Annotated in this window: 196 protein-coding genes, 1 tRNA gene and 1 pseudogene (1 of these 198 only partly in view); 59 read left to right on the forward strand and 139 right to left on the reverse strand. The window is 59.9% G+C overall.

Annotated elements, in window-relative coordinates; translation table 11 throughout:
* On the reverse strand, positions 1 to 637 hold the 5' portion of the coding sequence (locus Q1A63_RS09230; protein WP_298971085.1) for a TAXI family TRAP transporter solute-binding subunit. 344 nt of this gene lie to the left of the window's left edge; the window shows 637 of its 981 coding nt (coding positions 1-637); its start codon is at positions 635 to 637; its stop codon lies off the left edge, out of view.
* Between the two features lie 40 nt (positions 638 to 677).
* Complete coding sequence (locus Q1A63_RS09235) at positions 678 to 1,517, reverse strand: hypothetical protein (protein ID WP_298971083.1); 840 nt, start codon at positions 1,515 to 1,517, stop codon at positions 678 to 680.
* A gap of 116 nt (positions 1,518 to 1,633) precedes the next feature.
* Here Q1A63_RS09235 and Q1A63_RS09240 point away from each other — a divergent pair, with 116 nt between their 5' ends.
* The 4 genes from Q1A63_RS09240 to Q1A63_RS09255 all read left to right on the forward strand — a co-directional run bounded on the left by Q1A63_RS09240 (position 1,634) and on the right by Q1A63_RS09255 (position 5,470).
* On the forward strand, positions 1,634 to 2,284 hold the full coding sequence (locus tag Q1A63_RS09240; protein ID WP_298971080.1) for a hypothetical protein: 651 nt from the start codon (positions 1,634 to 1,636) through the stop codon (positions 2,282 to 2,284).
* Positions 2,281 to 3,369 carry a hypothetical protein gene (locus Q1A63_RS09245; RefSeq protein ID WP_299631312.1) on the forward strand — a complete coding sequence of 363 codons (1,089 nt, stop codon included), beginning with the start codon at positions 2,281 to 2,283 and terminating at the stop codon, positions 3,367 to 3,369. The genes Q1A63_RS09240 and Q1A63_RS09245 overlap by 4 nt, the downstream gene beginning before the upstream one ends.
* Positions 3,370 to 3,408: 39 nt before the next feature.
* Positions 3,409 to 3,957, forward strand: a complete 549-nt coding sequence (locus Q1A63_RS25640) for an OmpA family protein (RefSeq protein ID WP_366142103.1) — start codon at positions 3,409 to 3,411, stop codon at positions 3,955 to 3,957.
* Positions 3,958 to 4,033: 76 nt separating this feature from the next.
* A complete protein-coding gene (locus tag Q1A63_RS09255; RefSeq protein ID WP_298971076.1) occupies positions 4,034 to 5,470 on the forward strand; it encodes a caspase family protein in 1,437 nt (478 codons plus the stop codon).
* A gap of 81 nt (positions 5,471 to 5,551) precedes the next feature.
* Here Q1A63_RS09255 and Q1A63_RS09260 read toward each other — a convergent pair whose 3' ends face one another.
* Positions 5,552 to 6,241: a winged helix-turn-helix domain-containing protein gene (locus Q1A63_RS09260; RefSeq protein ID WP_298971075.1), complete on the reverse strand. Its 690-nt coding sequence runs from the start codon at positions 6,239 to 6,241 to the stop codon at positions 5,552 to 5,554.
* A 72-nt stretch (positions 6,242 to 6,313) separates the two neighbouring features.
* Between Q1A63_RS09260 and Q1A63_RS09265 the strand changes: the two genes are divergently transcribed.
* Together Q1A63_RS09265 and Q1A63_RS09270 are read left to right on the forward strand one after the other, a co-directional pair.
* Positions 6,314 to 6,637, forward strand: a complete 324-nt coding sequence (locus tag Q1A63_RS09265; protein WP_298971073.1) for an NIPSNAP family protein — start codon at positions 6,314 to 6,316, stop codon at positions 6,635 to 6,637.
* Complete coding sequence (locus Q1A63_RS09270; protein ID WP_298971072.1) at positions 6,634 to 6,987, forward strand: antibiotic biosynthesis monooxygenase; 354 nt, start codon at positions 6,634 to 6,636, stop codon at positions 6,985 to 6,987. The genes Q1A63_RS09265 and Q1A63_RS09270 overlap by 4 nt, the downstream gene beginning before the upstream one ends.
* A 15-nt stretch (positions 6,988 to 7,002) precedes the next feature.
* On the opposite strand, the gene Q1A63_RS09275 is transcribed toward Q1A63_RS09270, so the two are convergent.
* Genes Q1A63_RS09275 through Q1A63_RS09285 form a run of 3 tightly spaced genes read right to left on the reverse strand, consistent with a single transcriptional unit; the run spans position 7,003 to position 10,105 of the window.
* Positions 7,003 to 8,403, reverse strand: coding sequence for a TRAP transporter large permease (locus tag Q1A63_RS09275; protein ID WP_298971071.1), 1,401 nt, complete (start codon positions 8,401 to 8,403; stop codon positions 7,003 to 7,005).
* Entirely contained in the window at positions 8,403 to 9,032 is a 630-nt protein-coding gene (locus Q1A63_RS09280) for a TRAP transporter small permease (protein WP_298971069.1), read from the reverse strand. Before Q1A63_RS09280 ends, Q1A63_RS09275 begins: the two co-directional genes overlap by 1 nt.
* Positions 9,033 to 9,088: 56 nt before the next feature.
* Positions 9,089 to 10,105, reverse strand: a complete 1,017-nt coding sequence (locus Q1A63_RS09285) for a C4-dicarboxylate TRAP transporter substrate-binding protein (RefSeq protein WP_298971066.1) — start codon at positions 10,103 to 10,105, stop codon at positions 9,089 to 9,091.
* A gap of 447 nt (positions 10,106 to 10,552) precedes the next feature.
* Between Q1A63_RS09285 and acs the strand changes: the two genes are divergently transcribed.
* Positions 10,553 to 12,517, forward strand: coding sequence for an acetate--CoA ligase (gene acs / locus Q1A63_RS09290; protein WP_298971063.1), 1,965 nt, complete (start codon positions 10,553 to 10,555; stop codon positions 12,515 to 12,517).
* Between the two features lie 200 nt (positions 12,518 to 12,717).
* Positions 12,718 to 13,230 (forward strand): flavin reductase family protein, encoded by a 513-nt coding sequence (locus tag Q1A63_RS09295; RefSeq protein ID WP_298971062.1) that lies wholly within the window; start codon positions 12,718 to 12,720, stop codon positions 13,228 to 13,230.
* Between the two features lie 19 nt (positions 13,231 to 13,249).
* On the opposite strand, the gene Q1A63_RS09300 is transcribed toward Q1A63_RS09295, so the two are convergent.
* The 3 genes from Q1A63_RS09300 to Q1A63_RS09310 all read right to left on the reverse strand — a co-directional run bounded on the left by Q1A63_RS09300 (position 13,250) and on the right by Q1A63_RS09310 (position 22,575).
* Entirely contained in the window at positions 13,250 to 16,867 is a 3,618-nt protein-coding gene (locus Q1A63_RS09300; protein ID WP_298971061.1) for a translocation/assembly module TamB domain-containing protein, read from the reverse strand.
* Positions 16,867 to 18,666: a BamA/TamA family outer membrane protein gene (locus Q1A63_RS09305; protein ID WP_298971059.1), complete on the reverse strand. Its 1,800-nt coding sequence runs from the start codon at positions 18,664 to 18,666 to the stop codon at positions 16,867 to 16,869. Before Q1A63_RS09305 ends, Q1A63_RS09300 begins: the two co-directional genes overlap by 1 nt.
* A gap of 186 nt (positions 18,667 to 18,852) precedes the next feature.
* The gene (locus Q1A63_RS09310) at positions 18,853 to 22,575 is read right to left on the reverse strand and encodes a tandem-95 repeat protein (protein ID WP_298971057.1); all 3,723 of its coding nucleotides are present in this window, start codon (positions 22,573 to 22,575) and stop codon (positions 18,853 to 18,855) included.
* A gap of 324 nt (positions 22,576 to 22,899) precedes the next feature.
* Here Q1A63_RS09310 and Q1A63_RS09315 point away from each other — a divergent pair, with 324 nt between their 5' ends.
* Positions 22,900 to 25,194, forward strand: a complete 2,295-nt coding sequence (locus tag Q1A63_RS09315) for an adenylate/guanylate cyclase domain-containing protein (protein WP_299631319.1) — start codon at positions 22,900 to 22,902, stop codon at positions 25,192 to 25,194.
* Here Q1A63_RS09315 and Q1A63_RS09320 read toward each other — a convergent pair whose 3' ends face one another.
* From Q1A63_RS09320 to Q1A63_RS09360, 9 genes are all read right to left on the reverse strand, one after another.
* Positions 25,195 to 26,517: an HlyD family type I secretion periplasmic adaptor subunit gene (locus Q1A63_RS09320; RefSeq protein ID WP_298971053.1), complete on the reverse strand. Its 1,323-nt coding sequence runs from the start codon at positions 26,515 to 26,517 to the stop codon at positions 25,195 to 25,197.
* Between the two features lie 3 nt (positions 26,518 to 26,520).
* Positions 26,521 to 28,710 carry a type I secretion system permease/ATPase gene (locus Q1A63_RS09325; protein ID WP_298971052.1) on the reverse strand — a complete coding sequence of 730 codons (2,190 nt, stop codon included), beginning with the start codon at positions 28,708 to 28,710 and terminating at the stop codon, positions 26,521 to 26,523.
* Positions 28,707 to 30,080 (reverse strand): TolC family protein, encoded by a 1,374-nt coding sequence (locus Q1A63_RS09330; protein WP_298971051.1) that lies wholly within the window; start codon positions 30,078 to 30,080, stop codon positions 28,707 to 28,709. The genes Q1A63_RS09325 and Q1A63_RS09330 overlap by 4 nt, the downstream gene beginning before the upstream one ends.
* Before the next feature lie 192 nt (positions 30,081 to 30,272).
* Positions 30,273 to 30,668 (reverse strand): DUF3307 domain-containing protein, encoded by a 396-nt coding sequence (locus tag Q1A63_RS09335; RefSeq protein ID WP_298971049.1) that lies wholly within the window; start codon positions 30,666 to 30,668, stop codon positions 30,273 to 30,275.
* Positions 30,669 to 30,837: 169 nt separating this feature from the next.
* The gene (gene ugpC, locus Q1A63_RS09340; protein ID WP_298971046.1) at positions 30,838 to 31,938 is read right to left on the reverse strand and encodes a sn-glycerol-3-phosphate ABC transporter ATP-binding protein UgpC; all 1,101 of its coding nucleotides are present in this window, start codon (positions 31,936 to 31,938) and stop codon (positions 30,838 to 30,840) included.
* A gap of 25 nt (positions 31,939 to 31,963) precedes the next feature.
* Positions 31,964 to 33,616, reverse strand: a complete 1,653-nt coding sequence (locus Q1A63_RS09345; RefSeq protein ID WP_298971044.1) for an alpha-amylase family glycosyl hydrolase — start codon at positions 33,614 to 33,616, stop codon at positions 31,964 to 31,966.
* A 14-nt stretch (positions 33,617 to 33,630) separates the two neighbouring features.
* Entirely contained in the window at positions 33,631 to 34,755 is a 1,125-nt protein-coding gene (locus Q1A63_RS09350; protein ID WP_298971042.1) for a carbohydrate ABC transporter permease, read from the reverse strand.
* Positions 34,755 to 35,735: a sugar ABC transporter permease gene (locus Q1A63_RS09355; RefSeq protein WP_298971040.1), complete on the reverse strand. Its 981-nt coding sequence runs from the start codon at positions 35,733 to 35,735 to the stop codon at positions 34,755 to 34,757. Before Q1A63_RS09355 ends, Q1A63_RS09350 begins: the two co-directional genes overlap by 1 nt.
* A gap of 80 nt (positions 35,736 to 35,815) precedes the next feature.
* Positions 35,816 to 37,171, reverse strand: coding sequence for an ABC transporter substrate-binding protein (locus Q1A63_RS09360; RefSeq protein WP_298971038.1), 1,356 nt, complete (start codon positions 37,169 to 37,171; stop codon positions 35,816 to 35,818).
* 253 nt (positions 37,172 to 37,424) lie between these two features.
* Between Q1A63_RS09360 and Q1A63_RS09365 the strand changes: the two genes are divergently transcribed.
* Together Q1A63_RS09365 and Q1A63_RS09370 are read left to right on the forward strand one after the other, a co-directional pair.
* Positions 37,425 to 38,459, forward strand: coding sequence for a substrate-binding domain-containing protein (locus Q1A63_RS09365; protein ID WP_298971036.1), 1,035 nt, complete (start codon positions 37,425 to 37,427; stop codon positions 38,457 to 38,459).
* A complete protein-coding gene (locus Q1A63_RS09370; protein WP_298971034.1) occupies positions 38,459 to 39,772 on the forward strand; it encodes a GH1 family beta-glucosidase in 1,314 nt (437 codons plus the stop codon). The genes Q1A63_RS09365 and Q1A63_RS09370 overlap by 1 nt, the downstream gene beginning before the upstream one ends.
* Here the strand turns inward: Q1A63_RS09370 and Q1A63_RS09375 are convergent.
* Positions 39,762 to 41,040: pseudogene (locus Q1A63_RS09375) on the reverse strand (cytochrome c peroxidase). The gene Q1A63_RS09370 and the pseudogene Q1A63_RS09375 sit on opposite strands and share 11 nt — an antisense overlap.
* Before the next feature lie 6 nt (positions 41,041 to 41,046).
* Here Q1A63_RS09375 and Q1A63_RS09385 point away from each other — a divergent pair.
* A complete protein-coding gene (locus tag Q1A63_RS09385; protein ID WP_298971030.1) occupies positions 41,047 to 41,517 on the forward strand; it encodes a tetratricopeptide repeat protein in 471 nt (156 codons plus the stop codon).
* A gap of 36 nt (positions 41,518 to 41,553) precedes the next feature.
* Here the strand turns inward: Q1A63_RS09385 and dctP (Q1A63_RS09390) are convergent, their stop codons facing one another.
* The 6 genes from dctP (Q1A63_RS09390) to Q1A63_RS09415 form a co-directional block, all read right to left on the reverse strand.
* Positions 41,554 to 42,612, reverse strand: coding sequence for a TRAP transporter substrate-binding protein DctP (gene dctP / locus Q1A63_RS09390; RefSeq protein WP_298971027.1), 1,059 nt, complete (start codon positions 42,610 to 42,612; stop codon positions 41,554 to 41,556).
* A 23-nt stretch (positions 42,613 to 42,635) separates the two neighbouring features.
* Positions 42,636 to 43,925, reverse strand: coding sequence for a TRAP transporter large permease (locus Q1A63_RS09395; RefSeq protein ID WP_299408518.1), 1,290 nt, complete (start codon positions 43,923 to 43,925; stop codon positions 42,636 to 42,638).
* Positions 43,925 to 44,515: a TRAP transporter small permease gene (locus Q1A63_RS09400; protein ID WP_299631540.1), complete on the reverse strand. Its 591-nt coding sequence runs from the start codon at positions 44,513 to 44,515 to the stop codon at positions 43,925 to 43,927. Before Q1A63_RS09400 ends, Q1A63_RS09395 begins: the two co-directional genes overlap by 1 nt.
* Positions 44,516 to 44,596: 81 nt before the next feature.
* Positions 44,597 to 45,091 carry a flavin reductase family protein gene (locus tag Q1A63_RS09405; protein ID WP_299506489.1) on the reverse strand — a complete coding sequence of 165 codons (495 nt, stop codon included), beginning with the start codon at positions 45,089 to 45,091 and terminating at the stop codon, positions 44,597 to 44,599.
* 29 nt (positions 45,092 to 45,120) lie between these two features.
* Positions 45,121 to 46,011 carry an aldo/keto reductase gene (locus Q1A63_RS09410; protein WP_299631329.1) on the reverse strand — a complete coding sequence of 297 codons (891 nt, stop codon included), beginning with the start codon at positions 46,009 to 46,011 and terminating at the stop codon, positions 45,121 to 45,123.
* Complete coding sequence (locus tag Q1A63_RS09415) at positions 46,011 to 47,165, reverse strand: LLM class flavin-dependent oxidoreductase (RefSeq protein ID WP_299631331.1); 1,155 nt, start codon at positions 47,163 to 47,165, stop codon at positions 46,011 to 46,013. The genes Q1A63_RS09410 and Q1A63_RS09415 overlap by 1 nt, the downstream gene beginning before the upstream one ends.
* Before the next feature lie 101 nt (positions 47,166 to 47,266).
* On the opposite strand from Q1A63_RS09415, the gene Q1A63_RS09420 reads away from it, so the two are divergent.
* From Q1A63_RS09420 to Q1A63_RS09430, 3 genes are all read left to right on the forward strand, one after another.
* On the forward strand, positions 47,267 to 47,974 hold the full coding sequence (locus tag Q1A63_RS09420) for a GntR family transcriptional regulator (protein ID WP_299631333.1): 708 nt from the start codon (positions 47,267 to 47,269) through the stop codon (positions 47,972 to 47,974).
* Positions 47,975 to 47,987: 13 nt separating this feature from the next.
* A complete protein-coding gene (locus tag Q1A63_RS09425) occupies positions 47,988 to 49,094 on the forward strand; it encodes a Gfo/Idh/MocA family oxidoreductase (RefSeq protein WP_299631335.1) in 1,107 nt (368 codons plus the stop codon).
* Between the two features lie 83 nt (positions 49,095 to 49,177).
* Positions 49,178 to 49,966, forward strand: a complete 789-nt coding sequence (locus Q1A63_RS09430; protein WP_298971015.1) for a 2OG-Fe(II) oxygenase — start codon at positions 49,178 to 49,180, stop codon at positions 49,964 to 49,966.
* Here Q1A63_RS09430 and Q1A63_RS09435 read toward each other — a convergent pair whose 3' ends face one another.
* On the reverse strand, positions 49,967 to 50,842 hold the full coding sequence (locus tag Q1A63_RS09435) for a hypothetical protein (protein WP_298971013.1): 876 nt from the start codon (positions 50,840 to 50,842) through the stop codon (positions 49,967 to 49,969).
* Between the two features lie 127 nt (positions 50,843 to 50,969).
* Between Q1A63_RS09435 and Q1A63_RS09440 the strand changes: the two genes are divergently transcribed.
* A tRNA-Thr gene (locus Q1A63_RS09440) sits at positions 50,970 to 51,045 on the forward strand.
* A gap of 402 nt (positions 51,046 to 51,447) precedes the next feature.
* On the opposite strand, the gene Q1A63_RS09445 is transcribed toward Q1A63_RS09440, so the two are convergent.
* The 4 genes from Q1A63_RS09445 to Q1A63_RS09460 form a co-directional block, all read right to left on the reverse strand.
* Entirely contained in the window at positions 51,448 to 52,275 is an 828-nt protein-coding gene (locus Q1A63_RS09445; RefSeq protein ID WP_298971010.1) for a hypothetical protein, read from the reverse strand.
* A 296-nt stretch (positions 52,276 to 52,571) separates the two neighbouring features.
* Entirely contained in the window at positions 52,572 to 55,889 is a 3,318-nt protein-coding gene (locus tag Q1A63_RS09450) for an error-prone DNA polymerase (RefSeq protein WP_298971007.1), read from the reverse strand.
* Positions 55,886 to 57,367: a DNA polymerase Y family protein gene (locus Q1A63_RS09455; RefSeq protein ID WP_298971598.1), complete on the reverse strand. Its 1,482-nt coding sequence runs from the start codon at positions 57,365 to 57,367 to the stop codon at positions 55,886 to 55,888. The genes Q1A63_RS09450 and Q1A63_RS09455 overlap by 4 nt, the downstream gene beginning before the upstream one ends.
* Complete coding sequence (locus Q1A63_RS09460) at positions 57,309 to 57,818, reverse strand: hypothetical protein (RefSeq protein ID WP_298971004.1); 510 nt, start codon at positions 57,816 to 57,818, stop codon at positions 57,309 to 57,311. The genes Q1A63_RS09455 and Q1A63_RS09460 overlap by 59 nt, the downstream gene beginning before the upstream one ends.
* 250 nt (positions 57,819 to 58,068) lie before the next feature.
* On the opposite strand from Q1A63_RS09460, the gene Q1A63_RS09465 reads away from it, so the two are divergent.
* A complete protein-coding gene (locus Q1A63_RS09465; RefSeq protein ID WP_298971002.1) occupies positions 58,069 to 60,489 on the forward strand; it encodes a methyl-accepting chemotaxis protein in 2,421 nt (806 codons plus the stop codon).
* Between the two features lie 189 nt (positions 60,490 to 60,678).
* Here the strand turns inward: Q1A63_RS09465 and ugpC (Q1A63_RS09470) are convergent, their stop codons facing one another.
* From ugpC (Q1A63_RS09470) to ugpB, 4 genes are read right to left on the reverse strand one after another with little or no spacing between them, the layout of a single operon-like run.
* Positions 60,679 to 61,689 (reverse strand): sn-glycerol-3-phosphate ABC transporter ATP-binding protein UgpC, encoded by a 1,011-nt coding sequence (ugpC, locus tag Q1A63_RS09470; RefSeq protein ID WP_298970999.1) that lies wholly within the window; start codon positions 61,687 to 61,689, stop codon positions 60,679 to 60,681.
* Positions 61,690 to 61,691: 2 nt separating this feature from the next.
* A complete protein-coding gene (gene ugpE / locus Q1A63_RS09475) occupies positions 61,692 to 62,528 on the reverse strand; it encodes a sn-glycerol-3-phosphate ABC transporter permease UgpE (RefSeq protein WP_298971596.1) in 837 nt (278 codons plus the stop codon).
* Positions 62,529 to 62,545: 17 nt separating this feature from the next.
* On the reverse strand, positions 62,546 to 63,427 hold the full coding sequence (gene ugpA, locus Q1A63_RS09480) for a sn-glycerol-3-phosphate ABC transporter permease UgpA (protein WP_298970998.1): 882 nt from the start codon (positions 63,425 to 63,427) through the stop codon (positions 62,546 to 62,548).
* Between the two features lie 43 nt (positions 63,428 to 63,470).
* Entirely contained in the window at positions 63,471 to 64,775 is a 1,305-nt protein-coding gene (ugpB, locus tag Q1A63_RS09485; RefSeq protein WP_298971595.1) for a sn-glycerol-3-phosphate ABC transporter substrate-binding protein UgpB, read from the reverse strand.
* Between the two features lie 267 nt (positions 64,776 to 65,042).
* Between ugpB and Q1A63_RS09490 the strand changes: the two genes are divergently transcribed.
* Complete coding sequence (locus Q1A63_RS09490) at positions 65,043 to 66,293, forward strand: efflux RND transporter periplasmic adaptor subunit (protein ID WP_298970996.1); 1,251 nt, start codon at positions 65,043 to 65,045, stop codon at positions 66,291 to 66,293.
* A 3-nt stretch (positions 66,294 to 66,296) separates the two neighbouring features.
* The gene (locus Q1A63_RS09495) at positions 66,297 to 69,362 is read left to right on the forward strand and encodes an efflux RND transporter permease subunit (RefSeq protein ID WP_299631340.1); all 3,066 of its coding nucleotides are present in this window, start codon (positions 66,297 to 66,299) and stop codon (positions 69,360 to 69,362) included.
* On the opposite strand, the gene Q1A63_RS09500 is transcribed toward Q1A63_RS09495, so the two are convergent.
* Positions 69,359 to 70,762, reverse strand: coding sequence for a helix-turn-helix transcriptional regulator (locus tag Q1A63_RS09500; RefSeq protein WP_299631342.1), 1,404 nt, complete (start codon positions 70,760 to 70,762; stop codon positions 69,359 to 69,361). The two genes, Q1A63_RS09495 and Q1A63_RS09500, sit on opposite strands and share 4 nt — an antisense overlap.
* 137 nt (positions 70,763 to 70,899) lie before the next feature.
* On the opposite strand from Q1A63_RS09500, the gene Q1A63_RS09505 reads away from it, so the two are divergent.
* From Q1A63_RS09505 to sucD, 4 genes are read left to right on the forward strand one after another with little or no spacing between them, the layout of a single operon-like run.
* Positions 70,900 to 72,102 (forward strand): aminotransferase class V-fold PLP-dependent enzyme, encoded by a 1,203-nt coding sequence (locus Q1A63_RS09505; RefSeq protein WP_299631344.1) that lies wholly within the window; start codon positions 70,900 to 70,902, stop codon positions 72,100 to 72,102.
* A gap of 24 nt (positions 72,103 to 72,126) precedes the next feature.
* Positions 72,127 to 73,068, forward strand: coding sequence for a CoA ester lyase (locus tag Q1A63_RS09510; protein ID WP_299405242.1), 942 nt, complete (start codon positions 72,127 to 72,129; stop codon positions 73,066 to 73,068).
* Positions 73,069 to 73,085: 17 nt separating this feature from the next.
* Positions 73,086 to 74,261, forward strand: coding sequence for a malate--CoA ligase subunit beta (locus Q1A63_RS09515; protein ID WP_299631346.1), 1,176 nt, complete (start codon positions 73,086 to 73,088; stop codon positions 74,259 to 74,261).
* Positions 74,262 to 74,273: 12 nt separating this feature from the next.
* Positions 74,274 to 75,170: a succinate--CoA ligase subunit alpha gene (gene sucD / locus Q1A63_RS09520; RefSeq protein ID WP_298970983.1), complete on the forward strand. Its 897-nt coding sequence runs from the start codon at positions 74,274 to 74,276 to the stop codon at positions 75,168 to 75,170.
* Between the two features lie 54 nt (positions 75,171 to 75,224).
* Here the strand turns inward: sucD and Q1A63_RS09525 are convergent, their stop codons facing one another.
* Genes Q1A63_RS09525 through Q1A63_RS09550 form a run of 6 tightly spaced genes read right to left on the reverse strand, consistent with a single transcriptional unit; the run spans position 75,225 to position 81,955 of the window.
* Entirely contained in the window at positions 75,225 to 76,556 is a 1,332-nt protein-coding gene (locus Q1A63_RS09525) for an FAD-binding oxidoreductase (RefSeq protein WP_299631348.1), read from the reverse strand.
* 7 nt (positions 76,557 to 76,563) lie between these two features.
* Positions 76,564 to 78,114 carry a trimethylamine methyltransferase family protein gene (locus tag Q1A63_RS09530; protein ID WP_298970980.1) on the reverse strand — a complete coding sequence of 517 codons (1,551 nt, stop codon included), beginning with the start codon at positions 78,112 to 78,114 and terminating at the stop codon, positions 76,564 to 76,566.
* Positions 78,111 to 78,869 carry an NAD(P)-binding domain-containing protein gene (locus Q1A63_RS09535; RefSeq protein ID WP_298970979.1) on the reverse strand — a complete coding sequence of 253 codons (759 nt, stop codon included), beginning with the start codon at positions 78,867 to 78,869 and terminating at the stop codon, positions 78,111 to 78,113. The genes Q1A63_RS09530 and Q1A63_RS09535 overlap by 4 nt, the downstream gene beginning before the upstream one ends.
* Positions 78,866 to 80,356, reverse strand: a complete 1,491-nt coding sequence (locus Q1A63_RS09540) for an aldehyde dehydrogenase (RefSeq protein ID WP_299631351.1) — start codon at positions 80,354 to 80,356, stop codon at positions 78,866 to 78,868. The genes Q1A63_RS09535 and Q1A63_RS09540 overlap by 4 nt, the downstream gene beginning before the upstream one ends.
* A complete protein-coding gene (locus tag Q1A63_RS09545) occupies positions 80,356 to 81,261 on the reverse strand; it encodes a dihydrodipicolinate synthase family protein (RefSeq protein ID WP_298970972.1) in 906 nt (301 codons plus the stop codon). Before Q1A63_RS09545 ends, Q1A63_RS09540 begins: the two co-directional genes overlap by 1 nt.
* Positions 81,251 to 81,955, reverse strand: a complete 705-nt coding sequence (locus tag Q1A63_RS09550; protein WP_298970970.1) for a GntR family transcriptional regulator — start codon at positions 81,953 to 81,955, stop codon at positions 81,251 to 81,253. Before Q1A63_RS09550 ends, Q1A63_RS09545 begins: the two co-directional genes overlap by 11 nt.
* 172 nt (positions 81,956 to 82,127) lie before the next feature.
* Between Q1A63_RS09550 and Q1A63_RS09555 the strand changes: the two genes are divergently transcribed.
* A complete protein-coding gene (locus Q1A63_RS09555) occupies positions 82,128 to 83,129 on the forward strand; it encodes a D-cysteine desulfhydrase family protein (RefSeq protein ID WP_298970967.1) in 1,002 nt (333 codons plus the stop codon).
* An 18-nt stretch (positions 83,130 to 83,147) separates the two neighbouring features.
* On the opposite strand, the gene Q1A63_RS09560 is transcribed toward Q1A63_RS09555, so the two are convergent.
* Together Q1A63_RS09560 and Q1A63_RS09565 are read right to left on the reverse strand one after the other, a co-directional pair.
* Positions 83,148 to 83,777, reverse strand: coding sequence for an NAD(P)-binding oxidoreductase (locus tag Q1A63_RS09560; RefSeq protein ID WP_298970965.1), 630 nt, complete (start codon positions 83,775 to 83,777; stop codon positions 83,148 to 83,150).
* 502 nt (positions 83,778 to 84,279) lie between these two features.
* Complete coding sequence (locus Q1A63_RS09565; RefSeq protein WP_298970963.1) at positions 84,280 to 84,573, reverse strand: DUF2312 domain-containing protein; 294 nt, start codon at positions 84,571 to 84,573, stop codon at positions 84,280 to 84,282.
* Between the two features lie 243 nt (positions 84,574 to 84,816).
* On the opposite strand from Q1A63_RS09565, the gene Q1A63_RS09570 reads away from it, so the two are divergent.
* The 3 genes from Q1A63_RS09570 to Q1A63_RS09580 all read left to right on the forward strand — a co-directional run bounded on the left by Q1A63_RS09570 (position 84,817) and on the right by Q1A63_RS09580 (position 86,609).
* Entirely contained in the window at positions 84,817 to 85,059 is a 243-nt protein-coding gene (locus Q1A63_RS09570) for a hypothetical protein (RefSeq protein ID WP_298970961.1), read from the forward strand.
* Positions 85,060 to 85,122: 63 nt separating this feature from the next.
* The gene (locus Q1A63_RS09575) at positions 85,123 to 85,986 is read left to right on the forward strand and encodes an MBL fold metallo-hydrolase (RefSeq protein WP_298970960.1); all 864 of its coding nucleotides are present in this window, start codon (positions 85,123 to 85,125) and stop codon (positions 85,984 to 85,986) included.
* Positions 85,987 to 86,177: 191 nt separating this feature from the next.
* Complete coding sequence (locus tag Q1A63_RS09580) at positions 86,178 to 86,609, forward strand: TIGR01244 family sulfur transferase (RefSeq protein ID WP_298970957.1); 432 nt, start codon at positions 86,178 to 86,180, stop codon at positions 86,607 to 86,609.
* Between the two features lie 110 nt (positions 86,610 to 86,719).
* On the opposite strand, the gene Q1A63_RS09585 is transcribed toward Q1A63_RS09580, so the two are convergent.
* From Q1A63_RS09585 to Q1A63_RS09605, 5 genes are all read right to left on the reverse strand, one after another.
* Complete coding sequence (locus Q1A63_RS09585) at positions 86,720 to 87,910, reverse strand: flagellar motor switch protein FliM (RefSeq protein ID WP_298970956.1); 1,191 nt, start codon at positions 87,908 to 87,910, stop codon at positions 86,720 to 86,722.
* Positions 87,911 to 88,033: 123 nt separating this feature from the next.
* On the reverse strand, positions 88,034 to 90,727 hold the full coding sequence (locus Q1A63_RS09590) for an ATP-binding protein (protein WP_298970955.1): 2,694 nt from the start codon (positions 90,725 to 90,727) through the stop codon (positions 88,034 to 88,036).
* Positions 90,727 to 91,005, reverse strand: a complete 279-nt coding sequence (locus Q1A63_RS09595; RefSeq protein ID WP_298970953.1) for a hypothetical protein — start codon at positions 91,003 to 91,005, stop codon at positions 90,727 to 90,729. Before Q1A63_RS09595 ends, Q1A63_RS09590 begins: the two co-directional genes overlap by 1 nt.
* Before the next feature lie 3 nt (positions 91,006 to 91,008).
* Complete coding sequence (locus Q1A63_RS09600; RefSeq protein WP_298970951.1) at positions 91,009 to 91,392, reverse strand: response regulator; 384 nt, start codon at positions 91,390 to 91,392, stop codon at positions 91,009 to 91,011.
* Positions 91,393 to 91,523: 131 nt separating this feature from the next.
* Positions 91,524 to 92,813: a short-chain fatty acyl-CoA regulator family protein gene (locus Q1A63_RS09605; protein ID WP_298970949.1), complete on the reverse strand. Its 1,290-nt coding sequence runs from the start codon at positions 92,811 to 92,813 to the stop codon at positions 91,524 to 91,526.
* 237 nt (positions 92,814 to 93,050) lie between these two features.
* On the opposite strand from Q1A63_RS09605, the gene Q1A63_RS09610 reads away from it, so the two are divergent.
* The 5 genes from Q1A63_RS09610 to Q1A63_RS09630 all read left to right on the forward strand — a co-directional run bounded on the left by Q1A63_RS09610 (position 93,051) and on the right by Q1A63_RS09630 (position 98,256).
* Positions 93,051 to 94,403 carry a substrate-binding protein gene (locus Q1A63_RS09610; protein WP_298970947.1) on the forward strand — a complete coding sequence of 451 codons (1,353 nt, stop codon included), beginning with the start codon at positions 93,051 to 93,053 and terminating at the stop codon, positions 94,401 to 94,403.
* Between the two features lie 78 nt (positions 94,404 to 94,481).
* Positions 94,482 to 95,513 carry a branched-chain amino acid ABC transporter permease gene (locus Q1A63_RS09615; RefSeq protein WP_298970945.1) on the forward strand — a complete coding sequence of 344 codons (1,032 nt, stop codon included), beginning with the start codon at positions 94,482 to 94,484 and terminating at the stop codon, positions 95,511 to 95,513.
* Complete coding sequence (locus tag Q1A63_RS09620) at positions 95,513 to 96,712, forward strand: branched-chain amino acid ABC transporter permease (RefSeq protein WP_298971593.1); 1,200 nt, start codon at positions 95,513 to 95,515, stop codon at positions 96,710 to 96,712. Before Q1A63_RS09615 ends, Q1A63_RS09620 begins: the two co-directional genes overlap by 1 nt.
* A gap of 11 nt (positions 96,713 to 96,723) precedes the next feature.
* Positions 96,724 to 97,488, forward strand: coding sequence for an ABC transporter ATP-binding protein (locus Q1A63_RS09625; protein ID WP_298970943.1), 765 nt, complete (start codon positions 96,724 to 96,726; stop codon positions 97,486 to 97,488).
* Positions 97,489 to 97,500: 12 nt separating this feature from the next.
* Entirely contained in the window at positions 97,501 to 98,256 is a 756-nt protein-coding gene (locus Q1A63_RS09630) for an ABC transporter ATP-binding protein (RefSeq protein WP_298970940.1), read from the forward strand.
* 29 nt (positions 98,257 to 98,285) lie between these two features.
* Here Q1A63_RS09630 and Q1A63_RS09635 read toward each other — a convergent pair whose 3' ends face one another.
* Positions 98,286 to 98,903: an N-acetyltransferase gene (locus Q1A63_RS09635; RefSeq protein WP_298970937.1), complete on the reverse strand. Its 618-nt coding sequence runs from the start codon at positions 98,901 to 98,903 to the stop codon at positions 98,286 to 98,288.
* Between the two features lie 29 nt (positions 98,904 to 98,932).
* Entirely contained in the window at positions 98,933 to 100,444 is a 1,512-nt protein-coding gene (locus Q1A63_RS09640) for an AMP-binding protein (RefSeq protein ID WP_298971591.1), read from the reverse strand.
* Positions 100,445 to 100,591: 147 nt separating this feature from the next.
* On the opposite strand from Q1A63_RS09640, the gene accB reads away from it, so the two are divergent.
* The 3 genes from accB to aat are packed head-to-tail and all read left to right on the forward strand — an operon-like array spanning position 100,592 to position 103,096.
* The gene (gene accB, locus Q1A63_RS09645; protein ID WP_298970934.1) at positions 100,592 to 101,086 is read left to right on the forward strand and encodes an acetyl-CoA carboxylase biotin carboxyl carrier protein; all 495 of its coding nucleotides are present in this window, start codon (positions 100,592 to 100,594) and stop codon (positions 101,084 to 101,086) included.
* 12 nt (positions 101,087 to 101,098) lie between these two features.
* Positions 101,099 to 102,451, forward strand: a complete 1,353-nt coding sequence (gene accC, locus Q1A63_RS09650) for an acetyl-CoA carboxylase biotin carboxylase subunit (RefSeq protein WP_298970932.1) — start codon at positions 101,099 to 101,101, stop codon at positions 102,449 to 102,451.
* Positions 102,452 to 102,463: 12 nt separating this feature from the next.
* On the forward strand, positions 102,464 to 103,096 hold the full coding sequence (gene aat / locus Q1A63_RS09655) for a leucyl/phenylalanyl-tRNA--protein transferase (RefSeq protein ID WP_298970929.1): 633 nt from the start codon (positions 102,464 to 102,466) through the stop codon (positions 103,094 to 103,096).
* Here the strand turns inward: aat and Q1A63_RS09660 are convergent.
* The 6 genes from Q1A63_RS09660 to Q1A63_RS09685 form a co-directional block, all read right to left on the reverse strand.
* Positions 103,060 to 103,416 (reverse strand): DUF2155 domain-containing protein, encoded by a 357-nt coding sequence (locus Q1A63_RS09660; protein ID WP_299631360.1) that lies wholly within the window; start codon positions 103,414 to 103,416, stop codon positions 103,060 to 103,062. The genes aat and Q1A63_RS09660 overlap by 37 nt on opposite strands.
* Positions 103,413 to 103,859: an outer membrane lipid asymmetry maintenance protein MlaD gene (gene mlaD / locus Q1A63_RS09665; RefSeq protein WP_298970925.1), complete on the reverse strand. Its 447-nt coding sequence runs from the start codon at positions 103,857 to 103,859 to the stop codon at positions 103,413 to 103,415. The genes Q1A63_RS09660 and mlaD overlap by 4 nt, the downstream gene beginning before the upstream one ends.
* 8 nt (positions 103,860 to 103,867) lie before the next feature.
* Entirely contained in the window at positions 103,868 to 104,251 is a 384-nt protein-coding gene (locus tag Q1A63_RS09670) for an NADH:ubiquinone oxidoreductase subunit NDUFA12 (RefSeq protein WP_298970923.1), read from the reverse strand.
* A 92-nt stretch (positions 104,252 to 104,343) separates the two neighbouring features.
* Positions 104,344 to 104,706, reverse strand: a complete 363-nt coding sequence (locus Q1A63_RS09675; protein ID WP_298970922.1) for a RidA family protein — start codon at positions 104,704 to 104,706, stop codon at positions 104,344 to 104,346.
* Positions 104,707 to 104,864: 158 nt separating this feature from the next.
* Positions 104,865 to 106,130 (reverse strand): ATP-dependent Clp protease ATP-binding subunit ClpX, encoded by a 1,266-nt coding sequence (clpX, locus tag Q1A63_RS09680; protein WP_298970919.1) that lies wholly within the window; start codon positions 106,128 to 106,130, stop codon positions 104,865 to 104,867.
* A 138-nt stretch (positions 106,131 to 106,268) separates the two neighbouring features.
* Complete coding sequence (locus Q1A63_RS09685; protein ID WP_298970916.1) at positions 106,269 to 106,898, reverse strand: ATP-dependent Clp protease proteolytic subunit; 630 nt, start codon at positions 106,896 to 106,898, stop codon at positions 106,269 to 106,271.
* Positions 106,899 to 107,011: 113 nt separating this feature from the next.
* Between Q1A63_RS09685 and Q1A63_RS09690 the strand changes: the two genes are divergently transcribed.
* Together Q1A63_RS09690 and Q1A63_RS09695 are read left to right on the forward strand one after the other, a co-directional pair.
* Positions 107,012 to 108,253, forward strand: a complete 1,242-nt coding sequence (locus Q1A63_RS09690) for an FAD-binding domain-containing protein (RefSeq protein ID WP_298970912.1) — start codon at positions 107,012 to 107,014, stop codon at positions 108,251 to 108,253.
* A 159-nt stretch (positions 108,254 to 108,412) separates the two neighbouring features.
* Positions 108,413 to 110,446: a PhoX family phosphatase gene (locus Q1A63_RS09695; RefSeq protein ID WP_298970909.1), complete on the forward strand. Its 2,034-nt coding sequence runs from the start codon at positions 108,413 to 108,415 to the stop codon at positions 110,444 to 110,446.
* 170 nt (positions 110,447 to 110,616) lie between these two features.
* Here Q1A63_RS09695 and Q1A63_RS09700 read toward each other — a convergent pair whose 3' ends face one another.
* From Q1A63_RS09700 to Q1A63_RS09750, 11 genes are all read right to left on the reverse strand, one after another.
* Positions 110,617 to 111,021, reverse strand: coding sequence for a RidA family protein (locus tag Q1A63_RS09700; RefSeq protein WP_298970905.1), 405 nt, complete (start codon positions 111,019 to 111,021; stop codon positions 110,617 to 110,619).
* Positions 111,022 to 111,049: 28 nt separating this feature from the next.
* Positions 111,050 to 111,739, reverse strand: a complete 690-nt coding sequence (locus tag Q1A63_RS09705) for an ABC transporter ATP-binding protein (protein WP_298970902.1) — start codon at positions 111,737 to 111,739, stop codon at positions 111,050 to 111,052.
* Positions 111,736 to 112,491: an ABC transporter ATP-binding protein gene (locus tag Q1A63_RS09710; protein WP_298970900.1), complete on the reverse strand. Its 756-nt coding sequence runs from the start codon at positions 112,489 to 112,491 to the stop codon at positions 111,736 to 111,738. Before Q1A63_RS09710 ends, Q1A63_RS09705 begins: the two co-directional genes overlap by 4 nt.
* Entirely contained in the window at positions 112,484 to 113,467 is a 984-nt protein-coding gene (locus Q1A63_RS09715) for a branched-chain amino acid ABC transporter permease (RefSeq protein WP_298971590.1), read from the reverse strand. The genes Q1A63_RS09710 and Q1A63_RS09715 overlap by 8 nt, the downstream gene beginning before the upstream one ends.
* 1 nt (position 113,468) lies before the next feature.
* Positions 113,469 to 114,386 (reverse strand): branched-chain amino acid ABC transporter permease, encoded by a 918-nt coding sequence (locus Q1A63_RS09720; protein WP_298970898.1) that lies wholly within the window; start codon positions 114,384 to 114,386, stop codon positions 113,469 to 113,471.
* A gap of 98 nt (positions 114,387 to 114,484) precedes the next feature.
* Positions 114,485 to 115,633, reverse strand: a complete 1,149-nt coding sequence (locus tag Q1A63_RS09725) for an ABC transporter substrate-binding protein (RefSeq protein ID WP_299405329.1) — start codon at positions 115,631 to 115,633, stop codon at positions 114,485 to 114,487.
* Between the two features lie 76 nt (positions 115,634 to 115,709).
* Positions 115,710 to 116,900 carry a kynureninase gene (kynU, locus tag Q1A63_RS09730; RefSeq protein WP_298970892.1) on the reverse strand — a complete coding sequence of 397 codons (1,191 nt, stop codon included), beginning with the start codon at positions 116,898 to 116,900 and terminating at the stop codon, positions 115,710 to 115,712.
* Positions 116,901 to 117,722, reverse strand: coding sequence for a tryptophan 2,3-dioxygenase family protein (locus Q1A63_RS09735; RefSeq protein WP_298970890.1), 822 nt, complete (start codon positions 117,720 to 117,722; stop codon positions 116,901 to 116,903).
* Positions 117,719 to 119,338, reverse strand: a complete 1,620-nt coding sequence (locus tag Q1A63_RS09740; RefSeq protein WP_298970889.1) for an AMP-binding protein — start codon at positions 119,336 to 119,338, stop codon at positions 117,719 to 117,721. The genes Q1A63_RS09735 and Q1A63_RS09740 overlap by 4 nt, the downstream gene beginning before the upstream one ends.
* A gap of 371 nt (positions 119,339 to 119,709) precedes the next feature.
* On the reverse strand, positions 119,710 to 120,768 hold the full coding sequence (gene ugpC / locus Q1A63_RS09745) for a sn-glycerol-3-phosphate ABC transporter ATP-binding protein UgpC (RefSeq protein ID WP_298970888.1): 1,059 nt from the start codon (positions 120,766 to 120,768) through the stop codon (positions 119,710 to 119,712).
* Between the two features lie 4 nt (positions 120,769 to 120,772).
* Entirely contained in the window at positions 120,773 to 121,564 is a 792-nt protein-coding gene (locus Q1A63_RS09750) for an IclR family transcriptional regulator (protein ID WP_298970887.1), read from the reverse strand.
* A gap of 236 nt (positions 121,565 to 121,800) precedes the next feature.
* Between Q1A63_RS09750 and Q1A63_RS09755 the strand changes: the two genes are divergently transcribed.
* From Q1A63_RS09755 to Q1A63_RS09800, 10 genes are all read left to right on the forward strand, one after another.
* The gene (locus Q1A63_RS09755) at positions 121,801 to 123,057 is read left to right on the forward strand and encodes an ABC transporter substrate-binding protein (RefSeq protein WP_299631370.1); all 1,257 of its coding nucleotides are present in this window, start codon (positions 121,801 to 121,803) and stop codon (positions 123,055 to 123,057) included.
* A gap of 153 nt (positions 123,058 to 123,210) precedes the next feature.
* Positions 123,211 to 124,137: a sugar ABC transporter permease gene (locus tag Q1A63_RS09760; RefSeq protein WP_298970885.1), complete on the forward strand. Its 927-nt coding sequence runs from the start codon at positions 123,211 to 123,213 to the stop codon at positions 124,135 to 124,137.
* On the forward strand, positions 124,134 to 124,487 hold the full coding sequence (locus Q1A63_RS09765) for an MmcQ/YjbR family DNA-binding protein (protein ID WP_299405346.1): 354 nt from the start codon (positions 124,134 to 124,136) through the stop codon (positions 124,485 to 124,487). The genes Q1A63_RS09760 and Q1A63_RS09765 overlap by 4 nt, the downstream gene beginning before the upstream one ends.
* A 1-nt stretch (position 124,488) precedes the next feature.
* Positions 124,489 to 125,337, forward strand: a complete 849-nt coding sequence (locus tag Q1A63_RS09770; protein WP_298970881.1) for a carbohydrate ABC transporter permease — start codon at positions 124,489 to 124,491, stop codon at positions 125,335 to 125,337.
* Positions 125,334 to 127,418 carry an alpha-galactosidase gene (locus Q1A63_RS09775; protein WP_298970879.1) on the forward strand — a complete coding sequence of 695 codons (2,085 nt, stop codon included), beginning with the start codon at positions 125,334 to 125,336 and terminating at the stop codon, positions 127,416 to 127,418. The genes Q1A63_RS09770 and Q1A63_RS09775 overlap by 4 nt, the downstream gene beginning before the upstream one ends.
* A 106-nt stretch (positions 127,419 to 127,524) precedes the next feature.
* Positions 127,525 to 128,295, forward strand: coding sequence for an SDR family oxidoreductase (locus tag Q1A63_RS09780; RefSeq protein ID WP_298970877.1), 771 nt, complete (start codon positions 127,525 to 127,527; stop codon positions 128,293 to 128,295).
* Positions 128,296 to 128,299: 4 nt separating this feature from the next.
* Complete coding sequence (locus Q1A63_RS09785; protein ID WP_298970874.1) at positions 128,300 to 129,205, forward strand: 2-dehydro-3-deoxygalactonokinase; 906 nt, start codon at positions 128,300 to 128,302, stop codon at positions 129,203 to 129,205.
* Positions 129,202 to 129,807 carry a 2-dehydro-3-deoxy-6-phosphogalactonate aldolase gene (locus Q1A63_RS09790; protein WP_298970872.1) on the forward strand — a complete coding sequence of 202 codons (606 nt, stop codon included), beginning with the start codon at positions 129,202 to 129,204 and terminating at the stop codon, positions 129,805 to 129,807. Before Q1A63_RS09785 ends, Q1A63_RS09790 begins: the two co-directional genes overlap by 4 nt.
* Positions 129,804 to 130,664, forward strand: a complete 861-nt coding sequence (locus Q1A63_RS09795) for an SMP-30/gluconolactonase/LRE family protein (protein WP_298970869.1) — start codon at positions 129,804 to 129,806, stop codon at positions 130,662 to 130,664. The genes Q1A63_RS09790 and Q1A63_RS09795 overlap by 4 nt, the downstream gene beginning before the upstream one ends.
* Complete coding sequence (locus Q1A63_RS09800) at positions 130,661 to 132,559, forward strand: beta-galactosidase (RefSeq protein ID WP_299631374.1); 1,899 nt, start codon at positions 130,661 to 130,663, stop codon at positions 132,557 to 132,559. Before Q1A63_RS09795 ends, Q1A63_RS09800 begins: the two co-directional genes overlap by 4 nt.
* A gap of 95 nt (positions 132,560 to 132,654) precedes the next feature.
* Here Q1A63_RS09800 and Q1A63_RS09805 read toward each other — a convergent pair whose 3' ends face one another.
* The 6 genes from Q1A63_RS09805 to xylF all read right to left on the reverse strand — a co-directional run bounded on the left by Q1A63_RS09805 (position 132,655) and on the right by xylF (position 139,516).
* Positions 132,655 to 133,587, reverse strand: coding sequence for an ROK family protein (locus Q1A63_RS09805; protein ID WP_299631376.1), 933 nt, complete (start codon positions 133,585 to 133,587; stop codon positions 132,655 to 132,657).
* 11 nt (positions 133,588 to 133,598) lie between these two features.
* Entirely contained in the window at positions 133,599 to 134,903 is a 1,305-nt protein-coding gene (gene xylA, locus Q1A63_RS09810; protein WP_299631378.1) for a xylose isomerase, read from the reverse strand.
* Positions 134,900 to 136,339, reverse strand: coding sequence for a xylulokinase (gene xylB, locus Q1A63_RS09815; protein ID WP_299631380.1), 1,440 nt, complete (start codon positions 136,337 to 136,339; stop codon positions 134,900 to 134,902). The genes xylA and xylB overlap by 4 nt, the downstream gene beginning before the upstream one ends.
* Positions 136,340 to 136,343: 4 nt before the next feature.
* The gene (locus Q1A63_RS09820; protein ID WP_298970853.1) at positions 136,344 to 137,090 is read right to left on the reverse strand and encodes an ATP-binding cassette domain-containing protein; all 747 of its coding nucleotides are present in this window, start codon (positions 137,088 to 137,090) and stop codon (positions 136,344 to 136,346) included.
* Positions 137,090 to 138,379 carry a sugar ABC transporter permease gene (locus tag Q1A63_RS09825; protein ID WP_298970851.1) on the reverse strand — a complete coding sequence of 430 codons (1,290 nt, stop codon included), beginning with the start codon at positions 138,377 to 138,379 and terminating at the stop codon, positions 137,090 to 137,092. The genes Q1A63_RS09820 and Q1A63_RS09825 overlap by 1 nt, the downstream gene beginning before the upstream one ends.
* A gap of 111 nt (positions 138,380 to 138,490) precedes the next feature.
* Positions 138,491 to 139,516 (reverse strand): D-xylose ABC transporter substrate-binding protein, encoded by a 1,026-nt coding sequence (gene xylF / locus Q1A63_RS09830; RefSeq protein ID WP_298970850.1) that lies wholly within the window; start codon positions 139,514 to 139,516, stop codon positions 138,491 to 138,493.
* Positions 139,517 to 139,831: 315 nt separating this feature from the next.
* On the opposite strand from xylF, the gene Q1A63_RS09835 reads away from it, so the two are divergent.
* Both Q1A63_RS09835 and Q1A63_RS09840 read left to right on the forward strand, forming a co-directional pair.
* Entirely contained in the window at positions 139,832 to 140,977 is a 1,146-nt protein-coding gene (locus tag Q1A63_RS09835) for an ROK family protein (RefSeq protein WP_299631383.1), read from the forward strand.
* Positions 140,974 to 142,446, forward strand: a complete 1,473-nt coding sequence (locus Q1A63_RS09840) for a CRTAC1 family protein (RefSeq protein WP_298970845.1) — start codon at positions 140,974 to 140,976, stop codon at positions 142,444 to 142,446. The genes Q1A63_RS09835 and Q1A63_RS09840 overlap by 4 nt, the downstream gene beginning before the upstream one ends.
* Here the strand turns inward: Q1A63_RS09840 and Q1A63_RS09845 are convergent.
* The 26 genes from Q1A63_RS09845 to Q1A63_RS09970 form a co-directional block, all read right to left on the reverse strand.
* Positions 142,443 to 143,750: a cytochrome c peroxidase gene (locus Q1A63_RS09845; protein ID WP_298970842.1), complete on the reverse strand. Its 1,308-nt coding sequence runs from the start codon at positions 143,748 to 143,750 to the stop codon at positions 142,443 to 142,445. The genes Q1A63_RS09840 and Q1A63_RS09845 overlap by 4 nt on opposite strands.
* The gene (locus tag Q1A63_RS09850) at positions 143,750 to 145,195 is read right to left on the reverse strand and encodes a glutamine synthetase family protein (RefSeq protein WP_298970839.1); all 1,446 of its coding nucleotides are present in this window, start codon (positions 145,193 to 145,195) and stop codon (positions 143,750 to 143,752) included. The genes Q1A63_RS09845 and Q1A63_RS09850 overlap by 1 nt, the downstream gene beginning before the upstream one ends.
* Positions 145,196 to 145,262: 67 nt before the next feature.
* Positions 145,263 to 146,585 (reverse strand): aromatic ring-hydroxylating dioxygenase subunit alpha, encoded by a 1,323-nt coding sequence (locus tag Q1A63_RS09855; protein ID WP_298970836.1) that lies wholly within the window; start codon positions 146,583 to 146,585, stop codon positions 145,263 to 145,265.
* An 83-nt stretch (positions 146,586 to 146,668) separates the two neighbouring features.
* On the reverse strand, positions 146,669 to 148,300 hold the full coding sequence (locus Q1A63_RS09860; RefSeq protein ID WP_299631387.1) for an alpha-D-glucose phosphate-specific phosphoglucomutase: 1,632 nt from the start codon (positions 148,298 to 148,300) through the stop codon (positions 146,669 to 146,671).
* Between the two features lie 11 nt (positions 148,301 to 148,311).
* On the reverse strand, positions 148,312 to 150,321 hold the full coding sequence (malQ, locus tag Q1A63_RS09865; protein ID WP_299631389.1) for a 4-alpha-glucanotransferase: 2,010 nt from the start codon (positions 150,319 to 150,321) through the stop codon (positions 148,312 to 148,314).
* Complete coding sequence (gene glgX, locus Q1A63_RS09870; RefSeq protein ID WP_299631391.1) at positions 150,318 to 152,414, reverse strand: glycogen debranching protein GlgX; 2,097 nt, start codon at positions 152,412 to 152,414, stop codon at positions 150,318 to 150,320. The genes malQ and glgX overlap by 4 nt, the downstream gene beginning before the upstream one ends.
* Positions 152,415 to 152,419: 5 nt before the next feature.
* A complete protein-coding gene (gene glgA, locus Q1A63_RS09875) occupies positions 152,420 to 153,874 on the reverse strand; it encodes a glycogen synthase GlgA (RefSeq protein WP_298970825.1) in 1,455 nt (484 codons plus the stop codon).
* A 1-nt stretch (position 153,875) separates the two neighbouring features.
* Complete coding sequence (gene glgC / locus Q1A63_RS09880) at positions 153,876 to 155,135, reverse strand: glucose-1-phosphate adenylyltransferase (protein WP_298970822.1); 1,260 nt, start codon at positions 155,133 to 155,135, stop codon at positions 153,876 to 153,878.
* A gap of 43 nt (positions 155,136 to 155,178) precedes the next feature.
* Complete coding sequence (gene glgB / locus Q1A63_RS09885; RefSeq protein ID WP_298970819.1) at positions 155,179 to 157,377, reverse strand: 1,4-alpha-glucan branching protein GlgB; 2,199 nt, start codon at positions 157,375 to 157,377, stop codon at positions 155,179 to 155,181.
* Positions 157,378 to 157,394: 17 nt separating this feature from the next.
* Positions 157,395 to 159,818: a glycogen/starch/alpha-glucan phosphorylase gene (locus tag Q1A63_RS09890; protein WP_298970817.1), complete on the reverse strand. Its 2,424-nt coding sequence runs from the start codon at positions 159,816 to 159,818 to the stop codon at positions 157,395 to 157,397.
* Positions 159,819 to 159,909: 91 nt separating this feature from the next.
* A complete protein-coding gene (locus tag Q1A63_RS09895; RefSeq protein WP_298970814.1) occupies positions 159,910 to 160,839 on the reverse strand; it encodes a carbohydrate kinase in 930 nt (309 codons plus the stop codon).
* Positions 160,840 to 160,945: 106 nt separating this feature from the next.
* Positions 160,946 to 162,466, reverse strand: coding sequence for a mannitol dehydrogenase family protein (locus Q1A63_RS09900; RefSeq protein ID WP_298970811.1), 1,521 nt, complete (start codon positions 162,464 to 162,466; stop codon positions 160,946 to 160,948).
* A 1-nt stretch (position 162,467) separates the two neighbouring features.
* Positions 162,468 to 163,241, reverse strand: coding sequence for an L-iditol 2-dehydrogenase (locus Q1A63_RS09905; protein WP_298970809.1), 774 nt, complete (start codon positions 163,239 to 163,241; stop codon positions 162,468 to 162,470).
* Complete coding sequence (locus Q1A63_RS09910) at positions 163,238 to 164,236, reverse strand: ABC transporter ATP-binding protein (protein WP_298970807.1); 999 nt, start codon at positions 164,234 to 164,236, stop codon at positions 163,238 to 163,240. Before Q1A63_RS09910 ends, Q1A63_RS09905 begins: the two co-directional genes overlap by 4 nt.
* A 12-nt stretch (positions 164,237 to 164,248) precedes the next feature.
* On the reverse strand, positions 164,249 to 165,079 hold the full coding sequence (locus Q1A63_RS09915) for a carbohydrate ABC transporter permease (RefSeq protein ID WP_298970805.1): 831 nt from the start codon (positions 165,077 to 165,079) through the stop codon (positions 164,249 to 164,251).
* A gap of 10 nt (positions 165,080 to 165,089) precedes the next feature.
* On the reverse strand, positions 165,090 to 165,956 hold the full coding sequence (locus tag Q1A63_RS09920; RefSeq protein ID WP_298970804.1) for a sugar ABC transporter permease: 867 nt from the start codon (positions 165,954 to 165,956) through the stop codon (positions 165,090 to 165,092).
* Between the two features lie 119 nt (positions 165,957 to 166,075).
* A complete protein-coding gene (locus Q1A63_RS09925) occupies positions 166,076 to 167,356 on the reverse strand; it encodes a sugar ABC transporter substrate-binding protein (protein WP_298971585.1) in 1,281 nt (426 codons plus the stop codon).
* Between the two features lie 136 nt (positions 167,357 to 167,492).
* Positions 167,493 to 168,443 (reverse strand): sugar-binding transcriptional regulator, encoded by a 951-nt coding sequence (locus Q1A63_RS09930; protein ID WP_298970801.1) that lies wholly within the window; start codon positions 168,441 to 168,443, stop codon positions 167,493 to 167,495.
* On the reverse strand, positions 168,433 to 169,176 hold the full coding sequence (locus Q1A63_RS09935) for an HAD family hydrolase (RefSeq protein ID WP_298970800.1): 744 nt from the start codon (positions 169,174 to 169,176) through the stop codon (positions 168,433 to 168,435). Before Q1A63_RS09935 ends, Q1A63_RS09930 begins: the two co-directional genes overlap by 11 nt.
* A gap of 79 nt (positions 169,177 to 169,255) precedes the next feature.
* The gene (eda, locus tag Q1A63_RS09940; RefSeq protein WP_298970798.1) at positions 169,256 to 169,897 is read right to left on the reverse strand and encodes a bifunctional 4-hydroxy-2-oxoglutarate aldolase/2-dehydro-3-deoxy-phosphogluconate aldolase; all 642 of its coding nucleotides are present in this window, start codon (positions 169,895 to 169,897) and stop codon (positions 169,256 to 169,258) included.
* Between the two features lie 15 nt (positions 169,898 to 169,912).
* Positions 169,913 to 171,718: a phosphogluconate dehydratase gene (gene edd, locus Q1A63_RS09945; RefSeq protein ID WP_298970796.1), complete on the reverse strand. Its 1,806-nt coding sequence runs from the start codon at positions 171,716 to 171,718 to the stop codon at positions 169,913 to 169,915.
* Between the two features lie 52 nt (positions 171,719 to 171,770).
* Positions 171,771 to 172,778 carry a type I glyceraldehyde-3-phosphate dehydrogenase gene (gene gap / locus Q1A63_RS09950; protein ID WP_298970794.1) on the reverse strand — a complete coding sequence of 336 codons (1,008 nt, stop codon included), beginning with the start codon at positions 172,776 to 172,778 and terminating at the stop codon, positions 171,771 to 171,773.
* Between the two features lie 225 nt (positions 172,779 to 173,003).
* On the reverse strand, positions 173,004 to 173,618 hold the full coding sequence (locus tag Q1A63_RS09955) for an adenylyl-sulfate kinase (RefSeq protein ID WP_299631399.1): 615 nt from the start codon (positions 173,616 to 173,618) through the stop codon (positions 173,004 to 173,006).
* 26 nt (positions 173,619 to 173,644) lie between these two features.
* On the reverse strand, positions 173,645 to 174,421 hold the full coding sequence (locus tag Q1A63_RS09960; protein ID WP_299631544.1) for an ATP-binding cassette domain-containing protein: 777 nt from the start codon (positions 174,419 to 174,421) through the stop codon (positions 173,645 to 173,647).
* The gene (locus Q1A63_RS09965) at positions 174,421 to 175,494 is read right to left on the reverse strand and encodes an ABC transporter permease (protein ID WP_298970790.1); all 1,074 of its coding nucleotides are present in this window, start codon (positions 175,492 to 175,494) and stop codon (positions 174,421 to 174,423) included. Before Q1A63_RS09965 ends, Q1A63_RS09960 begins: the two co-directional genes overlap by 1 nt.
* A gap of 126 nt (positions 175,495 to 175,620) precedes the next feature.
* Positions 175,621 to 176,646 carry a sugar ABC transporter substrate-binding protein gene (locus Q1A63_RS09970; RefSeq protein ID WP_298970788.1) on the reverse strand — a complete coding sequence of 342 codons (1,026 nt, stop codon included), beginning with the start codon at positions 176,644 to 176,646 and terminating at the stop codon, positions 175,621 to 175,623.
* Between the two features lie 191 nt (positions 176,647 to 176,837).
* Between Q1A63_RS09970 and Q1A63_RS09975 the strand changes: the two genes are divergently transcribed.
* Positions 176,838 to 178,037 (forward strand): ROK family transcriptional regulator, encoded by a 1,200-nt coding sequence (locus tag Q1A63_RS09975; RefSeq protein WP_299631546.1) that lies wholly within the window; start codon positions 176,838 to 176,840, stop codon positions 178,035 to 178,037.
* Positions 178,038 to 178,041: 4 nt separating this feature from the next.
* On the opposite strand, the gene Q1A63_RS09980 is transcribed toward Q1A63_RS09975, so the two are convergent.
* The 10 genes from Q1A63_RS09980 to glpD all read right to left on the reverse strand — a co-directional run bounded on the left by Q1A63_RS09980 (position 178,042) and on the right by glpD (position 188,628).
* Positions 178,042 to 179,193 carry an iron-containing alcohol dehydrogenase gene (locus Q1A63_RS09980; RefSeq protein WP_298970786.1) on the reverse strand — a complete coding sequence of 384 codons (1,152 nt, stop codon included), beginning with the start codon at positions 179,191 to 179,193 and terminating at the stop codon, positions 178,042 to 178,044.
* On the reverse strand, positions 179,190 to 180,677 hold the full coding sequence (gene glpK / locus Q1A63_RS09985; protein WP_298970784.1) for a glycerol kinase GlpK: 1,488 nt from the start codon (positions 180,675 to 180,677) through the stop codon (positions 179,190 to 179,192). The genes Q1A63_RS09980 and glpK overlap by 4 nt, the downstream gene beginning before the upstream one ends.
* Before the next feature lie 92 nt (positions 180,678 to 180,769).
* Positions 180,770 to 182,491 carry an ABC transporter substrate-binding protein gene (locus tag Q1A63_RS09990; RefSeq protein ID WP_298970783.1) on the reverse strand — a complete coding sequence of 574 codons (1,722 nt, stop codon included), beginning with the start codon at positions 182,489 to 182,491 and terminating at the stop codon, positions 180,770 to 180,772.
* A 76-nt stretch (positions 182,492 to 182,567) separates the two neighbouring features.
* The gene (locus Q1A63_RS09995) at positions 182,568 to 182,840 is read right to left on the reverse strand and encodes a DUF2160 domain-containing protein (RefSeq protein ID WP_298970782.1); all 273 of its coding nucleotides are present in this window, start codon (positions 182,838 to 182,840) and stop codon (positions 182,568 to 182,570) included.
* A 4-nt stretch (positions 182,841 to 182,844) separates the two neighbouring features.
* Positions 182,845 to 183,099, reverse strand: coding sequence for a hypothetical protein (locus Q1A63_RS10000; RefSeq protein ID WP_298970781.1), 255 nt, complete (start codon positions 183,097 to 183,099; stop codon positions 182,845 to 182,847).
* The gene (locus tag Q1A63_RS10005; RefSeq protein ID WP_298970780.1) at positions 183,099 to 183,980 is read right to left on the reverse strand and encodes a carbohydrate ABC transporter permease; all 882 of its coding nucleotides are present in this window, start codon (positions 183,978 to 183,980) and stop codon (positions 183,099 to 183,101) included. The genes Q1A63_RS10000 and Q1A63_RS10005 overlap by 1 nt, the downstream gene beginning before the upstream one ends.
* Positions 183,980 to 184,852 (reverse strand): sugar ABC transporter permease, encoded by an 873-nt coding sequence (locus Q1A63_RS10010; RefSeq protein ID WP_298970779.1) that lies wholly within the window; start codon positions 184,850 to 184,852, stop codon positions 183,980 to 183,982. The genes Q1A63_RS10005 and Q1A63_RS10010 overlap by 1 nt, the downstream gene beginning before the upstream one ends.
* A complete protein-coding gene (locus Q1A63_RS10015) occupies positions 184,852 to 185,937 on the reverse strand; it encodes an ABC transporter ATP-binding protein (RefSeq protein ID WP_298970778.1) in 1,086 nt (361 codons plus the stop codon). Before Q1A63_RS10015 ends, Q1A63_RS10010 begins: the two co-directional genes overlap by 1 nt.
* The gene (locus tag Q1A63_RS10020) at positions 185,937 to 187,025 is read right to left on the reverse strand and encodes an ABC transporter ATP-binding protein (RefSeq protein ID WP_298970777.1); all 1,089 of its coding nucleotides are present in this window, start codon (positions 187,023 to 187,025) and stop codon (positions 185,937 to 185,939) included. The genes Q1A63_RS10015 and Q1A63_RS10020 overlap by 1 nt, the downstream gene beginning before the upstream one ends.
* A 13-nt stretch (positions 187,026 to 187,038) precedes the next feature.
* On the reverse strand, positions 187,039 to 188,628 hold the full coding sequence (gene glpD / locus Q1A63_RS10025) for a glycerol-3-phosphate dehydrogenase (RefSeq protein WP_298971579.1): 1,590 nt from the start codon (positions 188,626 to 188,628) through the stop codon (positions 187,039 to 187,041).
* 313 nt (positions 188,629 to 188,941) lie between these two features.
* Between glpD and Q1A63_RS10030 the strand changes: the two genes are divergently transcribed.
* The gene (locus tag Q1A63_RS10030; protein ID WP_298970776.1) at positions 188,942 to 189,706 is read left to right on the forward strand and encodes a DeoR/GlpR family DNA-binding transcription regulator; all 765 of its coding nucleotides are present in this window, start codon (positions 188,942 to 188,944) and stop codon (positions 189,704 to 189,706) included.
* Here the strand turns inward: Q1A63_RS10030 and Q1A63_RS10035 are convergent.
* The 21 genes from Q1A63_RS10035 to bhcA all read right to left on the reverse strand — a co-directional run bounded on the left by Q1A63_RS10035 (position 189,703) and on the right by bhcA (position 212,152).
* Complete coding sequence (locus tag Q1A63_RS10035; RefSeq protein WP_298970775.1) at positions 189,703 to 190,491, reverse strand: creatininase family protein; 789 nt, start codon at positions 190,489 to 190,491, stop codon at positions 189,703 to 189,705. The two genes, Q1A63_RS10030 and Q1A63_RS10035, sit on opposite strands and share 4 nt — an antisense overlap.
* The gene (locus tag Q1A63_RS10040; protein WP_298970773.1) at positions 190,488 to 191,408 is read right to left on the reverse strand and encodes a 2-oxoglutarate and iron-dependent oxygenase domain-containing protein; all 921 of its coding nucleotides are present in this window, start codon (positions 191,406 to 191,408) and stop codon (positions 190,488 to 190,490) included. The genes Q1A63_RS10035 and Q1A63_RS10040 overlap by 4 nt, the downstream gene beginning before the upstream one ends.
* Positions 191,405 to 192,034 carry an NAD(P)H-dependent oxidoreductase gene (locus Q1A63_RS10045; protein WP_298970772.1) on the reverse strand — a complete coding sequence of 210 codons (630 nt, stop codon included), beginning with the start codon at positions 192,032 to 192,034 and terminating at the stop codon, positions 191,405 to 191,407. The genes Q1A63_RS10040 and Q1A63_RS10045 overlap by 4 nt, the downstream gene beginning before the upstream one ends.
* Positions 192,035 to 192,616 (reverse strand): NAD(P)H-dependent oxidoreductase, encoded by a 582-nt coding sequence (locus Q1A63_RS10050; RefSeq protein ID WP_298970769.1) that lies wholly within the window; start codon positions 192,614 to 192,616, stop codon positions 192,035 to 192,037.
* A gap of 3 nt (positions 192,617 to 192,619) precedes the next feature.
* Positions 192,620 to 194,020, reverse strand: coding sequence for an FAD-binding oxidoreductase (locus tag Q1A63_RS10055; RefSeq protein ID WP_299631406.1), 1,401 nt, complete (start codon positions 194,018 to 194,020; stop codon positions 192,620 to 192,622).
* Positions 194,017 to 195,279, reverse strand: coding sequence for a cytosine deaminase (locus Q1A63_RS10060; RefSeq protein WP_299631408.1), 1,263 nt, complete (start codon positions 195,277 to 195,279; stop codon positions 194,017 to 194,019). Before Q1A63_RS10060 ends, Q1A63_RS10055 begins: the two co-directional genes overlap by 4 nt.
* Positions 195,279 to 196,136, reverse strand: a complete 858-nt coding sequence (locus tag Q1A63_RS10065; RefSeq protein WP_298970766.1) for an ABC transporter permease — start codon at positions 196,134 to 196,136, stop codon at positions 195,279 to 195,281. The genes Q1A63_RS10060 and Q1A63_RS10065 overlap by 1 nt, the downstream gene beginning before the upstream one ends.
* Complete coding sequence (locus tag Q1A63_RS10070; protein ID WP_298970764.1) at positions 196,133 to 196,918, reverse strand: ABC transporter ATP-binding protein; 786 nt, start codon at positions 196,916 to 196,918, stop codon at positions 196,133 to 196,135. The genes Q1A63_RS10065 and Q1A63_RS10070 overlap by 4 nt, the downstream gene beginning before the upstream one ends.
* Positions 196,919 to 196,977: 59 nt before the next feature.
* Positions 196,978 to 197,979 carry an ABC transporter substrate-binding protein gene (locus Q1A63_RS10075; RefSeq protein WP_298970762.1) on the reverse strand — a complete coding sequence of 334 codons (1,002 nt, stop codon included), beginning with the start codon at positions 197,977 to 197,979 and terminating at the stop codon, positions 196,978 to 196,980.
* Positions 197,980 to 198,206: 227 nt separating this feature from the next.
* Entirely contained in the window at positions 198,207 to 198,743 is a 537-nt protein-coding gene (locus tag Q1A63_RS10080) for a hypothetical protein (protein WP_298970761.1), read from the reverse strand.
* A 240-nt stretch (positions 198,744 to 198,983) separates the two neighbouring features.
* Positions 198,984 to 199,367: a hypothetical protein gene (locus tag Q1A63_RS10085; protein ID WP_299631412.1), complete on the reverse strand. Its 384-nt coding sequence runs from the start codon at positions 199,365 to 199,367 to the stop codon at positions 198,984 to 198,986.
* Positions 199,368 to 199,458: 91 nt separating this feature from the next.
* Entirely contained in the window at positions 199,459 to 200,391 is a 933-nt protein-coding gene (locus Q1A63_RS10090; RefSeq protein WP_298970758.1) for a dynamin family protein, read from the reverse strand.
* On the reverse strand, positions 200,388 to 202,466 hold the full coding sequence (locus tag Q1A63_RS10095; protein WP_298970757.1) for a dynamin family protein: 2,079 nt from the start codon (positions 202,464 to 202,466) through the stop codon (positions 200,388 to 200,390). The genes Q1A63_RS10090 and Q1A63_RS10095 overlap by 4 nt, the downstream gene beginning before the upstream one ends.
* Positions 202,467 to 202,642: 176 nt before the next feature.
* Complete coding sequence (locus Q1A63_RS10100) at positions 202,643 to 203,752, reverse strand: GTPase domain-containing protein (RefSeq protein ID WP_298970756.1); 1,110 nt, start codon at positions 203,750 to 203,752, stop codon at positions 202,643 to 202,645.
* Positions 203,742 to 204,584: a protein phosphatase 2C domain-containing protein gene (locus Q1A63_RS10105; RefSeq protein WP_298970755.1), complete on the reverse strand. Its 843-nt coding sequence runs from the start codon at positions 204,582 to 204,584 to the stop codon at positions 203,742 to 203,744. Before Q1A63_RS10105 ends, Q1A63_RS10100 begins: the two co-directional genes overlap by 11 nt.
* On the reverse strand, positions 204,568 to 205,728 hold the full coding sequence (locus Q1A63_RS10110) for an FHA domain-containing protein (protein ID WP_298970754.1): 1,161 nt from the start codon (positions 205,726 to 205,728) through the stop codon (positions 204,568 to 204,570). The genes Q1A63_RS10105 and Q1A63_RS10110 overlap by 17 nt, the downstream gene beginning before the upstream one ends.
* A gap of 92 nt (positions 205,729 to 205,820) precedes the next feature.
* Positions 205,821 to 207,494 carry a serine/threonine-protein kinase gene (locus Q1A63_RS10115; RefSeq protein WP_298970753.1) on the reverse strand — a complete coding sequence of 558 codons (1,674 nt, stop codon included), beginning with the start codon at positions 207,492 to 207,494 and terminating at the stop codon, positions 205,821 to 205,823.
* 249 nt (positions 207,495 to 207,743) lie between these two features.
* On the reverse strand, positions 207,744 to 208,721 hold the full coding sequence (gene bhcD / locus Q1A63_RS10120) for an iminosuccinate reductase BhcD (protein WP_298970752.1): 978 nt from the start codon (positions 208,719 to 208,721) through the stop codon (positions 207,744 to 207,746).
* An 83-nt stretch (positions 208,722 to 208,804) separates the two neighbouring features.
* The gene (gene bhcC / locus Q1A63_RS10125) at positions 208,805 to 209,968 is read right to left on the reverse strand and encodes a 3-hydroxy-D-aspartate aldolase BhcC (RefSeq protein ID WP_298970751.1); all 1,164 of its coding nucleotides are present in this window, start codon (positions 209,966 to 209,968) and stop codon (positions 208,805 to 208,807) included.
* Positions 209,969 to 209,980: 12 nt separating this feature from the next.
* On the reverse strand, positions 209,981 to 210,952 hold the full coding sequence (gene bhcB, locus Q1A63_RS10130; RefSeq protein ID WP_298970750.1) for a beta-hydroxyaspartate dehydratase BhcB: 972 nt from the start codon (positions 210,950 to 210,952) through the stop codon (positions 209,981 to 209,983).
* 9 nt (positions 210,953 to 210,961) lie between these two features.
* Positions 210,962 to 212,152 carry an L-aspartate--glyoxylate aminotransferase BhcA gene (bhcA, locus tag Q1A63_RS10135; protein WP_298970749.1) on the reverse strand — a complete coding sequence of 397 codons (1,191 nt, stop codon included), beginning with the start codon at positions 212,150 to 212,152 and terminating at the stop codon, positions 210,962 to 210,964.
* A 207-nt stretch (positions 212,153 to 212,359) separates the two neighbouring features.
* On the opposite strand from bhcA, the gene Q1A63_RS10140 reads away from it, so the two are divergent.
* From Q1A63_RS10140 to Q1A63_RS10170, 7 genes are all read left to right on the forward strand, one after another.
* Positions 212,360 to 213,238, forward strand: coding sequence for an IclR family transcriptional regulator (locus Q1A63_RS10140; RefSeq protein WP_298970748.1), 879 nt, complete (start codon positions 212,360 to 212,362; stop codon positions 213,236 to 213,238).
* 299 nt (positions 213,239 to 213,537) lie between these two features.
* A complete protein-coding gene (locus Q1A63_RS10145; protein ID WP_298970747.1) occupies positions 213,538 to 214,632 on the forward strand; it encodes a TRAP transporter substrate-binding protein in 1,095 nt (364 codons plus the stop codon).
* A gap of 114 nt (positions 214,633 to 214,746) precedes the next feature.
* The gene (locus tag Q1A63_RS10150; RefSeq protein ID WP_298970746.1) at positions 214,747 to 215,337 is read left to right on the forward strand and encodes a TRAP transporter small permease subunit; all 591 of its coding nucleotides are present in this window, start codon (positions 214,747 to 214,749) and stop codon (positions 215,335 to 215,337) included.
* Between the two features lie 30 nt (positions 215,338 to 215,367).
* The gene (locus Q1A63_RS10155; protein WP_298970744.1) at positions 215,368 to 216,735 is read left to right on the forward strand and encodes a TRAP transporter large permease subunit; all 1,368 of its coding nucleotides are present in this window, start codon (positions 215,368 to 215,370) and stop codon (positions 216,733 to 216,735) included.
* On the forward strand, positions 216,732 to 218,075 hold the full coding sequence (locus tag Q1A63_RS10160; RefSeq protein WP_298970742.1) for an amidase: 1,344 nt from the start codon (positions 216,732 to 216,734) through the stop codon (positions 218,073 to 218,075). The genes Q1A63_RS10155 and Q1A63_RS10160 overlap by 4 nt, the downstream gene beginning before the upstream one ends.
* Positions 218,076 to 218,091: 16 nt before the next feature.
* On the forward strand, positions 218,092 to 218,286 hold the full coding sequence (locus Q1A63_RS10165) for a hypothetical protein (protein ID WP_195818937.1): 195 nt from the start codon (positions 218,092 to 218,094) through the stop codon (positions 218,284 to 218,286).
* A 3-nt stretch (positions 218,287 to 218,289) separates the two neighbouring features.
* Positions 218,290 to 219,249 (forward strand): D-glycerate dehydrogenase, encoded by a 960-nt coding sequence (locus tag Q1A63_RS10170; protein ID WP_298970737.1) that lies wholly within the window; start codon positions 218,290 to 218,292, stop codon positions 219,247 to 219,249.
* A gap of 3 nt (positions 219,250 to 219,252) precedes the next feature.
* Here Q1A63_RS10170 and Q1A63_RS10175 read toward each other — a convergent pair whose 3' ends face one another.
* The 5 genes from Q1A63_RS10175 to dctP (Q1A63_RS10195) all read right to left on the reverse strand — a co-directional run bounded on the left by Q1A63_RS10175 (position 219,253) and on the right by dctP (Q1A63_RS10195) (position 224,925).
* A complete protein-coding gene (locus tag Q1A63_RS10175; protein ID WP_298970735.1) occupies positions 219,253 to 220,767 on the reverse strand; it encodes a malonyl-CoA synthase in 1,515 nt (504 codons plus the stop codon).
* 9 nt (positions 220,768 to 220,776) lie between these two features.
* Positions 220,777 to 222,021: a malonyl-CoA decarboxylase gene (locus tag Q1A63_RS10180; protein WP_298970734.1), complete on the reverse strand. Its 1,245-nt coding sequence runs from the start codon at positions 222,019 to 222,021 to the stop codon at positions 220,777 to 220,779.
* Positions 222,018 to 223,334 (reverse strand): TRAP transporter large permease, encoded by a 1,317-nt coding sequence (locus tag Q1A63_RS10185; protein WP_298970732.1) that lies wholly within the window; start codon positions 223,332 to 223,334, stop codon positions 222,018 to 222,020. Before Q1A63_RS10185 ends, Q1A63_RS10180 begins: the two co-directional genes overlap by 4 nt.
* Positions 223,334 to 223,882, reverse strand: coding sequence for a TRAP transporter small permease (locus tag Q1A63_RS10190; protein ID WP_298970730.1), 549 nt, complete (start codon positions 223,880 to 223,882; stop codon positions 223,334 to 223,336). Before Q1A63_RS10190 ends, Q1A63_RS10185 begins: the two co-directional genes overlap by 1 nt.
* A gap of 62 nt (positions 223,883 to 223,944) precedes the next feature.
* On the reverse strand, positions 223,945 to 224,925 hold the full coding sequence (gene dctP / locus Q1A63_RS10195) for a TRAP transporter substrate-binding protein DctP (RefSeq protein WP_298971577.1): 981 nt from the start codon (positions 224,923 to 224,925) through the stop codon (positions 223,945 to 223,947).
* A gap of 139 nt (positions 224,926 to 225,064) precedes the next feature.
* On the opposite strand from dctP (Q1A63_RS10195), the gene Q1A63_RS10200 reads away from it, so the two are divergent.
* Entirely contained in the window at positions 225,065 to 225,721 is a 657-nt protein-coding gene (locus Q1A63_RS10200; protein WP_298970728.1) for a GntR family transcriptional regulator, read from the forward strand.
* A gap of 16 nt (positions 225,722 to 225,737) precedes the next feature.
* Here Q1A63_RS10200 and Q1A63_RS10205 read toward each other — a convergent pair whose 3' ends face one another.
* The 4 genes from Q1A63_RS10205 to Q1A63_RS10220 form a co-directional block, all read right to left on the reverse strand.
* Complete coding sequence (locus Q1A63_RS10205; RefSeq protein ID WP_298970726.1) at positions 225,738 to 225,866, reverse strand: hypothetical protein; 129 nt, start codon at positions 225,864 to 225,866, stop codon at positions 225,738 to 225,740.
* Complete coding sequence (locus tag Q1A63_RS10210) at positions 225,863 to 227,044, reverse strand: formate dehydrogenase subunit gamma (protein WP_298970724.1); 1,182 nt, start codon at positions 227,042 to 227,044, stop codon at positions 225,863 to 225,865. The genes Q1A63_RS10205 and Q1A63_RS10210 overlap by 4 nt, the downstream gene beginning before the upstream one ends.
* 79 nt (positions 227,045 to 227,123) lie before the next feature.
* Complete coding sequence (gene fdh3B / locus Q1A63_RS10215; protein ID WP_219506207.1) at positions 227,124 to 227,720, reverse strand: formate dehydrogenase FDH3 subunit beta; 597 nt, start codon at positions 227,718 to 227,720, stop codon at positions 227,124 to 227,126.
* A gap of 15 nt (positions 227,721 to 227,735) precedes the next feature.
* Complete coding sequence (locus Q1A63_RS10220) at positions 227,736 to 230,633, reverse strand: formate dehydrogenase subunit alpha (RefSeq protein ID WP_299631426.1); 2,898 nt, start codon at positions 230,631 to 230,633, stop codon at positions 227,736 to 227,738.
* Positions 230,634 to 230,686 lie beyond the last annotated feature (53 nt).

The raw sequence follows: 230,686 nt of genomic DNA on the forward strand, positions 1-230,686 counted from the left end.
TTTCCTGAATTGAACTCCCGGTGGAACTGGGCGCACCGGACACATCAAACAGAATATCGTAGCCAGCTCCCATCGCGGGCAATCCCGCCTCTGTTGAAAAATTCGTCCAATCCTGGGTCGCGTCTGCATATCCAAGCTGTTCAAACAGCCAGCGCGCGGTGAGGTTGGTGCCACTTTTTTCGCCACCTGCGTTCACGATGACATCCTGCGTAATGATATCTTCGATGGTATTCAGCTCGCGATTGCGCTCCGCGTATATATGAATTTCTTCACCGTAAAGCGGCATCACCACCTTGATACGGTCGACAATGCTTTCAAGCACACCATTTCCGGCCGCACGAGAACGTAATTGATCCAGCACATCAGCTTGCACCAAAGCAAGTTGGAAAAACTGTTGTTCGGCCTGCCCTTCGTACCCGATGAGTCGACGCAGGTTTTGAACTGAGCCTTCACTGGTGACAATTTCAAAGCGAACACCCGGGAGCATTTCAGCTATTTCCTGTGCAAAACGATAATAGGTGCCGTTCTGCGAGCCCGCGGTAATCGTCAGGAAGAGCTCGTCATCCTGATCACTGGCTGCCAGGCTGGTGGCGGACGCCAGTACCAGCGCCTGCCCCACCAACAAAACGCTGCGCATGAGCCTACGTCCAAAGCACTTAAATGACATCGTATTTCCCTTAATCCGCATAAAAATCGGCCTTGTTTGCATAGACCAAACCCAGTTCAGGGTGCACAAGAAGCAGGCTTGAGGCAATATCGGTATCGGCATCGATCACGATAACCTGGTCCCCATCTGCTGCTGTTTTACCCAATTCTTCCACACCATCTGCGTCCGCAGTCATCACGACATTTGCTGGCGCAAGTACCAGCGAAAGCTGCCGTACCTGGCCAAACGGCAGGTCAGATTGGCGTTCCAATTCAAGCGATAACCGCGTGATCGCCTCGACCTGCAACAGTTTCGCATCAAGTGCGGCCAAAACAGCCGTGAAGTCGGCGAATGCCACCTCAGAAGCCCTTGGGCTGAAGCCAATGGTTTCCTGACGCGCCTGCAAGCGCTCATACTCCTGCCTGAGGCTGGATATACGGGACGCGAGGCTGTCACGCTGTCCCCGCAACCGCTCAAGTTCCCATTGAAACAGACTGAGCGCATCGGTGCTTGCGGTCTGTGGATCGCATTGCTCACTGAACTTCGCCCGCTCAAGCGCCGGCAACAAGGCGCAATCCTCAGTTGTGGGCGGCCCAGCAAACCATGCCCAAACCCGGGCTTCTTCTTCCTCAACCCGGGCCGCTTGCGCTGCCTTGCGCTCCTCAAGATAGGTCGGCAGATCGAACGTGAGATAGCCAAATTGACAGCCATCGAATTTCAATCTTTCGAGCACCGGCGCGGAGGAGCAATCGAAGTTTTCGAAGGGCGATTGGAAACTGTCCAGAAGGCTATCAGCACGCGCACCAAGTCCCGGTAAAGTAGCAATAATTGCTCCTATTACGCACGCTCGAGTAATCATTTTTAAAACCACGTTACAAAGCCATCAAATAATTTGCCGCACCTACTTCTTAAGAATATTGTAGAGTTAATGAAATTTGACAATTGATTCTTTTATTTCATCCATTTGGGGGGTGGCGTGGATATTTCATGTTGAGTCGTCCGGCAGCGATAAAAAGCATTTTTGCTTTATTGGCTTTTGCGATTCCCGCAACGGCACAACCGGCAATTGAAACCCAGATGTCCTTGCTCGACATGACCGAAATAGATGGCATCATCGAAGATATCAGTCAGCAAGTTGAATTACTGCAATTCGGCGCCTCAGCCAATGGGTTGGCACCTGCAACAAGCGTCGAGAGAGATGATGAAACACAGGTTGCGGCCATCCAGTCGGGGACACGCCTGAGATTAAACCCGCTGTGTTTTTTAGATAGCGAATACGGACATAACACTCCGGCTGAACTGGATGCCTATTTCAACAATCTGGAAGATATTGTTGGTAAGGTTTCTGCAACAATGGTCTCGTTCACAGCGTTGAAAGAACAATACGAACAGGGCAATTGCCCCGGTTTCATGCAAGGCATGCTCGAGGAGTCACAGTCGCAATTGAGTGTTGTCTCCCGCCCTCAACTCAGCGACATGGTCTACCATCTTGAGACCTGCTGGCCGGATGACGGCGTGGCAGAGGCAGATGGAAGCCCGTTGGACATCGACGCGCGGTACGCGCGCGCGCGCCAGAGCCTCAGCAGTTTTCGGATCAGCATGAGAAGCTACAGAGAGGCCGCGCAGTGGTGCGAGTGATATCGAAACCTCTGAGGGCATTGGAGCGCGCCGCATTGATCGGCCTGTTGCTCCTCCCCACTGCTGCCGTTTCGCAGCAAACCGATGCGCTACGTGCTATTTCCGGCATGGTGAATGAGGCCAATCGGAAAATCATCGAAATGCAAAAAGCCATCGATGATACAGAAGCCGCGCTTTCAGCCTGGGAAACCGAACTGCAGCGCTCCACGATTACCGGGCGCAATGCAACGATAAGACAGGCGGGCAGTCCTGTAATTGTCCCGGACGTGGCGCGCGATATCGCGGATCACCCTTTGGTTCTGGAAGCGGATCGTGGTTGCCAGGACGAATTTACAGCAGTTGCAGTTCCGAACCTGGCGCGCGGTGACGCGCAGACGAAACAGCGCCTTGTGACATGCGCAAGAAACATCGTCCCCCGCGTGCGTTTCGAACTTCCAATTGAATGTTCCAATCTCTTTTGGGTGATGAACCCTGATGGTCGCCTGACTTTGGATGGTCACGTCAAGGACGCAGTGGATGCGGAAGAGCTGAAAGCAAAGTTTGGGGCAGCGACGGTCGCCAATGTGATCGAACGCCCCTTCCCGGTTTGTTCAGCGCTTGAGGCGCTGGAGCTGCCGCTCAGCTCGAAGGATCGGCCCAAAATACGGATGCTATCCAACAAAACAAGGATCGCCTTTGAGGAAAGTCTTGCTTTCGAGATAGAGACGCCGGATTTCTACAGCTTTTTCTATCTTGCTTATCTGCAGGCGAACGGGGCCGTGGTCAATCTGGCGCCGCGGCGGTCTCTGATACGCGAACAGCATCCGCCCAGCACAGTTTTGCGGTTTGGTGACGGTCGCGACGGCAGGCAGACCTATACCGCCTCTGCCCCGGCTGGGACCGAAGCCATCATCGGGATCGCATCACGCAGTCCAATCGACGCGCTTGAGGCTCTGGAGCGCGGCGCGACAGGTGCATTTGATCGCGACGTGGATCATGCCCTTTACCTGCAGCTACTGAGAGAAAGCCTTGAGGACGAGTACAGCCTGTCCCGTGGCCGCCGTGAGATTTCCGCCGAGGTCCTGCACCTCACTGTTGTTCCCTAATTCATTCCCGACTGTGCACACATATAAGGAGAAAATGTCATGCGATCCAAAATACTAGTTTTTGTATTTGCTCTGCTGCTGTTGCCGCCGCAACAGGCGAGCGCGCAGAGTTTCTTCGACAGCCAGAGCATTATTGGCCAGCTGGTGCCGCAAAACACTGGTCCGACAGTGCGATCCATGTCTTCTGTCGCCAAACGCGGGATAAATATTCAGGGGCCGTTGCCGCCCACCGTGGATCTTCCATCGGTCAGCCTGACCGTTAACTTCGATCTTGGGTCTGCTAATCTGACAACGGACGGTATGATCGCATTGCGTTCTCTCGCAAAGGCCCTGCTGGACCCGCGGCTTGCGCGTATGACGTTTCAGGTGGTCGGACATACCGACGGTCGCGGTGATGTCGCGTATAACCAAACACTTTCGGAGCGCCGCGCGCAAACGGTCGTGGAGCATTTGACGAGCTTTTACGAAGTGCCCGCCAGCCAGCTCATTCCGCTGGGCTATGGCATTTCCCGCCCAATGGACCCGACCAACATCATGAACCCGCTGAACCGGCGTGTCGAAATCATCAATCTTGAACCGCTGTCGTAATGCGAGCGTAAGGAGAAACCAAATGCACAAACTGAGATTCATTTTTACGGCTTGCATTGTCCTTTTTGCAGCAGCAATGACGGCAAACGCATCAACCGAGCGCAAAATCGCTTTGGTCATCGGCAATGGCGCATATATGCATGCGGCGCCACTGGCAAACCCGGTCAATGACGCCAAGGCCATGACCTCAAAGCTTCAGTCTTTGGGGTTTGAGACCTACACGGGATTTGATCTCGATAAGATCGGGATGGAACGGCTCCTGCGCGATTTCAGTCGCGCGTCCCGGAGCAGCGACGTCAACATCTTCTTTTATGCAGGGCATGGCATGGCCGTGGAGGGGGTGAATTATCTGGTGCCGGTAGACGCCGCGTTCGCTGACGAAACCTCGCTGGACTTCGAGGCTGTACCGGTGGATTTCGTAACCCGCCAGATGTCCTTGTCGGATGCTGTCAACCTGGTGTTTCTTGACGCTTGCCGCGACAATCCATTGTCGGCAAACCTGACCCGTTCGCTGGGCAGCACCAGGTCCGCTGCGGTGCAAAATGGTCTTGCAGAAATGAAAGTGCACACCGGCGGCAAAGGCATGGCCATTGCATTCGCCACCAGCCCCGGTCAGGTGGCGCTGGACGGCGAAGGTGTGAACTCGCCCTTTACGTCCGCCCTCTTGCGGCATCTGGATGCTGAAAACACTGACATCGCAGAAGTCTTCACCCGTGTCACCGGTGATGTCTATAACGCCACCGAAGAGCAGCAACGCCCGTGGCTGAACGTCTCCCTGACCGGTCCGGTAATGCTGAACCCTGTCAACCGTGTGCAGCCGATCCAGAACGACGTGACCGCAAGCGCAAATGCAACCGCCACGGCCCCGGTTGCAGGTCGGATGCTGGAGGAGCAGAAGATGCTGTTCGATCTGGCCCGTGACACCGGCGATGCGGAGGACTATCGCGCCTATCTTGAGAGCTTCCCGCAGGGGCTCTATGCCAACAACGCCCGGCGCATGATCCGGAAGCTCGAAGGCTCGGGAAATGGTGGGTTTGAGGTCGCCGCCGCCCGTACGCAACAACCCGCAGTGAACTCAGCGCAAAACTCCAGAAGCGCTGCAATCAACGAGGCCGGTCCTCTGGTACTGCCCATATCGGCTTCTTTGCGCAGTTTGCCCGCGAACCAGGCAACCGAAGCCCAGCTCGATCTGGATCGGACACTCCGGGGCAACATTCAGGCGCGCTTGAATGCAACCGGCAATAACGTTGGCGGCGTTGATGGGAAGTGGGGCGGAAAAACCCGCACCGGCATCACGAATTGGCAGCTTAGCAAAGGGCTGACACCGACCGGCTACCTGAACCGCCCGCAGTACCAGCTATTGGTCTCGGAAACCGAGGGGCGCTACACCCCCTATGTTGCACCGCAAGCGACGGCGCGGAAGGGCACGAGCAGAAAGTCGAACAATAACAACAATGGCAATCTTGGTGCCGCATTGCTCGGCGTTGCGATTGGCACGATTTTGGCCAAATAGGCGTCTAAAAAACGCGTGGAGAGCGGCACTGTTCGCTTTCCGCGCAAGGCTCAAAGCGACAACAGCGTGTCCCTTTGGCACTCACCCCGCCTTCAGGGTGAATTCCGCCTCAAATGCCTTTTCGCCGGGAGGGGTGAAGATCACCGCCCGGCTGTTTGGTGCGCGTCTGGCCCAGCCGCGGCTTTCAATTTGAGAAAACATCGCGCGCCCCAGGCTGCCTGCCAGATGGGACCGGCGGGCGCTCCAATCCAGGCATTCCTTGCACAGGGGCGACTTTGCGGAACGCAGGGTCGCGACATCAATCCCAAACTGCTCGGCAAAAGCGCTGCCGCTTTCGGTTAACAGCAATGCCTCGTCCGCAGTTTCCAGAAACCCGCGCGAGATGAAGCTGTCAAACATCCGAATGCCCATATCACCCGCGAGGTGATTGTAGCAGACGCGTGCCTTGCGCAAGGAGGCGTCCTTGGGGCCCGTGCGGGTCCGCAAATGCCCCGATTTGGCCGCCAAGCCCATCAACCCTTCCAGAACCTGCGCCACGTCGTCATTGGCCAGAGAGAAATACTTATGCCGTCCCTGCTTCAGCGGTCTCAGCAATCCGCCCGCGTCGAGCTTGGCCAGATGAGAGCTTGCGGTCTGACTGGTGATCCCCGCCTCTGCGGCCAGTTCGGTCGCGGTCAGCGCCTTGCCGGTCATCAACGCCGTCAGCATGTTGGCGCGCGCGGGATCACCAATCAGCGCGGCGATGCGGGCGATATCAGGGCCTTCTTTCATAGTTCGATCATAATCGAACCGTTCAATGCAATCAATCCGGTATTACCGGGCACGCTAAAATTGGAGACAACCATGCTGACCTGCATCATCCGCTACCACATCGACCCCACGAAAAGAGAACACTTTGCGCAGTACGCCCGCAATTGGGGGCAAGCGATCCCGCGATCTGGCGCGGATTTGATTGGCTATTTCGCGCCGCATGAGGGATCATCGACGCTGGCCTATGGGATTTACAACATTCCCAGCCTCGCGGCTTACGAAGACTATCGCCAGCGTTTGGCGGCGGATCCTCTGGGCCAGGAAAACTATGCCTTTGCGCAAAAGGAAAAATTCCTGCTGCGCGAAGATCGCACCTTTTTGAAACTGGCGTCCGCGCCACATGGAGAGCCAGAGTGATCGCCGTTATCTTCGAAGTCGAGCCCGCCGCCGGGCGCAAAGAGGAATACCTTAAGATCGCCGCGAAAATGCGGCCGATGTTGGAGGAGGTTGAGGGGTTCATTTCGGTTGAGCGGTTTCAGAGCCTGACAGACCCGGCAAAGCTGCTGTCGCTCTCGTTCTTCGAGGACGAAGAGGCGGTGATGCGCTGGCGAACGCTCAGCGCGCATCGCGGCGCGCAACGGGACGGGCGCGCCGGTGTCTTTGCCGGCTACCGGTTAAGGGTCGCGGGCGTGATCCGCGACTACGGCATGTTCGACCGGGAGCAGGCCCCGGACGACAGCAAAGCGGCACATACAGAGGACCCCTGATCCCCCCACGCGGGACTACCCCGCGAGGGAGGGCAGGAACAGGACGATGCCCGGGAAGGCCACCAGCAGCGCGATGGTGATGGCATCAGCGACAAAGAAGGGCGTGACCCCTTTGAACACATCCTGCACGGTCAGATCATCGCGCACGCCCGCCACCACAAAGCAGTTGAGCCCGATGGGTGGTGTGATCAGACAGAACTCCGCCATCTTGACCACCAGAATGCCAAACCAGATGGCACACATCGGGCCAGACATGCCAAAGGCGCTGTCGGCGGCGCTGACCATCTCACCGCCATTCAGCGCCATGACCGCCGGGTAGACCACAGGCAGCGTCAGGAGCAGCATCCCGATCGCATCCATGAACATGCCCAGCACCGCGTAGGCCAGCAGAATGCAGATCAGGATCAGCATCGGCGACATTTCCAGCGAAGTGATCCAATCGGCAAAGGCTTCTGGCAATTCGGCGAACCCCAGGAAGCGCACGTAGATCAGCACCCCCCAGATGATCGAAAAGATCATCACCGTCAGCTTCGCCGTGTCCAACAGCGCATCCTTCAGCTGTGCCCATCGCATGCCACGATAAAGCGCCATCAGGAAGATGATGAAGGCCCCAATGGCGCCGCCCTCGGTCGGGGTGCCCCAGGCATCGCCAAAGGGGTTGTAGACAAAGAAGATGATGATCACGACCACGGCGAGAATGGGCAGTGCCGGTGGCAGGGATTCGAGCCGCTCGCGCCAGGTGAAGCCGCCAACAGGTGGCCCCACCGTCTTGAAGATCACGGCAATGCCGATGATCAGCGCGGCATAGACCACAGCGGAGAACATGCCCGGCAGGAACCCTGCGAGCAGCAATTTACCCACGTCCTGCTCCACAATGATCGCATAGATCACCAGAATGGCGGAGGGCGGGATCAGCGAGGCCAGCGTGCCGCCAGCCGCGACAACGCCTGCTGCAAACTGCTTGTTGTAGCCGATCTTCAGCATCTCCGGGATGGCGATGCGGGCGAAAACGGCTGCCGTCGCGACCGACGCGCCCGACACAGCGGCAAACCCCGCCGTGGCAAAGACGGTGGAGACCGCGAGCCCCCCCGGCACCCAGGCGATCCAGCGCTTGGCGGCGGTGAACAGTGCCGTGGTGAGCTTGGCGTAATAGGCCAGATAGCCGATCAGGATGAACACCGGGATCAGGCTGAGCACCTGCGCCGACACTTTGGAGTGCGGCGTCAGCCCGGCCACCTTGACGCTGATCTCAACCGCTTTCCAGAAGCGCTCCGGATCATAGTCGAAGCCGTTCCAGCGCAGCCACACGAGGCCCACAAAACCCGCCAGCCCGGCGGCAAAGGCCACGCGCATGCCCAGCACGACGAACATCAACAGGCCACCGCTGACCCACAATCCAATCTCAATGGGTTCCATCAGTCCGCCCCATCCAATGCTTCGGCCTCAAGACGCGCTTGTTCCGCAACGCTGAGGTTCAGAGGCACGGCCACCGGGTTTTCCAGCCCCAAGATCAGTGCGCGCCCGTAGCCCCAGGCCTGCAGGATCAGCCGCAGGCACAGCACTGCAAAGGCGATGGGCACCACCAGTTTAGAGGGCCAGATCGGCAGACCGATGTCGATGGAGCTGTCACGGCTGCATAAGGGCCGCGCGCAGTCAAAGGAGCGGTCGAAGTGATCCCAGGCACCCCAGGTCAGCGCCACGATCAGCACCAGGATCAGCAAAACCGAAACCAGTTCGAAAAACCACAGAACGCGCCCCTTGAGCGCGCTGACCAGCATGTCCATGCGCACATGAGTGCCATCCCGCTGGACGTAGGACACGCCCATGATCGCAATGATCGGCATCGCCGCTTCGATGTAATCGACGTAGCCAGCCATGGGTGAAGCAAAGAATTTGCGCCCGGTGACCGAGTAGGCCGCCAGAAACATCAGCGAAAAGATTGCAACCCCGCTGAGCAGAGCGCAGAATTTTTCGATTGGTAACAATGCACGGTCCAGCCGACTGAGCAGACTGGAATCTTCGAGCACCGCAGCGGAACCTGCCATCGCCCTACCCCCTTTATTATTGAACGGGCCGCCCCTTTAAGGACGGCCCATTGGCTTTAGCTGCCGCCTTTGGCTTCTTCGAGTGTTTTGGCGACCAGATCATAAAGTTCCTGACCGGGGAGGCCCTGAGCTTCCATATCGGCAATCCACTGATCGCGAATTGGATCTGCGGCCTTGGCACGGAATTCCGCGATCACCTCATCCGAGATCTCGACCTTCTGGACGCCCTTTTCCTCCAGCACCGAGTCCCAGCGCTTGAGTAGCTCGCCATAGTTGGCCAGATAGTGATCCAATGCTTCGGCCACCGAACTGTCGAGCGCTTCCCGCTCTGCATCGCTCAGCGCCTCATAAGCGTCGATGTTCACCACAACGGGGCAGTTCACCGTGCCGGGGTTGAGGTTGGCGGTCCACCAATCGGCCTGGTTGATCGTGCCGAAGCTCAGGTGCGCGTGCTGGGCAAAGGCGACCGTGTCCACAACGCCGCCTTCCATCGCCTGATAGGCTTCGGTCGCAGTCACCGAGGTGGGCACACCGCCTACTGCTTCAAACGCCTGGCCGAGCCCACCCGTGGCGCGCACCCGCATGCCGTCGAATTCGGCCAGTTCATCGCGAGGATCGCCGGTACCCACAAGGTTGTACTGCGGCATCGGTGAGGTCATCAGCAGCTTGGCATTCCACTGCGCCATCTCTTCGGCCGCGGCGGGGTGCGCATAGACCGCTGAGGAGACGGCCACTTCCTGCTCCAGGTTCTCAACCCCCAGGAACGGCAGTTCCAGCACAGTGATCACGCGGTTCTTGTCGCGGTGATAGCCCGCACAGAACTGCGCCATTTCAAACGCGCCGATGGAGATGCCATCGAGGTTTTCGCGGTTCTTTGACAGGCCACCATAGCTGATGTTCATGGTGAATTCGCCGCCCGTCTTTTCCGAGACCAGCTCGGCAAGCTTTTCAACATGCTCGGTGAAAGCACGACGTTTGCCCCAGACAGAAACATTCCATTCTGTTGCAGCGGCTTCCGATACGAATGCAAAGCTGATCGCGGCGACGGCGGCGCCGGAAAGATATTTGTTCATTTGGTTTCTCCCTTATGACGTGCCTCAGGTCGGGCACGCTTGGGGCAAAGCTACCCAAGCCGGCACGCAGTGCCAAGCCCTGAATGGCAGCGGTGCTCCTGTGCCCGGCGCCACGTTTGATTCTGCGCAGAATTCGGCATGAAGAAGGACATCGGCAGGCAGAATGGGGATGAAGACCGCCTCCCGCCAAGCCCTGGCACCTCATAACCGGCAAGATTTGACAGTCAAAGGCCAGAAAACAGGGGCAAAATCGCAATTCTGGCCATCAGTTTACAGACGCCAGCCACATCCGGGAAAAATGTTTACAGCGAAATCCTTATATTTCTGCACCTTATTCCCTTCTTTTCCAATCGCGCTATGATCCCGCTCGGAGGAGAAAGATGCCGCAAAGCGCATTCACGGCCTGGCCGCTCTTTCAGAATGTCACGACCCAAGGGAGGAGCCTTCATGTCCGACGCAACCCCATCTGCCAAAACCTATCCACCTTCGGCTGAAATGGCCGCCAACGCCCATGTGAACGCTGCAAAATATGAAGAAATGTATGCCGCATCCATCCAGGACCCTGAAGGTTTCTGGCGCACTCAGGCGGGACGGGTCGATTGGATGAAGCCCTTCACACAGGTAAAGGACGTCAACTACACCTTGGGCAGCGTTTCGATCAACTGGTATTCAGATGGCACGCTGAATGTCGCGGCCAATTGCATCGACCGGCATCTGGCCACGCGCGGCGATCAGACCGCGATCATCTGGGAGCCCGACAATCCCGATGAGGACGCCTTGCACATCACTTATCGTGAGCTGCACAGTGCCGTCTGTAAAATGGCCAATGTGCTCAAGGATCTGGGCGTTGGAAAAGGCGACCGGGTGATCATCTACATGCCGATGATCCCCGAGGCGGCTTATGCGATGCTCGCTTGTGCCCGGATCGGGGCCATTCATTCGATTGTCTTTGCCGGTTTCTCTGCAGATGCTTTGGCCGCACGGGTCAACGGGTCCAACGCAAAGGTGGTGATCACCGCAGATCACGCCCCGCGCGGCGGGCGCGCCACACCGCTGAAAACAAATGCGGATCAGGCATTGCTGCACTGTTCGGACACGGTGAAATGCCTCGTGGTCAAACGCACCGGCGGGCAGACCACCTGGGTCGACGGGCGCGACTATGATTACAACGCGCTGGCGGCAGAAGCCTCCGCTGACTGCGCCCCGGAGGAGATGGGGGCGGAGGACCCGCTCTTCATCCTCTATACTTCCGGCTCCACCGGCCAGCCCAAGGGCGTGGTACATACCACCGGCGGCTATCTGGTCTATGCGGCGATGACGCACGAGGTCACCTTTGATTACCATGATGGCGACATCTACTGGTGCACGGCGGATGTGGGCTGGGTCACTGGGCACAGCTACATCGTCTATGGGCCGCTGGCCAATGGCGCGACCACGCTGATGTTCGAAGGGGTGCCCACCTACCCCGATGCCAGCCGTTTCTGGCAGGTGTGTGACAAGCACAAGGTGAACCAGTTCTACACCGCCCCCACCGCCATTCGCGCGCTGATGGGTCAGGGCACTGAATTTGTCGAGAAATGCGATCTGAGCAGTCTCAAGCTGCTCGGCACCGTGGGCGAACCGATCAACCCGGAGGCCTGGAACTGGTACAATGAGGTGGTCGGCAAGGGCACCTGCCCGATCGTCGACACCTGGTGGCAGACGGAAACCGGCGGCCACCTGATGACCCCCCTGCCCGGCGCGCATGCTATGAAACCGGGCTCGGCCATGAAACCTTTCTTTGGCATCAAGCCGGTTGTGCTGGAGCCGACAACGGGCGAGGAAATTCACGGCAATGACGTTGAGGGCGTGCTTTGCATCGCCGACAGCTGGCCGGGACAGATGCGCTCGGTTTGGGGTGACCACGACCGGTTTGAGAAGACCTATTTCGCCGATTACAAAGGCTATTACTTCACCGGTGATGGCTGCAAACGGGATGCCGAAGGCGACTATTGGATTACCGGTCGTGTCGATGACGTGATCAACGTTTCCGGTCACCGCATGGGCACTGCTGAGGTCGAAAGCGCGCTGGTGGCCCACGCAAAGGTCGCTGAAGCCGCCGTGGTGGGTTACCCGCATGATATCAAGGGGCAAGGCATCTACTGCTATGTCACGCTGATGGGGGGCGAGGAGCCGACAGAAGAGCTGCGCAAGGAGCTGCGGACCTGGGTGCGCACGGAAATCGGCCCAATTGCAAGCCCCGATCTGATCCAATGGGCCCCTGGTCTGCCCAAGACCCGCTCCGGCAAGATCATGCGGCGCATCCTGCGCAAGATCGCCGAGGACGATTTCGGCGCCTTGGGGGACACCTCCACGCTTGCAGATCCCTCCGTCGTGGAGGACCTCATCGAAAACCGCATGAACAAGGGTTAGAGCCCGTCAGGTCGAATGGATCATAAGGCCGACCCGGCTTGGGGTCCGCCTGTTTCGTCTCCGTCAGCGACGTCCGCGATCTGCCTGACCAATCACATTTGCCTTGCCGCTCAAGGGCGGCGCGTTACCTCCCAAGGGTTAGAGGACGGGACATGATGAGATGCCAACAGCCAAAGCCAGTTTCCTGAAAGCAGCGCAGCATGCTGTCTGAACCGCCGCATTTTGCGCCGACCTCAGACCGGTTGCGCGATCTGCGCCGCGCTCTGGGCTGCTTTGGCACCGGGGTCACGGTCATCACCACGCAAACCGATGAGGGTCCGCTTGGCATCACCGCAAACTCGTTTTCGTCCGTTTCGCTGGAGCCACCCCTTGTGCTCTGGTCCCCTGCGGTGGCGTCACGCCGCCACGCGCCCTTTGTCGAGGCTGAGAGGTTTTGCATTCACGTGCTGAGCGCGGACCAGCTTGATCTTGCCCGACATTTTGCCAGCAAGGGTGATGGGTTTGAGGCTTTCGACTGGTCCACGGGACCTTTGGGCGCGCCGCGGCTCTCCGGCTGCCTCGCCGAATTTCATTGCAGCAGATATGCGGTTCACCCGGCGGGCGATCACTCCATGATCCTGGGCGAGGTGCGCCATGTCTTTCTGGCAGAGGGAGACGCGCCGGGGCTCCTATTCAAACGTGGGCAATTCGGCCATTTCGCACCCGAAAACTGAATTGCCCCATGCGCGCGCGTCAATAGTCGCGTTCAAAGAACAATCCGATACCGGTATTGCCATCGTTTTCGACCGTCCCGCGCGCTTTGAGCGAGTCCGTGAGTTCAAGGTTGATCGACAACTCGGTCTCTCCACCCCCTGTCAGCACATCCGTATAAATCGTGTCCGTCAGATACTTGCCAGCGCGCACCGCCGCCTCGCCGTCATCGGTGGTGGTCACATCGAAATCGTCCAGCCCGAAGCCTTCGCGCAGACTGCCGACAACCCCCGCACCGCTGCGCCCGGCCAACTCGGCCACAGCGCTCGCCAGTTGCAGGGCCTGAAATGCCGAAATTTCACTGAGGTTCCGACCAAAGAGCAGTTGCGACAGGACCTCGTCCTGTGGACCGTCCGGAACGGATGAAAAGGACACGGAGGGTTCATTTACCGGACCATTCAAGGTGATACTGGCAGAGCCATCCTCGGTATCAGAGGTGGTTCTGAAGATAATATAGGGCACAAGATCGCCTTGGAACTGGATCGATCCCTCGTCCAGCTCAAAACGTTTGCCCAGAATATCAAGCCGCCCGCGCACCAGATCGAACTGACCGGCGGAGATGACCCGCGCGGTATTGCCGGTGATTTCAAGGCCCCCGCCCAGTTCGGCATCGATCCCCCGGCCCCGGACAAAGATGCGATTGGGCGCGTTCACCTGAATGCCCAGACCATAAACGCTGCCGGCGCCATTGCCCCCCGCCGCTTCGGGCTCCGGGATCACGCCGGCGCGCGCGCGCGTCGATGTGACAGCACGCGGCGCGCCCAGATGCACGATGTCGGGGATTTCACCGATGCTGGTCAACCCGGTGGAGGGGACAGTGATCAGGGTCTCGCCGATGTTGATGGTGCCGTCGATGCGTGCCCCGCCGGTCAAGGGGCCTGCGACACCAATGTCCCCACTGATCAGGGTGGAATAGAGCCGCGGGTCGGTCAGTACGACGCTGTCGAGATCGATGTCCAGATCGGCTGCGAGGCTGGTGAGGTTCAGCCCCCCACCCACCGCGATGCGACCGCCGCTTTCCACCGCACTGGTCACATCGATCTGTGCCTGGCCCCCCGAGAGGTTGATATCGGTCGCCAGATCCACCAAAGCCAACCGCAAGTTCGGGGCCGCGAAACTGGCACCCCGGGTCGTGATCGTGCCAGACACCGCATCCAGCCCGGGCGCGCCCTCGGCGCGCAGGTCAAACTGCGCCTGCCCCTGCAGGCTGCGCGGCTGCAAAAACGGCTCTGAGAGGCCCAGCGGCAGGGATCCCACAATGCCCAGATCGAGCGTGCCGTCTTCGGCCACCAGACCGGCGATTTCCGCTTGCGTGCCCGCAGGCCCTTGCGCGTTGGTATCAATCTGCCAATTTCTGCCGTCCCGACGCGCATCCCCGTCGATCGAAAACGGGCCGGTGATCTTAGGGACAAACACGCCGATGTTGGGCAAGGCCGCGGAAAAGGCCACGGCCGCGTCCGGTCCCGTGGCAAGGCCCGCGACGCTGACCTCGGATTGGAACGGCCCGCCTGCATCCACGTCCACGTTATACCCATCCGCGGTCAGCCAGACGCGCCCATTGGCATCCAGCGGGCCGTTGATCGAAGGCACCAAGGGCTGCACTTCCGGAACAGACAGCTTGAAAAGCACATCCGTTTCCGGCCCCGTTGCCCTGCCCTTCACGCTGAAGGCGCTGTCATAGGGGGCCTGTGCCAGCACATCCACGATCCACCCCTGTGCATCCTGCGTCGCCTGCGCATCCAGATTGACCGGGCCGGTATACTGCGGCAGCACCAACGCCACATCGTTCAGGCGCGCCAGCACATTGACGTCGCTGTCATCGGTTTGCAGCTTCACGTCCCCGGTGACGTTGAGCGCGTCGTTGGTCAGCGAGAGGTCATCGACATAGGTGCCTGTTGCGTCGCGCCGCGCCTGCAGCGTCAGGGCGGTCAGGCCTGCCAGAACGGCATCCGCCTGCGGGACATCGACCTTCAGATCGCGGGTGGTGCCGCGGATGCTGAGATCGAACATGCTGCTGAGCGGTGTGACGTTCCCCGCCACATCGAGCCGGGCAGCACCGGCAATGGGCTGACCCGCCAACCCGGCGAAACGCGCCAGTTCCGCGGCCTGAACCGAAAGGTCCAGCTGGGTCGGGAAGCCGTCTTCCAGCCCTTCGATGATGATGTCGCCCCCCAGCCCGTAATCCTCACCCGCAAGCTCCAGCCCGGTGATGCGAATAGGATCGCCCTCGACGTAGTCGATGTTTGCCTTGCCTTCGATGTTCTGTCCCAAGGCCTGTGCCGCTTCTGGATCATCCAGTTCCAGACCCCGCGTGGTCAGATCGAGATCCCCCAGAAACCGGCCAACAGCGCCCAATTCTCCCGTGAGCGTGCCGTCCAAGGCCAGCACCGTTTCGTCGAAACGGATACCCTCCCGCGCAAAATCGACGATGTCGAAGTCACCCCGGAATGCATCGCCCTTGGCCGCGTCAAAATCGACGCTCAAAGCAACCGATTGCACGGTCGTTGCCACATCCGATCCCGGCAAAAGGACCGGTTGCCCATCCGCCTGCGCGATCTCGCCATCCACATCGATGAAGGTCGGCCATTGCTCGGCATTGAGCCTTACGGTCCCAGCCAATTGCACCGCTTTGGCATCAAGGCCAAAGGCGGACACATCAAGGGCCCCATCGGCCGCACGCACAGCATCCACTTGCACGCTGACGTCGGTACCAAAGAAATCGCGAGACTGCGGGGCGACCAGCGCGGTGATATCACCGCCAAGATCGGCGCGAATGCGTCTGTCCGGCGTGGCGCCTTCGGTCTCCACCGGCAGCGCGCTCAGGATCACCTGCCCCGCGACGCGGTCCTGCCCATCCGTGGCCAGCGCGATATCAGCCGTGAAATCATCGAGCGGGCCGGTGCCTGCTACCGTCAGGTCGATGGAGGGCTGCCCCGGCAGGTTCATCATCCGCCCTGCGATGCCGCCGGAGGTCTCATCCAGCTCGATCTGGACGTCGATCTGCGCCCCTTCGCGGGCAAAACCGCCCTTGATCACATAGGTGCCTTCCGCATTGTCCACCCGGTTTGCGGTCAGATCGATGGATGCGCCCTCATCGTTCAACTGCGCAGACGCCTGCACGCCCAGGGCCGCCGCTGCCCCCAGAATGGGTTCGCCCAGATCGATGCGGGCCACCTCGAAAAGCTGGATATCGACAGAGACCGGCAGTTCAGGCAGCGCAAACTCCGACGCCTCGGCTGAAGGCACCTCGGTGGTTTCCTCAACCTCCGGCAGGCGCGGCAAATCCAATGAAGCCGCGCTCAGCCGGTCCACCTCCAAGCGCCCGCGCAACAGCGCCAGCCGGCTCCAGTTCAGCCTCACATCCTCCAGCGTCAGCCAGATGCCTTCGTCATCCGCGATGGTCATGCGCTCAAAGGAGGCTTCCGAGCTCAGCGCCCCGGCGAACCCGGTGATGTTGACCTCACGACCAGCCCCCGAGAGCAGATCTTCGAGGGTGCGGGTCAGAAAACCGCCGTCGTCTTCACCCTCTTGCGCAGCCAACCCGAGGGGCCCCGCCACAAACACCACGAGCAACCCAACTATGATCCAGCGAAAACGCATCAAAATGCCTGTCCTATGCCGATGTATACCTGAAAGGATGACCCATCATCATCCCCCGATGTGGGCACCGCAACGTCCAGTCGGATGGGCCCGATCGGCGTGTCATACCGCAGACCGACGCCCGCACCGCTTTGCCATTCGCCCGATCCGTCTGGAAAGGACTCATCTCCAATATAGCCCGCATCAAAGAAACCGACATAGCCCAGACTGCCCGCGCTGCGAAATCGCACCTCGGCGGACAGGCCGAGAAAGGAACGCCCGCCGACGATCTGACCGCCACCGACATCGACGCCTAAGGATTGGTAATCATGGCCGCGCACGGTATCGCCGCCGCCCGAATAAAACAGGAAATCCGCCGGTGCATCGGAGAGGCTCGGCCCCAGAACGGAACCAAGCTGCCCACGCAGGGCAAAGGTTGTCGTCCGCACGTCCCCGATGGTGCGATAGACGCGGGCATCGACGGAGGTCAGCAGCCCGTTGTCCGCACCTTGCAGCGCATAGAAGGGCGTGAGATCCGCGTTCAGATAATAGCCCTTGCGCGCGTCCAGGATCCGGTCGCGATAATCAAAGGTCGTGCCCGCAGGCACCATGAAGAGCGTGTATTGATCATCGCCGAAGGCATCGCGGGTGTTGGCGCGGCGCAGCGCAACCCCAAGCCTGTAGGTGCGTTTGTCGGAGGCGATACGCTCGATGCCTGCTCCGATGGTCGCCTGACGGGAGAAGAAATTGATCTCATCCTGCTGCTCGACCTCTCCGAGAATATAGAGGTCGGTATCTTCATTGAAGGTCGCAGGGCGCTGGTAGCGTGCGCCCAGCAGAAAGTCGGTGCCGCCGGTGTCCCCGCCAATGCCCTCGATCTCCGCCTCAACGCGCAGCCGTTCTGCGCCGCCAAAGAGGTTGCGGTGCACCCAGAACGCGCTCAGCGACAGCCCTTCGATGGTCGAGATTTCCCCACCGAAGCCAAAGCGGCGTGGTTTGTCATCGGCGACCCGCGCCGTGATCCCAAGCTCATCTCCCGGCCCCACCTCCTCGGCCTCGATCATCGCAACAGAACTGAAAGTTCCCGTGCGCCGCAATCGATTTGCCGCGTCTTGCAGTTCATCCGGCGAGTAGACCGTGCCAGTGGGCAATCCCGCAATTTCCAGAATGCGTTCGGTGCGCACAGCACTATTGCCCGCCACTTTCAGATCCCCAAACCGCAGCCTTGGGCCCGGATCGAGCCGCAGGGTGGCATTGAGGGTCCCCTCGGCGTGTCGTGCGGTCAGGCGCTGGCTCTCCAGCTTGGCCTTGGCATGGCCCCGGTCACGCCAAGCGTTGGTCGTGGCGCTGACGGTATCACGCAGCAGGCTCAGCTTGGCGGTTTCACCGGATCTGAACCCCTCCGGCAGAGTTGTACCGGGCGCCAAAGGGCCAACCTCTGCGGTGCCAAATCGAAACTGATTGCCGGGCGTGATGCTGATGTCCGCACGCGAAACGCTGCTAGGTGGGGAAACGGATTTGATCGAGGAGGCCTCGCGCCCGTCCAGTTTTATGCCGATGACCGCACCGTAATACCCATAGTCGTAGAGGACGGCCAAAATGCGTTTGTAATCGGCTTGCGCGATGGACACCAATTCCTGCGGCGTCATCTCCGTCTCAGCTGTGGATTGCTCAATCAGCAGTGAGCCGCCCTCGATGTCGGTGCGCAACTCTTCGCTCAGCGCCCCTTGCAGATCGACATCCAGCGCCAGCGCGGGCGTGCCCAGCAACAGCATCGACGCCGCAATCAAGGATCGGTTACACACCCATCCCCTACTCATCCACGTTGCCTGCACATTTAACCCCCCGGTTCGGCGCCATTTTTTGTCTGGCAACAGGTGAGCCGCAAAAGCGCCAGCGACTCGCCGTTTCCCTGTTTTAGCGGGATTCGATGCGATGCTGCAAACAGGCAAACACGGGGGTCCGGCGCCTTCGTTCACATTTAGGGAAATACACGCGGTCCGTGTTTAAACGACGGGGACAGCACCCGACACTTCGATGTCCGTGTCCACACCCAGCGTCGCCAGCACATTGCCGTCCTGAACGTAGTTGTAGATGTCGAGCGTGTTGCCCTGACCATCGTCCACCGGCGCGCCCGCGACCTTCTGGAAACCGCCCTCGGCATCGCCCAGCAGCGTGAGCTGGTCGCCGGTATCCCCGTAGATCACCGCACTTTCCGGCAGCGCCGCGTCTAGCAGCGCCTCAAGCTGGCTGTCGCTGGTGGCGGAGAGGTCCACCACGTCTGCGAGTGTCAGCTCCAGCGTATTTCCAAGACCGTTTTCCATATCGATTGCTTCGATGTTGCGGATATCGAGCGACCGGATCAGATCGTCGGTCAGGTTCCCACCCACGTCGATATCCAGGATGTCGCGGCCCAATCCGCCGTCGATGACGTCGAGCCCATCTACGGACACCTCGCCCACGCGCACCACATCATCGCCAGCGCCCGCCAGCACCACATCAGCGCCGGTGCCGCCATCAATCGTATCATTGCCATCAAACCCGAGGATCACGTCATCACCCGCATGCCCCTGAATGGTGTCATCTGCCTGACCACCAAAAAGCAGATCATGATCGGCAAATCCGGAAACCACCTGCGCTGTGTCCGCCCTGCCAATCACATCGCTTTTGAAAAGCTCGACCTCGGCTGTATCGCGATCACCGTCGAGGTCAAAACGTGCCGTGACACTGATCCGGTTGCTTTCGCCCAGCAGGGTGTCGATGTTTTCGATGCTCGCAAGTGGCAGGACATAGTCGATGCCATCCACGGTCAGCGCATCGCTGGTCTCGGTTGCGATCACGCCCTTGTCAACGCCATCCACTTCCAGCGCCACGTCGAGCGATATCAGGCTGGGCGAGAATACCGGTGTCGCGGTCAGCGCAGACGCAAGATCGGCGGAGCTTTCCAGCAGCGTCGGTTCGGGGTCGATTTCCTGCAACAGGGTTGGATCGTAGCTTGCACCGATGCCAAAGGCCTGGATATCGAGGCTGAAGGCCGCATCCGGCGAGTTCTGCAGCGCGTCCAGCGAGTCGCGCCAGGCCTCGCTGGTGGGCACGCCATCGGTGATAAAGAGCAGGAAGTTTGCCTCACCCACTGGCTGCGCCGCAAAGAATTCATTGGCCTCGTCCAGCGCAAGATCCCACCGCGTCGTACCGCGCAGGAACGGCAGGTCGAGGATCTGTTCGGCAAGCGCGGGATCTTGCAGGCTGAAGGGCCCAATGGCGCTCGCGGCCCTGGAATAGGAGATGATCTGCACCTCTACTTCCGTATCGGATCCTTCAAATTTCTGCGCAAGTTGGGCGACGGCATCTGCAACGGCTTCTTTCTGTTCCGTCCATGCCGCAGCCCCGATGCTGCCGGAGCTGTCCATCGCGACAACGAGATTGACAGCGATCGCATCCGCGGCTTCGGCATCGATCACCAATGCCCCTGCGGCGGTGCTGTCGCTGGCATCGCCAACCACATCTACCGTGACGGAGGCATCTCCCGCGCCCCCGCTGCTGGCCTCAACAACTGTTGTGACCCGCCCAACGGAAACGGCGCCTTCCGCGTCTGTCACGGTGTAGCTGAAGCGGTCCACGCCGGCAAAACCGGCGTTGGGTGTATAGACGAAAGAGCCGTCGCCGTTGATGGTCACAACCCCGTTTTGCGGCGCATCATCCCCGGCAGCAAAGCTCAGCGCATCCTCACTGTCCACGTCACTGGCAGACAGCTGACCGGCAATTGCCTCGTTTGTATCCACCTCAAAGACGGTGTTGGGCGTGACCGTCGGCGCATCATTGGTACCGGTCAGGGTGACTTCGACGATCTGCGTGGCTTCCGCCCCAAATTCGTCACGCGCCGTCGCGGTCATGGTCTCGACCACAACCTCATCTTCGGAAATGCTGTCGGCCAAGATGCTGTCTAGCTCGTAGCTCCAGGCCCCATTGGCATCGATGGCAAAGACGCCGAACACCGCCGTGGACACGCCGGTCCAGGTGATGGTCGCATCCTCGTCAACATCCTCCGCCGTCAGCTGGCCTTGGACCTCCACCTGATCATCATCCTCGGCAAGCGCGCCGCGGGCCTGTCCCAGCGTTGTGGTGATCACTGGCGCATCGTTCATCGGGCTCACGGTGATGGTGACCGTTGCTTCTGCGGTTTCACCATCCGGGTCAGAGACGATGACACTGAAACTGTCGGTGCCGAAAAAGTCCGAATTGGGCTGGTAGGCGTAGGTGCCGTCCTGCAGCAGCACGACCTCGCCATTGGTCGGCACCTCGTTGATCGCAAAGCTCAGCAGATCGCCATCCACATCACTGGCATTGATCGAGCCGGTGAAGATGCCATCCTCCATCACCACCGCGACGCTGTCTTCGGCCTGCGGGGCGTCATTGACCGGCAGGACATTCACCACCACCGATCCTTCGATCACATTGCCGCCGGAATCGATGGCGATGTAGGTGAATGTATCCGTCCCGTTGAAATCCGGTTCCGGCACATAGTCGAACCCGCCATCCGGACGCACCACCACGGTCCCGTTTGCAGGGCCCTGATCGAGCGCGAAGACGAGGTTCCCGGCCACATCCCCGATATCGCCGCTGATGGGCGCGCTTGGGCTGGAATCCTCTAGGCCCGTCACAACAAGCACAGGGCCTTCGTCGTTGGTGTCGATGATCAGAGTGTCGTCAATGGTATCGCTGCCCTCGATGGGCTCCTCGCGCTCGACATCCGGCGGTGCTTCGATGCTGTCGATCTCGTCAATCGAATCCACTTCGAGGCTGGTCGGCGGTTGGGCCGATTCCTGATCGAAGTTCGACCGGCTGCTGGTGTCTGAGAGCGTAACAAACGCCTCGCCGGCATCGAGACGGGAGGCAGCAAGGCGGAAAGCGGCAAAGGCTTCGGCGATCAACAGGTTGTCTTCGGTGGTATCCTGCAGCGTCCGGTCAACTTCGCGCGTTACGGTATTGTCGGCGGAAACGATCCATTTGGTGTTTGTGTCGGTGATGAAGGCAATCAGATTGCCGTCGATGTCGCGCAATTCCACGCGACCCTTGCCGCCGTCGGGATCCGTGGTCAATGTGACCTCGGTTGTATCGACGCCACCTTCGCTGGCAATCTGAACAACCACCGTGGTGCCCCTGATCCCCATCGTGGATGAGGGCGTGTTCACATCCATCCCGCCCGTCTTGGCCACCTGCCCCGCGATAAAGACAAAACTGCCCTGGATCAGGCTGAAGCTGCCGGTGTTATCATCCGCATTCGGGTCGTAGATAAGCTCATCAATCACCATCCGCGATGCGGCGGCCAATGTGAAAATCGTGCCATCCAGGAAGGTCACCGAAACGGCCGCGTCCTCTTCGGTGGCAATCACATCGTTCTGGAAGATCTTCATCCCGACCTGAAGGGTCTCTTCGGTGCCATCCGCGCGCTGCACCGATGTGGTCCCCTCAACGGTCTCGACCTGACCGATAGGTCCAGCTTCGGCCACATCGCCGACCTGGGCATATTGACCCGGCGCAATCGGCCCGGCGAGCCGCTCCACCAGATCCCCCCGCAGGATCGCGCCATTGGGATCGCGCAGATCGACAGCCGGCTGATAGGCGAAGTAATCAGGGATACGATAACTCGCCTCGGCATCGTTGACGATGTAGAGATCCGGCCCCAGCCGGTAGAATTCGCCACTGAACAGCAAGGCACTATCAGGCACTAAAATCGCCGAGGTTCCGTCACCAAATAGTGTGACAACCTCCTTCGGCTCTTCGTTTTGTGCCAAATATTGCCGAGACACCAGCCATTCCCCCAGCGATTAACTTAACTGATATTTAACCTAAAATTGAGTCCGCTTCTGTGAACGATCCCACATTCCGTCTAAATAACGCCAGAAAAAAGCCATATTTCTTCCAGCACAAAAAAAATCTCTTGATTACGTCTATTATGGAAACAAACACAGCGCAATCGTGCGACTTGATCCGTCAGCCGATTCGGTCAGAATAGCAACATCAACCCGGGGGAGCTGGTTTGTGCTGCGCTGATGGGGCAGCTTATTGTCAGCGGTCGGGTGATCACCGAAATGACGCAATGGCTATCGAAATGGTTCGGTTGGGTGCGGGTGATCGCTTTTTTCGGTCTGCTGTGCGGATTGGCCATTCGCGTCGGTGATCCACAGCCGCTCGCGACCCTGCGTAACGCCACTTTCGATCTCTACCACCAGTCCAAACCGCGCGACCTGACGCCGATGCCAGTGAGCATTCTCGACGTCGATGACCGCAGCATTGAGGAAATCGGGCAATGGCCGTGGCCGCGCAGCCGCATTGCAGAGATGGTGACCCGCGCCACCGAACAGGGCGCGGTTGCCATCGGGTTCGACATCGTTTTTGCCGAGCCTGATCGCCTGTCCCCGGCGCGAATTGCCCAGGACAACCCCGACATGCCGCCCGATCTGGCCGAGGGGCTGAAGAAACTGCCCGACAATGACAGTGTTCTGGCCGCAGCTTTTGCGACCTCGCGGGTGATTGTCGGACAGGCCAGCGTGCGCACAACGGCGGGGAACCGGGCGGAAAAACGCGAAATGGCCCCCGCCGCACATGCCACGATCGGACCGGACCCAACGCCATACCTGATAAAATTCCCCGATATCGTGCAAAACCTGCCGGAGCTTGAGGCCACGGCAGCCGGGCGCGGTATGTTCAGCGCCAGACCTGACCCCGATGGCGTCTACCGGCGCGTGCCGCTGGTGATGAGCGTTCAGGGTCAGATCAGATTGGGGCTGACGCCAGAATTGCTGCGGGTGGCCACTGGCGGGCAACCCTTTGCCGTGCGCAGCAACGACGCCGGGATCGAGGGGGTCGTTCTGGCGCGCCAGTTGATCCCGACGGCGCGGGACGGCACCGTCTGGCCCTACCTTACGCCGTCGTCACGCAGCCGCTACATCTCTGCCGCCGATCTGCTCAAGGACCGGGTGCCGCAAGGGCGGCTCGCAGGGCATCTGGTGCTGGTGGGCACCTCCGCCATCGGGCTTGAGGATTTTCGCGCCACGCCTCTGGGAGTGGCGATGGCCGGGGTTGAGATCCACGCACAAGTCCTTGAAAACATTATGGCCAAAACGCTATTGCTGCGGCCCAATTACACGATTGCAATTGAGCTTGTGACCACGCTGGTGCTCTGCGGTCTGGTCATCCTCTTTGCACCCAGGCTGTCCGCACGCTTGCTGATTTCATCTTCATTTGTGCTGCTGGCAGGATACGTCGGCACCTCCTACTACCTGTTCTACGACAAGCGCATCCTGCTCGACGCGTCATTTCCGGTGATCGCCACCGCGACAGCGGTAATGTTGATTTCCACGGTCAATTACCTGCGCGAAGAACGCCAGCGCCGTGAAATTCGCAGCGCCTTTGGCCAGTATGTCTCGCGGGATCTTGTCGACCAGCTGAGCCGCAATCAGGGCAAGCTGACCTTGGGGGGCGAATCCCGGCAACTGACCCTGCTTTTCAGCGACGTGCGTGGTTTTACCGCCATCGCCGAAGAGTTCCGCGACGACCCCGAGGCGCTGACGCTGCTGATGAATAAGTTTCTGACCATCCTGTCCCGCGCGATCATGGAACAGAAGGGCACCATCGATAAGTTCATGGGCGACGCGGTGATGGCGTTCTGGAACGCACCGCTGGACAACGACGACCACGCGCGCGCGACCTGTCGCGCCGCCCTCAAGATGATTGCGGATGTGGACAAGTTCAACAAAGAGCGTTTGCGGGAACAGAAACGCAAACGCGTGGCGCAGCGGGGCGACAAGCGCAAGCCCTGGACGAAGGTGCACAAAATCAACGTCGGCATCGGGATCAACACCGGTCAATGCGTTGTAGGGAACATGGGCAGTGACACACGGTTCGACTATACCGCATTGGGCGATCCGGTGAACGTTGCGTCCCGCCTTGAAGGACAGTCGCGGTATTATGGCCTGGCGATTATTCTCGGAAACGCCACCGCCCAGGAGGTTATGGGCGAGTTCGCAGTCATGGAGCTGGATCGTGTACGGGTGGTTGGCAAAGAGGTGCCCGAGACGATATTCGCGCTTTTGGGGGCCGAAGATCTGCGCCGAAAACCATCCTTCCAGAAGGTCTTGGTCACCAACGCTGGCATGCTCAGCGCCTACAGAGAGCAGGATTGGGATCGCGCGGAAGCCCTGCTAGAGCAGTTGACAGTTGATGTGCAGCCGCTTGATCTGCAGCTCAAGACCTATCTGGAGATGTATCGCAGCCGGATCGCGGATTTACGCGTTGGTCCTCCGGGCCCGGACTGGGATGGTGTCTTTGCCTCCACCAAGAAGTGATCAGCGCTCGCGCAACGCCTCGCCCTGGGCCCGCAGGATCGGTTTGGCCAGATAGGACAGCACGGTTTTCTCGCCGGTCTGAATGTCCACCGAAGCGATCATGCCCGGGGTGATCGGCAGCGGTTTTTCCTCGGTACCGAGATATGATTTGTCGGTGCGCACGATCACGCGGAAAAACTCGGTACCGTCCTCGGTGGCGATGGTGTCCGCGCCGATCCGCACCACCTCTCCTTCCAGCGCCCCATAGATCACGTAGTCATAGGCGGAGATTTTCACCGAAGCCGGTTCGCCGGTACTGACAAAGGCGATGTCCCGGGGGCCCAGATCCGCCTCGATCAGCAGGCTGTCGTCGATAGGCACAATTTCGACCAGCGGCGCGCCCGGCTGCACCACCGCGCCGATGGTGGTGGCGTTGACCCGGTTGATGGTGCCACGTACCGGCGCGCGCAATTGCGCCCGCGTTACCCGGTCATTGGCGCTGCGCAGGGTCTCCTGCACCACCGCCAATTCGAGCTGAAGCGTGGCCAGACGTTGCCGAGCGGTCAGCACATAAGCCGAGCGCGCAGCATCGATCTGGTTTTCCGCCTCGACAATCGCGGCCTGCAGCCTTGGTTCGCTGGCCTTGCTGACCGCGATGTCCCCGGTGAGTTCGGCAAAGCGCGACTGCAGGCGCAGCAGTTCGATCTCAGGGACCAGACCGCGGTCAAACATGCCTTGCGTCAGCGCGATCTCGGCGCGAAGTGGTTCAAGGATTGCGTTGGTGCGGTCGCGCAGCGCCTTGATCTCATCCAACTCACTGCGGCGTTGCAACAACTGCGCCTCCAGCACCTGGATTTCGCGCCGCAACTGATCTTTGCGCGACAGGAAAACTTCCCGTTCCGCCGCCGTGGCCAGCGGGGTGCGGGCTTCCAAATCCTCTGAAAAACTCACGTCCTGTGCGAAACTTGCCTCCGCCCTCAGCCGCGCAGACTCCGCCAGGATCGCCGCTTCGCGTTCCAGCAACTGGCCCCGTTCCGCGTCAAACCGCGTGTCGTCGATCTGCATCAACACATCACCCGGCGCCACAATGTCCCCTTCGCGCACGGTGATGTCGCGAATGATGCCGCCTTCCAGACTCTGCACCACCTGCACCTGCTGGGACGGGATCACGCGCCCGATGGCGCGCGCCGTTTCCTCGATCCGGTAGGTCGCGGCCCAGGCCAGAAACGCCGCCAACCCCAAGGCAATGGCCAGCAACAGCCGCCACGGGCCGCGATCACGCACCGCCGCCTGCGCGCTGGAAATGCTATTGGCAAATTCATCTTCGATCCGGTTTCCGAACATGCCCTATCCCTTTGCGCGCGCCGCACCCATGGTGCGCAATTTGGTCAGGACGTCATCGCGCGGCCCGTCGAGCGCGACACGCCCCTGATCCATCACGATCAGGCGTCGCGCCATCGCCGCCAGAGATTGCCGGTGTGTGCAGACAATGAGCCCGGTACCGGTGAGGTTCAGTTCCTCCAGACGCGCGATGATCTGGGTCTGCATGCGCTGATCCATCGCGTTGGTCGGCTCATCCAGAAACAGAGTCTTGGGCTGCCGCAAAAGCAAGCGCGCCAAGGCCACGCCCTGCCGCTGCCCGCCTGACAACCGCCGTCCCTGCTCGCCAATGAACATATCAAGACCCTCCGGCGCCTCGGCCAGAAACTCATCCATCGCCGCGAAATAAAGCGCACGCGCAATGTCCTCATCGCTGGCAGACGGGTTACCGATCATCAGGTTTTCGCGCAGCGTCCCGGTGAAAAGCTCTGGCGATTGCGGCAGATAGCCGATGCCCCGCCTGAGCTCCGCCGGTTCGTACTGCGTGAGTGCGATCCCATCGATCAAGACCGAACCGCTGTCTGGTTGAATGAGCCCTGCCAACAGCTTGCCTGTCGTGGTTTTGCCGGAGCCCACACGCCCCAGAAGCGCCACAGCGTCCCCCGGCTTGACGTCGAAGCTCAGACGATCCAACGCGGGCTTTTGCGTCTCGGGATAGCTCAGCGTCACCGCATCCACGGTGATAGCGCCCGCACTGACCCGCGCGTCGCTTTTGACCGCGGGCCCCTGCTCGACCGGCAGCGCCATGAACCGGTTCAGCGCGCCGAGCGATTTGAACGCGTATTGCGCGCGGAAAATCGTCTGGGCGATGGTGCCCAGGGGCGCCAACACCCGCCCCGCAAGAATGTTGGCCGCGATCAGCCCACCGATGGTAATGACCCCGTCAGAGACCAGAAACACGCCCCAGACAATGATCAAGACGGACACCAACTGCTGCACCAGCATGGTGCCGTTGGTGGCCACATTCGACCAGAATTTCGTGCGCCCGTTGATCTGCGACGAGGCGGCCACGGCGGTTTCCCATTCACGTTGCATCAGTGGTTCGGCATTCAGGCTCTTGATTGTCTCGATCCCGGAAAGGGCTTCGACCAGCACCACATGCCGCTTGGTGGCCATTTGCTGCGCGCGCCCGGCGCTGCGCCCGATGGGCAGCTGTGCGGCGATGGCAATCACCAGCACCACCGGCACCGCAAAAAGCGGCACCAGCGCAATCGGCCCCACGATGAAAAAGAGCGCGGCCACAAAAATGCCGATAAACATCAGATCAATCAGGGCCACGAAGGTGGCGGAGGCAAAGAATTCGCGCACCACTTCGAAATCCCGGATGGTGCTGGCGATGCCTGCGGCCCCACCAGGCCGGTTCAGCAGGGTGGTGTCCATCGCCTGTCGGAAAAGCGTGGCAGCCACCTTGAGATCAACGCGCCGCCCGATGTTTTCCAGAATATTGGCACGCAGTGTCCGCATCACCAGATCCAGCAGCAGCGCAATGCCAACGCCGATGGCGAGGGTCCAGAGCGTGACATAGGCCAGGTTCGGGATCACCTTGTCATAGACGTTCATCACAAAGAGCGGCAGGGCAAGAGACATCAGGTTAAGCAGCAGCGCCGCGACCAGAACCTGCGCCCAGTTGCCCCAATTCGCGCGTACAGCGCCCCAGAACCAGTGGGGTTTCTGCGCGCTTTCCTTTGCGGTTGCGGGCGACAGCATGGCACCTGCCCGGTCATCGCTCCGGGTCACCAGCATGAGGTCAGGACGGATATCCTTGCGCAATTGGCGCAGGGTGATTTCCTGAGACAGCGGCCCTTCTACGGGGTCGACAATCTGCGCGACCTTGCCCTTGTTGCCAAAGCCCTGGATGACAATCGGGTCCCCCGATTTACGCCATGCGATGAACGGCAGGGCGATGGCATCAACAGCCACCGGATCCCGCAGGACCACCCGCGATTTCAATCCGATCGTCTCCAAGGCGCGCGCCAGATGATGCGCGTCTGAAAGGGAGGCGTCCTGCGGGATGCGCGACCGCGTGGCGGCCTCCGAGAACGGCCTGTCAAAGGCTTCAGCCATCCACTTGATGAGCGCCAACGGGCCGGATGCCGCGTCAGATCCCGCCTGCGTCAGCGACACCGCCTCGGAGGCTGTGCCGTCATGGATGCTCATTTCAAAGGCTCGATATTGACGTTGAAAACCGCGGTGGGGTTGTCCTTGACGCGATCCTGAAACCGCGGCTCCAAGGCCAGATCGCTTTTGGCGAGCCCAAAATGATTGGCCAGCAAACTCTGCGCCGCCAGTGCCCGATAGGTGCTGAATGCCAGCCCGGCCTGCGCCCCAACCGCCTCGAATTCCACGTTAAACCGCGCGCGTTCCACTTCCAGCAAATCCAGCAGCGAGCGTTTCGCTGCGAGGAATTCATCCCCGTAGACCTCAACAATCAATCGATTGATCCGCAGCTGATCACTCAGCTGACGAAACCGGTCGACGTTGGTGCGATAGGTATTCCACGTGCGGGCCGCCAGCTCACGGACTTCGCGCACCGCAACCGCCAATTCTGACATCGCGCGGCTGTTGCGTTCAGCCAGTGCCTGCCGCTCCGCCTGCCGCCCGCCCTGATAGACCGTCCAGCGCAGGCCGACGCCAATGGATTCGTCTGTGCGGTTCCCGGACACACCGTTGCGGTTAATGTCGCGCACAACACCCGCGCCAAGTGTGAGCTGCGGATACCGGTCAGACAATGTGACCTCCGATTGAAAGCGGGTCTGGTCAATCTGCGTCCGGGCAAATTGAACGCGATAACTGTTTTGCTCGGCGGTGGCCGACAACTGATCCAGCGATTGCGGCGGCTTGGCCAGCGGGATGCTCATATCGCCTGTTGGCGGACGCCCGATTACCCTTTGATATCGGGCATTTGCATCGCGCAATGAACGTTCCACTTCAAGCTGCGCCAGCCTGGCAGATCTGATGCGATCGTCAATCGTCAGCTCGTCGCTATAGGGGAGCCTGCCGCCCTGAACCAGCTCTCGGACCCGCGCACCGATCTCTTCGTGCTTGGCCACGTTGCGCTTGGCGACCGCCAAAAGCTGACGGTGCCGGTAAACATCGACATAGGCTTCGGTCGCATTGAGCGCCATCGTTTCCGAGGCATCAAGCAGACGAAAGATGCTGCCATCGACCCGCGCGGCATTTGCATAGACCAGATTGGCGCGGCGAAAACCATCGAACAAGACAACCTCTGCCCGGACGCCCAACTGGTTCCGTGACTTGGTGCTGTCGTTGTCAATCACCGACAGTGAATTGGGATCATCAACACGCTGATAGCCCGTTTCACCCGAGAGCGTCACACGCGGTTCAAATTCACCGCGGAGCTGAATGAGCTCAAATGCGGAAGCGCGCATTTCTGCTTGTGATGATTTAATGACGGGGTTGGTGGTGACGGCAAAGCGCACGGCTTCGGTCAGAGATTCAGCCAATGCGGCATGTGCGAAACAGGCAAAGACCAGCTTGACACAAAACAGTCTGAACAACCGCTCCATATGTCTTTCCCCCCACAAAAAACCATTCAAATTGATTAAAACCAGTGACCTAACGTTAACGAAGTCCTGTAAAAAGGCAATCTGTCAACGAAATTGAAGCGATCAAAAGTCGCAGGGCCTACACACTGCGATCCTCTTTCGGAGGCACAAGACCGACCATGAAACCGGCGGGGGCGTCCCCAGTAAGATCTGTCAGGCGCCGCTGCTCATGGAGAGCCAGAGCCAGAGCATACCCACATAGGTCAACTGATGCAGTGCCTGATCCACCCCTGACGCGCGCCAATAGGCTGCATCCTGCGGTGTCAGGTTGAGACCCGAAGTGTGGCGCCCTTTCCACCAGTCGATGTGGAAATGCACGACCCATTCCATCAATACAACCGGGACGATGAACGCCAGCGAGGCGCCAACCACGAAGAAGGCAATCAACGATCCGGCGGCATGTACGCCTGCATGCAGAAAGCGCCCCAGGTGAAGGTATTCATCACGCCCGTCGAGCATAATCTTTGTCTGAAGGAAGTAATCCGCCAGCATATGTTTAATCTGAAAAAGGCACAGCAGACCTAAAAGTGCGCCATAACTCGTAACCAAGACTTCTTCCTTTCACCCCGAACGACGCCAGACTAATGCCTCCCGGGTGGAGGTGTAAATCCAGCTATCCGCCAAAAATTGGCGTAAAAGGGGCTCGTTAACAATTAACGTCAAGTCAACAATTGACCAACACCACTTCACGATGCGCCTATATTGCGCCCCCGCGTCCCTAATCGCGGTACAAAAGCGAATGCCCGTTGGCAAAGAGATGCAGCTTGGAAGCATCCGCCGTCATTTTCAGTTGGGTACCACGAACGCCGGTGTGAATACCGGGGAGTTTTGCGATAATTGCCGCATTTTCGGGACCTGACTTGGCAAAATAAAGCTGGGTGACCTCTCCCAGCGCTTCAGTGATCTCAACCGTTCCGGCAAAAGCGTAGTTCTCGTCGTCGGTCGTCACCATGTCTTCGGGGCGGATGCCGACGTTTACCTTCATCCCCTTGTCGCTGTCGCGTGTCGGGATATTCGCGGCGATTGCCCCTGCGCCCTCATCCAGACGCACATGGGTGACCTCACCCGTCTCAACGATTTCGCCAGCCAGCAGGTTCATCGCAGGAGACCCGATGAATTGCGCGACGAATTCGTTTTCGGGGCGTTCATAAAGCTCCAGCGGCGAGCCCACCTGCGCAATCCCCTTATTGGCCAGCACCACGATGCGGCTGGCCAGGGTCATCGCCTCAACCTGGTCGTGGGTCACGTAGATCATGGTGGAATTGGGCATGCTTTCCTTCAGCTGCGCAATTTCGATCCGGGTGGCCACACGCAGGGAGGCGTCGAGGTTCGACAGCGGTTCGTCGAACAGATAAACTTTTGGGTCGCGCACAATCGAGCGGCCAATCGCAACCCGCTGTCGTTGCCCGCCCGAGAGCGCCTTGGGCAAGCGGTCGAGGTATTCATCCAGTTGCAGGACCTTGGCGGCGCGGCCCACCGCCTCGTCGATCTCCGATGGGGATTTCTTGGCCAGCTTCAAGGCAAAGGCCATGTTGTCGCGCACGGTCATATGCGGATAAAGCGCGTAGGACTGGAACACCATGGCGATCCCACGTTGCGCGGGCGGCACATCGTTCATCCGGTCGCCATCGATCAGCAACTCACCGGCGGTGATCTTCTCCAGCCCCGCAATCATGCGCAGCAAGGTGGATTTGCCACAGCCGGACGGACCCACGAAAACGATCAATTCGCCTGTCGTGATATCCAAATCAATGTTTTTAAGCACTTCCACGCCGACACCGTAGGATTTCCCCACATCCGTCAATTTCAGATTGGCCATGTCCTTGTCCCTCCCAAGACGCGGGTTAATCCTGTTTGATCGCCAGGCACGCTTGCCATGGCCCCAGGTGCAGTTTGAAATCAGGGGACGGGGTCGCCCCGCCCAATTCGTGCCCGACGGTCATCCAATCGCCCGGCGGCATGCCGTGCAGCGATGGCGTATCCGACAGGTTGAAGGCGCAAAAGAGTGTCTGGCCTTCATGTTCGCGCGTGAATTGCAGCACATCGCCATAGGCAAAGACGCCACCGTGGTCCCCCTTGACCAGCGCCGGGTGTTCCTTGCGAAAGGCGATGGCGCGGCGATAGTGGTGCAGGATCGCGCCGGGCTCTTCTTCCTGCGCCGTCACGCAGCGGTTGAGATGATCGTGGCTGACCGGCAACCACGGGAACCCATCGGAAAAACCGCCGTTCTGGTTGGAATGCTCCCAGACCATCGGGGTGCGGCAGCCATCGCGGCCTTTGAACTCGGGCCAGAATTGCTTGCCATAGGGGTCCTGTAGATCCTCAAAGGCGACATCTGCCTCCGGCAGGCCAAGCTCTTCGCCCTGATAGAGGCACACCGATCCGCGCAGGCACATGATCAAGGTTGCAAACATGCGCTGTGCGGCGGGCGGCAGATCCCAGCGCGAGGCATGGCGCTCCACGTCGTGGTTGGAGAATGCCCAGCACGGCCAGCCATTGCGCGCCACACGGCCCAATTCATCGAACACCGTCGCAACGCGGGTCGCGTCCAGTTTGGTCTTGGCCAGGAACTCGAAGGCATAACACATATGCACCATTTCCGGCCCGCTGGTGTATTCGCCCAGCAATTCCAGCCCCCGCTGAGCGTCGCCCACCTCGCCCACACAAGCGGCTGCCGGGTATTCATCCAGCAACGCGCGGAATCGCTTCAGGAACGCCAGGTTCTCCGGCTGGTTCTTGGAGTAGATGTGTTCCTGATGATTATAGGGGTTCACCGAAGGTGCGATGTTGGCGTTGCGCCGTTCAGGCGGCAGCGCGGGATTGTCGCGCAACTCCTTATCCGCGTAGTAGAAGTTGATCGTATCGAGCCGGAAGCCATCCACGCCCCGGTCCAGCCAGAAGCGCGTGGTGGCGAGGATCGCGTTCTGTACATCGTCATTGTGGAAATTCAGATCGGGCTGCTCCACAAGGAAGTTGTGCAGGTAGTATTGCTCCCGCCCCGGGTCCCACTGCCAGGCCGGACCGCCAAAGATCGACAGCCAGTTGTTGGGCGGCGTGCCATCGGGCTTGGGGTCGGCCCAGACATACCAGTCTGACTTGGAATTGGTGCGGTTCAACTGGCTTTCCTGGAACCAGGGGTGCTGATCCGACGTATGGCTCAGCACCAGGTCGATCATCACCTTCAGCCCGTGCTGATGCGCGGCTTCTACCACCACGTCAAAATCCGCCAGCGTGCCGAACATCGGATCGACGTCGCAATAATCACTCACATCATAGCCGAAATCCTTCATCGGCGAGGTGAAGAACGGCGAAATCCAAATGGCATCCACGCCCAGCGAGGCGATATAGCTCATCCGCTGCGAGATGCCGATCAAATCGCCGATCCCATCGCCGTTGCTGTCCTGAAAGCTGCGCGGGTAGATCTGGTAGATCACCGCGCCACGCCACCAATCCTTGTCAATGACGGGAAGGTGGAGATGGTGTTCCATCTTTGTCATTCTTGTTTGACTTTCTATTTCACGGAGCCGGCCAGCAGACCGCGCACCAGATAACGTTGCATTGTAAAGAAGACGATGAGCGGTACCGCGATGGAGATGAAGGCCGCCGAGGCCAGAATGCCCCAGTCCCCGCCGCGCGAGCCCAGCAGGTCATCGGCGATTTTCACGGTCATGACCCAGCTCTCCGAATTCGATGGTAGGAAGACCTTGGCCACCAGCAGATCGTTCCAGGTCCAGAGGAATTGGAAGATCGCAAATGACGCCAGTGCGGGAAAGCTCAGCGGCAGCACGATCTTGGTGAAGACCTGGAAATCCGTGGCCCCGTCGACCTTGGCGCTTTCGATGATGTCGCGCGGCAGGCCGACCATGTAGTTGCGTAAGAGATAGATCGCCAGCGGCAGCCCGAAGCCGGTATGCGCCATCCATATTCCTAAAAAGCTCTGCCCGATGCCGATCTTGTTGTGGAATTGCAAAAGCGGCACCAACGCCAATTGTAAGGGCACGACCAGCAAGCCGACCACCACGGCGATCAGAACCCCCCTGCCCGCAAAATCCATCCAGGCCAGCGCATAGGCCGCAAAGGCTGCGATCAGAATGGGGATGATTGTCGCCGGGATGGTCACCGTCAGCGTATTGATGAAGGCGATGTCCATATTGTTGGAAAACAGGATGTTCTGATAGTTCGACAGCGAGAAATCCGGCGGCGTCGCGGTTGAATAATAGACGCTCGGGTCGCGTTTGATTTCGTTGGGGGAGAAATAGGTGAAATCACCGTTTTCCTGCACCGTCAGCGACCGGTCCCGCGTCAGCTCTGCCGTTTCCCCCGCCGCTGCAATCGTGGGGTTGGAGCGCGCGCCACCAAAGCGGATGATCTCCGTGTCTGCATCACCAAAGATGTTGCCTTCGATGACAAAGCCCCCATCGGCGGGCCGGGCCTCTTCGGCGGGAATTTTGGCCTGAAAGTTCTGCTCCACCGCGAAGGGCGACAGCCACCAGCCCGAGGCCGATATCTGATCCCGGTCGCGGAAGGAGGAGACGAGCAAGCCAACCGTGGGAATGAGCCAGATGACCACCAGAAAGATGACCGACAGATTGACGGCCCAGCTGAGCGAAGATTTAGTCCCTGCGATATTGTCCATTATCTCATCTCCGCTCTGGCTTGCCGGATGTTCCAGATCATCACCGGCAGCACGATGATCATGATGACAAAGGCCACCGCCGTGGCGCGCCCATCATCGCGGAACATGTAGGACATCATGTAACTGGGCAGGATTTCAGTGCCGAAATTGCCCCCCGTCATGGTGTAGACGATGTCGAAAACCTTGAGCACGAGGATCGTGATCGTGGTCCAGACCACCACAATGGTGCCCATGATCTGCGGCACCTTGATCTTGAAAAAGACCTGAAACGGGTTGGCGCCGTCGATGATCGCGGCCTCGATGGTTTCCTCCGGAATACCGCGTAGGGCGGCGGAGAGGATCACCATGGCAAAGCCGGTCTGGATCCAGACCAGAATGAACATCAGAAAGAAGTTGTTCCAGAAGCGCACCTGCAACACGTCGAGCGGCTCCGACGCGCCGAAAAAGTCGCGGATCGCGTTGATCAACCCGATATCGGCGTTGTTAGCATAGACAAATTTCCAGATCAGAGAGGCACCTACAAAGGAGATCGCCATCGGCATGAAGATCAGCGACTTAGCGATGTTGCCCCATTTGAGCCGGTCGGTCAGCTGTGCCACCAGCAGGCCAAAGAAAGTGGCCGACGCAGGCACCACCAGCACCCAGAGAAAATTGTTGAAGAGCGCCGTTTGAAATCCGGCGTCCGAGAACATGACGGAATAGTTGCCAAACCCGATGAATTCATCGCCCGACCGGTTATAGAGTGAGCGCCAGAAAGAACCCACGACCGGGTAGACCAGATAGAGCCCAAGCGCGCCCATGGCCGGAAACAGGAACAGCCAGGGGCGTACCAGATTGGCCCGATTGATGTTCTGACCGGGATTATCCGCGCGCGGCGGAAAGATCACTTTGTCGAGGATGAGGTTGGACAGAAAGAAGTATCCGACGCATCCGCCGACCCCGATAACAACTGTCACGATCCCCTGTAGCAGCGGTGACATTGCAGTCCCTCCCAAAGCGCGAAATCAATTTATGCTGGTCCGGCAACCCACCGCTGCCGAACCACAATTTGCCGGACCAGTTACTGAATGGTGTCCCAGCGGTCCTGAATGCCCTTGGCCACGTCTTCGGCGCTTGCCCCGGTGGTGTAATCCACCATACCGGTCCAGAAAGCCCCCGCGCCGATCTCACCCGGCATCAGATCTGACGCGTCAAACCGGAAGGTCGTCGCATTCAGCAGAATATCACCCTGCGCTTTGAGACTTTCTTCGGCATAGGTTTCCGTATTCACGCCAGAATGCGGCGTCAGGAACCCGCCCTGCGCCATCCACAATTCATGCGCAATCGGCGTCTTCAGGAATTCGACAAAAGCGTTGGTTGCGTCCGATGGGTTGGTGATCGCAAAAAGCGTGCCCGCCCCCAGCACCGGTTTGCCAAGGTCTTTGCTCTCATAGGCCGGGAAATAGAAGAAATCCACGTCATCGCCCACGGTGGTGCCTTCGGGGAAAAACGCCGGGATGAAAGAGGCCTGGCGGTGCATGTAGCACTTTGGCGGGATCGAGAAGAGGCCCGCCGGGCTGTCGCGGAAATCCGTGTTGGCCACGGCAGAGGCGCCACCATCCACATAGTCATCGTTGCGGGCAAAGGCCCCGAATTCCTCGATGGCTTCGATCACCTTGGGGTCGTCAAACTTCATCTCATTGGCGACCCAGGCGTCGTAATCCGCAGGCGATTGCGTGCGCAGCATCATTTCCTCGACCCAGTCGGTGGCGGGCCAGCCGGTCGCGGCCCCGGATCCCAGACCGATGCACCAGGGTGTACCGCCCTCTTCCACGATGACATCGGTCAGTTCTTTCAGCTCTTCCATGGTCTCGGGAATGTCATAGCCGGCCTCGTCAAAGGCCTCGGGAGAATACCAGACCAGCGATTTCACATCGACGCGGTAGAAAATGCCGTACATCTGGTCCGCACCATCCGCATCCGTATAGGTGCCCAGATCAACCCAGGACTGACCGGCGGCATAGTTGTTTTTCACCCAATCGGAGGTCCCCTCCGGCAGCGGTGTCAGCAAACCCTGGCTGGCCATGTCGGCGGCAAGACCCGGCTGCGGGAAAACGGCCAGGTTGGGGGCAGAGCCGGAGCGCGCGGAAATCACGATGTCCTGCTCAAAGCTGTCGGAGCCGGAATAGTTGACCGTCGCACCGGTCGCACTGGTGAAGTAGGAAAACGCCTTGTCCACCTTTTCCTTTTCATTGCCGGTCCAGGGCCCGGTGATCTCCACCGTCTGACCGGATAGATCATACTTATCCGCAAATTCCGTATAGCTGTCCCAGCTGAAGTCGCCCTCGCCCACGGCAAAGGGCTGGTGCCCATCTGCCTGGACAGTACCAGCCGACAATGCCAGCGCCGCAGCGCCCGCGTAAAAACGTGCCTTCATGATTTCCTCCCGTTGCGGTGCCTATTTTGACACCAGAATGCCCATTATTTTTGCGCAAAAGAATCACCCCAAAGCGCTTTGGATTGCCAAAACGTGGCTTACGGTTGTAATTCTGTCAACTCGTGGTTGGGTTTCACGCAGGTTTTCAAAGCAATAGTTTGCGACCTGTGCGAAATACCGGTTTCGGCTTTGACGCAGGCGGTGGCGGTGCCTAGGCTGGCAAGGCTGTTACCATCAAAAACGACCGGACTTTATGAACTTACGTGAGCTTTCCGAACGGCTTAACCTGTCGCAGACAACCGTAAGCCGCGCGCTGAACGGATATCCAGAGGTCAATGAGGCGACGCGCAAACGTGTCGCGGATGCCGCCGCTCTGTACAATTACCGGCCGAACATCCGCGCCCAGACACTGGCCACGGGCCGGTCCATGTCCATCGGGCACATCATCCCCTTCTCCAAGCAGAACGAGATGGTGAACATCGTTTTTGCCGATTTCATCGCCGGTGCGGGCGAGGTTTATTCCCGCCATGGCTACAACATGACCCTCTCCGTTGTGCGAGACGAAGACGAGATGAGCGCCTATCGCGGCGTCGCCGAAAAGGGTGCTGTGGACGGTATTATCGTGCATTCCCCCACCCGCAATGATCCGCGGATCGCCTTTCTGGCGGAACTGGACATCCCCTTTCTGGTGCATGGTCGCGCATCGGAAGTCACAACGCCCTATTCCTGGATGGATGTGAACAACACCCGCGCCCTTGAGCAGGGTACGCAATATTTGCTGGAGCTGGGCCACCGTCGCATCGCATTGATCAACGGGCAGGAAAAGATGGATTTTGCACAGCGCCGTCGCGATGGCTATGTCTCTGCCCTGCAATCTTGGGGGATTGCTGCAGATGAAACCATCATGCGGTCGGGCGAGATGAGCGAGCCCTTCGGGCATGCCTCGACGCTGGAACTGCTCGACGGTCCGGCACCGCCCACGGCGATCGTGACCTCCTCCATCGTGCTTGCCTTGGGCATTCGCCGCGCCATCGAAGAGCGCGGTTTGCGCATGGGCCGGGATGTGTCGATCCTGTGCTTTGACGACGAAATCTCATATCTTCCCAATGGGTTGGATGCCCCCGTCTTTACCGCCATGCGATCCTCGGTGCGGGCGGCGGGGCGCCGATGTGCAGAGATGTTGATCGAACAGATCACCACCCCGGCACATGACATCAGAACGGAACTTTGGGACGCGGAGCTTGTCATCGGTGGCTCCACCGCGCCCGGCCCGGCAAAGGACACGTGATGGACTTTCGCAGATCAGATTTCCCCGAGGGCTTCCAGTTTGCCGCAGCAACCTCCAGCTATCAGATCGAAGGGCACAGTTTCGGCGGTGCTGGCAAAACCCATTGGGATACCTTTGCCGCCACCCCCGGCAATGTGGTGCGGGCCGAAAACGGCGATATCGCCTGTGACCACTATCACCGGATGGACGAAGACCTCGACCTGATGCAGGCGCTAGGGCTGGACGCCTACCGGTTTTCGACCAGCTGGGCGCGGGTGATGCCCGAGGGACGCGGCGCGCCCAATCCGGAAGGCCTCGATTTCTATGACCGGTTGGTCGATGGGTTGCTGGCGCGGGGGCTCAACCCGATGGCCACGCTTTACCATTGGGAACTGCCGGTGCCATTGGCCGACCTGGGGGGATGGCGCAATCCCGACATTTCCCATTGGTTTGCCGATTTCGCCACGGTCATCATGGGACGGATCGGGGATCGCGTGTTCAGCGCAGCCCCCATCAACGAACCCTGGTGTGTCGGCTGGCTGTCGCATTTCATGGGCCATCATGCGCCCGGTCTGCGCGACATTCGCGCCACCGCACACGCGATGCACCACGTGCTGACCGGTCATGGCCGCGCCATTCAGGCGATGCGCGCTCTGGGCGTGAAAAACCTCGGCGCTGTGTGCAACTTTGAGTACGCGCACCCGGTGGATGACACGCCGGAAGCTGCAAAGGCCGCGCAGCTTTACGATGGCTATTACAACCGCTTCTTTCTGGGTGGGCTCTTCAAAGGCGCCTATCCTGCGGATGTGATGGAAGGCCTGGCCCCCCATATGCCGAAAGGCTGGCAGGATGATTTTGACCTCATCGGTCAGCCGCTCGACTGGTGCGGTTTGAACTACTACACCTGCAAACGCATCGCGCCAGTGGATGGCCCTTGGCCCGCGCATGAAGAGGTCAACGGCCCGCTGCCGAAGACCCAGATGGGCTGGGAGATTTATCCCGAGGGGCTGCACCACTTCCTGACATGGGTGCATGAGACCTACACCAAGGGGCTGCCGCTCTATGTTACGGAAAACGGGATGGCAAATGCGGACCAGATCGATGTGCCGGATCAGGCGCGGATTGACTACCTGAACGCGCATATCAAGGCCGCACGGCGAGCCATGGCGGAAGGCGTACCGCTGGCGGGCTACACGTTCTGGTCGCTGATGGACAATTACGAATGGGCGCTGGGGTATGAAAAACGCTTTGGCTTGATCCACGTGGATTTCGAGACGTTGGCGCGCAGGCCGAAAGCCTCCTATCACGCGCTGGCCAAAGCGCTCAGGGCTTGAACCAGGCGGGCACGCCAAAGGGGGGCTGATCCACGCTCGTCCCGGTGAGGCTGCCCAGAAAAGCAACGATCTGCGCGATTTCGGCCGCCTCCAGCGCTGGACCGCCGGGCGGGACAAACCGTGCCTGACGCGCCATTTCCCGCCTGTCGGATCGGATGATGAAATCGGTGCCCGCGAGCCAGGCAACCTCCGGCAGCTGCGCGTCCCTCGGGCGCCATGCCGCGCGCGCCGCAGCCGGATCAAGGTGGTGCCGTACCATCGCCTCCAGCGTCGGATAGGCCCCGTTGTGACCATAAGGAGCTGTAAGTGCCACATTGCGCAGCATCGGCGTGCGGAAGGCATAGGCGTCCTCCAACCGATTGCTCTCGGACATCCGGCCGACATCACGCGCATAGGGATCAAAGAGACGCGTGCGCCCGGGACCAAAGGCAGGCAACCCAAGCGCGTGGAATTTCTGATCTGTCATCAACGGTCCGGCATGACAGCTGTCACATGCGGCCTTGCCATAGAAAAGTTCCATGCCCTTTTGCTGCTCATCCGTCAGGGCAGATGTGTCTCCGGCAAGATAGCGATCAAAGGGGCTGTCGATGCTGGTCCACTCCACGGCCATGAACGCCGCCAGCGTATTGGCAACCTCCACAATCGTGACCTCTTCCGCGGTCTTGATGTGGTCGAAAGCCTGAACAAACTGCGGCCCGTAACGCGCATCTGTGCGGACGCGTTTCGCAAGGATCGGCCAGGCATTGTCGATCCGATCATGCACTGCGCCGATGACCTCATTCTCGCCGGGATTTCCCGCCATCTCGAACTGCGCCACCAACGGAAAGAGCGCCTGTGCCGCCAAAAGCGAATTCAACCCTTTGGGCAGCCATTCCTCCGCCGGGGAATTGAAGCCGTTGCCAAAAAGATCCGACGTGCTCAGCCGCCCATCATGAAACATAACGTGCACGTCGCGCGCCGAGGTTCCACAGGCCCGGCGCGTTGCGTGGAATGCGCTTGGCGATGCGCGAGAGGCCTGCGCCCGGCGTCCGGTCCGGCCCCAGCCCCTGCCCGCCTTCGCCGATGCCGAGCGACAGCCCGTCACCCGTGCCAAAATCCGGGTGATGACAATGCGCGCATGAGATATTCCGGTTGCCGGACAGGATGGTATCGTAGAACAAGGAGTGGCCCAAAGCCGCCTGATCCCGGTCGAATTGCAGAAAATCGGCAGCGGTCAGGGCGGGTGGCAAATCCCCTGCCCCGGCGGCAGTGGCCAAACAGGAGAACACGACACCATGCGCGCGATACTTCTTGCCTTTACGCTGCTGGCAGGCCCCGCCTGGGCCGAAATCGAAGAGGCGCGCGACATGATGGAAGACGGCCGATTTGAGGAAGCCTATCAGGCGCTTTGGCCCGCTGCGCGGTCCGGCAATGCGGATGCCGAGGAGCTGATCGGCGTCATGTATGCCATGGGCCTTGGCGTGCCGCGCGACGATACCCGTGCGTTCGAATGGTACCTGCGCTCGGCGATGAAGGGGCATCCGGGCGCGCAATCGGGCGTTGGCTGGTACTATGAGGTCGGGCGCGGCCTGCCGAGCGTCGATCTGGTGCGCGCCTATATGTGGTACACCCTGTCGGCCATCGGCGGCGATCCGGACGCGGCGATCAGCCTTGAGGAAGTCGTCAAGAAAATGACCGCGGAAGAGATCGAGAAGGCGCATATCCTGGTGGCTGACTACAAGGTCTGGATGTATCCGTTTCGGTGACGGCGGGGCGACCGTTCGGGGCCGCCCCGCCCGATTTCAGTTCAGGTCTGCCGCGCGGGCGTCGCCCACTTCGGCTTCGGCTTCGGCAACGGCAGTTGCGAGCGCGTCAAAGATTTCCTCACCCCGGCCCACATTGCTTTTGAACCAGTCAAACACCGGTGCAGCGCCTTCTTTGAACGCCACTTTTTGCTCGGGCGTCGGGACATAGAGATCCCCGCCCTCAGCCACGAACTGCTCATAGGCTTCGATGGATTTGCGCTTGGGTGAGGCGAATGTCGCCTGCTGCAAGGCATAGAAACCATCGACCACAACACGGCGCATGTCTTCCGGCATCTCCAGGAAGCGCGCGTTGTTCATCCACCACAGCGCGCCCATATAGGCATGGCCGTCCAGGGTGACGTATTTCAGGCCGGCATCGGGGAATTTCATGCCCATGATATCGGTGATGCCGTTCTTGGAGCCTTCGACAACGCCGGTCTGGAACGACGTGAAAAGTTCCGGCCATGGGATCGGCGTCGGGGCAGCCCCCAGCGCCTTGACCAATTCCTGCGGCAGGTCGGCGACAACCGTGCGGATTTTCAGACCTTCCATATCACTGGGCTCGGCCACGCGGCGCTTGGTATTGGCAAAGTTGCGCCAGCCGCCCGTGTTGCCAATGGTCATCAACCGGATGGTCCCACCGGAATCTTCCAGCGCCATGTCGCGCATCTTGCGGGTGAAATCACCTGACAACACGGTTTCCGCGATGCGGTCGTCCGCCATCAAATACGGCAGGTCGAGCACCTGAACGTAAGGGAAAATGCCGGACGCTCCGCCCGAGGTGGAAACGTAGACGTCAATTGTGCCATCGGCCACGCCCTGCAGGCATTCCGCACCATTGCCGCAAAGCTGCGTGCCGATGAAAAGCTCAACCTCGATGGCCCCGTTAGAGGCCGCTTCGACGTAGTTCTTGAAAACAACCAGACCGTCATAGTCCTCGTCGTTTTCATTGGAGTTGGCCGTGGCCCGGATCGTGTAATCCGCAGCGGACGCAGCCAGCGCCGTGCCCGCGAGCATCGCCGCCACGGTCAAGGTTTTCAGTGTTTTTTTAAGCATTTAGCTTTCTCCCTGTGAATTGGTTAATTCGCAAAACCCGTCAGACGCGGGACTGTCATAGATATGGCCGGTATGTAGGTGATCAGAAAAATCACCACGATTTCCACCGCCAGAAACGGCAGGATTGCCTTGGAAATGGTCTCCACCCGTTCGCCGGAGACCGACGAGGCGACAAAGAGCACCAGCCCCATGGGCGGCGTCGCCAGCCCTACGGTCAGGTTCACGCTCATGATGATCGCGAAGTGGATCGGATCGACGCCAAGACTGACGAAGATGGGTCCAAGGATCGGACCCAGAATGATGATCGCGGGCCCTGCATCCAGGAACATGCCGACGATGAAGAGCAGCAGGTTGATCAGGAACAGCAGGATCAGCGGATCGCTGGTCAGACCCAGCACAAACTCAGCCATGGCTTCGGGCGCGTGGCTGAGGCTGACCACGGTCTTGAAGGCCATCGCCGCCCCCACCAGCAGCAGCACCACGGCCGAGGTGATCCCCGCGCGGTTCAGCACATCCGGCAGGTCGCCGATCTTCAGCGTGCGCATGACAAAAAGCCCGATGAAGAGCGCATAGGCCACGGCAATGGCGGCGGCCTCGGTCGGGGTGAAGACCCCCGCCAGAATGCCGCCCAGAATGATCACGGGGGTCATCAGCGGGAAAAACGCCTTGAGGCTGGCCTGCCCCCGCTCGCCCCAGGAGTGCTTCTTGGTGGCGACGGGGAAGTCGTATTTATCAGCTTGAAACTTGACCATCAACATCAAGCCAAGGCCCACCATCACCCCCGGCACGATGCCCGCGAGAAAGAGCGCCGCGACACTTTCTCCCATCACATAGGCATAGATGATCATGATGCCCGAGGGCGGGATGATCGGGCCAATCACCGAACTGGCGGCGGTGATGGCGGCGGCAAACCGGCGGGTATAGCCCTGCTTTTCCATTGCCGGGATCAGCATCGACCCCAGTGCCGAGGTATCGGCCACCGCCGAGCCCGACAGCCCGGCAAAGAGCATCGAGGACAGGATGTTCACATGCGCCAGACCGCCACGAAAATGGCCCATCATCGCCTGGCTGAATTCCACCAGACGCATGGTGATGCCACCCCGGTTCATCAGCTCACCCGCGAGCATGAAGAAAGGGATCGCCATGAGAGGAAAGCTGTCCATCCCATTGTAAAGATTGCGATAAAGCAATGTGATATCACGTTCCTGCCCGTTCAGCCACAACAGGATGCCCGGAGCGGCCAGCAGGCCAAAAAAGACCGGCAGACCGATCATCAGGAAGAGCAGGAACAGTGGGAGGAACCAGACCAGCATTATTCAGCTCCCACTTGTTCTTCGAGGGTGATGGCAGGCAAGCGGTCCTCACCTCCCATCATTTTGACAATAGCGCGCAGGATCAGTTCCACGTTCACCGAAATCAGCAGGGTCACCCCCACCAGCAACGAGGCCATCATCCAGCTGCGCGGCACGCGCAACCAGGTCTCGAACGCAATGTCAGTGGGAACGTAGAGCGATGCGGTGGCAAATTTCCCAGCGAAGCCCGTCACTTCCGACCATCCGATCTGAACCGCCACAATCAGGACGCCAAGGCTCAGAAACAGCAATACCAGCGTGATCAGCGCGCCAATGCGCGCGGGCAGCAACCGCACCAGCGTGTCGATTGCAACGAAGCCGCCGCGCCGGAACGCGGTGGGCGCCATCAGCCCGGTCATCCACAGCATGCAGAACCGCGCCGCCTCGTCCGGCCAGGGCAGCGCGCTGTTCAAAACATATCGGTAAAACACCTGAATGAGGATCGCCACGACCATCGCGGCCACAGCAAACACACCAATGGCCCGGCCCAGCGTCAGCAAAGCCTCGTTGACCAGCCGGAGCGGTGTCATCACCGCCAGCAATGCCCCCATGTGCGGAGCCTCCTCCCTTGCGCCCGGGTATTCCGGATCGCGACGCGCAGGTTTTCCCTGCACGCTTCATTCGTTGGCCTTTTAGGCCTCTTTGTCAAACGCTCTGAACCGGCCCTGGCAAAAAATCAGCGCATCCCCCTCCCGGGACGCGGCGGACAGGACACGGCCCAGGACAATCGCATGATCGCCGGCGTCGTGGATTTCATGTGTGCTGCATTCAAAACGCGCCAGACAGTCATTCAACAGCGGCACGCCCTGTGCGTTGATCTCCACCGCCAGCCCGTCAAAGGCCTGGCCGGAGCGGGCAAAGCCCAAGGCGATGTCTTCCTGCTCCGCGGCCATGACGTGGATCGCAAAATGCTGCGCTTGGGTAAAATATGCATAGCGGCTGGACGATTTGGCCGGGCTCCACATCACCAGCGGCGGGTCCATGGAAATGCTGGAAAACGAATTGGCCGTCATACCAATGGGGCCTTGCGCGGTTTGCGCCGTCACCACAGTCACCCCGGTCGAGAATTGCCCAAGCGCATCGCGAAACTGTCGCTGCGTCTCAGGCCCGGGCATGAAGGACCGCATTTGCGCCATATGTGCTGTTCCATCTGCCATCACGCGACCTCCTGTCCGTTGGCGGCCTCGTAGAGTTCAAACCACGTCTGGCGGTCCATCTCTACCTTCAGGGCGTCACTGAATGTTGCAATCCGCGACAGCGTATTGGTGCCCATCACAGGCAGGATACCGGCGGGATGCGCCAGCAACCACGCGACCGCCACCGCCGCCCGGTCCACGCCTTGTGCGGCGGCAACCTCATCCATCTTGCCGGTCACTGCGCTGTTTTCTGTCATCAGGCTGCCCCCGCCGAGCGGCGACCATGCCATCGGGCTGATCCGGTGTTGCTGCAGATGCGCCAGGTCGCCGTTGGTGAAACTGTCGCGCGCCGCCAGCGACAGTTCAATCTGATTGGTCACCAATCGGTTGCTCATCGCTGATTGCAGCAGGTCCCAGTCCCACGGGCGGAAGTTCGACACACCCGCAGCGCGGATTTTACCGCTCTGGATTAATGCGTCCAGCGCGCCGCCGGTCTCCGCAGCATTCATCAGCGGGTCGGGGCGATGGATGAGCAGCAGATCAATGTGGTCGATGCCCATATAGGTCAATGAGGCGTCAACCGAGGCCTGAATATGCGCCGCAGAGGTGTCATAGTATTTCACCCGCCGGTCGCTGTATTTGCCAATGGGTGCTACGATATCGCATTTCGTCACGATCTCGAGCTGATCACGCAGACCGGGGCTTTGTTTGAGACAGGTGCCCAGGACTTCTTCGGCGACGTAGCCGCCATAGATATCGGCCTGATCCATCGTGGTGATGCCCTGAGACAGGCAGGCGTCAATCTTTGCGTGCACATGCCCGGGCGACGTGTCCGCATCATCCGCCAGACGCCACATGCCATAGACAATGCGGCTGAAGTTCAGTGTTTCGGAAAGATAGGCGCGGTCCATCAGCGACGGTCTCCTGCGGCGAGCGGTGTGTTCGGGGCGGCGGCGGGCACGCGCCCGTAGGCTTCCGGCAAGGAGCATGTCTTGAGGTGCGGCATGACCAGGCGGCCAAAGTGCTCTGCCTCGTCGATATGCGGGTAGCCAGAGAAAATGAACGCCCGGATGCCCATTTTCTGGTAAGCTTCGATCTCGGAGAGCACCTGATCAGCGGAGCCCACAAGTGCTGCGCCACAGCCCGAGCGCGCGCGCCCAACGCCAGTCCAGAGGTGTGGCTCCACATAGCCGAATTCATCCGCGATATCGCGGTTCTTGGTCTGATGCGACACGCCCAGCGAGGTTGCATCCAGCGCCCGTTCGCGGATTTTGCGGCCATAGTCGTCATCCAGCTTAGAGACAATGTAATCGGCGTATTCCTTGGCCTCCGCTTCGGTGTCCCGCACGATCATGTGGACGCGCAGCCCATAGTCCAGCGTCCGGCCCTTTTCAGCCGCCCGTGCATGGACGGCCTGCATCCGACCTGCGATGGCGTCTTTGGGTTCGGGCCACATCAGATAAACGTCACAATGCTCTGCACAGAGATCAAGGGCAGCGGGCGAATACCCCCCGAAATAGAGCAAGGGTCCGCCGGTCTGATAGGGCCGCGCCGGGTCCGACGTGACTTTGTCTAGCTGATAGACCTCGCCCTGATGATCGATTTCATCCCGCGTCCAGGCCTGTTTCAGGATCTCGACAACTTCGCGGGATCGCTGATAGCGGTAGCTGCTCTCCGCCTTCTCCCCCGGGAAGTCCGAGCTGATGATGTTCACGGTCAAGCGGCCTTCGAGCATGTGATCCAGCGTCGCAATGGTGCGGGCCAGCATGATCGGTTGCATCTCGCCGCAGCGCACCGCCGCCAGCAGATTGATCTTTTCCGTGATCGGGGCACAGCCCGCGACAAAGCTCAGTGTGTCCTGCCCGACCTGATAGGAAGAAGGGCACAGGATGTTGCGAAAGCCCTGCGCTTCGGCAGTTTTCACAATGTCCGAGCAGTGCTTCCAGGAGGAGCGCAGATCGCCATCCGGCACCCCGAGAAACTGGTAGTCATCCGAGCAAAGCGCCGAAAACCAAGATACTTCTGCCGCATCCAAATCGGCTGAGGTCACGGGCACGATCGTCATATATTTCCCTTTGCACGAACTGTGGTGATTTCCTCTTGAATAGCATTCACAAACTGGTAGATCAATGGTGTATCAATTTACCAACCCGGCCGATCCCACCCATGGTCCTGCCCCCGCAACACAGCAACGCGCTGCCCAAATACATCCAGCTGAGCGAACTGCTGGCCCGGGATATCGATGCCGGCCGGCTGATGGACGGCGAACGCCTGCCGCCCGAGCGGGAGATGGCGGTGTCGCTGGGCACCTCCATCGGCACGCTGCGCAAAGCGCTGGCCAATCTGGAAAGCAAGGGCCTGCTGCGCCGGGTGCAGGGATCGGGCAATTACATTCAGAAGTCGGCGAAGGCCGCCAGTTTCTATGCCATGTTCCGGCTTGAACTGCTGTCGGGCGGTGGCCTGCCGTCAGCGCAGGTACTGGCGGTTGACGTGATGGACAAGCCCGATGATTTGCCCGCCTTTGGCAGTGCCGCGCGCGCCACCCGGATGCGCCGCAGAAGATACCTGAATGATGTAGCAATTGCCGTTGAAGAGATTTGGCTCGACGCCAGCGTGGGCGAACTGAGCGCCGACAGGCTGTCCGATTCCCTCTACCAGACCTATCTGAAACAACTGCATTTCTGGATCACCCGCGCCGAAGACCGCGTCAGCATTGGCGCCCTGCCCCCTTGGACCCCTGAGGATTTCGGCATAGGAGGCGCGGCCTGCGGTTACATCGAAAGGTTCAGCTGGGCTGACCAGCCCTTGGCAATTGAGTTTTCGCGCACCTGGTTTGACACGACAAAAGCCGTCTATGTGCAGCGCTTGAAGTAAGGACAGAATAAGAATGAGCAAAGTCACACGCTACGGCATGATCGGGTGCGGTATGATGGGCCAGGAGCACCTGAAGAATATCGCACTGCTGCCGGACACGGCCGTCACTGCGGTCTTCGAGCCGGACGCGGGCATGTGCGACATCGCGCGGGGACTGGCGCCGCAAGCGCGGTTTGTTCCCTCCTTGGAGGCGCTGCTCGCCGAGGAGGCGCTGGATTGTCTTGTCATCACCAGCCCCAATTTCCGCCACGCCGAGCAGATCATCGAGATCGCCGCAAATCGCCCCCTGCCCCTGCTCGTTGAAAAACCGCTGTTGACGGATCCGATGGACATTCCGCGCGTCACAGCAGCAGTGGCCGCCTATCCCGCCCCCATCTGGGTCGCGATGGAGTATCGTTACATGCCGCCCATCGCCGCCCTGCTTGATGAGGTCGAGACGGTCACCGGTGGGGTCAAGATGCTCTCGATCCGCGAGCACCGCTTCCCCTTCTTGCACAAAGTCGGCAACTGGAACCGGTTCAACCATCAGACCGGCGGCACATTCGTTGAAAAATGCTGCCACTTCTTTGATCTGATGCGCTTGATGGTTGGCGAAAATCCGACCCGGGTGATGGCAAGTGCCGCGCAATCCGTGAACCATTTGGATGAGAGCTACGCCGGTGCCGTGCCCGATATCCTCGACAATGGCTACGTCATCGTGGATTTTGAGGGCGGCGCGCGCGCGATGCTGGAATTGTGCATGTTTGCCGAAGGCGCGCGCTATCAGGAAACAATCGCCGCTGTCGGACCTGCAGGCAAGATCGAGGCCTTTGTCCCCGGGCCCACGCGCTTCTGGCCCGACGATCTGGGCCCGGCGCCGACACCGATTCTGGAAACCAGCCCACGCAGCCCGAAACGCCCTGTGACGCGCCCCATTCCGGTCGATCCGAAACTATTGGCCGCCGGAGATCACAACGGCTCCACCTTCTACCAGCATCAGGGGTTTCTGGAATTGCTGCGCGGTGAGCGTGCGCGCCCCGAGGTGACTTTCGAAGATGGCCTTTGGGCCGTGCGCATGGGCATGGCGGCACAGCAATCCGCGCTGACGGGACAGGCGGTGCCCCTTGGTGCCATGTCGTGATGAAGCCATTTGGATGACGCATTTCACGTTGACGGGGGTGGTGCATTGATCATTGTGCTGGTCAAGATGTGAAAGGATCCGCCATGCTGCCGCCGATTGATCTTGAACGCTACCCGCTGCACGCCCCGGAAACAGCGGGTTATGAGGCCCTTATCGACCGCTGCAAGGCCGAGCTGGCGCGTGACGGCATGTTCAACCTCGAAGGTTTCATGCGTCCGGATGCGATTGCCGAAGCCGTCGCACAGGCGGCCCCCCGGCTGACCCCCGAGGAAGCCTTCGTGCATGCGCGTCGGCACAACATCTACTTCAAACAGATGCCGGAATTGCCCGCGGACCACCCCGCCTTGCAGGAAGTGGAGACGCGCAATCTGACCCTCTGTGCCGACCAGTGCGAAGGCTCGCCCGTTGACACCATCTATTCCTGGCAGCCCTTTGCCGACTTTCTGGCCCGCACGATGGATCTTGATGCGCTCTTTCAAATGGACGACCCCTTGGCCCGTTTCAACGTGATGGGATATCCCGAAGGCTGGGGGTTGAACTGGCACTTCGACCGATCGCATTTCACCACGACGCTCTTGCTGCAGGCGCCCTTGGAGGGCGGCGAATTTGTCTATCGGTCTGATCTGCGCAGCGACGATGACCCGAATTTCGACGGGGTGGCTGCGCTGCTGCGTGGGGATGATCCTGAGGTTAAAACGCTTACGTCTGCCGCAGGAACACTCAATGTTTTCAAGGGCAAGAATACGGCGCACCGCGTCGCACCCGTCGTGGGGGACGTCCCGCGTATTATTGCCGTGCTTGGGTATTATGACAGGCCGGGCGTTGCCTTTTCGAAAGAAGAGCTGCTCGGTTTTTACGGCAGAGCAAGCTGATCAGGGCGCAATGAGCTGCACCCCTGGAATGCGGGCGATGGCAAAGACATCCTCCTCATAGGTCTGCGTCATCTCTTCGACCAATTCTTCGGTCCAGCCCGGCATATCCAGCTCTTCTTCGATCGCGTCTTCGATGGCAAATTTGTCGAGAAACGCCATCATCACCCGTCGCTGTTGTATTTCGTTGATATTGGGGTGTTTCCCGAGGTAAGCCAGAAACCTTTGCATGCCGTCTTTGCGCATGATGTCGCGCAACAGATCGAACCCGCCTACCACCTTCTCTCCGTGCTCCAGCCCCACGATTTCGCGAATGATCTGCGCCCAGATCAGGGGGGCATCCTCGTTGCACCACACAGTAATGCTGATCTGGGGAACCGCCTCGCGTATCCGCAAAAGCGTATCCGACCAGCGCACCGCGCGCGGATCAACACCTCCCATGAAATCGGCAAGTTCCGAGGCTGGGGATTTTTCGAAAACCGCTGGCAAAAACGTCGCCGGATTGCGCAGGGCCATGAAAAGCTCAATCTCGTCATGCTGAAAAATCTGCGACATGTAGACGAGCCGTTCGGGCGCCTTGGGATACAACAACCCTTGCCGAACCACGGTTCTCGGAGCGCCAAATAAATGTGCATCAGACAGTAGGACACGATCGGCTTGTTCGTTGTCGAGGATCGCGTCCAGCAAAACTTCTCGTGCGTTTTCAGCAGCTTCCGAGGATGCCAGCGCAGACATTATTGCCCGCAAAAGCCTGCGGTATTTTCCCGGTCCGGGCACCGAAACGCCGCGCTCGGCGAAGGCCTCGTTGTTACGCAAGAGGCATTTCATCAGACGCTCTTCTTCGGTGAAATGAGCGCCCGTGTGGAAAACCAGTTGCATAATGCTCCACGGGTCCAGAAATTCGTCAGGCCAAACTAGCTTGGGAATGCCCAGTGTTCAAACGCATTCGTTTTGATCATTTCCCCTCTTGCGCGACGCGTTCAAACTGACTAAACGACCGCCCAGTGCCCCTATAGCTCAGCTGGTAGAGCAACTGATTTGTAATCAGTAGGTCCGCGGTTCGAGTCCGTGTGGGGGCACCAAAACAGGCTCACTAGATCGAAACGCCACCTAAAGCCTTGAACGATATGGCGATGTCTGGGGGTCTATGTCCCTGACTTCGGTATTGCATAAAGCAGCCTGCAAACGCCGGTTAGCAATCATCCTTACTTTTTGGACTTTGTCGTTGGTGATTTCTCCGCGAATAAGTCTATAAGCGAATAGAGGCCATGCAGATCCAAGCGCGCGTATCAGCCCTTCCTAAATGACGGCGATATCTGCGCAGTATTGGCTAGGCTCGCTTTGCATCTGCGGTGTGACAAGCAATCCTGAACCTTGATTGATCAAACATATAGCTATCACAAAAAAACATCCCAGCGCTGTACCGGTTCACATCAAAACTGAATAGGACAAAATCGCGCCGAACTCGTCAGCAAGAAGAGCAGCTAGAGGCGGCGTTCAGAGTACTGTTCGTTCAGCCGATCAACATCCAGCGAGTCCAAGAGCTCCTCTTCGGAATAGCCAAGACGCACTCCAAGCTTGACGGCCGCATCTACCAATCGAGGGCTTGGTTCAGCGATTTCCAGTGGCAACTTCCTTTGAACTTTATCCAGCGGAGCGGACTTCAAATCGTATTCCGCCTCTCCAATAAGGCCATTCAATAGGCTTGGAAGTGCCGGAGTGCTGCCTTGGTATAGGTCTTCAAAGTGAAAGACACCTGTGAAACCATTTCGGGTGTGCTGTTCGGTCATGAATTGGTTAAGTTCGAGCCAATGGAACAGATTGCGCTCAAACGGGCTGAATTTATCACCGCTTGCCGCAATCTCAGTGTAATACACGCGTGGGTCATTCGGATGAATCATGGCAATGCGCTCAAAACGTCGCCCGTTTCGAACTTGAGGGACAAATAGGCCGTGCGTTGTAAGCGACGTAGCGACATGAAACGGATTTCTCACCAGATGCGCAAACCTAAAATTCTCGGCAAAGCGATCAGCTAAGTAAGGCAGCCACGCGAAGGCAGGCCAACCGACTTCAAGGTAAGATTGCCCAGCGGCGATAGCATCCTCAATATCTATCAATTTACGTTGCAAAGGAATGTTTGCACCCAGCACTGCGGTGAATTTCCTTGGTTGCCTAAACACTCTCCTTGAAAAGTAATTTGGACCAAGTGCTTCATGTTCGATGATAGCATCAGGATGCGCGCGCGCGGCGATTGCTGTGATGTTCTGGGTTGAGGTACGACCGGTTGACAGAACGAAACCAACAGTCGCCATTGAAAACTAATTCCCCGAAAATCACGATTTGTCATTGAGTTGTGCGCCGCCAAAATGAGGCAATTAAATGTGCGGCACAAGCGCAATTGTCCTGGCGCGGCAAATGTGTCTGACGTCAGCGCTTAGGGGTCCAACTTGCCGTATTTGATAAGAGATTGGGACGCGGGCTCCTGACCGACATCTAACGTTGTTTTCGATCTCTAGTCCTGCGCTCAAACCGTAGCTGTCGGCAAGCGGACAAAGGTTACCTCCTTACCCTGCCCCAAGATCACACCCCATTATTTGGCGCAAATACCTCAATGGAAATCGCGGCTTGGGAACAGTCGTTTTGCTTGCTCGCGCGGGTGCATGGCGCGGGGAGGGTATTTCCGGGGGCGTGGTGTATCATCGGCTTGGGGAAGGGTTTCGCCAATGACGTCACTCATCGGGTGGCCCAGATCAGAGAGTTTGTCTGACATATCCTCAATCTGTTGCGCAATCAGGTGCACAACGGCGCCTTCGCGCTGCAGATGACCGCTGACACGCAAAAGCCGAGCGCCCATGACGATACGCCGGAAACGCTCGTAGACCTTGTTCCACACCACAACATTGGACACCCCGGTTTCATCTTCGAGCGTCAGGAAAATCACACCCGAGGCCGTGCCGGGACGTTGGCGGGTGATGACCAGACCGCACACGCTGACGCGCCCAATCGGGGTATCTTTCAGCTCGTTATGGGGGGTGATATCGGGAAATGTGGGGCGGAGCAATTCCATCGGATGGGCCCGCAGGGACAGGCGTGTGGCGACGTAATCTTCGACCACTTCCTCGCCCAGATGCATGGTCGGCAAGACGACCTTGGGTTCAGAAATATGTTCGCCGTCAATCGGATCGGAGAACAGCGGCAGAGGGATCTGACTGCGGATGGATTTCACCTGCCATAAAGCCTCGCGCCGCGTCAGAGCGGTATTCGAAAACGCATCCGCCTCTGCCAGTCGCTCCATCACTGCAGGCTTGATCCCTGCGCGCAGCCAAAGGCTTTGCGGGTCGGGATAGCCATTGCCGCGCGCAGCAGCGATCCAGACCGCATCTTCTTGCTTGAACCCCTTGATCTGCCGGAACCCAAGCCGCAATGCCAGAGCGCCATCGGCACGGCGTTCCAGTGTATTGTCCCATACGCTGCTATTGACACAGATCGGCCGCACCTCGACCTGATGTTCGCGCGCATCACGCACGATCTGGGCCGGGGCATAAAACCCCATGGGTTGCGCGTTCAGCAACGCGCAGGCAAAGATCGCCGGGTAATGGCATTTCAGCCAGGACGATACATAGGTGAGCATGGCAAAAGCCGCCGCGTGGCTTTCGGGAAACCCGTAATCGGCAAAACCTTCGATCTGGCCAAAACAACGCTCCGCCACCTCCTGACTATAGCCATTGGCCAGCATGCCGGCGGTAAATTTATCTCTGAACTTGCCGATCGTCCCCATACGCCGGAACGACGCAATGGAGCGGCGCAGGTGGTCCGCTTCTTCGGGCGTAAAGCCCGCACCGACGATGGCGATTTGCATCGCCTGTTCCTGAAAGAGTGGCACACCGAGGGTCCGCGCTGTCACCGCCTCCAGGGCGGGGCCAAAAGGTTCAGGCGCCTCCAGCCCTTGCCGCCGTTTGATGTAGGGTTGCACCATGCCGCCCTGAATCGGGCCGGGTCGGACAATGGCAACCTCGATGACCAGATCATAGAAGGTACGCGGCTGCATCCGGGGCAGAAAATTCATCTGCGCCCGGCTTTCGACCTGAAACACACCGATAGCATCGGCCATGCACAGCATGTCATAGGTGGCGCTGTCTTCCTGGGGGACCTTTTCCAGCGAAAGTGTCTGCTGCTCATATGTCTGCATCAGATCAAAAGCTTTGCGGATGCAACTGAGCATGCCGAGCCCCAGCACATCGACCTTGAGGATCCCCAGGGCATCGATATCGTCCTTGTCCCACTCGATCACGGTACGGTCTTCCATCGCAGCGTTTTCGATCGGGCACAGCTCATCCAGGCGCCCCTTGGTGATCACAAAACCTCCGACATGCTGGGACAGATGCCGCGGAAACCCGATGAGCTCTCCGATCAGGCGGATCGTTTGAGAGAGGCGTTGATCGTCTGGATCCAGACCCAGCTCTTTGATCCTCTCGGGATCCGCGCCGCCATTGGACATGCCCCAGATCTGCCCGGACAGACTTGCCGTGACATCGTCACTCAGCCCCATCACCTTGCCGACCTCGCGAATGGCCGCCCGCGAACGGAAATGGATCACCGTCGCACATAGCCCTGCCCGTTCCCGGCGGTATTTCTTGTAAATCCACTGGATCACTTCTTCGCGGCGTTCATGTTCGAAATCCACGTCGATGTCCGGCGGCTCGCCCCGGTGTTTTGAGATAAACCGCTCAAACACCATCGAGATCATATCCGGGCTGACATCGGTGATGCCCAGCAGGTAGCACAGGATGGAATTGGCCGCTGATCCCCGCCCCTGACACAGAATGCCAACGGATCGGGCATAATGAACAATGTCATGCACTGTCAGAAAATAGGCCGGGAATTCCAGCTCAGCGACGAGTTGGAGTTCCTTTGCCATCAAGTCATGTACCCGCTGCGGCGCACCGTCAGGGTAGCGTCGCTTCAACCCTTCGTGGACCAGCCGCTCCAACCTCTGCTGCGGCAGCTCTCCCTCGGCGACCTCATCGGGGTATTGGTAGCTCAATTCGCTGAGGCAAAAGCTGCATCTGGCGGCAATCTCCATGGTCCGCCGGAGCGCAGCAGGGTGATTGCGGAACAACCGCGCCATGTCTGGGTGGGCTTTCAGGCGCCGCTCGGCATTTGGCAAAGCCCGCGTGCCGATCTGATCAATGGTGATATGTTCGCGAATGCAGGTCAGCACATCGGCCAATTGCTTGCGGTTGGCCCGATGCATCAGCACGTCGCCCACAGCAACCATCGGGGCCGAACAGCGTTGTGCGAGCACTGCGCAGGCGTTGAAATACGCCTGATCCGTGCCGTCGTAGCGCGGGGCCGCGCCCAGAAAGACGTGACCGGGAAAGCGGGACTGGACCTGTCTAATTGCATCCATGCTGGCGTTCAGCCGTCCCTGCGGCAGGGCAATCAGGATCATACCCGTTGCGCCCTCCAGCAGATCGCGCAGAGAGAGGTCGCACTGCCCTTTCTCCGCCCGCCGTTTCCCCAGCGTCAAAAGGCGGGACAGCCGTTGATACGCCGCTCGGTCGCGGGGCAGCGCAATCCAGTCTGCGGGGCTATCGCGCAAGACCAGCCGGCAGCCCACGATGAGTTTGGGCAGATGTGATGTTGCGGGGCGTTCGATCTGCTCAGGACTGCCGTTCTCTTGCCGTGAGCTGCTGTCTGTCGTGTGACGCGACCGCACCTTGATCGCCCCGTCACGCTCTTCTTTCAGGTGCTTCAGGGCCGTATAGGCCCGCACCACCCCTGCCAGAGAATTATGATCCGTGATCGCGACCGCCCGCAGGCCCAGTTCCGCTGCCCGCGTGACCATTTCCTCGGGATGGGACGCCCCGGTGAGAAAGGTGAAATTGGTGGTTACGCAGAGTTCGGCATACTCAGGGGATCTCATGCGAATTCCCCCTGTACGAACCAGCCGGGGTTTTGGGGCGTGTAGAACAGCCAAAGCCGTCGCCCCTGTTTTGTCTCCACCTTCCAGTAATCGCGCACGCCGGAGCGCCAGTTGTCATCGGAGAACCACCATTCAGGCGCGATCCGCTCCGGCCCGGTGGCCCGACCCGTTGCAAGAGACATGCGCCGCCAGCGAAAGAAATCCGGCGGTTGCGCGCCCTGCCCTGCGATGGGCTCAGGGGGGAAGAGCATCACGGGGCGTGGCCTCGCAGAGTTCCATACGCCCCCCGGTTCCGAATAGGCCGCGGGAGAGATGATAAAACTGCGCTCGGGGATGTGACTGTCCGCAGGCAGAAACCGCTGGATATTCTCGATGCCAATCCGCGTGCCAAGACGCGTGACCAAATCTTCCAGCTTGTCCTTGTGTGATCCGTTACGGGCATGGCTCACCTGTTGCGGCGGCAGAGGTTCCACCCGCACAGCCTCCAACCGCATCTGATCAATGCCATAGCCTGCATCAACCTCGGCCACGCCGCGTTCAAACAAAGGGAGAATCCGCGCAGCATCCCGCAGCGGACGGGCCAGCCGCAATTCAATATGCTGGCTCTCCTGATCCACCCGGCGCAGTGACAAGTTCAACACCCTTGCGCCGACCTGCCCGGCATTCAACGACAGGCACAAACGCTGCAGCAACCGCTCTGTCCCCGCCATCACATCGCTCACCAGGCCAATCGGCTCCGGCAGGGACATCCGCACGCCGTAATGAGGCGGTGTCTTGAGCGGCGAGATATCCTCCGGCTGATTGCCTAACGCCTGATCCAGCCGCATCAGCAGATCACGCCCAAACCGCCGGGCCAGCGGCGCCCGGGCTGCCGTGGCCAAATCCCCCACGCTGCGCAAGCCAAGACGCTGCAAGGCCTGATCCGTTTGTTCCGTCAGTCGCAAAGCGGCAACGGGCAAGGTCTCAAGCGCGCCGAGCATGTCCCCGGCAGAGGCAACACCCTCCCGGTACCGCGCCAGAGCCCAGGCCGCGCCACGCGTATCCCCGACCCCGATGCGCACCGTTATCCCTGCCCGGCCCAGCCGCTGCCGGATATCGTTGAGCAGCCCGCACTCTCCGCCAAAAAGATGTGCCGCCCCTGTGACATCCAGCACCAGACCATCATTGCCTTCCAGCCCGACCCAGGGGCAATAGCGTGTGGCCCAGCGGGAAAGCACATGTTGAAATCGTTGCACCCCATGCAGATCGACCGGGACACTCACCAGGTCAGGGCAAAATGCCCGCGCATCCGAATAGGACATGCCGCGGTGAAGCCCATGGCGCTCCGCGCGCGAATTCAGGCAATAAAGCCGGTTGGCATTGCTCTGCAGGATGGTCAGGGCAAAGGGGGCCTCAACGGGTCGCACCCGCAGAACCCGCTCAGAAGCGAGCTTCGGAAACCACAGCGATACGACGCGTCGATTGAGACCATCGAACATTCCAGACACCCAATGTTCCTGATTTGTTCTTAATAAGCTTCCAGCGCTGAAGTGTCGAGTCGTTTTGGTCAAACACCGGGGCGCACCACCACCGCGTTTCGGCCGCATTGCTCCCCATGCCATCGGGAATAATCGCCAAAGCAGTGGTTTTTCCCGCCTTTGCCGCCAATTGCAACCGCCGACCGGAGGTAAGGTCGAGCGGTCCGCTCAACTCCATGATGACAAGAGGGAAAACACCGGAGCGCAGGCTTTCCTCTGCAGTGGCAAGGACCTCGATCTGATTCCCGGCGGTGGCGACCAGCAGATTTTCGGGTGGGAAAAAATCCATGAATCCCACAGGGTTGAGCTGTTCTGAGCGCCAGCTCTCTCTGATCCACAAGAATACCGACCCGGCATGCGCCGCACAGATCACCGCAAAAGACTGCGCCCCCGGGCCGCCAACCTCGTGCATCCGGTCAGGTCTAAGGGGGAATGATGTTGAAATATCGCAGGTCACCCTTTGAAGTCAGCACAAAGATATGCGCGGTTCAAGGCCAAAGCCTGCATTGGTCCTGAACGCCGCGAATGTCGAACTTTTGCCCCCTATCATAGGGTTACCAAAACACCGCAAGAAAACGCGGTTACGACCCCTGCGGCTAAACACATAATTAGTGTATTCGATTGTATTCCGATCTCCAAAGGCACTCATGCAGGAGATCTCAATGCTACTCGAATCGCTTCAAAAGACCTCTCTCCAACGACTGTCCCGCCTGATTGTCATCGCGCTGACGTCCATGGGCCTGATTCTGACCGCCTGTGCCATCGTGATCGTAGCCCTTCTGGCAGAATCCGAGCGGGATGCGGGCGTGTTGTCGCATTCCGCGGACCCTGTGGGCATCGAATTGGGCGAGATTGTCACGTCCCTCGGGTATGGCGGTCTCATTCATTCGTTCAAGAACTATGTTCTGAGAGGTACGGAGCAGCATTACGAAGCGGTATTCGATGAAGCGCATTCGGCCAAAACATCCCTGGAACGGCTGGCCAGAACGAATTCTGAAAACAAGGTTCACGCCGAAAACATTGCCGACGTGGTCCGCCAATATGAAGCAAAAACAGAAGACGTCAAAGCCTTGCTCAAGGCTGGTGCGACATCTGAGGAAATTGATCGCGCGGTTAAAATTGACGACACACCAGCCCTCGCGGCTATTCAGAAAATCTCAGAGCACCAGCAGATCGCATTCGCCGAGGCGACAGGCCTCAAACCGGGGTCGGCAAATCAAAGCAAGTCCGGATTGCTCAACGACCTGCGCGCGGCGCTTGGATATGGTGGCATGGTCCATCAGTTCAAAAACTATGTTTTGCGCAAAGATGCCCCGCGGATTGAAAAAATTTCGAAGGCAATTGAACGCGCAGAAAAAGACATCGAAAACTACCGCAATCAATTGAACAGCGACATCGAAATCACTGCACTGAATGCGCTGTCCCAAACCATTTCGGAATACAAAAATGCGCTCGGTCAGGCGCAGGAGGCTGTCGCCAAAGGATTGACAGCCGCAGAGATCGACGCGCTTGTCAAAGTGTCCGACGGTCCCGCTCTGGAGGCCTTGGCAAAACTGGCCTCGAAAATCGACGTGGACCTCTATGAACAGACGCGTGATCTTGACGACGACATCAGATGGTCAAAACTGATCGGGGTCGCCATTGCGGTTGCCACCGCGACAATCTGCGCCACGATGGCCGTTGGCATTGGGTTTGTATTATACCGGTCAGCCGTTGGTCCGGCACAGGATCTCTCCGACCGCATATCCAGCCTCGCGGGCGGCGATACTTCGATTACATTTGATGATTTGGCCAGCAAAACAGAAATCGGGTCCATTGCAACGGCAGCCGGTTCGTTCCGCCAGTCTTTGATGAACAACATCGAATTGACACAGGCCGCTGAAAAAGCCGCCGAAGAACATCGCGCGATGGCGGAAGAACAAACCAGAATGCTGGCGGAACAAAAGGCCTTGCAAGAAGAACAGGCCCGCACCGCCGCAGAGACCGCCAAACGTCAGAAAGAGCAGGATGCGCTTCAGGAAAAGATTGGCATGGTTTCCCAAGCCGCTGGTAACGGCGATTTTTCCACCCGGGTTTCCATGGAGACAACCCATGAAGACCTGGCACTTGTTGGGCGTCATGTGGACGAATTGCTTGAATCCATCGAAACCGGTGTCGATGCAATCTTTGCAGTCATCGGCAAAATGCATGATGGTGACCTGAGCGCGCGCATGGAAGGCGAGTTCAAGGGCGCCTTCCTCGCGTTGCAGGATTCGTTCAACGCATCTCTAATGCAGATCGCCAAATTGGTGGATGCGGTTCTTGAGAACGCCAACGCCATCGATTTGGATACAAACTCGATTGCAGGTGCAACACAATCGCTTGCCAAGCGCACGGAATCACAAGCCATGTCGCTTCAGGAATCCTCCAGCGCGGTCACCGAATTGTCTGCATCCGTAAGGTCCGTCGCGACGCAGGCCGGTGAAGCCAGAGACCTCACCGGTCAAGCCATGCAGATTGCGCATCAATCCGGAGAAATCGTCAAAAAAGCGGTCGATTCCATGAAGTCCATTGTCCATGCGTCTCGGGAAATCTCCAAGGTTACCTCCCTGATCGATGATATCTCCTTTCAGACCAATTTGCTGGCTCTGAATGCAGGTGTCGAAGCTGCACGGGCTGGCGATAGCGGTCGGGGTTTCAGCGTGGTTGCCTCCGAGGTCCGGGCGCTGGCCCAGAGGGCCGCGACCGCAGCCAGTGAAATCAACGACTTGATCACGGCAAGCGAAGCTCAGGTGGTCAATGGCGCCGATCAGGTAGATCAAACCGGTCATGCAATTTCTCAGATTTCGGAGTTCATTGAAGGGCTGAATGACGCAATGAATACTGTAGCCGCGGCCACAACTGAGCAGACCGAAGCGCTTTCCCAAGTCAGCAAGACAATGAACCAGCTTGACGAAGTGACGCAGCAGAATGTCGCAATGTTTGAAGAGACGGCGGCATCAACCGCAGCGCTCAAGCTCAGAACAGATTCGTTGATGGATACGGGGAACCAATTTGTTACGTCAAATTCCATCGGGCGTGACCAGCAGACGGTTGCGGGATGACAAACGCCAACGCGTTTTCTGACCGCTGTCTTTGCGGCAACCGAAAGGGCGCGGGCGCAAGAAACCAAAGGACGCGGGCGGGCGCGGCGTGGTTTTTACTCAAAGCCTAGGGTTGAGCATGAGCGCCCGGCAGCGACGGTGTCAGCTATCGAGACTTCGTAGCGATACGGCCTAGCCCCCTAGGAGAAGCTAATCGCAGCGCCGACCCGATTCATCAAAAACCATCTCATCCAAATCGGACCAGCTGAGCCCGGCAGACGCCCCCTCCTGCGGCAAGTCATGCGTGGCTGGCTGCCGCACGGTGACGATGCTGCCATCCGGCAATTGCACATGCACCAGCGTTTCCGCGCCAAGCGCTTCGGTGTAAAGCACCGTGCCTGATACGCGCGGATTGATCGTGGCGATATTCATATGCTCCGGGCGTACCCCTAGCCTAACCGCGTTGGGCTTGTTGCTTTCAGCCAGATCCGTGGTCATGAAATTCGTCGGCGGCGAGCCAATGAACCCGGCCACGAATTCGGTTGCAGGGTTTGCATAGACATCCAATGGTGCGCCGATCTGGTCCGCGACACCGCCATTCATCACAATCATCCGATCGGCCAGCGTCATCGCCTCCACCTGATCATGCGTCACGTAAAGCGAGGTCACCCCCAACCGGCGCTGCAACTGCTTGATCTCCAGCCGCATTTGCACCCGCAGCTTGGCATCAAGGTTGGAGAGAGGCTCATCAAACAAAAACACCGACGGTTTGCGCACAATCGCGCGCCCCATGGCAACACGCTGGCGCTGACCACCCGACAACTCACGCGGACGACGCTTGAGATAAGGTTCCAGCTGCAACAATTTCGCTGCCGTCTCCACCCGTTGGGCAATTTCGGCCTTGCTGGTTCCTGCAATTTTCAGCCCGTAGGCCATATTGTCGAAGACGGACATATGCGGATAGAGCGCGTAGTTCTGGAACACCATCGCGATATCACGGTCCATCGGCTCCCGATCATTGACCCGCGCGCCGCCGATGCGCACTTCGCCCGAGGTCACGGTTTCAAGCCCGGCAACCATCCGCAGCAGTGTGGATTTACCGCAACCTGACGGGCCCACGATCACGATGAATTCGCCATCTTCAATATCGATATCAATACCGTGGATGACATCTGTCTTGCTGAAGGATTTCTTGACCTGGGAAAGGCTGACGGTCGCCATGGTTATTTCTCGCTATCAACAAGGCCGCGCACAAAGAGCCGCTGCATGGAAATCACGACAATCACGGGTGGGATCATCGCAAGAATGGAGGTGGCCATGATCACCGGCCAATCGGCGATGTCGTCGCCTGAGGGGAACATCTGCTTGATGCCCATGACGATGGTATTCATCGACGGATCCGTGGTGATCAGCAACGGCCAGAGATATTGATTCCAGCCATAGATGAACAGGATCACGAAAAGGGCCGCGATATTCGTGCGGCTCATGGGCAGCAGAATGTCCCAGAAAAACCGCATCGGTTTGGCACCGTCCACGCGGGCGGCCTCAGCCAGTTCATCCGGCACGGTCATGAAAAACTGGCGGAACAGAAACGTCGCCGTGGCAGAGGCAATCAGCGGAAAGATCAGACCGGAATAGCTATTGAGCATTCCGAAACCCGCCACCACTTCATAGGTTGGCACGATCCGGACTTCGACGGGCAGCATCAGAGTCAGAAAGATCAGCCAGAAGAAGGTCTTGCGCCCAGGAAACTTGAAATAGACAATTGCAAAGGCCGAGAGCAGCGAGATGATGATCTTGCCGATGGCAATCCCCATCGCCATGATCAGCGAATTCAACATCATCCAGGCAACCGGCGCATTGACCCCTGCAAAGAGCGCACGCGTATAATTGTCGAGGAATTTGTCGCCCGGCAGCAATGGCATCGGCGGGCGCACGATATCCTGCTGGTCCACGGTGGAGGCGACAAAGGCCAGCCAGATCGGGAAAAACACAAACAGCAGACCGATGATCAGACCCAGATGGGTGAAAACCAACCCAAGCCCGCGTTTTTCCACCATGCCTGTGCGCTCCGCCATCAGTAATGCACCCGTCGTTCGATGAATTTGAATTGCACGATGGTGAGCAGCCCGACAATCACCAGCAGCACCACGGATTGCGCCGCGGAAGAGCCAAGATCCTGTCCCACAAAACCGTCCGAATAGACTTTATAAACCAGAATAGTGGTCGATTGCTGCGGACCGCCCGCGGTGATCGTATGGATCACACCGAATGTTTCAAAGAAGGCGTAGACGATGTTCACCACCAGCAAAAAGAAGGTGGTCGGTGACAGCAAGGGAAAGACAATGGTGCGGAACCGTGTCCAGAAGCGCGCGCCGTCAATGGCCGCGGCCTCGATCACCGATTTCGGGATCGCCTGCAGCCCGGCGAGGAAAAAGAGAAAGTTATAGCTGATGCGCCCCCAGGCGGAGGCGATGACCACGAGGCCCATCGCCTCTTCGCCGTTCAGCACGTGGTTCCAGTCATACCCCAACAAGCCCAGATACCAGGTCACCACGCCCACACGGGTGTTGAACATGAAGAGCCAGAGCACACCCGCGACCGCCGGGGCCACGGCATAGGGCCAGATCAGCAGCGTGCGGTAGGTCCCTGACCCCTTGATCAGGCGGTCCGCGAGCACCGCGAGGTAAAGCGCGACGCCCATGGAAACGACGGTCACAAGGATCGAAAACACCGCAGTGGTAACAAAGGAGGCCCGATAGAATGGATCGCCGAACAGGAATTCAAAATTGCCCAGGCCCACGTATTGCATCGACAGGCCGAAAGGATCGGGAATGAACAGCGATTGCCAGATCGCCTGCCCCGCCGGGTAAAAGAAGAAAACGGCGGTAATGACGATCTGCGGCAGGACCAACAGAAGCGGCAACCAGATGCCTTTAAAGGTGACGCGCTTTTCCATTCAAGTAAGGCGCGCCCCGGTTATCGCGGGGCGCGCGCTGTTCTCAGCGGTTGGCTTGCTCAAAGCGACGCAGCAGCGCATTGCCGCGTTCTGCGGCACTGTCGAGCGCGGTTTGCGCATCCTTGTCACCGGACCAGACCGCTTCCAGCTCTTCGTCGATGATGCCGCGGATCTGGTCGAAGGACCCCAGGCGCAGGCCCTTGGAATTGTCGGTTGGTGCCTTGGCCGTCATCTGGATCACGGCCACGTCGGTGCCCGGATTGGCCTCATAGAAACCCTGCTCCCGGGTCAGTTTGGCGGCATCGTTCGTGATCGGCAGATAGCCGGTGTCCTGATGCCATTTGGCCTGGATCTCCGATGAGCTGAGGAAGTTCAGAAACGCCGCAACACCAGCGTATTCCTCATCCGTCTGGCCTTCCATGACCCAGAGCGATGCGCCCCCGATGATGGTGTTCTGCGGCTCCGCCTTCACCGCTTCCCAATAGGGCAAGGGGCGCACGTCGAACTCAAACTCGGCCTCGGACTTGATGCCCGCATAACCTGCGGAGCTTTCGGTAAAGAGCGCACATTCGCCTGCCCGGAAGTTTGCACCGCCTTCATTGCGGCGACCGGCATAGATGAATTTGCCGTCCTGCGCCCATTCTCCCATCGCGCTGATATGCGCCACCTGTGCCGGGCCGTTCAGCGCCAGTTCTGTGTCTACGCCGCCGAACCCATTGGCTTTGGTCGCAAATGGCGCATCATGATAGGCGGAGAAATTCTCCAGGTGAATCCAGCTTTGCCAGGCCGTTGTCAGCGGGCAGGAACTGCCAGCATCTTTCAACTGGGTCAGCACATCACCAACCTGTTCCCATGTCGACAAATCGACATCCGGGTCAATGCCGGCATCCGACAGCGCATCGCGGTTGACCCACAGAACCGGTGTCGAGGAGTTGAACGGCAGCGACAGCATCTTGCCATCGCTGGATGTGTAATATCCTTTGACCGAGCCGATATAGGCCTCGCCGTCAAAATCGGCGCCAGCATCCGCCATCACTTCATAGACGGGTTTCACAGCGCCCGAGGCCGCCATCATCGTGGCGGTGCCAACTTCGAAGACCATCAGGATGTCGGGCTGTTCACCCGCACGGAAAGCGGCGATACCAGCGTTCAGCGTCTCGGAATAGTTCCCTTTGTGCGTCGCGGTGACCACATAGTCCGATTGTGATGCATTGAAGGTGCTGACCTGTTCGGCCACCAACTCTCCCAGACGTCCGGTGAACGCATGCCAGAATTCGATTTCGGTTTGCGCCAGTGCTGGCCCTGCGAGCACAAGGGCGCATGTCGATGCTAAAAACGTGTGTTTCATGATTTTCTTGACCTCCTGAGTGTCGGACATTGCCTAAAAGCGGCAATCTTCATTTTTGTGACACTCAAACGATCATGACGGAAGATTTCAACCAAACATAGAAAAAAATCACCCTCGCCGTGATCGCGTTCTCCCGACCGGTCAGATCAACTGCGCGCGGCGGGCGTTGCGACGCAGAGATCGATCCGCGAAACTTTCCGTCGTTTACAATCAATGATTTTGCCTGCAACCCTGACACAAATTGAGACGAATCCGGAGACCACCAGCATGAAGATCAGTTTGGCAGCGTTGTTGGGGACTTGTATTTTCTGCGCAGCGACGAGCGCTTTGGCACAAACCGATGAGCCGCCCGTGCGCCCCGCCAAGGTGTTTACGGTGGTCACCCAATCCAGCAATGTCGAGCGCACCTATCCCGCGATCGTGCTGCCCTCCCGCGAGGTGCAATTGACGTTCCGCGTCAGTGGGCGCGTGATCGACCTGCCGGTCAGGGCCGCAATGACCGTGCAGGAAGGCGATGTGATTGCCCGGCTGGACCCTTCGGATTTCGAGACGAATGTCGCGCAACTGGAAAGCCAGCGCGATCAGGCAAACGCGGAGTTGCGCGCCTTGCGCGCCGGGGCACGGGCCGAGGAAATCGTTGCGCTGGAAGCAGCCGTCGAATCGGCGCAGGCGCAATTGGATCAGGCTCTGGATCAGGTCCAGCGGACCCGCGAACTCGCGGAGCGGGGTGTGGTGGCGACCGCCGCGCTTGAGCAAGACGAAGCCAGCCTGCGTGTCGCCGAAGCCAATTTGCAAACCCAGATCGAACAATTGGCCATCGGCCAGGCGGGCGGCCGACCCGAGGATATCGAGGCCTCCGAAGCCGCACTCCGAGGGCTGGAGGCTCAATTGCAAGTCGCGCGCAACAACCTGGACTACGCAACCCTGCGCGCGCCCTTCGAGGGGATCATCGCCCGACGGGACATCGACAATTTCATGAATGTGCAGGCGGGGCAAAACATCGTGCTGCTGCAGACCCTCTCAACGGTCCATGTGGCCTTTGATGTGCCGGGTCCGGACGTGACATCACTGTCGGCCAACGGTCAGGAAAACATCACCAACAAGGTCGTCTTTGACGCCCTGCCAAATCAGGAATTTGACGCCGAAGTCGTTGAATTCTCTGTGCAAGCGGACACCGCCACTCAAACCTACCGGGGCCGCGTGTCCGTCGAGGTGCCGCAGACCCCATTGATATTGCCGGGCATGGTGGGGCGGGTTTTTTCCACTGCGCCGGGGGAGCAAAAAAACCTGATGGTTCCGGTGACCGCGATTGCGGCGAATTCGAATGGTGCGCCGTTTGTCTGGCTGCTTGACGAGGACAACCGCGCGACCAAGCGGGAGGTGAGACTGGGCGATATGTCAGCGAATGCGGTGGCGGTTCTGGAAGGTCTCAGCGCTGGTGAGCGGATCATCTCCGCCGGGGTGGGAAAGGTCATTGAAGGGATGCAGGTGCGCCCGGTCACCCGGATCGGGGGCTAAGTCATGGATCTGGCCCGGTTCGCCATTGAAAAACGTCTGATTTCAGCCGTTGCCACCCTGCTCATTCTGATTGCCGGGTATTATTCCTACACCAAGCTGCCACGCTTTGAGGACCCCGAATTCATCATTCGGCAGGCGCAGATCATCACCCCCTACCCCGGTGCCAGCGCCGACGAGGTGGCCGAAGAGGTTACCGAGGTGATCGAGAATGCGCTGCAGCAGTTGCAGGGCGTGGATGAGGTGCGCTCGGTCTCCTCTCCGGGGCGCAGCACGGTGACCGTGGAATTCACCATCCAATCGACCAAAACCTACCCCACGCTCTATGAACGTTTTGCCCAGATGCGCGCCAAAATAGACGACGCACAGGCCGATCTGCCGCCCAATGCGCTCTCTAGTTTGGTTTTTGACGACTTTGGCGACGTCTACGCGGTCTATTTCGCAGTTGTCGGCGACGGCTATACGCTGACGGAATTGCATGAATACGCCAAGGATTTGCAGCGCGAACTGGTGACCGTCGAAGGTGTGTCAAAGGTGGTTCTGAACGGAGTGCAGGACGAGGTCATCTATGTTGAATACTCCCCCGCCCGTCTGATTGAGCTTGGTCTTGCGCCGCAGCAGATCAGCGACATCCTGGAAGGCCAGAACCTTGTGCTGCCCGCAGGTTCCTTGAAGGCCGGTCAGACCCGTCTGGAACTGCGCCCGGATGCCGCCATCAGCTCCACCGAAGCCATCGGCAATCTGCTGATCACCAACCCGCAGAACGGCGCGTCCTTCCGCCTGTCGGACATCGCCACCGTGACGCGCGGGTTGCAAGATCCGCCCACCGAATTGATTTACCGCGATGGCCAGCCCGCCATCGGGATCGGGATTTCCAATGAAATCGGCGGCAATGTGGTCAACATGGGCGAAGCCGCAAAACAACGTCTGGCGGAACTGATCTCCGAACGGCCCATTGGCATCGACGTCCTGCCGATCTCGGACCAATCGGACACGGTCAAGGTTTCGGTCAATGACTTCGTGATGAATGTCGTGGTGGCGCTGGTGATCGTGGTCGGCACCCTGCTCATCTTCATGGGCCTGCGCTCCGGGATTTTGATGGGAGGCATCCTGCTGGTGACGGTGGCGGGCACGCTCTTTGGCATGTTCCTTTACGGTCTCGACATGCAGCGGATTTCGCTGGGCGCCCTGATCATTGCGCTGGGGATGCTGGTCGACAATGCCATCGTGGTGGTCGAGGGCACGCTGGTGCGGGTGCAAAAGGGTGAAAACGCCGCAGAGGCCGCCCAGAAGATTGTCGCGCAAACGAAATGGCCGCTTTTGGGCGGCACCGTTGTCGGGTTTCTCGCCTTCTCACCGGTCGGATTTTCCCCGGACAACACCGGCGAATACGCAGGCAGCCTGTTTTGGACCATTGCCATCGCCCTGCTCTTTTCCTGGCTGGTGGCCATCTGGCTGACGCCCTATTTCTGCACCCTGCTGCTGAAACCGGGCAAGGCCGAGGAAAAGCCGGAGAACGGCCTGATGCGCGGCTATCGCGGTATTTTGGCCAAGGCGATCCGCCTGCGCTATGCCACCATTGCCGTTGTTGTGGCACTTTTCGCGTCCGCCATCGCCAGCTTCAGCCTGGTGCCGCCGGGGTTCTTCCCCTCCTCGACACGCGCGCAATTCGTGATCGATTATTTCTTGCCGCAGGGCACGGATATCGCGCAAACCGAGGCGGATCTGCTGGAGATCGACGCTCATGTGCGCGGGCTGGAAAACGTCACCGGCACCAATATGGCCGTAGGCAGCGGGCATTTGCGGTTCATGCTGATCTACGAGAGCGAAGATCAGAACGCCGCCTACGGGCAAATCCTGGTGGATGTCGCGGATTTCCGACACATCGACGCGCTGCAAAGCGAGTTGCAGAGCTATATCGACGAGGCCTATCCCGAGGCCACGGCCAAGGTGTGGAAATTCGTGCTCGGGCCCGGCGGCGGCTCAAAGATCGAGGCGCAGTTTTCCGGCCCTGATCCGGTGGTGCTGCGCGATCTGGCCACCCAGGCCAAGGCGATCATGGCAGACAAGGGCGCGGTGGCCATCAAGGATGACTGGAAAGAACAGGTCCCGGTCATTCGCCCGGTCATCAACACCGAAAACGCGCGCCGTCTGGGCCTCACGCAAAGCGAGATTGCCTTTGCCCTCAACGCGCATCTCAGCGGCACAACTCTGGGGGTTTACCGGGATGGCGACGAGCTGCGCGACATCGTCATGCGGCCCTTTGAAAACAACCGAAACGACGCGGCAAACCTGCGAGACATCCACGTCTACAGCCAGGTCACCGGCGGATATATCCCCATTTCGCAAGTCGTGGACCGGTTCGATCTGGGATTTGAGGCTGGCAACCTGCGGCGGGTGGATCGCAAGCTGACCATCACCGCGCAGTCGGACAATGCACCCGGCGTGCTTTCGGGTGATTTGTTTGAAATCGTGCGCCCCGATATCGACGCCATCGACCTGCCCCCCGGCTATGCGCTGGAGTGGAAGGGGGAGTTTGGCAACTCGAAGGAAGCCAACGAGGGCCTTGCCTCAACCATGCCCTTGGGCTTTGGGGCGATGGTGCTGGTGGTGATCTTCCTCTTCAACGCGGTGCGCCAACCGCTGATCATCTGGCTGACCGTGCCGCTGGCCCTGATCGGGGTGTTCTGGGGTCTGGCGGCGACCAACACGCCGCTGGAATTCATGGCGATCCTCGGCATCCTGTCGCTGACCGGCATGCTGATCAAAAATGCCATCGTGCTGATCGACGAAACTGACAGTCAGATTGCGGATGGCAAGGCGCGCATGTCCGCAGTGGTGGACTCCGCCGTCAGCCGCGTGCGGCCTGTCTCGCTGGGCGTCGTCACAACCGTTTTGGGGGTGGTGCCCCTGCTGCTGGATCCCTTCTTCAAATCGCTCGCGGTGGTGATCATCTGCGGTCTGAGCTTTGCCACCATTCTGACGCTGATCATCGTACCCACGCTCTACGCGGTTTTCTTTCGGATCTCCGCTGAAGAGGTCGACCAGGCGCCAGAGACGGCCGGGGGTTAGCTGCTATAGCGCGTGGCGCCCCTGCGCTTTTCATCCACCGGATCAGACCGGACAACCGCGTGGTGCGCCCGCTGATCGCAATTCACCCGCGGACAGACCCGGCAGTTGATCCCGATGGGCGTCATGGTGGCCTCTGACAGGCTGTGCCCTTCGGCATACCCGATGGCCCCGACGTGTTCCGTGCTGCAGCCCACAGCAACGGCCAGACGGACATCCTGCGCAAACCGGGTGAAGCTGGGCCGATCCACCGTCCGGGCAAAGACAAAGAACTGGCTGCCGTCGGGCATTTCCACGAATTGCGGCACGATCCGACCGGGCGTGCGAAACGATGTGTGAATGTCCAGCCGTGGGCAGGCGCCGCCATATTCGGCCAGTTGGAAATCGGTCGCGTTAAAGCGTTTGGAGACATTCCCGGCCTTGTCGATCCGCAGGAAAAAGAAAGGCACGCCCTTGGCGCCCCGCCGCTGCAGGGTCGTGGCACGGTGACAGGCCTGCTCGAAACTCACGCCAAAACGCGTGGCCACATGGTCAAAATCGTATTTGCTCTCCAGTATTTCTGCCAGAAACGGCCCGTAGGGCATCAGCACGGCCGCCGCAAAATAATTGGCCAGTTCCACCCGGCAGCGCGCCCGCCCCATGGCATCCGTCAGCCCGGATTTGGTCAGCAGATCCTCCAACACCGCTTCCTGCTCAATCAGGCCGGAGACATGCACCAGCTGAAATACCCGGTTGGGATGGTCCATCGCTTCCGACAGCAGGACCTCGCGCGTCTCCTCATTATAGGCGCGCAACGTCCCCGGCATTTCAGAAACGGGGACAACCCGCACCCGCAGCCCCAGTTTGTCACGCAGCCGCGCCTTGAGTTCGGCATAGATGTCGTCCGTGGCAATCCGCTTGCCTGCCCAGAACGCATCCGCCGCCGTCTCCAGACTGTGAAAGTAGTTGCTATGCCGGCGAAAGAAGTTGTGCACTGTCGCCTCGGGCGCTTTCGGCAGGGTGGCCTGCGCGCTCTCATCGGCACTCGCGATGCTCATCAGCTGATCGGAGGCCGCCAGATAGGCCCGGTGCAGCCGCAAGAAACATGTCGCCAGATCCGGGCTGTGGGTCAGCGCCCCGCGCAATTGCGTCAGGTCCGGGCGCTCCGCCTCAAATAGCGGGTCCTGCAGCACGCCGCGCAAATCAGCCAGCTTGGCGGTATCGTCATCGTCGACCAGATCGCGCCAGTCGACCCCGTAGACTTCGAGCAACCGCAGCAAAACCGGCACCGAGACGCTGCGCTCGTTCTTTTCCAGCAGGTTCACATAGGACGTGCTGATCCCCAGCGCCTTGGCCATCTGCCCCTGCGTCTGGTTCTGATCCCCACGCAAGCGCCGCAATTTCGGTCCGATGAATGTTTTCATTTTTATCTATTACTGAAAATTTTACAAATTTACAATTCTTCGTATTTGTAAATTTTTGCATCCACAGCAGGACGCGGTTCCCTTTTACCTAGAAGGCCGCCTGCGGCATGGTCCCGTCAAATCAATGGAGGAAAGTGATGCGTACCGGACAGACCCACCTGTTTATTCCAGGCCCCACCAACGTGCCAGAGACTGTGCGTCAGGCGATGAATGTACCTATGCAGGACATGCGCGCGCCCGATTTCGGCGATGTGACGTTGAGCCTTTTTGCGGATCTCAAAAAGGTGTTCCGGACCAATGATGCAACGGTCATGATGTTCCCCGGCTCCGGCACCGCCGCCTGGGAAGCCGCCATCACCAACACCCTGAACCCCGGTGATCGCGTGCTGATGTCGCGCCACGGTCAATTCTCGACGCTCTGGGCGGAGATGGCGGAGCGGCTTGGACTGGACGTGCAGATCATCGATGTGCCCTGGGGCGCCGGCGCACCGGTGCGCGAGTTTGAACGCCAACTGGCCGCTGATACCAATGACGAGATAAAGGCGGTATTTGTCACGCACAACGAAACCGCCACCGGCGTGACATCGGATGTGGCTGGTGTGCGCCGGGCGCTGGACGAGAATTTCCACGACGCTTTGCTGTTTGTGGATGGTGTCTCCTCCATTGCCTCCATCGACTTCCGTATGGATGACTGGCGCGTCGATCTGGCGATCACCGGCAGCCAGAAGGGCCTGATGATGCCCGCGGGCCTGGGTATTCTGGCGGTCAGCGAAAAGGCGATGGAGATGTCCAAGACGTCCCAGATGCGCCGCGCCTATTTCGAATTCTCCGATATGGTGAACCTGAACAGCGGCGGCTATTTCCCCTACACGCCCCCAACGCAGCTCCTGCACGGGCTGCGCAAATCACTGGATCGCATCGAAGCAGAAGGCCTCGACAACGTGATCGCGCGCCACAACCGACTGGCAACAGCCGTGCGGCGGGGCGTGGAAGCCTGGGGGCTGGAACTGGTCGCAGAACATCCGTCGTTCTATTCCGACACGGTCTCCGCCATCCGCACCCCCGAAAACGTCGATGCGCGAGAGGTGATCCGCATCGCCTATGAGGACTTCAACACATCGCTGGGCAGCGGGCTTGCCCGCCTCACCGGGAAAGTCTTCCGCATCGGGCATATCGGCGATCTGAATGAGGGCATGTGCCTGACCGCGCTTTCCGTTGCCGAAATGGCCCTCGTCCGCGCGGGCGCACAGATCGAGTTCGGCTCCGGCGTTGCTGCGGCCCAGAACTGGTTTGCCACCGAAAACGCCCCGCACCAACAGCTTGCCGTCGCTGCTGAGTAACCGATTGCCAGAAGGAACACCCCCTTGTCTCACACTCTTTTCCCCCTGAACAAGCAACGGCTGCAACGCTCCGAACTAGCCGTCCCTGCTTCCAACACCACGATGATCGACAAGGCGGCGACCGGCGCTGCGGACTATGTCTTTCTCGATCTCGAGGACGCGGTGGCGCCACCGGAAAAGGAACAGGCCCGGCGCAACGCCATTCAGGCGCTCAACGACATCGACTGGGCGGCGAAGGGCAAAACCGTTTCTGTGCGGATCAACGGGCTCGACACCCATTACATGTACCGCGACGTGGTCGATGTGATGGAGCAGGCCGGTGACCGGGTGCATACGCTGTTGGTGCCAAAGGTCGGCGTCACCTCGGACCTCTATATGGTCGATGCCATGGTCAACCAGATCGAACAGGGCCGCGGGCTGAAGACACGCGTGGGCCTCGAGGCGCTGATCGAAACGGCGCTTGGCATGGCCAATGTCGAGGCGATTGCGCAGTTTGGCGGGCGGCTGGAGGCCCTGCATTTCGGCGTTGCGGATTATGCCGCATCCATGCGCGCCCGCACCACCAACATCGGCGGTTTGAACCCCGAATACCCCGGCGACCAATGGCACGCCTCGATCACACGCATGGTCATTGCCTGTCGCGCCTATGGGTTGCGGGCCATCGATGGGCCCTTTGGCGATTTCTCCGACCCTGATGGGTATCTGGACGGCGCGCGCCGGGCTGCGGCCCTGGGATGCGAGGGCAAATGGGCCATCCACCCCAGCCAGGTCGCGCTGGCAAACGAGGTGTTCAGCCCGCCGGAAACCGAAGTGACCAAGGCCGAGCGTATCATTGATGAACTCAGGAAAGCGGAGAACGAGGGCCGTGGTGCCGCCTCGCTGGATGGCAAGATGATCGATGCGGCATCGGAGAAAATGGCACGCAATATCATCGATGTCGCGAAGGCAATTGCTGAGAAAGTCTGACCCAGGAGGAAGACGAGATGGACATTCACGAACATCAAGCCAAGGAAATTCTTGCAGGATTTGGCGTGCCTGTGCCGCGCGGCGGGGTTGCCTACTCTCCTGAGCAGGCCGGATACCGCGCCCGCGAACTGGGCGGCGATGCCTGGGTCGTCAAGGCACAGATCCACTCCGGCGGACGCGGTGAAGCGGGCGGCGTGAAGCTCTGCAAAACCGAGGAAGAGGTGCGCGACTATTCCGCCACGCTTTTTGGCAAACAGTTGGTGACCAAGCAAACCGGGGATGCGGGCAAAGGGGTTTACCGCCTTTGGGTCGAAGAGGCTTCCGATATCGAACAAGAGCTCTATCTTGGTTTTGTGCTTGACCGGAAATCGGAACGGATCATGAACGTGGCGTCCGCCCATGGCGGGATGGAGATCGAGGATCTTGCCGAAGAGGACCCCGACAGCCTGCGCCGCATGATCGTGGATCCTGCCGTGGGTCTGGCAGAATTTCAGGCGCGTGAGCTTGCCTTCTCCCTCGGGCTCACCGGCGGGCAGGTCGCGCAGATGGTCAACGTGTTGCGCGCCTGTTACCGCGCGTACCGCGACCTTGATGCGATGATGGTGGAAATCAACCCGCTGGTCATTCGCGGCACCGGTGATCTTGTGGCGCTTGACGCCAAGATGAGTTTCGACACCAACGCGCTCTACCGGCGTCCGGAAATTGCCGCGCTGCGCGACCCCAGCCAAGAGGACCCGCGCGAGGCCACGGCGGCCAATAACGGTCTTGCCTATGTGGGGCTCGACGGGGATATCGGTTGCATCATCAACGGCGCCGGTCTGGCGATGGCGACGATGGACATGATCAAGCTGGCCGGGGGCGAGCCTGCAAATTTCCTTGACATCGGCGGCGGTGCCAGCCCCGAACGTGTGTGCAAAGCGTTCCGCACCGTGCTGTCCGATCCGAATGTCAGCGTGATCCTGGTGAACATCTTCGCGGGCATCAACCGCTGCGACTGGATCGCAAATGGCGTGGTGCAGGCCTATCGCGAGGTGGGTTTGACGCTGCCCGTGGTGGTCCGACTGGCAGGCACAAACGTCGCTGAGGGACAGGACATTCTGAAAGAATCGGGCCTGCCCCTGATCACCGCCGACACGCTGGCCGAAGCGGCGGAAGCCGCCGTCTCCATGCGCCGTCAACCGCAAGCCGCCTGAACGGAGGGTGCCATGGCTATTCTAATTGATGAAAAAACCCCCGTTGTCGTGCAGGGCATGTCGGGCCGTATTGGCCAGTTTCATGCCGCCGAGATGATCCAGACCGGTACCAATGTGGTGGCGGGTGTCACCCCCGGCAAAGGCGGCACGGAAGTTCTGGGACGACCCATTTTCGACACAGTGCGGGAAGCGGTTGCCGCCACCGGCGCCGAGGCCAGCCTGATGTTCGTGCCACCCCCCTTCGCGGCTGACGCGATGATGGAGGCCGCAGACGCTGGCATCCGAACCGCCGTTTGTGTGGCAGACGGTATTCCGGCGCAGGATATGATGCGGGTCAAAAGGTTTCTCCGGCGCTATCCCAAGAGCCGCAAAATGCGCCTGATCGGACCGAATTGCGCAGGCGTGATTTCACCGGGGCGCGGGTTCATGGGCATCATGCCGCCGCACATTTACACGCCGGGCCGCGTCGGGATCGTGGGGCGCTCCGGCACTCTGGGGTACGAAGCGGCGAGCCAGATGCAGGCCCTGGGCATCGGCGTGTCCACTTCCGTGGGCATTGGCGGCGATCCGATCAACGGGTCATCCTTCCGCGACATTCTGGAGCTTTTCGAAGCGGATCCGGAGACCGACGCGGTGATGATGATCGGCGAGATCGGTGGGCCGCAAGAGGCCGAAGCCGCCGCTTTCGTGCGTGATCACATGACCAAACCGGTCGTTGCCTATGTGGCCGGGTTGTCCGCCCCCAAAGGCCGACAGATGGGCCACGCAGGCGCAATCATTTCTGCCTTTGGCGAAAGCGCGCAGGAAAAGGTGGAGATGCTGAGCGCTGTTGGCATCACCGTGGCCCCCAACCCGTCGGCGATGGGTGCAACGATGGCGCAGGTTCTCGATACTAAAGAGGCCGCTTAACCCGAACGATGGGCGCCGCTCCGATCCCCGAGCGGCGCGCATATTCAGCTTAACTCAGAGTTCCTTGCCAGCGCGGGCTTCCCCCCACCGCAACCGAAGAGAGGCCCCGATCCGGGCCAGCGGTGTAGGTGGCAAACGCTTTGGCAGAGGTGCCGACATCGCGCGCCGCAACGCATCGGATGCCACGCCATTGGCGGCCTCCGCGGCCAGTACCCCGGCCAATGTCCCCTTCGCAGTGCCCAGACCATTCTGGCAACAGGCCGACCAGAGGCCCGGCTCCAATTCACCGATTACCTGCACATTGTTCAGGCTCAGGCAAAGCCGCCCGCCCCAACGATAGGCCATTCTGACCCCACCCAGCATGGGAAACCGCGCGACAAAGGCGCGGTCGTGGTCACGGCCCACCTGTTCAATGCGCCTGTCGTCGACCTCCATCGATGGATCGAAGGTGAACCGGTTGCGGATCACGATCCGGTCCCCGCCGGTGCCCGAAATCCGCCGCACCGTCGTCCCCAACGGATCCGCAGGTGTCAGGCCCCACTCAGGCGCGCCGCCCAATCTGGTGCATTCCTCTGCGCTCAGCGCCTCGGTCATTGAGGCGTAGGTGAAGACGTGCATCAGGCGGCCCGTCATTTGACCAAAGCTCTCCAGATGACCGTTCACCGCGAGGATGACATTTGACGCCGTGACCTTACCTTTGGGCGTCTCCGCGACCCAATCGCCTCTGCGCTTTAGAGATGTCACCGGGCTCATTTCGTGCAATGTCACCCGGTTGGAACGCAAACCATCTGCGACTGACTGCACATAAAGCGCAGGCTGGATCATTGCCGTGCCGGGCGTGAAAAGCCCCCCTTGGTAATAGGAAGACCCGGTCAGCCCCTGCATGTGCTCAGCATCCAACAGTTCATGATCTTCGCCCAGGGCCGTCAGGTGCCTGGCATAGTCGCTGTTGTGAGTTTGCCCCTTCGTCGTGGCGGCGGCATTGATTTTACCGCTGCGTGAAAAGGCTTCTTTTGGCAAATCAAAATCTGCCGCCATCTCAGCAGCGAATTCAATGGCCCGCCTGTTGTCCGCGGTTTGCGCCGCATCTGCGCTCAGGGTCCCGCCGTAGTTTTCAGACGCAAGGTCATGGGGCAGATCAATCATGAAACCGGAATTTCGCCCCGCAGGCCCCTCGCCCACACGCGCCGCCTCCAGGATCACAACACGATCCCCCGGACAAAGCTGCGACAACCGTCGCGCGGCCGAGAGCCCGGCAAAGCCTGCGCCGATGACCAACCAATCCGCCGTTGTTGTTTCCTCAAGCGGTGTCGGGAGGGGCGCATCCGGCAGCAGGCAATGCCACCCCGCAGGACCGGGATCGCGTGGCAGGCGGGTGACCTTCATGCGCGCCTCAATACGTCTGGTTCAGCGCATCGGCTGCCGGGATCTCGCGTTCCCGCCGCGCAATGTAGTCGCGCAGCGCCTCGTCGGTGGCCACATCCAGTTTGGGCTCCTCGTAGCTCTGCAACAGCGCGCGGGCGCGGATCAGGGCGCGTTCGGTGATTTCAAAGCTGCCCTCGGCCTGCCATTGTTCAATCGAATTGTTGTCGAACATCTCGGGCATGAAAAAAGCGCGCTGGAAATTTTCCAGCGTATGCGGATGCCCCAGATAGTGACCGCCCGGACCGACATCGCCCACCGCCTTCAGGGCTGCATCGAAGTCATCCCAGTTGATCCCCTGCGCCATGCGGTAGCCCATCGCGCACATCTCCGCGTCGACCACGAATTTGGCCATGGAGCAATGCATCCCTGCCTCGTTCCAACCCGCCGAATGCCAGATGTAATTCGCACCGGCCATCAGCACCGCATTCAACGTCATCGCACTCTCATACCCCGCCTGTGCGTCAAAGGTTTTAGCACCGCCCAGAGTGTTGGATGTCCGCCAAGGCACGCCATAAAACCGCGCCATCTGGCCGATCATGAAATTCATCAGGCTGATCTCGGGCGTGCCCGCCATCGGTGCACCGGATTTCATGCTGACCGTGCTGAGGTAGTGCCCATAGATCGCTGGCGCGCCCTTGCGGATCACCTGCGTGTAGGCCAGCGCGCTGAGCGCCTCGGCGTTCAGTTGCGCGACGGTGGGAGCGACTGAGGCGGGCGTGTTCGCCCCGCCCAGCACGAAAGGCGAGCAGAGCACCGGTTGATTGCGCCTGCAAAAGGCCCGCATCGCGCCCAGCATGGTTTCATCCCAGACCAGCGGCGAATTGCCGTTGCAATTGCCCGTCACCACCGGGTGGCTGTCGATGAAATCCGCGCCAAAGAGGATTGCCGCCATCTCGATCACATCCTCGGCGTTCTTCGGGCTCGTGGTCATGCCCATGAAGGTCTTGTCGGAGTGCTTCATTGACGAGTAGGTGATCCGCAGATGCCGCTGGCTGATCGGATGATCATAGGGTTCCACGATATGATGCGCCGAGGAATGAATGGCGGGCAGCATATGGCTGAGTTTGTGAAAATTCGCCAGATCATCGAGCGTGGGATTGCGCCGCACATCGTCGAGATCGCGCAGATAAGGTGCCCCCGTCATCGGCACGAAGATCGAGTGATCCTTGCCAAACGGCAGGGTATTGGCCGGGTTACGTGCGTGGTAGGTGAATGTCTCGGGGATCGTGGCAATCAGCTCCCGCACTAGTCCACGGTCCAGATGCACGGTTTCCCCGCGCACATCCGCCCCTGCCCGTTTCCAATCGGCGAGCGCGATTGCGTCGCGAAAGACCACGCCGACGTTTTCCAGAATATCCATGGAGGCGGCGTCGATACGCGCCACCTGATCCGCATCCATCGGCTCGGTCAGCGGCAATCGCCGCTTGAGCGCAGGCAGCATGGTGACATCCCGCGTCTGGCGCAGCGCTTTGCGCGCGCCACGGCCCCTGCGGGCGGTGCCAACGGCCTCCACGCTCATGATTTTCCCTCCAGCCGCTCGCCGATGGCCGCCATCGCATTGCGCAACGCCACATGTGCGCCGCCGCCGCGCAACGCGCGCGTCATCTGAATGCTGATGGTGCCCTCCGTCGCCAGCCCGTCGCGCTCATTTGCGAGCGCGCCCGCCTCCTTTGTCATCGCGGTCAGATATCCCGCGATCAGCTGCGCCGCGTAAAAATCCGCCTGTGCGGCATCGCCCGTCTGATCGGTCAGCCATTCCGCGCCCGTGGCCATGAGATCCAGAATGCCGGGCAGCATCGCGCAGACCGCAAAATGCATGTTCAATGCGCGCTCATCCGCCACGGCGAACACAGGGTTCTCAGGCGCAAAAAATGTGCGCAGCAGGTGATCATCAGGCCAGACCGGCAAGGGGCACCCGCCCTGCTCCAGATACCCCAGTGGGATCGTCACCGAAATGTCATCAGCGGGCGCGCAAAGGGATGTTAGCCGCGCATGTGAGACACCCGCCATGACCGACACGATCTGCTGATCGGCGCGAAAGGCCAGCGGCGCCAGCACCTCCTCGGCAATCTGAGGGCGCACCGACAGGAACACGACGTCACTTGCATCAATCACCGCCTGATTTACCGAAACGGTCACACCGTGCGACCGTGCCAAGGCCGCAGCCACCCCGGCATTGCGCTCCGACACCGTGACCTGATGGCCTTTGCCAACCAGAAAACGCACCATGGGTGCCGCGATATGACCTGTGCCGATAAATCCGATGCGGCTCATCCGATGTTGTCTCCCTCAGCAGGATCGGTGAGATCAATCCAGATGGTTTTCAGCTCGGTGTATTGGTCGTGGGCGTGCAGCCCATTGTCCCGCCCCCCGAAACCGGAGTGTTTGTAGCCCCCAAAGGGCGTCGCGATGTCGCCTTCGCCGTAGCAATTCACCGTCACGGTCCCGGCGCGGATGTCGCGCGCCGCCCGAATGGCCTGGCGCGTATTTGCGGTGAAGACGCAAGCCGCCAGCCCATAGTCTGTATCATTGGCCACGGCGATGGCCTCTTCGGTGGAGGCCACTTCAATCACACTCAGAATAGGGCCAAAAATCTCTTCGCGCGCCTTGGCATCCGCCTTGGCGACCTCATAGATCGTGGGCGCTACGAAAGGCCCATCCGCCGTGCCGCCCGCCAGCGCCTTGCCGGTGAGATAGGCACCAACCTTGGCGCAATGATCTGCATCGATGAGCGCGCCCAGATGGTTGGCCGGATCAAGCGGATCACCGGTTTTCCACTCCCGCAAACGCGCAAGCATGCGCTCCAGCAAAGGTGCTTTGACATCCCGGTGCACGATCAGGCGCGACGCGGCAGAGCAGTTTTCACCCATGTTCCAAAAGGCGGCGTTGACCACATGCGCCGCCACATGGTCAAGATTTTCGGCATCCGCCAACACCACGGCCGGGTTCTTGCCACCACATTCAAGCACCACCTTCTTCAGGTTGCTGTCGGCGGCATAGTGCAGGAACCGACGGCCCGTTTCGGTGGATCCGGTAAAGCTCACCATATCCACATCCATATGACGCCCCAGCGGCTCGCCAACCGATGGCCCATCCCCCGGCAGCACCTGCAGGACACCCCGTGGCACGCCAGCCATATGCGCCAGTTCCGCGACGCGCAGCGCCGTCATGGAGGTTTGCTCCGCCGGCTTCACGATCACGGAACAGCCCGCCGCCAGCGCCGGACCGATCTTCCACGCCAGCATCAGCAAGGGGAAGTTCCACGGCAGAATCGCGGCGACAACCCCCACCGGTTCGCGCACGATCACCGACATCGCATCCTCCCACGCGGGCGTCGTCTGGTCATAGATCTTATCCGCCGTTTCCGCATGCCATTTGATGCAGTGGATGGTCTCGGGGATGTCGATCTCTTCGCAATCACGGATGGGTTTGCCGGACTCCAGGCTTTCCAGAACGGCCAGTTCGCGTTTGCGCCGCGTGATGTATTTGCACAGCTTGATCAGCACATCCTTGCGGGCCGCGGGGTGCATCCGCGCCCAATGCCCCTGTTCAAATGCCTCGCGCGCCTTGGTGACCGCCAGATCCACATCCTGAGATGCAGCCGTGGAAATCTTTGCAATCTCCGCGCCGGTCGCCGGGTTCAACGTGGCCATCATCGGCCCCGCGCCCTTGCGAAACTTCCCGTCGATGAAAGGCGCGCTCGGAAAATCCAGATCACCGGCAATCGCCGCATATTCTGCATGTGTCAGCAGGTCCGTCATCACAGGGCTCCCGGTATGGCGGCGATGGTGGTATTCATCGTGCGAATGACCTCCTCCAACGCGCGCTTGTCGTCTTTATTCAAGGGCTGCAGGGGTTTGCGCGGGGGTCCTGCATCAATACCGCGCAGAGTCACGCCGTGTTTGATGCACTGAATGAACTTGCCGCCCTGCTCCAGCACCCGCATTAAGGGCAGCATCGCGGACATGATGGCGCGCCCGCGCGTGAAATCCCCATCGATGGCACAGGCCCGGTAGAGCGCGATATGCGCTTCGGGCGCAAAATTTGACCCCGCACAGACCCAGGAGCGCGCGCCCCAGGCAAAAAATTCCAGCGCCTGATCGTCCATGCCGCAGCTCAGCGCAATATGTGGATAATCCCGTGCCAGCATGTGCAGGCGGTTCGGGTCGCCGGAGCTTTCCTTTATCGCACAGAAGTTCAGGCTGCGGCCCAGACGGTCGAGGCACTCCTCGTCCATATTCACGCTCATCCGCCCCGGGTAATTGTAAAGCATCACCGGCAGGTTGGCGGCGCGGTCCACCGCCAGCGCATGCAGGGCAATTTCGCGCCCCGTTGGGTAGGCATAGGGTGGCGTCGCAATCAGCAGCGCATCCGCGCCCACCTCTTTTGCCGCCTGCGCGAACAGAATGCTGTCTTCGGTGCGAATGGCACCGGTGCCCACAATCATCGGCACGCGGTCACCGATAAGGGACCTGCACCGCCGCATCATATCGATGCGTTCCTCCGTCGATTGCGCGTAATATTCGCCCGTGGTGCCCGCCACGATGATGCCGTGCACACCTGCCGCAACCAAATGATCCACGGTTTCAGCCAGCGCCGCCTCATTCAACGTGAAATCGGTGTAATACGGCGTGATCAGAGGCGTGTAGATCCCTTCAAATTGCATTTCGGCGATCCTTGAGCGACACAACGTCGACGGGCAGCGGATCGGGGCGCACATAGCGCTCCATCCGGTCGCGCGACAAATCCCAATGCTGCAGCGACAGATCGATCGCCAGCGCGCTCTCATGCGCTTCGATGGCCGTGATCAGCGCGTCATGCTGGTCGCTGGCCTTTACGATCCGCTGCTTTTCATCCGCATTCGATGGGCGGTAGAACCGCTGGCTCAGACGTGTGTGATCGATGAGCAGACGGTCCAGCGATGCCACCAGATAGGGGTTATGCGCCATCTCGCCGACCACCGCGTGAAAGCGATGATTGGCAAGGGCCGCCGCTTGTGCATCCTGTGCACCCGTGGCTTTGACAAAAGCCAGCTGCGCATCCTTCAGCGCATCAAGCTGCGGTGCCGTGCGCGCCTCCGCCGCCAGGCTGGCGATATTGGCATAGACCATCGGGGCGGTCTGGAAAAAGGTGCGCATGGTGCCAATGTCCATCGAGGCCACCTTGGCGCCGCGGTTTTCAGCCGTGGTGATATAGCCCGCCCCCGCCAGCCGGTGCAGCACCTCGCGCATCGGTGTGCGCGATATCTCATAATGTTCAGCCAGCGAGGTTTCATCCAGATCGCTGCCGGGCGACAGATCCGTGGAAAGGATCCGCAACTTCAGATCATCGAGACACTGATCCTTGGTAATTCTGGCCATCTGCGATCCTTTGCTTACATAATGTATACTTCTTGTATACAAATCTGAGTCGGTCAAGCGTAAATCGAATTGCCCCCAAGGCCCCGGCGCTTGGTCGTGGCCCAGCTTTTGTGCAACACTGATTTGGGACGCATTGATCCAGTGCCGGATCGGAACGGGAGGACCAAAGATCATGGAATTTGCGCGCGCCGAGTTGGTAAGTGCGGTCACGCCCATCGAACCATTGCCGAACCTCTCGGCGCTGCTGGGCATCGATCTGCACATCAAGCGGGACGATCTGGCGGGCACCACCATGGGCGGCAACAAATCGCGACAGCTGGAATACTATCTGGGGGCGGCGCAGGCCGCCCAGGCAGATACGGTTCTGATCACCGGTGCCGTGCAGTCGAATTTCGTGCGCACCTCCGCCGCCTCCGCCGCAAAACTGGGCATGAAAACGATTGTCCAGCTTGAAGACCGGGTGCCGGATGTCGATGCGCTCTATGGATCGAATGGCAATGTGCTCCTCTCCCGCCTGCTCGGGGCGGAGGTCATGTATTACCCGTCCGGCGAGGATGAAGCTGGCGCAGATGCCGCGCTGCGAGAGCGCGCGGCACAGGAACGGCAAGCGGGCCGCACGCCCTATGTGATCCCCCTGGCCCTTGGAAATCCACCCCTCGGGGCACTGGGGTACATGCGCGCCGCCGAGGAGATCTTGCAGCAGGACAGCGCATTTGACGTGGTTGTCATCGCCTCCGGCAGCGGCCTGACACATGCGGGCATGTTGGCAGGGTTGCGGGCGTCGGGGCACAACGCCCGCGTGATCGGCAGTTGCGTCAGGCGCGACGCTCAGCAACAACGCAGGCGCATCCGCGCCGTTCTTGACGCATTGGCAGAATTGACTGCGCACGCATCACAGGTGGGCGATGACGACATCATGATATGGGATGGGGCGCTGACGCCGGGCTACGGCCAGTTGGGCCCGCCCGCCGCCGAAGCCATGGCGATGATGGCCCGCACCGAAGGTCTCGTGTTGGACCCGGTCTATACAGCCAAGGTCTTTGCCGCCGTGCCGGCCCTTGTTGAAAGCGGTGAAATTACCAAAGGCAGCCGCGTGCTGTTCGTGCATACCGGCGGATTGGCATCGCTGTTTGCCTACCAATCCGCCCTGGAGAACGCATTCCCACACGGCTGAAAACCGGCCTGACCCGGCTTAATTGGACAGGCTGACGGCGCGATGAAGATATGCCAGATCACTCAGTTGTCGGGTCAAAAACCCTGCCACATCGGCGCGTGTGATTTTTAACGTCAGATCGCGCTCCTGAGCTCCAAAACCTTCTTTGTACGCGCCCGTGGCAGGACCATCTGTGAACGCACCCGGGCGCACCAGCGTCCAGTCCAGACCGCTGGCCTGCACGAGCTTCTCTTGCAGTTCATGGTCTTTGAAAACCGGCTTGAGCAGCGCCCCGAACATGATGCGCTTCCAGAAGAAATTCAGATTGCTCCAGCTTTCATGCGCCCCCAGCGTCGATTGGCAGATCAGCCGGGAAACGCCGTGTTCTTGCATGCCCCGGATCACATTCATCGTGCCCTGCGAGCGGATCAGGCTGCGCCGCGACATTCCGGCGCCCAGAGTGACAACCACAGCATCATGACCGGCGATGGCGTCACAAACGTCTTTGGGATGTGTCGCGTCGCCCGCCACAAGACGCAGCTGCGGTGCTTTCAGTTTCAACCGATCAGGGGTGCGCGCAAAAGCGGTGACGCTGTGCCCTTCGGCGAGCAGGCTTTGCACGGTCAGGCGGCCGACTGTTCCGGTCGCTCCAAATACGATGACTTTCATAGTGGAACTCCATAGCTGATCAAACTTTACCTGATGTAAAGTTTACATGGCGCCAATATCCTTCTCTTTACATGATGTCAATATTCTTTTCAGTGTCTTTTTCGCCTGCACTCAGAACCTGAAATCTTCGTTATTTTCTTGGGCAAACAGGGCTGTTTGATCGGACGGTTCTCATTCAAACCCAGATACCGCTCCTAAGAAGGGGCAGCCGGGAAAGCGGGAACCAAAGATATTAAAATCGCGGCACGGATACCCGCGCGCGGTTTCAGAAGTCATTTATCACTTATGTGGTGACGATGATGCAGCCACGGAGCGGCGCGCAAAATTCTGCCCCTTTTGATAGAAAATGATGCTTTCGGCCTCAATTTCGCGCGCGCAGCCTTAAGCGCAGCACTCATACCTCAACCAAAACGCCACTCAATTATGCGAACAGCGTTTTGCCCGTCGGGTGAATGCACCGCACCGACATTGGCGGAAACTGCCCGTCACATGAGGCCTAAGCTCACATGCCGAGCGCTTCTTTATACATCTCCAGAACCGCCTCTTCTTCGGCGATGTCATCCGCATCCCGTTTGCGCAGCGCAATCACCTTGCGCATCACTTTGGTGTCATAGCCCCGCGCCTTGGCCTCCGCCATGACCTCTTTTTGCTGTTCCGCAAGATCCTTTTTCTCCGCATCCAGCCGTTCGATACGCTCCACAAACTGGCGCAACTCATTGGCTGTGACGCGATAGGTCGCGTCGCCGGGTGCTTCAGCGGTTTCAACAACAGAAGGATCGGTCGCGGTATCGGTCATCGGGAATTCCTCAAGCATCAGGTCAATCAGATCGCCCTTGCCTAGCGATCTGAATCAATACCTGCAAGCGGCTTTAGCAAGCGATTTCGCCAATGACAGTCACGATACGTCGATTGCCCCTCATGGTCAGCTTTTTTGCGTGAAATCACCGATCACGATACGTGGGTTCGTTAAACGAGACCACACCCCATCCGACCGTCTAACACGCTTGCGCTTGAAGTGTGGATTGGATAGCTCAACCTCATGGAACAAACCGATACATCCGCAGCCTTTGACCTTCTGATATGGGGCGGCGCCTCTCTCTCGCTGATTGGTCTGGTTGGTCTGATCTGGTGCATTATCTACGTGGCTCGCGCCCGACGCGCCAAGCTCTCTGATGAAGACATGCGCGCGAAACTGCAAAAGGCGCTGCCCATGAATCTAGGCGCGCTGTTTCTATCCGTCATTGGGTTGATGCTGGTCATTCTGGGGATCTTTCTGGCGTAACGCGCCACTTGCATGGCGCGCGCGCAACACCATATAATTATCGAAGATCAGGGAGTTTCGCACATGTCGCCAGATGTAAAAGCCTTCTTCGACACCACAACAAATACCGTTAGCTATGTCGTTAAGGACCCGCAGGGCACCGCCTGCGCAATCATCGATTCAGTGCTGGATTTCGATCACGCGTCCGGGCGGACCGATACGGCCTCCGCCGACGCGATCATCGACCATGTGCAATCCCACGGCCTGCAACTCCAGTGGGTTCTGGAATCGCATGTGCATGCAGATCATCTTTCTGCGGCACCCTATCTTCAGGAAAAACTTGGCGGTCAGATCGGTATTGGCGACCGGATCACGACGGTTCAGGATACCTTTGGCAAAGTCTTCAACGAAGGCACGAAATTTCAGCGGGACGGCAGCCAATTTGATCGCCTGTTCAGCGATGGCGACAGTTTTCACATCGGGCAGATGCGCGCGGATGTGATGCATACGCCCGGACACACCCCTGCCTGCATGACCTATGTCATCGGTGATGCGGCGTTCGTCGGCGACACGTTATTCATGCCTGATTTCGGCACCGCGCGGTGTGATTTTCCGGGTGGATCGGCGCATGACCTTTACCAATCCATTCAGCGCATTTTGAGCCTTCCAGACGACACGCGCATCTTTGTCGGTCATGATTACAAGGCGCCGGGGCGCGAAGAATTCGCCTGGGAAACCACGGTTGGCGCTCAGAAAGCGCGCAATGTGCACATCGGACAAGATCGCGCCGAGGAACAATTTGTGCAGATGCGCGAAGCACGTGACGCCACTCTGGGGATGCCCAAGCTGATCCTGCCGTCGCTGCAAGTGAACATGCGCGCGGGGAACATGCCGGAACCCGACGAACAGGGTGACGTCATGCTGAAGCTACCGGTGAACAAGATCTAGCATTGGCGACCCTGCGTTTTGGGCGGTGTGGCATTTCCATCTTGAGATGGAGACCTCGTTTGAAGAGCATCACCTGACCATCGCTCGTTTTGGGCAGCAGACACCCGCCCTGCAGTTTTCTTGAGCAAATGTGACCGCTTTGCTACATCGCTGGCTGGACAGTCCCACCGCCGTTTCGTAACAGGTTTCTCATGGACATGCGCCAGATCACACCCCGTTTTTTCGCGGCTCCGCAAATCTCTGCGGAGGATATGCCCGCGATTGCGTCGGCTGGCATAAAACGGGTCCTGTGCAACCGACCTGATATGGAGGTGCCGCCCAGCCATAATTGCGCTGTGCTGGCGGAAGCCGCAGAGGCCGCCGGGTTGGAGTTCGTGATCCAGCCTTTGACGCATCAGTCGATGACACCAGATGTGATCGCAACCAACCACGCCTTGATGACAGACTGCGACGGACCGGTCCTCGCCTACTGCGCATCCGGCACCCGCTCGACCATCGCCTGGGCGCTGGCCGCCGCAAATGAAATGCCCGCGGATCAGGTCATTCAGGCTGCTAGATCTGGCGGCTATGATCTGGAGAATTTGCGCCCGACCCTTGAAGCAATCCACGCTTCGGCAAGGTAGCATCGCGACTAAGCGTTTTTGCCTAAACCGCTTTCGTTTAGCGCTGTCCTAGGTCAGATATGTCAACCTGCTATGGGATAGATCACATCTCAGGCCAGGGACGAAACGCTCTAGGCGATCTTGAAATCAGGCATATCTTCTAAGGATGGCAGCTCGTCCTCATCGCTCAGACCGGGTAGGTCGGACAAATCAGGCAAAGCCGCCATTTCGGTATCCTCGGACAGTCCTGGCAAATCTGACAGATCCGGCAGACCATCCTCACCTTCAAGCGCAGGTAGATCTGGCAAGTCCGGCAAACCTTCTGGTTCATGCTCAATCGCGCCGATGTCGATATCCGGCAGACCCCCAAAATCATTTCCGCCGGGCGCCTCTTTCAAAGGGTCGACCTGGGGCAAGTCCAGCCCTTCGCGATCTTCGGCGCGCCGTGCCGGATGATCCGGCCGCGCCACAGCATTATCCAGTTGAATGGCGCGTTGGCCTTCAATCTGCCCCATTGCGCCACGGCTGACCACCCGCCGGTCACAAGTCATGATCTCCACAGTATCAAATGCATCAGGTTTCAGTGTCAGGACATCGCCCGGCACCAATTGGCTGAGTTTGTCCAAAGGTAATTTCAACCGGCCCAATACGGCGGTGAGGTCGGCCCGAAGGCTCATCACGGATTTTTCGAGCGTTTGGGCGGGTGCAGCGACCCCTGTCTCTTCCGAGGCGATGTGTTCGGGGGCTCTTTCAAAGACAGGCAAGATCAGCGTCAGATTTGATTGAAAGGCACCACCCGCGACATCAATCGTCAACTTCACGATATGGTATTCATTGGCATCAAGCGCCAAACCGAACAACCGGGCATTTTCAACGCGGGCGCCAAACTTGTAGGGGCATAGAATGTCGCGGTCCGCATCCTCTTCCAACAGGCCATGTGATCGCTGAAACAGGGCATCCAGCAAAGGGGCGCACAAGGCAGCATCCGTGGAGGTCAGCGGGCGTGCGGCGGGGGCTTCTTTGGCGACTTTGCCCGTTGTCTGTTGCTGGATCATCGCCGCGACCAGTTCCGCGCCAATCACCGCGCCGCCAACATTCCCCCTGGGGCCGTCCAGCACCACAAGCAGCGATGCATCATCCATCTTGTCGCTCAGCGCGTCACCCCCGCACCGCTCTTGCGTCGCCCCGATCACAGCCAAGGCCATGTCGAACATCTGATCAGCGATTTTTGCGAGGCTGACGCGCAGGGCTTTGGGCACGGTCATAGCCCGTGCCTGATGTTCCTGCTTTCCTGCCTGCGCCTTGCGCTGCAAAACTGACATCTTCGGCCCTTGTCAAAACAACCTGCGCCTCGCCCACTGCGCGGTCCTGTACAGGGAGGGATAAGGGCCAATGGTTACCATAGCCTTTATGGCAAATGCTTCGGTGCAGAAAATCACAAAAAATCATTGTGCAGCAAGCGCCTGCCGCCCGGGCACTGTGACCCGGAATGCGGTACCACCGGTGCCATCCAGATAGTTCACATTGCCTCCCAAACGGGTCATGATCTCGCGACAAATGGCCAGCCCGAGACCGGCCCCTGCGGCATCCTCTGCACCGATCCGGCTGAATTTTTCAAACATGACCTCGCGCGACGCCACCGGAATCCCAGACCCATTGTCGATGAAATCGACGAGGATGCTGTCGCCTGCGCGCTGCACCACAATCTGCAGTTCCGGGGTGTCCGAACCGCAGTATTTCTGGGCATTGGTGATGAGGTTGATGAAAACCTGGCTCAGCCGGTCAAGATCCGTGTGCAGTGTCACGGTTTCTTCCAGCCGACGGCGCTTGATGGCAATACTCCGCGCCTCGCTGGCTTCGGCGGTGGCGACGGCCTGATCAAGAACATCCACCAGGCTGCCGCTTTGCTGGTTCAGCGTCACCTGACCGTTTTCCAGCACGCTGAGATCCAGCAAATCGTCCAGCAATCGCGTCAGGCGGATCGCTTCGACGTGGATGATATTCGCGTATTTCGTCTTTTCCAGCGGACCCAGACCATCGGTATCGCGCAAAATCTCCGAAAACGCCCGGATCGACGTCATGGGTGTGCGCAATTCATGGCTGATCTGACTGAGAAACGCGTCTTTCTGATCGCTCAGCTGCATCAGCTTGGCATTGGCGTGGCGCAGCTTGGCCGCGGTTTGGCTGAGCTCGCGCGACTTGGCCTCCAACTGGCTGGAATATTCCAGCATCTGCGCGGATTCGTCCGCCACCGCCAAGAGATCCTGCACCGACACGGCGCTGCCACCGACGATCTGACTGATCATCGCGTGGGCTGTGGCGCCCCCAACCGAACTTGCCAGTTCCCGCTCCAGTCTTTGCAGAAAATCCGCCGTCGGTTCAGGCAGATAGTCACCGCGCCCCTGCCTTTGCGCCTCGGCCTGGAACAGGCGTTGCGCCTCGCGGGCGCCCAGGATCCGCTGCGCCATGATCATCAGATCTTCGCTTTCGGCAACGGAAGCCTGCCAGCCGCGGGTCTGGCCGGAATGATCGAACACATTGACAAACTGCGCGCCTTGCAGCCGCTCCAGCGGTTGCGGGAAGGTCATCAAAGACACCAGAACGAAACTGACGCCATTGAGCAGCAGGCTCCAGAAGATTGCATGAACCGTCGGATCCAACCCCGGAATGCCGAAGAGCGCCTGCGGACGCAGCCATCCCAGCCCAAAAAGCCCATTCGCGAAGGTGTCGACGCTCAGCGCCGCACCCGGCCCGAAACTGGGCAGCAGCATGGTAAAAACCCAGACCGAAAAGCCAACGCCAAGCCCGACGAAGGCCCCTGCCCGCGTCGCGCCGCGCCAGAAGATCCCTCCCAGCATTGCAGGCAGGAATTGCGCCACCCCGGCAAAGGAAATCAGACCGATCGCCGCCAAGGCACCGGAACCGCCGGAGGCACGATAGTAGATATAACCAAACCCGATGATCGCCAGCACCGACAGGCGCCGCGACAGAATCACGACATTACGTACGTCCCCCGATTGCGTGGCACCGCCCTGCCGCAGATAGAGGAAGATCGGCATGACCACATGGTTCGACACCATCGTCGAAAGCGCCAGCGTGGCCACGATGACCATCGAGGTGGCCGAGGAAAACCCACCCAGGAAGCTGAGCATCGCCAACCCTTCCTGCCCCTGGCTGAGCGGCAGGCTCAGCACAAAGAAATCAGGGTTGGACCCGGCGGGCAGCAAATCGAGCCCGATCACGGCGATGGGCACCACAAAGAGGCTCATCAACATCAGATAGAGCGGAAAGGCCCAGCTGGCGATCTGGAGATAGCGTTCATCGTCGTTTTCCACGATCATGACCTGAAACATGCGCGGCAAACACAGGAAGGCCGCGGCAGACACAAAAGTTAGCGCGGCCCAACGGCTGCCATTCATCTGCCAGGTGCCCAGGGACGACGCATCGATCCGCGCCAGCGTTTCGGACACGCCGCCAGCGATCCCCCAAACGACAAAGACCCCCACGGCCAGCAGCGCGATCAATTTGACGACGGCTTCGACAGCGACCGCGATCACCACACCATGCTGGCGCTCATTGACGTTGAGATTGCGGGTGCCAAAAAGCACGGTAAAAAGTGCGAGCCCTACGGAAATCCACAGCCCCGCTGCGTGCGCATCACCGCTTTCGGCGAGACTGCCATGCTGGGCCGCGATAAAAATCGACAGGGAGGCGGTAACCGACTGCAATTGAAGCGCAATATAGGGGGTCACGCCGATCACGGCCATCACCGTCACAACAATCGCCAGCCCGTTCGACTTGCCATAGCGCGAGGAAATCAGGTCAGCGATGGAGGTGACCTTGTAGCTGCGCCCGATGCGCACCAGGCGCCGCAAAATCCACCACCATCCGACAATGACCAGGCTGGGGCCCAGATAGATGGTGACATATTCCAGACCGGATCTCGCGGCATAGCCGACCGCGCCGTAAAACGTCCAGGCGGTGCAGTAGATCGACAGCGAGAGCGTATAGACCAACGGTGAGCGCAAGAGCCACCCGGCACGGCCCTGAACGCCCGCGCGTTCCGCCGCGAAGGCCACGCAGAACAACAGGAAAACATAAGCCAGGGAAACCGCGACGAGGACATTCAGCGACGCCATCACATCGCCTCGGTTTCATCCGATTGTTCAGGCATGTCGCGGATATTGCGGGCCAGCACATAGGCGATGGCGATCAGAAACCACCAGACCCCAAAGACATAAAGCAGCGCCTGCGACAGCGAAACCGCCTGCGCGGTACCCGGCTCGGCGGTGGGCCAGAGCAGCGGGATCATCCACAGACCCGCCCCCAGAATGGCAATCAGCTTGACCGCATCCATCATCCGGCGCTGGCGGTAGCTGCCACGTTCCAGAAAAAGGGGCGTGCCGGGTTTGGCCATCGCTCAGGTCCGCTGACCGTGGACGTAAAGCAGATCCCGCACGGCTGTCAGCACCTCGGTATTGGAAAAAGGTTTTGTCATGAAGCGGCTGACACCGGCCTTCTCCGCCATTTCGCGATCCCGGCTTTGCCCCCGCGCTGTCAGCATCAGCACCGGCAGATCAGCCGTTTGGGCGTCACCGCGCAGTTCTTCGAGGATGTCAAAACCGCTTTTGCCCGGCAACATCACGTCCAGCACCACCAAATCCGGCTTACGGTCCCGGATCACCTCTGCAGCATCGGTCCCGTTAGAATGCGTGTCCACATCCCAGCCTTCCCGGCTGAGCAAAAATCTGATTGCTTCAATGATATTCAGCTCATCCTCCACCAAAAGCACATGCTTGCCCATCGTGGCGTCCTCCCAAATCTCCACCCTGCCAGGCCCGCCGCCTGTCTCCCTCAAAGTGGAAGTCAAACTATTGTCGGTTTTGGGCGCCCTGTCAAAACCTTAGCCCGGTTTGGCACATATTACCCTTCGCCTTACAGACCGGTGCTTAAAATGGAGGGTTCGCGGCGTCCCGGGCACAGCTCCCGCGGACATACACCACAGGTTGAACCGACCTCAATCACATCCTCCTCGCCGAGGTTCGAATTGGGCAGGACCAGCATGCTGGCCTGCACCAAAGGCGCTTGATTATAGACCGGGCGCCCGACCACATCGGCCACCGCGTAGCACTCGAACCCGGCACGGCCCCGGCCCAATTGTACCAGCGGCGTGCGGATGACCTGCCCCGGCTGACCCAAGGCTGCAAAAAGCGGCCAAAGCGCACAGGCGGCGCCAAAACGTGGAATGACAAAACCCGCGGTCGGTTTGCGAAACAGCAAGCTGCCCGCCCGGTCGCAGACAACCAATCCGGCCTCCAGCTTGGACAACCCCGCAAGCCTGCGAAACACCAGTGACACCGGGGACGCAAGATGACGCGCAAGCTCCACCGGATCCGGGCCCACCGCCTCCAAGGCCGCCTCAAACCGGTGTTTCGTGACCAGCTGCGCGTCCTGAACCACGCGCTCCAGAATGCCCCGGGCCATGTGACGGGCGGCGTTGGATTTCAGGCTTGGGGCAGCGGCGATCATCGTATCCGGTGTCTCATGACCGGCCTCGACCTCATCAAAGGCGTAATTATGATCGCTGAGGAAGCTCTCGAGCTCATCCTGCGGGCTGGCGGCGGCATCCTCGACCCGCTCGCCCGCGTCAAGGTATTCAACCAGCGCCTTCGAGCTGTCGGCCAACCGGCGGCTGTCTTCATTGATGTTGGCGTGAAACCGGTTGCGCCACTCATCCGTCAGGTCTTCTTCGTCAGCAAGAATGGCGGCTGTTGATCGGATCGCTGCCGCAGTCGACAACAGCTCGTGCACGGAGGCGGCGAGATGCGGATCATGGGTGAGCCGGTCAGAGAGCGTTTCCACCGTGCGTTCCAGGCTCGATATGCGCCGGAAGCCGGCCGCCAGCACCTCTGCCCAGGCCGGAAAACGACCGGTGAACTCATCCGCCCGGGCAATTTCGGACGCAGGCAGGTTGGCGCTGGTGGCCGCTTCGCGCAGCGTGGCGATCAGCGCCGCTTCCGCCCCTTCCGTCAGCATGGAGGGCTCGACATTCAGCAGCCGGGCGATGTCCAGCAGCAGTTTACCGCCGATTCTGCGGCGATTATGCTCGATCAGGTTGAGATATGAGGCCGAAATCCCCAGTGATCGTGCCAAATCCGCTTGCCGCAGTCCCGCAACAGACCGGCGCTCCCGAATGCGGCTGCCGGTCAATCCTTCTCGTGCCATAGTGGCCCCTTTTGCAATATCGCGCGTTTTCAACAGGTTTCTGCGCTGCAATATTATGTAATTTACAAAAAACGTAGCATAACTGTGGATTTGTTTACAAAATAAATGAGCATTTCAAGGCACTTGTTGCGACATTTTCTTTAACTAAGCGATAACACCTTTGCACCAAAGTGCCCCGCGCGCCGGTCAAAGAGGAAGTTTGACGGGCGTGTGATTATACCAACTGGGAGGATTTCAATGTCCAATTCGAAACTTACGCGTCGCGGTCTGATCAAGACCGGTGCGGTCGCCGGTGCAGCCGGTCTGACCCTACCGACGTATCTGCGTGCTGACGGGCATGCAGGCTACCTGAATGCCCCGCAAGGCGACACCGTAACGCTTGGCTTCAACGTGCCACAGTCCGGTCCCTATGCGGATGAGGGTGCGGATGAGCTGCGCGCCTATGAACTGGCGGTTGAGCACCTGAACGGCACCGGTGCCGACAACGGCATGCTGGAAACTTTCAGCTCTGATGCTCTGCAAGGCAACGGCATCCTCGGCAAGAAGGTCGTCTATGTCACGGGCGACACGCAGACCAAATCAGACGCCGCGCGCGCATCTGCCAAGTCGATGATTGAAAAAGACGGCGCGATCATGATCACCGGCGGCTCAAGCTCCGGTGTGGCTGTGGCCGTGCAGGCGCTTTGCCAGGAGGCGGGCGTGATCTTCATGGCGGGCCTCACGCACTCCAATGACACGACAGGAAAAGACAAGCGGGCCAATGGCTTCCGCCACTTCTTTAACTCCTACATGTCCGGCGCGGCCCTCGCGCCCGTGCTGCAGAATGCCTATGGCTCCGACCGTAAAGCCTACCACCTGACAGCGGACTACAACTGGGGCTACACCACCGAAGAAGCGGTGCGTTCCTCGACCGAAGCGATGGGCTGGGAAACTGTCAATGCGGTGAAAACACCGCTGACACAAACCGACTTCTCCTCCTACATCGCGCCGGTTCTGCAATCGGGTGCCGACGTTCTGGTGCTGAACCACTACGGCGGGAACATGGTCAACTCGCTCACCAACGCGGTGCAGTTTGGTCTGCGCGACAAGCTGGTCAACGACAAGAACTTCGAAATCGTGGTACCGCTCTACTCGCGCCTGATGGCGAAGGGTGCGGGTGCCAACGTGAAGGGTATCTTCGGCTCGACAAACTGGCACTGGTCGCTGACCGACGAAGGCTCCAAGGCGTTCGTCAAATCCTTCGGCACCAAATACGGCTTCCCACCAAGCCAGGCGGCACACACCTGCTATGTTCAGGCGCTGCTCTATGCCGATGCGTGCGAACGTGCGGGCACCTTCAACCCATGCGGTGTTGTCGAGGCTCTGGAAGGCTTCGAATTCGACGGCATGGGCAACGGCCCGACCCTCTACCGTGCCGACGATCACCAGTGCTTCAAGGACGTGCTGGTCGTGAAAGGGAAAGAGAACCCGACATCCGAGTTCGACCTTCTCGAAATCGTCGAAGTGACCCCTGTCGAGCAGGTCACCTACGCGCCGGATCACCCGCAGGTTGCGGGCGGCAGCTTGGGCACCTGTAACCCAGGGGCCTGATAAGACGCGCAGGGCGGAGCACACCTCCGCCCTGCTCTTCCGGCCACCGGGCCACACTCGTTTCATGAAGGTGGGGACATGGACGCAATCATCCTGCAAATTCTCAATGGCCTGGACAAAGGCTCCGCCTATGCGCTGATTGCGCTTGGGCTGACACTGATTTTCGGCACCCTTGGGGTGGTGAACTTCGCGCATGGGGCGCTGTTCATGATCGGCGCTTTCTGTGCGGTCACGCTGAGCCGCATCCTGACGCTGAGCCACACGGTCGTGGATGAAACCAAAACCGACTTTCTGGGCAATCCGCTCAAGGTCGACGTCCCCTATATCTATGATATCTTTGGGCAAACCACCGGTGATGCCATCATCGATTGGGCGGTTCCGATCTCGATCCTCTTTGCCATCCCGGTCATGGTCGCCATTGGCTTCATCATGGAGCGCGGGCTGATCAAGCATTTCTACAAGCGCCCCCACGCGGATCAGATCCTCGTAACCTTCGGCCTTGCGATCGTGCTGCAGGAGATCATCAAGTATTTCTACGGCGCCAACCCGATCCCAACGCCCGCGCCCGATGCCTTCCGCGGCTCTTTCGACTTCGGCGCGATGCTGGGCTTCGATCCCAATACGATCATCTACCCCTACTGGCGCTTGGTCTATTTCGCCTTCTCCGCCCTGATCATCGGCGCGGTCTTTGCCTTCCTGCAATTCACCACCTTCGGCATGGTCGTGCGCGCGGGCATGGCAGACCGCGAAACCGTGGGCCTTTTGGGCATCAACATCGACAAACGCTTCACCATCATGTTCGGCATCGCCGCCGCCGTCGCGGGGCTGGCCGGGGTGATGTACGCGCCGATCAATTCCCCCAACTATCATATGGGCATGGACTTCCTGGTGCTCAGCTTTGTGGTGGTTGTTGTCGGCGGCATGGGCTCGCTCTCGGGTGCTGTGCTCGCAGGCTTCCTGCTGGGCATCCTTGAGAGCTTCGCTTCTATGGCCATCGTGCTTGAGACCCTGCCCGGCATCAATCAGATCATCATCTATCTGGTCGCAATCATCATCTTGCTGACACGTCCCCGGGGCCTCATGGGCCGCAAAGGCGTGATGGAGGAATAATCATGGGCCTGACAAAAAAAGACTTCACCCTCCTGATCATCGTCGCGTGTCTCGCACTCTTTGCGCCCTTCATCCTGAACCCCTTCCCCGAAGGATCAGCGATGGCGCAGTTCAACGCGGGCTATCCGGACCTGATGCAACGCCTCGTGATCTTCGGCATCTTTGCCATCGGCTTTAACATCCTCTTTGGCCTCACCGGCTATCTCAGCTTCGGCCACGCGGCCTTCCTCGGGGTCGGCTCCTATGCGGCGATCTGGATGATGAAGCTGCTGACGATGAATGTGATCCCCGCAATCATCATCTCGGTGCTGGTCGCAGGTCTCTTCTCACTACTCGTTGGCTGGATCTCGCTACGCCGCTCGGGCATCTACTTCTCGATCCTGACGCTGGCCTTTGCCCAGATGTCCTACGCGCTGGCCTATTCCGTGCTCACGCCGATCACCGGCGGTGAAACCGGCCTGCAGCCGAAATACACCGACCCGCGCATCCTCGACGGTGCGCTGGCGCCCGGGGAAACGCCCCGCGCCAACCTCTTCGGCCTCGATATGAAGAGCAGTTTCCAGGTATCGGCAGGCGATTGGATCTTTACCTTCAACGCCGGATATTATGTCGCCGCCGTGATCATGCTGATCGCCTTTTACCTCTCGATCCGTATCTTCCGCTCGCCCTTCGGCATGATGCTGCGGGCCGTGAAGTCAAACCAGCAGCGGCTGAACTACACCGGGCTGAATGCAAAACCCTATACGCTGGCAGCCTTCGTGATCTCCGGCATGTACGCCGGTCTCGCGGGCGGTTTGCTGGTGGCGATGGACACACAGGTGGGCGCCGAACGCATGTTCTGGACCGCCAGCGGTGAGGTCGTGTTGATGACCATCCTTGGCGGTGCAGGCACCCTGATCGGCCCCGTGCTGGGCGCGGGCTTCATCAAATACTTCGAGAACATCATCTCCAAGATCAACAAGTCCATTCTGGAGCAGTGGTTTGCCTTCATGCCCGATGGCATCGAAGATCTGCTGATCACATTGGTCTACCCCTTCATCGGCAAGGGCTGGCACCTAACCCTCGGCATCCTCTTCATGCTGGTCGTCATCTTCCTGCCCGGTGGTCTGGTCGAGGGCGGACAGCGTGTCGCCCGGCTCTTCAAACGCAAGAAACCTTCGGACGATACACCCGACGGCAAAACAACCCCGGCCGAATAAGGAGACGTCAGATGGGAATTCTTGAGGTTAAAAATGTCGGCAAACGCTTTGGCGGTCTGCAGGCGCTGGGGGATGTGAACCTGAGCGTGGCGGAAAACTCTGTGCATGCGATCATCGGACCGAATGGGGCTGGCAAATCCACCCTGCTCAATTGTCTGGTCGGCAAGCTGATCCCGGACACCGGGTCGGTCATGTTCGACGGACAATCGGTGCTGGGGCGCAAACCCTATGAGATCAACCAGATGGGCATTTCCCGTGTCTTCCAGACCCCGGAAATCTTTTCCGATCTCAGCGTGATGGAAAACATGATGATCCCCTGCTTTGCCAAGCGCGACGGGGCATTTGAGCTGAACGCGATCAGCACCGTGGGCTCGCAGCGTGACATGATCGAAAAAGCCGAACATATGCTGGAAGATATGAACATGGCGGACAAGCGCGAGATGCACGCAGGCTCGCTGTCACGCGGTGACAAACGCCGTCTGGAAATCGGCATGTGCCTGAGCCAGGAACCGCGTCTGCTGCTGCTCGATGAACCCACTGCCGGGATGGCGCGGGCCGATACCAACAACACCATCGATCTGCTGAAGCAGATCAGCGACGAGCGTGACATCACCATCGCCATCATCGAACACGACATGCATGTGGTGTTTTCACTGGCTGAACGCATCACCGTTCTGGCCCAGGGCACCCCGTTGGTGGAGGACACGCCCGACAACATCAAGGGCAACCCGAAGGTGCGCGAAGCGTATCTTGGCGAAACCCAGGACGCGGCATAAGGAGATACCGAGATGAATGTGAAACCCGATTTCTCCAAGAACGCGAATGTCGCGGCCACCGCGCCCGCCTTTCTTTCCGTCTGGGACATGCACGCCTATTACGGCGAAAGCTACATCGTGCAGGGCATCAGCTTCAACGTGCACGAGGGTGAAATCCTCGCCCTTCTGGGTCGGAACGGGGCGGGCAAGACCTCGACCCTGCGGGCCATCGCACGACTGGCCGATCCGGAATTGAAACGGGGTGAAATCTGGCTCGATCACCAACCCCTGCACAGCATGTCGAGCTATCAGGCGAGCCAGGCAGGGCTTGGCCTCGTCCCGGAAGACCGCCGCATCATTGCTGGCCTGACCGTCGAAGAAAACCTGAAACTGGCGCAGATCGCGCCGCCGATCGGCTGGTCGCTGGAACGTGTCTACGACCTCTTCCCGCGCCTGCGCGAGCGCCGCACGCAGGAAGGCGTGACACTCTCGGGGGGCGAGCAGCAGATGCTGGCCATTGCCCGTGCACTTTGCCGGGACATCAAGGTGCTGCTACTGGATGAGCCCTACGAGGGTCTGGCCCCCGTGATCGTGGATGAGATCGAAAAGACGCTGCGGATCATCAAGGAGCAGGGCATCACCACGATCCTGGTGGAGCAAAATGCGGTGCGCGCCCTGCAACTGGCCGATCGCGCCGTGATCCTGGACACCGGTGGCATCGTCTTTGACGGCACGGCGGCGGAGGTGCTGGAAAACAAGGAATTGCGCGAAGAATACCTCGCCATTTGACGCGAAGCCCGCAGGGGTCATGACCACCGCTACGGGATGGCGCGTACCATATGCAGGTGCGTGCCGATCCCGTGGTTTTCCGCAAGCATCGGTATGCGTTTTTCCAGCTCCACGACAAAGCCGAAGTGCCGGTAAAAACCTACAGCATCGTTCTGCGCAGCCACGTCGAGCGTCAGCCACTGACAACCGGCCGCCGCCGCCCGCTCGACAGCATCAGATAACAGCGCCTTGGCCAGCCCGTGCCCCTGCGCCGCACTTGTGAGCGCAAGCTCCATGATATGGAACGCCCCTTCCCGCGGTGTCGGAAACAGCCGGTCCATCCAGATCAGACCGTCTCGCAAATGATCTGCCTTTGCGGGGCTCAGGACACTGGGTTGCAGCTGCATCGACTTCTTGAAATTGGTCTCGAAATCTCTGAGCCTGTACCCGGTACAGAGCCCCAGCAGCTCATCCTCCTGCATCGCCACGGTCGTAAGGCGATGCGACAGCAGAGCCTGCGATGCGGGCCATTCCAACGCCAGAACCTCATGGAAAAGCCGTTTTTCAGGACATAGAAAAGCCCAAAGCGCCGGATCCGTGGACCATAACAGATCGGCCAGGTGATCCACCGACACATCCGGTCTGGCGGCGGTGAGCTGCAAGGTCATAGGGAGATGCGCACGTGATTATTTCCAATTCAGGCAGATGGCTCGGACAACATCGCGCGCAACTCGGTCTTGAGCACCTTGCCGTAGTTGTTCTTGGGCAGCGCCTCCAGCGGGATATAGGCCTTGGGACGTTTGAACCGGGCGATGTGCTCAAGGCACAATTGGTCCAGCCGCGCGGGGTCAACCTCGCCCACCACGAAGGCCACGACCTCTTCACCCCACTCGGGGTGCGCACGCCCCACCACCGACACCTCGCTGACCCCAGGGTCCAGCAGCAGCACCTCTTCGACCTCACGCGGGTAGACGTTTGACCCGCCGGTGATGATCATATCCTTGGAGCGATCCCGCATCGTGATGTAGCCATCCGCGTCCATGAACCCCATGTCGCCGGTCATCAGCCAGCCGTTCACCAGCGTTTTGGCGGTGGCCTCGTCATTTTGCCAATAGCCCGGCATGACAGTATCGCCACGCACCATAATCTCGCCATGGGTGCCGGTCGGAACCGGATTGCCCGCAGCGTCCCCGATGGCAACCTCGACGGCGGATTGCGCGCGCCCGACCGACTGCAGACGGTCGCGCCAGCGCGGATGCGCGCGATCCGCCACATCCTGGCGGGAGAGCGTGGTGATGCCCATTGGGCACTCGCCCTGCCCGTAGATCTGCACGAAGACCGACCCAAAACAGTCCACAGCGTCAATGATATCAGCGGTATACATCGGCCCGCCCGCATAAACGACCGTGCGCAATCCTGCGCCGTCACGCCCCACCGCGCGCGCCACCTGCGTCATCCGTTGCACCATGGTCGGCGCCGCAAAGATCTGGACAGACCCGAAATATGCCGCAAGATCAAAGAGTTCTGCCGGATCAAAGCCACCCGACACCGGACACACATGGCGCGCGCCAACCCGCACATGCAGCATATTGTAGATCCCGGCGCCGTGGCTCATCGGGGCCGCGTAAATCGTGGCATCCTCCGCCCGGGGCGCGTCGGCATCAAGGCCGTAACACAGGCTCATCGCGGTCAGCATCCGGAACGTTATCATCACCCCCTTGGGCTTGCCCGTCGTGCCGGAGGTGTAGAAAAGCCAGGCGAGATCATCGGGGGCACGCTGGGTGATCGTCGTGGCGGGCGCATGGGTTTGCGCTGCGTCGAACGATGGGCCGGGGGCAACCGTGATCTCTCCTCGCGCCTCCGCCTGTTGCAACGCCTCGGCCAATTCAGGCGAAGCAAAGACATGATCGGCACCGGCGTTTTCCAGGATATAGGCCGCCTCGCGCCCGTGCAGCTTCGCATTAATGGGGACCACCGCCACGCCAGCGCTCCAGATGCCATAAAAGGCCACCAGGTATTCCGGGACATTCTTCATGAAGATCGCCACGCGGTCCCCGGGCATCACCCCCTGCGCGCGCAACCACCCCGCCACGGCCTGCGCGCGCACCCAGAAGGTGGCATAATCCGCCACGCATTCTTCCCCCAGAAACAACGCGGGCCTGTCTGGCGCGGTCAGCGCGGTGCGTTCCAGCCAATGCGCGAGATTCATCTTTGCCTCCTCCTGTTCAGGGCAATCTACCGGGCTCGGCACGCCCTGCAAGAGGCGGGTTTTCATGGGCGAACCCTTCCCCTATAACGGGGGCGCAGGAACAAGGGCCGAAATCAACAAGGCTCCCCCGAACGGTCGAGGACTTACATGACAAAAAAGAACCATGACGCTGATGTGGCCTTCATTCAGGCCCTGGCCGAATTGCTGCGTGAAAATGACCTGACAGAGCTTCAGGTCAAACGGGATTATGGCGCAGACGACAGCCTGAACGTTCGGGTCAGCCGCCAAACCCAGCAGCAGGTTGTGACGCAGGTGGCCGCACCTCCCGCCCCCACCCCCGCAGCGCCTGCAAGCCCCGCCGCCGCGGCGCCAGCCCCTGCCGCCAGCAGCGAAGATCCAGCCGATGATCCCGGCGCAGTGACCTCCCCGATGGTCGGAACCGTCTACATGCAGGCCGAACCGGGGGCAGATCCCTTCATCTCCGTCGGGGCCAGCGTGGCCGAAGGGGACACCCTGCTGATCGTCGAGGCGATGAAAACGATGAACCATATTCCTGCGCCGCGCGCTGGCACGGTCAAGCGCATCATCGTCGAGGATGGTGCCGCAGTTGAGTTTGGTACACCGCTTGTGATCCTTGAATAAGGGGCGCGCGCAATGTTCGAAAAAATCCTGATTGCCAACCGCGGCGAGATCGCCCTGCGCGTGGTGCGTGCCGCCCGTGAAATGGGCATTGCGACGGTGGCTGTTCACTCCACGGCGGACAGCGATGCGATGCATGTGCGCATGGCCGACGAAAGTGTGTGCATCGGCCCGCCTGCCGGAACCCAGAGTTACCTCTCGGTGCCCGCGATCATTTCCGCCTGTGAGATTACCGGGGCCGAAGCCATCCACCCCGGCTATGGTTTCCTGAGTGAAAACGCAGACTTCGTCCAGATCGTAGAAGATCACGATCTGACATTCATCGGTCCAACCGCCGAACACATTCGCATCATGGGCGACAAGATCACCGCGAAGGACACGATGAAAAAGCTCGGCGTGCCGTGTGTGCCCGGGTCCGATGGCGGTGTGGCCACGCTGGAAGACGCCAAGCGTATCGGCGAGGAATTTGGCTACCCGGTGATCATCAAGGCAACCGCTGGTGGCGGCGGACGCGGCATGAAAGTGGCGCAAAGCGCTGCTGAAATGGAAAAAGCCTTCATGACGGCGCGCGCCGAGGGCAAGAGCAATTTCGGCAATGATGAAGTCTACATCGAGAAATACCTGACCACCCCGCGCCACATCGAAATCCAGGTCTTTGGTGATGGCAAGGGCCGCGCGGTGCATCTGGGCGAGCGCGACTGTTCGCTGCAGCGCCGCCACCAGAAGGTGTTTGAAGAGGCTCCCGGCCCTTCCATTTCGGCAAAAGAACGCGCCGCCATCGGCAAGGTTTGTGCGGATGCCGTCGCACGGATCAACTACACCGGCGCGGGCACCATCGAATTTCTTTATGAAAACGGCGAGTTTTATTTCATCGAGATGAACACCCGCCTGCAGGTGGAACACCCGGTGACTGAGGCGATTTTTGGCGTGGATCTCGTGCGCGAACAGATCCGCGTGGCCTCTGGCATGGAGATGTCTTTTCAGCAGGACGATCTGCAGATCAACGGCCACGCCATCGAAGTACGGATCAACGCCGAGAAACTGCCGAACTTCGCGCCCTGCCCCGGTCGGATCACACAATACCATGCGCCCGGCGGGTTAGGCGTTCGGATGGATTCCGCGCTCTATGACGGCTATTCGATTCCGCCCTATTACGACAGCCTGATCGGCAAACTGATCGTGCATGGGCGCGACCGGCCCGAAGCCCTGGCGCGGCTGCACCGGGCCCTGGGCGAGCTGATTGTCGATGGCGTTGACACCACGGTGCCGCTGTTCCACGCCCTGCTTGCGGAGGATGATGTGCTGTCGGGCAATTACAACATCCACTGGCTGGAGCATTGGTTGGAAACCAATCTCGGCGACGGCTGAGGCTTTGGCCTCATGCGACTGACCCCGGACATCTTGATGCAAGGCTATGCGACCGGGATTTTCCCTATGGCCGAACATCGAGACGACCCGGAGGTTTTCTGGGTGGATCCGCAGCGGCGCGGGATCATGCCCCTGGATGGGTTTCACGTGTCTCGATCCCTGCGCCGCGCGATGCGCAAGACCTCGTTTGAGGTGAGTATCAATCAGGACTTTGCGGGCGTGGTCGACGCCTGCGCGGATCGCGCGGACACCTGGATCAACACCGAAATACGACGCCTTTACATAGCCTTGCACCGAACGCGCCAAGCCCATTCGCTCGAAATCTGGGACGCGTCGCAATTGGTTGGTGGTGTCTATGGCGTGACCCTTGGGGCGGCATTTTTCGGCGAAAGCATGTTTTCGCGACGCAGCAATGCGTCTAAAATTGCCCTCGCCTGTCTGATCGACCGTTTGCTGGATGGCGGGTTCCGGCTGTTTGACACGCAGTTCCTAACCGAACATCTTGCATCTTTGGGCGGGATCGAGATTAGCCGGGCGGCGTATCACAAAGCGCTCAATGTTGCCTGCGATCTGCCAGCCGACTTTTCAGCGCCGCCTGTCAGGCCCCCTCAGGAGGTTGTGCAGCGCATCACCCAGAGATCGTAGCGCGCGTGGTCCATGGCGGACAGCGCGGGCGCAGAAGCCAACATCCAGCCGGAAAAGACCGTCTCGCCCCTTCCCGTATCCACAACTTGCAGACCGGCAAAGGCATCACCGGATGGGTTGCCGACGGGGTAGCGGCAGGAATTCAGGGTAATGCGCAGCTGATCGAATACGGCAGTCTGTCCGGATTTCATTTCGATATCATAGACTTGGCCACTGATCTTATCGAGACCGCGCAGGACAACACCATCCGCCTCGCTGACCTGCTGTGCCGATGCCGCGCTTGCGACAACCGCGATCGCAAGAGCGAGCCGCAGGATCATTCAGACGATCCGCTCACGAATTTCAGCAGCAGTGAGACCAGGCTGACAGCCCCTTGCGTATCGGTGATGGTGTCACCCGCCTCGAAAAAGAACGGTGACCCGCCTGGCACGATCTCCACGAAATTGCCACCCAAAAGTCCTTCGGATGAGATCACAATAGCACTGTCATCCGGGATTTCGATGCCCTGCAGCACCTCCACCGTCGTGTCGGCGCGGTAGGTTTCGGGGTTCAGGTCAACCGCCGCAACGGAGCCCACACGTACACCTGCGAGGCGCACATCCGTGCCGACGCTTACGCCTTCAAGGCTGCGAAAGCTGGCCTCCAACGGGTAGCTGGTGCCACCGCTGCCGAAGTCCGAGACCTGACCTGCATAAACGACAAAGGCGACAGCAGCAGCGAGCACACCCGCGCCAACGATGACTTCGGTAGTATTTTCAGACATTTGGCAGCTTACTCCGGCGACCAGGCCTCATAATCACTGCGCGGCGCAGGATCAGAGCGACGAATGGATCCCTTGGGGGCATAGGCAAGTGCGGTACCGGTCAGGTTTTCCTGATGCGGCTTTTCCCAAGACTTGTGTGACAGGGGCGCGTCGGTCGGGGCGGCATCCCAGGTATGGTGCAACCAGCCGTGCCAATCGGGATCGATCCGGCTGGCTTCCGCCTCGCCATTGTAGATCACCCAGCGGCGCGACTTATCTTTGTTTTCGTAGAAAACATTTCCCTGACTGTCCTCGCCGACCTTGACACCGTTGCGCCATGTCCAAAGCTGCGTGTTCAACGTCTGGCCATTCCACCACGTGACTGCGCGCAGAACAGATGTCAGAATTCCCATGAAATGCCTCCGGTCGCACTGTTGCTCCACATATGCCGGATTGCGTCGGAAACGTCCAGTTGGATGCGCGGCATATGGCGGTTTTCGCCCCGTTATTCCGGCAGCAAAGCGGTGACTTCGATTTCGATGCGGTCCTCGGGCGTAATCAACCCGCATTCGATCATTGTCGCCACAGGCGGGTTCTCTCCAAACGCCTCGCGCAGCATCGGCCAACACGCGGGAAATTCGGCACGGTCGGGCAGCATATAGGTCACCCGCGCGACATGGGCAAAATCAGTGCCCGCCTCGGCCAGCGCCTTGCCGATAATTTCGAGCGCAGAGCGGCATTGCTCGACCGCGGTGGTGCCGTGGCCGACCGTGCCCGCAACATGCACCCATCCACCCGCGACAACGGCCCGGCAATAGCCAAGTTTTGGTTCGAACTCTCCGCCGGAAGAAATGCGTTTTATCGCCATGACAACTCCTTTGAGTTTCTGTTTCACTATTGGGGCGGCCGACGCGGAGCGGCTTATGCGCACCGCCCTTACGGTGCGGGGTCTTATGCTCAAAGCCCGCCCTCAATCAAAAAGGCAGGCCCAAAGACCTGCCTAGATGATTTTCGATGCGTTTTGCGCTACCCGGCGCTTGCAGGCTCTTTTTCCGTATCCGCGTGGATCATCAAAGGAGAGGCTTCGGAGACAACCGCTTCTTCGTTCACGACAACCTCGGTCACGCTTTCCAGACCCGGCAGATCGAACATCGTATCGAGCAGGATGTCCTCCAGAATGGAGCGCAGCCCGCGGGCCCCGGTCTTCCGTTCAATCGCACGTTTGGCAATCGCCGACAGCGCGTCATCGGTGAAGGTTAATTGCGTGTCTTCAAGCTCAAACAGACGCTGGTACTGCTTGACCAATGCGTTCTTTGGCTGCGTCAGTATGGTCACCAGCGCATCCTCGTCGAGATCCTCCAGCGTCGCCAGAACCGGCAAACGACCCACAAATTCAGGGATAAGGCCAAACTTGAGCAGGTCTTCCGGCTCCAGATCAGTGAAAATCTCACCCACACCGCGTTCGTCATTGTCGCGCACATCCGCGCCGAAGCCCATGGCCGACCCTTTGCCACGTGAAGCGATGATCTTGTCGAGGCCAGCAAAGGCACCGCCACAGATGAAGAGGATGTTCGTCGTGTCCACCTGCAAGAATTCCTGCTGCGGATGCTTGCGCCCCCCTTGCGGCGGCACGCTTGCCACGGTGCCCTCCATCAGTTTCAGCAGCGCCTGTTGCACGCCTTCGCCTGACACGTCACGTGTGATGGACGGATTTTCCGATTTGCGCGTGATCTTGTCGACCTCATCGATATAGACGATGCCACGCTGCGCGCGTTCGACGTTGTATTCAGAGGATTGCAGGAGCTTGAGGATGATGTTCTCCACGTCCTCCCCCACATAGCCCGCTTCGGTCAACGTGGTGGCATCTGCCATGGTGAAGGGCACATCCAGAATCCGCGCCAGCGTCTGCGCCAGCAGCGTCTTGCCACAACCGGTCGGCCCGATCAGCAGGATGTTGGATTTGGCCAGTTCAATGTCGCCACCCTTCTGGGCGTGATTGAGGCGCTTGTAATGGTTGTGAACCGCGACAGACAGCACCCGTTTCGCCATGGCCTGACCAATCACATAATCGTCCAGCACGTCGCAGATGTCCTTGGGCGTCGGCACCCCATCGGTTGCCTTGAGCCCAGAGGCCTTGGTCTCCTCACGGATAATGTCCATGCAGAGCTCAACACATTCATCGCAAATGAAAACTGTCGGTCCGGCGATCAGCTTTCGTACCTCGTGCTGGCTCTTGCCACAAAAGCTGCAATACAGGGTGTTCTTGCTGTCGCCTGTCGAATTCGTCGCCATGTCAACCCTTTCAGGTCTTGCTAATCAACTAATACACCCCTCGGCAGGAGCGTTTCGATACTCTTTTGCCAGCTTAAGCCAGCGCTGACAGGTCCACAATCGCTAATTGGTAAACTGACTGTGCGTCCTGCGCGAGCTTTAGCTGTCTTCGTCCCCTTTGCCACGGCTCTCGACGATCTCGTCGATCAGGCCCCACTTCTTGGCCTCATCCGGCGACATGAAGTTGTCACGCTCCAACGCTTCTTCAACCTTTTTAAGGGTTTGACCGGTGTGCTTCACGTAAATCTCATTGAGGCGCGTCTTCAGCTTCTGCGTCTCCTGCGCGTGGATCATGATGTCGGTTGCCTGCCCCTGATAGCCGCCAGAGGGCTGGTGCACCATCACGCGGCTGTTCGGCAGAGAAAATCGCATACCGGCCTCACCTGCTGTCAAAAGCAGCGATCCCATGGACGCGGCCTGCCCGATGACCAGCGTGGAGACCTTCGGCTTGATGTATTGCATCGTGTCGTAGATCGACAGACCGGAGGTCACGACACCACCCGGGCTGTTGATGTACATGGAGATTTCCTTGCTCGGATTCTCCGCCTCCAGATGCAACAGCTGCGCCACGATCAGCGACGACATCCCATCGTGCACCGGACCAGAGAGGAAGATGATCCGCTCCTTCAACAGACGCGAAAAAATATCATAGGCGCGTTCGCCCCGGCTGGTCTGCTCAACAACCATTGGGACAAGGGTATTCATATAGGTATCGATGGGATCGTTCATGTGGGATGCCTGTTCATTGGTGTTCGCGCAGACCATACTCCGCGAACCGTTACGCAAAGCTTAGTATCGGCAATCGGGGGCTGCAAGGGGGGCCGTTTCAATCTTAGACATTCATGTTGAAGTGGCTGCCTGCCGCGTTAGATGCCCCCGATATGAATGCGCTTGAGATCTTTGTACCAACCCGCACGGCGGCGCGGGAACGGCTTGCACGGTTTCTGCCGGATGCGGGCCGCAACTATGCCGCGCGGCGCAACTATGACCTGGGTCCGGGGGCACACGCTGGTGTCTCCACCCTGTCGCCCTATCTGCGGTGCCGGCTGATCACTGAAGCAGAGGTGTTGGAGGCTGTTCTGGCGCGCCATTCCCTGACCGCTGCCGAAAAATTCGTGCAGGAAGTCTTTTGGCGCACCTATTGGAAGGGTTGGCTGGAGCTCAGGCCGGGGGTCTGGCAGCAGTATCAGCAGGCGTTACACCGGGATATCGACGACCTGCAAACGCAGGCCGGGTTGCGAGACCGTTGGGAAGCCGCCTGCACGGGCAAAACCGGGATCGATTGTTTCGACCATTGGGCGCAGGAACTGGCGCAAACGGGGTATCTGCACAACCACGCCCGCATGTGGTTTGCCTCGATCTGGGTGTTCACGCTGCAATTGCCCTGGACGCTGGGCGCGGATTTCTTTTTGCGGCATCTGTTGGATGGCGATCCCGCGTCCAACACGCTCAGCTGGCGCTGGGTGACGGGCCAACAGACCCTCGGCAAAACCTATCTGGCCCGCGCCAGCAACATCGAAAAATACACCGAAGGACGGTTCCGGCCGCAGGGCTTGGCAGATGCCGCCGACGCGATGTCGCCACCCCCGCTGCTCCCCATACGCGCCCTGCCCGCAGTGCAGTCACCGGACCCAAAACTTAAAACGGGGCTGCTGCTGCAGGATGACGATCTGAGCCCGGGGTTTCTCCTTGATCAGATCACCCCCAGCTGCACTGCCACCCTGTCGCTCCCCAATGGGATCAGCCCGCTGCTGCCCGCACCGCATGTGGCGGCCTTCCGCGATGCCGCGGCCGAGGATGCCTGCGCGCGGTGGTCCGGCAGGTTGGGCAGCCCCGCCGAAACGGTCAGATCGGTCGCCGATATTCTGGCCTGGGCACAGCGGCAAAACCTGCGCCAAATTGTCACCGCCTATGCGCCCGTCGGGCCGGTTGCCGAGACGCTGCAGCAACTGCAGGAACACCCCGACGCGCCGCCGCTTATCCCCTTGCGGCGCGCCTATGATGAAGCCGCCTGGCCCTTGGCAACAAAGGGTTTTTTCCCTTTCAAGAAGCATATCCCCGACCTGATCAGCCAGTTGATTTGATTTCTCGCGTGAGTTGCAGCTACACTGGTGTCGGGAGATCCCAATAAAACCAGTCTGATTAGTCATATCGGCGTTACATGCGTCGGGCACATCAGATTTATGAGGCGTGGCGCAATTAAGCGACCGCGCCATTTACAACGCCACCGACAGAGGAAGCACATGAACCGTAAAGATATCATCAATAACCCAAGCATCGGAAACAAAGCAGAAGCCTATGAGGCTTTTGACGATATCCCCACAAACCCGAATCTGAGCCGCACCATTGGTGACGTGATCAACAGCCGCTACGGACGCCGCGACATGCTCAAGGGCATGCTGGGTGTGACAGCGACGACCGCGCTCTTCGGGACCTCCGCCATGATCGCGCCAAAACAGGCAGTGGCAGGCGGACATGCAAAAGGCCGGTATAATTTTGATGAACTGACCTGGGGCAACGACGAAAAGCACCACATCGCCGAAGGCTATAACGCCGACATCCTGCTGCGCTGGGGCGACCCGATCACGGCTGACGCGCCGGAATTCGACGTGATGAACCAGACCGTGGACGCGCAGTTGAAACAGTTCGGCTACAACAACGACTACGTGGGCTTCACCGCACTGAACGACGAAGGCACCCGCGGCCTCTTGTGCGTGAACCACGAGTACACCAACGAAGAAGTCATGTTCCCCGGCCTTGGCCGTCAGGACCGTGACGGGTTCACCGGCATGACCAAGGAGTTGGTGGACATCGAGATGGCCGCCCATGGTGGCACCGTGGTGGAAATCGCCCAAGGAGACGATGGCAAATGGGCGCTGGTGCGCGACAGCCAGTACAACCGCCGGATCACGCCCCTGAACACCGAGATGACCATCGACGGCCCCGCCGCCGGGCATGACCGGATGAAGACCAACGCCGACCCCGACGGCATGACTGTGATCGGCACCGTGAACAACTGTGCGGGCGGCATGACGCCCTGGGGCACCTACCTGATGGCGGAGGAAAACTTTCACGGCTACTTCTGGACCGATGTGGTCGATGCTGAAGGCAAGCCCGACGTTTCCGGCCAGGCCGAAGCCACCAGTATGAAGCGCTACGGCGTGCCCGGTGGCTGGTACGCCTGGGGCAAATTCCACGATCGCTGGAACATCGACAAGGAACCAAATGAGCCCAACCGCTGGGGCTGGATTGTCGAGGTCGACCCGCGCGACCCGTTGGCTGCGCCGATCAAGCACACGGCACTGGGTCGCTTCCGCCACGAAGGGGCGGAAACCACCATCTCCTCCAGCGGCAAATTGGTGATCTACTCGGGCGACGACAACCGCTTTGACTACCAGTACAAATATGTCTCTGGTGGCACGGTCACGGATGAGAACAGCGTCTTTGGCAGCCCACTTATGTCCGATGGTATACTTTACGTAGCGCGCTTTGACGAGGATGGCACGGTGGCATGGTTGCCGCTGGTGCACGGTGAAGGACCGCTTACGGCGGAGAATGGCTTCAACAGTCAGGCCGACGTGATGATCGACACCCGCATCGCCGCCGATCTGCTGGGCGCCACCCCGATGGACCGCCCCGAGGATGCCAACCCAGGCCCGAACGGCACCGCCTACATCATGCTGACCAACAACACCAAGCGTCAGCCCGATCAGGTCAACGCCGCCAACCCGCGGCCTGAATCGTCCTTTGGTCACATCATCGAGATCAAGGAAGATGGCGGCGACCACGCGGCCACCAGCGGCACCTGGTCGATCCTGGTGAAATGCGGTGATCCGACCATCGAAGAGGTCGGCGCGCAATGGAACCCGGAAACCTCCGAGAACGGCTGGTTCGGTTCGCCAGATAACTGCGCCATCGACGCGGACGGTCGGTTGTGGATTTCGACCGATCAGGGCTCCAGCTGGGGCAAAACCGGCAAATCGGATGGGCTCTATGCGCTGGAAACCGAGGGCGACCTGCGCGGGCACTCCAAGCTCTTCTTCCGCTGCCCGGTCGGTGGTGAGCTCTGCGGTCCGTACTTCCACGACAGTGGCGAGACGCTGTTCCTCGCGGTTCAGCACCCCGGCACCGATGGGACCAAGGACTTCGCCGGGTTCGAACGCAACTCAACTTTTGAAGACCCGGCAACACGCTGGCCGGACTTTGATCCAGCGATGCCACCCCGGCCGTCGGTTGTGGTGGTCACCAAACAAGGTGGCGGCAAAATCGCCATCTAAGCTATTGTTAAAGCTATTTTAAAACCATCAGGCCCCGCATCCCCCCGCGGGGCCTTTTTCTATGCTTCAATCTGTCAGGTAATTCGTTGAAAATCGCGATCCACGTGAGAAATACCGTGCAAAATCTTGGTTATATTTAATTTTTATCCGGCAGAATGAATATTGCAGAGCTAGGCCTGTTGCGTAATTTCGGCAGTGGCCTCGATTTCAACCCGTGCGGCATCTTCCACCAGTTCTGAGACCACAACCATCGTCATGGCCGGGAAATGCCGGCCCAATACATCACGGTAGGCGGTACCCACCTCCGCCTGATGCGCCAGATATTCTTTCTTGTCGGTCACATACCACGTCAGCCGGGTGATATCCGCTGGCGTCCCACCCGCCGCTTCAACAACCGCACGGATGTTCTGCAAAGCCTGCCGCATCTGACCGATGAAGTCATGCGCCTCAAAAACCTGATCCGCTGTCCAGCCGATCTGCCCGCCGACATAGAGCGTCCCACCGCGTGTCAGAACGCCATTGGCATAGCCCTTTGCGGGCTTCCAGCCCTGCGGATGAATGATCTGATGAGACATGTGCTTTCCTCTCCCAAATTGCCCCGGATCAAACGCCGAGATACTGATCCGCAACCGCTGCGGTGATCTCTGACATTGCGCCCGACCAGACGTTGGTGCCCCGTTCCAGAATGACCGCCTTGTCAGCGACCCGGCGCAGGTCCGCGAGTGATTTATCCACGACCAGGATGGCCATGCCGGTTTCCGATTTCAGCCGATGCACCGCCGCCCAGATCTCCTGCCGGACCACCGGCGCCAGGCCTTCGGTCGCCTCGTCCAGCAACAGCAGGCGCGGGTTGGTCATCAGGGCGCGACCGATGGCCAGCATCTGCTGTTCACCGCCCGAAAGCGAGGCCGCCGACTGATCCTTGCGTTCCTGCAGGCGCGGAAAAAGGCGCGCAACGACGGCAAAATCCCAATGGCCGGGACGTGCTGCGGCAATCAGGTTTTCATGCACCGTCAGGTTGGGGAAACAGCGCCGCCCTTCGGGCACCAGCCCAAGCCCTGCGCGCGCCGCTTTATGGGGCGGTAGGTCGGCGATGTCCTGGCCGTCAAACGCAACGCGCCCACCGGAATGTTTCAGCAGGCGACAAATTACCTTGATGGTGGAGGATTTACCCATGCCATTGCGCCCCATGAGCGCGCAAACCTCCCCTTCCTCCAATGTCAGACTGACGCCAAAAAGCGCCTGACTGGGGCCGTAAAATGCCGCGATATTGTCCAGCGTGAGAAAGCTCATAACGCCTCCTCCTCGCCCAGATAGGCCTCGCGCACATCCCGGTTGGATTTGATCTGCTCTGCGGTTCCCGTTGCGATGACCTTGCCATAGACCAGCACGGAAATGCGGTCCGCCAGGGCAAAAACCGCGTCCATGTCATGCTCCACCAGCAGGATCGGCGCTTCGCGGCGCAAATCGTCGAGAAACGTGGTGAGCCCCTTGGACCCTTCAGCGCCAAGACCGGCCATCGGCTCATCCATCAAAAACACCCGTGGTTTCAGCGTCAGCGCTACCGCCACCTCGAGCAACCGGCGTTGACCATGGCTGAGCTCTGCCGTGCGCGTGCCCGCATGATCCGCCAGCCCAACCCGTTCCAGCGCCGCCATCGCCGCTGCGCGCAATTCAGGGTTTTTCATCACGGGGGAGAAGAACCGCCAGATGGTGCCACGCTGCCCCAGCGCGCCCAGCACCGCATTTTGCAGAACCGTGAATTCCATGGCGAGTGAGGATATCTGAAACGTTCGCCCCAGCCCGGCGCGCGAGCGCGCAACGGTCGTGAGCTTTGTCACGTTTTGCCCAGCAAACCAGACCTCCCCCGCGTCAGAGGGCAGACCGCCCGCGATCTGCTTGATCAGGGTCGATTTCCCGGCACCATTGGGCCCAATCAGCGCGTGGATTTCACCCGGGCGCAACGTCAGGGACACGTCATCGGTGGCCACCAGCGCGCCGAAGGATTTGGTCAACCCTCTGATGTCCAGCAGCGGCTCAGTCATGGGCAACCTCGCGGCCTGCCAGCGACCCGATCATGCCGCCGCGCGCGAAAAGCACCACCAACAGCAACAAGATGCCCAGATAGACGTGCCAGAAATCCGACAGCCCGCCCAGCACGTGTTCGAGCAGGATAAAGAGCGCGGCCCCCGCCACCGGGCCATAAAGCCGCCCGACGCCGCCGAGGATGACGAAAATCATGATCTCACCGGACATCTGCCAGCTGAACATTGTGGGGCTGACAAACCGGTTGAGATCGGCAAAGAGCGCGCCCGCCAGCGCCGTGATTGCGCCCGAGATGACAAAGGCCAGCAGGCGCAGCCGGTAAGGCGACAGACCAACGGTTTCGACACGCACCGCGTTTTGGCGCGCTGCCGACAGGGCAAGACCGAACGCGGAGGCCGCCAGACGCCCGGCGGCAAAGAGCGTTACGGCGAGGATCACAAAGGCAATGGCAAAGAACTGGACGGGATCCAGCGTATTGAGCCCCGGAAACCCGTTGCGCACATAGATGGACAGCCCGTCCTCCCCCCCATAAGCTGGCCAGCTGATCGCGAAGTAATAGAGCATCTGCCCAAAAGCGAGGGTGATCATGATGAAGTAGACCCCAGAGGTGCGTAGGGAGAGCGCCCCGATGGCCAGCGCCGCAAGCGCGCCCGCGATCACCGCCACCAGCCAGATTATTGGCATGGCGTTGGTGCCCTCAATGAGGAACGGCGCCTCCATCAGCGGCGTGTAGTTCTGTGCGTGATGCGCGAGAATGCCCATGGCGTAACCGCCGATGCCGAAAAATGCGGCGTGGCCGAGGCTGACAAGACCGCCCAGCCCCAGCGCAATATTGAGACCGACACCCGCCAGCGCCAGTATGGCCACTTTGGTCGCGAGCGTGATGATGAAGGGTTCATCCAGCATCCAGGCCGCGCCAGCGGTTAGCGGCAGCATCAGGAAAAGGGCGGTGTTGATCAGGCTCTCGCGGGTCATATCAGGCGGTTCCATAGAGGCCGGTGGGGCGGAACAGCAGCACACCCGCCATCAGAATGTAGATTGACATCGACGCCAGCGACGACCCCACGGCGGTGGCCGCAGAGGGCTCCATGAAAGTGGCGAAAAAGCCGGGCAGCAGCACGCCCCCCAAGGTATCCGTCAGACCCACGAGAAGGGCACCGACCAGCGCGCCCTTGATCGACCCGATCCCACCGATGACAATCACCACAAAGGCGAGGATCAGCACTGGCTCCCCCATGCCCACCTGCACCGACTGGATGGCACCAACCAGGGCCCCCGCGAGCCCGGCCAGCCCGGCCCCCAGCGCAAAGACAATGGTGTAGAGTTTGGAGATATCGACCCCAAGGGCCGCAATCATCTCGCGGTCACTCTCCCCCGCTCTGATCTGGATGCCAATGCGGGTTTTGGCGATGAGCTGAAAGAGACCAAAGGCGATCAGCAGCCCGATGGCGATGATCAGTAACCGGTAGGCGGGATACTGGATGCCACCGGGCAGCATGACCGGACCGGACAAGGCCGCCGGAATGTCCAGAAACAGCGGGAAGGAGCCGAAAACCCAGCGTGTGCCTTCGGAAAAGATCAGAATAAGCGCAAAGGTGGCCAGCACCTGATCGAGGTGATCGCGGTCGTAAAGACGCCGGATCACCACCAACTCAACCAGCGCGCCGGCAGCGGCGGCCGCGGCCAGACTGGCGATGATGGCCAGCAAAAACGATCCGGTCGCCCCCGCAACTGCTGCTGCCGCAAAGGCCCCTATCATGTAGAGCGATCCATGCGCCAGATTGATCAGCCCCATCACCCCGAAGATCAGCGTGAGACCCGCCGCCATCAAGAACAGCATCACGCCAAATTGCAGACCGTTCAGGACCTGTTCAATGAGCAGAATCGTGGACATGGGACAAAGGCTCCGGCGGCGCGGCGACTGGGCTGCGCATCAGGGGGGTGTTGCGGGAAGGATGCTGCCCCGAAAGCCTTTCCGGAGCAGCGGTCAGATCAGTATGTGCACTCGGATGCGTAGGCATCTGCGTGATCGGTCAGGCTGGCTGATATGATCTTGTTGGTGAAGACGTCCCCTTCCTTGATCACTTCACGCACATAGAAGTTCTGCACCGGGTGCTGGTTGGAGCCAAATTTGAAATCCCCGCGCACGGAATCGAATTCAGCCTCGGCAAGTGCTGCGCGGAAAGCATCCGTGTCGGAGACATCGGCCTTGGCCATCGCGCTCAAAAGCAGATTGGCGGTATCGAACCCCTGGCTGGCATAGAGCGACGGCAGGCGCCCGTATTCCGCCTGGAACGCTTCGACAAAGGCCTTGTTTGCCGCGTTATCCAGGTCCTTGTTCCACTGGCTGGTGTTCTTCACCCCCAGTGCCGCGTCGCCCACGGCCTGCAAGATCCCCTGATCAAAGCTGAAGGCGGGGCCCACGACCGGCAGGTCGACACCCGATCCAGCGTATTGTTTCAAAAAGGAAATCCCCATCCCGCCGGGCAGGAAGAAAAAGACACTATCGGCACCTGACGCGCGGATTTGCGCAATCTCGGCAGCATAATCGGTCTGGCCCAGCTTGGTGTAAATCTCACCTGCAAGCGCGCCATCGTACATGCGTTTGTAGCCGGTCAGCGCGTCCTGTCCCGCCGGATAATTCGGCGCAAGGATAAAGGAATTCTGATATCCCGCTTCCTTGGCATAGGCACCCGCAGCCTCGTGCAGATTGTCGTTCTGCCAGGCGACGTTGAAGTATAGCGGATGACAGCCCTTCCCGGCCAAGGCCGATGGGCCCGCATTTGGGGACAGGTAGAATTTACCCTGCGCCGTCGCTGCCGGAACCACCGCCATGGCCAGGTTGGACCAGATGATGCCGGTCATCACATCGACCTTTTCGGATTGGATCATCTTGTCCGCCAGTTGCACCGCAATCTCCGGCTTGCGCTGATCATCCTCGATCACGACCTCAAGATTGTCATTTCCGGCCATCTTGGCTGCCAGCATGAAGCCGTCCCGCACATCGATGCCAAGGCCCGCGCCGCCGCCCGATAGGGTGGTGATCATGCCGACCTTGACCTTGCCGCCGTGTCCATCTGCCAGCCCGGTGCTTGCCAAGGCGGCAAGCCCGGCGGCCAGAACCAATGATCGTAATTTCATCTCATATCTCCCATGTTGATAAAGGCGCTTTTGGCCTTTTGGTTTTTGCCGGGCATGACGCCCGGAAGGTGTGTCATCAAGTTACCTTGTTGCGTGTCTTGTACTTTGGATCATCCCAAAGCTTTTCGTCCATCACTTTGGCAATCCGATCAACGGCGGTGCTGACGTCTGCCGCATCCAGATAGAGCGGTGTAAAGCCAAAGCGCATGATATCGGGGGCCCGGAAATCTCCGATGACGTCCAAGTGGATCAACGCCTGCATCGCGGCATAGCCCTGCGCGAAACGGAACGACACCTGACTGCCGCGCGCCTCTGGATCGCGTGGACTGGCCAGCGTGAGCGCAGGCGCTCGCGCCTCGACCTCTGCGATGAACTGTTCCTGCAAGGCAATCGAGGCGGCGCGCAGATCGTGCATGTCGACGTCTTCCCAGAGGCGCATCGCGGCCTCCAGCGCCGTCATCTGCATCACCGGCGGGGTGCCAACGCGCATTCGCTCGATCCCTGCCCCGGGCTTGTAGTTCAAGACAAAGTCAAAGGGGGCCTGATGACCCAGCCAGCCACTCAGCGCAGGCTCAATCCGATCCGCCAAATCCGGCCGCACGTAGATGAAGGCCGGCGCACCCGGCCCGCCGTTGAGGTATTTGTAGGTGCATCCCACGGCCATCTCCGCCTGCGAAGCGGCCAGATCGACCGGAATCGCCCCCGCCGAGTGTGCCAGATCCCACAGCATCACCGCGCCCTTGTCATGGGCGGATTGTGTGATGGCGTTCATATCGTGCATACGTCCGGTCCGGTAATCGACCTGTGTCAGCATCACCACCGCCACCTCATCGGTGATCGCGCCCGCGACCTCCTCCGGCGCAACCGTCCGCAGCACATAGCCCTGACCCAGCGTATTGATCAGCCCTTCGACCATATATAGGTCGGTGGGAAAGTTGCCGGTATCCGACAGGATCACCTTGCGCCCCGGGTTCAGTTTCAGGCCTGCGGCCACCGCCTGATAGACCTTGATCGACAGGGTATCGCCCATCACCACGGACTGTGGTGGCGCACCGATCAAACGGCCCACCATGTCGCCAACGCGCGAGGGCTGTTCCATCCAGCCCGCCGCATTCCACCCCTTGATCAGCAAGTGACCCCATTCCGTTTCCAGCATCTGCGAGAGATGATCCGGCATCATTTTCGGCATCGGACCCAGCGAATTGCCATCCAGATAGATCATGCCCTCCGGCAGGGCAAAGGCCTCTTTTCGCAGTATATTTGCCACCTACAGGGCCCCTCTCACGTGCCAAAGCTCCGGAAACAGTTCAACTTCCAGCATTTTGCGCAGATAGCCAACACCTGACGTGCCGCCCGTGCCGCGTTTGAAGCCAATGATCCGCTCCACCGTGGTGACATGATTGAAACGCCAGCGCCGGAAGTAGTCTTCCAGATCGACCATCTTTTCGGCCAACTCGTAAATCTCCCAATGCGTCTCGGGGTGCTCATACACCTGTTGCCACAGGTTTTGGATGCGGTCCTGCGGCTGCCATGCGGTCTGCCCGACCGGGCCTGCCAGATCCGGCACCTGCATGCGATGGCCCAGTAGATCAAGCGCCACCTGATAGAGCGAGGGCTGCGCCAGTTCCGCCTCCAACGCCGCCGTGGCTGCCGGCTTATGGGCGTGAAGCTGCATCAGTTTCGCATTGCGATTGCCGAGGATAAATTCGATCAGCCGGTATTGATGCGACTGAAACCCGGAGGAATTGCCCAGGCTGGGCCGAAACGCGGTGTACTCGCTTGGCGTCATCGTGCGCAAAACATCCCAGGCCCCGTTGAGCTGTTCAAAAATCCGCGCCACCCGCGACAACATCTTGAACGCCGGTCGCAGATTGCCGGACCGGATGGAGACCCGCGCCGCGTTCAATTCGTGAATTGCCAGCCGCATCCAGAGCTCAGACGTCTGGTGCTGCACAATAAACAACATCTCATCATGCGCCTCGGACAGCGGGTGCTGCGCATCCAAAATCGGATCGAGGCGCAGGTAGTCGCCATAGGACATGTCGCTGGCGAAATCCATCTTTGCCCCGTCGGATGGGTTGTCGGTCATTGCGGACCTCTCAGGGCAAAACGCTGGATTTTCCCAGTCGCGGTTTTGGGCAGCGCATCGATAAACTGAATGTCACGCGGGTATTTATAGGGCGCAATTTTTGCTTTCACGTGATCCTGCAATTCACTGATAAGGTTGTCACTCTCAGTTTTTTCCATGTTCAAAACCACATACGCCTGGACGATATGGCCCCGCGTGTCGTCCGGCAGGCCGACGACGGCGCATTCGGCCACGGCAGGATGCGACAGCAGTGCGGCCTCAACCTCCGGACCGGCAATATTATAGCCTGACGATATGATCATATCGTCGTTGCGCGCTGCAAAATGCAGATAGCCATCCTCGTCCATCGCAAAGCTGTCACCGGTGATGTTCCAGCCATCTTTGACATAGGCCGCCTGCCGGTCATCGGCGAGATACCGACACCCGGTGGGACCGCGCACCGCCAGCCGACCAACCGTGCCGCGGGGAACCTCCCTGCCCTCCATGTCGATGATTTTAGCCTCATATCCGCGCACGGGCTTGCCGGTACAGGCGGCCTTGTGATCATCGAAACGATTGGAAATGAAGATATGCAGCAACTCGGTGGCACCAATCCCATCCAGCATCGGCTTGCCCGTCTTTTCCTGCCAGTCATGATAGACCGGCGCAGGCAGGGTTTCACCCGCTGAGACTGCCGCGCGCAAACTGCTGAGATCAGCGCCCTCCGCCATCGCCGCGAGCATGGCGCGGTAAGCGGTGGGGGCCGTGAAACAGACCGTTGCGCGATATTTTTCAATGATTTCAATCATATTCGGAGGCGATGCGGTCTCCAGAAGTGTCGCTGCCGCACCAAAGCGCAGCGGGAATATCGCCAAACCGCCCAGCCCGAAGGTAAAGGCCAGCGGCGGCGAGCCGACAAAGACATCTTCAGGCACCACTCCCAGCACCTCGCGCGCGTAACCATCGGCGATGATCAGCAGATCCCGGTGAAAATGCATGGTGGCCTTGGGATCACCAGTCGTCCCTGAGGTAAACCCCAGCAAGGCCACGTCATCCTGCGCGGTGGGAACGGCCTCGAACTGCACGGGCTTCTCCAACGCGAGCCGGTCAAGCTCCGCATCATGGTTGGAGGTCCCGTCAAACCCCACCACCGATTTCAGAAACCCGCTCGCCTTGGCGCAGGCGGTCATTTCATCCATCAGACGGGTGTCGCACAGCGCATGGCTGATCTCGGCCTTGTCAACAATGGCCGAAAGCTCACCCGCGCGCAGCATCGGCATCGTGTTCACCACAACCGCGCCCGCTTTGGTAGCCGCCAGCCAACAGGCCACCATGGCCGGGTTATTGGCGGAGCGGATGAGGACGCGGTTGCCGGGCTTCAACCCGAGATTATCGACCAGCGCATGGGCCAGCCGATTGGTCCAATCGCTCAATTCCTTATAGGTCCGCCTGCGCCCGTTTCCGATCAGCGCGGTGTTGTCACCAAATCCGCGCTCAACCATCGCATCGGTGAGCTCAACGGCGGCGTTGAGCTGGTCGGGATAGTCGAATCCGTCCAACAAGAGATCAGGCCAGGTGTTCTCAGGTGGGAGATTATCACGGGCGAATGTGTCGCTATGGGCGGAAGGCCTCAGCATCAGGACCCCACCTCCGCCACCAGCGGGTTGCTTAGGTCTGGTGGCAACATCAAGGCTCTGATCGGGGACAGCGCCAGCAAAGCCCCTGCGGGATTTAATGAAACGCGGGCTGCGCGCCGTTCCATTCTGTCGCAAACCGAACAGATACCGGAGGTGCCCATCCATCGGAACGACGAGCGGCCCCGGCCTGGGACTGCACGTTCGAAAACCCGAAATATCCGTTGCGCCACGAAGGTTGCCCCTACCATATCTCCGGCGCAGATCGACGCCGCCCTGCCTGAAAGGTTAGGGCGAGTCGCAATTTGCTTCAAGGAAAAATATTTTATGCCTAAAATATATTTCTCAGTGGGACGTTCTGGTGGATCTTCCGCCTAACGGATGCGCAATCCGCTGTCGCGCGCGAAGACCATCGCCCGTCTCGGCTCAAATCCAATGTCGACGGTATCGCCTGCAGAAGCCCGATCATCGCCCCGTTCCTCCGCGATGATGCGCTCGCCGGTGCTGGCCACGAGGTGCAGGTAGGAAACCCCGCCCAGCGCTTCGGAGAGCTCCGCATTCAAATCGCCTTTGGTCATATCCACCTCGATGTGCTCGGGGCGAATTCCCAGGGTCACCTCGGTCCCGGCAGCGGGCAAATTCGCCGTGACCGCCACCGTGCGGCCCAGCGCGGGGACATCGACGCCCCCTTCCGCCACCACGCCATCCAGGAAATTCATCGCCGGGGATCCGATGAACCCGGCAACGAATTTGTTATCGGGATTGCGGTAGAGCTCAAGCGGTGCGCCCACCTGCTCAATCCGGCCCGCACGCAGCACCACGATCTTGTCCGCGAGCGTCATCGCCTCGACCTGATCGTGGGTCACGTAGATCATGGTCGCGCCGATGTCCTTATGCAGACGGGCGATCTCCACCCGCATCTCGACCCGCAGTTCCGCGTCGAGGTTGGAGAGCGGCTCATCGAAGAGAAACACCTCCGGCCCGCGCACAATGGCGCGGCCAATGGCCACCCGCTGCCGCTGCCCGCCGGAGAGCGCCTTGGGCTTGCGGGCGAGATACTCGTCGAGCTTCAGAATATCGGAGGCGCCCTTCACCTTCTGCTGAATCTCGGCCTTGGGCACCCCGTTCATCCGCAGACCGAAGCCCATGTTTTCCTCGACCGTCATATGCGGGTACAAAGCGTAGGTCTGGAACACCATGGCCACGCCCCGCTCGGACGGATCCATCTTGGTGACGTCGCGCGGGCCGATGTGGATCTGGCCGTCGCTGGTTTCCTCCAGCCCCGCGATCATCCGCAAGAGCGTGGATTTCCCGCACCCGGATGGCCCCACGAACACGCAAAACTCCCCGTCCTCGACCTGAAGATCGACCCCATGGATCACTTGCACGTCGCCATAGCGTTTGATCGCGTTGTTCAGCGTTACACCTGTCATTGGTTTATGTCCCTGTGTGTTGAAGGTGGGAATCCGGGAAGCGCCAGGCCTGTGCCTCATAGGCAATGGCCTCAGCTGTCCGCGCAAGACGCGGTGCCCAGGTTTCGAGTTGCGTTAGGTTGGTGGTTTCAAGTGAGCCGGTGATGGACATCGCGCCCAAAACACGACCGCGGTCGGTCAGGATCGGATGCGCGATGCAGATGATGCCTGGCTCATGTTCTTCACGGTCAAAGGCGTATCCGCGGTCTTTGATGGCTTCAAGCTCTGCGCAGAGCGCCTCTGGCGTGGTATAGGTGTGGTCGGTGAACCGGTGAAAAGACTGCTGTTTGATCACCCGCTGCAAATCGCTTTGTGGCATGAAGGCGAGCATGGCCTTGCCCACGCCGGTGCAATAGGCGGGGCCGACTTTGCCGGCATCGCTGTACATCTCGATGGGCTGGGCAGCATTTCGCTTATCGACATAGAGCACCTGCGCATTGTCGAGCTGCGCCAGATGCACAGTGTGCCCTGTCTCGGCGCTCAGACGGTCCAGATGCGGGCGCGCAATGGGGGCCAGCGAGCTTTGTGTCCAGGCGGCATGGGCCAGACGCACCAGCCGCACCCCAAGACTATAGGTCTGACGATCCGGATCATATGCCAGCATGCCCTGGCTGGTGAGGGTCTGCAGGAACCGATAGAGCGTGGCCTTGGGAAAATCGCTGGCTTCGAGCAAGGTCGCAAAGCGCACAGGCCGCCCGTAGGCTGCCACCTGATCCAGCACATCCAAAGCTTTGCCAACGGTTCCGTCGCCGGACATAACCGGTATCCTCCCAACTCAATCACAGCCTCGCTTTTCGGAAATACTCTTAAGCATCAGATGCTTAAGCTCAAAACCGCCTCCCGGAGCGCTGTGCGTGCTCTGCAGTTTCCCAAAGAACACTGTTGACAGTCTATGCAGATTGCAGTGTAGTTTTCAATATATAAAACTAGGTTTCAAATAATGGAACCTCAAAACAGTTTTCATATCTGAACACGCATCTTAGGGAGGACACCATGCGTTTCACCACCAAATCAATGCTCATGGCATTGGCGGGATCGACCATGCTTGCAGGCGCGGCTCACGCCGAGCTGACGGGCGATCTGAAGATTTTCCTCGACACCTCGAACCCTGCCCCCCGGGCGACCATGGAAGCGATGATCGCAGACTTCCAGGAGCTGCACCCCGACCTGAGCATCGAAACCACCATCATCGACCGGGACGCGTATAAGACGCAGATCCGCAACTTCCTGACGGCGGATTCGCCCGATGTTGCGACATGGTACGCGGCCAACCGGATGACGCCTTTTGTGAACGCCGGGTTGTTCGAAGACGTCTCGGACCTCTGGGAGGAGCCCGAGATCGCTGAGGCCCTCGCCTCCACCAAGGGCGCGATGACCATCGACGGCAAGCAGTGGGGTGTGGCTTACACCTACTACCAATGGGGTGTTTACTACCGCAAAGACATCTATGAAGAGCTGGGTCTGAACGAACCTGCGAACTTCGGCGAGATGAAGTCCAACTGTCAGGCGGTCCTTGATTCAGGTCGCAAGTGCTACACGATCGGCACCAAGTTCCTCTGGACCGCAGGCGGCTGGTTTGACTACCTCAACATGCGGACGCATGGCTTTGATTTCCATATGGAATTGGCGCAAGGCAAGGTCAAATGGACCGATGATCGCGTCAAGCAGACCTTCGCCAACTGGCGCGAGCTGATAGACATGGGCGCCTTCATCGACAACCACCAGAACTACAGCTGGCAGGAATCGCTGCCCTTCATCGTGAATGGTGAGGCTGCGGCCATCCTGAAGGGCAACTTCGCCGTAGCCCCGCTGCGCGAAGCCGGTCTGGATGACAGCAAGCTGGACTTTTACCAGTTCCCTGAAATCACACCCGGGATCGCTCTGGCAGAAGACGCGCCGACGGATACCTTCCACATCCCGGCCAACGCATCCAACAAGGAAGCGGCCCGCGAGTTCCTGCGCTACGTAGTTTCGGCCAATGTCCAGACCGAGATCAACAACGGCTCGAACCTCGGACAGCTGCCGGTGAATGCGCAATCCGCAGTGGATGACGACAAGTTCCTCAACGAGGGCTTTGCCATGTTGTCGGAAAACTCTCCGGGGGGCGTGGCGCAGTTCTTTGACCGCGATTTCCCGGCGGAAATGGCCAACGAAGCCATGCAGGGCCTGCAGGAATTCATGGTCTTCCCCGACAACCTCGACGACATCCTAAACCGTCTGGATAAGGTTCAGGAGCGCGTCTACAAGTAACGACCAACTGGCCGGGCGGCTCCCAAACGCCCGGCCAGTTTCCGACCCATTCGAGAGTATGGCCCGCGCCCTATTGCCGAATGCGCCGCGACACCGACCGCATGCCCTGTACGATCATGGCCGCATGCCCTGCCTGACTGAGGAGACCCGTCGATGACAGCACTGGACCCCACAAACACGCCCGCGCCATCGCAGCGGAGTTGGTACAAACGCAACGAGATTGCCGTCACCCCCTGGCTGTTTCTCGCGCCCGCGATCCTGTTCTTTGCCTTTTATGTGATCTGGCCGATCTACCAGTCGATCGCGATTTCCTTTTACGACTGGGACGGCTTGGGCGACGCAACATTTGTCGGCATGGCAAACTACGCCGAACTGATGGAGGACAGCGCCTTCGAAGTGTCGCTCTGGAACAACCTCAAATGGCTGCTGCTCTACCTGCTGGCCATTCCCGGCGGACTTTTCATCGCGCTGTTCCTGAACCAGACGGTGACGGGCATCCGCATCTACAAATCCCTCTTCTTCTTCCCCTTCGTGCTCAGCCAGGTGGTTGTGGGCCTGGTGTTCTCCTGGTTCTACCTGCCCAACGAGGGGCTGCTGAACGGGGTCCTGGGGCTGGTGGGGCTGGGGCCGGTCAACGTGCTGGGCGATCCGACTCTGGCGACCTACGGCATCATCGCGGCTGGCCTCTGGCCGCAAACGGCTTATTGCATGATCCTCTATCTCACCGGCCTCAACGCCGTTGACCCCGAGCAGATCGAAGCGGGCCGCCTTGATGGGGCCAAGGGCTGGCGGATGCTCTGGTTCATCATCATCCCACAGCTGAAACCTGCGACCTTCATCGCCTTCGTGGTGACGATCATTGGCGCCCTGCGGAGCTTTGACCTGATCTCGATCATGACCAATGGCGGCCCCTTCGGGCAGACCCGCGTGCTGAGCTTCTACATGTTCGAAAAGGCGCTCAGCGAATACGGCTTCCGCATGGGGTATGGCGCGGCCATCGCCGTGATCCTCTTCCTGATCATGCTGATCTTCATCGCCTACTTCCTGTGGTCCATGTGGCGCGAGGAGAAAGGCCGATGAGCTTTCGCAGACGTGTTGACATGATCTGCGGCGACCTGCCCGGGGCGGAGAAATCCGACCCCTGGGGCGGCGGCCACGACGCCTGGAAAGTGGGCGGCAAGATGTTCGCCTGTATCGGATCATCGGCACCGGGGATTTCCGTGAAAACCCCGGACATCGAAACCGCAACAATGCTGATCGAGGCCGGTGTGGGCAACAAGGCGCCCTATTTCCACCGCAGCTGGATCAACCTGCCGGAAAAAACAGAAGATGGCGAATTGCGCCATAGGCTCTGCACATCCTACGACATTGTGCGCGCCAGTCTGACCAAAAAAGCGCAAGCAGCGCTGCCCGCCCGCGAGGAGGCCTGAGATGTTCCCGACACCGATTGAGAAAACCCCCCGTTCCTGGCAGCTGACCTATCAGTCGCTCTTGCCGATTGCCCTGATCATGTGGCTCCTGCCGCTGATTGCCGTGGCCGTGTTTTCAGTCAAACCGGCGGTGGATTTCACCCAGGGCAACTACTGGGGCCTGCCCTCGTCGTTCGAGATGTTCAACAACTACGGTCAGGTATTCTTCAACTCCGACATGCCGCGTTACATGCTGAATTCGGTGCTGATCACGGTGCCCACGGTCATTGGCGCGGTGGCTCTGTCCTGCCTCGCCGGGTTTGCCCTTGGCGTCTACAAGTTCAAATCCAACATCTGGATCTTCTTCATGTTCGTGGCGGGCAACTTCGTGCCCTTCCAGATCCTGATGGTGCCGGTGCGCGACCTGACGCTCGACATGGGGCTCTACAACACCAAGACCGGCTTGGTCCTCTTTCACGTGGCCTTCCAGACCGGATTCTGCACGCTCTTCATGCGCAACTTCATCCGCGCCCTGCCCTATGAATTGATCGAAGCTGCCCGTGTCGAAGGCATCGCGGAGTGGAAGATTTTCTGGTATGTGGTGATCCCGCTGATGAAACCCGCGATTGCGGCGCTCTCGGTGCTGATCTTCACCTTCATCTGGAACGATTACTTCTGGGCGGTGGTGCTGACGCAGGGCCCTGAAAGCCAGCCGGTCACAGCGGGGATCACCAGCTTCAACGCGCAGTTCCGCGCCGCCTATCATCTGATGAGCGCGGGCTCCATCGTCGCCGCCCTGCCGCCGGTGCTGATGTTCTTCCTGATGCAACGGCACTTTATCGCCGGTCTCACCCTCGGAGCCGTAAAGTGACACAATGCTGGCGGCTGGACGACGAGCGTCAGACACTGGCGCTCGCCTCTTCCGGTGGGCGCTGCCCACAGGTTGTTTATTGGGGCGCACCGCTGCCCGCGGGAGAAGACCTGACGGCGATCACCCGCATCAGCACGCTTGATGTTACGGGTGGCATGCTGGATGAAAATCCTGATCTGTCACTCTGTCCGGAGGCCTCTCGCACCTTTCCCGGCCAGCCCGGGCTGATCGTCCGCGATCAGGACGGCACACCGCTCTTGCCGAAATTCCATCTCGATGGTGTCGAAGTGCGCCCTGACGGGCTGACAGTGATCTGCAAGGATCAGGGGAACCGTCTAACTTATACTGCGGACTTTGCGCTTGATCCCGAGACCCACGTCATCGCGATGACGGCGGCACTCTCGGCAGATCGCCCGCTGCATCTGCACTGGCTGGCGGCCCCGGTGCTGCCTGCGCCGCAGCATGCCAATGACATGATCGATTTTGCCGGGCGCTGGTGTGGTGAGTTCCAGATGAACCGCACCGCCTGGTCGCCCGGCATCCGCTACCGCGAAAACCGCACGGGCCGCACCGGGCACGAACACTTCCCCGGCCTGATCGTCCCGTGCCAGGCAGCCACCAACACCAGCGGCGAGGCCTTTGCCTTTCACTATGGCTGGTCTGGTGGTCACCGCATGATCGCCGAAGAACTACCCGACGGGCGCCGCCAGATCCAGTTCGGCCATGCGGCGCGCATGGAAACTTCCCCCTCGACGGAATTCCGCACCGCACCGCTCTATGCGGTCTATTCGTCGGATGGCTTGAACGGCTGCGCGGTGTCTTTTCAGCGGCATCTGCGCGACCGGGTGGTCACCTGGACCAAACCGGGACGCCCGCGCCCGGTGCATTACAATTGCTGGGAAGCGGTCTATTTCGCCCATGACCTGCCCGTGCTGAAAGACATCGCCACCCGCGCTGCCAAGCTTGGCGCGGAGCGTTTCGTGCTGGATGATGGCTGGTTCGGGCAACGCGACGATGACACCTCTTCCCTGTCCGATTGGGAAGTGGATCCGCGCAAATACCCTGATGGTCTCGGCCCGCTCATCGACTATGTGCATGGGCAGGGCATGAGCTTTGGCATCTGGTTCGAGCCGGAGATGATCAACCCCAATTCAAATATTCACCGCGCCCATCCCGATTGGGCGCTGGGGTCGGAGGATCAGGTGCTGGGCCGCCAGCAAAAGGCGCTGAATATGGCGCTGCCGGAAGTGCGTGATTTCCTCTACGAGCGGATTTCCAAGCTGCTGTCCACCCACCCCATCGACTACATCAAATGGGACCACAACCGCGTGCTGCCGATGCCGGATGCCGCGCAAACCCGCGGGTCTTATGCGCTGATCGACCGGTTGCGCGCGGATTTCCCGGATGTAGAGATTGAAAGCTGTGCCTCGGGTGGCGGACGCATTGATTTCGGCATCCTCAGTCGGACACAGCGGGTGTGGCTGTCAGACAGCAATGACGCGCTGGAGCGGCTGAAAATGCAGCATAATGCGTCGATCTTCATGCCCTCTGCCGTGACCGGCAGCCATGTGGGTCCGCGCAAATGCCACACCTCCGGTCGCGTGCTGGACATCGAATTCCGCGCATGGGTCGCGGCGCAGCGGCATATGGGGTTTGAGATGGACCCGCGCGAACTGACCGATCACGAGGCACGCGTGCTGGCGGATGTCACCGCCTGGTGGAAGGACAACCGCGACTGGATGTATACAGCGGATATTCTGCGGCTGGACGCTTCTGACCCTTCGGTTATCGCCGAACAGCAGCAGGCACGGGACGGCAGCCGCTTTGTGGTCTTTTCCGGCAAATCGGGCACCTCACCGCAGATTGCACCGCGCCCGCTGCGGCTGACGCGCCTGGAACCGGACGCGCAGTATGAAATCAGCCTGCGCAACCGCGCCTCCGCCACCGTGCTGTCGCGCGGCAATCTGGCGCTCAAAGAAGGCCCGCTGACGCTGACGGGGGCCGCGCTCATGCACAACGGGGTGACCCTGCCATGGAGCTTCCCCGAGAGCATGTGGGTGCTGGAGGGCAAGCGGCTGTGACACAGATCAACGGAACGCCATTTCGCTTGAATATCATCGACCTTCGGGGCACATCGCTGCCATCACCTGCACCATCCTGCCTTCGGGCAATAACCGGGACAGTATCATGACAAAGACCGCAAGTTTTCACGATCTCGACGGTGCCTCGATCTATATCACAGGGGGCGGATCGGGCATTGGGGCGGATCTCACCGATGGCTTCCTAGCCCAGGGCGCCAACGTCGCTTTCATCGGTCGCTCCGATGCCAGCGCCTTCGTGGCCGAAATGACCGAAAAACACGGACGCGCACCACTGTTTTTCCAGGGCGACATCACCGATACGGACGGTCTGCGCAAAACGATCGCTGCGGCGGAAGAGGCCCACGGCCCCATTGACACGCTGGTCTCCAACGCCGCCAATGACCGCCGGCACAACTGGCTGGAGCTGACGCCGGAGGATTGGGATTTTCTGTTGTCGGTCAACCTCAAGGCCTATTTCTTTGCCGCACAAGCGGTGGCGCCTGCCATGATCAAACGGGGCTCCGGCGCGATCATCAACTTCAGCTCGATCAGCTATATGATGGGCAACGCGGGCTACCCCGCCTACACCAGCGCCAACGGCGGCATCACCGCCATGACCCGCAGCCTGGCGCGTGAATTGGGCCCCGATGGCATCCGTGTGAACGCGCTAGCACCGGGCTGGGTTCTGACGGAAAAGCAATTGGACAAATGGGCGACACCGGATGCATTGGCGGCCCATCTGGAACGCCAGTGCCTCAAGACCCACCTTGAACCGCAGGACATTGTCGATGCGGTGCTGTTTCTGGCCTCGAACACCAGCAAGATGATGACCGGGCAGTGTATGGTTGTGGACGGCGGCGTGGTCACCACAGGATGAGCGCATGAGCCAGACCATAGCACCTGACTGGATCGCGGTGGATTGGGGCACAACCAATCTGCGCGCCTTTGCGATGCAGGGGGGGGCGGTGCTGGCGCGGGCGCAATCCGACGACGGCATGGGCCGGTTGCAGACGGAAGAGTTTGAACCTGCGCTCCTGCGGCTCATCGGCGATTGGCTGACCGGCGGCCCCGTGCCGGTGATCGCCTGCGGCATGGTCGGATCGCGCCAGGGCTGGGTCGAGGCGCCCTACCGCTCGGTGCCCTGCACCCCCCTGGCCGAAACCCTGACCACGGCCCCCACCACCCAAGGGTTGAAAGTGCGCGTTGTCTCTGGCCTGTCCCAGGCCAGCCCCGCGGATGTCATGCGCGGCGAGGAAACGCAGATAGCCGGGTTCCTGCATCTCAACCCGGGCTGGGACGGCGTGCTCTGCCTGCCCGGCACACATACGAAATGGGTGCACCTGAGTGCCGGTGAAGTTGTCAGCTTTCAAACCTTCATGTCGGGTGAGCTCTTTGCGCTGATCAGCGACGGATCGGTTCTGCGCCATTCCCTGGCTGAGGACGGGTGGGAGAACGCCGCCTTTGATGCGGCAGTCAGCGATGCCATGGCCAAGCCCGAACGCTTTGCCGCCCGGCTCTTTGGGTTGCGCGCAGATCACCTGTTGCATCAGACCCCTGCGGCCAGCACCCGCGCGGCGCTGTCGGGGTTTCTCATTGGTGCAGAACTCGCCGCTGCCCGCCCCTATTGGCTGGGTCAGAACGTTGCCATATTGGGCACGGGCGATCAGGCCCGCGCCTACCAATCGGCCCTGCGCCCCCAAGGCGTTGAGGCAATGCTTGTCGATACGGAACGAACAACCCTTGCCGGGCTGACCGCCGCTTATAGAAACGCAAAGGCTCTCACATGACACTGCCCCTGATCGCCATTCTGCGTGGCATTACTCCGCCCGAGGCCCCCACCATCGCCGAGGCGCTGCTGGACGCGGGCATCACCCAGATCGAAGTGCCACTAAACTCACCCGATCCGCTGGAAAGCATCGGCAGCCTGGCGCGCGCATTCGGCGACCGGGCCCTGATCGGTGCCGGTACCGTTTTGACGGTGGCGGAGGTGGATGCCGTCGCCAACGCGGGGGGCAAGCTGATTGTATCGCCCAACTGCGATGTCGCGGTGATCCGCGCGACCAAGGCTCTTGGCATGCAAAGCTGGCCCGGCGTCTTCACCCCCACCGAAGCTTTCGCGGCCCTGCACGCAGGTGCTGACGGACTGAAACTCTTTCCGGGCGCGATGGCGGGCACCGCTGGTCTTGCGGCGATGCGCCCGATCCTGCCCAAGGGCACGCTGGTCTTTGCCGTCGGCGGCGCAGGTCCGGAGAATTTTGACGAATGGATTGCCGCCAGTGCGGATGGCTTCGGGTTGGGATCGGCCATCTACAAACCGGGACTGACCGCGCAGGATGTGGCTGACCGAGCCCGGAAAATCGTTGAGGCCTATAAACAGGCCACCGCGTGACGTTTTCGGTCCATGATGCCCGGCGCTGCCAGCTGGGCGAAGGGCCGCTGTGGCATCCGCTGCGCCAGCAGCTTTTCTGGTTTGATATTATCGGTCAGAAACTCCTGAGCCAGTCAGGCGCAGACCCGTTGGAATGGCCATTCGACGAAACGGTTTCCGCTGCCGGTTGGATCGATGCCGATACCCTGCTGATCGCCTCGGCCACCGGGCTGTGGCGGTTTGACCTGATCACCGCTGAAAAGACCCGCATCGTTCCGTTGGAGCAAGGCAATTCCGTCACACGCTCCAACGACGGGCGCGCAGATCCCTGGGGCGGGTTCTGGATTGGCACCATGGGCAAGAATGCCGAAGTCGGGGCTGGCGCAATCTACAGGCTCTACCAAGGGGAGTTGCGGAAGCTTTTTGGCGAGATCACCATCTCCAACGCCATCTGCTTTGCCCCCGACAGAAACTTTGCCTATTTCGCCGATACCGCGCAGGCGCAGGTCATGCGCGTGCCGCTGGACCGCAATGGCTGGCCCGATGGCGCACCGCAGGTGTTCCTTGATCTCAGCGCCGAAGGTCTCAACCCTGACGGGGCCGTAGTGGACAAAAACGGGGCGCTGTGGATTGCCCAATGGGGCGCAGGACGCGTCGCGGCCTATTCTCCAGATGGCACATTCCTGCAAGCGATCGAGCTGCCCGCAGCGCATACCACCTGCCCGGCCTTTGGTGGCGCGGATCTGACCACGCTCTACGTCACCAGCGCCATGCAGGGGCTGGAAACGGCGCATCTGGCGGCGGAAAAAGCCCACGGGCAAACCTTTGCGATCCCCGGCGTTGCGCAGGGGCTGGCAGAACCACGGGTGATCTTATGAAACGTGCGTTGGGCACCTGCTACTATCCCGAACACTGGCCGGAAGAGATGTGGGCGCAAGATGCCGCCAATATGATCGCGGCAGGCATCACCTGGGTCAGGATCGGCGAATTTGCCTGGAGCCGGATGGAACCCACACCCGGCACCTTTACCTTCGACTGGCTGGATCGCGCCATCGACACGCTGAGCGCTGCGGGCCTGAAGATCATCCTCGGCACGCCCACCTGCACCCCGCCACGCTGGATGCTGGACAGGTTTCCCGACATGTTGGCCGTTGACGCGCAGGGGCAGCCGCGCAAGTTCGGCTCCCGGCGGCATTATTGCTTCAGCCACGCAGGCTACCGCGCGGCCAGCGGCCGGATCGCCGAGGTTCTGGGAGATCGCTACGGTCGCGACCCGCGCATACAGGGCTGGCAGATCGACAATGAATATGGCTGCCATGACACGGTCCTGTCCTATTCGGACGCCGCGCGGGAGGCGTTCCGGCTATGGTTGCGGAACCGGTATGGCGACATCGATGCGCTGAACGCGGCCTGGGGCAATGTGTTCTGGTCGATGGAATACCGCGGTTTCGATGAGATCGACCTGCCCAATCTCACAGTGACGCAGGCCAATCCGAGCCATGAACTGGCCTTTCGCCGGTTCAGCTCCGATCAGGTGGTGGCCTATCACGCGGTGCAGGTGGCCGCCCTGCGCGCCCGGACCGATGCGCCGCTCATTCATAATTACATGGGTCGGGTGCTGGATTTCGACCACTTCGATGTCGGGGCCTCGATTGATATCGCCAGCTGGGACAGCTACCCCATCGGATTTCTGTCCGACCGGCTGGAGGGCAGCGCGGAACACAAGGCGCGCTACCTGCAACAGGGCGACCCGGATATGCAGGCCTTCCACCATGATCTCTACCGCGCCGTTGGCAAGGACGGGCGCTGGTGGGTGATGGAACAACAACCCGGCCCGGTGAACTGGGCCCCGCACAACCCCGCGCCCCTGCCGGGCATGGTGCGGCTTTGGAGCTGGGAGGCGTTTGCCCATGGCGCCGAGGTCGTCAGCTACTTCCGCTGGCGTCAGGCGCCCTTTGCACAAGAGCAGATGCATGCCGGATTGCGCCGCCCCGACGATGCCCCGGCGCCCGGATTGGCCGAGGCGGCGCAGGTCGCGCAGGAAATGGCGCAGATGCCGGATGTCGCGGTCAAGAAAGCACCGGTTGCGCTGGTTTTCGACTACCCGTCTGAATGGGCCTGGGTCACGCTGCCGCAGGGCGACGGGTTCAGCTATTTCCGCCTGATGCTGGAGGCGTATCGCGCCCTGCGGCGACAGGGTCTTTCGGTTGATATCATTCCCTCGACAGTCGACGATGTATCAGACTACGCCATGGTTCTGGCGCCCGGTCTGGCCCATCTGCCTGATGCTTTGAAAACAGCTTTGACGGGGACCGTCGCCCTGCTTGGCCCGCGATCCAATGCGGTGACCGAAGAGCTTTGCATACCGGTGCCCATGGGACCGGATCTGCCGGGTCTGGATACCACTGTGGCGCGGGTTGAAAGCCTGCCGCCGGACGTGACCCGGGCGGTCAAGGGCGGTGGCACGATCCAGCATTGGATGGAAATGCTGGAAGGACAGGCCGCGACGCGTTTCGAGACGGTCACGGGTGACGCCATCCTAAAAAGCGAAGGCGCGCTGCACTATCTGGGCGCCTGGCCGGATGAAGCACTCTGGGACCGTATCATTGTAGATCTGGCGGAACAGGCAGGCGTCGAGACGCGAGAATTGCCCGAAGGATTGCGCCTTAGGGATACACAGACCCATCTTTTTGCCTTTAATTATAACTCCGATACGGTCTTGTTTGACGGTGTGCAAATCCCCCCTGCCGGTGTGCATTGGTGGACGCGCTAGAGCGTTTCGGCTTTAACTTGAAGTACTTGGGCGCAGCCTCTCCCGACAGGTGAATGCAAAAAATGTGCCGTGTTTCACCGAAAAGTCGAAACGACTTAAAGCGCCGCCTTGGCATAGGCGAGGCATCCCAGAAGCGCTGCCTCATCCTGTGTGATGACGGAAATTGCCACTGGCGGCAGCGTTGATTTCACCGTGGGCTGTGCGCTGACCGTCTGCACGAAGGTCTCGCGCGCCGGGCTGTCCAGCAGCGCGCGCACCACAGAACCCGCCAGAAAGATCCCCCCCGTGGGCATGTAAAGCAGGCGCAGGTCCTGCACCCATTCGCCAAGCATCTTGGCAAAGACCTCGCGGCTGGCCATGGCCTTTGCCTCCACGGCACCGGCCTGTTCCAAAACCACGCGCGCGTCCAGCGCCTCCCCCGTGGCTTCTGTATGCAACCGGGATAGACCCGGCCCGGAAATCACGTCTTCGACGCAACGCACCCAGTCCGCGGGCCTGCCCAAAAACGCCTCCAGAGGACGGCGCATACGGCTTGGCAAACTGCCAAGGCCTGCTTCGGCCAGCAGACAGGTCACACCCCCATTGTGGGTCAGAACCGGGCTGACGTTGAACCCGGTACCGATCCCCACAACCAGGCGCTGCATCTGCGCTGCTGGCATGCTCTCGGCCTCCACAACGACACGCACACCGCCTTCATCCAAACTATCAAGAGCGTATCCTAAAGCTCCGAGGTCATTCATTAAACTGACTTGATGCGCACCGTGCGCTGACGCCAGCTCACGCGCATCAAATCGCCAGTTGCGATTGGTCAGGCGCGCCGTCACCCCGTTCCCGGGCCCCGCAACAGCAATTGTCAGGGCCTCGACGGTTGCGACCTTCACCTCTGCCAGATAGCTCGACAATGCAGCGTCGAAACTGGCGTAATCATCGTTTTGAAAGCGACGGGTCAGGGCGGCATCAATGGCCCCGCCTCTGGCGCAGGCAAAGCGTACGTTCGTTCCTCCGACATCCGCCAGAATGAGTGCCATTTTATGTGTCCTCAGACAAATCGACTGACGTAATTCTCAAGGATTTCCTGTTGCCCCGAGCGTGGCGCGGGATCGACCCCACCCCCGGCAACAGTTGCCTCGATCTCTTCCAGTGTAGCATTGGTGAGCCAGCCCTGTGCCGCACCAATTTCCCACTCTGCATACCGTGCGGTGCGGGCTGTTTCCAGACCGCCATCCTCCAGCATCGCGGCAGCGGCCTTGAACCCGCGGGCGCAGATGTCCATGGCGCCCACATGGGCGGCGATCAAATCCTTGGGGTCGAGGCTTTGGCGGCGCAGCTTGGCGTCGAAGTTCGTCCCACCTGTCGTGAAGCCGCCCGCCTTGAGCACCTCGTAGTAGGCCAGCGCCACCTCGGGCACGTTGTTGGGAAACTGGTCGGTATCCCAGCCGGATTGGTAGTCGTTGCGGTTCATGTCGATGGAGCCGAAGATGCCCAAGGCCGCCGCCATCGCCAATTCATGCTCAAAACTGTGCCCGGCAAGAATGGCGTGCCCTTGTTCGATGTTCATCTGAACCTCACCCTCCAGACCGAATTCCTTGAGGAACCCGTAAACGGTGGCGACGTCATAGTCGTATTGGTGCTTGGTCGGTTCCTGCGGTTTGGGCTCGATCAGAATAGCGCCCTTGAAACCAATCTTGTGCTTGTAATCGACAACCATCTGCAGGAAACGCCCGGCCTGCGCGCGTTCCCGTTTCAGATCAGTGTTGAGCAGCGTCTCATAGCCTTCGCGCCCCCCCCAGAGCACGTAGTTTTCGCCGCCCAGCTTGTGGGTCGCGTCCAGGCAGTTTTTCACCGTGGCCGCCGACCAGGCAAAGACCTCCGGGTCCGGGTTGGTGGCCGCACCGGACATGAACCGGCGGTGCGAAAACAGGTTCGCTGTCCCCCAAAGCAGCTTCGGCCCGCCTGCGTCCATCTTGGTGCCGATGTAATCGATGATCTCTTCGAAATTGCGCTTGCTCTCGGCAAAACTGTCGCCTTCGGGTCGAATGTCGGCGTCATGCCAGCAGTAGTAGGGCTGACCCAGCAGCGCGAACATCTCAAAGGCAACATCGGCCTTAAGCCGGGCCAGATCCATCGTGTCCCCGAACCAGGGCCGCTCAAACGTCTGCCCACCGAAGGGATCCCCGCCCGGCCAGGCGAAGCTGTGCCACCAGGCCACGGCGAAACGCAGGTGATCTTCCATGCGCTTGCCCGCGACGATTTCATCGGCGTTATAGTGGCGAAAGGCCAGGTCATCCGCGGGCGCATCGGGATTGTAGGAAACGGGCGAGATGCCTGCGAAGAAGTCGGTCATAGGGCCTCCTTAAGGGCGGAATACGCCGCGCGGTACTGCGCGTGGCGGGTCGTGAATGCATCGGTCAGCGCAGGATCGGGCGCGATGGTACGTGCCGTTGCCGGAGGGGTGGCGCCTTCGGCCCCTGCCCCCAGCACTGCCATCTGGGCCAGACGCGCCGACCCAAAGGCCCCGCCGAAATCGCCAGCCGCAGGCACATCGATCGGCATGTCCAACACCGTGGCCAGAAGGCTCAGCCAATAGTCGGATCGGCTGCCGCCGCCGACGGCCACAAGGCTGTCAATCCGGGTGCCAGTGCTGCGCAGGGCATCATAGCAATCCTTAAACGCAAAGCTGACGCCCTCCAGCACCGCAAGGGTGCCTGCGGTTTTATCCGTTGCGTGGCTGAGTCCCAGAAACGCGCCGCGGGCGCTGGCATCGTTGTGGGGCGTCCGTTCGCCCCCAAGGTAGGGCAGGAAAAGCGTTTCGGACGGCGCTTGCAGAGCGCCGAGATCGGCGGTCAGGCTGCCCGCGTCGGATCCGACGAGCGCCGCATACCAGTTGAGCGCATCGGTGCAGGCGAGAATGACCCCCATCTGATGCCAAGTGTCGGGCACCGCGTGGCAGAAGGTGTGCACCGCAGAGGGCGCATCCGGTTGATAGGCCTCACTGGAGGCAAAAAGCACGCCGGAGGTGCCCAGCGACACAAAAGCCTGCCCCGGTTTCACAACGCCCATGCCAACGGCTGCCGCTGCGTTGTCACCGGCCCCCCCCGCAATGATCACGCCTTCCGGCAATCCCCAACGGGCGGAGAGCGCCGCACGCAGCGTGCCCGAAGGTTCGGACCCTTCGACAAGGCGCGGCATATGCTCACGGGTCAGTCCGGAGGCGGCCAGAAGCGTATCCGACCAGTCGCGTTTGCCGGTCTCCAGCCAGCTTGTCCCTGCCGCATCCGACATTTCCGACACCGCGTCACCGGTCAACCAGAGGCGCAGATAATCCTTGGGCAGTAACACTTTACGGGTTTTTGCAAAAATATCGGGTTCATGCACCCGCACCCAATCCACCTTGGGGGCTGTGAAGCCGGGGAACACGATGTTGCCGGTGATCGCGCGCCACTGGGGATCGCCGTCAAAGGCCGCCGCCTCCGCATGGCTGCGCGTATCGTTCCAGAGCATGCAGGGCCGCAATACCTCATCAGAGGCATCCAGCAGCGTTGCCCCATGCATGTGACCGCTGAGGCCGATGCCGCGCACCGCGCTCAGATCATGCTGCGCGGCCACCGCCGTCATCACGGTTTCCGCCGCCGCGAGCCAGTCAGCCGGGTTCTGCTCCGACCAGCCGCTCTGCGGACGCTGCACCGTCAAGGGCGCCGTCGCCTCGCCCAACAGGTGCTGATCCTCATCAATCAGCACCGCCTTCAGGCCGGAGGTCCCCAGATCAAGCCCCAGATACATCGCCTTACGCCGCCTGATCCGGTTTCTTGCCCATGATGATCATGCTGAGGATGTCGTCTTCGGTCACATCCTCAACCCGCTCCGTTCCGATCAACTGGCCGTTTTTCATCACTGACACACGGTCGCACAATTCCAGCATTTCGCGGGTATCATGGCTGATCAGGAAAATGCCCAACCCCTGTTTCTTCAGTTCTTGAATAAGTTCGGCCACCATCTGCGTCTCGTGCACACCAAGAGCCGCGGTGGGTTCATCCATGATCAGGATCTTGGCGTTGAAATAGACCGCGCGGGCGATGGCCACCGATTGGCGCTGACCGCCGGACAAGGCCGATACCGGCTCCTTGAGCTTCTTGAAGTTGGGGTTAAGCCGCGCCATGATCTTGCGCGTCTCCGCTTCCATCCGGTCGTCATCCACGAACCCCATCCAATTGGTCAGTTCCCGCCCCAGAAAGAGGTTCGAGGCGGCATCGAGGTTGTCTGCCAGCGCCAGTGTCTGGTAGATCGTCTCGATGTTGTAGCGGCGGGCATCGCGCGGGCTGGTGATATTGGCCTTCTGCCCTTCGACGTAAATCTCGCCGCCATCGGCCTTGTAGGCGCCCGACAAGATCTTGATCAGCGTGGATTTTCCGGCCCCGTTGTGACCAAGAAGGCCCACAACTTCGCCGGGGTTCACGTGGATCGAAACGCCGTCCACCGCTCGCACACCGCCAAAAGAAATCGAGATGTCGCGCATTTCGCATAAAGGTGCCATCAGCGGCCTCCAGTCTTTTTACGGTAGATCGTGTCGATCAGGACGGCGGCGACCAGAACCGTGCCCACCACGATGTTCTGCAGCGGTGCGTCGACGCCGACCATCGCCATGCCCGATTGCAACGATTGCATGATCAGGGCGCCCAGGATGGCACCATAGATCGTCCCAATGCCCCCGGCCAGCGCGGTACCCCCGATGACGGCGGCGGCGATGACGCGCAATTCGTCCAGCGTGCCGATGTCGTTAGAGTGGTTGGTCAGACGCGCCGAGGCCACGACCGCCGAGATGGCGCAGAGCGCGCCCATCAGGGCGAAGACCTTCACCGTCAGCATCCGCGTGTTGATGCCCGAAAGCTCCGCCGCGTCCGGATTGCCACCGGTGGCAAAGATATAGCGGCCAAGTCGTGTGCGCTGCGCAATCAGTGTCATGACCACAGCAACCGCGATGAGCAACAGCACCGAGATCGGCAGGCCATATGAGGCAGTGAAGCCCTCGGGCATGACCTCGCCGCGCGCCTCGAACATGCGTTCCAGCCGCCGGGACGGGATTTCATAGGCGTTGAGAATGGCAATAAAGCCTAGAATGCCCACAGCGATGATGCCGCCGATTGTGGTCTCAGCCCAGGCGGGTTTTACCGGAAAGCCATGCGCAAGTTTGGCGCGGCGCGCGGACCACAGCGCATAAAGCGCCCAGATGACCGCCAGCACGCCGAAGATCCAGCTCCAGGTCTCCCCAAGCGTGCCGTTGATGCCACCGAATTTCATGAAGGTCGTGTCGAGCGGGCCAATGGTCTGGCCGCTGGTCTGATACCACGCCACGTTGCGCCAGACGAGCAGGCCCCCAAGGGTCACGATAAAGGCCGGGATCGCCAGATAGCCGACCAGCCAGCCCTGAAACGCGCCGATGAGTGTGCCCACCGCAAGCCCCGCGATGATCGTGATCCAGGGCGTCAGCGGATGACCCAGGCCGAGACCAAAGAGGTCGGGCAGGTAACGCGTCTGCAGCATCGCCATGAAGGCAGAGCATGTCGCAAGCAACGCGCCCACGGCCAGATCGATGTGGCGCGTCACGATGACGAACACCATGCCGGTTGCCATGATCGCCACGCTCACCGTCTGGATTGTCAGGTTGAAAATGTTGCGCGGCGTCAGGAAACGCCCGTCAGTCAACACGTTGAAACAAATACAGATCACCAGAAACGCGCCGATCATGCCCAAAAGCCGGGTATCAACCTCCAGCGCCTGAAAGCCGGTGCGTTTTGTATTTTGCGGGGCGGGCACATCCGTCATGGAGTTTGCTCCTGCGAAAAAGACAAAAGGACTGGGTCCGCGCCGTAGCGCAAACGCAGATTTGAGATGTGCGGGCCCCTCAGAGGTGAAGGGCCCGCCAGTTTCGGGAGATTAGTTACAAGGTGCCGGGCCGCCGGAGACGCCCTGGCAAAGTGCTTCCTGTGTGATCCAGCCCGCGTCCACAACGGCGGATAGGTTTGCCGAGGTGACAGGCACAGGTGCCAGGAACCGCGCGGTCATCTTGGTGCCACCGGGGGATGTCCATTCCTGAGCGTCGCCCACTGCGGTCATTTCGGTGCCACCGGCCAGTTCAACCGCAATCTCGGCTGCGGCTTTGCCCAGCTCACGCGCGTCTTTCCAGACCGATACGGTCTGCGTACCCTTGGCAACGCGGTTCAGCGCGGCGTGATCGCCGTCCTGACCGGAGACCGGGATGCCTTCCATGCCCTGCGCCGTCAGCGCCGCAACAACGCCACCGGCGGTACCGTCATTGGAGGCCACAACCGCATCGACCTTGTTGTCATTCGCGGTTAGGATCTGCTCCATGTTGCGCTGCGCATTCGCAGGCAACCAGCCGTCAGTGTAGGCCTCCGCCACGATGGTGATCTTGCCCGCATCGATGGCTTCCTGCAGCACTTCCTGCTGACCGCCCCGCAGGAAATCCGCGTTCGGGTCGGTGGGCGAGCCCTTGATCATCACATAATTGCCTTCAGGCAGGGCGTCGAACACCGCACGGGCTTGCATGCGGCCCACTTCGACATTGTCGAAGGTCAGATAGAAAGCGCGGGGGTCTTCGATCAGACGGTCATAGCCGACAACCGGAATGCCCTCGTCTGCTGCGGCTTGCACGGCGGGGCCAATGGCAGCGCTGTCCTGTGCGAGGATGATCAAGGCATCGACACCCTGTGCGATCAGGCTTTCCACGTCTGACAGCTGCTTGGCCGAGGAGCTTTGCGCGTCAGCGGAAACATATGTGGCACCAGCAGCGTCGAGCGCGGCTTTGATGGCGGCTTCGTCTGTCTTCCAACGCTCTTCCTGGAAGTTCGACCAGCTGACGCCAACCGTCAGGCCTTCCGCCAGTGCTGTTGTGGACAGGGCCGCCGACAAAACGGCTCCCATAAGTGCGATCTTCTTCATGATATCCTCCCAAAGGACAGTTCTGTTGACTGTTGATGCCGATAGTTTCTGCGGCACGTTCAAAAGGATTGACTGTTTTAATTCAGCTGTCAAAATAAATTTATGCATATTGAGCCAAAATATCAGGCGAACGCCGATAATTGCGTGGAATTTTTGATGAATTCGACGTTTTTCGATATATTATTTTTGGATGCTGAATAAATGAATGTCGAAATTTCCCAATCGGAGAGCGAAGCAAATCCCGCAGGATGCGGACCGATTCGCCCGGAATCGGAGGCGATTGGCAGCAGTTTGCGGCACCGCGTATTTGATTCCGTGCGCTCTGCCGGGCAAATCTCGCGCATTGATCTGGCCAAGCAATTGCGGGTCAGTCCGGCATCGATCACGGCCCTGGTGGGTGAATTGCTGGACCTCGGCCTGCTTCGGGAAAGCAGCGACACAACCCGCATGTCCACTCGGGGCCGCCCCCCCGTCGCACTTTCGGTACAACCGGATGCCGGTTACGTGGTCGGGATCAAGCTGGCGCGCGCGCAGCATACCGCGCTGCTGGTGGATGCGGCGGGGCGGCCGCTCGCCCAGGCCAGCCTCGCCTGCGCCCAACGCCGCCGCTCTTTGGCGCAGACGCTGGAAGAGACCGGTCAGGTTCTGGATGCGCTCCTGAAAGAAGCGGGCCTGGCCCGGGCCGATATCGCCTGCATCGGATTGGGTATGCCGGGCATGATCGATCATGCCACGGGCCAGATGGTCTGGTCGCCGCTGCTGACCGAGCGGGATCGCCCCCTGCGACAACTGGCCGAAGATGCCTTTGGCGTGCCAGTCGCCGTCGACAATGACGCCAATCTGGTCACGCTCGCGGAGCTTTGGTTTGGCAAGGGCCGCGCCATGGCCGATTTTGCGGTTGTGACGATCGAACAGGGCGTGGGTATGGGGCTGGTCATCAACCACCGGCTCTACCGTGGCGCGGGATCTTTGGGCATGGAACTGGGCCATACCAAGGTGCAGATGGACGGCGCGCTCTGCCAATGCGGACAACGTGGCTGTCTGGAGGCTTATATTGCCGACTATGCGCTGGTGCGCGAAGCCTCCACGGCGCTGGACCCCTCGCATGTCGACGTCGCCGCCCCCGACGTGATGCTGCAGCAGCTTTATGAGCAGGCCAAGGCCGGCAATGAGGCGGCGCGTGTTATTTTCCGCCGGGCCGGGCGATTTCTGGCACTGGGGCTGGCCAATGTGGTGAACCTCTTTGATCCGCCGCTGATCATTCTGTCGGGCGAGCGGATGCAATATGACTACCTCTACGCCGATGATGTGCTGCGCGAGATGCACGCGCTGGCGCTGAACCGGGATGCCGCGCCACAAAAGGTCGAAACCCACGCCTGGGGCGATCTGATGTGGGCGCATGGCGCCGCGGCCCTGGCCTTATCCGAAATCGCGGATGCCATGGCGGAGGGGCGTGGATGAGGGCGCTTGCACTTTGTCTCATCACGCAGACCGCGCAGGCCGATGTTGTTTTTGAGGACCTCTCCGCCCATCTGCCGGATCACAGCTACACCGGCGGGTGGGAGCATTTCGTGGGCGGTGGCGTTGCCGTCTTTGACTGCAATGGAGACGCCCTGCCCGACATTCTGGCCGCCGGTGGCACGACCCCGGCCAAGCTGATGATCAACCGGGGCGACATGCAGTTTATTCCCGCCGCCCTGCCCGTTTTTACCGGCACCACCGGGGCCTATCCGCTGGATGTCGATGGCGATGGCCATCTGGATGTGATGCTCTTGCGGGTCGGGGAAAACCAACTGTTGCGCGGCGATGGCGCTTGTGGGTTCAGCCCGGCAAACGCGCTCTGGGGCTTTGACGGTGGGAATGCCTGGTCCACAGCATTCTCCGCCACATGGGATACGTCTGGGCCTGTTCTGGCGGTCGGAAACTATGTGGACCGGACCGATCCGGAAGGCCCCTTCGAAGCCTGTGATGACAACACCCTGCACCGCTGGGCCAGCGACCGTTTCGACGCAACCCCCCTGTCACCGGGCTACTGCGCCCTGTCGATGCTCTTTGCCCGCGATGCCAGCGGCACCAAACGGCTGCGGATTTCAAACGACCGGCATTACTACGTCAGCAATGGTGCGGAGCAGATGTACGACCTGGGTCTCTCCCGGTTTCTCGGCCCGGAGGATGGGTGGGAAACGGTTCGCCTCTGGGGCATGGGCATCGCCAGTCGTGACATCACGGGCGATGGCCGGGCGGAAGTCATGCTGACCTCCATGGGGGATCAGCTGATGCAAATGGCTGGCGCGGATGGGCTCTATACCCCCGCGCCTTTTGCCTTGGGCACCTACGCGCAGCGCCCGCATCTGGGTGACGATGGCCGCCCCTCCACCGGGTGGCACGCGGAATTTGGCGATGTGAACAACGATGGGCGCCCGGATCTGTTCATCGCCAAGGGCAATGTAGATCAGATGCCGGGCCTCGCGATGGAAGATCCCAACACCCTGTTGGTTCAACAAACGGATGGCAGTTTTGCCGAACGCTCCATCACGGCGGGCGTTGCCACGGTAGACCGCTCGCGCGGCGCAGCCCTGGCGGATCTGGATGGCGACGGGCGGCTCGATCTGGTGGTGATGAACCGGCGCGCACCCATCGAGCTTTATCGCAATGTCACAGCGGACAGCGGCTCCTGGCTGGCCATTGACCTGGCGATGCCCGGTGCAAACACCCGCGCCATTGGTGCCTTGGTCGAGGTCACCACTGGTGATCTCACCCAAATACAGGAACGCACGGTCGGGGGCGGACACGCAGGCGGTCACTCAGGACCTCTTCACTTCGGGCTGGGGAATGCGCGGAGGGCAAGCGTGACCGTCACTTGGCCCGATGGGCGGGTGACCGCGCATCCTGATCTTGAGACCGATCAGCGCCTGACGCTCACGCCTTAACGATCGACGGGCAACCCGCTTGGCACCGCATCGGGCACCCCAAGCCTGCCCTTCAACGCCACCGGGTCGCTCAAACTGCTTAGAAACGCAACCAAAGCATCGACGTCCGCCTCCCTGAGCGACACCGGTGCCATCGTGATAGCCGCACGCAGGGCCGCTTGCTCTGCCGGATCGTTGATATGCCGCCAATCGTCCACCCCCGGCATCTCCGCAAGCGCAACACGCGCCGGATCGAACCGATCCAAGGCCGCGGCGGGATCCGCGTGATCGGCGATGAAACGCGCCAGATCCGCATGGCTGCCGGTGTGACCATAGGGGCCAGTTTCAGTGACATTGCGCAAGGAGGGAGTGCGAAAGGCATAGGCATCCTCGGCACGGCCCGTCACCCGCATCCTGCCGGTATCGCGCGCGTGGCTTTCGAACCGCGCGGCTTTGCCCGGCCCGAATTGCGGCACGCCCATGGCATGAAAACCGTGATCCGTCTGAAAGGCACCGGCATGACAGACGCTACAGCCAGCCGCGCCGTAAAAGAGGTCCATCCCACGGCCCGCATCCGCAGGCAGCGTCGCTTGCCCGCGCAGATAGGCGTCAAAAGGGCTGGTGTCGGAACGCCACTCAAAGGCGACAAAAGCGGCAATGGCATCCGAGATATCCGTGAAGCTCAGCGTCTGTCCATCTGGAAAGGCTTCGGCAATCAGCGGCGCGTATCCCGGCGTCCCGGAGACCCGCGTACTGAGCTTTGCCCAGGCGCCCTCCGGTCCGGTGATGCGCCCTTGCCGGACCGCCTGACTGATGTCGTTTTCACTGTAATGCCCAGCCATTTCATCGGCGCTGAGCACGGGAAACATCGTCTGGGCCGAGAGCAGATTGGCAAAACCCTGGGTCATCTCGGCCCCCATGGGTGTGCGCAAACCGCCGGGCTTGGTGGCGTCAACCTCGATCCGCCCGTCATGAAACATGACCGTAAACTCATGTGCCCCAAGATTGAACAACGCAGGCGCATTGCGCGGGATGCGTTGTTCCGGCGTGTTTTCGGCCCCTGCGTGCCGTTCGGGCCCCAATCCGACACCACCCTCACCGATGGAAAGCGCCACACCATCGGCGGTGGCGAATTTGGGGTGGTGGCAGGTGGCGCAGGAGATGTTGCGGTTCCCCGACAGGATCGGGTCGTAAAACAGCATCTGCCCCAGTCGCACCTGCGCCATGTCCAGCGGTACATAATCGGCGTCCGTGACAGGAGCGGGCATCTCGGCCCCGACCGCAGATCCCAATAGAACCGCCGTTAAGATGTTCAATATCTGCATCAATAAAGCCCGAAATATTCCGCCTGTTCCCAATCCGAGACATGCGCCAGATAACGTTCCCATTCAGCACGTTTCAGACGCACCAGATAGTCCACAACCCCGTCGCCCAGGGCCGCGCGATAAAACGCGGACGTCTCGAATGCCTCAATGGCAGCGCCCAGAGAGGCAGGCAAGACCTGTGCGGCATCCGCATAGGGGTTTTCCACGGGCGGCGGTGGGGTAAGGCCGCGCGTGATCCCGTCAAGCCCGCTGAGGATTTGGCTGGCAAAGGCATAATATGGATTGGCCGCCGCCTCGGGCACCCGGTTTTCCACCCGCGACGCGGGATCGTCCGGCGCCATCAGCGCCCGCAGCATCGCACCGCGATTGTCGCGCCCCCAGACCACCCGGTCCGGTGCCAGTTTGAACGGCTGATAGCGCTTGTATCCGTTGACGGTCGGCGTGGTCAGCAAACAGCTTTCCACCGCGTGGTCGAGCAGCCCCGCGATCCAACCCGCAGCCTGGGGGCTCAGCGTACCGTCCTGCGCGGGCATCATCACCGAAGCGCCGGTGTCATCCAGCAGCGATTGATGCAGGTGCCAGCCGGAGGCACAGCCGTTTTCGACCTTGGGGCGGCTCATGAAGGTGGCGTGCAGCCCGTCTTGAGCACAGACCTCCTTCACTAGCGTGCGCAGCATAACCAGATGATCCGCATGGGTCATCGGATCCGCAGGATCAAAGGTAAACTCCAGCTGGCTCGGCCCCATCTCGACCTCCATCGAGCGCAGCGGCAGGCCCACCGCCTGTATCATCCGGCGCAGTTTCTCGGCGACGGGTTCAAGCCGGGCATAGACCGTTTCGGTGAGAAACTGGTAACCGGGCGCGAGATTGCGGGTCTGGGGCGGCGCTGGCGGCATGGTCGCATCAGCATGGGACAGCGCGTCATCGGTGACCGCGAAGACGTGGAATTCCACCTCCAGCCCGACGCGCAGCTGCAACCCGGTTGCGGCCAGTTGCGCGACCGCGCGGCGGAGCACGGTGCGTGGCGCAAAGGGAAGCGGCGCGCCCGACTTCATCACCGCATCACAGAGGATCCAGGCCGATCCCGGCGCATGTGGCAACACACGGAACGTGGTCGGATCGAGCACCAGCAGCACGTCACCTGCGCCCTGAACCGGGCTGTCACCGGACCCGTCCCAGACCGGATAGACGGTGCGATGCGCGGTGTCCTTCAGAAAGAGCGTTGAGGGCGCGGCAATGCCGCTGGAGAAAGCAGAGGCAAAGGCGGCGGCGACAATGGTCTTGCCGCGCAAGACACCGTGCTGATCGGGAAAGAGAATGCGAATGGTTTCCAGATCGCTGTCCTGCACCTGCGCCAGCAGGGCCTCAGCCGCCGCAATCGCACCGGCATCCAGCAACCCAAGTCGCGCCAATGCCCCATCGGAAATCTCTAGCTTGTCGCCCATGTGGCCTCCTGCCCCGATGGGAACCTAGCCGCAGAGACCGCGAGGCGTCACGCGAAAAAACACTGTTTCACCCGATGGTTGCATCCCACTGCGTGCAACCCGCCCGGCGTTCCGCATCACTTGCTGTGAAAGCGGCTTTCCAATCGGAGGTCATGGCAATGGTGTCATTGCTGATCGGCCCCTGCACCGTGGCGGGGTCTGTGCCGTTTCGCATGGGCAAGCTGTCTTCCTCACCCTTTTCAAGCGCCGCCATTGCTACGCGCAGCATGCGACGGTAGCGGATGATCGCCACATCGGTTTTACCCAGATGTTCGCGCGTCCGGTCAAAGATCGCGCCGGGGCTTTCCACCGCCCACTGGTCATGCACGTTGATATCAAGGCCCATACCGGTATAGGTCTCACCCGCCTGTTCGTCTGGGTCGTAGCCGTAGTTGTTGCGCTTGTTCTTCAGGGGCGCGTAATCCGGCAAACGGTGCTCCTTCAGACGCTGATCGCGCATCTTGTCCTTGTCCACGGGGTCGTCAAAGCTGGTGAACATCGCATACCAATAGCAGGTTTCATCATCGACCGGCACGTGCCACTGGGTGATGATCATCTCGCGGCTCATGGGGATGGAAATCGCCTGCGGAAAGATCTGGTTGGTGACCCGCACATGGGTGCGCCCGTCGTCCAGATGGCGCAGCGCGATCAGACGCAGACCATACGCCGTCTCTTCGACAGAGATGTCAGGACGCGGATAGTCGCGCAGCAGTTTCGTCATCGGGATTTCGGTATTCGCGGCCACGTCGCGGAATTGCTTGCCATAGCTGTCGGCCGGGTCCTCGTCTTGCAGGAAGCGGTGCAGGAAGGAGGCATGCGCCGGATCGATCCCCACTTCCATCGCCTGCAGCCAGTTGCATTCCCACAGGCCCTTGAAGGCAAAGACATGGGTTTCCGGCGCGCGAAAGCAGTCAAACCCCGGCAAGGGCGGTGGATCACCCGGCCCCATATAGGCAAAGACGATGCCGTTCTTTTCAATCACCGGGTAGCTCTGGTTGCGGATCTGCTGATGCATGGTGGAGCCTTCGGGCTCGCCTGGCTGCTCGACACATTGCCCGGTACGGTCAAAATGCCAGCCATGAAACGGGCAGCGCAGGCCGTTGTCCTCAAGCCGCCCGTAGCATAAGTCAGCCCCCCGGTGTGGACAGGCGCGCGCGATCAGACCCAATTCCCCCTCGCTGTCACGAAAGAGCACGAGGTCCTCGCCCAGCAGGCGCACAGGCACGACCGGGCGTTTGACCGCCAACTCATCGCTCAGCGCTGCGGGCTGCCAATACCGGCGCATGACCTCTCCGGCAGGTGTACCCGGCCCCGATTGCGTCAAGGCTTGGTTCAATTCCTGGCTGATCATGCTGGGGCTCCGCGGCGCAGTGATAAACTGCGCCGATGCTCTGCGAGCCGCGCGGAGCTGTCAAGGAATTGAAGGCGTTGCGCCTAGGTCTTCACGTCCGGGTCGGTGCGCCCGATCCGTTCCTGCATGTCGGTGATGCTGAGCACCGCGGCCCGCACGGCTTTCAGGGCGACATCCGGCGACAATCCGTGATCCGCCTCCGCCGGGGCATATTGCTCCAGGTAGACCCGCAGCGTTGCCCCTTCCGTCCCGGTGCCGGACAAGCGCAGCACCGCGCGCCCCTCACCCGCAAAGCCGATGCGCAGACCCTGATTGTGGCTGACCGAGCCATCCACCGGATCGTGATAGGAAAACTCATCCGCCGAGGTGATCGCCAACCCGCCATGGGTCGTGCCCGGCAGCGCCTCCAGTTGATCGCGCACCCCTTGCATCAGCGCATTTGCCGCCTCCACCGGGACCGCCTCGTAATCGTGCCGCGAATAGTAGTTGCGCCCGTAGGTCGCCCAGTGATCGGCCATGATCTCACCCACCGACTGACCACGTTCCGCCAGAATGTTGAGCCACAACAAGACCGCCCAGAGACCATCTTTTTCGCGCACGTGATCAGACCCCGTGCCCGCACTTTCCTCACCGCAGAGCGTGACCTTGCCTGCATCGAGCAGATTGCCGAAGAACTTCCACCCGGTCGGCGTTTCAAAGCACCCCAGCCCCAGACGTTCGGCCACCTTGTCGCTGGCGGCACTGGTGGGCATGGACCGCGCAACCCCGGCGAGCCCGGCCTTGTAGCCCGGCGCAAGATGGGCGTTTGCCGCCAAAACCGCGAGGCTGTCGGAGGGCGTCACATAGGCCCCCCGCCCCACGATCATGTTGCGATCGCCGTCGCCGTCAGAGGCCGCGCCAAATTCCGGCGCTGTGTCTGACATCATCTCATCCATCAGCACCTTGGCCCAGACCGGGTTCGGGTCAGGATGGCCACCGCCAAAATCCTCGCTCGGCACCGCATTGATGACGGTGCCCGCAGGGGCGCCCAACGCGCCCTCCAGGATCGCCGTCGCATAGGGACCGGTGACCGCGTGCATGGCGTCAAACCGCATGGTGAACCCGCCCGCAAAAAGTGTGCGGATTTTGTCGAAATCAAAGAGCTGCGCCATCAATGCCTGATAGTCGGTCACCGGATCAATGATCTCGACCTGCATCTCGCCAATCTGGGCAGTGCCGAGGGTCGACAGATCAACATCCGCTGCCTCTAAAATGCGATATTCGGAGATCGTTTGCGTCTGCTCAAACATCGCCTGCGTGATGTTTTCCGGCGCAGGGCCGCCGTTGCTGACGTTGTATTTAACCCCGAAATCCGCGTTGATCCCACCCGGATTGTGACTGGCCGAAAGCACAAAACCGCCGTCGGTCTTGTTCTGGCGGATCAGGTTGGAGACAGCGGGTGTGGACAGCAAACCGCCCTGCCCCACGATGACCTTGGCCGCGCCATTTGCCGCCGCCATCTTCAACATGGTCTGAATGGCCTCGCGATTGAAAAACCGCCCATCGCCACCGACTACAAATGTCTTGCCCGCAGCGCCGCCGATGGCGTTGAGCGTGGCCTGCACAAAACACTCCAGATAGCCCGGCTCGATAAAGACGCGGGTTTTCTTGCGCAATCCGGAGGTACCGGGTTTCTGACCGTCAAAGGGTCCTTTGGAAATGATCTGAATGCTCATGCAACGTCCTTTCAGGTCTTTTGTTTCGGCGTGCCGCGCCCGGCATCGGCCATCATCTTCGCGGTCTCGCACAGCCCTGCGTGTGCCGCCATATCTGCAACGGGGACCGGCGATCTACGCCGCCAATTTGGATGCTCATCCACGGTGCCGGGCAGGTTTTGCGCTTCCGCCACATCCAGCACATCATCGAGTTGAACCGCAACCAGCGCCGTCGGCCCCTGGGCAAGCGCGCGATGTGCTTGCGTTGCCAGATCGGTCGCCTCAAATGTACTCACTGTCTCGGGTGTCGCACCGACCAGATCGGCCTTTTCAAGCGCGCGGCGCTCTTCCGCCCTGGCTTTTTCACCTGCATCGATCCAGCCCAATTGATGCCACCAGCCAATGTCGCGCCCTTCCCAGAAGCCCCTGAGGGTCGGCGTATCATGGGTCCCGAAACAGGCGAGCGACTGTGGTCTCATATCATCCGCTTTTCGAAATTTTCCGTCATCGGTTTTTTCATATTGCGCAACGGTGTAGCCATAAATCCCCCTGGCCGCCATGGTCGCGCGGAAACCTGCCGGTACCAGGCCCAGATCTTCGCCGACGATCAACGTCCGGGCCCGTTCCGCCTCAATGGCGATGATCCCCATCAGTGATTGAAACGGCTGCCGGATGTAGCCGCCCGGCGCACCGTTTTCAGGCACCCAATAGCTGCGGTTGAGACCCAGAGCGTGGTCGATCCGCAGCACGCCGCAGTGTTGCATCGCCTGTCGCAGAACCTGTCGCAGCGAGCGGTATTGCTGCGCTTGGAGTTTTGCCGGGGCAAAAGCCGCCAGCTGCCAGGTCTGACCCGCGGGGCTGAGATGATCCGGGGGGGCACCGAGCGAGACCGACTGCGCCAGAACCTCTGCAGCCCCCCAGGCTTCTGCTCCACCAAGGCGTGACCCCACGGCCAGATCGAGGTACAGCCCCAGCGCCATGCCGTTTGACTGTGCGCGGGTGTGGGCCGCCTCCAGCTGGCGCGCGGCCAGCCATTGAAGCCAAACGTGGAACTCCGTGTCCACGGTACCCGCAACGGTCTGGGCGGAGGTCGGTGTCTGGAGGTTCTTTGGCCAGGATCGCCAATCGGGACCATGGGTTTCAGACAAGGCTTCAAACAACGCGTAGTCTACCAGCGTGGGGCCCCCTTCGCGTTTGAACGCCGCGAGATCGCCGTGCATCATGCCGTCGGCACCGCTTTGAATGGTTTCAAAGGCAGCGTGTAACGCCGCGCGGTGGGCTTGCGCAAACCCTGCGTAGTCGATCCGCGGGCCGGATTGTGTGGGCGCTGATGTCGGTGCGGCGACATGGGGGATACGGTCCAGCGCAATATGGTTCGTGTTCAAAAACCCGCGGTGGGTCGGCGAGTAGGGGCTGATCGTCGCCACATCCGCCCATCCCAGCGCATGCACCGGGTTGATGCCCAGAAATCCTGCGCCCTTTTCGCCTAAGACCTCGCCCAGCTGTGCGAGATCTTCGAAATCTCCAAGCCCTTGGTTTCGCTCGGAACGCAACCCGTAAAGTGCCGCAACGACGCCCCATGTCTGATCGGCCCCGGCCATGTCCTGCAACGAGGGCACGCGATCCGGCGTCGCGATCAGCGTGGCAGATTGCAGCTCTGACCCGCGTTGAACCTGAAGGTCATGCACGCCCGAGGGCAAGGCCGGTACTTCAATATTAGATCGGCTTTTCCCTTCGGCGTAGACCTCCGAGGTGCCTTCCAGGATCACCTGCCATGCGACCCCGGACGCGCAGGGCACCGTCGTTTTCTTGTGACTGGGTACCACAACGTCCCGCGGCAGGATGCGCGCGACGTCCTCGGCGCGCATCATCTGGAGCGTTTCACGCATTTCGGCAGATGATCCAACGGGCACGCCCATGGCCTGCAACAACGCGCGTTGAGTGTCCGGGCTTGCGGATCGGGTGATGCCATCCAGATCCTTGAAGTCCGCAACGAGCCCGCAGTGATCCGCCAGATCAGACAGGATTTGATCTGCGCTCATACGGCGTTCCCGGCGGGGCCCGGCACCAGAGCGACGACAGAGGGGCCGCGCACCGTGATGGTCCCTGCATCCACCGGTGTCTGGCGCGCGTGACTTCCGGAGGTATCCAGTCCAACACACCAATGCGCCCCCTTGGCGCAGGCGGGTATCTGCACCTCAGCAGAGGTGTCGGCGCGGTTGAAAATGACAAAGACGGCATCGTCATGATCCATTGTTTCAGGCGCTTCAGCAGAAGCGCGTAACATCAGGCAAAGGCTGGATAAACCCGGATCGCGCCAATTAAGGGGATGCCCCTGAAAATCCATCCATTCCACATCCGGCTGACCGTCCGCAGCGCGCAGCGCCGCATGTAAAAACCGTGACTGCCTGAGCACCGGATGCGCGCGGCGCAACGCGGAAAGCTCGGCGACAAACGCCGTCATCTCTGCATCCGCCTGTGTCCAGTCCAGCCAGGCAATCTCATTGTCCTGACAATAGGCGTTATTGTTGCCGTCCTGCGTGTTCCCGATCTCATCCCCGGCCAGGATCATCGGCGTGCCTTGGGATAAGAACAGTGTGGCCAGCATGTTGCGTTGACGACGCTGGCGCAGGGCGGTTACGGCGGGGTCATCGCTGGGCCCTTCCACACCGCAGTTGTCGGAATGATTGGCGTTGTGCCCGTCCTGATTGCCTTCCTTATTGGCCTCATTATGGCGTTTTGAGTATCGGGTGATATCCGCAAGGGTAAAGCCATCATGCGCCGCCAGAAAATTCACCGATGACCACGCCCGCCGGCCCCCGCGGTCAAACTCGCCCGCTGATCCCAGCAGCCGCGCCCCCAGTTCCTGCGCGCTGTGGGCATCCCCCTTCCAGAACCGCCGCACGGTATCGCGGTAGGCATCATTCCATTCGCCGAATTTGGGTGGAAACTGCCCAAGGCGGTAGCCGCCCGGGCCAATATCCCAGGGCTCCGCAATCATCTTGATGCCCGCGAGGGTCGGGTCCTGACGCAGCGCATCGAGAAAGCCGCCGTGCACGTCAAACCCGTCGTCCTCGCGCGCCAGCGTCGTTGCGAGATCGAAGCGGAACCCATCGACCCCCATGCACTCCACCCAGAACCGCAGAGAATCCATCACCGTGCGCAGCACATAAGGATTGGCCACATTGACCGTGTTTCCGGTGCCGGTGTCATTCACATAATAGCGCGGCTGGCCGTTGATCAGCCGGTAGTAAGAGGCGTTATCAAGCCCGCGAAAGCAGATCGTCGGGCCTCGGTGATCGCCCTCCGCGGTGTGGTTGTAAACCACGTCAAGGATCACCTCGATCCCCGCGTCGTGAAAGCGCCGCACCATGTTGCGAAAACCCATGATCCCCTCGAGACCAAAGTATCGCGGCTCCGGTGCGAAAAACCCGATTGTGTTGTAACCCCAATAGTTTGTCAGGCCTTTCTCAAGCAGAAAACCATCATTGACAAAAGCATGAGCCGGCAGCAGTTCAATGGCCGTCACGCCCAGCTTGTGCAGGTGATCGATCAGCGCATCCGAAGCCAGACCCTCATAGGTGCCGCGCAGGTTTTCCGCGACATCCGGGTGCAATTGTGTCGCCCCCTTCACATGCGCCTCATAGATCAGCGTGTCTTCCCATGCGTGGCCCAGGGGCGACGTCATCGCCTCAAAGAGCTTTGGATCGGAAACCACTGATTTCGGGACGAACCGCGCGGAATCGCGACCGTCGAAAGACAGATCCCCGGCGCTGGAGCGCGCGTCATATCCCAAAAGGGCCGGGTCGTTGATCCACCGTCCGCGCAGCTCGCGGGTATAGGGGTCCAGCAACAGCTTGTTGGCATTGAACCGGTGCCCGTGCTCGGGTGCGTAGGCCCCGTGGGCGCGATATCCATAAAGCGTTCCCGCGGGCAGCCCCGCGATGTGCCCGTGCCAGATATCGCCGGTCCGTTCGGGCAAGGGCAGTCGCTGTGTCTCCCGCCCGCCATCCGCAGAGAACAGGCACAGTTCGATCTTGGTAGCATGGGCGGAGAACACGGCGAAGCTGACACCGTCACCATCGACATGCGCGCCCAACCGGAACGGGGTACCAGAGGTGATTTGATATCCCATGCGGTTCAATCCTGCGGTGGTTGCGCGCTTGTGAGGCCCCGATAGATGTCTTTGTAGGCCTGCGCAGAGACGTCCCAGCCTACAGGGTGGCGCATCGCCCGGCGCATCATCCCTGCCCAGATGGCAGGTTGATCGAAAAGATCACATGTTCTCAGGATCGCCTGTTCCATCGCGGCCGTGGTGACGGGGGCAAATTGCACGCCGGTTGCACATTTGGTGGTCAGCGCAGCCTCATTCGCGTCGATCACGGTATCGGCCAGCCCGCCCGTGCGCGCAACCACCGGGATCGTGCCATAGCGCAACCCGTAAAGCTGCGTCAGCCCGCAGGGTTCAAACCGCGACGGGATCAGAATGGCATCACTGCCCCCCTGGATCAGGTGCGACAGCGGCTCATCATAACCGATGATCACACCAACAGAACCGCTATGCGCCTGTGCCGCGGCCACGAACCCGTCTTCCAACGCCTTGTCGCCGCTGCCCAACACGGCGAGCCTGGCGCCCCGCGCCACCAGCACAGGCAGCGCCTGCAACAGCAGGTCCAGCCCCTTTTGCGTCGTCAACCTGCTGACAACGCAGAAAAGCGGCCCCGCGCCGTCCTCATTAAGCCCGAACCTTTTCATCACCTCCGCCCGGTTTGCGGCTTTGCGTTTCAGCGTGCGTGCGTTGTAGGGCGCGACCAAGGCATCATCGTCTTCGGGGTTCCAGACCTCCAGATCGATGCCATTCAGAATGCCAAAAAGATCCGACGCCCGGGCGCGCAGCAGCCCCTCAAGCCCCATACCAAACTCCGGCAGCATCAGTTCGCGCGCATAGGTCGGGCTGACCGTGGTGATTTTACTGGCATAGGCGATCCCCGCTTTCAAAAACCCAATGCGCCCGAAATATTCCATACCATCCGGCGTATAAAGCGCGGATGACAGCCCAAGCGCGGTCATCAACGAGGGATCGAACAGGCCCTGAAACGCGATGTTGTGAATGGTCAGCACGCAAGGCGGCGTTGGTCCGGGGTGCTGATGCAGATAGGCGGGCACCAGACCGGCCTGCCAGTCATGGGCGTGAACGATATCCGGTATCCAGCCCTCGACGCCCTGTCGGGCCACTTCCGCCGCGACATAGGACAGCGCCCCGAAGCGTTGTGCGTTGTCCGGCCAATCCTGCCCGTCCGCGCCGAGATAAATATTGCCGGGCCGGTCAAAGAGATGGGGCGCATCCAGCAGCAAAAGATCGATGCCCTCTGCCTGACAAGCGATCAGGCGCGCCGGTCCGCCCTGTAGCTCCGCGGTTTCCCAGACTGATTGCCCCTGCGCCACCAGATCACCAAGCGCGGGATAGGCTGGCAGCATCACCCGCGCCGCAACGCCCAGCGGTGCCAATGCTTTGGGCACGGCACCAATCACATCAGCCAGCCCGCCCGTTTTGATGAAAGGGGCGCATTCGGAGGCAACAAAGAGAATTTTCACGTCAGGGGTCCAGTTTGTCGATCATCGGTTGCGTAATAAGACAAATGCCATTTTCGGTGCGGCGGAACCGTCGGGCATCTTCTGCAGCGTCTTCGCCCACCACCAGGCCCTGGGGGATAACCACGCCCCTGTCGATCACCACATTGGTGAGCCGCGCCTTGCGGTTGATCTCGACATAAGGCAGGGCGACCACCCCGTTTAGTTGTGAAAACGAATGGGTTCTGACCCCGGTAAACAGTAAACACTGATCCAGGCTGGAGCCGGAGATGATGCACCCGCCCGAGACCATGGATGAGACCGCATGGCCGCGTCTGCCCTCTTCGTTGTGGATGAATTTCGCCGGGGCGGTCAGTTCTGAATAGGTCCAGATCGGCCATTCGTTGTCGTAAAGGTCAAGTTCGGGTTTGAAATCCGTCAGATCGATGTTCGCCTGCCAGAACGCATCAACCGTCCCCACATCACGCCAATAGGCTTTCTCCTCGATGCCCGACCGCACACAGGAGCGGCTGAAGGGATGCGCAATCGCCTTGCCGTCCCGAACGATCTGCGGGATGACATCGCCGCCGAAATCGTGATTGTATCCTTCGCTGCCCGCGCATTCGTCCAGCAGCTTGAACAGGTAGTCCGTGGCAAATACATAGATGCCCATGCTGGCCAATGCGTGGTTCGGATGACCGGGCATGGCGGGGGGATCGCTGGGTTTTTCAACAAAATCCAGGATGCGGTCTTCGGTATCGACCTTCATCACGCCAAAACCCGTCGCCTCCATGCGCGGCACCTCAATGCAGCCCACGGTCACATCCGCGCCGCTTTCGACGTGGTGGCGGATCATCTGCGCATAATCCTGTTTGTAGATGTGATCGCCCGCAAGGATGATGATGTATTTGGGCCCGTATCCTTCGATGATGTCACGGTTTTGCGCGACCGCATCCGCTGTGCCCTTGTACCAGTTTTCATTGTCCATCTGCTGCGAGGCCGGCAGGATATCGAGCGATTCATTGCGTTCCGCGCGGAAGAAGCTCCACCCGCGTTGCAGATGCCGGATCAGCGAATGCGCCTTGTATTGTGTGGCCACGCCAATGCGCCGAATACCCGAATTCACCGCGTTGGAGAGAGGGAAGTCGATGATCCGGCTTTTTCCCCCGAAATACATTGCCGGTTTGGCGCGTCGGTCCGTCAGATCATAGAGCCTGCTGCCCCGACCTCCGGCCAAAACAAAGGCCATGGTTTGCTGCGCGAGCCGCTGCGTTTCTCTGTCCATCTATCTTCCTCCCCAAAAGATCTGTTGAATTAAAATTGAAACACTAGTCCCGCTCCAACTCGAAAAAGAGTGTCGTCAAAGGCGGCAGCGTAATCTTGATCGACTGCGCCCTCCCGGAGGCTGCGATCTGTTCGCTGTGCACGCCGCCCATGTTCCCGCGGCCATCGCCACCGTAAAACTCCGAATTCGTATTCAAACGCTCACCCCAGTGCCCTTGTTCCGGCACACCGACACGGCGCTCCGCCCGCTCAACGGGCGTGAAGTTTGATACCACCAGGATCGGCGGCGCACCCGCTGCCCCATGGCGTACCCAGGCCAGCACCGATTCGTCACCGTTGTTTTCCTCAACCCATTCAAATCCTTCGGGTTTCGTGTCCTGCGCATAGAGCGCAGGGCGTTCGCGGTAGAGCATATTGAGATCGCGGATCAGGGTCTGGATGCCTTTGTGCAGATCAATATCCAGAAGATGCCAATCGAGGCTGCTGTCGTGGTTCCATTCGGCGCCTTGTGCAAATTCACAACCCATGAAGATGAGCTTCTTGCCCGGGTGCCCCCACATGAACCCATAATAGGCCCGAAGGTTGGCAAATTTATCCGCGCCCTCGCCCGGCATCTTGTCCAGCAGCGAGCCTTTTCCGTGCACCACTTCGTCGTGGCTGAGCGGCAGAATGAAGTTTTCCGAAAAGGCGTAGTGCAAGCCGAAGGTCATCTTGGAATGATGGTATTTGCGGTGGATCGGGTCCTCGGCCATGTAGCTGAGCGTGTCGTTCATCCAACCCATGTTCCACTTGAAACCGAACCCCAGACCGCCCGCATCCGTGGGCGCGCTCACGCCCGGAAAGGCGGTGGATTCTTCGGCCACGGTCATGATGCCTTCAACTTCACCGTAAGCGGTGGTGTTCATGGTCTGCAAAAACGCGATGGCCTCCAGGTTCTCGCGCCCGCCATCCTTGTTGGGGATCCACTCGCCGTCCTTGCGGCTGTAGTCACGGTAGAGCATCGAGGCCACCGCATCGACGCGCAGCCCGTCCACATGATGTTCCTGCAGCCAGTAAAGTGCATTTGCGATCAGGTAGTTGGAAACCTCCGCACGCCCGTAATTGAACACCATCGTGTTCCAATCCGGATGAAAGCCCTCCTTCGGGTCCGCGTGCTCGTAAAGCGCGGTGCCATCGAATTTCGCCAGCCCATGCGCGTCCTCGGGGAAATGCCCGGGCACCCAATCGAGGATCACGCCAATGTCGGCGGTGTGTGCCGCCTCGATGAAGGCGCGGAACTCTTCGGGCGTGCCGTGTCGGATCGTGGGGGCAAAAAGACCAACCGGCTGGTAGCCCCAGGATCCATCGAAGGGGAATTCGGAAATGGGCATCAGCTCGATATGAGTGAAGCCCATCTCCTTCACGTAAGCGATCAACTGTTCGGCGTGTTCAAGGTAGCTGAGGGGCCGGTTGCCCTCTTCCGGCACGCGCCGCCAGGAGCCCAGATGCACCTCGTAGATTGAAATCGGTTGATCAAAGCGCTGTGTCGCGGCGCGTTTGCTCATCCATCCCCTGTCGGCCCAACTATGGCCAGAGAGCTTGCGCACCACCGATCCGGTGCGCGGCGGATGTTCTGACCCGAACCCAACCGGATCCGCCTTTTGCGGCAATAGATGCCGATTGCTGTCCAAAATCTCGAATTTATAAACGTCGCCTGCGCCGATGGCGGGCACGAAAATCTCCCAGACACCGGTCTGACCCCGCCGACGCAACAGATGGCGCCGCCCGTCCCAGGTATTGAAATCACCAACAATCGACACGCGCGCCGCATTGGGCGCCCAGACCGCGAAATGCGTACCCTGGACACCTTCATGCTTCATCACATGGGCGCCCAGCACGTGCCAGAGTTGCCGGTGCGTGCCCTCCCCGATCAGATATTCATCCCATTCGCCCATGACTGGACCAAAGCGATACGGATCGTCTGCGGTCCAGTGATGCCCGTCCTGCGTGACGCTAAGGTGGTAGGCGAACCGCTTCTTACGCCGCGCCGCGCTCCCTTCGAACAGGCCCTCCGCCCCGTCAACCGGGCTCAGCGCGGCAACCTTGCGGCCGGTTTTCGGATCTATGGCCGCAACACTTTGCGCGCCGGGCACAAAGGCGCGCACCACAAGCTTACCCGCCACCTCGTGAAGCCCCAGCACCGCGAACGGATCCCCGTGACAGCCTGCAACGATATCCTGTGCGTCCTGCGGTGTAAGTGCCACGCGGGTCTCCTTTTTTGCTACGCCACGTCTTGGCGCGACCGTCTTGACCCAATCATGCTGGGGGTTTTCCAAATGTCGCGGGCATAGCCGCTGATCGTCCGATCGGATGAGAACCATCCGACGCGCGCGGTGTTGAGCGCGGCCATACGCGTCCATGTGGCCTGGTCCGAAAATGCGGTATCGACCACGCGCTGGGTGTCGAAATAACTGTCGAAATCGCAGGTCACGAGGAAGTAGTCGTGGTTCATCAGCCCCTGCACCAACCCGCTGTAGCGCGCTGAATCGCTGCGGCAAAACGCGCCGCTCTCGATCTGTTTTAGCACGCGGGCAAGACGCGGACTGGCCTCGACAGCGCGGCGCGCATATTCCGGCTCGGCGCGGCGGGCGGTCACTTCTGCCGCTGTCAGCCCGAAGAGGAAGAAATTATCGGCGCCAACGCAGTCGCGGATTTCGACGTTCGCCCCATCCAGGGTGCCAATGGTTGGCGCTCCATTCAGCGCAAACTTCATGTTGCCGGTGCCGGAGGCTTCCTTACCCGCCGTTGAGATTTGCTCGGAAAGATCCGTGGCCGGGATCAGGATTTCGGCCATCGAGACATTGTAGTTTTCCGGGTAGACGATCTGGAGGTAATCGCGGGTGACCGGATCGGCGTTGATGGTTTTGGCAACGTCGTTGATCAGATGGATGATCTCCTTGGCCACCACATATCCCGGTGCCGCCTTGCCGCCAAAGATCTTGACCCGCGGCGTCCAATTGCCGTTTGGAGTGTCGCGAATGTCATTCCAGAGCGCGACCGTCTCCAAGAGGTTCATCAACTGGCGCTTGTATTCGTGGATGCGCTTGATCTGCACGTCGAACATCGCAGAGGGGTCCAGATCGACACCATCGCGCGCCTTCAACCAATTGGACAGGCGGGCCTTGTTGGCATCCTTGGCGGATTGAAACTGCTCAAGAAACGCCGCATCGCTTGCGTCGGCGCTGAGCGCATCGAGCTGCTGCAAATCATCCGGCCAGCTTGTGCCGATGGTCTCGTTGATCAGATTGCGCAGCGGCGGATTGCAGGAATAGAGCCAGCGCCGCGGCGTGATACCATTGGTCTGGTTGATGATCCGCCCCGGATAGTCGCGGTGCAGATCGGCAAAGACGGTTTCCTTGACCAAGTCGGAATGCAGTGCCGAGACGCCGTTGACGTGATGCGCCATGACGAAGGCCAATTCCCCCATCTTGACCTCACCATGTTCCAGAATGCGCACATCGCTGCCCGTCGACGCCAGATGCGCCGCTTCGATCAGTTGGATGATCCGGTGATGGCGCGGCAGCACGCGGATGAACAGATCTTCGGGCCAGCGTTCCAATGCCTCGGGTAGCAACGTGTGGTTGGTATAGGCAAGACAGCCCCGCGCGGTCGAGATCGCCTGCGAGACCTCAAACCCGTGTTCATCGATCAGCAGGCGGACAAGCTCGGGGCCCGCGATCGCTGGGTGGGTATCATTGAGCTGAATGGCCACGTAATCAGGCAGGTCCCGCAGATCGCCGTCTTCGCTCAGGAAGCGGCGCAGCAGGTCCTGAATCGACGCGGAGGTAAAGAAGAATTCCTGCTTGAGCCGGAGTTCCTTGCCCGTATCGGTCGTATCATCGGGGTAGAGCACGCGGCTGATCGTACGCGCCAGCGCCTCTGGTGCGCTGGCACCCATGTAGTCGCCGCGGTTGAAGCTCTCCAGATCGAAGGCAGTGGTCGGTTTTGCCGCCCAAAGACGCAGCGTGTTGGCCCATTGGGCCTGCCAACCGATCACCGGGGTATCGTAGGCGGAGGCCATGACCGTCTCACCCGGATGCCAGACGGTCTTGCCGTCTTCCTCGGCGACATGACCGCCAAAATCGATGGGATAGCTGACTTCCGGGCGCTCGAATTCCCAGGCGTGACGCTGCGCGAGCCACGTCTCCGCCGTTTCCATCTGCGCGCCATCTTCGAAATGCTGCTCAAAGAGGCCGTGCTCATACCGGATGCCATAGCCATAGGCGGGAATGCCCAGGGTCGAGAGCGAATCCATGAAACAGGCCGCCAACCGGCCCAAACCACCATTGCCAAGGGCCGCATCCGGCTCATTGGCGACAACGGTGCCATAGTCCTGCCCGAGTGCGGCCAAGGCCTCTTCGGCGATTGCATCCAGCCCCAGGTTGATCGCAACATCTTCGATCAACCGCCCGATCAGGAATTCCATCGACAGGTAATACACCCGCTTGCCGCGCGCCTCATAGGTCTTGCGCGTGCTGTCGAACCACGGATCAACCACCCGGTCCCGCAGGGCCAGCGACAATGACATGCGCCAATCATAGAGCGAGGCGTGACTGTCATCCTTGCCCAGCGAATGTTTGAGGTGGCGCAGGATGTCCGCGCTGAAATCTTGGGCGGAAACAGGGGGGATGCTCGGTGCGGGCATTGGATCTCTTTACTTTGATACGTCGGGTTACGGATGCCCAGGATTGGGTCTGGATCAGGCTATCAGGTTTTGCGGGCGGGCAAAAACCCGTTTATGGTATTTCATGCGCCCAGGGTGGATTGGCACCGGCACGGGACACCGTTACAGCGGCGACTTTGACCCCATGGCGGAGTGCGTCGTGCAAAGCATCTGCGTCGATATCGGCCAGACGTGATTTTATCAGCAAGCCGTTTTCGGCGAGTTTTGCCAGAACGCCGGCGTTGAAGGTGTCTCCCGCGCCGACGGTGTCGACGATGCTGACCCGCTCGGCGGGGACTTCGACGGCTGCGCCGTCTTTGAGGAAGGCCTGTGCACCATCAGCGCCGCGTGTCACGATCACCACTCGCGGACCCTGCGCGCACAGGTTACGGGCCTTGCTTTCAAGCCCACCTGTGCCAGGAACAATCCAATCGAGATCTTCATCCGACACTTTCACGACATCCGCGACCGCAATCATCCGATCCAGGCGATCACGATATCTGGTCTCATCTCTGATGAATGCGGCCCTGATGTTAGGGTCCATGACAATCAGGCGCGCGGCGGCCTCGCGCAGCGCCAGCGCCGCGTAGAAATCGGCACAGGGTTCACTGATCAGGCTGATCCCCCCGAAATAGAGCGTTTGTGCCGCGTCCGGCAAGTCGGGCATCAGCTCCGGCGTCAGGCTACGCCCCGCCGTGTTTTCATCATAGAACGTATAGCTGGCCTGCCCATTTTTCAGCTGGACAAAGGCCAATGTCGTCGGGAGATCGGACTGGATGGCCAGGCTGCAATCCACATTGCTATCCTCAAGGGATTTCGCCAATTGAGCGCCAAAGAGATCGCGCGAGAGACCAGTGATGAACCCGGTCTTGCAACCGAGCCGTCCCAGCGCAATCGCGGTATTGAAAACGGCACCGCCCGAATGCGGCACAAAGCTCGTCTCATTCTGATCGGAGACCTTTGGGATCATGTCGATCAATGCTTCTCCGCAACACAAAATCATCTTCAGCCTCCGGGGTAAGACGCTTGTTTTGGGCCGCGCCACCCTGTTGCGTTACCGCTACCATAGCCGCAAAGTCAAATGCTATGCGCGCTGTTTGAGCCGGAAATCAGCCATTTTGGCCATGACGTACCGGCCCATCGTGCAAAAACGTGCCAACGTTAAGATAGCGGCGCAACGTATCCTCGGCCCCATTGTTCTGAAGCGACGTCAGACAGGCCGCAAACAGATCACGGAACCCGGCGTGGGTGCCCACGTCACCGTAGATCGCCTCTTGTTCCAGCCATACATCCGGGTTGGTTTGCGCGGCCACCGCCACGGGGTGCAATACCTCCCAATTGGGATCATTCGCAGCAATTTCAGCGCCCTTGTCGGTGCTCCCAGCGCAATATCTGCACCACAGCGCAGCACTCAACGCGAGGCCAACGGGCTGCCTGCCCTGCGCAAGATTATCGCGCACGGAGGGAATGGTGAATTTCGGTTGCCGGTTTGAACCGTCAAAGCACAGGCGCGCGATTTGATCAGCCACCCCGATGTTCTCAATCCGATGACAGATCAGATCAAGGTATTCCGCTGGTGTATAGCCGGTGACATCGGGCACGAGATGCAGCACATCGTCGGTGAGCACTTTGCGCAGATACGCGCGGATAACGGGGGTTTTGATGGCCTCATGCGCGAATTCGACCCCCATGAGGGCGGCCGGATAGGCCAGTATCGCATGCCCGCCATTCAGAATGCGGATCTTCATCTTTTCAAAGTCGTGGATGTCTTTGGTGAAGGTGACCCCGACAGTTTCCAAGGCAGGTCGCCCATTCACGAAATTGTCCTCCAGCACCCATTGCCGGAAAGGTTCACAAAAGACCGGGAAATTATCGGAAATCCCGAAGTTATCCGCCAGCAGGGCGCGCTCACGATCACCGGTGGCCGGGGTGATCCTGTCGACCATGGCATTGGGGAAGCTGACGTGATCGCTGATCCACGCCGCGAGATCCGCATCAATTGCCTGTGCGATCCCCAGCACCGCGGCCCGCGTTGCATCGCCATTGCCCGGCAGGTTGTCACAGGACATCACGGTGAAAGGCGCGGTGCCAGCGGCCTTGCGGATCGCCAGGGCAGAGACAATGCCGCCGAAGACCGTATGCGCCGACCCCGGAGTGGCGATATCGGCGGCCACCAGCGGATGGGTCAGGTCAAACTGGCCGCTTGCGCTGTCGACAAAATATCCACCCTCGGTCACGGTTAGGGAGACGATCCGCGTCTCCGGGTCGGTCATTTGCGCCAGGACCGACGCATTTGCCGATGGCTCTACGTCCAGGAAATTGGTCATGCAGCCAACAACACTGGCGGTGAGCGCCTCACCATCCACTTCCACGACAGAATAAAGCCAATCCTGTTCCGACAACTCCGCCCGCATCCGCGCATCCGGGGCCCGCACCCCTGCCCCGCAAATCCCCCACGCGGGATCGCTTTGCTGATTGTGCAGATCTTCGAAGTAAATGGCCTGATGCGCGCGGTGAAAATTGCCCACGCCCACATGCAGGATGCCGGGCCGCAGTGCCGCGCGATCATATTGTGGCACGGATATGGTGCCGGCCAGGGAGGCGAGCGATTTTTCTGTCAGCTTGATCATGTCAACTCATCCAGTTCCCGCCGTCCACATTGTAGGTCTGCGCCACGACGTAATCCGCCTCTTCAGAGGCCAGAAAAACGGCCATGCCTGTGAGGTCCTCTGCCGTCCCCAACCGCCCGTAAGGCACCGCAGCAGCAACCTGACGCTTCTTCTCGCCTTTGGGGATCTTTTCGTATTTCGCGAAATGCGCATCGACCTCATCCCAATGGGCGCCATCCACCACGCCCGGGGCGATGGCATTCACGTTGATCCCATGCTGGATCAGGCTCAGCCCTGCCGATTGCGTAAGGCTGATCACCGCCGCTTTGGTGGCACAATAGACCGTTACCACGGCCTCGCCGCGCCGACCGGCCTGGCTTGCCATGTTGATGATTTTACCGCCATGGCCCTGGGCAATCATCTGATTTGCCACCGCCTGCATCATGAAGAGACAGCCAGAGACATTGATCGAAAAGAGCCGGTCGTAACTCTCGCGCGTCACATCCGTGATCGGGGCCAGATCAAAGACCGCTGCGTTGTTGATCAGAATATCGACCCGCCCCAGTTCCACGACAACCTGCGCCATGCAATCGTCGATGGAACTCTGCCGGGTGACGTCCAGCGCCACCGCTGTGGCGCCCTCACCCAATTCTTCCGCAGCACGCCGAACGGCTGCAAAGTCAATGTCCGCCAAAGCCACCTGCGCCCCTTCATGCAGATAGGCCTTGGCGAACGCCAGCCCGATCCCTCGGGCCGCACCCGTGATCAGCGCCGTTTTGCCGGACAGTCGATTCAAATCGTCAGTCCCTGGGCGTCAAAGCGGTGCACTTTATCCTCCTGCGGGCTGAGGAAGATTTTCTGGCCATAAGCCGCTTTCAACTCGCCGCTGGCCCGCACATTGATCATGCTGCCATCGGATAGTTTGACATGCAGGAAGGTGTCTGAGCCCAGATGCTCGGAAACGCCGACGATCCCTTCCCACTCACCCGCATCCGCTGAAACCGTGAGGTGTTCGGGACGGATGCCGATGCTGTCGGCATCACGTTTCTTGGCCGATGCGCCGGATACGAAATTCATCTTGGGGCTGCCAATAAAGCCCGCCACGAATTTGTTGACCGGGCTTTCATAGAGCTCAAGCGGGCTGCCCACCTGTTCGATGTACCCGTCGTGCAGCACCACGATCTTGTCGGCCATGGTCATCGCCTCGACCTGATCGTGGGTCACGTAGATCATGGTGGTAGCCAGCGTCTTGTGCAGATCGCAGATTTCCAGACGCATGTTCACCCGCAGCGCAGCATCGAGGTTGGAGAGCGGTTCGTCAAAGAGGAACGCCGATGGCTCCCGCACAATCGCGCGGCCAATCGCCACCCGCTGCCGCTGACCGCCCGAGAGCTGACCCGGCCTGCGATCGAGATAATCCGTCAGGTTGAGCACCTTGGCGGCTGCATCAATGCGTTTGTTCGCCTCTGCCGGATCCATCCCCGCCATTTTCAGCGGGAAATTGATGTTCTTGCGGACCGACATATGCGGATAAAGCGCATAGGACTGGAAAACCATCGCAAGCCCGCGCTTGGCTGGCGTTGCGTCGGTGGCGTCTGAGCCGTCGATCTCGATGGCGCCGGATGTCAGATCCTCCAACCCGGCAATCAACCGCAGCAGCGTGGATTTACCGCACCCGGAAGGGCCGACAAAGACCACAAACTCACCGTCGTTGATTTCCAGATCCAGTGGTGGAATGACCTCCACATCACCGAAGCTTTTGGAGACTTTTTTGAGTGTAATGCTTCCCATGGTCTTATTCCTTTACTTCACCGCGCCGAACGTCAGGCCGCGCACGAGTTGTTTCTGGCTGAACCAGCCCATGATCAGGATTGGTGCAATGGCCATTGTCGAGGCCGCTGAGAGTTTCGCGTAAAAGAGCCCTTCAGGACTGGAGTAGCTGGCAATAAAGGCGGTCAGCGGTGCCGCCTTGGCAGCGGTCAGATTGAGCGTCCAGAAAGCTTCGTTCCAGGCGAGAATGAAATTCAACAGCAGTGTTGATGCGATGCCCGGAACCGCCATGGGCGTGAGAACATAGATGATCTCCTTGGGCAGCGACGCGCCGTCCATCCGAGCCGCCTCAAGGATCTCGCCGGGGATTTCCTTGAAGTAGGTGTAGAGCATCCAGATGATGATCGGCAGGTTGATGAGCATCAAGACGATGGTCAGCCCAAGGCGTGTGTCCAGCAGGCCCATTTTGATGAAGAGCAGGTAGATCGGATAGAGCACACCCACCGCTGGCAGCATCTTGGTCGACAACATCCACAGCAGGATGTCCTTGGTCCGCCTGGAGGGCACAAAGGCCATCGACCAGGCGGCGGGCACCGCGATGATCAGACCCAGGATGGTCGACCCGCCCGCGATGAAGACCGAATTCCACAGGAAACGCATGTAGTTGGAGCGTTCCTGCACAACGGCATAGTTCTCCAGCGTCCAGTCGAAGAACAGAAAGACGGGTGGGTTGCTGATGGCCTGGGCCTCGGTCTTGAAGCTGGTCAGGATCGTCCACAGGATCGGGAAGAAGATGACCAGACCGATGGACCAGGCGATTGCGGTGTTCAGAGCTTTGCGATTGTTTGTAACAGCACGTGCCATGATTTGCTCCTCACGCGTCCAGGTTTTTGCCGACGATGCGCATCAGGAAGATGGCAACGATATTGGCAAGGATGATGGCGTAGACACCGCCCGCGGACCCTAATCCGACGTTCTGACTCTCCAGCACGCGCTGGAAGATCAGGTAGGAGAGTGTCTTGGTGCCGAACGCACCGCCGGTGGTGACGAAAATCTCCGCAAAGATCGACAGCAGGAAGATCGTCTGGATCAGCACGACAATCGTGATGGCGCGCGCCAGATGCGGCAGGATGAGGTACCAGAACCGGCTCATGAAGGACGCGCCGTCCATCTCAGCCGCCTCCAGTTGCTCGCTATCAAGCGACTGCACGGCGGTCAGCAGGATCAAGGTTGCAAAGGGCAGCCACTGCCAGCTCACGATCATCACAATCGATTGCATCGAGGCCTGACTAAGCCATTCGACCGGGGTAGCGCCGAAGAATTTCCAGACATAGGCAAAGAGCCCGTTGACCGGATCCATGAACATGTTCTTCCAAACCAGCGCTGACACGGTGGGCATGACAAAGAAGGGTGCGATCACGAGGATCCTGACGATGCCCTGCCCCCACATGGGCTGGTCCAGCAGCAGGGCCAGAATGATGCCGAGGACGATGGTGATGATGAGCACACCGCCCACGATGACCAAGGTGGCCTGTACACTTGGCCAGAAGGCGCTCGAACCTATGAAACGTGTGTAGTTATCGAAACCCGCCCAACCAAGGTCGCCACCGCGCAGTGGCAGGTATTTGCGGAATGAAAACCAAAGGGTCATCGTCAATGGCACGAGCATCCAACCCAAAAGAAGGATCACGGCAGGTGCCATCATCAATCTGGCTGCGGATCGGGATTGTTGGGTCGCCATAACACATCTCCTCTGTTGACGGACAAATCTGCCGCCTGGAAACAATCAGTCGAATGGAACGAGTGGTAAATAAGTGTCCAGAGGGCGGCGGACCGCCCCCTGGTAAGTCGAAGGGGGCCTTACCTGTAGCCTGCCGCTTCCATTGCGTCGTTGGTCAAGGCCTGAGCTTTTGCCAACGCTTCTTCTACTGTTTGCTGACCTGCATAGACTGCCGAGAATTCCTGGCTGACCTCTGTTGCAATGCCAGCGAATTCAGGGATCGCTGCGAACTGAATGCCTACGTAGGGGCTTGGTTCCACGGTGGAGTCGTTCGGATCAGCTGAAAGGATCGAGTCCAGCGTTTTCTGAGCGAAAGGAACCTCCTGATAGTTCGGGTTCTCATAAAGCGAGGCCCGTGCGCCCGGAGGCACGTTTGCCCAGCCTTCGTTCTCCGCGACCAACTCGATGTACTCTTTGGAAGTGGCCCATTCGATGAACTCTTTTGCTGCGTCTTCTTTCTGAGTACCGGCAGGAATTGCCAGAGCCCAGGCCCAGAGCCAGTTCGACCGCTTGCCAAGACCGGTATCGGGGGCCAATGCAAATCCAACCTTATCCGCGACGGTGGAGTCGTCGGGGTTGGTCACGAAGGATGCCGCAACTGTGGCGTCGATCCACATGCCGCATTTGCCCTGCTGGAACAGCGACAGGTTTTCGTTGAACCCGTTTGTGGCATATCCCGGAGGGCCCGCGTCATTCATCAGGTTGACGTAGAAGTTCAGCGTGTCGGCCCAGGGCTGTGTGTCGAACTGGGCGTTCCAGTCCATGTCAAACCAGCGGGCGCCAAAAGAGTTTGACATCGCTGTGATGAAAGCACCGCCTTCACCCCAGCCGGCCTTGCCGCGCAGGCAAATGCCGTTGATCTCGTTGTCGCGGTCCGTCATCGCGCGGGCGGCTTCGCCGATGAAATCCCATGTCGGGGCATCGGGCATTTCCATGCCAGCCGCTTCCATCAGATCGGTGCGGTACATGATCATGGACGATTCGCCATAAAACGGCGCCGCATAGAGCGTGCCGTCGTGAGACAGACCACCGGACATGGCGGGCAAGATGTCACCCACGTCGTATTCCTCGGACAGACCGTCCAATGGAACCAGCCAGCCATTCGCGCCCCAGATCGGCGTCTCATACATGCCGATTGTCATGATGTCGAAAGCACCGCCCTTGGTTGAGATGTCAGTCGTTACCCGCTGACGCAGCACGTTTTCTTCCAACGTCACCCACTCAACGGTGTGCCCCGTCTTCTCGGTGAAGTTGTCCGTGTAGCCTTGCATGCGGATCATGTCGCCGTTGTTGACTGTAGCGATTGTGAGCGTCTCTGCGGTGGCAGCAGTAGACAGCGCTGCAATAGCGCAAGCGCCCATAAGGCGGCTTACCGTGTAGATCATTAGTTCCTCCCAAAACGTCATATGAGCTTTTGCTCACCGTGATGACAATTATTCACAACTATGTGCGCGCGAGTCAACCAAATTCTTGGCGCCATATGTATTCTAGGTTGAATTATGCCAATAAATGGCGGGCGCAGGTCTCGTCGGTAATCAAACCCGAAATGAGCTGGCCTTTCAGGGCTGCCGCAAGCGCTTCGTACTTACGTACGCCTGCGGCGATGCACACAATCGGGGATCCGGCCGTGTCGGCGCGCACGCCGTTGATCAAGGCATTTGAGCCGCCCTCCAGGTATTTGCCATCACTGTCGAAGGCCCAGCCAACAATCTCGCCGACAGCCCCCCGGGCCAGCAGCTCATCGATTTCGGCCGTGTCGATGAACCCGTCAATGATCATCGGCGCCGTGTGGGACACATCGCCAATACCAACAAAGGCAATGTCACACTCACGCGCCAGCTTCAGTGCGGTTTGCGCGTGGCGCAAGCCGAGATAAAAATCCCTGTCGGCCTCGCTTTCGGCATGCAGCGGCAATGCCAGTGGAAAATGGCGGGCTCCCACGCGGTCCGCGAGGCGCATGATCACCTGATACACCGTGGCCGAGCCGTCGCGCGCGGCGTTACCAATCAGGGACACCAACCTGTGATTTGGAAAATCAAGCACGGGCATTTCGTCGACAACCTGGCGCAGGGTCCGCCCGGTTCCGAGCGAAATCACCAAGTCTTCGCTGTTTTTCAAAACGCGCTCGATCTCCTTGGCAGCGACAGGTGCGATGGACTTCACGGGATCCATACCTTCGGGCAACGCGGGCGCGACCCGCGCAAGGGTCAGACCGAACTGTGCCTTCAAGGCGCGCTCAAGCTCCAGACAAGCCGCGATCGGGTGGTTCAGGCGCACAGCGATCAAACCATCCGCAACGGCCCGCGCGACCAGACGCTGTGCGCGTTGACGCGAAATGCCGAGCTCGCGCGCGATGTGATCCTGCGTCATGCCCCCCAGATAGTACATCCAACCCGCACGGGCCGCGAGGTCGACCGCGGGCTCGTCTGTGCCTGATTTAGCTGCCATGTACCTCTCCGTCCGGTCTCCGCCCGATGCCCGGCGCTTGGTCGAATAACTCATCAAATGCGCTGACCTTGAAATGCGGCCCCTTCGGAAACCCCGCGACCTCGATGTCAGTGTCGGCCATTTTGCGCATATGTGCGCCCCCTGTAAACCAGGCCGCGTGCATGCCCGCGGAAAGGGCCGCCTGCAAGCCCACGCTGCTGTCTTCGACAACCAGGCATTTGTCCGGCGCGGTATTCATCTTTCGGGCGGCGTGCAGGAACAGATCGGGCGCGGGTTTGCCATGGGCTACTTCGGAAGCTGTAAAGACCCGATCGCCAAATCGGGCGCGCACACCCGTCAGCTCAAGCGAGCGCGCAACCCGAATGGGGCTGCTGGAGGTGGCGATGCAAAACGGCACGGTGAGATGATCGAGCAATGCCTCCACCCCCGCTACCAGCCGCAGATCGGTCTCGAAGGTCTCAAACAGGCGCTGGCGGTAGTCGCTTTCGAACCGGGCGGGCAAGCGCACGCCGAAGAGATCGTAAACGCATCCGGCGACGGTGGGAAAACTGCGGCCCAGAAAATGCTCGCGCACAAATGCGACGTCAATCTGGATGTCCCACCCGCTGAGCAGCGCAATCAGGGTTTCCGCGCTGATGACCTCGCTGTCGATCACCACGCCGTCGCAATCCAGGATCAGCAAGTCAGGCTCCAAAAGCCGGTTCCTTGCAGAATGATCCGTTTTGTGTTGCATCTATGATGACCCCGAGTGAAGCCCGGAACATCGCCAGAAGTGACGGGAATTTCAACTGCAAAGCCAGAATTGTCGGCAATCAGACCTTCAGCGTGCTGGCTTCCTGGGCCAAAGCTTCGATCCCGGTCCAGTCACCCGCCAACACCATATCCGCCGGTGCGACCCAGCTGCCGCCCGCACAAATCACATTGGGCAATGACAGATAGCTCTCGGCGTTTTTGGGGCTGACCCCCCCTGTCGGACAAAAAGAGATTTGCGGCAATGGCCCCCCGATGGCTTTGAGCGCGGGCGCGCCTCCCGAGGCTTCGGCAGGGAAAAACTTGAGCACATCATAGCCCCGCTCAAAGAGCCGCATGGCCTCTGATGCGGTCGCGGCCCCGGCAAGCAAGGGCAGGTCTTCTGCCTCGCAAGCATCAAGCAGCGCGTCAGTTGCCCCCGGGGACACACCGAACTTGGCCCCGGCGGCTTTGGCGTTCTTGACGTCCTGCGGCGTGACAAGCGTGCCCGCCCCAACCACACCGCCAGGAACTTTCGCCATTTCCGAAATCACCTCCAGCGCAGCCGGGGTGCGCAGGGTGACCTCCAGCGCGGGCAAGCCACCGGCCACCAGTGCTTCGGCCAGAGGCCGCGCGTGACCTGCGTCCTTTACAACCAGAACCGGAACGATGGGGGCCAAACCGCAAATCTCTCGGGCCTGCCTGCTGGCGTCCTGCGGCGTCATGGCAGGTTCCTTTCCTTAAAAGAGCACACTTGCGCCGGTGTCGGCAGTGCCAACAGACCGGCGGAATTGCGCAAAAAGCTCACGGCCAAGACCGAATTCATTGGCGCCCAGATTGACCCGCACCGCCGCGCGGTCAAGCACGCCGGGGGTCAATATGTCAAGGTCCCCCGCCACCGCGTCCACACGCAGGATATCGCCGTCCTGCAGTTTAGAGATCGCACCGCCGTCCAAGGCCTCGGGGCTGACGTGAATGGCCGATGGTACAGACCCTGACGCACCGGACATGCGCCCGTCGGTCACCAGCGCCACGTTGATCCCTTTGGCCTGCAGGTTTTTCAGCACCGGGGTCAGGCTGTGCAACTCGGGCATGCCGTTGGCTTTCGGCCCCTGAAAGCGCACCACGACCACGGTATCTTCGATGATTTCACCAGCCTTGCAGGCGGCTTTCACGTCTTCCTGATCGTTGAACACACGCACCGGTGCCTCCACGATCTGATGTTCCGGTTTCACGGCGGACACCTTCATCACCGCGTTCCCAAGCGACCCGTTAAGGCGCTTCAAGCCGCCCGTCGGCTGGAAAGGGTCGGAAGCCGGGCGCACGATCTTCTCGTTCAGGCTCTTTGCCGTGCCATCTTCCCAGACGACCACACCGTCGCGCAACTTGGGTTCTCGCGTGTAGACCTCGAGGCCACCCCCACCGACGGTTTTGGTATCCGGATGCAGCAGACCTGCCCCCAGCAATTCGCGGATCAGGTATCCCAGACCGCCTGCCGCGTGGAAATGGTTCACATCCGCCAGACCGTTCGGATAGACCCGCGCCAGCAGCGGCGTGACTTCTGACAGATCGGAGAAATCCTGCCAGTCGAGGATGATACCCCCCGCGCGCGCCATGGCGACAAGGTGGATCAGCAGGTTGGTCGAGCCGCCCGTCGCGTTGAGCCCGATAATGCCGTTCACATAGGCCTTTTCATCCAGCACATCGCAGACCGGCAGATAGTTGTCCCCCAGATCGGAATGCGCAAGTGCACGCTGGGCCCCCGCCTGGGTCAGCGCATCCCGCAGGCCGGTGTTCGGCGTCACGAAACTTGACCCCGGCAGATGCATGCCCATGAATTCCATCAGCATCTGGTTGGTATTCGCAGTGCCATAAAAGGTGCAGGTACCCGGGCCATGGTAGGCGCCCATTTCCGCCTTCATCAATGCGTCACGACCCACTTCGCCGGCGGCAAACTTCTGGCGCACCTGGCTTTTTTCATCGTTGGACAGGCCTGAGGTCATCGGCCCGGCGGGCAGGAATACCGTCGGGATATGCCCAAAGGTCTGCGCGGCAATGATCAGCCCCGGCACGATCTTGTCGCAGACGCCCAGATAGACCGCGGCGTCAAAGGTGTTGTGGGTCATGGCGATACCGGTCGCCATCGCGATCAGATCGCGCGAAAACAGGCTCAGCTCCATGCCGGGCTCGCCCTGGGTGACACCATCGCACATTGCAGGCACGCCGCCAGCCACCTGCGCCGTGGCCCCAGCGGCACGTGCGGCCTCACGGATCAGCTCCGGGAACCGCTCGAATGGCTGATGCGCGGACAGCATGTCATTGTAGGTGGTGACAATGCCGAGGTTCGGCGCGGTTTCATGGGCCATGGCCGACTGGTCCGGGCCCGCGCCGGCATAGGCGTGCGCCTGGCCACTGCAGCTGAGATGCCCGCGGGCGGGCCCCTTGACCCGCGCATCGGCCATGCGTTTCAGATAGTCGCCCCGTGGCCCTTCGCTGCGCGCAATGATGCGGTCCGTGACGCGGGCAATCGTGTCATTCAAAGTCATCTCGGTTCCCTCCGAGCTTGGGCGCTCAGGTGCTGGTGCCAGATGTTTGGCTTCAGGTTTTGGACAGTTCCGCAAGCCTGCGCCCGGTGTCGATCATCCGGTTCGCAAAGCCCCATTCGTTGTCATACCAGCTGACAACCCGCACCAGGCCGTCCTGAGTGACGCTGGTTTGTGGCGCGGCGAAGCTGGAAGAATGCGGATCGTGATTGTAGTCGATGGAGACGGTCGGGTCAGTTTCATAGGACAGGATGCCCTTCAACTCACCTTCGGCGGCGGCCTTCATCGCGGCGTTGATGGCATCCTTGGTCGCTGGCTTTTCCGGCACAAAGGCCAGATCGACAAGCGAGACATTGGGCGTCGGCACCCGCACGGCGGACCCTTCAAGGCGCCCCTCCAGGTGCGGCAGGACCAGCGAAATCGCTTTCGCGGCCCCGGTTGATGTCGGCACCATCGACAGCGCCGCCGCACGCCCCCGGTAGAGGTCTTTGTGCGGTGCGTCATGGGATGGCTGATCGCCGGTATAGGCGTGAATGGTGGTCATGTAGCCGGTCTTGATGCCGAATGCCTTGTCCAACACATAGGCCACCGGGGCGAGGCAATTCGTGGTGCAGGACGCGTTGGAGATCACGATATCATCCTTGCTCATGTCCTTGTGGTTCACACCATACACCACCGTGCGATCCGCCCCTGCCCCGGGTGCGGAAATCAGCACGCGGCGCGATCCGTTCTCAAGGTGTTGTGCTGCTTTTTCCCGTGCGGTGAAGAGCCCGGTGCACTCCATGGCAACGTCGACGCCATCCCAGGGCAATTCTGCCGGGTTGCGGATCGCCGTCACCTTGATGGTCTGGCCGTTGACAACAAGCGCATCGCCTTTGACCTCCACATCCGCTTTGAAGCGGCCATGCACACTGTCATATTTCAGAAGATGCGCCAACGTTTCAGGCGATGACAGATCATTGATTGCGACGACTTCAACATCGTTGACCTCGTTTTCGACCAAAGCGCGCAACACGCCACGCCCGATGCGGCCAAAACCGTTAATTGCAACTGCGTGTGACATCATCTTCCTCCAGAATTCTTCCTGCTCAGCGCATCAGACGCGCGAAAGGGCTTTGTTAGCGCTAACGAACATATTCCAACCGAAACATCAATGGCTGATTTTGCCGCAGACTGGGCTGGCATGGTAATTCGGTGGCATGATGCTTGTTCAACGTCCCAGTGACCGCAGACACCGCCAGCTTAGCACGAATTTGAGCCTAAGGCGCCACCTTATCGCGAATCGAGTTCAGGCGTCCGGACTGTCGTTTTCAAAGACGACATCACAGGGCAGGCTTTCGGATAAAACGCGACGAGCATTTGGCAAATCATTCCCCTCGGCCCGGGCTATGGCATCCTCGGGTGCAAGGCCCTGATCCAACCAACGTTCGGTCAGTCTTTGCCGCAGGACCGGTTCGGGAACGGATAGCGCGATCCGCACATCCCAGAGCGACGAAAGATCGCGCCAATTTGGCGCGTCCAGCAACAGGTAATTGCCCTCGACAATCACCGTATCGCAGGTTTCTGCCAGCACATCCGCGCCTGCAATCGCAATGTCACGAGATCGGTCAAACAGGGGGTAATACACCGGGTTGCCCGCGCCGAGCGCAGAGACCAGACGGGCAAACCCCGCCACATCAAATGTCTCCGGCGCGCCCTTGCGATGGCGCAATCCCATGCCGTCGAGCAGGCTATTATCCAGGTGAAACCCGTCCATCGGCACCACCTGCGCCGGGCTGCCCTGCTGCGTCAGATGATGCGCCAATTGCGCAGCCACAGTCGATTTACCGCTGCCGGGCGCACCCGCCATCGCAACCAACCGACGCTCGGCCCTGCGCGGCGCGGCCAGGACATAGTCCGACAAGGCCGAAAGACTATTCAGTGAAACGCTCAAGCGGCAACAGTCTCGGTAGGCGGTTCCTTGGCCCCTGTCATAAAGGCCACGGCGTCCGACATCGTGTAGTCCTTGGGATCAATCACACAGAGGCGTTTGCCCAGACGGTGCACGTGGATGCGGTCGGCAACCTCAAAGACATGCGGCATGTTGTGACTGATCAGGATGATCGGGATGCCGCGCGATTTCACATCCATGATCAGTTCCAGCACCCGGCGGGATTCCTTTACCCCCAAGGCAGCTGTCGGCTCATCCAGAATGATCACTTTCGAGCCAAAAGCCGCAGCCCGCGCAACAGCAACCCCCTGCCGCTGACCGCCTGAGAGCGTCTCAACCGCCTGGTTGATGTTCTGAATGGTCATCAGTCCAAGTTCCGTCAACTTGTCACGGGCCAGACGTTCCATCTCCGCGCGGTCCAGCTGGCGCAACCATTTGCCCCGAAACCCCGGTTTGCGGATTTCGCGGCCCATGAACATATTGTCCGCAATCGACAGGGCAGGCGACATCGCCAATGTCTGGTAAACCGTTTCGATCCCCTCATTGCGGGCATCAATGGGCGATGTGAAATTGACCCGCTTGCCCTCCAGCCAGACCTCGCCCTCGTCCGGGATCACGGCGCCGGAAACCGCCTTGATCAGCGAGGATTTACCCGCGCCATTGTCGCCAATCACTGCGAGTATTTCGCCCGGCATCAGATCGAAATCACAATGATCCAATGCCGTGACCTTGCCGTAGCGTTTGACGAGGTTGCGGCCTTTGAGAATGGGTTCCATCACACCGATACCTTTCTGATCCATTGATCCACGCCCACGGCGGCAATGATAAGCACGCCGATCAGCAGATAGGTCCATTGCGCATCCGCCCCCAGCAGGCGCAGGCCCAGCGTAAAGACCCCGACGATCAGCGCACCAAAGAGCGTGCCCATGATGGAGCCACGTCCGCCGAAGAGTGAAATCCCGCCAATCACCACGGCGGTGATGCTTTCGATATTGGCCAACTGGCCGGAGGTGGGCGACACCGATCCGATGCGCCCGACCAGCGCCCAGCCCGCAAAGGCGCAGATCAGCCCCGCAAGCATATAGACGGAGATCAGCGTTTTCTTGACGTCCACGCCCGACAGTTCCGCCGCCTCCGGATCATCACCGACGGCATAGACATGCCGCCCCCAGGCCGTGTGTTTGAGGGCATAGGCCAGGACAAAGACCAGTAGCAGCATGAAGACGACGCCGAAGGTCAGCCGCGCCCCGCCCAGTTGAATGGTGTTGCCGAAGAATTGCAAAAGCGGCGCTTCCGCTTCGATCTCCTGCGAGCGGATCGTTTCATTGGCGGAGTAGAGGAAATTGGTGGCCAGAACGATCTGCCACATGCCCAGCGTCACGATGAAGGGGGGCAGCTTGACGCGCGCCACCAGCCAGCCGTTGATAAAGCCGATCAGGGTACCGCAGAGCAGACCGCAGGCGACGGAGATCTCGACCGGGATGCCATATCGGAAGGTGAATTGGCCCATCACCACCGAAGACATCACCATGATAGCGCCAACACTGAGATCAATCCCGGCGGTCAGGATCACGAGGCTTTGCGCCGCCGCGACGATGCCGACGATCTGCACCTGTTGCAGGATCAACGTGAGCGCGAAGGGCGAAAAGAACTTGGTGCCCAGCAGCAGCCCAAAGATCACAATCGATGCAATCAAAACGATCAACGGCACCAGCGAGGGGTTCACATGCAGCAGGTGCTGGATTGTCCCGACAAACCCGCGGTGCGTGTCTTCGAATGCCGCCACCGCTTCGGGGCTTTTCTTCAACTCGCTCTCGAATTCTTGCGTTTTTCCCGATGCCTCAGACACGAGATCCCCCTCCCATTCAACGGGTGCTGGCCCATCCATTTGTTGTGATAGTGTGACAGACCGGAACGAAATTGTCGCGGTCGGATGCGGCGCGCGCTGTCACGCACGCCACATTTTTTTATAGGTTTAGCCCCAGCAGAGGTCTTTGCCTTCGGAGACAGAGATTGACTCAACCCCATCGGCGGGCGCATCTGTCACAAGAGCGACACCTGTGTCAAAGAATGCCTTGCCCGGTGTCGGTTCCGGCTTCACGCCTTCGTCTGCCCATTTCTTGATGGCTTCAACACCCAGCGAGGCCATCAGCAGCGGGTATTGCTGTGATGTCGCGCCGATCACGCCATCCGCCACGTTCTGCACACCGGGGCAGCCGCCATCGACGGAAACAATCAGCACTTCCTTTTCGCGCCCGATGGCCTTCAGCGCTTCATAGGCGCCAGCAGCCGCGGGTTCGTTGATCGTGTGCACAACGTTGATCGACGGGTCCCGCGCCAGCAGGTTTTCCATCGCACGACGGCCGCCTTCTTCGTTGCCGTCGGTCACGTCACTGCCAACAATACGGGCATCACTTTCATCGCCGATCACATTTGGATCTGCCAGATCAATGCCAAAACCATCGAGGAATCCCTGGTTGCGCAACACGTCAACGGTGGGCTGGCTCACGTTCAGGTCGAGGGTCGCAATCTTCGCGCTGTCCGCCGCATCGCCCAGTTGCGCCCGCGCCCATTCGCCGATCAGAACCCCGGCCTTGTAGTTGTCTGTAGCAAAGGTTGCATCCGCTGCATCGATTGGCTCCAGCGGCGTGTCGAGCGCGATCACCAGAAGGCCTGCATCCCGCGCCTGGGTTACCGCCGACACGATGGAAGAGGTGTCTGATGCCGTGATCAGGATGCCCTTGGCCCCGTCCAGAATGCAGGTCTCAATCGCCTGAACCTGGGTTTCATGATCGCCATCCACTTTACCGGCAAACGCCTTCAAGGTCATGCCAAGCTCCGCGGCCTTGGCCTCGGCACCCTCTTTCATTTTCACAAAGAACGGATTGGTGTCTGTCTTGGTGATCAGGCAAGCGGTCACGTCGTCGGCCGCAAATGCAGCGCCGCTTGTTGCGCCCAATGCGCTCAGACCAAGGATTGTGCTGGCGAGAAGTTTTTTCATGTTTTCCTCCCAAGGAAACTAAAAAATTGTTTTGCTTGAGACGCTGGCAGCGCGCCTCCCCTGCGGAATCCTCCCCAACAGGTCTCGGTTAAGACACATCATTTCAGAACGGCTGTCAATAAATAAATAAACTTGATTTATTAATTCGAAAAGTCGATATTGCCCAAGTAAATATGAGTATGGGCGACCTTATGGATGGCAACAAGGTCAAGGGATTGAGCAGCGGCGTGAACCAGCGCGGGGTGCGCAATTATAACGAGCGCCTGCTGCTTTCCATGTTCATGCGCCATGGTGCACTGCCCGGCAGCGACCTTGCCCGTATGGCTGGCCTGTCCCCTCAAACCGTCTCCGTGATCCTGCGCAAGCTGGAAAAAGACGGCCTTTTGGCGCGGGGTGCGCCGCAGCGGGGCAAGGTGGGCAAGCCGTCTATTCCAATGGATCTCTCAGCGGAGGGCGTCTTTTCCTTTGGGCTTAAAATCGGGCGGCGCAGTGCGGAGCTGTTGCTGCTCAATTTCAAGGGGGACGTGATCAAGCAACTGCATCTCTCCTACCCCTACCCTTTGCCCGAAACAGTGTTTGGATTTCTCGAAGATGGCATTGACCAGCTGATGGAGGAGATGAGTGCCGCTCAGCAAAACCGGATTTGCGGGATCGGCGTCGCCTCCCCGTTCGAACTTTGGAAGTGGCACGATCTCTCAGGTCCACCGGTCGAGGATTTCAGCTCCTGGAAAGACATCCATTTTGCCGAAGAGGTGGCCAAGTTCAGCACCCTGCCAATTTTTGTATGCAACGACGCAACGGCGGCCTGCCGGGCGGAACACCTTTACGGGCTGGGCAAAGAGTATCGCGACTACGCCTATTTCTACATCGGTTCGTTCATCGGCGGCGGCGTGGTGCTGAACCACACGGTTTTTGAGGGCAATCAGGGCAATGCCGGGGCATTAGGGTCGTTGCGCACAACGGGCCCGCTTGGCGAGAGCCGTCAGTTGATCGATGTGGCCTCGCTGCATCTGCTTGAAGGCCGGCTTGTCGAAGTCGGGCTTGATCCCAAGCAGCTCTGGCAGATGCCGCAGAATTGGGAGGCCCTGTCGCGCTATGTGGATCCGTGGATCGGTGAAACCGCCCAGGAACTGGCCAAGGCCGCACTCTCCATTTGCTCCGTCATTGATTTCGAGGCGATCCTCATCGATGGCGCCTTCCCGGACGCTGTGCGCACGGAACTGGTGGACCGCGTGCGCCGCTATCTGATCACTCAGGACACCCGCGGTCTGCTGGCCCCACGGATCGAAGCGGGCGACATCGGCTTTAACGCGCGCGCAATCGGCGCCGCCAGCGGGCCAATTTTTTCGCAATTCTTCCTGAACACCAACGCCGGTCTGTCCTCGGTCTGACGGCTCAGACTGCCCGTTGCATGGCCTGAACAAGCGCCCCAGTGCTCAATACGCAGGGGTTCGCCTTCATGGAGGATGCTCCGGCGGCCTCTCGCGCAATGGCTTCCAGATCGGTCTCTGGCGTCAGCCACTGCGCCAGTCGCGGCACTTTCCAGCTGTCCAGGAGTGTGGGCAGATCCTCAAAAACAGTCGTCGCATCAAGTTCAAAGGCATCTCCCAACCACTGCGCCACCGCCTCGAAACGCGACAGATCAGCCCCGGCCTCGGCGATGGCCTGCGCGTTGGCGGCCAGCACGGGGCCCATCAAACGCCCACAAATCAACCCATGCGGCGCCCCAAGACGTCCGCCCAACACCCCCGCCAACCCGTGTACGGCGCCCAGCCCGGCATTGGCCAGCGCCAACCCGCCCGAGAGGCTGACAAAGGCCATGTCATCCCGGGCCTGAATGTCTTCCCCTTTTGAAAGCCTCGCCAGCGCCATGGCCCCCAGCGGTATCGCCGACCGGCACAAAGCATCGGTGAGCGGGTTCGCCCGATGCGACAGAAAGGGTTCGATCACCTGTGTCAGCGCATCCAGACCCGACGCCAGCGTTTGCGCGCGCGGTGCGCCGTCCGTCAACGCCGCATCAATGATCGCAACATCCGGCACCATGCGGTCGTCGCGCAGGCTGACCTTGCGCCCGGCCTGCGGCACCGCAATCACCGCGTTTTTCGTCACCTCCGCACCGGTCCCGGCAGTTGTCGGCACAGCGATGAATGGCAAGGGATCCGCATGCAGCGGCTTGGCCGCGCCGACGCCTTCGAGATGATCCATGACGGCGCCAGTTCCCGCAGTCAAAGCGGCCACGGCCTTGCCCAGATCGAGCACCGCACCACCACCAACGGCAACCACGACCTCTGCGTCCAAGGCGCGCGCTTGCTGCAACGCCTGTTCGACACCCGATACGGTTGGCTCGCCTGAATTGAAAACCGATGTGACCTCGGCGCCCATGCTGTGCAGTTCTTCGGTCAAGGCGTCGACCCAAGGCACCGACCGACCACGCACCAGCAAGACCCGTTTGCCATGCGCAACTGTACGCTGCGCTGTTTGTGTGCGCACCCCACGGCCAAACTCGATCCGTCCCGGCGACAGGAAGCTGAACGGCGGCAGGCTCAAAAGCTCATCGTCGCCGCCACCGCGCGTTTCCAGGCGGCATATTTTTGATCGCGATCTGTGGCCTCCATTTTCGGCGCAAATTGCTGCTCCAGCGCCCAGCTTTTGGAAAAGCCGTCCTGGTCCGGGTACAAACCCGCGCGCTGCCCCGCAAGCCACGCCGCGCCAAGCGCCGTTGTTTCCAAAACCTGCGGACGGTCCACCGGCGCGCCGATGATGTCGGACAGAAACTGCATCGCCCAGTCAGAAGCGGACATGCCCCCGTCGACGCGCAAGGTGGCCCCCGCCCCTTCGCCCTGCCAGTCGGCCTGCATCGCCTCCAGCAAGTCGCGGGTTTGATAGCCCACGCTTTCCAACGCGGCTTTGGCGTATTCCTCCGGGCCGGAATTCCGGGTCAGACCAAAGACCGCGCCGCGGCATTCCGCATTCCAATAGGGCGCGCCCAGCCCAACAAAGGCCGGCACCAGCACCACGTTCTGATGGGGGTCCGCTTTTTCGGCCAGCGGCTGCGTTTCAGCCGCCTCCCGGATGATCTTGAGCCCGTCACGCAGCCATTGCACCACCGCGCCCGCCACAAAAATGGACCCCTCAAGCGCATAGGTCGGCTTGCCGTCAAACTGATAGGCAATGGTGGTCAGCAGGCGGTTGTTGGAGGTCACGGCAGTCTCACCCGTGTTCAAAAGCGCGAAACACCCGGTGCCATAGGTCGATTTCAACATGCCCGGTTCAAAACAGGCCTGACCAATCGTAGCGGCCTGCTGGTCCCCGGCAACGCCCAGAATGGGGACCTCGCGCCCAAAGAGATCAGCGCGCGTCATGCCGAAGTCGGCCGCACAATCCTTCACCTCCGGCAGCATTTCCTGTGGGATATCAAAGAGGTCGCAGATCGACGTGCTCCAGCGCCCTTTGTGAATGTCGTAAAGCAGCGTGCGTGCCGCATTGGTAGCATCGGTCACATGCGCCGCACCGCCGGTCAGCTTCCAGATCAGGAAGCTGTCAACCGTGCCAAAGAGCAACTCGCCCTTGCGCGCCCGGTCGCGCGCGCCGTCCACATGGTCCAGAATCCATTTCAGCTTTGTGCCCGAAAAATACGGGTCCGCCAGCAGGCCGGTCTTGGCCGTGATCATCTTGTCATGACCAGCCTCGCGGAGTTCGCGACAATAATCCGCCGTGCGCCTGTCCTGCCAGACGATGGCATTGTGGATCGGCTTGCCGGTGTCTTTCTCCCAGACCACGACGGTTTCGCGTTGGTTGGTGATGCCAATGGCGGCGATGTCATCCGGCCCCAGGCCCGCCTTCTCGATGGCGGCGCGGCATGTTCCGGCAGTTGTCGACCACAGATCACCCGGGTCATGTTCCACCCAGCCGCTGTCGGGGAAATGCTGTGGGAATTCTTCCTGCGCACTGGCTTTGATCGCCATATCGGCGTCGAAAATGATTGCACGTGAGGAGGTCGTCCCCTGGTCGATCGCAAGAATATGGGTCATGGCCGCCCCCGGATGTTGTGATGTCTATCAGGCAAATCTGCCCGAAAAAATGGCCGGGGCGCAAGCGTGCGCCCCGGCCGAAGGTCAAAGACTTACTGCCAGGATTTGATCAGCTCGTCATAGCTGACGGTCTGTGGCTCTTCGTCTTCGTTTTCCAGTTTGGCGTAGGGCGCGCCTTCACGGTCGAACCACGCCTGAGGATCTTCTTCCTCATTCATGACCGGACCCAGGTCGCCCTGAACACCTGCACGCTCCAGACGTTCCAGCACGCGTTCCTGATCAGCACAAAGTGCATCAAGCGCTTCCTGAGGGGTCTTGGCACCGGACATCGCGTCGCCGATGTTCTGCCACCACAGTTGCGCCAGTTTCGGATAATCTGGAACATTGGTGCCAGTTGGGGACCATGCTACGCGCGCAGGCGACCGGTAGAATTCCACCAGACCGCCGAGCTTGTCCGCACGTTGCGTGAAGTGATCCGCATCGATGGTGCTCTCGCGGATGAAAGTCAGACCGACGTCAGATTTCTTCAGGTCGACTGTCTTCGACACCACGAATTGTGCATAAAGCCACGCGGCCTTGGCACGGTCCACCGGGGTGGATTCCATCAGCGTCCAGCTGCCTGCGTCCTGGTAGCCGATCTTCTGGCCTTCTTTCCAGTAGACACCGTGTGGCGAAGGGGCCATGCGCCACTTGGGCGTGCCATCTTCGTTCATCACCGGCAGATCCGGCAGAACCGTTGCCGCGGTGAAGGCGGTGTACCAGAACATCTGCTGTGCCACGTTGCCTTGCGCCGGGATCGGACCCGCTTCAGAGAAGGTCATACCGGCAGCGGCGGGTGGCGAGTACTTCTGCAGCCATTCGATGGCCTTGGTCACAGCATAGACAGCAGCAGGCGAATTCGTCGCACCACCACGGGCCACACAGGAACCGGTCGGCTGGGAATTCTCGTTCACACGAATGCCCCATTCATCGACCGGCAGACCGTTTGGCTCACCGACATCGCCCATGCCCGCCATGGACATCCACGCGTCGGTGTAGCGCCAGCCAAGCGACGGGTCTTTCTTGCCGTAGTCCATGTTGCCAAAGACGTCTCCCTCGACGCCCATGTGGCTTAGATCACGACCGGTGAAGAATTCCGCAATATCCTCATAGGCCGACCAGTTGACCGGCACACCAAGCTCATAGCCGTATTTCTCCTGGAAATCGGCTTTGTTCTTCTCGTCATTGAACCAATCGTAGCGGAACCAGTAAAGGTTCGCGAACTGCTGCGTCGGCAGCTGGTAGAGCTTGCCATCCGGACCGGTGGTGAAGCTGGTGCCGATGAAATCTTCCACATCCAGTGACGGCAGGGTCACATCCGCGCCCTCACCCGCCATCCAGTCGGTCAGGTTGCGCACCTGCTGGTAGCGCCAGTGGGTACCGATCAGATCGGAATCGTTGACATAGGCGTCATAGATGTTCTCGCCCGACTGCATCTGCGTTTGCAGCTTTTCGACCACATCGCCTTCGCCAATCAGGTCATGGGTGACCTTGATACCGGTGATGGCCGTAAATGCGGGCGCCAGCACCTGGGACTCGTATTCATGCGTTGTGATCGTCTCGGAAACCACCTTGATTTCCATGCCCGCGAACGGAGCCGCCGCATCGACGAAGAATTGCATCTCCGCTTCCTGTGCGGCGCGGTCGAGCACGGAGAGCCCGGCGATTTCATCGTCAAGAAACGCCTTCGCCGCTTCCATGTCGGCCCAAGCCGGCAGGGCCATGCACGCGACCATCGCGCCCACCGCTGTGGTTGATTTTAGTGAAAAGTTCATGTGAGTCCTCCCAAGACATTATTGAACTGTTTTAACTGGCCCCCCGGAAAATACCCGGATCGACCATTCTTCCCATCTATACCCAGCGGAAAACCGCAACGGCATAGACCAGACACGCCAGCAGCGCATAAGGCTGTGGTGCGACCTCAAGACCCAGCCAGATCAGGTTGATGAAGGCTGAGCCCAGCAGGGTGATGAACAAACGATCCCCCCGCGTGGTTTCGATCCGAAGAATGCCCACGCGGGGCGTCTCCGGATATTTGATGGCGAGAATTGTGAAGGTGATCAGCAAGCAGGCGATCACACCAAAGAAAATTGCGGTGGGTATGGTCCATGCCATCCAGGCCATTGTCTTACGCCTCCCCTTCGTTGCTATTGAATTCGCTCACCGCCTGCACAAGCTTCAAAAAGACAGGATAGTCCTGATACTTAAGCTCCCAGGTAGAACCGTTCGACATGCTCAAGGATATCAGATTCTGCGGCATGACAGTTCTCGCCCAACACACCTGTGCAAGGTTGATGTAGGTCGGCGGTTGGGCCTCCTGTCGCCCCCCGTGCGAGATGAACACAGCCGTGCATTGGCTGGAGAATATCTGGACGACGCTCATCACACCCTCCCCAGGGCAAAGCCCTTGGCGATGTAATTGCGCACGAAATAGATCACCAAGGCGCCCGGCACGATTGTGAGCACACCCGCTGCGGCGAGCACGCCCCAGTCGATGCCTGCCGCCCCTTGCGTCCGCGTCATGATGGCTGCGATGGGCTTGGCATCCACGGTGGTCAGCGTCCGGCTCAGCAGCAGTTCCACCCAGGAGAACATGAAGCAGAAGAAGGCCGCCACACCGATCCCACTTGCGATCAAGGGCGTGAAGATGCGGATGAAAAAGCGCGGGAAGGAATAACCGTCGAGATAGGCGGTTTCGTCGATTTCCTTGGGCACGCCGCGCATGAAGCCTTCAAGGATCCAAACGGCCAGCGGCACATTGAAGAGGCAATGTGCCAGCGCCACGGCGATATGTGTATCGAAGAGGCCGACGGAAGAATAAAGCTGGAAGAACGGCAGGGCAAAAACCGCAGGCGGGGCCATCCGGTTGGTCAGCAGCCAGAAGAACAAGTGCTTGTCCCCCATGAAGCTGTAGCGCGAAAACGCATAAGCCGCAGGCAGCGCCACGGTCAGGCTGATCACCGTGTTCATCACTACATAGATCAACGAATTGATATAGCCGATATACCAGCTCTCATCGGTCAGGATTTTTACGTAGTTCGCCAGCGTCAGATCGCGGGGAAACAGGGAAAACTGACCCAGAATTTCCGTGTTGGTCTTCAGGCTCATGTTGATCAGCCAGTAGATCGGCAAGAGCAGGAACAAGAGGTAAAGCCCCATGACCACCGCGGAGCCATTGATTCTGGGTGTCTTGCGCCGCGTCACCTGGGCGTCGCTTGCCGACATCTGCCCGGGGGCGGTCGCCTGAATGCTGGTATCGGTCATTATACGCCATCCCGTTTATCAAGGTTGGTCATGACGGTGTAGAACACCCATGAAATCAGCAGGATCACGAGGAAATACATGATCGAGAAGGCCGCCGCCGGTCCGAGGTCAAACTGCCCCAGCGCCATTTTCACAAGGTCAATCGACAGGAAGGTGGTGGCATTGCCGGGTCCGCCGCCGGTGACCACGAAAGGCTCGGTGTAGATCATGAAACTGTCCATAAAACGCAGCAGGATCGCGATCATCAGAACACCGGCCATCTTGGGCAATTCGATGTAGCGGAAAACCTTCCAGCGGCTGGCCTGATCGATCTTGGCGGCCTGATAATAGGCGTCCGGGATGGACTGCAGACCGGCATAAGCCAGAAGAGCGACTAGCGAGGTCCAATGCCAGACATCCATCACGATCACAGTGATCCAGGCGGCAAAGATATCCTGCGTATAGTTATAGGAAATACCCATCTTATCAAGCGTGTAGCCGAGCAAGCCAATGTCAACGCGGCCAAAGATCTGCCAAATGGTGCCGACCACATTCCAGGGGATCAGCAGCGGCAGAGACATCATGACCAGACAAAAGGACGCCCAGAACCCGCTCTTGGGCATGTTCAGCGCCACATAGATCCCAAGCGGAATTTCGATGGCCAGAATGATCCCGGAGAACATCATCTGCCGCCAGAGCGCATCCCACATGCGCTCCTCTTCCAGCATCTCCTTGAACCACTCAAGACCGGCCCAGAAGAACTGATTGTTCCCAAAGGTATCCTGCACCGAATAGTTCACGACCGTCATCAGCGGGATGACCGCGGAAAAGGCGACCAACACCAGCACCGGCAAGACCAGAAACCATGCTTTTTGATTAACCGTCTTGTTCATCAGGCGGCCTCCCCTTGCGGCGCAATCCGCCAGTCATCGGCGTAAACATTGATCCCTTGTGGATCGAATGTGATTTTCTGGGCACCTTCAGAAATCGCGTCATCTTCGCCAGCAATGGCGCTGATCTCACGGCCCTCTACATCAAGGCGGATGATCTTGTGACGACCGACATCCTCGACACGTTTGATGCGTGCCGGCACCCCCGTTTCCGAGGTCGTGAGCTTGATAAACTCAGGACGCACCCCAACCTGAAGTTTGCCAGCCGTAGGCGCGTAGCCTGCGCCCAAGGGGATTTTGACACCCGCAATGCGGGCCACCGCGCCGTCGATTTCGGCATCAAAGAGGTTCATGCCGGGTGAGCCGATGAAATACCCTACAAAGGTATGCGCCGGGCGTTCAAAGAGTTCCTGCGGCGTGCCGATCTGCACCACGCGTCCGTCATACATGACCACCACCTTGTCCGCGAAGGTCAAGGCTTCGGTCTGGTCGTGGGTCACGTAGATCATCGTGTGGCCGAACTCGTGGTGCAACGATTTCAGCTGCGTGCGCAGCTCCCACTTCATATGCGGGTCGATCACCGTCAACGGCTCGTCAAAGAGCAGCGCATTGACATCTTCGCGCACCATCCCGCGCCCTAGTGAAATCTTTTGCTTGGCATCCGCCGTCAGCCCGCGCGCCTTGCGGTTCAGCTCTTCCTCCATGCCGATCATCTTTGCGATCTGATCCACACGCTGCGCGACATAGGCCGGGTCCGCGCCCCGGTTGCGCAGCGGAAATGCAAGATTATCCCGCACGGTCATCGTGTCGTAGACCACCGGAAACTGGAACACCTGCGCGATGTTGCGCTCCGCGGTCGGTGCATGTGTCACATCCCGGTCATTGAACAGAATGCGCCCCTGACTGGGATGCAAAAGCCCCGAAATGATATTCAAAAGCGTGGATTTGCCACAGCCCGACGCCCCCAGCAGCGCGTAGGCTTCGCCATCAACCCAATCGTGGTTCAATTCCTTCAGCGCAAAATCATCCTCGGATTTCGGAACCGGCAGATAGGAATGTGCGAGGTTATCAAGGGTAATCTTGGCCATTATGCCGCCTCCGCATAGGGTGCTGCGACGACAAGGTTGCCATCCTGCCCGAAGATATAGACATGCGCAGGATCGAGGAAGACTTCGAGGTCTTGCCCGGGTTGCAGAATTTGCACGCCGTGCACCAGACCGACCCAACGCTCGCCGTGGTGATCCAGGTGCACGAATGTCTCTGATCCGGTAATCTCGGTCACCGTCAGGCTGGTCTTGAAGGACATCGCGCCCGCGACATGGGGGGACAGTTCCAGATGATTGGGCCGGAAACCCGCCGTATAGACGCCATCGGGCAGTTGTGCTGCACTTTCGGCCACGGCAACGCTCTGCCCGTCCCCAAAAGACAGGGTGGCGCCCGACTTGGTGATCTTGAGAAAATTCATCGGCGGGTCAGAAAACACCCGCGCCGTCGTCGCATTTACCGGTTTGCGATAGACCGATGGCGTCGGACCGAATTGCGTCACCTTGCCTTCCCACAAGGCCGCGGTATTGCCGCCGAGCAGCAGCGCCTCTTCAGGCTCCGTTGTCGCATAGACAAAAATAGACCCGGATTCCTCGAATATCCTGGGGATTTCGGCGCGCAATTCCTCGCGCAGCTTGTAGTCCAGATTGGCCAGCGGTTCATCTAACAGCACAAGGCCTGCATTCTTGACCAAAGCCCGCGCCAGCGCGCACCGCTGTTGTTGCCCGCCCGACAGCTCCAGCGGCTTGCGGTCCAGCATCGGCGTCAGCTTCATCAGATCGGCGGTCTCGCGGACACGCGCGTCAATCTCCGCACGCGACTGGCCCAGCAAGCGCATCGGCGAGGCGATGTTGTCGTAGACCGTCATCGAGGGATAGTTGATGAATTGCTGGTAGACCATCGCCACCTTGCGGTCTTGCACCCGCATGCCGGTCACGTCTTCGCCCTTCCAGATCACCCGCCCTGTTGCCGGTGCATCCAGTCCCGCCATCAGCCGCATCAGGGATGTCTTGCCCGATAGCGTCGGCCCCAGCAGCACGTTCATCGTGCCGGTCTGAAGCTCAATATCCGTTGGGTAAATATGGGTCGCCCCCCCAACAGTTTTAGACACCCCTTCCAAAATCAAGGTCATGTCCGTCCCCCGTTCACTCCGCCGCTTTGTCTCTACGTTCCTTCGGATCAGGCCGAAGGTACAGCTCCAAAGCGGCAATTTCTTCTTTCGTCAGTCTCAGCCCCAGCTTGTTGCGCCGCCAGACGATATCCTCGGCGGTACGGGCGTATTCATTGTCCTGCAACCAGCGCACTTCGCGTTCGGTCAGAGTGGCCCCAAAGCCCTGCCCCAGATCATCCGCGCTCTCCGCTCCCGCCAGCACGTCCCAGGCCTCTGTACCATAAGCACGGATCAGGCGCTTGCTCCAGAAATCGGACAGGAAGGGAAAATCTGCGCGCAACCGGGCCACCAGCATGTCGAACCCGTCAACGGCAAAATCGCCACCGGGCAAGGCCACACCGGCCGTCCAATGCCCGGAGGTGCCGGGAAAGAACGGCACGATCTTATCCATCGCATCCTCGGCAAGCTTGCGATAGGTGGTGATCTTGCCACCAAAGACGTTGAGGATGGGCGCGCCACCGTTGCTATCAACCTTCAGCGTGTAGTCCCGTGTCGCTGCCGTGGCACTGCTGGCGCCATCATCATAGAGCGGGCGCACACCGGAATAGGTCCAGACAACATCCTCCGGGCCAATGTCCTGCTTGAGGTATTGGTTGATGAAATTGATCAGATAGCTCTGCTCTTCTGCCGTACACTCCGGCTTCACACCCGGATCCTCATGTTCTGCATCGGTTGTCCCGATCAGGGTGAAGTCGGTTTCATAGGGAATGGCGAAGATGATCCGCCCGTCCGTGCCCTGAAAGAAGTAGCATTTGTCATGATCGTAAAGCCGCTTGGTCACGATATGGCTGCCGCGCACAAGACGCACGCCTTCGGTGGAGTTGATGCGCACCTTCTGCTGGATGATGTCCCCGACCCACGGACCGCCGGCATTCACCAGCATGCGCGCGCTCAGCGTGGTGGTTTCACCGCTATCGACGTCTTCAACCGTCACATCCCAGTGGTCGTCAACGCGGGCGGCGCTGACCACTTTGGTCCGCACCATGATCTTTGCGCCACGCGCTTCAGCGTCTCGCGCATTCAGGACCACGAGCCGGGAATCCTCAATCCAGCAATCAGAGTATTCAAAAGCCTTCTCAAACCGATCCTCAATCGGAGCCCCTTCGGCACTGCCCTTCAGGCTCAGCGTCTTGGTGGCGGGCAGGATTTTGCGCCCCCCGAGGTTATCATAAAGCAGTAAGCCGAAGCGGATCAGCCACGCCGGGCGGCGCCCCTTCATCCACGGCATGACAACGTTGAGAATGCGGGAGGTTGGCGTCGCCCCTTCAAACCGCATGTCTTTATGATAGGGCAGCACAAAACGCATCGGCCAGCTGATATGCGGCATGGCCTTCAGCAGAACTTCGCGCTCTGCCAAAGCGTGGCGCACCAGATTGATCTCGAAATATTCCAGATAGCGCAGCCCGCCATGAAATAGCTTGGTTGACGCCGATGATGTGGCCGAGGCCAGATCATTCATCTCCGCCAGCGCAACACTCAGCCCACGACCCGCCGCGTCGCGCGCAATACCGCAGCCATTGATGCCGCCACCAATGACGAAGAGGTCATATGTCTTGGAATGCATGTGCTGCTTGGACACCAGACCCTCCCAATCCCTGTGTACGTGCGACGCAGAAATGGGTAACGCAGTGTGCATATCGGATCAAGCGCTTTTTTTCGTTTATGTTCGCTTTTGATCGAAAGAGAACGCGAGTCGGATCTCCCGCGATACCTGGCGCGTCGCGGAACATGTTGAACTGGTGTTGTTTTTCTCCGCATACGCGCACGCCGGAGATGCCCCGCCAAGACCGGTGAAAAAACAATGAAGGCTAAATACCCATAGAAATATGCTGGAAATTCAAACCGCTTTGGGGTATTCCAAGGACAGGAGGACCTGCATGTCTCAAACTTTTCGCCATCCGGACATTCTGAAAATTGCCCAACGCGAAGGCAAGGTAACAGTCGAAGGGTTGGCGGATCACTTTGGGGTCACGCTGCAAACCATTCGCCGCGATCTCACGGAACTGGCCGAAGCGAACAAACTCGAACGTGTGCACGGCGGCGCGATCCTGCCCTCCGGCACCACCAATATCCAATATGATGAGCGGCGCAATCTGAACCAGGCATCCAAACTGGCGATGGCGCGCGCCTGTGCCCGGCAGATCCCCGAAGGATCGTCGATCTTCATGAACATCGGCACCAGCACGGAAGCCGTGGCACGCGAATTGCTGCAGCACCGGGATCTGATGGTGGTGACCAACAACATGAACATTGCCAACATCCTTGTGGACAACCCCGAATGTCAGATCATCGTGACCGGTGGGGCCTTTCGCCGCTCTGACGGTGGTCTGGTCGGCAACATCACCATCGACACGATCAAACAGTTCAAGTTCGACATCGCCGTGATCGGCTGCTCCGCTCTGGATGAAGACGGCGATTTATTGGATTTCGACATTCAGGAGGTGGGCGTAAGCCAGTCGATCATCGCGCAGTCGCGCAAATCCTTCCTGGTGGCCGACAATTCGAAATTCAGCCGGACAGCCCCTGCCCGGATCGCATCGATGCGTGCCTTGTCGACCGTCTTTACCGACAAACCCCTGCCGCGTGCGTTGAAACAGAGCTGTCAGGACTGGGGGACTCAGGTCATCATCGCGCGGGCCTAGCCCTGACCTGTTGCCGCCTTGGGCAGGGCCATGCCTTCCATCTTGTGCAGCAGATCGACGAAACCCGCCACTTGGTGCACGGCAGTGGCTGCCCCCTTCTCCGCCGTCGCCAGATGGGCCTCGCCCACCGTACCGTCGGGGTTCAGATCGCTGGCAATCCACCCGTAGGAAATTGGTCCGATGGGCGATATCGGGCTGGTTTCGGCGGTTGATCGAAAATCCTGTGCGGCGTCCATATTCACGGTTTCCGGTCTGAAATGCAGCATCAGCGAGGTTTCCACATCACCGCCATGGATGCCGAAACCGTCTTCCTGGGCGGAATACATCCCCTCCGGCGCGCCAAAGGATCCCCATTGGCATTTCACCGCCAGCATGCCCGCCTGCACCCGCAACTCGCGCGACAGAATGGACACCAGATCGAGGTTGCCGCCGTGAGAGTTCACAATCGCGATTTTGCGTACGCCTGCGCGCGCGACCGACAAGCCAATTTCCGTCCACACGGCAAGCGCTGTCGCGGCGCTGAGCGTCAACGTCCCCGCCGCCCAGAGATGTTCGTTTGACTTGCCCACCGCCTGCAGCGGCAATATCCGCAGATCCATGGTGTCAGGTGCCTGCCGCCGCAACTCTTCCAGCATCCCCTGCCCGATCAGCGTATCGGTCCCCACGGGCAAATGCGGCCCATGCTGTTCAATAGCGGCCGTCGGCAGGATCGCGATGGTTTTCATCGGATCAACATCGCTGAAATCCGGGGCCCGGAAATCCGCCCAGTCACGCAAAACCGTCATAGCGCCGCCTTGGGGGCGTAGGTGGCATCGAGCCGCGATTGCAGATAATCGGCGGCGCGCACGGGCGGATATTTGGGCGTACCTGTCCCCGGCAGCGCGGCCACCACCGTGTCCGGATTGGCCTCGACAAAAAACGCAACCGAGCGCCGTTGCCGTTTGGGAGGCAAGACGCGGTGCGGGGTGGAGGCATAGATGTCATTGGTCCAGCGCATCAGGCAATCGCCGATGTTGACCACATAGGCCCCCGCGACATGCGGCACATCCGTCCAGTCCCCTCCCCTTGGCTTGACCTGCAAACCGCCCTCGCCATCCGTCATCAGCAAGGTGATCGCGCCGTAGTCCGTATGCGCGCCTGCGCCGATTTCATCCGCAGCGCCCGTTGCCGGGGGATAGTGCAGCAGCCGTAGTGCTGCGAGCGGGTCGTGAAAGGCAGGCGTAAAGTGCTCCGCATCCAGCCCAAGATCGGCAGCAAATGCCCGGTGAATGTCGATGCCAAGGGCAAGGGCCGCCTCAAAATAGGCCAGCATCGTGTCGCGAAAACCGTCGATCTCCGGCCAGACATTGACGCCGCGAAAAGGGTCACCTTTCAGAACACGCGGATCCTCCGGGGCGAGATCGAAACCGATGTTGAAGCTTTCCTTGCGGTCAATCTGGGCCGAGGTGTCGTCCAGCGACTCGTCGCCCTCAGCGGCCCAGCCACGGTAGTGCGGGGTGTGCAGGATCGACAGTTTGCGTTTCTCCGCCACGGGCAAATCAAAGAATGCGCCGGCTTTGTCAAAAACCTGCGTGCGCAGGGTCTCCGGAACCGTGTGATTTTGCAGCAGGAAAAATCCGGGGCCGCGTACCGCAGCCCCCAGATCTGCCAGAAACGCGGATTGGTCCGTTTCAAACCGCTGCCAGTCCAGAACCGGGATCATGCATTCGCCTCCTTGCGATGAACTTGCGCCGCACCTACGAACTTTTCCATCTTCCGCGCCACCCGCGCAAGATGCGCGCGCCGCGACGCGTCGGTTGAGCTGTCCATCAGATAGTGGGCGGCAAAAACGGTCCTGCACCGTTTGGCGCAGATCGCGCGTACCCCACGCAGGATGATGCGCTTGCCCGGAGAACCGATCATTTGCGTCAGCCCCCAGCTGGCCCCGCAGGTCGTGAAAACGCCCAATCGGGTGATATGCGTCAGGCCTGGGCGAATGTTGTCATTCTCCCCATCCGGCATCAGGAACGCCACGTCGGGCAGCAACACACGGTCCATCCAACCCTTGAGCATCGCGGGCATGCCGTACCACCACGTCGGGTAAACAAAGATCAGCGTGTCACACCACAACACATCCTCAACCGCTTGCGCGACAGGAGCACGGTTTTTGGCGGCATCCTCATAGCTGTCCAACTCCGCCCCACTCAAGACCGGCGCGAACCCGGATCGGTAAAGATCATGAACGCGGGTTTCGGCACCGGCCTGATCCAGCTTCTCCACCACCTGATCGCGCACCGCAGCGGTGAAGCTGGTCTCCTTGGGGTGGCAATAGACCACAAGTGCTCGCATTCAAAATGCCTCCATTTCTGTGCGCACCTGCGCGAGAAACTGCGCCCGGCGCTGCTCGGTCACCCGGTTCATGTCATAGAGCGCGAGATAGCGCAGCTTCTCCGGGCGGCAGACGTGCCAGACCGCGCGCTTCACGGACCTGCGCGGCGGATCGCCCGCCATGACGGCGCGCATCCGGGTGCCGCCATAGGTCGTGACCGCCGCCAGTTTGCGGATATTGCGCAGGTTCGGCACAACTTTGCCCTCTTCGAGTTTAAACGAGACGCCGGGCAAAAACACCCGGTCGAGAAAGCCCTTGAGAATGGCCGGATACCCGAAATTCCAAACCGGAAAGACCAACACCAACGCATCCGCTGCGCGCAGCCTTTCCACGTAGCTGGCAACCGGCTCCTTGTTTGAGGCCTCATCATGATAGCCGCGCCGCTCTGCCGCCGTCAGCACGGGTGAGAACCCTTCCGCGTTCAGATCACAATCATCCACCTCCCAGCCGTGCGCCGACAGGCTTTGGGTCACGCAAGTGTGCAGCGCGGCCGAAAAACTCTCTTCACAAGGATGGGCAAACAGAACAAGCGCACGTGCCACGGCCTATTCCGCCGCGCGCAGTTTCGGATAGCTGTACATCCGATCAAACGCCCAGTTCGGATCATCCCAGGCAATCATCTTGCCGGGATTGAGCAGCCCCTTGGGGTCGGCTTCGCGTTTGAACGCAAGCTGGCGATCATCAACCGTTTGCCGCCCGCCCTCTTCCAGCGTGTAACGATGCGGGTTGAAAATCATCGCGCCCGCGTCTTCATGCATTTTCACGATCTCATCCAGACGGTCTTCGGTGGAGAACTTCACCAGGCTGAGCCCGGCAAATATAACCTTGCCGTTTTCCTTGAGCACTTCGAGATGTTGCAGAACCTCCGGGCTCAAGGCATCGCGCATCTTTTCGATCAGCTCCAGATGCTGCGGAAAACCATAGCGCACCTGCAGATAGGTGATCGACGGGTCAACCTTGAGCGCCCGCAGCGTCGTGTGGTTCCAGCCATATTCGAAAACCATGCCCGGCTGACGTTCCCAATCTGAGGCGTCGCTGCGGTAAATCAGGCGCGCCGAGGGTCTGCGGCCCAGAAAGGTCTCGAACCCATCCATGGAGTGCGGAGCCACCATCAACCCAATCAGGTTGGTATCTTTCTCCACATGGGGGGCGACGCGCTGGAAGTAATCCTTCGCAATGGGCGCCTCGAACACAGTGGCCAGTTTGATCAGAATGCCATCTTCATTCGCCAGTTCGTCGGCAAAACGCGCGGCTACCATGAAGTCATCCGTCGCCACGAACATCTCGACCCAATCATAGGCCGGGGCGAGCGGCATCTCGATCTCTGTGATGATCCCATTGGTGCCGTAGGCGTGGCTGACACGCGCGAGCTCTTCGCCCCGGAATTCCAGCACGCGCGGCTCTTCTTCCATGGTGACGACACGCAGCCGGATGATATTGCCAAGATCGCGCAGCGACCCCCAGGTGCAAGAGCCAACGCCGCCCGAGCCACCGGCGATGAAGCCCCCGATCGTCGCCGTCGCCCAGGTGGACGAGAACATCCGGATTTCCTGACCTGAATGTTTTTTGCACGCAGCGTCGAGATCTTTCAGCAGGCACCCTGGCTCCACGATCACCCGTCCGGGGTGGATCTCCTTGACGGCCGCCATGTGCCGCAGATGCATGACACAGCCGCCCGCCAGCGGCATCGCCTGCCCATAGTTGCCGGTACCCGCCCCGCGGGTGGTGACCGGCACGTCATGGGCATAGCAGGTTTTCAGCACCTCGATGACCTCGGCCTCGCTGCGCGGGCTGACCACAAAGTCCGCAATCACATCATCGAGCCGCGCCTTCAGAACGGGGGAATACCAGAAGAAATCGCGGCTTTTGGACTTAATCGCAGCGTCATTCTGCTCAACGTCCAGATGGGCAAGGGCGGCTTTGGCGGCGGCAACGTTCGGGGTCATGGCGTCCTCATCAGATGGTCAAGTTCGGCATAGTCAGGCAATGTGCGGTCAATCTGCACACCGTCCCGCAGCACAATCCGGTCGGATTGCGGACGGGCGAAAAGCTCGGTCCAGCCGCGCGCGCGGCAGATCACCAGGTCGGCAGGTGCGCCCGGCGCGAGGCTGGGCGCGGCAAATCCGCAGGCCTTTGCGGGGTTTGTCGTGAAAGCATGGGTCCAATCGGTGTCGGAATGATCAAGATGCCCGATGCGGGTGGCCTCGCGCATGACCTCGATCATATCCAGATCGCCATAGGCATAGAACGGATCACGGGTGTTGTCGGAGGCAAAGGACAGATTGATGCCCCGCGCTTTCATCTCATGCACCAGGGTGATCCCCCGCCCGCGCGGCGTGCCGGGCTGGCGATCCTGAAGGTAGAGGTTGCACATGGGCAGGGACACCACATTGAGACCCGCGCGCGCGACAAGATCCATGGTGTCCGCAGCGCGGCGCGGCTCCTGCGCGCTCAGCGAACACAGATGTCCAACCGTTACGGGGGCGTCAAAGCCGGTCTCCAGCGCAGTTTGTGCCACCACACGCAATGTCTCGGATGATGGATCGAGTGTTTCGTCCACATGGAAATCAGCCGCCAGTCCCCGCGCCGCGGCCATGTCGAGAAACAGCCTGACCCGGTCTTCGATGTCCGGGACGGGATAGGCCACCATGCCCAAAACGCCACGCGCTTCGGCCACGAGATCTGCGGTATGTACAAAAGGACCCTCAGCGGTAACGGCATCGCATCCCACAAGGCAGGCCGCCTGCAGATCAATCCGCCCCCGCCACGCCGCACGCAATTTCTTGAAAACGGGCCATGAAATATCATCTTGCGGCGCGATGCTGTCGAGATGCGTGCGCACCGCGCGTGTCCCGTAGGCATAAGCGCAGCGCAGCGCGAAATCCATCCGCGCGCTCACGTCCTCAGCAGTCCAATGGGCTTGCCGGTCGGCCCCCACGGTCGCCAGCGCCCCCTCGAAACTGCCATCGGGATTGGCCGCACGGGGCCAGATATGCCCCTTGTCCAGATGCACATGCATGTCGACAAAGGCCGGGAAAAGCATCGCCCCCAGCATGTCGACCACCTGCCCCGGCTGATCGCTGATCTTGCCGTCCTGGATGTTCAAGCTGATGGAGGAAAGATCTCCCACGCCACCGATCAGGCAATCCGGCACCGTCAGATTTTGCAGGGTCAGCGGCCCCGCCGGAAGTTGCATAAAATCCATCAGGGGTCTCGTTTCAATGCGCTTTCGTGCCACTTGCGCAGCAACATATGACTGAGAAAACTAAGACCTGCGAAAATGATCACACCGGTGACCGCAATGAGGATCAGGGCGGCGAACATGCGGGGGATGTTAAGCCTGTATCCCGCCTCCAATATGCGAAAGGCCAACCCGGATTTCAGACCACCGGTACCCGCCACATATTCCGCCACCACCGCGCCGATCAGGGACAATCCACCGGCAATGCGCAGCCCGCCCAGAAAATAGGGCAAGGCGGAGGGCAATTGCAAAAACCGCAGGGTTTGCCAGCGCGACGCGCCATAGATCCGGAAAAGATCGCGCAGATTGTGATCGGCGGAGTTCAACCCAAGCGTCGTATTGCTGAGCACCGGAAAGAAGGCCACCAGCCAGGCACAGAGCAACAATCCGGCAATGCGACTGTCCACGTAGATGAAAATCAGCGGTGCAATGGCCACAATCGGCGTGACCTGCAGGATGACCGCATAGGGGTAGAAGCTCATTTCCACCAGCCGCGATTGCGTAAATAGCACTGCCAGCCCGACCCCGCCGATTACTGCCACGGCCAGCGCCATCAAAGTGATCTGAACTGTGACCAGCAATGCCTCGAATAGCATCGCCCAATCTTTGATCAGCGTCTCAAACACCAACCCCGGACCGGGAAGGATGTAATGCGGAATTTCGTTCCACACCACGATGCGATCCCAAATGAGCAGCATCAGGACCAACACCAGAACCGGCAAGATCCATTTGCCGAATTTTTCAAACCTTTTGCGTTTCAGGCGCGCGGCCTCATCCGCGTCAAGGGTCATCGGCTGGTCGCTCTGATCGGCAAGGCTCATGCCGCTTCCCCCATCGCTTCATGCAGCGCATCCGTGGCCCGGCGGATATAGGCGGCGTATTCAGCGGAGGTGCGAAAATCCTCGTCGCGCGGATAGGGTGCATCAACTTCCAACTCCGAAATCACCCGCCCGGGCCGCGCCGCCATCACCACGATCCGATCAGACAGGAAAACGGATTCGAACACGGAATGGGTCACAAAAACGACGGTGCATCCGATGGCGGCCTTCAATTTCAGAAGATCATTGTTCAACTTGAAACGGGTGATTTCATCCAGCGCGGCAAAAGGTTCATCCATCAGGATCAGGCGCGGCCGGGTAACCATGGCCCGCGCGATGGACACGCGCATTTTCATGCCACCCGACAGCTCCCGCGGATAGCTGTTCTGAAATTTCTCCAGCCCGACGAGTTTGAGCGCCTCAAGCACGTCGTCCTTGACCTCCGCATAGGTTTTGCCGCGCAGTCGAAACGGCAGCCAGACGTTTTGGGCAACGGTGGCCCAGGGCATCAGGGTCGGTTCCTGAAACACAACGCCCAGATCGCCCGTGTCATGCCCGCCGGACCAGCTGATCCGCCCGGCTGTCGGATGGATCAGATCGGAAATCAGGCGCAGCGCCGTGGATTTGCCGCACCCGGACGGCCCCAGCAACGAGATGAAATCACCCTCGCCCACCTGCAACGACATCCCCTTCAACGCAACGATGTTGCCATTGAACGTCTTGTCTACCTGCTCCATCCGCAACAATTCAGGCCGCGATCCCAGCGGCTTTTGCAGTTCGGTCATAGATCCCCCGCCTGTCCCCGTCCGAGGGCTAATGCGCCCCCGGTGGTCACCCTGCTCAACTAGGGCTTGATGTCCTTACCAACAGATTTATTCGTGAATTCAAGGGTATAGGCAGACTGCCAATCCAACCCGTCCTCCAGCACACCGGCGGAGACCATCTTGGCGTAGAAATCCCCGATCACCTCGTCGGTCATCGATCCGATACCGGTTTCCAGCGCTGAGCCGCTGTCAACGATGCCTTCTTCAAGCATCATCTTTTTGGCAAAATCGATCTTGTCCTGCGACATGTCCGGGTTCGCAGCCAGGATCAATTCATCGGCTGCGGCGCTGTCCCCATAAAGGTAGTTGTACCACCCTGTCAGCGAGCCATCGACGAAGCACTCAACCTTTTCCGGCGCGCTTTCGATTGTGTCCGCCATCGTCTCAATCGTCGTGGCGTAAGAGGAATAGCCGGCGTCCGCGATCAGGAAGACATTGGGTTGGAACCCGGCCTCCTTCAACACCGCGTAGGGTTCGGAGCTCAGATACCCCTGCATGCCCTTTTCTTTATCAGCAATGAAAGGGGCTGGATTGAACGTGTAGGGTTGGCGTTGTTCGACCGTGAAGCCGTGTTCCGCGATCATCCACTGGTAGTATGACGTAAAACCATTGTCGCCGATCAGCAGGGTCAGATCCTTGAGATCCTCCCAGCTTTCCGCTTCTCCGGGGTGCGCCAGAATGACCTGCGGGTGCTTTTGAAAAATCGCCGCGACCGAAACGACGGGTATGCCCTCTTTGACGGCGTTGAAGGCCTGCAACATGTCACCGCCCATATGAAAATCAATCTTGCCCGCCAGCATCAACGCCCGGTTGTTAACCTGCGGCCCGCCCGAAATGATCTCAACGTCCAGACCGCAAGCCGCATAGGTCCCGTCCGCAACCGACTGGTAGAACCCACCGTGTTCCGCCTGAGCGAGCCAGTTGGTCCCGAAGACAACGGGCGTGAGATGACCATCGGCGAAACTGGCGGACGCGCAGAAACTCAACGCGCAGACGAGATGGGGAATTTTGGACTGAATCATGGCAACCTCCGGTTTGTGCTTTGGCGCAAAGCGTCCGGAGCAGGCTGCCGGAAGGAAAGCCTGAGGCGGGCGAATTGGCCGAAGACCCGTATGTTCGCCCAGAAAGAGTGCAAATTCCACGTGTTTGTTCAGAATTTAGTCAGGATATATGCCGTAGCCGCCAAAATGCTCAAACAAGTGGCAATTCGGATTATGGACTTGGTGAAAGAGACTGACACCTTTTCCAATCACGGCGCGGGTGCGAAGACTTCTGTCCAGCAAGCGAGACAGGCGTCAAGGTTGTCGGCTTCAAAAGCCAGCCAGATGCGTCGCTCATTGCGAACAGCCAGCAAAATTGACGGGTCATCCGGCATTGCACCAGACCAGATTGATAGACGATCCTTTCCTACACCGTCGCGCAGCAATTCAGCATCGAGCAAACGAAGCGAGGCACCAAGATCGCGCTGGCCGATGATTTGGTCTGACTCAGCAGCGTTGCTGTCCAGAACCGCGAGAGCGAAATCCTTGCTGCCGGAAACGGCAGCATCAAGTGATATCGGTTCGACCGCCGCACCGACAACGCCGCCCAAATGAGATTTCAGCGCGCTTAAAGATAAACCCACTGCGTCAACGGCCAGATGGTCGGAAATCAACTCGGCCCTTACCCATATCTCCGATGCATCTGCGCAAAACGCGACCAGCCTTGCCGCTACCTGGGCGAGGTCGTCTGCGGATCCATCCTTGAGCAGGTTCTGGCTTAGGGCGCCCTTCTCAACCAGGCGCATTCGGGTGATCCGACGCTCAGCGACCGTCAAAACAAGCTCCGATTGATCCGCAGCGCAGAAGTGCAAATCTCGCGGCAAGACAGTCTCCTGAACCTCCTGCAAAATCCCCAACAGCGCGGAATCATCACCAGAGCTTGTGATGAGCCGACCGCCCGCCCTCTGAACCGACGGCACCTCACTCAACTGCTGTAGGACTGCGGTCAGACGCAGGGCTTCTTCATGGTGGCTCTCGGGCATCGCTTATGCCTCCCGCCCGATATCGGCCAGCAACTCTGCGCCCTCCGAAATCACCGCGCTCAATGGCATCTGAGGATCGCACAAGATGCACAAAGCCTCGTTTTCAACAGTTGGAGAGCGCAGGAAGCACGCCATCTCACCGCCACTCAGGGCCACTGCATGCTGAGGCATGGAATTTGTTGGCAGACCTGCGCCGGGAAGCTGCTGCGCGATGTTGCCATTCAGGCTGTCCGTGGCCGAATGGCATAAAGCATCCAACTGTTCCTGCACGGTTTTCGCGCCGGAACTGTCGGCAAGCACCATGCCCGTGGACAAATCAGCAAAGGCCACGACGAAACATCCCGGAAACCGGGCGCGAAAGCGGTCCAGCCGATCCCCTACCGTCATGTCATCCACCGTGATCCGATATGCACACGTGCTCTGCCTTTTCAGAATGCCTCAGGCATAGCGGCAGTTGATGTGAATCCGGTTAACGATTTCAGGAGAATTTGGGACTTAGACTTAGCTCTTCCTCAACCTCAGGCGGGGGCACCGGGCGCGCCCGGACTGACTTTGCCACCGGCCTGCGCGGCACAACGCGATCCGTCGTGTTTTCCGCAGAGGTGGGCTCCTCCGGCTTTGCATCCGGGAGTGTTTCCGTCGCGCAGAGACCCGAGGTATCGAAAGGCTCAGTGCCCTCACCTTCCGCCAGTCGGTCGGTCAAGCCATTGACGATGCTCAAGAACTCACTGACGAACAGCTCCGCGCCGCTTTGGTCCCACAGATCGGCATCATCCTCCGCATCACGCGCCTGCGTGAGCGACATGATCATGCTGCTGGCAAATAATCCTTCGGTCTCCGCGCGCACGCGTCTGAGCACCTTTTTACGGTCCCTTTCAGAGACCAGCATATCGCCGCGCGTCAGCAGCAGGATAGAGTGTTCCTGAATGTGCGGCGGCACATTTTCCCAGACAGAAGCCTCGCTTTGCCGCCAAGCCTGCGTTGCCGGGCTGCACCAGATGACCCCATCCGCCAGGGGCAGAATCCGCGCCCAGACATCAGATGGCATGTTCGGATCGGATATGCCCGGCATGTCGATCACATCACACATCTTCAGAATTTCCTCTTCACTCTGAATGCGGATGAAGGCCGTTTCCTGGGTCGAGATTTCCTGCAGCGCTTCAAGATCGCAGGGGGTCTCATTCCCCTGCAGATCGACAATCACCGCAGGCTCTGATCCGTAGCTGATCCAGACGGGTGGCAGCTGTGTCGCGATGACCTGAACCGGCAAGGGATCAGACCCGATCATGAGATTGGCAAGCGTGCTTTTGCCCGCGCTGAATTCCCCCATAAGCGCCATACGGGGGCGTCTGGTTTTGCTGACATTGTCAAAGAATGCAGGTCTTTCTGTCGGTGGTGCTTCTGACGTCATGATGCGTACTCGTTTAGCGTTTTCAACGTTTTACCCAACAGCGCCTTGCGATCAGGCGGTGCATTCTTAGTAGCAATCGCTTTGAGTTCTTCAGGATCGGCCTGCGCCATCCGATCAAAGGTGGCAAAAACAGAATGCTGTTCTTCGAGAAATATATCGAATGCTTCGAGGGCCGTATCCTTGACGGATTGCGCCAGATCATCGCGCAGCTCTTCGACAAAGGGATTGGTTTCAGCCTTGATTAACTCGTAAAAGCTCGACGCGTAGGCCTTATATCCCCGTCTGTGTAGCCACCATCTTTTCCACCAGCTACCGTTCAGATCGAGGGCGATGGTCCGCCCCAAGGTCACCGGTGCCGGCACTTGCGGCGCGCGGGGCACAACCATGCCCACCTGCTCTGCCGAAAGCCCGAAGGCAGCCGTATAGAGGTCCCCCAGTTCCTCTGAGGTTTGCTGCACGGCGGCCTCAAAAGCCGCCTTGCTCTTCCGCGCCAGGACCTTATGCGAGGATCCCAGCAACATCCGCAGACCTGCAGGATCATAGGTCCAGGGCGTGGCGTCGCCAAATTGCTCCAGATGCACGATCAGGGAGGCGGTCGCACGCTCAAGGAAACTGGCCTGCACCCGGTCCATACGTCCCGAAAACTCCTCCAGTATTGCTGTGAAGCTGGCATCCAGATCGGTTTTTCGAGTTACAGAAATCTCTGATAGCCGCGCCTGCGCTGCAGGTCCTTCCAGTTTCTCGCTAGGCCCGACAGCCTTGTCCGCACCGCCCATCTGTTGGGTCGCGGCAATGGCGTTGATCAGGTTGAAGGCACTGCTGCCAACGCGCTGCAACGTGGTTTCGGCGATCCCGTCGACAATCCGCTGTGACAGTGCCTGCTGCAGCGCTGGCACGCCGGACAATCCCCATGCCATTTTGATCGGATCGCGGCGATTCTCCTCATTCAAGATGTCACCCAGATCGACGGTTTCCGACCATTTCTTCAGGACATCGGCGCTTGCTGGCGGCAGATCCGCCAGGCGACCGTCAAGCGCATAACCGGCCCAAAGCGCGCTGCCAAAAATCACCTGCGCGTCCTCCGGCCCCTTATGCATCGCCAGCGTATCCGAAATGCTCTGCGCGATTTGCGGGATTTGCGTCTGCGGGTCAGACAGCTCATCAATCCGGTTCACGAAGATCACGATATCACGCGATTTTACGTGCGAAATCAGACGAATGAGCGCGAGATCCGTGGAGGATAACGCCTGATGTGCGGATAGAACGACAACGCAAATCCGGCTCTCACGGATCGACCGGATGGTAATCTGCTCCCGCATCATGAAGGTGTCGTTCACCCCGGGGGTGTCACGCAAACAAAGCCCGATGGGCAATGCTGCACGTTCCATATTCAGGTCAGCGGATTTGGTGATATCGGCAAAACGGCCCTGCTCGTCCGAAATGTCGGGATCATCTGCATCGGGCTCTTCACCCAGACACACGTAGCGCTCGATCAGGCCCTTGTCGAAATAGCCATAGTCGCGCTGCTGTCCCAGCAACATTTCGAATTTCTGGCCGAGGCGCGCCTGTGACTTTTCGCGCATTTTCGCCACTTCCAGTTTGATCTTTTCCAGCTCCTCATCCGCCCCGGCGCGGCTGGCCAATTCGCCAATGCGCCCCCCGCCGGAGACCAGACGATCCCATTCATCTTCGTCGAAAAACCGGAAGGAGGCGCTGTTTTTGAAGCCCGGTGTTTCCGGGTGCAAATGCAATGACGTGACGACCGAGGTCCACGGGTTCACATCCGCCGGAAGCAGATCGGACTGGCCCACAATCGCGTTGACCAGAGAGGTCTTGCCGGATTTGATCTGCCCGACCATCGTCACACTGGGCTCAAATGCATCAAGTTGGCGGCGCAACCGCTCCACCCGTTTGGCCGTGTTCTCTGTGCCCAGAACCTCCAGCGCATCCAGTGCTGACCGCAGATCCGAAATGGACTGCGCAACATCGCGCAAGGGGGTCAGCCCCATGCTCAGCAGATCAGCCTGTGAGGCTTTCCTGAAGTCCTGCTCCGCCGAGGCGTTAAGAACGTTCATGACGCCCCCTCAATGCACAAATCCCCGCAGGCATGTGCATTTTTCAGAATGCGGCAGGTTAGAACGACCATCATGTTTTCAGCCCCAAAGATACGTGTTCACCGTTCAGAAATGCCCGTCAATTGTGCGGTGATTGTGACCTTCGGCAGGCTCAAATGCTGAGAATTGCTAAGCTTTTAGTGAACCAGCCGGGCTTCGAGGTCGCGGGTCAGTTGCAGAATGATCGTTGCCGCATCCGCTGCCGATCGCAGGTCATTTTCAAGGCTCATCAGCACGACTTTATCGCTCGCCTCATAAAGATCATTGCGCCAGGCATCAAAATCAGGCGCGCTATGCGTTTCATCAGCAGCAATTTCGGCCAGGTCTTCGGCAAGGGTCCCGCAACAGCCCAGGATCGCTTCGGGACGAAGCTCGTCGGAATCCGCTGAGGTCGCCATCAATTCCGGCGTGCGTGCCCGCAACAAGGCCAGTGCTTTTTCATAGGTCGCGACCTCCGCAGGCGCGCGGTCGCCTTGACCTGCGGCATTGTCGATCTGTGCGGCCTCAATTCCGTTGCGCTGCAGGAACAGCCACGCATTGTCGAGATCGGCGCGCTGACCGGAGGTTGCAAGGTTTGACAGCGTTTGCATCAACGCCTTTACGCCGCTTGCCGCAAAGAGCTGCTCGGGAATGTCACCGTTTTTGCAAAGCGCCTGATGTGCGTGGAAAGTCGAGGTCGGGAAAAAGCTGTGGAACTCCTCGCCCGCAACCATTTGTAGCGCCGCGATCCGCTCCGGCAGCGTGCCACGCTCGGCAAACTGATCGGCTTTGGTCAGGACCAGGAAACTGTGGTCTTTCAGATGATCCGAGGCCTGCGCCCAGACTTCCGCCTCCGGCTTGGAAAACTCCTGTGTACACCAGAGCACGACATCGGCCTGCGTCATCGCTTCGAGCTGCGCTGCGTCAATGGCCCCCGCCGCGGGGCCTGTGTCCGTCAGGGTAATGACCTGCAAGAGCGGGTGATCCATTGATACGTTCTGCGCATCAGCGGCGGCATCGCGAAATTCTCCGGATTTGTAGGTCACTGCACCCGCTTGCACATTCGGCTGCAACACCTGGAGCAGCAACACACTGCATAGCTGCGATTTGCCCACGCCCTTGGGCCCCAGAACCACAACCCGGACACCGGTGCGCAACCGCTCCAGCAATTGGGTCGCCTGCTCCGCCGGTGCGCCCGTCAACACGCCCTTGGCGAGGGCTTTCTCCAGCTCGGCAATTACGCGGTTTGGGGTGGTGTCATCCAACACAGCGGATCCCCGTCAGCTGGCTCTTTTCCGACTGTGCTTTGCAGTCATCAGCATCTTGCAGCTGCACCACCGAGAAGGACACGTTGTCGAGATCCGGATCGTTCTGCTCGCGCAGCCGGTCCAGCAAACGGTCGGCAATTTCAGCGCTTTGTGCCCCACGGGACGCACATAAAACCTGCGCAATCTCCTCATCGGTCAAAAACTGCAGACCATCGCTGGCCACGATCAGAATATCGCCTGCCTGCAAGGCTGCAGGGTCGGTGGGGCAGTCAATCTTGGGAATGTCCTCGCCGAAAAGCACAGAGGTCAATGTGTTCCGATCAGGGTGGTACTGACCCTCTTCCTTGTCCAGTAGTCCCGATTTCACCATATAATCGATCTGTGGCGCCATGGAGTGATCTTCGTTGAGTTGCGACAATTCTCCATCCCGGAACAGGAACAGCGGCGAATCCCCAATGGAAATCCAGTAAAGATGCCGGTTGATGATCACCGTCGCCACCAGCGTCGCCCCCATGCCATGGGTCTCCGGGTAAGAGGCAACATGATCGCGCAGGCAGGCATTCGCCGCCATCGCAGCCTCGAACAAATGCGTTGTGACCTTGCTTTCGAACGCATCGACATCGCCGCGCTGGAACATCAATTCACTGAAGACCTCGGTCACCACGATCTTGCTCGCGACATCGCCTGCTGCATGTCCGCCCATGCCGTCCGCCAGCACCGCAACGCCAACCTCCGAGCCACGGGAGAAATCGGCAATGACCGCATCCTCCTGATAGCTGCGGCGGCCTTTGCTCAACGCCGAGGCCGCATCGAAATCAAAGGGCGGGCGCATCGCCGCCCTCCGTGGTCTCCCATTTGAAGTCAGACCCGCAGAGCGCCACAAAGCGCAGTGTGGTCTCGCCAATGCGGATCAGGTCCGCGTGTTGCAGTTCCTCGGTGCTCAGAACCGGGCGCGCATTGCGGCGGATGATGTTCGATTTGCCACCGTGGCCGATGTAGAATTTGTTCTCTTCTTCATCGTAGGCGATGGCCGCGTGATTGTGACGCGAAATGCTGTTGTCCCCGAAATCGAGTTTGATCACCTGATCGTCACCGCGACCGATCATCGACGCACCTGTAAAGATACTGAAGGAATGCCCGATGCCGGGGCCCTCCACGACGACCAGCCAGCCCACCGGGAATTTGTCATGCTGTGGTTTGGCGGTGACGTTTTCTGCACTGCCAAAGGGGTCATTGGCATCCGGCTCGGCGCGATTGAACCCCAGAAGACGTGTTTTCACCCGCCCTGCCCGACGCCCCGCCCGGCCTGGCACCGGCGCCGGAACAGCGGAGAGCGGCGTGGTGTTGGACAGATCAACAGGCGCGGGATCACCCGCCGGTTCGGTGCTCTCAACGGCCTGCAATTGCTGCTGGGCGAAGGCCACGATGTCTGGATTGTCTGCGGCTGACGCATCTGTTTCGGTAGGGTCCTCTTCGAGGGCCACAACTTCTTCGGAGGCTTCCTCGCCTTCGGACCAGCTCTCGCCAGGCGTTTCTTCCTGTTCCGCTTCAACCGCCGGTGCGGTTTCCATCATCCGGGTCTGGGCGAGAACGGCTGCGATATCCGCGCCGCCATCATCCTCTTCCTCAGCGAGGTCGTCTTCCGCCGTATCTGCCGCGCTGACCGCTTCCACAAAATCTTCTTCGGTTTCGGCATCGTCCTCAGCCACTTCCGGGGCGTCATCATTCTCAAATGAATCTTCCGCCAAAGGCGCTTCCTCCGGGCTAAGGCCCAATTGATCCATCACATCCGTCTCAAGCTCTTCCCCAAAGGCTTCAGGATCATCCTCTTCACCCGCCACGGCGAATGGATCGAGCGGCAGCACCCGTTTGTCCGACGTCTCCATGAAGGCCTCGCGCAACGCGTCTTCGTCGAGCGCCTCATCCTCGGTGGCGGGTCTTGACTGGTTCTGAAATACCTTGCGGAAGAGTGTCATATCGTGCCTTTCCAATATCGCCTGTTGTCTCGCTGCCCGGACCACCCGGGTGTTATGGAGAGTGAGTGTGATCTACGCGGCCAAATCCCGGGTCAGCCCCCTGCCGTGTAGCGTTGGTTGATCGTCCAGTAGCCGTAGTCCTCACCCATGTTGAGCAGCTTCCCCACGGTAACAGCATGAAAATCGTCGAATTGCAGGGCGGCCTGCCCCAGCATGAAATAGGCCACCAGGATGACCGGCAACGTCGCCCACCTGCGCCAGATCGAAGAGCGCGCCACGGACCGCTCCGCCGCCATCAGCGCATCAAAATCCTGCTGGGAAATGACATCCGGCAGGGTCTTGTATTTCTTCGGCCTTGCCTGTGACGCTTCCTTTTTGGCCGCGGGCCGTGGCGTCGAAATCTCTTCCTTGAAGATCCGGCTTTTGGTGGTGACCACCGCCGCTGGCGTGACGGAAACCTTTGAACGGGTTTGTTTTTCCCCGTTCGGTGCCGAAACTGAGTTCACCGGATCGGCGGCTGTCGCTTTATCCGAAACGCGGTCGATCATCTTGCGGTCCGCAGAGGACATATCCTGAGCTGATGCTTCTGGGCCACCGGTATCGCCCTGCTCTTCCGGCGTCTCGCTATCGTAGAGATCCCTGAAAAATGCCGCGTCGTATTTCGGATCGACCGGCTTTGTATCCCAGGGCTCCGGTATCTCGGCTTCGGGTTCAACCTCCGGCACAGGCGCGACCTCAACCGGCGCGGCGTCCTCTTTGTCGTCTTGAACAGACTGGATCAGATTGCTGATGGTCAGGTTGATCGTCTGATCATCGCGCGCCTGCGCCCGCGCAATTTCCGCACGCCTCGTGGGATCGATCATCAACGCCCATTCTTCGGCGGATTGAATCCGATCTGCGGGCACGATGTTCATGGCCTTGTCGATGGCAGCCAGAAAATCATCGTCATAGGCCGGGAAGCGCCCGCGCAGCGGCTCGTAGAGATCCGGCTGGTGCGATGCCAGTGCAGCAAGCCGCGCCTGGCTGTTGGGCGGCGCTTCGCCAGAAATCAGATGGGTCAGGGTCGCCGCAAGCGCATAAAGGTCACTGCAGGGGTATTGCTGACTGCCGGCCACATAGAATTCCTGCGGGGAATAGCCGTCCTTCACCACCAGGACCGCAGAGAGAACGCGGCTCTTGCGGCTGGCCTCTTCCCGTGCCGCACCGAAATCGATCAGCACCGGACGCCCCGATTTGTCGACCAGGATGTTGTCTGGCGAGATGTCGCGGTGCAGCAGGTCCTGACTGTGCACATGCGCGATGGCATCAAGCAGCGACACGGTCAGCGACTGCACCTGCGCTGCGGACATCGCGGGCGCACCACTTTCGATGATCTCCAACAGGTCTTTGCCGTCCACCAGGTCGAGCGCCATATAGGCGGTCTCATTATACTCAAACACCTGATGCACGCCCACCACGCTGGAGTGATCCAGACGTGACAGCGCATGCGCCTCACGGATGAAAAGCGCCACAATCGAGCGGAAATCATCGACGTAGTTTTTGGTTCTGGCGCGCACCGTTTTCTTCACCCGGCTGCAGAATGCCTCGGGAAAGCATTCCTTGATCACCACGGTGCGGTTGAGGCTGTCCTTGGCCAGATAGGTGATGCCAAAACCGCCGCTGCTGAGATAGCGCACGATCTCATATTGCCCGCTCAGCAGTTTGCTGCCGGGGGCCAGCGCCTCGCTGTTGGCCTCGTCGTGTAGTGTTTCGTCCTGGGTGCTCATCTTGCTTTCAGTCTTTCGCCTCTCGCCATCGGCCCATCGCTCCTCTGGTGAGGTGCAAAGGGAGTAAGCGTCACGTCAAAAAGGCCGAAATGCTGTGTTCAAAACATGGCCGACACGAGGAACGGGCGTGCCATGAAACGACAAGTTTATGCGAATTTATGAAGCCTTAATGGGCATTCAGACCAGAAAAATACCCGACCGCAATGGCTGCGACCGGGTGGTTTTTTCTTGCAAGGTCAATGATCTAAGTCAGAGCGCGACCCGCGTGGCCTTGCCCTGCTTTTCCGCCTGCTCAGCCGCGACCGACGCCACCGCCAGATCCTGCAACCCCACGCCCGTCCCATCAAAGAGCGTGATTTCATCCGCAGCGCTGCGCCCCGGATGATCGCTATTGATCACAGCGCCAATCGGCGTGATTTCGGTTTTGCCGATGAGGCCCGAGGCAATGGCATGCTGCGCCTCGCCGATGGTCGTCGATTGCGCAATCTCATCCGCAAAGGCCGTCGCGGTGGTGAAGATCTCGGGATCGATTTCCTGTTTGCCCTTGGTGTCGGTGCCCATACAGGCGATATGCGTCCCCGGTTTGATCCAGCCCTTCATCAGCAGCGGTTCAAACGCCGAAGTGATGGTGATGATCACATCCGATTGCGCGCCAAGATCTTCCTGGGTGACAGCCTCGAACGCCAGCCCAAGCTCCTTGGCCACCGACCCGAGACGCGGCAGCATTTCGGGATGTGGGTTCCAGGCGACAACCTTTTCAAAATCGCGTTGCTGTGCCGCGGCGCGCAGCTGGAAGGTCGACTGATGCCCGGCGCCCACCATGCCCAGCACCTTCGCATCCTTGCGCGCCAGATGGGCGATGGAAACGGAGGAGGACGCCGCCGTACGCACCGCCGTCAGGTAGTTGCCGCCCACCAGCGCCTGCAACATGCCGGTGTCGGGATCAAAGAGGAAAATGGTGGATTGGTGGTTGGTCAGCCCCTTGTCCATATTGCCGGGCCAGTAGCCGCCCGATTTGACGCCAAGCGTCTTGCCCGCCTTGTCGAACCCGGATTTGAACCCGTAAAGCGCGTCGGCATAGCCGATGGCCTCTCGGATCACCGGGAAATTATAGGCATCCCCCTTGGCCATGGCACCAAAGACCGCTTCAACGGCGGTGAATGCATCGGCGCTGCTCACCACCTCCGCACAGACGTCTTCCCCTACAATCAGCAATCCTTCGGCCATGTCTTCACCCTTCAGTCTGTGTTCTACGTGCAAACGCGCCCGAAGCCGTCGGGCGCGCCCATCTTTTCCGGTGCCGTTTTGGCTCAGTAGGCCTTGCCGCGCGCGGACACCGGCCAGAGCGTTTCAACCTTGCCGTCGCGCACGCCCACGTACCAGTCATGCACGTTGCAGGTCGGGTCGCAGTGGCCCGGCACCAGTTTCAGCTTGTCGTTGACCTTAAGGACCCCATCCGGGTCGGCCACCACGCCATGCTCGTCGGAGCATTTGACGTATTCGACGTCCGTGCGGCCAAAGATCACCGGCAGACCGCTGTCCACCGATTGCGCCTTGAGGCCCGCGTCCACGATGGCCTTATCCGCCTTGGCGTGACTCATCACCGAGGTCAGGATGAACAGCGCGTTTTCCCATTCGCCCTGATCAATCCGGTTGCCGTTTTCATCCAGAATGCGCCCATAATCTGCGTCCATGAAAGCGTAGGAGCCACATTGCAACTCGTTGAACACACCCGAATTGCCCTCAAAGTAATAGGAGCCTGTACCGCCGCCACCGACGATATCACATGTCAGACCTTCACCTTTCAGCGCCTCGACCGCCTCCTTCACCATGGCCACCGCCACGTCGATCTTGGCTTTGCGGTCGGCATAGCTGTCCATGTGCTGCATCGCGCCCTGATAGGCTTGGATGCCCGCAAATTTCAGACCGTCGGCTGCATCGATGGCCTTTGCAATCTCCACCACCTCAGGCGTTGTGGTCACACCGCACCGACCCGCACCGCAGTCGATTTCGACAAGACACTCTATTTCGGTCCCATGGCGCATCGCCGCCTCCGACAGGTCCGCCACATTCTCAATGTCATCCACGCAGCAGATCGTGCGCGCGCCCAGCTTCGGCATCCGCGCCAGGCGATCTATCTTCTCGGGCTGGCGTACCTGATTGGAAACCAGCACGTCTTTGATACCGCCGCGCGCAAACACCTCTGCCTCTGACACCTTTTGGCAGCAGACACCACAAGAGCCGCCCAGCTTTTCCTGCAACAGCGCCACATCGACGGATTTGTGCATCTTGCCGTGCACCCGGTGGCGCATGCCGTGCGCCTTCGCCCAGTCGCCCATCTTCTTGATGTTGCGTTCCAGCGCGTCGAGATCGAGCACGAGACACGGCGTCTGGATCTGCGCCTCGTCCATGCCAATTGCGGCCGGAATGTCGTAGCCCACTTCAAAATCTTCGAATTTGACCTGCTTGTTCATATCGCGTCCTCCTTAGCCCTTCATCCAGGGCAGTTTGTTCAAATCCACATTGCCGCCCGTGATGATCACCCCCACGCGCTTGCCCCGGAACACTTCCGGATTGCGCAGGATCGTCGCCATCGGCACGGCGCAGCTTGGTTCCATGACGATCTTCATCCGCTCCCAGGTCAGTTTCATCGCATCGATGATCTCCTGTTCGCTGGCCGTCAGCACATCGGTCACGAAGCTGGAAACGAAGTGCCAGGTATTCTCCTTCAGCGGCACCTTGAGGCCGTCCGCGATGGTCACCGGCGCATCGTCGGCAATGATATGCCCCGCCCGGAAAGAGCGCGCGGCGTCATCCGCCTGATCGGGTTCCGCCGCGTAGATCTCCATCTTCGGTGCCAGGTTGGAGAGCGTCAGACAGGTGCCCGAGATCATGCCACCACCGCCGATGGGCGCGATCACCGCGTCCATGTTATCAACCTGCTCCAGCAATTCCAGCGAACAAGTCGCCTGCCCCGCAATCACGCGCGGGTCATTGTAGGGGTGCACAAATTCTGCCCCTGTCGCGTCCTGCACCTCGGCAAACACCGCCTCGCGGCTGGTGGTCGAAGGCTCACATTCGGTAATAATCCCGCCGTAGCCGCGCACCGCCGCCTTCTTTGTTTCGGGCGCGGTGCGCGGCATAACCACGTGGCACGGGATCCCGCGCCGACCTGCTGCATAACTGAGCGACAGCGCGTGGTTGCCCGAGGAATGGGTCGCCACGCCTTTCTCGGCCATCGCATCACTAAGGCCAAAGACCGCGTTCGACGCGCCGCGGACCTTGAAGGCACCAGCTTTTTGAAAGTTCTCGCATTTGAAGAACAGCTCTGCCCCGGTCAGCTCGTTGAAATAGGTCGAGGTCAGCACCGGCGTGCGGTGGATATAGGGCTTGATCCGCTCATGCGCGGCACGCACGTGATCGATGGTCAGATCTGGTCCGGTCAATGTATCTAGCATACCGCCCCCCTACGCTGCTGTCTTGATCAACGCCGCACGGTGCGCACGGAAATAATCCTGGGCCGCCGCGACACCGCTGCCAAGCTCGATGGGATAGTCCAGATCAGCCATGGCCATTTCAATCGTTGCCAATCCCGACAACACCATCACATCCGTCAGGCTGCCCAAATGGCCGATGCGGAAGGCTTTGCCGTTCATCTCACCCAGGCCGATGCCGAAGGACACGCCATAGGCGTTGAACGCCTGATCCGTCAGTGCATTGCTGTCGAACCCTTCGGGCACATAAATCGCGCTGACCGTATCGGAGTATAGCGCGGGATTTTCCGCGACCAGCTTCAGCCCCCAGGCATCAACCGCACGCCGCACCCCTTCGGCCAGTCTGAAATGGCGCGCATAAACGCTTTCCAGACCCTCCTCAAAGAGCATCTTCAGGCTTTCGCGCATGCCATAGATCAGCTGCAGGGGCGGTGTATAGGGAAAACCGCCTGACGCATTGGCGCCCATCATATCGCGAAAGTCAAAGAAGGTGCGCGGCAGCTTGGCCGCTTCCATGGCGGCCAGCGCTTTGGGGCTGACGCCAAGGATCGCCATGCCCGTCGCCAGCATGAAGCCTTTCTGAGAGCCGGAGACCGCGATATCGACACCCCAGTCGTCCATCCGAAATTCCATCGACGCCAGCGAGCTTACGCAGTCCACAAACATCATGCCTGGATGGCCGGCCGCATCCATCGCCGCACGTACCGCCGCGATGTCGGATTTCACCCCGGTCGCTGTTTCGTTGTGCGTGACCAAAACGGCCTTGATCTCATGGCTCTTATCCGCGCTCAGAACCGCCTCGAACCTGTCAGCAGGCGCCCCCGACCCCCATGCACAGTCAATAATGTGAACATCCAGACCATGGCGTTGGCAAAGATCGATCCAGCGGTGGCTGAACATGCCGTAGCGCGCCACCAGAACCTTGTCGCCCGGGCTGAGCGTATTGCAAATGGCCGCTTCCCATCCGCCGGTGCCACTGGCCGGAAACGTGATGACAGAGCCTTTCGTCGTTCCAAATACCTTCTTGGTGTCTTCCAAAATTGGCGCGAAGGTTTCGACAAAATCAGGCGCACGGTGGTCACGGGTCTGAACGTGCATCGCAGCACGCAGCCGATCGGGAATATTCGTTGGCCCGGGAATGAACACTGGGTTTTGGTCTGACATGTCGGTCTCCTCATACGTCATGCAGCAACATACCAATTAGTGCGCGCATTTCAATTTTCTCGAAAATGTTTTCCATTAACTAATTTAATTATTCATCACTCTGTTTTTAATAACTTTTACCTTTTTCAAAAATCGATTAAATGAATTTATTGAAATTATTTTTCATTCATGCCATAAATCCTGAAGCAGATTCTCAAGGACGTGTCCGTGACAATTCAGAAACGCCAGCGTGGGAGACCAAAATCCCAATTTCGCGAAAGCTCCGCAGGGACACTGCAGTCGCTTGATCGCGCGCTTGGCATTCTGACGGCAGTGTCTCGGGCGGAACGGGCGACGCTGACCGATTTATCCATGTCGCTTGGTGTCCCGACCGCCACAACCCATCGCATTCTGACAACGTTGCAAAAGCACGGCTTTGTCGCCTTTGACGAGGAACGCCAGGATTGGGTCATTGGGATCGAGGCTTATCGGACGGGCGTGTCTTTCATGAACCGCACCGGGCTGAGCACGGTCAGCCGACCGGTCATGCGTCATCTGATGGAAAAGACCGGCGAAACCGCAAACCTCGCAATTCCCGATGGGGCTGAGGTGGTGTTTGTCGGTCAGGTCGAGACCTTCAATCCGATCCGCGCCTTTTTCGCACGTGGCACGCGCACCTCCATGCACGCCTCCGGGATCGGCAAGGCTATTTTGGCTGCGATGCCGCCCGAGCGGGTGCGCAAGTTGCTCATGACCTCCGGCCTCACGCCTTTCACCGACAACACGCTGGTCTCACCGGAGGCTCTGTTTGCCGACCTCAATGAAACCCACGCACGCGGCTGGTCCTTTGATCGCGAAGAGCGTCATGCGGGCATGTCCTGCATCGGGTCGGTGATTTACGATGAACACGGTGACCCGGTTGCGGGTGTGTCGATTTCCGGGCCGAGCACGAGGTTTGACCCGCTGCGCGTGCCGGAGCTTGGTGCGACGGTTGCTGCGGCAGCCACGGAGATTACCGACCTGATTGGTGGTCGGTTGCCCGCAAAAGCCATAGGCTCAAATGGCGAATTCACAGCAACGACAACAGGCACGGGCCCGCTGGCCTAAGATCGCAATTGGACCTGTGCAGAAGGAGAAACGGTTAAAACAAACGGAAAACGGATAAAATTCCCCCAAAGGTTGCACTAACGGGTTGTTTTTGAGGCAAGTTTTGCTTGCCAGCGCCTGCGAAACACCTAGCTTTACCAATGTAAATTCGGGGAATTGGTTTTGTTTGGCGCCCGAGGAGATTTGCGCCGAATGACACCACCAGACGCCCAACCGCGTTTCCAGAGTTTTCACAGAATGGCGCTCACCGCGCCTTACGACAGATCCGGGCGCTCATGCCCGTTCTTAAGGGAGGAAATATGACAGATAATCTTAACCGCAGAAAGTTCCTGCGCGGCTCAGCCGTCGCAGGTGCGGCCGCTCTCGCCACGCCAGCCATTGCGGATGGCCACGGCACCACCTTGAAAATGCAAGCGGCCTGGGGCGGCGGTATTTTCCTGGAAAACGCGCAGTCCTTCGCGGCGCGCGTGAATGAAATGAGCGGCGGCTCACTGACCATCGAAGTCCTGTCGGTCGACGCCGTTGTGAAAACCAGCCAAATGCAGGACGCGGTGCACCGCGGCGTGCTGGATGCCGCGCATTACGTGCCCGCCTATTGGTACGGTAAATCCAAAGCGGCCTCGCTCTTTGGCACGGGCCCCTGCTTTGGCTGGTCGAGCCAGGAAGTGCTGGGCTGGGTCTATGCCGGTGGCGGTCAGGAGCTCTTTGACGAGCTGATGGCCGAGCTGCGCCTCAACGTTGTGTCGTTCTTCAACTCGCCGATGCCCGCACAGCCGATGGGCTGGTTCAAAGAGCAGATCACTGACGCCTCGCAGATGGAAGGTCTCAAGTACCGGACCGTTGGTCTGGCCGCGGACGTTCTGCTGGAAATGGGCATGTCGGTGGTGCAGCTGCCCGGCGGTGAGATTCAGCCGGCAATGAAATCAGGCCTGATCGATGCGGCGGAGTTCAACAACCCCACATCCGACCGCGACTTCGGGATGCAGGACGTGTCCAAGCATTATCACCTCGCCTCTTTCCACCAGAGCCAGGAGTTCTTTGAGGTCACGATCAACAAGGACAAGTTCAACGCGCTTTCCGACGATCACAAGGCAATCATCAAGAACGCGTCCATGGCCGAAAACTCCGGTTTCTACTGGGGCAACACCAAGCGCTATTCCGATGACCTGCTGAAACTGCAGGAAGCCGATGGCGTGAACGTCTACCGCACACCGGATTCGGTGATGGCGGCCCAGCTGGCAGCCTGGGACAAGGTGACAGCACGTATCGCGGAGGACGATCCGTTCTTTGCCAAGGTGATGGAATCACAAAAGGCCTACGCCAAGGACGTGATGAACTACCTGAACCTGAACCAACCTGACTACAAGCTGGCCTACAACCACTACTTCGGTTGATCTAGTGTAAGTGCAGATCGAGATCGGGCGCCCAGGCGGGTGCCCGGCCTCTACAGCTGACGATCGGGCCCTGACCAGCAGGGCCTGCCCAGCCACGACAGGGAAATCAAAACCATGAAATTCGTTCACGCCATAGAAGGATTGAGCCTTTGGGTCGGTCGAGCCTTCGGCTGGTGCATCCTGATCCTGACGCTCTCGGTGTCCTATGAGGTCTTTGTACGCTACGTGCTCAATGCGCCCACGGTCTGGGCGTTCGACATGATGATCCAGATGTATGGCGCGCTGTTTCTGATGTGTGGCGCTTATGCCCTGGCGCAGGACACGCATGTGCGGGCGGATGTGGTCTACCGTCTCTTCCCGGTCAAGGTGCAGGCGAGCCTTGATTTCCTCCTCTACTTCCTGTTTTTCTTTCCGGGCGTCACCGCCCTTGTCTGGTTCGGCTATGAGATCGCCTCGGACAGCTGGCGCTATAAGGAAGTGAGCTTCAACAGCCCCGCCAGCATTCAGATCTACTTTTTCAAATCTCTGATCCCCGTCGCAGGCGCGCTTTTGATGATCCAGGGCGTCGCCGAGCTGGTGCGCTGTGTCATCGCCATCCGAAGCGGGGAATGGCCCGAGCGGCTGGCCGATGTGAAAGAGACCGAAGATCTGCTCTCGGACGCAGATATCGCTGAAATCCAAGCCATCCATCCCGGCAAGCAATAACGACGCGCCAGCAGGAAGAAAGATACAAAAATGACAAATCCCGAAGTCGCCCTGTTGATGCTGGGCCTGTTTATTCTGCTGGTTTTGCTTGGGTTTCCGATTGCCTTCACGCTTTTGGCGATGGGCGTGGCCTTTGGCTACTACGCCTATCATCAGGGCGGCCCCATCGAGAGCTTCAGCGATATCTTCAACAACAACATCTTCTATCTGCTGAACCAGAACACCTATTCGGTGATGGAAAACCCGACGCTGGTGGCGATCCCCTTGTTTCTGTTCATGGGCTACGTGGTCGAACGCGCCAACATCGTTGACAAGCTCTTCTTCTCGCTCTACCAGGCCGCGCGCAATCTGCCCGGCTCACTGGCGATTGCCGCCCTGCTGACCTGTGCGGTCTTCTCCACCGCCTCCGGCATTGTGGGTGCCGTTGTGACGCTGATGGGGCTGCTGGCTTTCCCCGCCATGGCCAATGCAAATTACAATAAAAGCTTCGCCTCCGGCGTGATCTGCGCGGGCGGTACGCTTGGCATCCTGATCCCGCCGTCGATCATGCTGATCGTCTATTCCGCCATCGCGGATCTGTCGCCTCTGCGGCTCTACGCGGCGGCGGTCTTCCCGGGGCTGCTGCTGGCCGGGCTCTACATCGTCTACGTGATCGTGCGCGTCTGGTTCAATCCTGCGCTGGCGCCAAAGCCGCAGATGGATGACGTGCCGCCCCCGCGCGAAATCTACTGGAACCTGCTGGTCAGCTTCGTGCCGCTCACCGTGTTGATTGCGCTGGTGCTGGGCTCGATCCTAGGCGGCCTCGCAACACCGGCGGAAGCGGCAGCCATGGGTGCCCTCGGCGGCATGATCCTGGCCGTGCTCTACCGGTCGATGACCTGGACCAAGCTCAAGGAAAGCGTGTTTCTGACGGCCAAGGCCACGGCCATGGTCTGCTGGCTTTTCGTCGGGTCGTGGACCTTTGCGAGCGTCTTCTCCTACCTCGGCGGGCACGACATCATCGCCGATTGGGTCGGCGGGATGGACCTGGAGCCCTGGCAGTTCCTGGTGCTGGCGCAGATCATCATCTTCCTGCTCGGCTGGCCGCTCGAATGGTCCGAGATCCTGATCATCTTCGTGCCGATCTTCCTGCCGCTTTTGGAAGTCTTCGGCGTGAACCCCTATTTCTTTGCGATGCTGGTAGCATTGAACCTGCAGACCTCCTTCCTGACCCCGCCCATGGCCATGTCGGCCTACTACCTAAAAGGGGTGCTCAAGAAGCAGATCGAGTTGATGGAAATCTTCCGGGGCATCATGCCGTACCTTGGCATCGTGATCTTCACCATGGTGTTGATGTATCAGTTCCCCGGCATCGCGCTGTGGTTCCCAGACTATCTCTTTGGTGAATACATTCCGTGAGCAAGATCAAACCTCATAGTCTGAGTGCGACGGAGGCGGCATCCCATATCGCCTCCGGTCGATTGAAATCCGTGCAATTGGTACAATCCTGCCTCGACCGGATTGCGGAGACCGATGGTGCGATACATGCCTGGGCCCATCTTGATCCCGAAGCGGCGCTGACCCAGGCAGAGGCCTGCGACCGTCAGCGCCAGCGCGGGTTGGCGACCGGCCCTCTGCACGGGCTGCCCGTCGGGCTCAAAGACATCATCGACACCCGCGACATGCCCACCCAACGCGGCACGCCGATCTTTGCGGGGCGTCAGCCGGACGAGGATGCGCGGATCGTCGAGATGCTGCGCGAGGCCGGGGCGGTGATCATGGGCAAGACGGTCACAACGGAGCTGGCCTTCGTCCATGCCAATGAAACGCGCAACCCGCACAATCCGGACCACTCCCCTGGGGGATCTTCCAGCGGGTCGGCGGCGGCGGTGGCGGCAGGCCATGTGCCGCTGGCCATCGGCACTCAAACCAACGGCTCCGTCATCCGGCCAGCCTCTTTCTGCGGCACCTTCGGGTTTAAACCAACGCGGGGGACCATCCCGCGCAGCGGTGTGTTGCAAACTTCCGTGTCGCTGGACCAGATCGGCACCTTCGCACGCACGTTGGAAGACGCCGCCCTGCTCGCCGACGCCATCAGCAGCTACGACCAACGCGACAGCGAAAGCTTCGTGCATGCGCGGCCTGCCATGGCGGCGGGCGCGCGCAAGGACGCTGAGATGGAGCCGGATTTCGTCTGGTTCAACCTGCCCTTCAATGATCGCCTATCGGAAGCCGCCCACGACGGGCTGGACGGTGTGATGGAGATACTCGGAAAGCGTGTCACCCGCATGGACCCCGCCAGTCAACTTGGGGAACTTGTCGCAGTACAGGCCCGCATCCATGAATATGAAATCGCGCGCCATCAGGCAGAGATCTTTGACCGACATTGGGATCAGGTGAGCAAGACGCTGAAACCCATCATCACCCGCGCGCGCCAGATCAGTACGGCGGAATACGAAGACGCCCTGGCGGTGAAAGCTTCCGCTGAGGCGTTTTTCGAGGATTTCTTCACCGAATACGATTCGATCATCGCCCCCGCCGCAGCGGGCGAGGCGCCACGGTTTGGGGATGGGACAGGAGATCCGATTTTCTGCACACTCTGGACATTGGCGGGCCTGCCTTGCGTGACGCTGCCGCTGCTTGTCGGGGAGACCGGCCTGCCGGTCGGCGTGCAACTGATCGGCCCCGCGCATAAAGACGACCGGCTATTGCGCACTGCGCGCTGGCTGCAAAACCATATTGCGGCTGCTGCCGCCTGACCGAAAGGACGCAAAGATGTCATATACCGTCAAACTGATCGTCGGGCTCATCGGCACCGCGTTGCTGGTGATCTTTGTAGGCGAGCTCTCGCACAGCATCTCAACCGGTTTTGCCGGGTTCTGGGGGGGCTTTCCCTTCATGGTCATTGTGATCATCGTCTGCGCCATGGCGATCTATGACTATTGGGACGAGTGCATTCGAAAGAAGTGACCCATGACCAAACCTCGCCTTTGGATCACGCGTCGCCTGTCCGACGCCACCCTCGCCCGCGCCGAGAGGGACTATGATACTGTCGTCAACCATGCCGACACGCCCGGCAGTGCACAGGACCTGATTGCGGCGAGTGCCGAATTTGATGCGATCATCCCCTGCCACTCCGAGCATTTCAGCGCCGAAGTCGCCGCCCAATTGGACCCGCGCCTGAAGATCATCGCCAATCATTCCGTGGGCGTCGATCATTGCGACCTACCCAGCCTGAAAGCGAGGGGCATTGCGGTGACCAATACGCCGGATGTGCTGTCGGACGCCACAGCCGAGCTTGCCATGCTGCTGATGCTGGGGGCCGCACGCCATGCGGTGGCGGGCGACCGGATCGTGCGGACAGGCGCGTGGGATTTCTGGTCCCCCTCCTTCATGGTCGGCAAGCAACTCACCGGCGCGCGGCTGGGGATCGTCGGGATGGGGCGTGTGGGCCGCGCGTTTGCTGCCAAGGCCCGTGGCTTTGACATGGACATCCACTACTACAACCGCAGCCCCCTGCCCGACCCGCAGGCGCAGGGCGCGACCTATCATAACAGTGTCGAAAGCCTTCTCGCTGTCGCCGATTTTCTGTCGCTGCACTGCCCGGCCACGCCGGAAACAATCGACTTGATGAACGCCGAAAGGTTTGCCCTGCTGCCGAAAGGCGCGGTTCTGGTGAACGCCGCACGCGGCGCGCTGGTCGATGAAGACGCGCTGCTGGCCGCCCTGTCCAGCGGGCATCTGTCAGCGGCGGGCCTGGATTGTTTCAAGGTCGAACCGGGCGGAAACCCTGACTTTGCCGCCCATGAAAACATCTTCATGCTACCGCACATCGGCTCAGCCACCACAAAGACCCGTGACGCCATGGGCTTCCGGGCGCTCGACAATCTGGATGCGTTTTTTGCCGGGAAGACGCCACAAGACCTGCTGTGATGGTCAGGCGCTGAAAAGCTGCCCGTATTCTGCACGCAGGACATTCTTTTGCACCTTGCCCATCGTGTTGCGTGGCAGTTCCGGCAGGACAATCAATTTGCGCGGGTGCTTGAAGCGGGCCAGATCCGCACGCGCCGCGCGGTCGATCCTTTCCAGATCCGGGTCCTGGCCTTTCTCCGGCACCAGAAACCCAACCACCGTCTCCCCGAAGTCCGGATGCGGCACACCGATGACGGCGCTTTCGAGCACGCCGGGCTGATCATCCAGCAGAACTTCGATCTCCTTGGGGTAAATGTTGTAGCCACCTGAAATAATCAGATCTTTGTTGCGGCCCACGATCTGCACATAGCCCTGATCGTCGATCAGCCCGAGATCGCCGGTGATAAAGAACCCATCCGCGCGCAGCTCTTCGCGGGTCTTTTCGGGCATCTGCCAATAGCCTTTGAACACATTCGGACCCCGCACCTCGATCTGACCAATCTCCCCTTGCGGCAGCGCGTCACCTGTCGCCGGATCGGTGATCTTGAGCTCAACCCCCGGCAGCGGGAACCCGACCGTCCCGGCCCGCCGCGCGCCGTCATAGGGGTTGGAGGTGTTCATATTGGTTTCGGTCATGCCGTAGCGTTCCAGAATGCGGTGGCCGGTGCGGGCCTCAAACTGCACATGGGTTTCGGCCAGCAAAGGCGCGCTGCCGGAGATGAAGAGGCGCATATGCGCCACCAGATCCCGGTCAAATCGCGCATCGTCCAGAAGGCGCGTGTAGAACGTCGGCACGCCCATCATCGCGCTGGCCTGCGGTAAAAGGTCAATGACCGCCTCCACATCGAATTTGGGCAGGAAGATCATCGCGCCACCCGTCAGCAAGGACACATTGGTCGCGACAAAAAGCCCATGCGTGTGAAAGATCGGCAACGCGTGCAGCAGCACGTCTTCTTTGGTGAACTGCCAGACATCAACCAGTGTTTGCGCATTTGACAGCAGGTTCGTCTGCGTCAGCATCGCCCCCTTCGAGCGTCCGGTGGTGCCGGATGTATAGAGGAAGGCCGCCAGATCATCCGCGCCGCGTGCCACCGTGTCGAACTGCGTCTGCATGCCCGCCGCACTTTGCTGCAGCGTACCTGCGCCTGCTGCATCCAGCGTCAGGATGGAGGCACCCGCGGACTGCGCAACCGGCTTCAGATCATCGGCCTTGGATGGGTCACAAATCAAAAGCCGCGCGCCGCTGTTCTCCACGAAATAGGACACTTCGGAAGCGGTGTAGCCGGTGTTCAGTGGCAAATAGACAATGCCCGCCTGGATGCAGGCGGCATAGACGGCAAGGGATTGCGGTGATTTCTCTGCCTGCAGGGCCAGCCGGTCCCCCGGTTGCAGGCCAGCAGCGATAAAGGCGTTGGCGTATTGGGCGGCCCGCGCCAGAAAGGCCGCGTGGGTCACGACCGATCCGTCCTGAAGGTGCAGGAACACCGTGTCTTTCCTTGCATGGCAGCCAAAGAGCGTGTCGAAAAGCGGATTTGCCATCTCGTTGTCCTAGTGCTGTGTCTTTTCCATCGCCGCCGCCAGAGACTGCACCCGGGCCGAGGCCGCAACCCTATGCTCAGCGGCATAGCCTTCGTGGTTTTGTGCAATCAGGGACAGATCGTAAAGATAATTCACCATCACACCGAAAGATTGCGCCATCCCATTGGGTGACAGATCTGCGCCCGCATGCACATCATGCACCAGCGCACCATTGCCCAGATGAAAGCGCGCAACCGGATCGCGGGGGCTGCCATCGCGCCGTTTTTCGGCCAGTAAATAATGTGCGGCGACCTGGCATTGCATGTCGGCGTCATCTGTCGTTTCGACCCCAGCCGCGCGCGCCCATGTGGCCAGGCCCGGAATGGGCGAGAGCGTCACGAATGTCTCAAGCCCGGGCAATTCCCGCGACAAGTCGGCCACCACCTGTTTGATCAACGAGTTGCCAAAAGAGATCCCCGCCAACCCGGACTGGCAGTTCGAGATCGAATAGAATACCGCCGTGTCCGCATCGACCGCCGGCAGCGCTTCGCGTTTTTCGGAGAGCAGCTCCTGGACGGATCCGGGCACACCACGCGTCAGCGCGATCTCGACGAATATCAGCGGCTCATTGGGCATGGCCGGATGAAAAAACGCAAAGCAGCGGCGGTCGCCCGGTTGGACCCGGCGGCGCAAATCCTCCCAGCTGTCGATCGCATGCACGGCCTCATAGGCGATGATTTTCTCCAACACATCCGCCGGGCTTTCCCAATCAATCGGGCGCAGAACCAGAAAACCACGATTGAACCACGACGACAGAAGGTGGCGCAGATCCTGATCAACAGGACCAAATTCGGGGTGCTCAGCAGCAAAGCCCAAAAGATCATCCCGCATTTGGACAAGCTGCGCCGTGGCACCCGGCACCTGGTTGAGGCGGCGCGCCAACTCCTGACGTTTTGGCTCAGCGGCGATGGAGAACGCGCGATAGCTCTGTTTGGAGGGATCTGCCTCAAAGGCGCTGAGGGTTGCGCGCACGGCTTCCGGATCAATGCCCATCTCATCGGCCAGAAACGCGAAAAACGCCTGCTTTTCCCCCCGGTCCATCCCTGCGTAGCGGTCGAGAATGTGGCTCGCGGTCACGGCCCCCGATATTTCACCCGAACTGCCCAGCAGGTCGGTGCACAGTTCTTGGATGGAGCGCCCGGTGAGATCTGGCTCCAGAGCGCTGCGGTATCGCCGCTCAAACACCGTGGAGAGGATATCCGCGAACCAGCTCAAAACGAGGGGCCCATCACCGCGTCGGGCAACCAGGTGGCGAGCCCCGGGAAGAGACACAGCAGGATGATCGCGATGACCATGCAGGCCACAAACGGCAGTGACCCCTTGAGGATGGTTTTCAATGAAATATCCGGTGCGATCCCGTTGATCACATAGAGGTTAAGACCCACCGGCGGGCTGATCAGACCGATCTCCATGTTGATCGTGAGCACCACCGCAAACCAGATCGGATCAAACCCGGCGGTGGTGATGATCGGCAGCAGAATGGGCGCGGCCATCAGGATCACCGCCACGGGCGGCAGAAAGAAACCGGCGATCAGCAGGAAGACATTCACTGTGCCCATCAGTACCCAACGGTTCACCTCCAGCGTGCCGATCCATTCGGCTATGGATTGGGTGATGAAGAGGCTGGAGAGCATGTAGGAAAACACACCGGCGGCGGCGATGATGAAGAGGATCATCACGCTTTCCTTGGTGCTGTCGCGCAGCACATGCCAGAGCGCGGAAGGACTCCAGAGTTTGTAGATGACCATCGCGATGATCAGACACAAAAGCGCACCCACAGCGGCAGTTTCCGAGGGCGTCGCGATGCCGCCGTACATGGCGTAGAGCACGCCGATGATGATGCCCAGAAACGGCAGAACGCGTGGGAGGATTTCCAGCTTTTCGCGCCAGGAATAGCTGCGGGCGGTCAGCAGGTTCGCATTGCCAGATTGCCATGTGGAATAGAGCGACCACGCCATGAAGAGCGCCACCAGCATCAGCCCCGGAATGACACCGGCGAGGAACAATCGGCCAATCGAGGTCTCGGTCGCGATACCGTAGACGATCATCGTGACCGAGGGTGGGATCAGGATACCAAGGGTGCCCCCTGCAGCGATGGAGCCCGCGGCGACACCGTCGGGGTAGCCGCGTTTGCGCATCTCGGGGATGCCCATCTTGCCAATGGCAGCACAGGTGGCCGGGCTGGAGCCGGACATCGCGGCAAAGAGCGCGCAGGCCCCGAGGTTGGAGATCACCAAGCCACCGGGCACGCGCGTGAGCCAGCGTTCGAGTGCTTCGTAAAGATCGGCGCCCGCCCGGGTTGAGGCGATGGAAGACCCCATGATGATGAACATGGGGATCGAGAGCAGCGCGAAGTTATCGAGCTTGCCGAACAGAATCTCGGGCATCAGCTCAAGGCTGCGCATGCCATCGAAGATCATCAGGAACCCGGCGGAGACAATCAGCAGCCCAATGGCAACTGAAACGCCAGAAAACAGCACGATGATGGTGGAGACAGCCACCAGCGCGCCGAGCACAAGCGGGTCCATCAGCCGTCCTCCAGACCGAAGGGTTTTTCGGTGCCGCTCAGGACACCAAAGAGATCAGCAACCAGCTGCAACAGCAGCAGACCGAAGCCCACGGGTAGTGCCAGATAGGGGATCCACAGTCGCACGCCCCAGACCGTGTCGGACTTCCACCCCCGATCCCAGGCAAAATGCCAATAGTCATATCCATACCACAGCATGACACCAATGATCGCGATGGAAAGCGACAGCGTCAGCACCGCCAACGCGCGGCGCGCCTGCCTCGGCAGCGCCAGCGGGATCAGATCCACGTTTACGTGGCCCCGCAACCGCTGCACATAGGGCAGGCCCACCAGTGTCGCGCCGATCACCAGATAAATTACCATTTCCGTCTGCCAGACGGTCGATCCGTTGAGCACGAAGCGTACGAAGATCATCTGGCAGGTGATCGCAACGGCCGCGACGATCATGGCAGCAGAACACCAGCCAGCAAGGGTCGACAGAGCCGCGACAGCGCGCAGGAATGGGTGATCCCCGACGCGGGTCTCGGCAACGGAGTTTTGACCAGACATGGGGAGTATCCTGAAGAAGCAGAAAAGAAAACGGGCGGTGATGTCTCACCGCCCGGAACAGATCATTCTACGGCCAAAGCCATATCGAGCAATGCCTGACCATCCGGCACCTCATCGACGAAAGCCTTGAACGAGGTCTCCTTGGCGATCTCCTGCCACGCGGCGAAGTCCTCGGCCGTCATTTCGGCAATTTCCACACCCGCGTCCTGGAACACTTTCACCGAGGCCGCGTCCTGTTTCTTGGCTTCTTCCAGGTAGAAGGCTTCAGCCTTGGCGGAAGCCTCCAGAAGCGCCGCCTGCTGGCCCTCGGTCAGCCCGTCAAAGGTGGATTTGTTCATCAGAACCGGCTGGTACATGAACCACAGCGCCACGTCCGAGGCGGGTGTGTAGCAGGCGACCTGCTCGTAGATCCGGTAGGATACAAACGACGACGACGAGGTATTCGCGGCCGTCAGCACCCCGGTTTGCATCGCATTGTAGATCTCCGAGGACGCCATCGAGGCAATCGACGCCCCTGCCCCCGCAAGCATCTGCTCAAAGGCCTTGCCCGCCGCCCGCGTTTGCTGACCCACAACATCTTCGGGCTTGGTGATGCATTTATCCTTGCCGACAAAACCACCGGCGAGATAGCCGTGGACCAGCACCATCACATCGTCATCGGCCATTTTCGCTTCGAGTTCCGCCATGAAGGGGCTGTCGCTCAGCCGCGCTGCGTGATCGTGGTTTTTGACCAGACCCGGCATCAACGTTAGGTTATAGGCCGGCTGCTGGCCGCCCGCATAGCTCAGCGGCAGCACGGTCATGTCCAGCTGCCCCCGGCTCAGGGGTTTATATTGCTCACGCGGCTTAAAAAGGGATTTCGATCCGAAAATCTTGATCTCCAGATCGACATCGGCGGCGGCAACTTCATCAGCGATGATCTGTGCCACCTGATGGCGCACATCCTTATTGGACCATTGATGCGACAGACGCAATTCTGTTGCCTGCGCCGAGGCGGCAACCGTTGCAAGAGCAGCTGCAAGAGCTGCGGAAAGCAGTTTCATTTTCATTGTCATCCTCCCAGAGTGCTGGCGTTCGATGCCCAGCTCATGGGTCAGCATTCAGACTCTCGCATCCAGAGTCAATATTTTTGTATACAATAATGGGATTGTTGCGTGCGCAAATCTTTCTTATAGTTCGCATATGGACATCAGACACGCAGACAGGATCGCCGACGCATTGGAAGAACTGGTCTTTACCGGACAGTTCAATGACGGTGATCGTTTGGACGAGATTAGGCTGGCCAAGCAATTCGGCGTCTCCCGCACCCCGATCCGCGAAGCGCTGCAGCGCCTGGTTGCCTCCGGCATTGCCGAGCAACTGCCCCGGCGCGGCGTCTTCGTAAGGCAACCCGGTCCCGTCGAATTGATGGAAATGTTTGAAACCATGGCCGAGATCGAAGGGGTCTGTGGGCGCTTGGCAGCCCTGCGAATTTCGGACGCGGCGCTGGCCGAGCTGGAAGGCGCAAACGCCCGATGCCGTGACGCCATCGCCTCACAGGATACCGACGGCTATTATCGTGAAAACGAGCATTTTCACCACACCATCTATGCCCAGTCAGGCAACAGTTATCTCGCGGGACAGGCGTTGCGCCTGCACCGTCGGCTCAAGCCCTTTCGGCGCTTGCAACTGCGCTTGCGCGGGCGCATGGCGCAATCCATGGCCGAACATGAAGAGATTGTCGCATCACTCAAAGCCGGAGACGCACCGCGCGCGGCAAATGCGCTGCGGGATCATGTGGGCATTCAGGGTGAAAAATTCCGCCACCTCATGACGGAACTGCGCACCGCGGCGCAGTAGGGCCCGGGCAGTAGGCTTAATCGTCCAGCCGCACCGCCTGCCCGGTGGTCTGTTCCTCGGCGGAAAAGCCAGCCTCTTTCAGCGCGAAATTTGCACCGATGGAAATCACCACCATGGCGAGCGCTGCGAGGACAATCTCTCTCATGTGGAACTTGCCTCTGACTTGGCCTTTTCGACCTCCGCCGTCCAGATGCTGTGGTGCTCACGCGCCCACTGCAATTCGACCTCGCCCTTGCCCATCGCGTCATAGGCGCCTTCCATACCGACAGAACCGATGTAGATATGCGCAATGACAATCACCATCAGCACGAAGCTGACAATCGCGTGCCAAAGCTGCGCGTATTGCATTTCCTCATGCGGGGCGAGCGCGGTATTCAGCTCTCCCAACCCCACCAGTTGCGGCAATCCCAGCGCATTGAGCTTGTCAAAGGTGGCCGCGAACATCGGCAGCTCAAACGGGAAGAGCAGTGACAAGCCGGAGGCGGCAATAGACCCGCCCAGAATGATCACCGACCAGAATATGAATTTTTGACCGGCGTTGAACTTCTTCGCGGGCGGGTGACCGCCGCCGAGGATACCGCCGCCTTTGAGGATCCAGTTGATATCGGTACGGTCGGGCAGGTTGTGCACAACCCAGAAAACAAAGACCAGCACCAGCGCCAGGATAAAGGCCCAGGCGACATTGTTGTGGATCCATTTGGAGGCCACAGCCACGGTGGCAAAGGCCTCATGTCCGAAGAGCGGGATGAAAAACTTGCGCCCTGCCAGCGTGATGATGCCGGTGATCCCCAGGAGGATGAAGGACCCCGCCAGCAGCCAATGCGCAAACCGTTCCGCCGATTTGAACCGCAGGATGGTCTGACCGGTCTTTTCACCATCGATCCGGATTTTGCCCCGGATCAGATAGAAGAGCACCAGCAACACGACCATCACCCCCAAAGACCCCATGCCATAGGTCAGCAAAGGACCTTCGCGGAACAGCAGCCAGCGCATCCCGCCATCCTGGATCAGCACATCCACAGCGGGCCCGCGCGCTTGCGTTGTGATGGCCGCGGAATTGTAGCGATAAGCACGCCAGAGATCAGGGTCTGATGCCCCGCCCAACGTGCCAAGCTGGTCGGAAATCGGTGCTGCATTGTCAGGGCTGCCGGTGACGCCACTGCGGAAACTGTCATCCAGTTTCAGCCCTTCTTGACGTTTCATGATGTCTTCGAGGGTTTGCGCCCCACCTGTCGCGCTGCGATCTGTTGGCTCGGCCTCTTGTGCCTGCGCCGAGACCGTCAGCGTCATTGTGAACACCAGGAGGCAAAGAAGACGAAGCATTGGAAACTCCAGTTTGGCTAAGACACCCGGGGCGGCCCGATGGAGCCGCCCCTGAGAAAGTTCATGTGGTGGCAGGTTGTCAGCCGCCTTTTTGATCGTAGGCGGTGCCCCACCCCCAGGCGCCGGACCCGAACCCACGGGCAACAACGCGCTCGCGGTAGATGCTGGAAACAACATCGCCGTCCCCGGCCAGCAGCGCCTTGGTGGCACACATCTCCGCACAGATCGGCAGCTTGCCTTCTGCGATGCGGTTGCGACCATATTTCGCAAACTCCGCCGTGGAGTTGTTTTCCTCTGGTCCCCCGGCACAGAAGGTACATTTGTCCATCTTGCCACGGGATCCGAAGTTGCCCGCCTGCGGAAACTGCGGCGCGCCGAAGGGGCACGCATAGAAACAGTATCCGCAGCCGATGCAGAGGTCTTTGGAGTGCAGAACGACACCTTCTTCGTTCTGATAAAAGCAATCCACCGGGCAGACGGCCATACAGGGCGCGTCCGAACAGTGCATGCAGGCCACGGAAATCGACCGTTCTCCGGGCGAGCCGTCATTGATGGTGACGACCTTCCGGCGGTTGATGCCCCATGGCACTTCATGTTCGTTTTTACAGGCTGTCACGCAGGCATTGCATTCGATGCAGCGTTCAGCGTCGACGAGAAATTTTGCTCTAGCGGCCATTTTTCATGTCCTCCCTTATGCTGCCCAGATTTTGCAGAGAGTCGCTTTCGTCTCCTGCATCTGGGTTACGCTGTCATAGCCGTAGGTCTGCGCGGTGTTGGTGCTTTCCCCTAGAACGTAGGGGTCGGCGCCTTCGGGATATTTATCCCTCAGATCAACACCCTCCAGATGCCCCCCGAAGTGGAAGGGCATGAAGGCCACACCGGCCTCGACCCGCTCGGTGACCATGGCCATGACTTTGACCTTGCCACCTTCGGGCCCTTCGACCCAGACCTGCTCGCCGTCCCGGATACCAAGGTTGTTGGCATCGCGGGTGTTCACTTCGACAAACATGTCCTGCTGCAGTTCCGCAAGCCACGGGTTGGAGCGCGTCTCGTCCCCGCCGCCTTCATATTCGACCAGCCGCCCGGAGGTCAGCACAATCGGATAATCCGCGGAGAAATCCTTGTCCTGGATCGACTTATACATCGTCGGCAGGCGCCAGAATTTCTTGTCCTCATAGGTCGGATAATCGGCCACGAGGTCACGACGGTTGGTATAGAGCGGCTCGCGGTGCACCGGCACCGGATCCGGGAAGGTCCAGACCACGGCCCGCGCCTTGGCGTTGCCGAAGGGCGCGCAGCCATGCTTGATCGCCACCCGCTGGATGCCGCCCGAGAGGTCGGTTTTCCAGTTGGTCTTGGGCCCTGCCACCGCATCAATCGCGGCGCGTTCCTCTGCGGTCAGATCACCGTCCCAGCCGAGATCCATGAGCATCTGCATGGTGAATTCAGGATAGCCATCCTGAATTTCCGCGCCAGGGTTGGAGACCCCTTCCGCCAGCAGATTGTCACCATCGCGTTCCACGCCAAAGCGCGCACGGAAGGCCAGGCCACCTTCGGCCACCGGGATCGACATATCATAGAGATTTGCAGTACCCGGATGGTTCATCTCGGCGGTCCCCCAGCTTGGCCATGGCAGACCGTAGAAGTCCCCATCTGCCGGGCCTCCGACCGCCCGCAGGGTGGTGCGGTCAAAGGTATGCTGGTTCGCCATGTGCATTTTCAGACGTTCCGGCGATTGACCGGTATATCCGATGGTCCACATGCCGCGGTTGAATTCGCGGGTGATGTCCTCGACCACCGGCTCGTCACCATCCATCGCGATGTTGCGGAAGATCTTGTCGTGGAAGCCGAACTTCTTGGCAAACATCGAAATGATCGTGTGATCGGGCAGCGATTCAAACAGCGGATCAACCACCTTGTCACGCCACTGCAGCGACCGGTTGGAGGCCGTGACGGATCCGCGTGTCTCGAACTGCGTGCAGGCCGGCAGCAGGTACACACCATCCTGACGGTCCTGAAGCACCGCCGTCACCGTTGGATAGGGGTCCACGACGACCAGCATGTCCAACTTCTCCATCGCCGTCTTCATCTCTTTCTGACGGGTCTGCGAGTTCGGCGCGTGCCCCCAGAGGACCATGGCGCGGGTGTTATCGGGCTGGTCGATGTTTTCCGCATCCTCCAGCACCCCGTCGATCCAACGCGAAACCGGGATGCCGGTCTCATTGATCATCATCCGGTCGCCGCCATCCTTGCCAGCGCCTTCCATGACGGCAAAACGGCCCTTCAGCCAATCCAGATCCTCTTCCCAGACACGGGCCCAATGCGCCCATGATCCGTCCGAGAGGCCATAGTAGCCTGGCAGCGTGTTGGCCAGAACGCCAAGGTCCGTGGCGCCTTGCACGTTGTCGTGGCCGCGGAAAATATTGGTGCCGCCACCCGCGGTGCCCATGTTGCCCAGGGCCAGCTGCAGCACGCAATAGGCACGGGTGTTGTTATTGCCGTTGGTGTGCTGCGTGCCGCCCATGCACCAGATGACGGTGCCGGGGCGGTTGTTGGCCAGGGTGCGCGCGACGCGCTTGAGCTGGCTGCCCGGCGCACCGGTGACCCGCTCCACCTCTTCAGGTGTCCATTTGGCCACTTCGGTTTTGATTTGATCCATGCCCCAGACACGGGTGCGGATGAACTCCTTGTCTTCCCACTCGTTGTCAAAGATGTGCCAGAGGATCCCCCAAACGAGTGCGACGTCAGTGCCCGGACGGAAGCGCACATATTCATCCGCATGCGCCGCTGTCCGTGTAAACCGCGGATCGCAAACGATAAAGGGCGCGTTGTTCTGTTCCTTGGCTTTGAGCATGTGCAGCAGCGACACAGGGTGCGCTTCTGCTGGGTTGCCCCCGATCAGGAACATCGCCTTGGAATTGTGGATGTCGTTGTAGCTGTTGGTCATGGCGCCGTAGCCCCATGTATTCGCCACACCGGCCACCGTGGTGGAGTGACAAATCCGCGCCTGGTGGTCGACGTTATTGGTGCCCCAGTAGGCAGCGAATTTGCGGAACAGATAGGCCTGTTCATTGTTCGATTTCGCGGATCCCAGCCAATAAACTGAATCCGGTCCGCTTTCTTCGCGGATCTTCATCATGCCATCGCCGATCTCGTTGATGGCCTCTTCCCAGGAAATGCGTTTCCACTCCCCGCCTTCCTTCTTCATCGGATACTTCAGGCGACGCTCGCCATGAGCGTGCTCGCGTACGGCGGCCCCTTTGGCGCAATGGGCCCCAAGGTTGAAGGGGCTGTCCCAGCCGGGCTCCTGCCCGGTCCAGACGCCATTGGCCACCTCGGCAATTACCGTGCAGCCCACGGAACAGTGCGTGCAGACCGATTTGATGGTCTCAACCGCACCGCCCACAGCAGCGGCAGCCGACGCTTGGGTGACAGAGCCCCCCGTTGCGGAAATGGCAGCCAAGCCGCCGATGGCGAGACCAGATCCGCGCAAAAACGCCCGGCGGTCCACTGATTTCGATCCGACCTCGGACAGGATGTTGGTGCGTCCTGCGCGATGCGAGACCCGATTGGTCTTTTTCCTTAGCATGTTGTCCTCCCTTGCTGCCCCGGTAAGGTGGCTGGGTTATCTATTGTCGCTCA

Source organism: uncultured Roseobacter sp. (assembly GCF_947499265.1).
Lineage (GTDB): Bacteria > Pseudomonadota > Alphaproteobacteria > Rhodobacterales > Rhodobacteraceae > Roseobacter.

Bases quoted from the DNA above. Each gene is read 5' to 3' on its own strand.
- Q1A63_RS09675 (WP_298970922.1), bottom strand. From the start codon at position 104,706: ATGGCGATAAAACGCATTTCTTCCGGCGGAGAGTTCGAACCAAAACTT.
- Q1A63_RS09540 (WP_299631351.1), bottom strand. From the start codon at position 80,356: ATGACGGACCTGCTGACACATGCAGAATATGCGGCGATTGCCGGTGAT.
- Q1A63_RS09405 (WP_299506489.1), bottom strand. From the start codon at position 45,091: ATGCGGTCCTTCATGCCCGGGCCTGAGACGCAGCGACAGTTTCGCGAT.
- Q1A63_RS10080 (WP_298970761.1), bottom strand. From the start codon at position 198,743: ATGCGCCTGGTTGAGAAGGGCGCCCTAAGCCAGAACCTGCTCAAGGAT.
- Q1A63_RS10175 (WP_298970735.1), bottom strand. From the start codon at position 220,767: ATGGCAAATCCGCTTTTCGACACGCTCTTTGGCTGCCATGCAAGGAAA.
- Q1A63_RS09300 (WP_298971061.1), bottom strand. From the start codon at position 16,867: ATGCGTTTTCGCTGGATCATAGTTGGGTTGCTCGTGGTGTTTGTGGCG.
- Q1A63_RS09345 (WP_298971044.1), bottom strand. From the start codon at position 33,616: ATGACAAAGATGGAACACCATCTCCACCTTCCCGTCATTGACAAGGAT.
- Q1A63_RS09910 (WP_298970807.1), bottom strand. From the start codon at position 164,236: ATGGGAAGCATTACACTCAAAAAAGTCTCCAAAAGCTTCGGTGATGTG.
- Q1A63_RS09630 (WP_298970940.1), top strand. From the start codon at position 97,501: ATGAATGTGAAACCCGATTTCTCCAAGAACGCGAATGTCGCGGCCACC.
- Q1A63_RS10110 (WP_298970754.1), bottom strand. From the start codon at position 205,728: ATGACACTCTTCCGCAAGGTATTTCAGAACCAGTCAAGACCCGCCACC.
- Q1A63_RS09560 (WP_298970965.1), bottom strand. From the start codon at position 83,777: ATGAAAGTCATCGTATTTGGAGCGACCGGAACAGTCGGCCGCCTGACC.
- xylA (WP_299631378.1), bottom strand. From the start codon at position 134,903: ATGACCGACTTCTTCGCAGGCATCTCGCCCGTTTCCTACAATCCCGAT.
- Q1A63_RS09425 (WP_299631335.1), top strand. From the start codon at position 47,988: ATGAGCAAAGTCACACGCTACGGCATGATCGGGTGCGGTATGATGGGC.
- Q1A63_RS09640 (WP_298971591.1), bottom strand. From the start codon at position 100,444: ATGAATCTCGCGCATTGGCTGGAACGCACCGCGCTGACCGCGCCAGAC.
- ugpB (WP_298971595.1), bottom strand. From the start codon at position 64,775: ATGAAACACACGTTTTTAGCATCGACATGCGCCCTTGTGCTCGCAGGG.
- Q1A63_RS09635 (WP_298970937.1), bottom strand. From the start codon at position 98,903: ATGACCTTGCAGCTCACCGCCGCCAGACCGGATGTGTCGGTGGATCAC.
- Q1A63_RS10205 (WP_298970726.1), bottom strand. From the start codon at position 225,866: ATGAGAGAGATTGTCCTCGCAGCGCTCGCCATGGTGGTGATTTCCATC.
- Q1A63_RS10220 (WP_299631426.1), bottom strand. From the start codon at position 230,633: ATGCTAAGGAAAAAGACCAATCGGGTCTCGCATCGCGCAGGACGCACC.
- xylB (WP_299631380.1), bottom strand. From the start codon at position 136,339: ATGTATCTGGGGCTTGATCTGGGGACCTCCGGCCTGAAGGCGGTGCTG.
- Q1A63_RS09530 (WP_298970980.1), bottom strand. From the start codon at position 78,114: ATGAGCGTGGAGGCCGTTGGCACCGCCCGCAGGGGCCGTGGCGCGCGC.
- Q1A63_RS09505 (WP_299631344.1), top strand. From the start codon at position 70,900: ATGCGTACCGGACAGACCCACCTGTTTATTCCAGGCCCCACCAACGTG.
- Q1A63_RS10105 (WP_298970755.1), bottom strand. From the start codon at position 204,584: ATGCGCCCGCCCTTTGATTTCGATGCGGCCTCGGCGTTGAGCAAAGGC.
- Q1A63_RS09930 (WP_298970801.1), bottom strand. From the start codon at position 168,443: ATGGCAGCTAAATCAGGCACAGACGAGCCCGCGGTCGACCTCGCGGCC.
- Q1A63_RS09740 (WP_298970889.1), bottom strand. From the start codon at position 119,338: ATGCTGAGGCCTTCCGCCCATAGCGACACATTCGCCCGTGATAATCTC.
- Q1A63_RS09585 (WP_298970956.1), bottom strand. From the start codon at position 87,910: ATGTCAGTTTTGCAGCGCAAGGCGCAGGCAGGAAAGCAGGAACATCAG.
- Q1A63_RS09605 (WP_298970949.1), bottom strand. From the start codon at position 92,813: ATGGCACGAGAAGGATTGACCGGCAGCCGCATTCGGGAGCGCCGGTCT.
- Q1A63_RS09790 (WP_298970872.1), top strand. From the start codon at position 129,202: ATGACACTGCCCCTGATCGCCATTCTGCGTGGCATTACTCCGCCCGAG.
- Q1A63_RS09330 (WP_298971051.1), bottom strand. From the start codon at position 30,080: ATGGAGCGGTTGTTCAGACTGTTTTGTGTCAAGCTGGTCTTTGCCTGT.
- sucD (WP_298970983.1), top strand. From the start codon at position 74,274: ATGGCTATTCTAATTGATGAAAAAACCCCCGTTGTCGTGCAGGGCATG.
- Q1A63_RS09595 (WP_298970953.1), bottom strand. From the start codon at position 91,005: ATGGCCAAACCCGGCACGCCCCTTTTTCTGGAACGTGGCAGCTACCGC.
- edd (WP_298970796.1), bottom strand. From the start codon at position 171,718: ATGACTTTGAATGACACGATTGCCCGCGTCACGGACCGCATCATTGCG.
- Q1A63_RS09435 (WP_298971013.1), bottom strand. From the start codon at position 50,842: ATGCAACTGGTTTTCCACACGGGCGCTCATTTCACCGAAGAAGAGCGT.
- Q1A63_RS09295 (WP_298971062.1), top strand. From the start codon at position 12,718: ATGCTGTCTGAACCGCCGCATTTTGCGCCGACCTCAGACCGGTTGCGC.
- Q1A63_RS09430 (WP_298971015.1), top strand. From the start codon at position 49,178: ATGCTGCCGCCGATTGATCTTGAACGCTACCCGCTGCACGCCCCGGAA.
- Q1A63_RS09450 (WP_298971007.1), bottom strand. From the start codon at position 55,889: ATGAGATCCCCTGAGTATGCCGAACTCTGCGTAACCACCAATTTCACC.
- Q1A63_RS10020 (WP_298970777.1), bottom strand. From the start codon at position 187,025: ATGACCTTGATTTTGGAAGGGGTGTCTAAAACTGTTGGGGGGGCGACC.
- Q1A63_RS09260 (WP_298971075.1), bottom strand. From the start codon at position 6,241: ATGAAAGAAGGCCCTGATATCGCCCGCATCGCCGCGCTGATTGGTGAT.
- Q1A63_RS09495 (WP_299631340.1), top strand. From the start codon at position 66,297: ATGGATCTGGCCCGGTTCGCCATTGAAAAACGTCTGATTTCAGCCGTT.
- Q1A63_RS09370 (WP_298971034.1), top strand. From the start codon at position 38,459: ATGGACTTTCGCAGATCAGATTTCCCCGAGGGCTTCCAGTTTGCCGCA.
- Q1A63_RS09420 (WP_299631333.1), top strand. From the start codon at position 47,267: ATGGTCCTGCCCCCGCAACACAGCAACGCGCTGCCCAAATACATCCAG.
- Q1A63_RS09325 (WP_298971052.1), bottom strand. From the start codon at position 28,710: ATGAGCATCCATGACGGCACAGCCTCCGAGGCGGTGTCGCTGACGCAG.
- Q1A63_RS09900 (WP_298970811.1), bottom strand. From the start codon at position 162,466: ATGATCAAGCTGACAGAAAAATCGCTCGCCTCCCTGGCCGGCACCATA.
- Q1A63_RS10090 (WP_298970758.1), bottom strand. From the start codon at position 200,391: ATGACGTCAGAAGCACCACCGACAGAAAGACCTGCATTCTTTGACAAT.
- Q1A63_RS09895 (WP_298970814.1), bottom strand. From the start codon at position 160,839: ATGATTTTGTGTTGCGGAGAAGCATTGATCGACATGATCCCAAAGGTC.
- Q1A63_RS10000 (WP_298970781.1), bottom strand. From the start codon at position 183,099: ATGAGCGTCGTCCAGATATTCTCCAGCCAATGCACGGCTGTGTTCATC.
- Q1A63_RS09550 (WP_298970970.1), bottom strand. From the start codon at position 81,955: ATGGCCAGAATTACCAAGGATCAGTGTCTCGATGATCTGAAGTTGCGG.
- eda (WP_298970798.1), bottom strand. From the start codon at position 169,897: ATGACGCCGCAGGACGCCAGCAGGCAGGCCCGAGAGATTTGCGGTTTG.
- accC (WP_298970932.1), top strand. From the start codon at position 101,099: ATGTTCGAAAAAATCCTGATTGCCAACCGCGGCGAGATCGCCCTGCGC.
- Q1A63_RS09660 (WP_299631360.1), bottom strand. From the start codon at position 103,416: ATGATCCTGCGGCTCGCTCTTGCGATCGCGGTTGTCGCAAGCGCGGCA.
- Q1A63_RS09765 (WP_299405346.1), top strand. From the start codon at position 124,134: ATGAGCTTTCGCAGACGTGTTGACATGATCTGCGGCGACCTGCCCGGG.
- Q1A63_RS10170 (WP_298970737.1), top strand. From the start codon at position 218,290: ATGACCAAACCTCGCCTTTGGATCACGCGTCGCCTGTCCGACGCCACC.
- Q1A63_RS09415 (WP_299631331.1), bottom strand. From the start codon at position 47,165: ATGACGATCGTGCCCGTGACCTCAGCCGATTTGGATGCGGCAGAAGTA.
- Q1A63_RS09545 (WP_298970972.1), bottom strand. From the start codon at position 81,261: ATGCAATTTGAAGGGATCTACACGCCTCTGATCACGCCGTATTACACC.
- Q1A63_RS25640 (WP_366142103.1), top strand. From the start codon at position 3,409: ATGCGATCCAAAATACTAGTTTTTGTATTTGCTCTGCTGCTGTTGCCG.
- Q1A63_RS10210 (WP_298970724.1), bottom strand. From the start codon at position 227,044: ATGCTTCGTCTTCTTTGCCTCCTGGTGTTCACAATGACGCTGACGGTC.
- Q1A63_RS09800 (WP_299631374.1), top strand. From the start codon at position 130,661: ATGAAACGTGCGTTGGGCACCTGCTACTATCCCGAACACTGGCCGGAA.
- Q1A63_RS09670 (WP_298970923.1), bottom strand. From the start codon at position 104,251: ATGGGAATTCTGACATCTGTTCTGCGCGCAGTCACGTGGTGGAATGGC.
- Q1A63_RS09565 (WP_298970963.1), bottom strand. From the start codon at position 84,573: ATGACCGATACCGCGACCGATCCTTCTGTTGTTGAAACCGCTGAAGCA.
- Q1A63_RS09990 (WP_298970783.1), bottom strand. From the start codon at position 182,491: ATGAACTTTTCACTAAAATCAACCACAGCGGTGGGCGCGATGGTCGCG.
- Q1A63_RS09925 (WP_298971585.1), bottom strand. From the start codon at position 167,356: ATGGGCGCTTGCGCTATTGCAGCGCTGTCTACTGCTGCCACCGCAGAG.
- Q1A63_RS09710 (WP_298970900.1), bottom strand. From the start codon at position 112,491: ATGACTGAGCCGCTGCTGGACATCAGAGGGTTGACCAAATCCTTCGGC.
- Q1A63_RS09400 (WP_299631540.1), bottom strand. From the start codon at position 44,515: ATGGGGGCATTGCTGGCGGTGATGACACCGCTCCGGCTGGTCAACGAG.
- Q1A63_RS09615 (WP_298970945.1), top strand. From the start codon at position 94,482: ATGGACGCAATCATCCTGCAAATTCTCAATGGCCTGGACAAAGGCTCC.
- Q1A63_RS09785 (WP_298970874.1), top strand. From the start codon at position 128,300: ATGAGCCAGACCATAGCACCTGACTGGATCGCGGTGGATTGGGGCACA.
- Q1A63_RS09715 (WP_298971590.1), bottom strand. From the start codon at position 113,467: ATGACCCGCGAGAGCCTGATCAACACCGCCCTTTTCCTGATGCTGCCG.
- Q1A63_RS10150 (WP_298970746.1), top strand. From the start codon at position 214,747: ATGAAATTCGTTCACGCCATAGAAGGATTGAGCCTTTGGGTCGGTCGA.
- Q1A63_RS09725 (WP_299405329.1), bottom strand. From the start codon at position 115,633: ATGAAATTACGATCATTGGTTCTGGCCGCCGGGCTTGCCGCCTTGGCA.
- Q1A63_RS09275 (WP_298971071.1), bottom strand. From the start codon at position 8,403: ATGGAACCCATTGAGATTGGATTGTGGGTCAGCGGTGGCCTGTTGATG.
- Q1A63_RS10165 (WP_195818937.1), top strand. From the start codon at position 218,092: ATGTCATATACCGTCAAACTGATCGTCGGGCTCATCGGCACCGCGTTG.
- Q1A63_RS10005 (WP_298970780.1), bottom strand. From the start codon at position 183,980: ATGACCGATACCAGCATTCAGGCGACCGCCCCCGGGCAGATGTCGGCA.
- mlaD (WP_298970925.1), bottom strand. From the start codon at position 103,859: ATGTCTGAAAATACTACCGAAGTCATCGTTGGCGCGGGTGTGCTCGCT.
- dctP (WP_298971577.1), bottom strand. From the start codon at position 224,925: ATGAAACTGCTTTCCGCAGCTCTTGCAGCTGCTCTTGCAACGGTTGCC.
- aat (WP_298970929.1), top strand. From the start codon at position 102,464: ATGCGACTGACCCCGGACATCTTGATGCAAGGCTATGCGACCGGGATT.
- Q1A63_RS09570 (WP_298970961.1), top strand. From the start codon at position 84,817: ATGGAACAAACCGATACATCCGCAGCCTTTGACCTTCTGATATGGGGC.
- Q1A63_RS09845 (WP_298970842.1), bottom strand. From the start codon at position 143,750: ATGCAGATATTGAACATCTTAACGGCGGTTCTATTGGGATCTGCGGTC.
- Q1A63_RS09360 (WP_298971038.1), bottom strand. From the start codon at position 37,171: ATGAAGGCACGTTTTTACGCGGGCGCTGCGGCGCTGGCATTGTCGGCT.
- gap (WP_298970794.1), bottom strand. From the start codon at position 172,778: ATGTCACACGCAGTTGCAATTAACGGTTTTGGCCGCATCGGGCGTGGC.
- Q1A63_RS09760 (WP_298970885.1), top strand. From the start codon at position 123,211: ATGACAGCACTGGACCCCACAAACACGCCCGCGCCATCGCAGCGGAGT.
- ugpC (WP_298970999.1), bottom strand. From the start codon at position 61,689: ATGGCGACCGTCAGCCTTTCCCAGGTCAAGAAATCCTTCAGCAAGACA.
- Q1A63_RS10185 (WP_298970732.1), bottom strand. From the start codon at position 223,334: ATGGACCCGCTTGTGCTCGGCGCGCTGGTGGCTGTCTCCACCATCATC.
- Q1A63_RS09350 (WP_298971042.1), bottom strand. From the start codon at position 34,755: ATGGACAATATCGCAGGGACTAAATCTTCGCTCAGCTGGGCCGTCAAT.
- bhcA (WP_298970749.1), bottom strand. From the start codon at position 212,152: ATGTCAGACCAAAACCCAGTGTTCATTCCCGGGCCAACGAATATTCCC.
- glgC (WP_298970822.1), bottom strand. From the start codon at position 155,135: ATGGACAGAGAAACGCAGCGGCTCGCGCAGCAAACCATGGCCTTTGTT.
- Q1A63_RS09780 (WP_298970877.1), top strand. From the start codon at position 127,525: ATGACAAAGACCGCAAGTTTTCACGATCTCGACGGTGCCTCGATCTAT.
- Q1A63_RS09750 (WP_298970887.1), bottom strand. From the start codon at position 121,564: ATGTCCGGCGACGGAACCGTTGGCAAAGCTTTGGATGTGCTGGATCAG.
- Q1A63_RS09960 (WP_299631544.1), bottom strand. From the start codon at position 174,421: ATGGAACCCATTCTCAAAGGCCGCAACCTCGTCAAACGCTACGGCAAG.
- Q1A63_RS10040 (WP_298970773.1), bottom strand. From the start codon at position 191,408: ATGATCCCGGTTCTGGACTGGCAGCGGTTTGAAACGGACCAATCCGCG.
- Q1A63_RS09555 (WP_298970967.1), top strand. From the start codon at position 82,128: ATGGAATTTGCGCGCGCCGAGTTGGTAAGTGCGGTCACGCCCATCGAA.
- Q1A63_RS10015 (WP_298970778.1), bottom strand. From the start codon at position 185,937: ATGGCCAAGATTACCCTTGATAACCTCGCACATTCCTATCTGCCGGTT.
- bhcD (WP_298970752.1), bottom strand. From the start codon at position 208,721: ATGGCCGAAGGATTGCTGATTGTAGGGGAAGACGTCTGTGCGGAGGTG.
- Q1A63_RS10030 (WP_298970776.1), top strand. From the start codon at position 188,942: ATGTCTCAAACTTTTCGCCATCCGGACATTCTGAAAATTGCCCAACGC.
- Q1A63_RS09265 (WP_298971073.1), top strand. From the start codon at position 6,314: ATGCTGACCTGCATCATCCGCTACCACATCGACCCCACGAAAAGAGAA.
- ugpC (WP_298970888.1), bottom strand. From the start codon at position 120,768: ATGACAGGTGTAACGCTGAACAACGCGATCAAACGCTATGGCGACGTG.
- Q1A63_RS10075 (WP_298970762.1), bottom strand. From the start codon at position 197,979: ATGATTCAGTCCAAAATTCCCCATCTCGTCTGCGCGTTGAGTTTCTGC.
- Q1A63_RS09840 (WP_298970845.1), top strand. From the start codon at position 140,974: ATGAGGGCGCTTGCACTTTGTCTCATCACGCAGACCGCGCAGGCCGAT.
- ugpC (WP_298971046.1), bottom strand. From the start codon at position 31,938: ATGGCCAATCTGAAATTGACGGATGTGGGGAAATCCTACGGTGTCGGC.
- Q1A63_RS09535 (WP_298970979.1), bottom strand. From the start codon at position 78,869: ATGAGCCGCATCGGATTTATCGGCACAGGTCATATCGCGGCACCCATG.
- Q1A63_RS09490 (WP_298970996.1), top strand. From the start codon at position 65,043: ATGAAGATCAGTTTGGCAGCGTTGTTGGGGACTTGTATTTTCTGCGCA.
- Q1A63_RS09995 (WP_298970782.1), bottom strand. From the start codon at position 182,840: ATGGCCTGGATGGCATGGACCATACCCACCGCAATTTTCTTTGGTGTG.
- glgX (WP_299631391.1), bottom strand. From the start codon at position 152,414: ATGGGATATCAAATCACCTCTGGTACCCCGTTCCGGTTGGGCGCGCAT.
- Q1A63_RS09455 (WP_298971598.1), bottom strand. From the start codon at position 57,367: ATGTTCGATGGTCTCAATCGACGCGTCGTATCGCTGTGGTTTCCGAAG.
- fdh3B (WP_219506207.1), bottom strand. From the start codon at position 227,720: ATGGCCGCTAGAGCAAAATTTCTCGTCGACGCTGAACGCTGCATCGAA.
- Q1A63_RS09890 (WP_298970817.1), bottom strand. From the start codon at position 159,818: ATGCCCGCACCGAGCATCCCCCCTGTTTCCGCCCAAGATTTCAGCGCG.
- Q1A63_RS09850 (WP_298970839.1), bottom strand. From the start codon at position 145,195: ATGGGCGACAAGCTAGAGATTTCCGATGGGGCATTGGCGCGACTTGGG.
- bhcB (WP_298970750.1), bottom strand. From the start codon at position 210,952: ATGCTAGATACATTGACCGGACCAGATCTGACCATCGATCACGTGCGT.
- Q1A63_RS10060 (WP_299631408.1), bottom strand. From the start codon at position 195,279: ATGGATTTTATGCAACTTCCGGCGGGGCCGCTGACCCTGCAAAATCTG.
- Q1A63_RS10200 (WP_298970728.1), top strand. From the start codon at position 225,065: ATGGACATCAGACACGCAGACAGGATCGCCGACGCATTGGAAGAACTG.
- Q1A63_RS09460 (WP_298971004.1), bottom strand. From the start codon at position 57,818: ATGCACGAGGTTGGCGGCCCGGGGGCGCAGTCTTTTGCGGTGATCTGT.
- Q1A63_RS09975 (WP_299631546.1), top strand. From the start codon at position 176,838: ATGGATGGCAACAAGGTCAAGGGATTGAGCAGCGGCGTGAACCAGCGC.
- Q1A63_RS09970 (WP_298970788.1), bottom strand. From the start codon at position 176,646: ATGAAAAAACTTCTCGCCAGCACAATCCTTGGTCTGAGCGCATTGGGC.
- Q1A63_RS09915 (WP_298970805.1), bottom strand. From the start codon at position 165,079: ATGGCACGTGCTGTTACAAACAATCGCAAAGCTCTGAACACCGCAATC.
- Q1A63_RS09305 (WP_298971059.1), bottom strand. From the start codon at position 18,666: ATGAGTAGGGGATGGGTGTGTAACCGATCCTTGATTGCGGCGTCGATG.
- Q1A63_RS09735 (WP_298970890.1), bottom strand. From the start codon at position 117,722: ATGACCGACAACCCATCCGACGGGGCAAAGATGGATTTCGCCAGCGAC.
- Q1A63_RS09240 (WP_298971080.1), top strand. From the start codon at position 1,634: ATGTTGAGTCGTCCGGCAGCGATAAAAAGCATTTTTGCTTTATTGGCT.
- acs (WP_298971063.1), top strand. From the start codon at position 10,553: ATGTCCGACGCAACCCCATCTGCCAAAACCTATCCACCTTCGGCTGAA.
- Q1A63_RS09315 (WP_299631319.1), top strand. From the start codon at position 22,900: ATGGGGCAGCTTATTGTCAGCGGTCGGGTGATCACCGAAATGACGCAA.
- Q1A63_RS09685 (WP_298970916.1), bottom strand. From the start codon at position 106,898: ATGAACGATCCCATCGATACCTATATGAATACCCTTGTCCCAATGGTT.
- Q1A63_RS10095 (WP_298970757.1), bottom strand. From the start codon at position 202,466: ATGAACGTTCTTAACGCCTCGGCGGAGCAGGACTTCAGGAAAGCCTCA.
- Q1A63_RS09695 (WP_298970909.1), top strand. From the start codon at position 108,413: ATGAACCGTAAAGATATCATCAATAACCCAAGCATCGGAAACAAAGCA.
- Q1A63_RS09580 (WP_298970957.1), top strand. From the start codon at position 86,178: ATGGACATGCGCCAGATCACACCCCGTTTTTTCGCGGCTCCGCAAATC.
- Q1A63_RS09385 (WP_298971030.1), top strand. From the start codon at position 41,047: ATGCGCGCGATACTTCTTGCCTTTACGCTGCTGGCAGGCCCCGCCTGG.
- Q1A63_RS09525 (WP_299631348.1), bottom strand. From the start codon at position 76,556: ATGAAGGTCACCCGCCTGCCACGCGATCCCGGTCCTGCGGGGTGGCAT.
- Q1A63_RS09755 (WP_299631370.1), top strand. From the start codon at position 121,801: ATGCGTTTCACCACCAAATCAATGCTCATGGCATTGGCGGGATCGACC.
- Q1A63_RS09355 (WP_298971040.1), bottom strand. From the start codon at position 35,735: ATGTCACCGCTGCTACAGGGGATCGTGACAGTTGTTATCGGGGTCGGC.
- Q1A63_RS10065 (WP_298970766.1), bottom strand. From the start codon at position 196,136: ATGAGCCTTGCCGATCAGAGCGACCAGCCGATGACCCTTGACGCGGAT.
- Q1A63_RS09700 (WP_298970905.1), bottom strand. From the start codon at position 111,021: ATGTCTCATCAGATCATTCATCCGCAGGGCTGGAAGCCCGCAAAGGGC.
- glpK (WP_298970784.1), bottom strand. From the start codon at position 180,677: ATGACCCATATTCTTGCGATCGACCAGGGGACGACCTCCTCACGTGCA.
- malQ (WP_299631389.1), bottom strand. From the start codon at position 150,321: ATGAGCGCAGATCAAATCCTGTCTGATCTGGCGGATCACTGCGGGCTC.
- Q1A63_RS09320 (WP_298971053.1), bottom strand. From the start codon at position 26,517: ATGTTCGGAAACCGGATCGAAGATGAATTTGCCAATAGCATTTCCAGC.
- Q1A63_RS09280 (WP_298971069.1), bottom strand. From the start codon at position 9,032: ATGGCAGGTTCCGCTGCGGTGCTCGAAGATTCCAGTCTGCTCAGTCGG.
- Q1A63_RS10035 (WP_298970775.1), bottom strand. From the start codon at position 190,491: ATGACGGTTTTGCGTGACTGGGCGGATTTCCGGGCCCCGGATTTCAGC.
- Q1A63_RS09770 (WP_298970881.1), top strand. From the start codon at position 124,489: ATGTTCCCGACACCGATTGAGAAAACCCCCCGTTCCTGGCAGCTGACC.
- Q1A63_RS09920 (WP_298970804.1), bottom strand. From the start codon at position 165,956: ATGGCGACCCAACAATCCCGATCCGCAGCCAGATTGATGATGGCACCT.
- Q1A63_RS10070 (WP_298970764.1), bottom strand. From the start codon at position 196,918: ATGACCGAACTGCAAAAGCCGCTGGGATCGCGGCCTGAATTGTTGCGG.
- Q1A63_RS10085 (WP_299631412.1), bottom strand. From the start codon at position 199,367: ATGACGGTAGGGGATCGGCTGGACCGCTTTCGCGCCCGGTTTCCGGGA.
- Q1A63_RS09445 (WP_298971010.1), bottom strand. From the start codon at position 52,275: ATGGCGACTGTTGGTTTCGTTCTGTCAACCGGTCGTACCTCAACCCAG.
- Q1A63_RS09365 (WP_298971036.1), top strand. From the start codon at position 37,425: ATGAACTTACGTGAGCTTTCCGAACGGCTTAACCTGTCGCAGACAACC.
- ugpE (WP_298971596.1), bottom strand. From the start codon at position 62,528: ATGGTGGAAAAACGCGGGCTTGGGTTGGTTTTCACCCATCTGGGTCTG.
- Q1A63_RS09820 (WP_298970853.1), bottom strand. From the start codon at position 137,090: ATGGCACCTTTATGCGAAATGCGCGACATCTCGATTTCTTTTGGCGGT.
- clpX (WP_298970919.1), bottom strand. From the start codon at position 106,130: ATGGCGACGAATTCGACAGGCGACAGCAAGAACACCCTGTATTGCAGC.
- Q1A63_RS09395 (WP_299408518.1), bottom strand. From the start codon at position 43,925: ATGCTGGTCTGGTTCCTCCCACTGTTCCTGCTCTTCCTGATGATCGGT.
- Q1A63_RS09515 (WP_299631346.1), top strand. From the start codon at position 73,086: ATGGACATTCACGAACATCAAGCCAAGGAAATTCTTGCAGGATTTGGC.
- Q1A63_RS10155 (WP_298970744.1), top strand. From the start codon at position 215,368: ATGACAAATCCCGAAGTCGCCCTGTTGATGCTGGGCCTGTTTATTCTG.
- ugpA (WP_298970998.1), bottom strand. From the start codon at position 63,427: ATGGAAAAGCGCGTCACCTTTAAAGGCATCTGGTTGCCGCTTCTGTTG.
- Q1A63_RS10115 (WP_298970753.1), bottom strand. From the start codon at position 207,494: ATGAGCACCCAGGACGAAACACTACACGACGAGGCCAACAGCGAGGCG.
- Q1A63_RS09600 (WP_298970951.1), bottom strand. From the start codon at position 91,392: ATGGGCAAGCATGTGCTTTTGGTGGAGGATGAGCTGAATATCATTGAA.
- Q1A63_RS09935 (WP_298970800.1), bottom strand. From the start codon at position 169,176: ATGCAACACAAAACGGATCATTCTGCAAGGAACCGGCTTTTGGAGCCT.
- Q1A63_RS09610 (WP_298970947.1), top strand. From the start codon at position 93,051: ATGTCCAATTCGAAACTTACGCGTCGCGGTCTGATCAAGACCGGTGCG.
- dctP (WP_298971027.1), bottom strand. From the start codon at position 42,612: ATGCTTAAAAAAACACTGAAAACCTTGACCGTGGCGGCGATGCTCGCG.
- Q1A63_RS10045 (WP_298970772.1), bottom strand. From the start codon at position 192,034: ATGCGAGCACTTGTGGTCTATTGCCACCCCAAGGAGACCAGCTTCACC.
- Q1A63_RS09705 (WP_298970902.1), bottom strand. From the start codon at position 111,739: ATGAGCTTTCTCACGCTGGACAATATCGCGGCATTTTACGGCCCCAGT.
- Q1A63_RS09855 (WP_298970836.1), bottom strand. From the start codon at position 146,585: ATGATCAGCCAGGAATTGAACCAAGCCTTGACGCAATCGGGGCCGGGT.
- xylF (WP_298970850.1), bottom strand. From the start codon at position 139,516: ATGAAGAAGATCGCACTTATGGGAGCCGTTTTGTCGGCGGCCCTGTCC.
- Q1A63_RS09590 (WP_298970955.1), bottom strand. From the start codon at position 90,727: ATGGCGTCGCTGAATGTCCTCGTCGCGGTTTCCCTGGCTTATGTTTTC.
- Q1A63_RS09805 (WP_299631376.1), bottom strand. From the start codon at position 133,587: ATGGCACTCATTCTGGCGGATGTCGGAGGAACGAACGTACGCTTTGCC.
- Q1A63_RS09860 (WP_299631387.1), bottom strand. From the start codon at position 148,300: ATGAGCATTCAGATCATTTCCAAAGGACCCTTTGACGGTCAGAAACCC.
- Q1A63_RS09500 (WP_299631342.1), bottom strand. From the start codon at position 70,762: ATGAAAACATTCATCGGACCGAAATTGCGGCGCTTGCGTGGGGATCAG.
- Q1A63_RS09465 (WP_298971002.1), top strand. From the start codon at position 58,069: ATGCTACTCGAATCGCTTCAAAAGACCTCTCTCCAACGACTGTCCCGC.
- Q1A63_RS09285 (WP_298971066.1), bottom strand. From the start codon at position 10,105: ATGAACAAATATCTTTCCGGCGCCGCCGTCGCCGCGATCAGCTTTGCA.
- Q1A63_RS10010 (WP_298970779.1), bottom strand. From the start codon at position 184,852: ATGAACAAGACGGTTAATCAAAAAGCATGGTTTCTGGTCTTGCCGGTG.
- Q1A63_RS10055 (WP_299631406.1), bottom strand. From the start codon at position 194,020: ATGACCCCGAACGTTGCCGCCGCCAAAGCCGCCCTTGCCCATCTGGAC.
- Q1A63_RS09575 (WP_298970960.1), top strand. From the start codon at position 85,123: ATGTCGCCAGATGTAAAAGCCTTCTTCGACACCACAACAAATACCGTT.
- Q1A63_RS09690 (WP_298970912.1), top strand. From the start codon at position 107,012: ATGTTGAAGTGGCTGCCTGCCGCGTTAGATGCCCCCGATATGAATGCG.
- bhcC (WP_298970751.1), bottom strand. From the start codon at position 209,968: ATGAACAAGCAGGTCAAATTCGAAGATTTTGAAGTGGGCTACGACATT.
- Q1A63_RS09825 (WP_298970851.1), bottom strand. From the start codon at position 138,379: ATGACGGATGTGCCCGCCCCGCAAAATACAAAACGCACCGGCTTTCAG.
- Q1A63_RS09410 (WP_299631329.1), bottom strand. From the start codon at position 46,011: ATGGACCGCGCCTATCTTTCCGAAACACTGAACTTCAGCCGCATTGTC.
- glpD (WP_298971579.1), bottom strand. From the start codon at position 188,628: ATGCATTCCAAGACATATGACCTCTTCGTCATTGGTGGCGGCATCAAT.
- Q1A63_RS09625 (WP_298970943.1), top strand. From the start codon at position 96,724: ATGGGAATTCTTGAGGTTAAAAATGTCGGCAAACGCTTTGGCGGTCTG.
- Q1A63_RS09255 (WP_298971076.1), top strand. From the start codon at position 4,034: ATGACGGCAAACGCATCAACCGAGCGCAAAATCGCTTTGGTCATCGGC.
- Q1A63_RS09720 (WP_298970898.1), bottom strand. From the start codon at position 114,386: ATGTCCACGATTCTGCTCATTGAACAGGTCCTGAACGGTCTGCAATTT.
- Q1A63_RS10190 (WP_298970730.1), bottom strand. From the start codon at position 223,882: ATGTCTGGTCAAAACTCCGTTGCCGAGACCCGCGTCGGGGATCACCCA.
- accB (WP_298970934.1), top strand. From the start codon at position 100,592: ATGACAAAAAAGAACCATGACGCTGATGTGGCCTTCATTCAGGCCCTG.
- Q1A63_RS10145 (WP_298970747.1), top strand. From the start codon at position 213,538: ATGACAGATAATCTTAACCGCAGAAAGTTCCTGCGCGGCTCAGCCGTC.